Source organism: Mycobacterium sp., from assembly GCF_965230835.1.
Classification (GTDB): Bacteria; Actinomycetota; Actinomycetes; order Mycobacteriales; family Mycobacteriaceae; genus Mycobacterium.
In genome coordinates, this window is record NZ_CBDDLW010000002.1 from 1 (window position 1) to 230,686 (window position 230,686).

A 230,686-nucleotide genomic window follows, 5' to 3' on the forward strand; every position below is an offset into this window, starting at 1 on the left:
ACTCCACCTCACCGGACACCACCTCAACTGGACCCACCTCTACCCCCACGCCCAACACGTCAACCTGCCCAACTACCCCTTCCAACACCACCCCTACTGGCTGACCCCCACACCCACCCACACCGATGCAAACGCACTGGGGCTAGCACCAGCCGATTACGAACTACTGGGCGCAATCACCGAATCCGCCGATGACGGCAAGTTGGTGGCCTCAGGGCAGATATCACTGAACACCCACAGCTGGCTAAGCGGCCACCAAGTCGACGGCCAGACAGTGTTTCCCGGCACAGGGTTTGTCGACATAGCCACCTACCTCGGCCAACACACCAACTGCCCAGTACTCACCGAACTGGTGATCCACACCCCACTGATCCTGCACCAACACGACACCATCAACATCCAAGTCAATGTCCAACCCCCCAACCCCACCAACAACAACTGGGACACCACCCCACAACGCAAAATCCAGATCTACGCCCGCCCCACCAACGACACCAGCTGGACCCTGCACGCCAGCGGTGTACTAACCAACCAACACAACACCCAACCCACCCCAACCCACACATGGCCAACCGGGCTAGCAAACAACCACCACACACCCGACACCATCAACGCGTTCTACCACCAACTAGCCGAAACCGGCCTGCACTACAGCGGCCTGTTCTACGGAGTACAAACCCTAACCATTGACGACACAAACCCAGCCGTGGTCTACGGACACGTACAACTACCCACCACCACCGACACCGGGGCCCAACACTTCGGACTACACCCCGCACTCCTCGACGCCGCCCTCCAACTAATCATCACCCTGACCGACAACACCCAAACAACACAACCGATCTTGCCGTTTGCGTTCACCGGGGTGCACCTATACGCCGCAGCAGCCACCAGCCTGCTAGTCCGGATCGAACAAACCAGTCAACACAGCTTCACCATGTCCGGACTTGACCCAGCCGGCCAGCCCGTGATCAACATCGACTCAATCACCCTGCGCCCCGCCACCATCAAGACAACCACCCCCACCAACACCAGCGGGCTCACCAGCCCCGGCCGGGGACTGCTCAGCCTGGACTGGCTAGCACTACCCGAAAACCTATTCACCACCACCACCAGCACCAGCACCAGCACCAGCACCAGCACCAGCACCAGCACCAGCAGGATCGAATCCGGGTGGGTAATCACCGCCGACACCACCACACCAGCAGCCAACACCGGGCCAACCCACCCCGGCGATCCCCTCGACTACCTCCAACACACCCACCACAGCGGCCAACCACCAGCGCCAACAGTGGCCTGGATCCTGCCCACACACACCAACGCCGGTCACAGCGACACAGACAGCACCAACACTGCTATCACTCGGGTGCATCAGCTGACAGCGACAGTTCGTAGCGTGCTGGCGGAGTGGTTGACTGATCCTCGCTGCACGGGCTCGCGGTTGGTGGTGGTGTGTAAACACGCGGTCAGTGTGGGAGCTTTTGACGACCCCCCCGATGTGGCCCACGGCGCGGTATGGGGACTAGTAGGCAGCGCGATCAGTGAGCATCCCGACCGTATCGCAGTCATCGACACCGACCACAGCCCCGCCAGCAGACTGGTGATAACCGGTGTGCTGACCGCCCTAGACGCTAAACGCATCACCGAATCCCGACTAGCGATACGCGGATCGGGGGTTTATGCCCCACGACTGGTCCCCGCGGAATTGTTGACCATCCCCACCGTGCCCGCCGACCAAAACTGGCAACTAACCCAAACCCGCCCCGGAGATCTAACCGGACTCTCCCTACACCCTGTGGAGCCGGCACCGCTCACACCCACCCAAGTACGGGTAAAAATCCGCGCGGCGGGACTGAACTTCCGCGACGTCGTAGTCGCTTTAGACGCCATCGGCGACACCGGACTTGGTGGTGAAGCCGCCGGCATCGTCACCGAAATCGGCGACCAAGTAGATCAATTCAGCATCGGGGACACCGTGATGGGACTGTTCCCCAACAACGCTTTTGCCCCCGAAGCCATCACCGACCAGCACTTGCTGGCATCGATACCGCCGGGCTGGTCATTCATCGACGCCGCGACCGCCCCGGTGGCCTACCTGACCGCTTACGCCGCCCTAGTCGGGGTCGGTGGACTCACCACCGGGCACAACGTACTCATCCACGCCGGCGCCGGCGGAGTCGGCCAAGCCGCCATCCACCTCGCCCACCACCTCGGGGCACACATCCTAGCCACCGCCCACCCCACCAAACACCACATCCTGCACCACCTCAACATCCCCACCACCCATATAGCCTCCAGCCGCACCCGCGGGTTCGTCGACATGGTCACCACCGCCACCGACGGAACCGGGGTAGACATCGTCCTCAACTGCCTACGCGGCGACCTCATCGACGCCTCACTAGACACCGTGGCCCCCAAAGGACGGTTCATCGAGATCGGTAAAACCGACATCCGTAACCCCACACACATCGCCCACACCCACCCAAACATCAGCTACCACACCTACGACCTGAGCACCCAACCCACCCAACACATCACCACCATCCTCGAAACCCTCACCCCGCTATGGGCCGCAGGCACACTACCCCCACTACCAGCAACCACCTACGGACTCACCCAAGCCCGACGCGCTTTCAGCGACATGGCCCACGCCCGCCACACCGGCAAAATCGTGCTCACCACACCACCAACACTCGACCCCAACGGCACCGTCTTAATCACCGGCGGCACCGGCACACTCGGCGCAGCCATCGCCACCCACCTCGCCGAACACCACCACATCACCAACCTGCTCCTCGTCTCCCGCAGCGGACCAAACGCCCCCGGCGCCACCGAACTCACCAAACACCTACACCACCACGGCACCCAAACCACCATCCGCGCCTGCGACATCAGCGACCCCCACGCCCTAACCGAACTGCTCGAATCTGTACCCCCCACACACCCCCTAACCGCAATCATCCACACCGCCGGCATACTCACCGACGCCCTGATCACCGACCTATCCGACACCGACCTACACACCGTGCTGGCCGCCAAAACCGACGCCGCCCTGCACCTACACCACCACACCCAACACCTCAACCTCGCCGCGTTCGTCCTGTTCTCCTCAGCCGCCGGAATCCTGGGCTCCCCCGGACAAGCCAACTACGCCGCAGCCAACACCGCCCTCGACGCCCTAGCCACCCACCACCACCACCAACACCACCCCACCATCAGCCTGTCCTGGGGATACTGGGAAACCCCCTCAGCAATGACCGGGCACCTCAGCGACCACGACAGAGCCCGCATCACCGCAGCCGCGATGACCCCAATCACCATCCCCACCGGACTAGCCCTATTCGACAAAGCCCTCACCAGCGGAACCGCCCACCTCATCCCCGCCCCCCTAAACCAACACACCCTCAACAACAACGCCCGCACCAACACCCTCACCCCCATCCTGTCGGCACTCACCACCACCCGCCGCCACGCCAACACCACCAAACCAGCAACAGACCTGGCCACCCAACTCACCGGACACGACCACAACCAACAGCTGGTGGTGTTGACTGAGTTGGTTGTTGAGGTGGTTGCTGCGGTGTTGGCTCACCCCGATCCGGCCACGATCAATCCTGATCGGGCGTTTAAAGACCTCGGTATTGATTCACTAAGCGCGCTAGAAGTGCGTAATCAGCTGGGTGCGCGTACTGGGCTGGCGTTGGCTCCCACCCTGGCTTTTGACTACCCCACCCCGGCCAGCATCGCCGGCCACCTCATCGACCTGCTCGAGTTAGGCGACGGCCACGCTGGTGGTGCGGTGTTGACCCCGACAGCGGTGGGCGCTGGTGTGGGTGAGCCGATCGCGATTGTGGGTATGGCCTGCCGGTTACCCGGCGGGATCAGCAGCGCTGATGACCTGTGGCAGGTGGTGGCCTCGGGCACCGATGTGATCGGGCGATTCCCCACCAACCGGGGCTGGAACCTGGCCGAGTTGTTTGATCCCGACCCCGATACGCCCGGCAAAACCTACACCCGTCACGGCGGATTCCTTGATGACCCCAGCGGGTTCGACGCCGCGTTTTTCGGGATCTCTCCCCGCGAAGCCACCGCGATGGACCCCCAACAACGCATCCTGGCCGAGGTGTGCTGGCATGCCCTAGAAAACGCCGGTATCGACCCCGACACCCTGGCCGGCACCCCCACCGGGGTGTTCATCGGCACCTGGGCCCAACCCTACGGTGATCCGGGCGCGGCCAGCGCTGAGGGCTACGCTATGACCGGGTCAGCAACTAGCGTGGCCTCCGGGCGTATCGCCTACCTGCTGGGTTTACACGGGCCCGCAGTCAGCATCGACACCGCCTGCTCCTCATCCCTGGTCGCCACCCACATGGCCTGCCAATCCCTACGCGCCGGGGAATCCACCCTCGCCCTGGCCGGCGGCGTCACCATCATGACCACCCCCACAGTGTTCAGTGAGTTCGCTCGTCAGCGTGGCCTGGCCCCCGACGGACGCTGCAAACCCTTCGCCGAGGCCGCCGACGGCACCGGATGGGGCGAAGGTGCGGGGGTCGTGGTCCTAGAAACCCTGTCGGCGGCCCGGGCCAACAACCATCCTGTGCTGGCCGTCATCGCCGGCAGCGCCATCAACCAAGACGGCGCCTCCAACGGACTCACCGCCCCCAACGGGCCAGCCCAACAAGCCGTCATCCGTCAAGCCGTCACCAACGCCGGCATCACCCTCGACCAAGTCGACGCCGTCGAAGCCCACGGCACCGGCACCACCCTGGGCGACCCCATCGAAGCCGGCGCCCTAGCCGCCACCTACGGTGCTGCCGCCGGCCGCCAACACCCCCTATGGCTGGGCTCGGTCAAATCCAACATCGGCCACACCCAAGCCGCCGCCGGCATCGCCGGAATCATCAAAACCGTCACCGCCCTCCACCACCGCCTACTCCCAGCCAGCCTGGGCATCGATACCCCCAGTCACCACATCGACTGGAACAGCGCAGCCATCGCCGTGCTCACCGAACCCACCGCCTGGCCCGACACCGACCATCGCCCCACCGCCGGAATCTCCTCCTTCGGGGTCAGCGGCACCAACGCCCACCTGATCATCCAAGCCGCCCCCATACCCGACACACCCCCCACACCAGCACCAACACACATCCCCGCGCTAGACATGTGGGTCCTATCCGCACGCGACCCCGCCGCCCTAGCAGCCACCGCCACCAACCTCGCCCACCACCTCAACAACCACCCCAACCTCACCCCCACCGACATCGCCGCCAGCCTGGCACTGACCCGCACCCACCACCCCTACCGCGCCACCATCACCACCGGCATCACCGACACCAACACCAACACCCGCGATCAACTCGACGCCGCCCTAACCGCCCTAGCCACCGACACCGCCCACCCCGGACTACTAACCGGCCACACCCCCACCACAACACCGCCCATCGTCTGGGTGTTCTCCGGCCAAGGCACCCAACACCCGGCCATGGCCCACCACCTCTACCAACACCACCCCATCTTCACCACAGCCATCAACGAATGCGACACCGCGCTAACACCACTGCTGGGCTGGTCAATAGCAGAGGCAATAAGCCAACACCACACACCGGCATACGAACACGCCGAGCTGGTCCAACCAACACTGTTCGCGATCATGGTCGCTCTAGCCCGCCTGCTACAGCACTACGGCATCACCCCCGACGCCCTGATCGGACACTCCCAAGGCGAGATCGCCGCCGCCCACATCGGCGGAGTACTCACCCTCACCGAAGCCGCCGGCATCATCGCCGCCCGCGCCCACGCCGTAACCCAACTCGCCGGCACCGGCGCCATGGCCGCCATCGGACTCAACGAAACCGCACTACAACAACGCCTCGCCAACTACGGCCCCGACGCTGATGTCACCATCGCCGCAGTCAACAGCCCCACCAACACCGTCATCTCCGGCGACCCCACCACAATCCAGCGTGTCATCGACGACTGCGAACACGACACCATCTACGCCCGACTCATCAACGTCGACTACGCCTCACACTGCCCCCACATCGATGCCCTCGCCGAAAACCTGCTCACCGCCCTGCCCCCACTCAACCCACAACCCGCACACACCCCCCTACACAGCACCGTGGCCGGACACACCACCACCACACCGCTAGACACCACCACCATGAACGCCGACTACTGGTGGAACAACCTGCGCCAACCCGTGCGCTTCGCCGAAGCCATCACCACCGTGCTCAACACCGGCCCCGCCACCTTCATCGAACTAACCCCCCACCCCGCACTAGCAGCCGCAATCACCGAAACCATCACCACCCACCCAACACAACCCACACCATCAACAGTGATACCGCTGCTACGACGCGACCAACCCGACATGGCCGCACTAGCGACCACCCTGAGCCGACTCCACCTCACCGGACACCACCTCAACTGGACCCACCTCTACCCCCACGCCCAACACGTCAACCTGCCCAACTACCCCTTCCAACACCACCCCTACTGGCTGACCCCCACACCCACCCACACCGATGCAAACGCACTGGGGCTAGCACCAGCCGATTACGAACTACTGGGCGCAATCACCGAATCCGCCGATGACGGCAAGTTGGTGGCCTCAGGGCAGATATCACTGAACACCCACAGCTGGCTAAGCGGCCACCAAGTCGACGGCCAGACAGTGTTTCCCGGCACAGGGTTTGTCGACATAGCCACCTACCTCGGCCAACACACCAACTGCCCAGTACTCACCGAACTGGTGATCCACACCCCACTGATCCTGCACCAACACGACACCATCAACATCCAAGTCAATGTCCAACCCCCCAACCCCACCAACAACAACTGGGACACCACCCCACAACGCAAAATCCAGATCTACGCCCGCCCCACCAACGACACCAGCTGGACCCTGCACGCCAGCGGTGTACTAACCAACCAACACAACACCCAACCCACCCCAACCCACACATGGCCAACCGGGCTAGCAAACAACCACCACACACCCGACACCATCAACGCGTTCTACCACCAACTAGCCGAAACCGGCCTGCACTACAGCGGCCTGTTCTACGGAGTACAAACCCTAACCATTGACGACACAAACCCAGCCGTGGTCTACGGACACGTACAACTACCCACCACCACCGACACCGGGGCCCAACACTTCGGACTACACCCCGCACTCCTCGACGCCGCCCTCCAACTAATCATCACCCTGACCGACAACACCCAAACAACACAACCGATCTTGCCGTTTGCGTTCACCGGGGTGCACCTATACGCCGCAGCAGCCACCAGCCTGCTAGTCCGGATCGAACAAACCAGTCAACACAGCTTCACCATGTCCGGACTTGACCCAGCCGGCCAGCCCGTGATCAACATCGACTCAATCACCCTGCGCCCCGCCACCATCAAGACAACCACCCCCACCAACACCAGCGGGCTCACCAGCCCCGGCCGGGGACTGCTCAGCCTGGACTGGCTAGCACTACCCGAAAACCTATTCACCACCACCACCAGCACCAGCACCAGCACCAGCACCAGCACCAGCACCAGCACCAGCAGGATCGAATCCGGGTGGGTAATCACCGCCGACACCACCACACCAGCAGCCAACACCGGGCCAACCCACCCCGGCGATCCCCTCGACTACCTCCAACACACCCACCACAGCGGCCAACCACCAGCGCCAACAGTGGCCTGGATCCTGCCCACACACACCAACGCCGGTCACAGCGACACAGACAGCACCAACACTGCTATCACTCGGGTGCATCAGCTGACAGCGACAGTTCGTAGCGTGCTGGCGGAGTGGTTGACTGATCCTCGCTGCACGGGCTCGCGGTTGGTGGTGGTGTGTAAACACGCGGTCAGTGTGGGAGCTTTTGACGACCCCCCCGATGTGGCCCACGGCGCGGTATGGGGACTAGTAGGCAGCGCGATCAGTGAGCATCCCGACCGTATCGCAGTCATCGACACCGACCACAGCCCCGCCAGCAGACTGGTGATAACCGGTGTGCTGACCGCCCTAGACGCTAAACGCATCACCGAATCCCGACTAGCGATACGCGGATCGGGGGTTTATGCCCCACGACTGGTCCCCGCGGAATTGTTGACCATCCCCACCGTGCCCGCCGACCAAAACTGGCAACTAACCCAAACCCGCCCCGGAGATCTAACCGGACTCTCCCTACACCCTGTGGAGCCGGCACCGCTCACACCCACCCAAGTACGGGTAAAAATCCGCGCGGCGGGACTGAACTTCCGCGACGTCGTAGTCGCTTTAGACGCCATCGGCGACACCGGACTTGGTGGTGAAGCCGCCGGCATCGTCACCGAAATCGGCGACCAAGTAGATCAATTCAGCATCGGGGACACCGTGATGGGACTGTTCCCCAACAACGCTTTTGCCCCCGAAGCCATCACCGACCAGCACTTGCTGGCATCGATACCGCCGGGCTGGTCATTCATCGACGCCGCGACCGCCCCGGTGGCCTACCTGACCGCTTACGCCGCCCTAGTCGGGGTCGGTGGACTCACCACCGGGCACAACGTACTCATCCACGCCGGCGCCGGCGGAGTCGGCCAAGCCGCCATCCACCTCGCCCACCACCTCGGGGCACACATCCTAGCCACCGCCCACCCCACCAAACACCACATCCTGCACCACCTCAACATCCCCACCACCCATATAGCCTCCAGCCGCACCCGCGGGTTCGTCGACATGGTCACCACCGCCACCGACGGAACCGGGGTAGACATCGTCCTCAACTGCCTACGCGGCGACCTCATCGACGCCTCACTAGACACCGTGGCCCCCAAAGGACGGTTCATCGAGATCGGTAAAACCGACATCCGTAACCCCACACACATCGCCCACACCCACCCAAACATCAGCTACCACACCTACGACCTGAGCACCCAACCCACCCAACACATCACCACCATCCTCGAAACCCTCACCCCGCTATGGGCCGCAGGCACACTACCCCCACTACCAGCAACCACCTACGGACTCACCCAAGCCCGACGCGCTTTCAGCGACATGGCCCACGCCCGCCACACCGGCAAAATCGTGCTCACCACACCACCAACACTCGACCCCAACGGCACCGTCTTAATCACCGGCGGCACCGGCACACTCGGCGCAGCCATCGCCACCCACCTCGCCGAACACCACCACATCACCAACCTGCTCCTCGTCTCCCGCAGCGGACCAAACGCCCCCGGCGCCACCGAACTCACCAAACACCTACACCACCACGGCACCCAAACCACCATCCGCGCCTGCGACATCAGCGACCCCCACGCCCTAACCGAACTGCTCGAATCTGTACCCCCCACACACCCCCTAACCGCAATCATCCACACCGCCGGCATACTCACCGACGCCCTGATCACCGACCTATCCGACACCGACCTACACACCGTGCTGGCCGCCAAAACCGACGCCGCCCTGCACCTACACCACCACACCCAACACCTCAACCTCGCCGCGTTCGTCCTGTTCTCCTCAGCCGCCGGAATCCTGGGCTCCCCCGGACAAGCCAACTACGCCGCAGCCAACACCGCCCTCGACGCCCTAGCCACCCACCACCACCACCAACACCACCCCACCATCAGCCTGTCCTGGGGATACTGGGAAACCCCCTCAGCAATGACCGGGCACCTCAGCGACCACGACAGAGCCCGCATCACCGCAGCCGCGATGACCCCAATCACCATCCCCACCGGACTAGCCCTATTCGACAAAGCCCTCACCAGCGGAACCGCCCACCTCATCCCCGCCCCCCTAAACCAACACACCCTCAACAACAACGCCCGCACCAACACCCTCACCCCCATCCTGTCGGCACTCACCACCACCCGCCGCCACGCCAACACCACCAAACCAGCAACAGACCTGGCCACCCAACTCACCGGACACGACCACAACCAACAACACACAATCCTGACCACACTGGTCACCACCACCACCGCCGCAGTACTCGCCCACCCCGACCCAACCACCATCAACCCCGATCAAACATTTAAAGACCTCGGCATCGACTCACTAAGCGCCCTAGAACTACGCAACCACCTCACCAACCACACCGGACTACCCCTAACCCCCACCCTGGCTTTTGACTACCCCACCCCGGCCAGCATCGCCGGCCACCTCATCGACCTGCTCGAGTTATCGCACCCCGACAACGGTCAGACGGGCATACCCGCAACGCCTATTGCAGGAGTCGGTTTAGCGGGGCGCACGCGCCCAGATCCATTGCCTCTGTCGCTAGCCCAAACACGCTTGTGGTTTATCGAGCAAGCGAGCGCGTCTTCGCCGATGTTCAACATTCCGGTGGCAATGAAGCTAACGGGCGATATTGATGTCGACGCACTGCAGACGGCAATCACTGATGTAGTCGCCCGCCATGAGATCCTGCGCACTCGATTCGCTAGCGACCAAGGTGTTGGATATCAGCAGATCGTCGAGGCCGACGAAGTCGGACCGGTGCTGGGAATCCATCACGCACGTAGCGCACACCATGCGGGCGAACTCATGCACCATGTAGCTAGTGAGGTTTTTGACTTAGGTACCGATATCCCGATCCGCGCGCACCTGCTGGAGATTACCGAGACCGAGCACGTGCTGGTTGTGGTAATCCACCACATCGCCGCCGATGGGGCGTCTCTGCCAGTGTTTTTTGGTGACCTCGTGCAGGCTTACACTGCACGCAGTCAGGGCCAGTCCCCCAGCTGGGGCCCGCTTGCCGTGCAATACGCGGACTACACATTGTGGCAACGCCAAGCCCTCGGGGAGCCCGAGGACCCCAAGAGTGTGATGGCACAGCAGCTCGACTACTGGAGCGGCGAGCTGGCCGGGGCCCCACGCCAAGTCACCCTGCCTTTGGATCATCCGCGACCCCAGTGGAGTTCATTTGCCGGGGATCTCATCTGGTTCAGCATCGATTCCGAACTTCGCGATCGACTCAGTCAGCTGGCACACCAGCGCGGCGCCACGCTGTCAATGGTGTGCCAAACCGCACTGGTGGTGCTGTTGCACAAGCTCGGCGGCGGCGATGATTTGGTGGTAGGCGGGCCCATCGCCGGACGCATCAATAGCGCGCTTGCGAATCTAGTTGGGTTTTTCGTCAACACGTGGGTGCTTCGGGTACAGATCGAGGGCAACCCAGCCCTCGCCGAACTGGTTGACCGGATCCGCGCTAAAGCCTTGGCGGCCTACAACCACCAAGACGTTCCATTCGATCAAGTGGTGCAGCGCCTAAATCCGACGCGTGACACCAACCAACACCCTTTGTTCCAAGTGTCGTTCGCCTACCAAAACAATCCGCTGCCCACGGCACGTTTCCCCGGACTCTGGGCGCAGCTGCTACCTGTACACAACGGCACGTCACAGTTCGACGTTCAAATCAACATTCTCGATCCCCCACAGTCATCCAATCGGCCGTCGCGACCGCTGCAGGCCAGCATCGAATATCGCACTGATGTGTTTGATCGGGCCACTATCGAGATGGTCGCCGAGACCTATCTTCGGGTGCTGCAGGCCATGGCCGCTGACCCACACCAGTTGTTGTCCGGTGTTGATGTGCTCGATGACCCGACCCGCGCGGGTGTGGACCGGTGGGCCAACCGGGCCGTGCTCAGCGACCCCCCACCGGCGGGCCCCTCAATTCCGGTGCAGTTCACCCAACAGGTCAACGACACTCCCCACGCTGTGGCGATCCGGTTTAACGGCCAGTCGTGGACCTACCGCCAACTCGAGCACAGCGCCAACCAACTGGCCTGGTCCCTGACCCGGCACGGCGTAACCCCCGGCGATGTCGTCGGGTTGCTGTTCACCCGCGGCCCCGCCCCGATCATCGCAATGCTGGCCACGCTCAAGACCGGGGCAGCCTACCTACCAATCGATCCCGCACACCCCAATGCCCGCATCGAGTTCATGCTCACCGACGCGCACCCGACCGCGGTCATCACCACCACCGAACTAGCCCACCGCATCAACGATCACCACCACAAGCTGGTGATCATCAACACCGACGACCCCGCAATCAGCACCCACCCCACGACCCCACCACCTGCCCAACACCACAGCGACCCCGAGGCCATCGCCTATCTGCTCTACACCTCCGGAACCACCGGCACACCCAAAGGCGTGGCCATCACACACCGCAACATCACCACCACCCTGGCCGGGATGACCAGCACAACACCCACAGCGCTGGCACCCGGACAAGTGTGGTCGCAATGGCATACCACCGGTTTCGACGTCTCAGCGTGGGAGATCTACGGTGCGCTGCTGCACGGAGCCACCCTGGTGGTCGTGACCGAACAGGTGGCCACTGACCCCGCAGCCCTACACACCGTGCTGCGCAACGAACACGTCACCGTGCTCAGCCAAACCCCCTCAGCGTTTTACGCACTCAGCGAGATCGAGCACACCAGCACACCAGAACTACCGCTATTACCGGTACGCACTGTGTTCTTCGGTGGTGAGGCACTACGCACCGACCGGCTAACACCCTGGCTGACCCGCTACCCCCACACCACCTTGATCAATGCCTACGGCATTACTGAGACCACGATTCATGCGACCCACCGTCGCATCGGTGTTGATGATGTCGGCAATGCGGTCAGTCCCATTGGGGTCCCGTTGGCTGGGGTGGGGTTGTTTGTGTTGGATCGCTGGTTGCGTCCGGTCCCTGCGGGAGTACCCGGCGAGGTGTATGTGGCCGGCCCGCAAGTGGGAGTGGGCTATTGGGGACGTGGCGGGTTGAGCGCATCACGGTTTGTGGCCTGCCCATTCGGCAAACCCGGCACACGAATGTATCGCAGCGGAGACCTGGCGGTCTGGGATGCTGACGGTCAACTCACTTATGTGGGCCGCGCCGACGAACAAGTCAAAATCCGCGGATACCGGATCGAACCCGGCGAGGTCGCCGCCGCACTAGCCCGCCTCGAGGGCGTGGACCAAGCCGTAGTCATCGCCCGCGAAGACCACCCCGGACGCAAACAACTCGTCGGCTACATCACCGGCACCGCCGACCCCACACACACCCGCCACGCCCTGACCACCGGACTACCCCCCTGGATGATCCCGGCAGCAATCATCACCGTCGAGTCTTTCCCCCTAACCATCAACGGCAAACTCGACACCAAAGCCCTACCCGCCCCCGACTACACCCCCACCCACACCTACCAACCCCCCACCACCGCCACCGAACAAACCCTGGCCAGCCTTTACGCCAACCTCCTCGGCCTCGACCACGTCGGCATCCACGACTCATTCTTCGACCTCGGCGGAGACTCCCTACTCGCCATGCGCCTGGTGGCAGCCATCAACACCACCCTCGACACCACCATCACAGTCCGCACCATCTTCGACACCCCCACCATCGCCACACTCAGCAGCCGCGTTGATGGTGACCGTGGCGGTGCCCGCCCACCACTTAGAGCCGCTGACCAGCGCCCGGACCGATTGCCGTTGTCGTTTGCCCAGGCCCGCTTGTGGTTCATCGACCAGCTCCATGGCCCCTCCCCGCTCTACAACATCCCGGTAGCACTGCGCCTGAACGGGCAACTTAATCACCACACGCTGCACCAGGCGATCAACGATGTCATCGACCGCCATGAAGCCCTACGCACCGTCATCACCGCCACCGACGGGACCGGCCAACAAACCGTGTTACCGCAAGGGCACCACAATGTTGGCTGGCAGCTCATCGACGCCACCGGATGGTCGGATCAACAGATCGAGCACACCGCACATAAGTGTGCGGGCTACTGCTTTGACCTAAACGCTGATATCCCGATCCGCGCCCAGCTGCTGAAGATCACCGCCACCACCTACGTGCTGGTGGTGGTGATCCACCACATCGCCAGTGACGGCTGGTCACTTCAGGTGTTACTCAACGACCTGGCACAGGCCTACCAAGCCCGCAGCCAAGACCAGCCCCCCAGCTGGGACCCGCTTGCCGTGCACTACGGCGACTACACGCTATGGCAACACCACTACCTGGGTGCAGTCGATGACCCCGACAGCATGATCGCCACCCAACTGGCCTACTGGGATCAAGCACTAACCGGCATGGTCGACCAGATCGCCTTACCCACCGACCGGGCCTACCCACCAGTGGCTAACTACCGCGGCGCCACCGTAACCTTCACATGCCCACCCGAACTACACCAACGCATCGCGGCCCTAGCCACCAACCACCGCGCCAGCACATTCATGGCCGCCCAAACCGCCCTGGTGATCATGCTGACCAAACTGGGCGCCGGCGATGACATCGCCACCGGATTCGCCCTAGCCGGCCGTGATGACCCCCACCTCGATCCACTGATCGGGCTGTTCGTCAACACCGTCATCCTGCGCACCCAAATACCAAACAACCCAACCCTGGTCGAGCTACTCACCCAGATCCGCCACACCAGCCTGGACGCATTCGCCCACCACGACGTGCCCTTCGAACTGATCGTGCACCACCGCAATCCCCAACGCTCACTAAGCCGTAACCCGCTCACCCAGGTCCTACTGGCCTGGCAGAACTTCACCGCCAAAAACCACAGCCACACCGACACCCTCCTGGGATTCACCGAGCAACTCCACGGCCAGATCTACCCACTCGAGACCGGCCAGGCCCGCATGGACTGGACCATCGCAATGCGTGAAACCTTCACCGTCACCGGTGATCCCGCCGGGATCGACGCAACCATCGAATATCGCACTGATGTGTTTGATCGGGCCACTATCGAGATGGTCGCCGAGACCTATCTTCGGGTGCTGCAGGCCATGGCCGCTGACCCACACCAGTTGTTGTCCGGTGTTGATGTGCTCGATGACCCGACCCGCGCGGGTGTGGACCGGTGGGCCAACCGGGCCGTGCTCAGCGACCCCCCACCGGCGGGCCCCTCAATTCCGGTGCAGTTCACCCAACAGGTCAACGACACTCCCCACGCTGTGGCGATCCGGTTTAACGGCCAGTCGTGGACCTACCGCCAACTCGAGCACAGCGCCAACCAACTGGCCTGGTCCCTGACCCGGCACGGCGTAACCCCCGGCGATGTCGTCGGGTTGCTGTTCACCCGCGGCCCCGCCCCGATCATCGCAATGCTGGCCACGCTCAAGACCGGGGCAGCCTACCTACCAATCGATCCCGCACACCCCAATGCCCGCATCGAGTTCATGCTCACCGACGCGCACCCGACCGCGGTCATCACCACCACCGAACTAGCCCACCGCATCAACGATCACCACCACAAGCTGGTGATCATCAACACCGACGACCCCGCAATCAGCACCCACCCCACGACCCCACCACCTGCCCAACACCACAGCGACCCCGAGGCCATCGCCTATCTGCTCTACACCTCCGGAACCACCGGCACACCCAAAGGCGTGGCCATCACACACCGCAACATCACCACCACCCTGGCCGGGATGACCAGCACAACACCCACAGCGCTGGCACCCGGACAAGTGTGGTCGCAATGGCATACCACCGGTTTCGACTTCTCAGCGTGGGAGATCTACGGTGCGCTGCTGCACGGAGCCACCCTGGTGGTCGTGACCGAACAGGTGGCCACTGACCCCGCAGCCCTACACACCGTGCTGCGCAACGAACACGTCACCGTGCTCAGCCAAACCCCCTCAGCGTTTTACGCACTCAGCGAGATCGAGCACACCAGCACACCAGAACTACCGCTATTACCGGTACGCACTGTGTTCTTCGGTGGTGAGGCACTACGCACCGACCGGCTAACACCCTGGCTGACCCGCTACCCCCACACCACCTTGATCAATGCCTACGGCATTACTGAGACCACGATTCATGCGACCCACCGTCGCATCGGTGTTGATGATGTCGGCAATGCGGTCAGTCCCATTGGGGTCCCGTTGGCTGGGGTGGGGTTGTTTGTGTTGGATCGCTGGTTGCGTCCGGTCCCTGCGGGAGTACCCGGCGAGGTGTATGTGGCCGGCCCGCAAGTGGGAGTGGGCTATTGGGGACGTGGCGGGTTGAGCGCATCACGGTTTGTGGCCTGCCCATTCGGCAAACCCGGCACACGAATGTATCGCAGCGGAGACCTGGCGGTCTGGGATGCTGACGGTCAACTCACTTATGTGGGCCGCGCCGACGAACAAGTCAAAATCCGCGGATACCGGATCGAACCCGGCGAGGTCGCCGCCGCACTAGCCCGCCTCGAGGGCGTGGACCAAGCCGTAGTCATCGCCCGCGAAGACCACCCCGGACGCAAACAACTCGTCGGCTACATCACCGGCACCGCCGACCCCACACACACCCGCCACGCCCTGACCACCGGACTACCCCCCTGGATGATCCCGGCAGCAATCATCACCGTCGAGTCTTTCCCCCTAACCATCAACGGCAAACTCGACACCAAAGCCCTACCCGCCCCCGACTACACCCCCACCCACACCTACCAACCCCCCACCACCGCCACCGAACAAACCCTGGCCAGCCTTTACGCCAACCTCCTCGGCCTCGACCACGTCGGCATCCACGACTCATTCTTCGACCTCGGCGGAGACTCCCTACTCGCCATGCGCCTGGTGGCAGCCATCAACACCACCCTCGACACCACCATCACAGTCCGCACCATCTTCGACACCCCCACCATCGCCACACTCAGCAGCCGCGTTGATGGTGACCGTGGCGGTGCCCGCCCACCACTTAGAGCCGCTGACCAGCGCCCGGACCGATTGCCGTTGTCGTTTGCCCAGGCCCGCTTGTGGTTCATCGACCAGCTCCATGGCCCCTCCCCGCTCTACAACATCCCGGTAGCACTGCGCCTGAACGGGCAACTTAATCACCACACGCTGCACCAGGCGATCAACGATGTCATCGACCGCCATGAAGCCCTACGCACCGTCATCACCGCCACCGACGGGACCGGCCAACAAACCGTGTTACCGCAAGGGCACCACAATGTTGGCTGGCAGCTCATCGACGCCACCGGATGGTCGGATCAACAGATCGAGCACACCGCACATAAGTGTGCGGGCTACTGCTTTGACCTAAACGCTGATATCCCGATCCGCGCCCAGCTGCTGAAGATCACCGCCACCACCTACGTGCTGGTGGTGGTGATCCACCACATCGCCAGTGACGGCTGGTCACTTCAGGTGTTACTCAACGACCTGGCACAGGCCTACCAAGCCCGCAGCCAAGACCAGCCCCCCAGCTGGGACCCGCTTGCCGTGCACTACGGCGACTACACGCTATGGCAACACCACTACCTGGGTGCAGTCGATGACCCCGACAGCATGATCGCCACCCAACTGGCCTACTGGGATCAAGCACTAACCGGCATGGTCGACCAGATCGCCTTACCCACCGACCGGGCCTACCCACCAGTGGCTAACTACCGCGGCGCCACCGTAACCTTCACATGCCCACCCGAACTACACCAACGCATCGCGGCCCTAGCCACCAACCACCGCGCCAGCACATTCATGGCCGCCCAAACCGCCCTGGTGATCATGCTGACCAAACTGGGCGCCGGCGATGACATCGCCACCGGATTCGCCCTAGCCGGCCGTGATGACCCCCACCTCGATCCACTGATCGGGCTGTTCGTCAACACCGTCATCCTGCGCACCCAAATACCAAACAACCCAACCCTGGTCGAGCTACTCACCCAGATCCGCCACACCAGCCTGGACGCATTCGCCCACCACGACGTGCCCTTCGAACTGATCGTGCACCACCGCAATCCCCAACGCTCACTAAGCCGTAACCCGCTCACCCAGGTCCTACTGGCCTGGCAGAACTTCACCGCCAAAAACCACAGCCACACCGACACCCTCCTGGGATTCACCGAGCAACTCCACGGCCAGATCTACCCACTCGAGACCGGCCAGGCCCGCATGGACTGGACCATCGCAATGCGTGAAACCTTCACCGTCACCGGTGATCCCGCCGGGATCGACGCAACCATCGAATATCGCACTGATGTGTTTGATCGGGCCACTATCGAGATGGTCGCCGAGACCTATCTTCGGGTGCTGCAGGCCATGGCCGCTGACCCACACCAGTTGTTGTCCGGTGTTGATGTGCTCGATGACCCGACCCGCGCGGGTGTGGACCGGTGGGCCAACCGGGCCGTGCTCAGCGACCCCCCACCGGCGGGCCCCTCAATTCCGGTGCAGTTCACCCAACAGGTCAACGACACTCCCCACGCTGTGGCGATCCGGTTTAACGGCCAGTCGTGGACCTACCGCCAACTCGAGCACAGCGCCAACCAACTGGCCTGGTCCCTGACCCGGCACGGCGTAACCCCCGGCGATGTCGTCGGGTTGCTGTTCACCCGCGGCCCCGCCCCGATCATCGCAATGCTGGCCACGCTCAAGACCGGGGCAGCCTACCTACCAATCGATCCCGCACACCCCAATGCCCGCATCGAGTTCATGCTCACCGACGCGCACCCGACCGCGGTCATCACCACCACCGAACTAGCCCACCGCATCAACGATCACCACCACAAGCTGGTGATCATCAACACCGACGACCCCGCAATCAGCACCCACCCCACGACCCCACCACCTGCCCAACACCACAGCGACCCCGAGGCCATCGCCTATCTGCTCTACACCTCCGGAACCACCGGCACACCCAAAGGCGTGGCCATCACACACCGCAACATCACCACCACCCTGGCCGGGATGACCAGCACAACACCCACAGCGCTGGCACCCGGACAAGTGTGGTCGCAATGGCATACCACCGGTTTCGACGTCTCAGCGTGGGAGATCTACGGTGCGCTGCTGCACGGAGCCACCCTGGTGGTCGTGACCGAACAGGTGGCCACTGACCCCGCAGCCCTACACACCGTGCTGCGCAACGAACACGTCACCGTGCTCAGCCAAACCCCCTCAGCGTTTTACGCACTCAGCGAGATCGAGCACACCAGCACACCAGAACTACCAGTGCACACCGTCGTCCTCATCGGAGAGGCCCTACACACCGACCGGCTAACACCCTGGCTGACCCGCTACCCCCACACCACACTCATCAACGGATACGGCCCCACCGAAACCACCATCCTGGTATCCGCTAGCAACCCACTAACCCCAGGCGGGCCCACACCCATCGGATCTCCGCTTCCGGGAGCCGCAGTACTTGTGTTGGATCGCTGGTTGCGTCCGGTCCCTGCGGGAGTACCCGGCGAGGTGTATGTGGCCGGCCCGCAAGTGGGAGTGGGCTATTGGGGACGTGGCGGGTTGAGCGCATCACGGTTTGTGGCCTGCCCATTCGGCAAACCCGGCACACGAATGTATCGCAGCGGAGACCTGGCGGTCTGGGATGCTGACGGTCAACTCACTTATGTGGGCCGCGCCGACGAACAAGTCAAAATCCGCGGATACCGGATCGAACCCGGCGAGGTCGCCGCCGCACTAGCCCGCCTCGAGGGCGTGGACCAAGCCGTAGTCATCGCCCGCGAAGACCACCCCGGACGCAAACAACTCGTCGGCTACATCACCGGCACCGCCGACCCCACACACACCCGCCACGCCCTGACCACCGGACTACCCCCCTGGATGATCCCGGCAGCAATCATCACCGTCGAGTCTTTCCCCCTAACCATCAACGGCAAACTCGACACCAAAGCCCTACCCGCCCCCGACTACACCCCCACCCACACCTACCAACCCCCCACCACCGCCACCGAACAAACCCTGGCCAGCCTTTACGCCAACCTCCTCGGCCTCGACCACGTCGGCATCCACGACTCATTCTTCGACCTCGGCGGAGACTCCCTACTCGCCATGCGCCTGGTGGCAGCCATCAACACCACCCTCGACACCACCATCACAGTCCGCACCATCTTCGACACCCCCACCATCGCCACACTCAGCAGCCGCGTTGATGGTGACCGTGGCGGTGCCCGCCCACCACTTAGAGCCGCTGACCAGCGCCCGGACCGATTGCCGTTGTCGTTTGCCCAGGCCCGCTTGTGGTTCATCGACCAGCTCCATGGCCCCTCCCCGCTCTACAACATCCCGGTAGCACTGCGCCTGAACGGGCAACTTAATCACCACACGCTGCACCAGGCGATCAACGATGTCATCGACCGCCATGAAGCCCTACGCACCGTCATCACCGCCACCGACGGGACCGGCCAACAAACCGTGTTACCGCAAGGGCACCACAATGTTGGCTGGCAGCTCATCGACGCCACCGGATGGTCGGATCAACAGATCGAGCACACCGCACATAAGTGTGCGGGCTACTGCTTTGACCTAAACGCTGATATCCCGATCCGCGCCCAGCTGCTGAAGATCACCGCCACCACCTACGTGCTGGTGGTGGTGATCCACCACATCGCCAGTGACGGCTGGTCACTTCAGGTGTTACTCAACGACCTGGCACAGGCCTACCAAGCCCGCAGCCAAGACCAGCCCCCCAGCTGGGACCCGCTTGCCGTGCACTACGGCGACTACACGCTATGGCAACACCACTACCTGGGTGCAGTCGATGACCCCGACAGCATGATCGCCACCCAACTGGCCTACTGGGATCAAGCACTAACCGGCATGGTCGACCAGATCGCCTTACCCACCGACCGGGCCTACCCACCAGTGGCTAACTACCGCGGCGCCACCGTAACCTTCACATGCCCACCCGAACTACACCAACGCATCGCGGCCCTAGCCACCAACCACCGCGCCAGCACATTCATGGCCGCCCAAACCGCCCTGGTGATCATGCTGACCAAACTGGGCGCCGGCGATGACATCGCCACCGGATTCGCCCTAGCCGGCCGTGATGACCCCCACCTCGATCCACTGATCGGGCTGTTCGTCAACACCGTCATCCTGCGCACCCAAATACCAAACAACCCAACCCTGGTCGAGCTACTCACCCAGATCCGCCACACCAGCCTGGACGCATTCGCCCACCACGACGTGCCCTTCGAACTGATCGTGCACCACCGCAATCCCCAACGCTCACTAAGCCGTAACCCGCTCACCCAGGTCCTACTGGCCTGGCAGAACTTCACCGCCAAAAACCACAGCCACACCGACACCCTCCTGGGATTCACCGAGCAACTCCACGGCCAGATCTACCCACTCGAGACCGGCCAGGCCCGCATGGACTGGACCATCGCAATGCGTGAAACCTTCACCGTCACCGGTGATCCCGCCGGGATCGACGCAACCATCGAATATCGCACTGATGTGTTTGATCGGGCCACTATCGAGATGGTCGCCGAGACCTATCTTCGGGTGCTGCAGGCCATGGCCGCTGACCCACACCAGTTGTTGTCCGGTGTTGATGTGCTCGATGACCCGACCCGCGCGGGTGTGGACCGGTGGGCCAACCGGGCCGTGCTCAGCGACCCCCCACCGGCGGGCCCCTCAATTCCGGTGCAGTTCACCCAACAGGTCAACGACACTCCCCACGCTGTGGCGATCCGGTTTAACGGCCAGTCGTGGACCTACCGCCAACTCGAGCACAGCGCCAACCAACTGGCCTGGTCCCTGACCCGGCACGGCGTAACCCCCGGCGATGTCGTCGGGTTGCTGTTCACCCGCGGCCCCGCCCCGATCATCGCAATGCTGGCCACGCTCAAGACCGGGGCAGCCTACCTACCAATCGATCCCGCACACCCCAATGCCCGCATCGAGTTCATGCTCACCGACGCGCACCCGACCGCGGTCATCACCACCACCGAACTAGCCCACCGCATCAACGATCACCACCACAAGCTGGTGATCATCAACACCGACGACCCCGCAATCAGCACCCACCCCACGACCCCACCACCTGCCCAACACCACAGCGACCCCGAGGCCATCGCCTATCTGCTCTACACCTCCGGAACCACCGGCACACCCAAAGGCGTGGCCATCACACACCGCAACATCACCACCACCCTGGCCGGGATGACCAGCACAACACCCACAGCGCTGGCACCCGGACAAGTGTGGTCGCAATGGCATACCACCGGTTTCGACGTCTCAGCGTGGGAGATCTACGGTGCGCTGCTGCACGGAGCCACCCTGGTGGTCGTGACCGAACAGGTGGCCACTGACCCCGCAGCCCTACACACCGTGCTGCGCAACGAACACGTCACCGTGCTCAGCCAAACCCCCTCAGCGTTTTACGCACTCAGCGAGATCGAGCACACCAGCACACCAGAACTACCAGTGCACACCGTCGTCCTCATCGGAGAGGCCCTACACACCGACCGGCTAACACCCTGGCTGACCCGCTACCCCCACACCACACTCATCAACGGATACGGCCCCACCGAAACCACCATCCTGGTATCCGCTAGCAACCCACTAACCCCAGGCGGGCCCACACCCATCGGATCTCCGCTTCCGGGAGCCGCAGTACTTGTGTTGGATCGCTGGTTGCGTCCGGTCCCTGCGGGAGTACCCGGCGAGGTGTATGTGGCCGGCCCGCAAGTGGGAGTGGGCTATTGGGGACGTGGCGGGTTGAGCGCATCACGGTTTGTGGCCTGCCCATTCGGCAAACCCGGCACACGAATGTATCGCAGCGGAGACCTGGCGGTCTGGGATGCTGACGGTCAACTCACTTATGTGGGCCGCGCCGACGAACAAGTCAAAATCCGCGGATACCGGATCGAACCCGGCGAGGTCGCCGCCGCACTAGCCCGCCTCGAGGGCGTGGACCAAGCCGTAGTCATCGCCCGCGAAGACCACCCCGGACGCAAACAACTCGTCGGCTACATCACCGGCACCGCCGACCCCACACACACCCGCCACGCCCTGACCACCGGACTACCCCCCTGGATGATCCCGGCAGCAATCATCACCGTCGAGTCTTTCCCCCTAACCATCAACGGCAAACTCGACACCAAAGCCCTACCCGCCCCCGACTACACCCCCACCCACACCTACCAACCCCCCACCACCGCCACCGAACAAACCCTGGCCAGCCTTTACGCCAACCTCCTCGGCCTCGACCACGTCGGCATCCACGACTCATTCTTCGACCTCGGCGGAGACTCCCTACTCGCCATGCGCCTGGTGGCAGCCATCAACACCACCCTCGACACCACCATCACAGTCCGCACCATCTTCGACACCCCCACCATCGCCACACTCAGCAGCCGACTACATAACTCGGATGGCGCATCACTGCTTTACCCCGTCGAAATCGTTAAAGAGGGCACTGGTCCTCCACTGTTCTGTCTGCCTCCTGGGACCGGAATCGGCTGGCCGTACAGAAACATCGGCCCCTATGTGGATAACCCCATCATCGCCTTACACCGCATCAACGATGACGGGGAAGCCCCGCCGGCCTCGATAACCGAGTTGGCAAGATACTGCGCCGATAAGATTCAAGAAGTCGACCCCGACGGCCCCTATCACCTTTTGGGCTGGTCGTTTGGTGGCGTCCTGGCCCACGAAGTTGCCGTTGAACTCCAACAACGCGGACGTGCGATAGCAGCGCTCATTGGCTTAGATCCGCGCCTTCCCGATGTTTCAGCCGTTCAAGATATTCCCGAATTCACCGAACACGACGCCATTGAGGTGCTGTTGGCGTACGCAGGGGTCGATGCGGGCGAATACTCAGCCACGCTAAACCACGAGAACGTCAGAACCCTAGCCGCACAGGGTGACTCGGTTGCGCTGGAGCTGATGTCGAGATCCTTGGCAGATATAATTTCTCAACCCTTGATAGATATCGTTGTGAGAAACATTAATATCGCCAACGCGATTGCTGTTCAGCACCGTCCACGCCTATTCGATGGGGCTATGGTCATTTTCTCCGCTGAACGGGAAGTTAGGTCAGAACCTCTTCGGCTAGTTTGGCGACAGTACACAACCGAGCCGGTTGTCGAGCACCCGGTCGACTGCACACACGAAGAGATCGGAAATGCGCGGTCAATGCGTCTCTTCGGGGAGCAGATCGCAGCGCTAATCTGTCCGTCGCACGACCATTAGAGATGGGAGTTCCGAATGACGCTCGCAAATGTTCACGCGCCCGAGGGGCGGCTGCAACGTCTCGCACGCTGGATCGGCGAATGGGGAAGATTTGCCCAGCTGTCGTTCATACCTAAAAACGAGATTGCCGCCGCACTCTACGATAATGTTTACGGCACTTCCAATGTACTTAGCGAGAAGTTACTTTATCTGAACTTAGGGTTCTGGCGAGACAACCCTTCCACCATCGACGAAGCAAGCGCGGCTTTGGCCCGCTTGCTGGCAGTGGAGGCCGGTTTCTGTTCCGAGGATGTTGTTATTGACGTTGGCTGCGGCTACGGTGATCCTGATTTCCTGTGGCATGAGGAGTTCGGACTGAATCAGATTATTGGCGTAAACGTTGCAGAGGGACAAATTCAGGTTGCCAACGCGCGCGCAGCGCAGTTTGGCGCAGCAGACCGCATCCGCTATCTCCGGGGTTCAGCATGCGAGTTGCCGATTCAAAACGATTCAGCCACAAAAGTTGTCGCACTGGAGTCAGCATTTCACTTCCCATCGCGAGCCAAGTTTTTCTCCGAAGCGTATCGAGTGTTGCGCCCCGGAGGGCGATTAGCTATCGCAGACATCGTGCCGCTTCCCGACGAGGATATTCGGCCGACAATCAGACGGATTCGCCCCTGGGGGGCTTACGCACGTGGCCTGTATACGATCGACAGCGAGTTACAAATCGACGTGACGAGTTATCCCGATGCACTTACCCGGTCCGGCTTTATTTCACCAAAAGTATTTTCGATTCGTAGCGACGTTTATTCACCCGTGGCAAATTATCTGCGGACCGGGTTTGCAAAGCCCGAAATGAAACGCATCAATCCTGCCGGTCGACTGTTCTTTGGACCGCTTGGTATCGCTACATGGGGCCCCTGGATGGACTACGTGATCGCGATAGCCAATAAACCAACGAACTGCTAACAACCTCTCCTAAGCCTAGCCATGTTAGGGCATGAGTTCGTTTCTGGTGCACTGGTTTAGGCCCGGAAGCTAATCCGCATGCATTTGACAACAAGTGCTGCCTTTCCTGTTTTAAGAAATCATTGATCAGCGGCACTGGCTTGTAGAGTGATCGCGATCTTGGCGTTCTCTAGTGCGTACCGTCGACACTCTGGGCAACGACGGCATCGTCATTCCACTCAACGAGGTGCCGCACTTGATGCGAAGGGCTCGCGGCGTTGCACCCAAGCGGTGTACCACGATCCCGACGGTCCGCCACCAGATCTACTGGCACCTTGCTACGCGGTCTGTAGATAAAGCCGCCGAACTAACTGTGATGCATCGATTTGACCTACTTGCCAATGGCCCGCACCCGCCGGAGGACCCCACTAATTGGGCCACCATGCGAGGAAGACATTGGTGGGCGCGGACGGGATCGAACCGCCGACCGCTGGTGTGTAAAACCAGAGCTCTACCACTGAGCTACGCGCCCGTGCCCGCCGCAGGCTACACGCCTCGGAGACCAACACCCAAAACGTCCAGGCCGCTCAAGCCGCCAACGCCACCAGGACGTCGGTCCACAACCGCTGGCCGCGGGCCTCACCTGGCTGATTCAGCTCAGCGAACCGAATCACCCCGGACCGATCAACGACGAATGTTCCGCGGTTGGGGTAGCCGGCTTCATCGTTGAAGACGCCGTAATCCTGACTGACCGCGCCATGCGGCCAGAAGTCCGACAACACCGGAAACGTGAAACCGCTGTGCGTAGCCCAAATCTTGTGGGTTGGCGGCGGTCCCACCGAGACAGCCAGCACCGCGCTGGCATCGTTCTCGAAATCCGGCAAGTGATCGCGCAGATGGTCCAACTCACCCTGACAAATTCCAGTGAATGCCAGCGGGAAGAAGACCAGCAACACGTTCTTGATCCCGCGGTAGCCACCTAACGTGACGGGCTGATGATTCTGGTCGCGCAGGGTGAAGTCAGGGGCAGCGGCGCCGACGTCCAGCATCAGCGCCTTGGAGCCCGCGACTTGGGCTGAACCAGTTGGCTGGCACTCCAGTTTCCAAGGTTGACCGACGAGGTCGGCATCAGACCAGCGGTAGGCGCCGACTCGGCAATCTCAGCGGGTAGCACGTGCCCGGGCCTGCCGGTTTTAGGCGTCAGCACCCAGATGACACCGTCTTCGGCAAGCGGGCTGATCGCGTCCATCAAGGTGTCCACCAAGTCCCCGTCGCCGTCTCGCCACCACAGCAGAATGACGTCGACAACCTCATCGGTGTCTTCGTCGAGCAACTCGCTACCACAGGCATCCTCAACCGCCGCACGGATGTCTTCGTCGCTGTCTTCGTCCCAACCCCACTCTTGGACAACTTGGTCTCGTTCGATGCCCAGTTTGCGCGCGTAGCTCGGGGCGTGATCCGCCGCGACCACCGTGGAACCTCCTTCAACCATCAGCACGTGCGATCGGCATTATCGTCGCACAACTAGAACGCATTATGGTCGCACAACGAAAACCCGGCCACAGGGCCGCCACCTCAGAAGGACGCGAGGCACAGTTTCAGCGCCTTTGTCTTGGTGTCGTTCAGCTGATCGACCCTCTTATTGAACTCCGATGTCGCCGAGTGCGTACCAATGGCCTTCGCCACGGCGCGTGCCGCATTGATGTAGTCGTTGAGCGCGTCGCGCAACTGCGACGAAAGCGTGTCACTGAGACTGCCGGCGACTCTAGAGGCGCTGTTGTTGAGCGCGTCGATCGCCGGCGCCTCAGTCGGGCTGGTGCTGCGTCCCTGATTAAACGCGCTGACAAAGTCGTTCACCTTGTCGATTGCGTTGGTGCTGGATTCGGCAAGGGAGTCACAGGAGCTGTGAACCGCCCGCGCAGTCAGCGAGTGTTGCCGCTGAGACTCCCGGACGCGAGACGTCGCCGACGAAGCCGAAACCGATACCGACACTGACGATCGGTAAGCCGGGGCAACTTTGGTGTCCGGTGTGGCCGTACCGTCAGTGACCGTGGTGCACGCCACGAGGTTGACCAATCCCATCAGCACAACGGCTACACAGCCGAGCGTCAGAGCACCTCGCCTGGGCAAACCCGTCACGTACCTACGCAAGACGGCAGGCCATCCTATGAGCACAGCAACTGACGTTACCGGGTCGCGTTTTCCACCACCGCCGACGCACTAAGTTCGGGCCGGCAAGCGGTCTGGTAGAGAACCGGCCGCAGCAATCGGCCTCGGCTGTCCGGGCGGTACACCTGTGCGGCACGATAGAGGCACGGCCCCGCATGCCGCAAACACGAGTCCCGCCAACTACAGGAGCGGAAGTTGACCACCGAGTCCGTGCGCCACGATCCGGCGAAAGCCCCAAGCAGCGCAAGCGAAACCGACCGCGTTCGGGTGATCCGCGAGGGCGTCGCTTCCTACTTGCCTGACATCGATCCTGAAGAGACATCGGAGTGGCTGGAGTCCTTCGACGAAATGTTGAAGCGAACGGGCCCGTCGCGGGCTCGTTACCTGATGTTGCGGCTGCTGGAACGCGCCAGCGAACAACGGGTGGCGATTCCCTCGCTGACGTCCACCGACTACGTCAATACCATCCCAACCGAGTTGGAACCGTGGTTCCCCGGCGATGAGGACGTCGAACGTCGCTACCGCGCGTGGATCAGATGGAACGCAGCCATCATGGTGCACCGCGCACAAAGACCAGGCGTGGGCGTCGGTGGCCACATTTCTACCTACGCCTCGTCGGCGGCGCTCTATGAAGTCGGATTTAATCACTTCTTCCGCGGCAAATCGCATCAGGGCGGCGGTGATCAGGTGTTCATCCAGGGCCATGCCTCCCCCGGCATCTACGCGCGCGCTTTCCTCGAAGGCCGGCTCGGCGCGGATCGCCTCGACGGCTTCCGTCAGGAACACAGCCACCCGGGTGGCGGGTTGCCGTCGTACCCGCACCCGAGGCTGATGCCCGACTTCTGGGAATTTCCCACAGTGTCGATGGGTCTTGGCCCAATGAACGCCATCTACCAGGCCCGGTTCAACCACTATCTACATGATCGGGGCATTAAGGACACCTCCGACCAGCATGTCTGGTGCTTCCTGGGCGACGGCGAGATGGACGAGCCGGAAAGCCGCGGGTTGCTGCATATCGGGGCACTGGAGGGTCTGGACAATCTTACGTTCGTGATCAACTGCAACTTGCAGCGCCTCGACGGTCCAGTGCGCGGCAACGGCAAGATCATCCAGGAGCTGGAGTCCTTCTTCCGTGGAGCCGGCTGGAACGTAATCAAGGTGATCTGGGGACGCGAGTGGGACGCGCTGCTGCATGCCGACCGGGACGGCGCTTTGGTCAACCTGATGAACGCTACCCCTGACGGGGACTATCAGACCTACAAGGCCAACGACGGCGGCTATGTCCGCGACCATTTCTTCGGTCGCGACCCGCGCACCAAGGCGCTGGTGGAGAACCTGTCCGACCAGGAGATCTGGAACCTCAAGCGTGGCGGTCATGACTACCGCAAGGTCTACGCCGCCTACCGCGCCGCCATGGATCATAAGGGACAGCCAACGGTGATCCTGGCCAAGACCATCAAAGGCTATACACTCGGTAAGCATTTCGAAGGCCGCAACGCGACGCACCAAATGAAAAAGCTTGCGCTGCAAGACCTTAAGGATTTTCGTGATTCTCAGCGGATCCCGGTTTCGGACGCGGCGCTCGAAGCGGACCCGTACCTGCCGCCTTACTACCACCCGGGTCCGGACGCACCAGAGATCCGCTACCTTCTTGACCGGCGCCGCAAGCTCGGGGGTGTGGTCCCGGAACGCCGAACTACCTGCAAAGCACTGAAGCTTCCTGCCCGAAACACCTACGCCGCACTCAAGAAGGGCTCCGGACGCCAGGAGGTCGCCACCACCATGGCGATGGTGCGGACATTCAAGGAGATATTGCGCGACAAGGAAATTGGGGATCGGATAGTGCCAATCATCCCCGACGAGGCGCGTACCTTCGGGATGGACTCGTGGTTTCCATCATTGAAGATCTACAACCGCAACGGCCAGCTGTACACCGCCGTAGACGCGGAGTTGATGCTGGCCTACAAGGAGAGCCAGGTCGGGCAGATCCTGCACGAAGGCATCAACGAAGCCGGATCGGTGGCTAGCTTCACCGCTGCCGGCACCTCGTACGCATCCCACGACGAGCCGATCATCCCGATATACATCTTCTATTCGATGTTCGGATTCCAGCGCACCGGCGACAGCTTCTGGGCTGCCGCCGACCAGATGGCACGCGGCTTCGTGCTCGGCGCCACCGCCGGCCGCACCACCTTAACCGGCGAAGGGCTGCAGCACGCCGACGGTCACTCGTTGCTCTTGGCCAGCACCAATCCGGCCGTCGTCGCATACGACCCGGCTTTCGCGTACGAGATCGCCTATATCGTCGAAAGCGGGCTGGCGCGGATGTTCGGCGAGAACCCGGAAAACGTCTTCTTCTACATCACCATCTACAACGAGCCGTACGTCCAGCCACCCGAACCGGAGAACTTCGACCCCGAGGGCGTGCTACGCGGCATCTATCGCTACCGCGCAGCCGAGCCCGGAGACTTCCACAAGGCGCAGATCCTGGCCTCCGGGGTATCGATGCCGGCGGCGTTGAAAGCCGCGGACATGCTGGCCGCCAACTGGGGTGTGGCCGCCGACGTGTGGTCGGTGACCAGTTGGGGCGAACTTAATCGCGACGGCGTTTCCATCGAGACAGACAGGCTGCGCCACCCCGATCGACCCGCGGCTGTGCCCTACGTGACCCAAGCGCTCACCGGCTGCGGCGGGCCGGTAGTAGCCGTCTCAGACTGGATGCGCGCCGTCCCCGAGCAGATCCGGCCATGGGTGCCAGGCACCTACCTCACACTGGGCACCGACGGGTTCGGCTTTTCCGACACCCGGCCGGCCGCCCGTCGCTATTTCAACACCGACGCCGAATCGCAGGTGGTCGCGGTGCTGGAAGCGCTGGCCCGCGACGGTGTCATCGACCCATCGGTGCCCGCCGCGGCGGCCCGTCAGTACCAGATCGACGACGTGACGGCCGCGCCCGAACAGGCACCGGACCCAGGTCCTGGCGCGTAGCGCGGCGACGGTCCAAAGCCATCACCCGGCTGCTGCGGCAGCTAGCGTCGGGTTAATCATAATAGATCTCTAAGACATACGCATCATTTTGGCGGGAACTTCCAGAATTTTGGCGTACGTTTTAGGCGTGAGCGACAATCAGTTTGCATCGGCAGCTTTTACCCGAGCAACTCCGAGATCACCGCTTGAGATGGTGGGCACGGTTTCGGACTCGCTGCTGCGGCGATTGAAGCACTACTCGGGCCGGCTGGCCACCGAAGCCGTGTCGGCCATGCAGGAGCGGTTGCCGTTCTTCGCCGAACTAGAAGCATCCCAGCGCGCCAGCGTGGCGCTGGTGGTGCAGACAGCTGTGGTGAACTTCGTCGAGTGGATGCAAGATCCGCACAGTGACGTGAGCTACACGGCGAAAGCGTTCGAACTCGTGCCCCAGGACCTGACGCGCCGCATTGCGCTGCGCCACACGGTGGACATGGTGCGGGTCACCATGGAGTACTTCGAAGAAGTCGTGCCGCTGTTGGCCCGCTCTGAAGATCAGTTGACCGCACTTACCGTGGGTATCTTGAAATACAGCCGCGACCTGGCTTTCACCGCAGCCACGGCATACGCCGACGCGGCCGAGGCACGAGGCAACTGGGACAGCCGGATGGAGGCCAGCGTGGTCGACGCGGTTGTACGCGGCGACACCGGCCCCGAGCTACTATCCCGAGCGGCCGCGCTGAACTGGGACACGACCGCACCCGCGACGGTTGTCGTCGGAACTCCCGCACCCGGCCGCGACAGTACAAACGGCGACAGCGACAGCGCACGGGCCAGCCAGGACGTCCGCGAGATCGCGGTTCGACATGGCCGTGCAGCGCTCACCGACGTGCACGGAACATGGCTGGTCGCGATCGTGTCTGGACAGCTGTCGCCGACTGATAGGTTCCTGAACGACCTGCTGGCCGCCTTCTCGGAAAACGCGGTGGTGGTTGGGCCAACGGCACCGATGCTGACAGCGGCTCACCACAGTGCCAGCGAGGCTATTTCAGGAATGAACGCGGTCGCTGGCTGGCGCGGAGCCCCACGCCCCGTGCTGGCCAGAGAGCTACTGCCCGAACGTGCCTTGATGGGGGATCCGTCGGCGATCGTGGCTCTGCACTCCGACGTGATGCGGCCTCTGTCCGATGCCGGACCCACGCTCATCGAGACACTGGACGCATACCTCGATTGCGGCGGGGCAATAGAGGCCTGTGCCCGCAAGTTGTTCGTTCATCCAAACACCGTGCGGTACCGCCTTAGGCGCATTACCGACTTCACCGGCCGCGACCCCACCCAGCCGCGCGATGCGTACGTCCTCAGAGTCGCCGCGACAGTTGGACAACTTAACTATCCCACGCACCATGCCGGAATCGGCAGCAGCGCCATGTCCCAGCTTCCCGCGCCTGGCCAAAGCGGCCCTGCAGGTAGGGTGGGGCCACCATCTGACCAATAGTGATCCAGACGACAGATCGCAACACGATATCAAACACGTAGCTTACAAGCCCCTTTTGTAGAAGGTATACAAAAACCTAAGACGAGGTTCATAATCTCTTACACCCCGCAAAACGGCCTTCACAGTGTTCTCTTAGACACGTGATTGCATTGCTCGCGCCCGGACAGGGTTCTCAGACCGAGGGAATGTTGTCGCCGTGGCTGGAACTTCCCGGTACAGCGGATCAGATCGCATCTTGGTCAAAAGCCAGCAACCTGGATTTAGCGCGGCTCGGCACGACCGCGTCGACGACGGAGATCACCGACACCGCGGTAGCCCAACCGCTGATCGTCGCCGCCACGCTGCTGGCCCACCACGAGTTGACCAAACGCGGCCTGCTCACCGAGACAGAACTCACTGTCGCGGGACACTCCGTCGGCGAAATCGCGGCCTATGCGATCGCCGGTGTCATCACAGCCGACGACGCGGTGGCGCTGGCCGCCACCCGCGGCGCTGAGATGGCCAAGGCCTGCGCCGCCGAGCCGACCGGCATGTCCGCGGTACTCGGCGGCGACGAAGTCGATGTACTCAGCCGCCTTGAACAGCTCGACTTGGTACCCGCAAACCGTAATGCAGCGGGCCAGATCGTCGCTGCCGGGCAACTGACCGCTTTGGAAAAGCTCGCCGAAGACCCGCCGGCCAAGGCCCGGGTGCGCGCCCTGGGGGTTGCCGGCGCGTTCCACACCGCGTTCATGGCCCCGGCGCTCGACGGCTTCGCCGCCGCTGCAGCCGGTATCACAACCAACGAACCCACCTGCACACTGCTGTCCAACCGCGACGGGAAGCCGGTGACATCGGCGGCAGCCGCGATGGACGCTCTGATCTCGCAGCTCACCCAGCCTGTGCGCTGGGACCTGTGCACTACGACGTTGCGCGAGCGCAATGTCACGGCGATCGTGGAGTTTCCCCCCGCAGGCACTCTTACCGGCATCGCCAAACGCGAACTTCGAGGGGTTCCGACTCGCGCCGTCAAGTCACCCACGGATCTGGACGAGTTGGCGAGCTTGTAACTGCCGGCCTGGCCATTCGCGGAGCCAGAACAACCACATATCGCCGCAACAAACACATCTGTTCGATTAACACACAACACATTACGAAGGGAAGCAGGCTGTGGCCGTAACTCAGGAAGAAATCATCGCTGGAATCGCCGAGATTATCGAAGAGGTAACCGGTATCGAGCCCTCGGAGGTCACGCCAGAGAAGTCGTTCGTCGACGACCTGGACATCGATTCGCTGTCGATGGTCGAGATCGCAGTGCAGACCGAGGACAAGTACGGCGTCAAGATCCCCGATGAGGATCTCGCGGGTCTGCGTACCGTCGGCGACGTCGTGGCTTACATCCAGAAGCTTGAAGAAGAGAACCCCGAGGCTGCTCAGGCACTGCGCGCAAAGATGGCTGCCGACGGCGCCGGCGCGGAGACCCCGTGACCAAGCCTTCCACTGCTAATGGCGGTTACCCCAATGTTGTGGTGACCGCCGTCACAGCGACAACGTCAATCGCGGCGGACATCGAGAGCACGTGGAAGGGTTTGTTGGCCGGCGAGAGCGGCATCCGCGTCCTCGAAGACGAGTTCGTCGAAAAGTTTGACCTGGCCGTCAGGATCGGCGGGCACCTCAAGGAGTCAGTCGACGACCACATGGGCCGGTTGGACATGCGACGCATGTCATACGTCCAACGGTTGAGCAAACTGCTGGGCGGACAGCTGTGGGAATCGACCGGCAGCCCGGAGGTCGATCCAGACCGATTCACCGTCGTCGTCGGCACCGGCTTGGGAGGCGCGGAAAGGATCGTTGAAAACTACGAACTGATGAACGAGGGCGGGCCACGCAAAGTGTCCCCCCTCGCGGTTCAGATGATCATGCCCAACGGTGCCGCGGCGACCATCGGTCTACAACTCGGTGCCCGCGCCGGGGTGATCACCCCGGTGTCAGCGTGTTCCTCAGGCTCAGAGGCCATCGCCCACGCGTGGCGGCAAATCGTCATGGGCGACGCCGACATTGCCGTCTGCGGCGGCGTCGAAGGCCCGATCGAGGCGCTGCCCATTGCGGCGTTCTCCATGATGCGGGCCATGTCGACCAAAAACGACGACCCCGAAGGAGCATCGCGCCCGTTCGACAAGGATCGCGATGGTTTCGTGTTCGGTGAAGCCGGGGCTTTGATGGTCATCGAGACAGAGGAGCACGCTAAGGCCCGTGGCGCCAAGCCGCTGGCCCGGCTGATGGGGGCGGGCATCACCTCAGATGCCTTCCACATGGTGGCACCGGCTGCTGACGGCGTTCGTGCGGGTAGGGCGATGACCCGGTCGCTCGAGCTGGCCGGCTTGTCTTCCAAGGACATCGACCACGTCAACGCGCACGGAACAGCCACGCCAATCGGTGATGCCGCCGAGGCCAACGCCATTCGAGTGGCTGGTTGCCAGCAAGCCGCGGTCTATGCGCCCAAGTCGGCGCTGGGCCATTCCATCGGTGCCGTGGGCGCGCTGGAATCGGTGCTCACAGTGCTCACGCTGCGAGACGGTGTCATTCCCCCCACGCTGAACTACGTGACACCTGATCCCGAGATCGATCTCGACGTGGTCGCCGGCGAGCCCCGCTACGGCGACTACAAGTACGCGATAAACAACTCATTCGGATTCGGCGGGCATAATGTCGCGCTCGCCTTCGGGCGGTACTGAGCACGGAAGGAACGTTCGCAAATCCCATGACGACATCGCCGCAGCTGGTCACGGGGAAGAGCTTCCCCCATGTGGTTGTCACCGGCATCGCCATGACGACCGCACTGGCTACTGACGTTGAAACCACGTGGAAGTTGCTGCTCGACGGTCAAAGCGGAATCCGCACGCTCGATGACCCATTTGTGGAGGAGTTCGACCTGCCGGTTCGCATCGGCGGGCACCTGTTAGAGGAATTCGACAGTCCGCTGACGCGGGTCGAGCTCCGCCGAATGAGCTATCTGCAGAAGATGTCCACCGTGCTGGGACGCCGGGTGTGGGAAAACGCCGGAACACCGGAAGTCGACACCAACCGTTTGATGGTATCGATCGGCACGGGACTGGGGTCGGCCGAAGAACTCGTCTTCGGGTACGACGATATGCGCGTGAGCGGGATGCAGGCGATCTCCCCGTTGACCGTGCAGAAATACATGCCCAACGGTGCGGCCGCCGCGGTGGGCTTGGAAAGGCACGCCAAGGCCGGTGTGTTGACGCCGATATCGGCGTGCGCATCTGGCTCCGAGGGCATCGCCCATGCCTGGCAACAGATTGTGCTCGGAGAGGCCGACATCGCGATCTGCGGTGGCGTCGAGACAAAGATCGAAGCGGTGCCCATCGCGGGGTTCGCCAAGATGCGCATCGTGATGTCGACGAACAACGCCGACCCTGCCGGCGCGTGTCGCCCGTTTGACAAGGATCGCGACGGTTTCGTGTTCGGCGAGGCCGGCGCTTTGATGGTGATCGAGACTGAGGAGCACGCGAAAGCCCGTGGCGCCAATATCCTGGCCCGGCTGATGGGGGCGAGCATTACCTCAGACGGTTTCCATATGGTGGCACCGGACCCCAACGGCGAACGGGCCGGGCACGCGATGACACGGGCGATCCAGCTCGCCGACCTCACTCCTGACGATATCGGCCACGTCAATGCCCATGCCACCGGGACGCAGGTCGGCGACTTGGCCGAAGGGAAGGCCATCAACAACGCCATGGGCAGTCACAAACCGGCGGTATATGCGCCCAAGTCCGCGCTCGGGCACTCAGTGGGGGCGGTTGGCGCGGTGGAATCGATCTTGACCGTGCTCGCGTTGCGGGATCAGATCGTCCCGCCCACACTAAACTTGGTGAACCTCGACCCAGAAATCGACTTGGACGTGGTGGCAGGCGATCCGCGGCCCGGCGATTACGGGTACGCGATCAACAACTCATTCGGCTTCGGCGGGCACAACGTGGCACTCGCCTTTGGGCGGTACTGACCGAGCATCACCGGAACAGGAGACCTTCGATGACAATCATGGCCCCGGAGGCGATTGGCGAGTCGCTGGATCCACGCGATCCGCTGCTCCGGCTTTGCACCTTCTTCGACGACGGCAGCGTCGAGCTGCTGCACGAGCGCGACCGTTCTGGAGTGCTAGCAGCAACAGGCACTGTCAACGGTGTGCGCACCGTCGCGTTCTGCACTGACGGCACCGTGATGGGCGGCGCCATGGGCGTTGAAGGCTGCGCGCACATTGTCAACGCCTACGACACCGCCATCGAGGAACAGAGCCCGATAGTAGGCATCTGGCACTCGGGTGGTGCGCGGCTAGCCGAAGGCGTGCGGGCGCTGCACGCGGTGGGCCAGGTTTTTGAGGCGATGATCCGCGCGTCGGGCTACATTCCACAGATCTCTGTGGTCGTCGGCTTCGCCGCCGGAGGCGCGGCATATGGACCGGCACTGACCGATGTCATCGTGATGGCCCCGGAGAGCCGGGTATTCGTCACCGGACCCGATGTGGTCCGCAGTGTCACCGGCGAAGACGTGGACATGGCTTCGCTGGGCGGTCCGGAGACTCATCACAAGAAGTCCGGGGTGTGCCACATCGTCGCCGACGACGAACTCGACGCCTACGAGCGCGGTCGGCGTCTGGTCGGATTGTTCTGCCAGCAAGGACATTTCGACCGCGACAAGGCGGAAGCCGGCGATACCGACATCAAGGCACTGCTTCCCGAATCGCCGCGGCGAGCCTACGACGTACATCCGATCGTGACGGCGATCCTCGATGAAGACACCCCGTTCGCCGAATTCCAGTCCAAATGGGCACCGTCAATGGTGGTCGGGTTGGGCCGCTTGTCCGGCCGCACGGTCGGGGTCCTGGCCAACAACCCACTGCGACTGGGCGGTTGCTTGAACTCGGAGAGCGCCGAAAAAGCAGCACGCTTCGTGCGGCTTTGCGACGCATTCGGCATCCCGCTGGTGGTCGTTGTCGATGTGCCCGGCTATCTGCCGGGGGTCGACCAAGAGTGGGGCGGCGTGGTGCGCCGCGGCGCCAAACTGCTGCACGCATTCGGCGAATGCACCGTTCCGCGTGTCACCTTGGTCACCCGAAAGATCTACGGCGGCGCCTACATTGCGATGAACTCCCGTTCGTTGAACGCAACGAAGGTGTTCGCCTGGCCGGACGCCGAGGTTGCGGTGATGGGTGCAAAAGCGGCCGTCGGCATCCTGCATAAACGGAAGCTAGCCGCGGTGCCCGACCACGAGCGCGAGGCACTACATGACGAACTCGCCGAAGAGCACGAGCGTTTGGCCGGCGGCGTGGACAGCGCCATCGACATCGGCGTGGTTGACGAAAAGATCGACCCCGTCCACACCCGAAGCAAGCTCACCGAAGCACTCGCTCAGGCACCGGCACGACGCGGTCGGCATAAGAACATCCCGCTGTAACCGGAACCCCGGCGTTGGCTCATCGGCGCGCGGCCTAGGACCTGTGCGGCCCAAGAACCAAGTTTGTTGCGCTCGTTGACTTGCCTATTCGATCTCGTGGCTGGACAACGCACCGTGAACGATCATCCCGATTGTTGTCCGTGCGATAGGGCGGGCACCAGTGCGCCGCATCGGCTGAGTCACTGGCTGGCCGCTTTCGACCGGCGCTCGAACAGCTAACCGACGGCGGCAAGGAATTCTTCAGCCACACCCGCAACCCGCTGCCGGTCCTGCAGAACCAGACCGATCCGAGTCCGGCGATCCAGGATGTCGGCGACATCCAGTGCGCCCTCATGGGTCACTGCGTATTCGAACTCTGCCCGGGTCACGTCGATGCCGTCGGCGACAAGCTCGGTAGGCCGCTCGCAGGTGGCGATGGCGGCTACGGTGGCAGCCTCTCCCCCGTAGCGCGCTATGAGTGAATCCGGCAAACCTACTCCCGGCTCCTGCCGCGAAGGACAGGCTGGCCCGGGATTTAGTGGCGCCCCGACCAACGGCAGGTTGTGGGTGCGACATTGCGCGGCCTGCAGGTGCCGCAAGCTGACAGCGCGATTCAGGACGTCTTCTGCCATGTAGCGGTATTCGGTCAGCTTGCCGCCAACCACGCTGATAACACCGGTGGGCGACTCGACAACAGCGTGATCACGCGACACATCGGCGGTGCGGCCTGTGCCGGCGTCAACCAGCGGCCGTAGGCCCGCGTAGGCGCCGATGACATCCGAAGGCTCAAGCGCAATCCCCAATGCGGTGTTCACCGTGTCAAGCAGGAACGTGATTTCCGCCGAAGATGGCTCTGGCACATCGGGAATCGGACCGGGAGCGTCTTCATCGGTCAACCCCAGATACACCCGGCCCAGTTGTTCGGGCATGGCGAATACGAACCGGTTGAGCTCACCCGGAACCGGAACTGTGAGCGCTGCCGTCGGATTTGCGAACGCACTGGCGTCGAAGACCAGGTGGGTCCCTCGACTGGGCCGCAGTTTCAACTCCGGATCGATTTCACCGCCCCAAACCCCTGCCGCGTTGATGACGGCACGAGCCGACACATCGAACGACTGGCCCGTACGCTGGTCGGTCATCCGCACCGAAGTGCCAGTGACCTTGGACGCAGCGACGTAGGTGAGGATACGAGCGCCGTGTTGGGCCGCGGTGCGCGCTACCGCGGTCACCAGCCGGGCGTCGTCGATCAATTGCCCGTCGTAGTTGAGCAAACCGCCGTCGAGACCGTCACGGGCAACCGCCGGAACCATGTCCACCACGCGCTGCGCCGAAACGCGGCGCGATCGGGGCAGCGCCGAGGACGGCGTGCCCGCCAGCACTCGCAAAGCGTCGCCGGCCAGAAATCCCGTGCGCACCAAAGCACGCTTGGAACGACTCATCGACGGTAGCAGCGGAACTAGTTGCGGTATCGCCCGAACGAGATGTGGAGCGTTGCGGGTCATCAGAATTCCGCGTTCGATGGCGCTGCGCCGGGCAATGCCCACGTTGCCGGTCGCCAGATAGCGCAAGCCACCGTGTACCAGCTTCGAACTCCAGCGGCTCGTACCGAACGCCAGATCGTGCTTTTCCACCAGAGCTACCCGCAAGCCACGAGACGCGGCATCCAACGCGATACCCACACCGGTAATCCCGCCACCGATGACGATGACGTCAACAGGCTCGCCATCGGCGAGCGCAGTCAGGTCGGCGCCGCGGCGCGCGGCGTTGAGAGCGGTCGAGTTGGGCATCAGGACAGGTATCCGTTCAGTGAGTAGCTGAGCTGGGTGGCCAGTGCTTCTGCATCAAGGATTGGTTTGACGATGTCGGCGGATTGAATGGTCGACTGGGCGATCAGCAACACCATGGTCGCGAGTTGGCGAGGATCGCCGGACCGTACGTTGCCTGTTCGTTGCGCCACCCGTAGCCGGGCCGCCAACCCCTCAATCAGGAAATGCTGGCTGGCTCCGAGGCGCTCGGTGATGTAAACCCTGGCCAGATCCGAATGCAAGACCGATATGACTAGATCGTCGCGCCGCAACCGGTCGGCCACCGCGACAACCTGTCGTACCAACGCTTCCCGGTCGTCCCCGTCGAGCGGCACGTCACGCATCACTCCCAGGAGATGGTTCGTGAGCATCGCGGACATGATCGACCGTGTATCCGGCCAACGCCGATATACCGTCGGGCGGCTTACTCCCGCGCGTCGGGCAATCTCTGCCAGCGTCACCCGGTCAACGCCAAAATCAATCACACAGCTTGCGGCTGCCCGGAGTATGCGTTCCCCGGTATCCACTGGAGGATTACTGATTGACAGCATATGTAATACTGTAACGCATGACGCATATTGAGGATCTCCTTCCACCGATGAAATGGAACGCGTGGGGAGATCCCGCCGCGGCCACGCCACTTTCCGACGGAATTCAGTCTTTGCTGAAGCAGGCTATCGGTTTGCCGGACACAACTGAGGCCGAACGTGACCCCGAACAGGTACGCCTACGACCATGCGCATTGTCCAGGGAAGACCAGGACGAGCTGGCTAAAATCGTCGGCACCGAGTTCTTCCGCACTGCCGACCGCGATAGGTTGCTGCACGCTGGCGGCAAGTCCACTCCGGACATACTGAGGCGGAAGAACCCCGACGTGCAGGATGCGCCCGACGCCGTATTGCTGCCGGGTGGTCCCGGCGCCGAGGAGACCGTGGCCGCGGTCCTGCGCTATTGCTCCGATCATGGTATTGCCGTGGTCCCGTTCGGCGGTGGCTCCAGCGTGGTCGGCGGGCTGGAGCCCGTGCGAGGCACGTTTGGCGCTGTGGTGTCGTTGGATTTGCGACGCTTCGACCAGCTCCTCTGGATCAACCACGTATCCGGCGAGGCCGAGTTGGGGGCCGGCGTCACTGGCCCGGAGGCGGAGCGACTGCTGGGCGAACACGGCTTCTCGCTTGGTCACTTCCCGCAGAGCTTCGAGTTCGCCACTGTCGGTGGTTTCGCCGCCACCCGCTCCTCTGGCCAGGATTCGGCCGGATACGGTCGATTCAACGAGATGGTTGTCGGGCTGCGGGTAATCACACCGGTGGGCGCACTAGATCTTGGGCGGGCGCCCGCATCGGCCGCGGGCCCGGACTTACGTCAGCTATTTGTCGGCTCAGAAGGCGTCTTTGGTGTTATCACCCGGGTGCGACTACGCGTGCACCCGATACCGGAAACCGTGCGCTACGAAGCATGGTCGTTCCCCGATTTCGCGACCGGCACGGCAGCGTTGCGCGCGGTGACTCAAACAGGTACCGGCCCTACCGTCATCCGACTCTCTGATGAGGCCGAAACCGGAGTCAATCTTGCCACTACCGAGTCGATCGGGGAGCAACAGATCACCGGAGGATGTCTGGCGATCACCTTGTTCGAGGGCACCAAGGAACACGCCCAGAGCAGACACGCGGAGACTCGCGCACTGCTCGAAGCACACGGCGCGACCTCCCTGGGCGAACAGCCGGCGCGGGCCTGGGAACGCGGCAGATTTGCGGCGCCCTACTTGCGCGACTCCCTGTTGGCAGTAGGCGCGCTCTGCGAAACCATCGAGACAGCCACCTCGTGGTCCAATATCCCGGCGCTGAAAACCGCCGTCACCGAAGCACTCATGACATCGCTCGCCGAATCGGGCACACCGGCATTGGTGATGTGCCATGTGTCGCATGTCTATCCCACCGGCGCGTCGCTGTATTTCACCGTCGTCGCCGGTCAGCGGGGCAATTCCATAGATCAATGGCAGGCCGCCAAGAAGGCCGCATCGGACGCGATGATGTCTACCGATGCAACCATCACGCACCACCACGCAGTCGGTACCGACCACCGGCCGTGGATGCGCGACGAGGTTGGCGAACTGGGCGTGGAACTGCTCCGCGCGGTCAAGGCGACGCTCGATCCAGCCGGAATTCTCAACCCCGGCAAGCTGATTCCGTGACACAGAGCACCCCGGAAAACCCAGAACACCCCGAGACCCCCAAAGCCAAGCATCCGAACCGGCGCGAGATCGGCCGGGTGACCGCGCTGACCAATCCCGAATCGGGGCACGGTACCGCAGTGCGCGCCGCGCAGATTGCGATCACGCGGCTGCAACATCGAGGTGTCGAGGTCATCGAAATCGTGGGCAACAACGCCGAAGACGCGCGTCGCCTGGTTGGCGCCGCCGTCGATAAGGGCACCGACGCGATAGTGGCCATCGGTGGCGATGGCGTCGTCTCTATTGCCTTACAGGCGCTGGCGGGCGGCAGCATCCCACTCGGAATCATCCCGGCAGGCACTGGCAACGACCACGCCCGCGAGTACGGGCTGCCCACCAAGGACCCCGCATCCGCGGCGGACATCATCGCCGACGGCTGGACCGAAACCGTCGACCTGGGAAAGATTTACGATCGCAACGGAGTCGGAAAGTGGTTCGGCACCGTGGCGGCAACCGGATTCGATTCGCTGGTGAACGACCGCGCCAATCGTATGCGCTGGCCGCATGGGCGGATGCGCTATAACTTGGCCATCATTGCCGAGATATCGAAGTTGCGGCCGCTACCGTTTCGACTTGTGTTCGACGGGGACGAAGAAATTGTTGCCGATCTCACTCTCGTGGCCTTCGGCAACACCCGCAGCTACGGCGGCGGGATGCTGATCTGCCCTGACGCCGACCGCACTGACGGCCAGCTCGATATCACCATGGTGCATTCGACATCACGAACAAATCTGGTCCGGCTATTTCCTACGATTTTCCATGGCACGCACGTCCATCTCGATCAAGTGACCACGGCACGTGCCAGGTCTATAAGGGTGGAGTCCGCCGGTATCACCGCCTACGCTGACGGCGATTACGCGTGCGCGCTGCCCGCCGAAATCTCAGCAATCCCCAGCGCGCTGCAGATATTCTGCCCGGCCCAAAAATAGAATCGGCCTCTTCCCATTGCGCGTTTATGTAACGCTTGCTGCGCAGAATGCGACATCACTGCAAAGTCGCACGCGCAGAAGGGAAGGTGCCCGTGCCCCGCAAGACCGCACTGGTCGCCCTGGCGGCAGCCGCGCTAGCCGGTTCCCCGTGGTTTGCCCATACAGCTATGGCCAGCGAGATTCCCACCTGGAACGGCCAGTACGTGGTGACGTACTCCGCCAACGCAAAATCCGGCACCAGCGTGGCAGCCAGTCGAAACGAATTTGCCCAGCGAGCGAAATACACCTTTGCATCAAAATGCTCGGCGGGCATCTGCGTGGCTACTGTGACCGACGCTCCGCCGCCCAAGAATGAATACATTCCACGGCCAATTGAGTACACCTGGAATGGGTCTCAGTGGGTTCGTGAAACGAGCTGGAAATGGGACTGCTTGCTACCCGACGGGACGGTCGAATACAACCCAGCTGAATCCCTCGTGGTCTTTACACCGGGACCACATGGAATCCTTACCGGCGTCTTCCACACCGATATCTACAGCGGCGTGTGTAAGGGCAATGTCGACATGCCCGTGTCGGCCAAACCCGCATAACGCGGCTGGGCGCGAGTAGAGACTTAGCCGACACCCCGGTTCAGCCAGGTCACTTCGCCGTCCACGCCACCGTCGCGATATCCCTCAAGCGCCTCGTCCCACGCCGTTCCGAGCACCGAATCCAGTTCGGCAGCGAGGGTATCTGCGCCCTGCGACATCATCGCCCGCAGCCGCATCTCACCGACCATGACGTCGCCGTTTGCACTCATCGCCCCACTCCACAATCCCAATTGCGGGGTGTGGCTGAACCGATGGCCGTCGACACCGGGGCTGGGGTCCTCGGTGACTTCGAATCGCAGCACCGACCAGGCGCGCAGTGCGTTCGCCAAACGGGCGCCGGTACCCACCGGCCCAAGCCAGTTGGTGACCGCGCGCAACTGCCCTGGCATGGCTGACCGCGGAGTCCACACCAGGTTCGCCTTGGCCTGCAAGGTCGACGACAACGCCCACTCAACGTGTGGGCACACCGCCGCTGGGGAGGCGTGCACGTACACCACGCCACCTGTCACGTCGGCAAATTGATTCGACGCGCGCATCTGCTGCTCCTTCGGTTCCACGAGGGACGTCTTCCCCAACGACCTGGCGAACCCGACGGATGCTGCATGAAGTTATTTGTTGCTTGCGTGTCTATTGTGCCTTGTGGGACCCATGTTGCGCTAGTGTATGTTGCCGATCAGTTGTACTTAAATATCACAGCGTCGGAAAGCGCTGGCCAGACGTCCAGCGCCCACGTGCCGAAAGCACGGTCGGTAAGAACCACCAAAGCCACGTCCGCTACCGGATCCACCCAGATATAGCCGCCGGACTGCCCGAAGTGGCCGAATGTGCGCACCGAGTTGCGCGCGCCCGTCCAGTGCGGCGTTTTCGAATCCCTGACCTCGAACCCAAGCCCCCAGTCGTTGGGTCGCTGGACACCGTATCCGGGCAGTACCCCATCGAGACCCGCGAACTGCACCGCGGTCGCTTCAGCGTGCATTTGTGACGAGACCGTACGGGGACGCAGCAGGTCGGCCGCGAAGGACGCAAGGTCGGCGACCGTCGATGTCGCCCCATAGCCGGCGGCAGCGCTACCACCATGAAGCGAACTTGCCGACATGCCGAGCGGCTCGAAGACCGCTTCATCTAGGTAGCGGCCGAACTCGATCTCCGACGCATCCTGAACGGTCTCGGCCAGCACCGTGAAACCGTAGTTGGAATAAATCCGGCGAGCACCGGGCGCCGCCAGCACATGATCTTCATGCATCGCCAGACCCGAGGCGTGTGCCAACAGGTGGCGAACCGTCGAACCTGGCGGGCCCGCCGGGTCGTCGAGATCGACGACGCCTTCCTCGACAGCGATCTGAACGGCACGGGCTACCAGAGGTTTAGTCACCGACGCCAGACCAAAGACCTGGTTGATGTCGCCGTGGCTGGACACCACACCAGTGGGTCCGACCACCGCGGCGGCAGCGGCAGAGACCGGCCAGTCAGCAACAGCGTCGAGCGGGACCATCAGCTAGAGCTCGTCACTTCCTGGCTATGTAGTAGTAGTTCAACACGTCCGATTCGACCTCGGCCACGGACACGCCCTCAAACCCGGCATCGGCAAGCATCGACGTAGCCAACTGCCTGCCCCACACCGCCCCCAGCCCGGCGCCTTCGAGCGCCAGCGACACGGTCATGCAATGCATCATCGAGACCATGTAGAGGTAGGTGCGCAGCGGGACGCCGACATTGTCTTCTACTCGGCTCGATGCTTTGACGTCGACCATCAACAAGACACCGCCCGGGCGCAGCGCGCGGTAGATGTTTTCGAGCACCCGCGCCGGCTGAGCCTGATCGTGGATCGCGTCGAACACGGTAATGACGTCATAGCATGCGGCCTTCTCCATCGCAGCTAAGTCGTGGCGCTCGAAGACCGCGTTTTGCAGGCCGAGACGAGCTGCCTCATCAGAGCCGGCGGCGATGGCCTCTTCGGAAAAGTCGAGTCCGGTGAACCGGCTAGCCGGAAATGCCCGCGCCATCAGGTTGATCGCGTGACCGCTGCCGCAACCGAAATCCGCGACATCGGCCCCAGACAGCAAAAGATCCGGAAGCCCGTCGACCAACGGCAACACCACATCGATTAGCGCTGCGTCGAACACCCCACCACTTAGCTCGGCCATCACCGTGTGGAAACGTGGAAATTCGCTGTAGGGCAGCCCGCCACCTGCGCCAAAACACCCGATAATCTTCTGCTCAACCTCGCCGAGCATCGGAATGAGCGTGGCCACGACAGCCAGGTTGTCGGGCCCAGCCGCGCGAGTGAGCACCGCCGCGCGCTGAGCAGGCAACGAGTAGTTGCCGGTCTGGGCGTCATATTCGACAATGCGCCCGGCAGCCATCCCGCCGAGCCACTCTCGGACGTAGCGTTCGTTGAGGCCGGCCGCCTGCGCAATCTGGCTGCTGGTGGACGGCGCAAGCCCGGCCATCGCGTCCAGCAGGCCGGTCTGGTGGCCCACACTGACCAGGATTGCCAGACCTGCGCTGTCGATGGTTGCGACCATGCGCTTGCTGAATTCTTCGGTGGTCTCACGTGCGGTCATGCTCAGCGACGCTACACGGGCGCGGCAACGGTGCAGCCGAGTCTGCCAACGGCACCTGGCAATTCGGGGCCCGAACGTTCGCGACCTCGCCGCACAACAGGCGCTGCTGGCACGAGCGAGACGGGGCCTGAGTCGCACGCCAAGGCGGACAGTAGGTTGGAAGCCATGAGTCAGACAGTGCGCGGCGTCATTTCGCGAAAGAAGGGTGAACCTGTCGAGTTGACCGACATTGTCGTGCCGGACCCTGGTCCCGGCGAAGCCGTCGTCGACGTCACCGCCTGCGGGGTGTGCCACACCGACCTGACCTACCGCGAGGGCGGCATCAACGACGAGTACCCCTTCCTGCTCGGCCACGAAGCTGCCGGCACTGTCGAAGCTGTTGGACCTGGGGTGACCGCGGTTGAGCCCGGTGATTTTGTGATCCTGAACTGGCGCGCCGTGTGTGGCCAATGTCGAGCCTGTAAACGCGGCAGGCCCAACTTCTGTTTCGACACCTTCAATGCCGAGCAGAAGATGACACTCACCGACGGCACCGAACTAACGCCCGCCCTGGGCATCGGGGCGTTTGCCGACAAGACTCTCGTCCACTCGGGCCAGTGCACCAAGGTGGATCCCGCGGCCGATCCGGCCGTCGCCGGCCTGCTGGGCTGCGGAGTGATGGCAGGCCTGGGTGCCGCGGTCAACACCGGCGCGGTAGGCCGCGATGACAGCGTCGCGGTAATCGGCTGCGGCGGCGTGGGAGATGCCGCCATCGCCGGTGCAGCGTTGGTCGGTGCAAAGCAGATCATCGCGGTCGACACCGACAGCGCGAAGTTGGATTTGGCCCGTAAGTTCGGCGCCACCCACACCATAAACGCCCGCGAAGTCGACGTCGTCCAGTCCATCGTGGAGCTAACCGGAGGCTTCGGCGCCGATGTCGTCATCGATGCCGTCGGTCGGCCCGAAACATGGAAGCAGGCCTTCTACGCCCGCGATCTAGCCGGAACCGTCGTGCTAGTGGGCGTGCCTACACCCGATATGCGACTCGACATGCCACTCGTGGATTTCTTCTCCCACGGCGGCGCGCTGAAGTCGTCTTGGTACGGCGATTGTCTGCCGGAACGCGACTTCCCCACTTTGATCGACCTGTATCTGCAGGGCCGGCTCCCGCTGGAGACGTTCGTGTCGGAAAAGATCGGCATAGACGACGTCGAGGAGGCATTCCACAGAATGCATGGCGGCAAGGTGCTGCGCTCGGTGGTGATGTTGTAGTGGCACCCGTCGAGCGCCCCATTCAGCGAGTCGTGACCCACGGCACGTTCGAACTTGATGGCGGCAGTTGGGAAGTCGACAACAACATCTGGCTAGTCGGCGACGACGTCGATGTTGTGGTCTTCGACGCCGCTCACGAAGCAGCGCCCATCCTGGCAGCCGTCGCCGGACGCAACGTGATCGCTGTGGTGTGCACACACGGCCACAACGATCACGTCACGGTGGCGCCCGAGCTAAGCCGGGAGCTCGACGCGCCGGTGCTGCTGCACCCTGCCGATGACGCGTTGTGGCGAATGACCCACCCGGACGTCGACTTTCGCTTCGTGGCCGACGGAGATACATTGCAGGTCGCGGGCACCGAGTTGCGGGCCTTGCACACCCCGGGCCACTCCCCCGGATCTGTTTGTTGGTACGGGCCCGAACTGGGTCCACAAAAAGGTGTCGTGTTCAGCGGAGATACCCTGTTCTCCGGTGGGCCGGGCGCGACCGGGCGTTCGTTCTCCGATTTCCCGACCATTCTGCAGTCGATTTCAGGACGACTTGGCACGCTGCCCGGCGAGACCATTGTCCATACCGGACACGGTGACAGCACGACGATCGGCGAGGAGATCGTCCACTACGAAGAGTGGGTCGCACGCGGGCACTAAGACCCCCGGAACGACCTCACTATAGGTTTAAGCCGGCCCAGCCTCCCTCGGTCGTCGCGTGAAGCCAACGCCGCGCCAGCACAGCACGCAAGAGCGAGAGCACGCGGAACCAAACCAACCACCACCTGACCGGCGCGAGGAAACCACGCACCGGTAGCGTGCCCAGAACCAATGCCGCAACTCAACCAAGCACGCCCTGCCGACGGGATCGCGAATACCAGACCGACCGATCGAGATACCGCTCGGATTCGCCGACGGCGAGCAAACGAGCACACTAAAAAGAAATAGGTACACCTCGGTCTCGCCGACCCGGAAAAAGGAGCAGTACCCATGGCCAACGATCTCGTCGCCAGGGTGCTGGGCCTGTCCGAGACGCTCACAATCGCCATCGCGCCCCACAGCGCGCTGGGGTCCGACTGGGCTGTCGCGCCCAATGCCGCGCGCCCAATTTCGACCGAGGCCGCGTTGGCCAACAATATCCAGCATGGGACGGCCCGCCAACACCCCGCGACAGGTTCCCAACCGACTCAACGACGTCAGCTTGCCGAAGACGAACTGACATGAAACCCAACGTTGCGCCGCCGGAGTCAAGCGTTGTCGTCCGGCCCGAACCGATGGAAAGCGCCACCTACACGCAATCCTCGCGTTTGCACGCCGCCGGATTGACACCAGCCATCGCGCTGTTCGCAGAGGCCGCCGGGGAGATACCGCTGCCCGAGCCTCCGCAGCCGATCGTCGTCGCCGACTATGGTGCGGCAAACGGACACAATTCACTGAAACCGATTTCGGCGGCGATCGAGGTGCTTCGCCGGCGGACCGGCCAAGATCACGCAATCCTGTTGACCCACACCGATGTACCGGAGAACGACTTCACCGCGCTATTCCGAACCCTGGCCGATGATCCGGACAGCTACCTGCACCGGGACTCTGCGAGTTTCGCCTCCGCCATCGGCCGCTCCTTCTACACCCAGATCCTGCCGTCCAACACGGTCAACCTCGGCTGGACATCGTGGGCGATCCAATGGCTAAGTCGCGTTCCCGCGACGATTCCCGATCACATCCACGTTGCCTACAGCGATGATAAGGAAGCCCGTGCGGCTTACGCGCACCAGGCTGCCATCGACTGGCAGGATTTTCTGGCCTTCCGAGGACGAGAGCTATGTCCCGATGGACGGCTGGTCGTGCTGACGACGGCCATCGACGAGGACGGCGAGTTCGGCTACCAGCCGTTGCTCGATACTCTTCTCGCGGCGCTGCAAGATCAGGTAGGCGATGGCCTGCTTGACCGAAAGGAACTGCAGCGCATGGCAATTCCAAGCTTTTCCCGCAGCGAAGGAGATTTCCGCGCGGCGTTCGCGCCACGGGGACACTTCGAAGGTCTGACGATCGAACATCTCGAGGTGTTTAACGCCGAGGACAGGTTCTGGGCCCGATTCCAGGCAGGCGGAGACGCCGAGGCCTTCGGCGCGGAATGGTCGGCATTCGCGCGAGCCGCGGTCTTTCCGACCTTGTCAGCCGCGCTAGAAGGTGGAGTCAACGACCCACGCGCCACCGAATTCATTCAGCAACTGGAGGCCGCGGTCGCGCAGCGGTTGACCAACGCCCCTGAGCCGATGCGAATTCCACTGGCCTCGATTGTGCTGGCAAAGCGGGCAGCTCGGTAACCGGCACATCGAGGCCAGCTGGACTAGCCGGAGTAGGGCGGATCCGGCAAACCAGTCGCACGGGTATAGACCGACCCACCACGCCGCACCACAATGATAAGAATCAGTAGTGTCGCAGCTCCTTTAGCCGCGCGTTCGCAGCACGTCAAGACACGCATCACCGCATCAAGCCCTCAACGGCTTCTCCAAGACTAAGCTCGCCGATATCACCCCCTTCAAGGGCGAAGCGGGGCAAAGGAGGATCCGCATGAGCCTCACGACGGGTTTGGCTATTCGAAAGAACGGGGCGGTACCGCCAGAGGTTTCATTAGCCGATATTGACGTGGGGTCGCTGGGCTTCTGGCAACTCCACGAAAGCTATCGAGACGGTGCTTTCGCCACCTTACGACGGGAAGCGCCGATCTCATTCTGGCCCGCGATCGAGCTGCCCGGATTCACCGCAGACAACGGGCACTGGGCACTTACCAGGCGCGATGACGTGTTGTACGCGAGCCGACATCCAGAAATCTTCAGCTCCAGCCCCAACATCACGATCAACGACCAGACGCCGCAGATATCGGAATACTTCGGTTCGATGATCGTCCTCGACGATCCGCGGCATCAGCGCTTGCGCTCGATCGTCAGCAGGGCCTTCACCCCGAAAGTGGTGGCCCGCATCGAGGCGTCAGTCCGGGAGCGCGCCCACCGCCTGGTCACCTCCATGATTGCCAATCATCCCGATAAAGAAGCCGATCTGGTCAGCGAACTCGCCGGACCGCTGCCGTTGCAGGTCATCTGCGACATGATGGGGATTCCCGACGAAGACCAGCAACGGATTTTCCACTGGACTAACGTGATTCTGGGATTCGGCGATCCGGATCTGGCAACCGACTTCGAGGAGTTTCTCCAGGTTTCGATCGACATCGGCGCCTACGCCAAAGCGCTTGCCGAAGACCGCCGCCTAGCGCAACGCCACGATCTGACATCGAGCCTGGTCGAAGCCGAGGTCGACGGCGAGCGGCTCTCTTCGTCGGAGGTCGCATCATTCTTCATCTTGCTGGTAGTGGCTGGCAACGAGACAACACGCAACGCCATCAGCCACGGTGTTCTGGCACTGTCCCGCTACCCAGAGCAGCGAGAAAGATGGTGGTCCGCGTTCCACGAACTGGCCCCCACCGCGGTGGAGGAAATCGTGCGATGGGCCTCTCCAGTGGTCTACATGCGACGCACCCTCACCCGCGATATCCAATTGAGCGGAACCAAGATGGCCGCTGGTGACAAAGTCTCGCTGTGGTACAACTCAGCAAACCGCGACGAGTCGATCTTCGCCGACCCATGGACCTTCGACGTGTCACGCAACCCCAATCCGCATATCGGCTTCGGCGGCGGCGGTGCCCATTTCTGCCTGGGCGCGAACCTGGCACGCCGCGAGATCCGCGTGATGTTCGAAGAACTGCACCGCGAGATACCTGACATCACCGCTACCGAAGAGCCCGCTCGGCTGGTTTCGCAATTCATCCATGGAATCAAGAGGATGCCCGTCACCTGGTGTCGCTGACAGTTCGGATGCTGGTCCACCGGGCTGGCCGCTTTGTCCTGCAAATAGCTAGCCGGCTGTCCAGCGTAGGCGGTCGCGCTGCGCAACAGCGCCCGAATGCACCGTCGAGTTCTGGTAAATCGTTGCTCATCAGGGAAAAACCGGCGGACTGCCGAGTAAAATCCCCCGATAGCCAACGCTTTCCAGGAGGCTGACATGGCGGTCAGACACCATCGTGTGCTGTGTGCCCTGACCACGACAATCCTGCTGACCGGCTGTACGGCTAACAACGCCGACGCCGGCGCTGCCTCACCTGCCGCGCCGCCAACAATGCCGGCCGCAACGGCTGCGACCGATTCACCGCAGCCCACTACCCCAACATCGCGGACTCAGAAGTGGATTGACCTCCAGGTCGGCGATTGTGTGGCTGACCTTCCACCGGCCGATCTCAGCCGCATCACCGTCACTACCACCGATTGTGAGACCACACATTTGGCCGAGGTATACCTGCGAGCTCCAGTACCCGTGGATTCCGCCATCGCCACCGTCGCCAATCGGGAATGCGCCGCGGGGTTTAGGCCCTACACTGGCCATCCCGTTGCCGGCAGCCATTACTCGGTGACCTATTTCATTGACTCACATCAAGACAGAACCGGCGCCGACCCCACCCCGAGCATTGTCATCTGTCTGCTCCAAGCCACCAACGGTCAACGTCTGACCCGATCTGCGCACCGCTAGCCGTATCCCAGAGTAAGCCGAGTCGCGCGGCTGGGTCGCGTCTCATCGCTGGTGTAAATGGTCACGGGCGTAGGTTCCGTCGCAACCGACGAAAGCTATGAAGGAGGGGCTACGCCCGTGACCAAGCGAGTATCGCCGATTGAGCGTGTGCGTGTTGAGATGGATCAGTTGTTCGCCGCGACCGAGCGGCCGTTGACCGAGATTTTGGAGGAGGTCGGGCGGTTATCGGTGCGTCTGGTGTTTCAGGTCGCCGTGGAGGCCGAGGTAGAAGCAGTGTTGGGCCGAGCCCGTCACCAGCGTCGGGTTCAGGACGGCCCGGGCGGGTACCGCAATGGGTATCAACCGCCGGCGACGGTGAAGACCACGATGGGCTCGGTCGAATTATGCCGCCCGAAACTACGCGACACCGACGAGCGGTTCTGTTCGCGGCTATTCGGTGCCGGGGTGACGCGCACCCACGCTCTGGAGGCGTTGGTGATTTCGGGATGGGTGCGCGGTTTGTCGGATCGCGACATCGAGGCCGCGTTGGCCGAGGTGCTGGGCTCGCAGGCGGCGTTGTCGCGCTCGACGGTGAGCCGGATTTGTGCGGCCATCAAAGACGAGTTCGCTGCGTGGTCGTCTCGACGCCTTGATGAGCTGGTGTTGGACTACCTGTTCTTGGATGCCTCGAACTTTCGGATGCATCCCAACGCCCCGGCCGAGCCGGTGCTGGCCGCCTGGGGCATCTGCACCGACGGCAAGCCCCTGTTTATTGGGCTGGCCCCAGCCGCAGCGGAGTCGGCTGATGCGTGGGCCGACTTCTTGGCTGACCTGAGGAACCGGGGACTACGCCCGCCGCTACTGGGCATCTCCGACGGGGCGCCGGGCCTGATCGCCGCATGGGAGACCACGTTTCCGGCAAGCCTGCGTCAGCGGTGTCTGATCCATCGCTGCCGTAACGTCATCGCCAAGACACCTGTCGCGGTCCAGGACGAGATCAAAGCCGCGTTCTGGTCGATCTTCGATGACATTGACCAGCCACCCGGCCAGCAGGCCGTGGATGAAGCCACCCGCCGCGCCGAGGAGTTCACCACCACATACCGCGGGCTCTACCCAGCCGCGGTCGCTTGCCTGGCCAACGACTTCGCCTCGCTGAGCGTGCATTTGCGCTTCCCCCGCCAACACTGGACACGCATCCGCCATTCCAACCTCATCGAACGCACCTTCGGAGAATCCCGTCGCCGGGTCAAGGTCATCGGCCGCCTACCCGGCGAAACCAGCTGTCTGTCGCTGGTATGGGCCGTCCTCGACCGCGCCAGCCGCGGCTGGCGCGGAGTCACCCAAACATCAGCGACCAGCCGCCACCTCCAAGAACTACGCCACCAACTGCTCGAGCCACCCCGCCCACTGCATCCCCCCACCACAACAACCACGACCGACACCACCGCCGCGTAACATGACCACCAGGAACATGCGCCCAGCGTTTTTACACCAGTCCTAAGACGCCACCCGCGGCTGCGACGGGGCCAGCTTGACTGGAGTCCAACATTCGTTCAGGCAGGTACCGGACTGCACAAATTGGTGCTGAGTATTGAAGCTGAGCCGGCCCTGGGCTAAGGCGAGTTTGGTTAAAATCGGTCGACGCGGAGACAACTGCACCCGAGACGCCTGCGAGGTCGCCACGTGGCCGATGACACCGACGGCATCACCTCGTGCGGCAATGAGCGCCACGCTGGCCATGTGCCCGAGTCTGATCCCGACTACCGATTTACCCTAGCGAACGAACGTACGTTTCTGGCCTGGCAGCGAACTGCGCTGGGTCTGCTCGCCGCATCGGTTGCCTTAGTACAGCTTGTCCCACAGCTGGCAATACCCGGTGCACGCCAGGTGCTGGGGGCACTACTCGCCGTGCTGGCAACGCTCACCAGCGGGATGGGGTTGCTGCGCTGGCAGCAGGCCGATCGCGCCATGCGCCGCGGCCTGCCGCTGCCCCGACACCCCACGCCGGGATACCTCGCCTTGGGCCTCAGCCTTGTCGGCCTGATTGCGTTGGGCTTGGTGATCGCCAAGACGGTGACCGGTTGAGTTACCCCACTGCAGCTGGCGATCGGCCGGACCGCGGCCTACAAGCCGAACGGACGATGTTGGCCTGGACCCGGACATCGTTCGCGTTGCTGGTCAATGGCGCGTTGCTGACCCTCAAAGACATGGGCGGCGCACCCGAGCTGAGTGCCTTGGCACCGGTCGTGCTAGCCACCTTTGCCGCGTCGTGCACCTACGTGATCGCCCTACAGCGCCAGCGAACACTCGCGCTACGCCCGTTGCCGCCACAAATCACTCCGCGGCGCCAGGTGTACCTCGTCGGGATATCGGTGCTGGTGCTCATGACGGTGACCGCATTTGCCGAACTGCTCTAGAAGTACCCTCATTGCAGCTCACTCATCTCGATGAGAATTCGCGTGCCGCAGGTTTTCGGCCAGTTCCCGAACTTCGAATCGGAGGTCATCGATCTGAGCGGCCGTCGCGGCGCGGTTCGCGGAATCTGTTTCGGCGACCCGCTGAACTATCCAAGACGCTAGCGACGCCGTGACGATACCGATGAGACTGATCCCACCAATCATCAGCAACACCGCGATTACCCGCCCAGTCACCGTTACCGGATACAGGTCGCCGTAGCCGACGGTGGTGACGGTGGTGATGGCCCACCAAACGGAATTACCGAACGAGTTGATGGTGGCACCCGGCTGGTCGCGTTCCTGGTTGAGGATCGCCAGCGAGGTGACATAGATCAGCAAGGTGACGCCTGAAACTGTGTATATGAGAATGCGGCCTCGAACGGCGCTCCCAACAGCCTTCTGCAGCGCTCCGATAAGGACAAGCAATCGCAGCAACCGCAGCGGCCGCATCAGCGGAAGCGCAACGATGAGCAGGTCAAACAGATGACTGACAAACCATTGCCAACGGTTGGACGCCAGAACCAAGCGAACAAAATAATCGATGACGAACATGCCCCAGGCCACCCAGCTTGCCGTCCAAAGGATGTGCGCGTCGCGTCCCTGCGGCCGGCCGAGAATTTCTACCGAATACAGCGCCAGAAAAACCAGCGCGACCAATGCGAGTGGCCACTCGGTACGCTTCTGCCAGATCTCTTCTTTCGATGGCTTGGTCATGTTTCTCCGACTACATCACTTCGCTAGGTATCCACTGCACGGGAGCGCCGCTTCAGCGCAGGCTCGCCAACGGCGAATGCGAGGATATTCGCCACTGCATCATCCCAATCCTATTTTTTGGTGACCGTTCTCGGCCACACGCCGGTATCGCCGTGTGCCGCTCAGCCCAGGAACCTCGCGGTTCGACCGCTACTAGGCAGGGCGGAACTGATCAGCAAGGGTATCGCTGAGCTCCGGATCGGCCAGAATGACCAAATCATCGCCGACCATCAATTCGGTGTCGGACCGCACCGGCACCAATCCGCTGGAGCGGACCACAATGCTTACCCAGATGTCACCGATGCTCTCGGCGAGGTCCTCGATCGTCGACCCTTCCGCGGCTGAACCAGACCCCACGGTGAGCCGGTGGGCACCGTCTGGCTCGTCGCGCAACCGAACACCGACGGCCCACGGCTCCGGGGCGATAGTGCGCATCGGTAGCCGTAGCAGTCGCGCAAGAAGCGGGACCGAACTAGCCTGCACAAGAACGGAGAAGATAACGACAACAATCACGATTCCGTATAGCCGTTCGGCCTGCGGGATGTGTGCAGCACGCAAGAACTCGCCAAGCAAAATCGGCACCGCGCCCTTTAGACCGGCGACCACAATAAACGCTCGTTCATTGTGTTCTAGACGGACTGGGAGCAAACAAGCCCCCACCCCCAGGGGCCGCACTACCAATGCCAGGGCAACCGCGAGCACGACACCAGGCACCCACACGTCGGGATGGGTAAGAATGGGCAGGTCAACAGTCAAGCCCAAGAAAGCGAAAGCGATGATTTCGACTAACCCAGCCAATGCGGAATGGAACCGCTGCACCTCAGGCTTATAGGGGGCGTTGGCGTCGCCAATGATGATGCCGGCAACAAAAACAGCCAGAAATCCCGAACCATGTGCCAACGCGGCGATGCTGTACAGCATCAGGCTGGCAGCCAACGTCCGAAGCGGGTACAAGGCTTCGCTGGGCAGCGGCACGCGGCGGATGAACACAAGCAACGCACCGCCGCCGACTGCGCCGACCGCCGCGCCGATGAGCATTTGCTGCACGAAGTAAGATCCCACGCTGGCGAACCCCGCTGCGCTCAAACCGCCAGCCTTGAGCAGACCGGCCATCAATGAGATACCGACAGGATCGTTGGCGCCCGACTCACCTTCCAAGATGGTGCCGCTGCGGCCGGTAATCTCGCGTTTGCCCAAAACAGAGAAGACCACGGCGGGATCTGTGGGAGCCACCGCGGTGGCGACCAGCAACGCAAGGTACCAATCGAGCCCGCACACAAAATGCAATAGCAGTGCCGCACCTCCGGCGGTCAGAAAAGTGCCCAATACTCCGACCGACACGATAGGAACAGCCGCCGCCCGGAACCGCGACCAACCGATATGCATGCCGCCGTCGAACAACACCACCACCAGCGCGACGGTGATCACCCGCTCTACGGTCTGCTCCGAGGGAGGAGGCAAGACCGGAAGCGTGTTCACCGCGACAGCGGCACCGACCAAAACCAGCAACGGGACGGGAATCTTCACCCGCTCGGTGAGGCGGTTTGCCAGCACCGCAACCATGCCGACAGCACTCGCCATCAAAATAATCACGGCAAAAAGGCTCGTATCGGTCACAACAGCACCGACCAGCGATCAACCAAGGCCACACCCGTCCCCGCGCCTGCCCCTCCCCGCGGGAACACGACAGGACCATTAATTTAGACAGCAATTGACAGCTATTATGACGATACGACCCCGCCGCCGTGTTGCCACCTGGGTTCAGACTCCCTCGAGGTGATTAGCACACCTCTGATTGCGGTTGCCGACCCTGGTCAAATTGGGTGAACTCGCCACGGACAATCAATCGCTGGAGCGGATCTGTCTCCGGCCTCCCGCTGACCCCACAACACACTCCGGAGTGCGTGGCCGCCCAGGAATCGCCCCGGGGCGGCACTCCACGTCGGATTCGTGCCGCGCCCGACAGCGCCACCGCGGGCAACGCCGGCGAAGGGTTTTCACCTCATCGCCGCTGCCGCACGTGTTCGTTTGTCCGCGACTCTGACGTCAATAAAGCTTCCCGGGAGATCGGTTTCTGCGACATGTGCGCCAGCAGAAACCGTTGCCGCCGTCTTTCGCAGCTTTCCGATGTGGGGCCTACATATTTCGGCGGCGCTCTTGCGGTCCACATATCTGCCAGCCCAAAATGACAGGCCGAATTACTCGCAGCGCGCTTTTGTTCACCCTTGGTTCATCTGCCGCTGCCCACTTTGCCGTAGCCTGCTGACCCGGGTCGCCAACACTCGTCGGCGCACCGGCAGACCAGCGGAAAACACCACAGGGACGGGCATTTCGTGGCCAACAGACTTCCGGAATTCACAGAGTCAGCACCGGTGCGCACCAGCTTCCTCGGGCCGGACAGGCAATGGCATCTCTCATTTGGTTCGCTGCTGGCGGGAGCGTTTCTGCTTTTCTCCTGGTGGGCCTTCAACCACGTAGGCTCCAACGCGAACAAGGTGATCCTGCTCCTCGCCATCATTGTGGGGATGTTCATGGCGTTCAATGTCGGCGGAAACGACGTCGCTAATTCCTTCGGCACCAGCGTCGGCGCGGGCACGCTGACCATGAAGCAGGCGCTGTTGGTCGCAGCCATCTTTGAGGTCAGCGGAGCGATGATCGCCGGCGGCGACGTCACCGAAACGATTCGCAGTGGCATCGTCGACCTATCCGGAGTGGCAGTCGATCCAAACGATTTCATGAACATCATGATGTCGGCGTTGTTGGCAGCCGCACTGTGGCTGCTGTTCGCCAACCGCATGGGATATCCGGTGTCGACCACCCACTCGATCGTGGGCGGCATCGTCGGCTCGGCGATCACTTTGGGGATTGTGGGCGGACAGGGCGGCGCCGCCTTCAGCATGGTCCAGTGGGATCAGATTGGCCAAATAGCGGTTTCGTGGGTGCTGTCGCCGGTGCTGGGCGGACTGGTCGCCTACATCCTCTATGGCGCCGTCAAACGACACATCCTGCTGTACAACGAAGAGGCAGAACAACGGCTGTTGGAAATCAAGAAAGAGCGGATGGCGCATCGCCAACGCCATAAGGCCGCGTTTGAACGGCTCAACGAAATCCAGCAGATCGCGTATACCGGAGCCCTTGCTCGCGATGCGGTCGCGGCAAACCGCAGGGACTTCGATCCAGACGAACTTGAGTCCGAGTACTACCGCGAACTGCAGGCGATTGATGCCAAGAAGTCGTCCGTCGACGCGTTCCGCGCTCTGCAGAACTGGGTTCCGCTTGTCGCGGCTGGTGGATCCATGATCATCGCCGCAATGCTGTTGTTCAAAGGGTTCAAGCACATGCACTTGGGCCTGACCACGATGAACAACTACTTCATCATGAGCATGGTCGGCGCCGCAGTGTGGATGGCCACCTTCATCTTTGCCAAAACCCTTCGGGGTGAATCACTGTCACGATCGACATTCTTGATGTTCAGCTGGATGCAGGTCTTCACCGCATCCGGGTTCGCGTTCAGCCACGGTAGCAACGACATCGCCAACGCCATCGGCCCGTTCGCGGCAATCCTCGATGCACTGCGCACCGACTCCATCCAAGGCAGCGCGGCGGTTCCAGCGGCGGCCATGCTCACGTTCGGTGTTGCGCTGTGCGCTGGACTCTGGTTTATCGGACGCAAAGTAATCACCACCGTGGGGCACAACCTCACCACAATGCACCCGGCCTCAGGCTTCTCTGCTGAATTGTCGGCGGCCGCGGTTGTCATGGGCGCCACCGTCTTGGGCTTGCCGGTGTCTAGCACGCACATTCTGATCGGCGCCGTCCTCGGCGTCGGCATGGTCAACCGGGCCACCAACTGGGGCCTGATGAAGCCGATTGCGCTGGCCTGGATCATCACTCTGCCTTCGGCGGCACTTCTGGGCGCAATCGGTCTTGTCGCACTGCAAACAATCTTCTAAAACGAAATCGACTCTGGCAGAGTCTATCGCCACTGCAAAAACATACTATACTAGATGTTATGGTAGCTATGACCGCTGTCGCACCCGGCATCACCGACGCTTTAATTAGTCGGCTGGCGGATCGTGCACAAGAGGCCGAGGCACTGCGGCGGCTACCCGCCGCCACCGTCTCCGAACTCAGCGAGTCCGGGTTTACCGACCTACTTAGACCGGCCCGCTACAACGGTCACGAAGCAGATTTCCGCGCGATCTTCGATCCGGTGCGACGCATGGCCCACGGCTGTGCGTCCACCGCTTGGACCGCCGCGTTCTACGCGCTGCACAACTGGATGCTGGCGCTATTCGGCGAGCAGGCACAGAACGAGGGATTCGCATCGCGGCCTTTCCTCGCGTCAGCCCCGTTGGCGCCGACCGGACGTGGCACGTTGGTCGACGACGGTGTTCGACTAAGTGGGCGCTGGTCGTGGGCCACCGGTGTCATGGATGGCAACTGGGCCATCGTCGGCGCACTCTGCGGCTCCAATGACGCCACATACCCCGCACTTGCACTGCTGCCTGCCGACGACACCGCAATCGTGGATGTGTGGCAAACCGACGGCATGCGGGCCACCGGGTCTAATGACATCGTCATCGAGGATGTCTTCGTTCCCGCACACCGGCTGGTCAAGGTCAGCGACATTTACGCCGGCACCGCGCCAGGCGCGCGCCTGCACGACGCCGCTGTCTACCGCTGGCCGATGGTGCCCGCCCTGGCCCTGGTAGCCGCCATGCCCGCGCTCGGCGCGGCCGAGTGTGTCGCCGAAATATTCACCGAACGGCTCTCCGAACGGGTCCTCGCCTACGAAGGCGGCATGCAAAAAGACAAGCCCGCAGCACAAGCGCGACTAGGCGAGGCGCGCGTGCGGCTGCGCGCACTACATGGACTGCTCGACGACACCGTCGGGCGGATCGACGAGGTGCTGGCGACCGGAGACATCGTCGCACGTCCGCTCCGCTCCGACGCTCGGCTAGCAGCCGCACATATCGTGCGTGAATCACGCGGTGTCATCGGCAGCCTCCTCGAGTCGTCCGGAGCCAGCGCACACTTCCTGAGCAGTCCCCTACAGCGAGCCAAACGCGACGTCGACGTGATCAGCGGTCATGTAGTTTTCGACTACGACGTCAGCCGAGAGCTCGCAGGCGCGTTAGCGATCGGACTAAAGATTTCGCCGATCGCCATGGTGTGACAACTACCGACTGCCGCCGCGGTGGTGCCGGTCAAATCACCTCCAGCACAGAGCCGTGTCCACTATCGCGCCTTCGTGTTGTTTCTCCTGGTGTCAGAGAGCTGCCAGCTGTGCGATCAGCTCGATCGCACGGTCACGGCCGTGCGATCCGCGCCAAGGGCCCGAAGCCGGCGTAGAGCGGCGCAGCATCCACTTTCACTTTCGCCGTGAACGTGCACACCGGGGTGGTGTCGTAGTCCACCAATCCGGAGTAGTCAGTGACGATGGTCGTGGCCCCCGCCGCCAGTGCCGTGAACATCCAGATCTCGGCACCGGGGGCCCCAGCGCGGCCGGAGACCGATCGTTGGTACTCGTGGCGGGTTTGCCGCAGGATCTTCCGATCGCCGATCTTGGTTTGCGCGGCCCACCGATAAGGCGTGGTGCGATTCGAGCCGAGGACCACCTTGAGTGTGTCACCCACAACCAGCGTGACGTTGCGTCCGACGGTGCTCCGCTTCAGCACATCGTCCATGGAGACCTCGATGGTCATGTTCGCGACGTCGTCACCGGTCGAACAGCCCACGGCGCCCACCACGGCCGACAAGACAAGCATGGTGGCGGCCAGCAAGTACCTGATCTTCATCGGAGCTACTCTCTACGCTGGGATTAAGCCCACGTATGCACGATAATCGTCGCGAATGAAATTTTGTGTGTGCAAAGCACGCACGGGTAACCGCGGGCCGATTCATCCGTGGTGTGAGATTCGGCGGACGCTCCTTGCGCCGAATATTCATAACCAGCTAACTCTGCCGGTCATCTGCGACTCCTGGGTGCACCGCACTACCGGCGGTCACACATCAGGCCTAGCCGCAAAATGCGTGCCGCGGTGTCTTGTCCGCAGGCGGGTGACGCCCGCGGGCAACCACATTTTCGATAAAGCAGAAAGGCCGTACGGCAAGATGGCCTGGTGTTCGGACTTGTCGTCATCGTTGCGCTCGTCGCGGCCGTTATTGTGGGGACGATCCTGGGACACCGCTATCGGGTAGGTCCCCCTGTCTTGCTGATCCTGCTCGGCGCCCTTCTGGGCCTGATCCCAAGTTTCGGCAACGTTGAGATCGATGGCGAGATCGTACTGCTGTTGTTTCTGCCGGCAATCCTCTACTGGGAGGGCATGAACACCAGCTTTCGCGAAATCCGCTGGAACCTCCGCATTATCGTCATGTTCAGCATCGGCCTGGTAATTGCCACCGCAGTAGTGGTGTCGTGGACGGCACGCGCGCTGGGCATGGAATCGCACGCGGCGGCGGTGCTTGGTGCGGTGCTGTCCCCCACTGATGCCGCGGCCGTGGCCGGCCTGGCGAAACGACTTCCGCGCCGTTCCCTTACCGTCCTACGCGGCGAAAGCCTTATCAACGACGGCACCGCGCTCGTCCTGTTCGCCGTAACCGTGTCGGCGGCGGCCGGCGGCGCGGAGATGGGCTTGGCCGCCTTGACAGGACGGTTCATCGGCTCCTATGCCGGCGGTATCGCGGCCGGCCTGCTGGTCGGAGGATTGGTAACGCTACTACGCCGCAGAATCGACGCGCCCCTCGAAGAAGGCGCCCTGAGCCTGCTGACTCCGTTCGCAGCCTTCTTGCTGGCTGAAACCTTCGACGGCAGCGGGGTCGTCGCGGTGCTGGTGTCCGCGCTCGTGCTCAGCTACGTCGGGCCTCGCGTCATCCGGGCTCGTTCCCGCCTGCAGGCGTACGCATTCTGGGACTTCGCGACATTCCTGATTAACGGCTCGCTGTGGGTGTTCGTCGGCGTACAAATCCCAGGAGCGGTGGAGCACATCTCGGGCGCGGCCGGGGGACTTCGCAGCGCCACGTTTCTGGGCTTGGCCGTCACCGGCGTCGTCATCACAACAAGGATCGCCTGGGTCGAAATCACCACCGTGTTGGGTCATGCCATGGATCGGTGCTTGAAAAAGCCAACCCGTCGGGTTGACTTTCGCCAGCGATTTGTTACCAGCTGGGCGGGATTCCGCGGTGCGGTGTCACTTGCCGCAGCCCTGGCTGTACCACAAATTACTGAAAGCGGCTCCCCCTTCCCCGACCGCAACCTGATCATCTTCGTCGTGTCTGTCGTCATCATCGTCACCGTTCTACTCCAAGGGAGCACACTGCCCGCTGTCGTACGGTGGGCTCGGATGCCCGACGATGTTCTCCACGCCGATGAATTGCAGTTTGCCCGGATGCGCAGTGCTGAAGCCGCCTTGGATGCGCTGCCGACGGTCGCCGGCCAGCTCGGAGTCAGTCCGAGTCTCCTGGGCCGACTGCAAAAGGAATACCAGGAACACGCTGCGCTCATCGCGCACAGCGCCGACGATTCGGCACCGACCGATCTGGAAAGACGTACCGATCTCACCCGGCGGGTGCGTCTTGGCGTACTCGAACACCAGCGCCGGGCCGTAACGGCGTTGCGCAACCACAACCAGATCGACGACATTGTGCTACGCGAACTACAGATGGAAATGGACCTCGAGGAAGTGCAGCTTCTCGAATCCGCCGACACCGAGTGAGGACATCAGGCCGGCCCGGATCGGCGACACCGGAATAGGAAACACGTGCAGATATGAACAGCACAACCGTGAAACTCGCGATAGCCACACCCGTGGTGACCATGCCGCCCGAGATCAGTGCTGACTGGGAGAAAACCGCTTCAATCGGCGACATTGCCACAATCGCCGAAACCGCGGACCGCCTCGGCTACCATCATCTGACCTGCAGCGAGCACGTGGCGCTGCCGGCGAGCCAGCAACAGCGCCGCGGAACCCGGTACTGGGATCCGCTGGCAACGTTGAGCTATCTAGCCGCGCGTACACGACAGATCAGGTTGGCGACCAATGTGTTGGTGCTGCCGTATCACCATCCCCTCGAAATCGCCAAGCGGTACGGCACACTGGACGCCATCAGCAACGGCCGGCTCATCCTCGGTGTAGGCGTCGGATCTCTCAAAGAAGAATTCGCGCTCCTGAGCGCTTCATTCGAAGATCGCGGACCACGCGCCGACGACGCACTGCGGGCACTTCGCGCCGCCCTGTCGGTGCCCGAGCCCACCTACCACGGCGAGTATTATTCGTTCAGCGGCATGGTCGTCGATCCCTGCGCCGTCCAAGATCGCGTTCCCATCTGGGTCGGTGGGCGCACCCTGCGATCGTTGCGGCGCGCCGTCGCCCTGGCCGATGGGTGGTCTCCCTTCAGCGTGAGCCTGCGGCAAGCCCGCGACTGGTTGAGCCGCTTTGAGATTCGGCCGGAATTCGAAGTGGTTCTCGCGCCCCCGGAGCCCTTAGATCCGATCAACGAGCCGCAACGCACCCGCGACGTCCTCGCCGATACCGCTGCCCACGGGGCCACAACGATTAGCGTCGCATTCAGGCACACGTCTTTGCAGCACTATCTGGAGAACCTCGCGGCCCTCGCCGAGCTTCATCGCATGTGATCCGGTGCAACGAGTACGAACTAAGTGAAGATCGGGCGGCTATCGCGCCCCGACCTGACCCGCCCGATGTTTCTGTGCACGACGAACCCAGCCGAGATCCAACCCGCCAATCACTGGACTGACCCAAAATATGTCATCGATGGTTAGGCTCGTTGGTGCCAGCACGGCGTCGTCTCGAAAATGGCAGGAAGGTGAGCCGGTGAAAGCCCATGCACGTTCCCCCTATCTGATCACCGCCGCAGAGCTGGCCCTGCATATCCAGGCAGGCGATCCGATCTCGATCTTGGATGTGCGGTGGCAGTTAGGTGTTCCCGATGGTCGACCGGCCTACCTCGACGGCCATCTGCCGGGAGCGGCTGCGTCCAGATGCCGGTGTAAAAGGCAGGGCCAGTTTCGCTCCGCTGTTAGCATACGGGCGTCTGGTTCGGCGGCAGGTCGATTCGCGGGTTGGGGGTTGTACGGGCCGGTCGTGGTTCGTGCGCCGGCGATGTTTGGGCTATGAGGGCGCTGGTGGTTGTTTCTGCGTGGTCGAGGTGGCGACCGCAGGCGATTCGGGACGCTGACCAGTGGCGCGACGCGATGCCGCGGTGATGAGGGTGCGCTGCCAGTCGGGTGGGACCGCAGCGAAGATTCCGCGGTCGATAGTGGCCAGCGCCTGTGCAGCGACCTCGGCGGGGTCGATGCCGTCGGTGGACATGCCTGTCGAGACCAGGGCGGGGCAGATCATGCTCACGCCGATCGGCGTGTCGGCCAGTGCCAGCGCGGTGTGTTCGGCCACGGCCACGACGGCGTGCTTGGAGGGTCCGTAAGCGCCGCCGCTGGGAAAGGTCAGCACCCCAGCCAATGAGCCGGTGATCAGGATGTGCGCGGGCTGGTTCGCGGCCAGCAGTCTGGGTACGAACGCACGCAAGCCGTTGACAACGCCACCGACGTTGACCGCGAACACCCTGTTCCAGTCAGGAGCGGCCACTTCCCACGGAGCACCAAAGCTCCTACCGGTGATTCCGGCGTTCAGGCACACGACCCGGGCGTCGCCGGCGGCTTCAGCGAGCGATTCGACCGCATCCGGCATGGCAACGTCAGTGGGAACCGCTTGTGCCCCCAGTGACTGCGAAACTTCGCTCAATGTGACGGTGTCGATGTCGGCGAGCACGAGGTTGGCTCCACGGTCGGCCAGTGCATGCGCCAACGCGCGCCCGATGCCACTAGCTGCGCCGGTCACCACCGCTGTCATCCCATTCAGATCCACATTGTGCAGGCTATCGACCACGGCCACGCCGCCGTGGCAAACGGTTTCCCTCACCTCCCCTTACTGGGACCGGGTGGGCGTCGTCACGCGTGCGTGCGCCTCGCTACGCCGTGGCGGAGACGGGATCTGCCTGGCCGGTAGGTGCTTGACTTTGAGGCGGTCGCAGTTGGCGGGGTGAGTCGAGCAGGGATCGGCGTAGGTCTTGCAGCAGTCGGGTGCCGACCGGTGTCATGGTGAGGCCGCGCCAACCGGCCGAGGCGCGGTCGAGCACGGCCCACACCAGGCTGATGGCGCTGGTCTCGCCGGGGAATCGGCCAATGACCTTGGTCCGTCGCTTAGTTTCTCCAAAGGAGCGCTCAATGAAATTTGAGTGCCGAACGCGGCCATGGTGTTCAACCGGAAACCGCAGATAGGCGGTCAGCCCTGCTTTGTCGGTGAGCAGGATCCGCATAGCCGCCGGGTAGAGGTCGGAGTATTTAGCGGCGAACGCCTCGATCCGCTTGTCGACGATCTCAACCAGCTGCGGTCCCGGCTCGATACCCAGGCCGGTGGTATCAAAAATCGCCCAGTATCCGTCACGGACCTCGACTTGCATCCCGGTGGGGATCTTCGCAAGCACGTTGCGAAGGCGATGAATAAGACATCTCTGGCGCAACGCTTTTGGGTAGATTTGTTCGATGGCTGCGATCAGTCCCTTGGCGCCGTCAGAGACGATCAGCAGCGGAGTGGCAAGACCGCGTTCGCGCAGGTCGGTCAGGAAGTCGGACCACGCGTCGGTGGACTCTCCGGTCCCGGGTGACAATCCGACGAACACGGGTTTGCCCTCGGTGGTGACGCCCCAGGCGGCGAGCACAGGCTCGGCCGGCGACCCGGGATGCATCCGAAAGAAACTGGCGTCCAAAAACAGGTAGTCCAGAGCGATCTCACCGAGTGGGCGACGAGCCCACGCCTGGTATTCGGCCCGGATCGCCTTACAGACTTCCGAAACCGCGGACTTGGAGATCGCCGCCTGATCGCCGAGCGCTTCAGCGAGGGTGGCCTTGACATCCCGGACGGACAGGCCGCGGATGAACGAGGCGATCACCAGCGTTTCCAGGGCGTTGGTTTTCGTCACATGCTTACCGAACAGCCGAGAGGCGAACGCTTGCATGGTGCCACGCAGTTTCGGCCGCTCCAAGGTGACCGCACCTGTGGTGGTCTTGATGGTCACCGGCCGATATCCGTTGCGCGAACCGCCGTTAGCGTCGGCACAGGCGGCGGTACGTTGGTAGCGTTCACGACCGAGGAACTCGGTGACCTCAGCCTCCAGGGCCGCCTGCATCAGTAGCTGGGCGCCGAGGCGGGCGATTTCTTCAAGGATTTCAGGCAGTTCCCGATCCTCGGCGAACAGGGCGTCGATTTTGGTGCGGATACGGTCGGTCGCTGATACGCGGACAGGCACGGGCGTGACTCCTTCTTCGCAGACTTGCAGGTCGTGAAGCGGAACCTACGCGCGTGCTCCCTATTTACACCGGATCCCGGACACGACCGCCGGGAGCGGTGTATGTGTCACTTGAAGAAGAACTCAGCGATCACACACTTGCCGACCGGGGCCGCCACCCGCTGCCGTCGGGCCGCAATCTGGAGGCTTCCGCGCGTCGATGGGGCATCCGGCAGGACGCGTCAGTTGTCGTGTACGACGATTGGAATCGCGCAGGTTCCGCGCGGGCGTGGTGGACGTTGACGGCAGCAGGACTCACCGATGTGCGCATTCTGGATGGCGGTCTGGCTGCGTGGCGGTCTGCCGGCGGGAGCTTGGAAGCCGGCCCGGTAGTCGTCGAGCCCGGTAATGTGACTGTGCTGCACGATGATTTGTATGCCGGGAGCCTACCTACGTTGACGGCGGAGCAGGCCGGGGAAGGGAGTCTGACTCTGCTCGATGCGCGCGCGCCCGAACGTTTCCGCGGCGACGCCGAGCCAGTCGACACGAGTGCCGGCCATATCCCGGGCGCAACGAACCTTCCAAGCAGCGCTGTCTTGGCGAGCGACGGCACCTTTCTCGACAGCAGCGCACTCTCCCAACAGTTGTCCGAACGCGGCATCGATCATCGTGGTGGCTCGGTGGGCGCCTACTGCGGCTCCGGCATTACCGCTACTGTCGTCGTCGCGGCGCTGGCTGCCCTGGGTTGTGAGACCGCGCTGTTTCCCGGCTCGTGGTCGCAGTGGAGTTCGGATCCGTCCCGTCCCGTCGAACGCGGTTCTAGATAGCCTTGCGCGGCAAGTGTTTCCGGAAGCGTCGGGAAGTATGCCGCACTAATTCCTCATCCGCCGAGTCACTTGGCCTCAACGCCTCTTGGCGTTCGTGTGCTCGAGTTCGACGGTGAGGCGTCGGATCCCGGTGTGCCGGTTGCTGCGCGTCCATTCAACGGGCTGCACGACGCGGACACTGGCCATTCCCGGTAGCAGTTCTTGAAAGAGAGTCCGAATTTCCAGCCGCGCCAAGTGCGCGCCGAGGCAGTAATGCACACCGTGGCCAAATCCGAGATGCGGGTTGGGCTGACGTGTTATGTCGAATTGGTCCGGTCGGTCAAAGACTGAGGGATCGCGGTTGGCCGAACCCTCCCAGACGAGTACCTTGTCACCCGCGGCGAGCCGCTTATCTCCCAATGTCGTTTCCCTTGTGACAGTTCGCCGTTTGGACGGAGACGGGGAGGTCCAACGCACCATCTCCTCGGCCGCACTCGGGATCAGTTCCAGATTGTCACGCAACTGCACCATTTGCTTCGGGCGCTGAGCGAGAGCCAGCAGACCACCGGCGATTGCATTGCGGGTAGTTTCGGCGCCAGCGCTGAACAGCAACAGAAAGAACAGGTAAAGTTCGGCGTCGGATAACCCGGGAGCTTCCGGGTCGTCGATCGTGGCATGAGCCACGATCGAGAGCATGTCATCGCCCGGCTCGGTCCGTTTGCGGTCCACCAGCTCCGAGCCGTACGCATACAGCTGCGATCCGGCGTCTTCAGCACTAAGCCGCGGAACCGTGGCCGTGCGAGATCCGCGAAAGTCGAAGCTTGGCTCGACCATCTCGAACAGCCAGTGGCGGTCGGCTTCAGGGATTCCCAGCAAGATGCAGATCATCTGCATCGGCAGCTCAGCGGCGATTTCGGACACAAAATCGAACGGCACTCCTGGTTCGATCTTCTCGATGAGACCGCCTACGCGGGAACGCAGATCATCTTCGACCCGTCCGATCATCCGAGGTGTCAGGCCCGAGCTGACCAACCGACGGATATGTGAATGTCGGGGATCGTCCATCATGTTGAGTACTTGACCTGCGATCGGCAGATCTTGGAGCACAGTGCCACCAAAAGGCCGCTCGCCGCCGGTGACCGAGGAGAAGATCTCGGGCGCACGCAAGACCTTCATCGTTTCTGCGTAGGTTGCCACCGACCAGAAGCCCTCGCTGTCGGGCGTGTGCTCGGTCGGCTCATGCCAGAACACGGGTTCTTGGTCGCGGTGGATCGCGAAGAGGTGGTGCGGGAACCCGTCCGCGAAATTATCTAGATCGGTGAAATCAATTTCGGCAAGTCCAGGATCTGTCTTCATGGCGCCAATCCTGGCGCCACCTGTGCCGCAACCGTCCGCCGGCTGTCCAACCGGTCGGCGATGACCCGCGCCGCAGCTTTGAGCTGCCCGCCTAAGCTGTCGACGAGCGCGGGTTGCAGGCGGTGCGACGGAATCGCCACGCCAACCCCGCCAATCGCGGCTCCGTCCTGCACTATGGCGGCGCCAATCTGGGACACACCGTCGAACCAAGCATTGTCGACAATGGCGTAGCCGTGCTGGCTCGCGCGCTGCAGAATAGCTTCGATTTCGTCGGGATCAACCGGCTGGGCCGCGCCGTCGGCGGAACGGAATCGACCGATAATGCGCGCCCGCTGCGCCGAATCCAGATAGGTCAAATACGAGCGCCCGGTCGACGACATTGAGGGGGACCCGTCTGGTGGTCCAGCTGTTATGCGGCTTGGGGTTGGTGGGTCGTGGTCCACTGTAGGGCAAACTCGGTTGGGGTGAGTTCGCCGTGGGCGGAGTGGGGTCTGTTGGCGTTGTAGTCGTTGCGCCAATCTTCTATGATCACGCGGGCTTCCAGTAGCGAGTCGAATTGCCAGGAGTTGAGTAGTTCGTCGCGTAGCCGGCCGTTGAATGACTCGATCCAGGCATTCTGCCACGGTGAGCCGGGATCGATGAATAGTGAACCGGCGCTGTTGAACCGGCACCAGTCGTTGACGGCCTGGACCACTACGACGGGCTCACCTCACAACTCGATCGCCGCGATCTCAGCCCCCGCGGTGAGTGGACGACCCCGCGCCTGATCCTTAGCCCTATTAGCTTCGTCTGTGGCCTGGTTGATCTTGTTTATGGCGTCTCGAACAATGCCATCAAGAGCGTCTTTCGTCGCCGAAATCCGACGCGCCACCGCATCGGCTTCGCGCGCTGCGATGTCGTACGCACCGATGGAATCCACCAATGTGGTCGTGCGATGCCCAACCACTATGCGAGCGGGCACTGTCACGTCAACCAAATCGGCGGCGATATTAAACCACATACGCCTCATATGCCACAGCTGACCTGCGCGTTTGCGAAGCTGGATGACCTAAAATTTTCGTCAGGTCGCTTAACGTGACAGTGCCGAACAGTGCCCCGCCTGGCGGTGGCACCATCTGCGCCCGGACGGTCTTGGCGGTGACGCCCAGGTCCAGCTCGCCCTGGGCGTCATCAGCCAACAACCGATGGGCCTGTTCAATAAGCAAACCTAGCTCGGTTTCGTCACGAGCCGAGCCCACGTGGCGCACGATTCGGCGTCGGCCTGCGACGGACTCCGCGATCTGGACCACAGTCGCACCCGAGGCCGTTCGTACCCGCCGAACCCAGACCATCCAACGAACCTACCGACAGAAATTAGTGCCTAGAATGCACCCTAGGTCGACCCATCACTAGTGGTCAACGCCCTGCAGCCTTCACGAAAAGACAAAAATGACCCAACTCGGGTCGGATGGTTGGCACGCAACCAGTACCCAAGCCCGAAGGCCACACCCATCACAGTAGCCACGCCCATCACACCCCAACAAACCCCAAGGCCGCAACGCCACGAACCGACTTTTCCGGGACCCTGCTGGGGTTGTGGAGGGAATTGTCTCGATGGGTTGGATTCGGCTGGTGTGGCTAGATGCTGAATCTTTGGGCTTGTTGGCGGTCGCCGTCGAGAAATTGGGTGGTGGCTAGGTCGAGAGCGTCTATGGCTCGGCTGATCGCGTTGCTTGCGCGGCGGTTGATATCCAAGAGCTGAGTCAGCCGATTTTGGGTAGCCGCCGCGGCCTGTCCCTGTGAAAGCGTGTCCAGTGACGCTTGTACGTGGTCAATCTGATCGAGTCTCGAGTCCGAGAGGCTCAGATATCTCCGTAGACCACCGATGTTTTCAACGATTCGGTCGCCGTCGTATACGAGCGTATTTGCAGCGCCAGAACCTACATTCCCGATCGTATCTGAACTTTCACCAGAAATGTTGCCGAACGGGGAGCAAACTGGACTTGGTAATCCAGCCTCTAGCCGTTTCAACCGAGAACTCGAATCAGGATCTAACAGATCCTTTGTTTGTATATCAAATGCTGATACGTCTTCATTTAGTACAAACTTAGGAAGATTCTCAATAAGTTGGTCTTCTTCGTCAACAAATCTTCCGCTTAAATAGCTTTCGCGAACAATGGCATTGGTTTCATCGGCAAATCTAATCTCGGTAGGATTGGTTGTATAATATAGCCAGCGCGCATGGATTTGATCTGCTGAGGCATGATTAGCCCTCGCGGTATCTAACGCTTTTTTCGCATAGGGGTTATGGCGAACATCTGGATAATCATCGGCAGTGATACGGCCCCGATCTATCAAGCTTTGACGCATCTCGGCCACGCCAACCTGCCCGCCGTGGGTCAGGGTTTCCATGACAGGAACCTCGGTACTAAATTCTTCAATTATTTGTCGTGGATATCGCCCATCGCCTAACTCTCCTTCAAATACTGATAGTTGCGCGGAAGCCATTTGTATAACCAAATCATTCTTCGGAGTTAGGCCGAAGACATCCTGGGGAACGTGTACCAATTCATGAAAAAACGTACTCATTGGATCGTTGAGAAACAAACGCCCCTGGCTATCAAGTTCAGAGAAAAGATAATCCAAATCGTAGATAAGCGATGTCGCTGAACCGGAATTACTATCTGGAAGATTAATATCTATTGACTGTACACGCAGAGGGAGCCCCGTATTCACGGCTCCCTTCGCTGGAAATATAACCAACTGTGTGCTACTCAGTCCGGGTGAACCACCCTCCGTTTGGTATGCCCACTGGTTATCGAATGTTCTTTCAAGTGGCCTGCCATTAGCGATAACATCCAACAATTCGCTTCCAATTTTGGTATCAGATACTTTACTTAAAGCGGTTTGATACTGATCAACAAGCGCATCAAAATCGTCAGCAGAGTATCGAGGCGGATGAGTAGCGAGCGGAAAGTTGACCGAAAATAGAGAATCTGGAACAACATTTGCTACCGCAATATTGTGCTTTTCTAGCACAGCTACTTCAAAATCCTGCCCACCGGCTACCCAATTATTTGGAAAAATATATTTCTTACGAAGATGCGGCATGATCGACCTGGGAACTCCTAGGTGAGGTGGACCCCGTTGGTTGGACAGGCCGCAAGGGTTGGTAAGTGGAAGCTGCTGTTGGTTACGCCGCCTAGGGTAGCAGCCAGGCAGGCACCCGTGGCGTGTTCCCCGTGATTGAGTCCAGCTGATCTGTACCCGTGTTGTAGGTCCACTGTTGTGCGAGTTGAGGGCAGAGTGATCTTGGGAGGTCACATGCCCCGTCAGTATTCGGTGTCGGTGCGCCGGCAAATCGTTGCACGGCTGCGAGCGGGTGAACCGGTGGCAGCCGTGGCCGCCGATACAGGGATTTGCCAGGCAACCCTGTTCCGGTGGAAGCGTCCGGCTCTCATTGACGCCGGAGTCATTGAGGGCATCCCGAGCGTGGAGGCCGACGAGCTGGCGGCTGCTCGCAAGCGGATCGCGGCGCTGGAGGCCGAGCTGGTTTTGACCCGCGATGCCTGTGAGTTATTCGACGGGCAGGCGGTGGTGCCCTCAAAACGTCGACGCGCGATCGCTGAAGGGTTGATCGGGCGAGGACATTCAGCCCGATCCGCCTGTCGAATAACGGGATTAGCGCGTTCGCTATTGCAATACCATCGGCGTCGGCCTGTCTCGGATCGACAGGTGCGTCGGCTCATTGTCGCGGACAGGATCACCAAGATCCACCAACGTTCTCGCGGCACCTACGGGCACCGGCGGGTCCGGGCCGCGCTGCTGGCCGCCTACGACATGAATGTCAACCACAAGCTGGTCAAATCAATCATGACTGAGCACGGTTTGTACGGGCTGCCGCGCCCAGCACGGCCAAAGCCCAACTTGATCGGCGTCGATACGCCAGCTGACCTGGTCAACCGGCGATTCACCGCGACGATGCCCAACCAACTGTGGTGCACCGACATTTAGGGTTTGTGTGTGCTCGTGGGCGGCCGAGGCCACCGACTGGAACGCCCTGGTGATTTCTGAGTGTTGAGTGGTCGTCTGCGGGCACGGTCTTAAGACCGGCTGGTGTCTCTGTTCGGGAACTTGAAGCCGCTCGATAGCGGACTTCTGCTTAAGGAATGTTTGGGCTATGCCGTCTGTCTTGGACCGGAGTCCCCTGGTATCAGCTGAAAGGACGTGTATGGAACTGATTTTGGGTATCGATTTGGCGTGTCGGGCTGCGCACCAGGCATCGCTGGCCCGCCCGGATGGAACGTTTGTGTGGACCGGGAAGAAGTTCTTCACCCGGCCCGGCGAACTCGACAAACTCTGGAAGGAGATCACCCTGGGCGAGCACGACACGGTGCGTGTGGTGATGGAACCGACCCGCAACGCGTGGGCGCCGGTCGCGTCCTGGTTTCGCCACCGCGGAGCCCGCGTCTCGATGGTGCCCACCACCCAATCCGCGGACTTGCGCGCCTACTATGCCAAACACACCAAAAACGACCACCTAGACTCCAAACTCCTAGCCCGGCTGCCGCTGCTACACCCCGAAGGACTCCGCGACCACACCAGCGACGGCCCCGCCGAACCGCTGCGGCGAATCGTCAAAATCCGTTCCTCGATCGTTAAGCGCCGCACCGCGGTCTTTCAGCGCCTCGATGCCCTGCTGGAGCTACTCGGCCCGGCCTGGTACGACGCTTTGGGTTCCACCTACGGCAAAGCCACACTGGCGCTGTTGGCCCGCTACGGCGACCCACACAGTTTGACCCGTCTCGGACACGCCCGGCTGACCCGGTTTTTGATCCGACACTCCCGCGGCGCCTGGCGCGACCACCAGGCCAGCCTGCTGCTAACCGCAGCCCACGAATCCCTGCAGTTGTGGGGATGCGGCACCGAAGCCCGCATCGATTTCGCCGAGCTCGCCGCTGATATCGCTGTGGAGGCCGAACAAGCCCAAATACTCACCGAACAGATCCAAGACCTCGACGAACGCTGCGCCAACCTCTACGCCGAGGCCGACCCCACCGCAATCATCGCCTCGGCCCCCGGTGTCGGGCCGGTCACCAGTGCAGTGATCGCCGGGCGTATCGGCGACCCACACCGCTTCCACTCCCTGGCCGCGATCCGCGCCTACTCGGGCCTGATCCCCAAAGTCAGCCAGTCCGGGCAAACACACCACCAACACCGACTGACCAAAGCCGGCGACCCACTGCTGCGTGAAGCCCTGTTCACCGCCGCTGACCAAGCCCGTAAAACCGACCCCCACCTCGCCGCGAAATACAAACGACTCATGACCACCGAACGCCACCACGACTCCGCGATCTGCCACATCGCCACCACCCTGCTGACCCGCATCGCCACCTGCTGGCGCACCGGCCAGCACTACGTCGTACGCGACACCAACGGCCAACCCATCACCGCCGAACAAGGCCACCACATCGTGTACACCCACCGCACCGTCGACAAACACACCCGCATCAAAGCCGCCAACACCCGCCAATCCCAACACCGAAAAAACAGAACAGGCCGAAAACAACAAAACCCACCACACACCCCCGCTCTCCGACCCCACAACACAAACCCAACCACCGCCGGAGTCGCCTAACCGCAACAACTCGACTGAATCTACAATGGTGCACAAACACGACCAATTCACGCGGCGCCAGACAACGGGCTGCAGCCACGACCAAGGGGAGAGGCAAATCGTGAGCCGAATCAGGCTACAACTGATTCATAGAATTCCAAAGAATCGCCGCCCGAGGTCGTGATCAAATCCTCTAAATTCTGTGTTGGCTAGGTCGAGGTACTCCAAGTTCCGCCTAGTTACGCTGATCGTCCGGTGTTGAATTTCGGTAAGCCGGGCTAGTCGTTCTCCCCAGGCTTCCACAGCCTGCCCTTCTGAACCTGCTGTTAGCGCAGCCCGTGTTCGGTGGAGCTGATCTAACGTTGACTCTGATTTTGAAAGGACCCGCCGCAAACCGCCGACCCCGTCAGAGATTGCCTCATAGTCACGGGCTATCACATTGCCAGACCCCGAGCCAGCCAAACCAGCCCCACCACCTGCAGATATTCGCCCCTTTCCTAACCAGTTCAGTAGGGCTTGTGAGGGAAGTTCCTCTTTCGGCGGTTTAGGGATCTCGGTGCGCGTCGTTTGCGGGAGGAATAATTCGTCCAGGGTTCGCGGACGGGGCATTCCTGTGCGTCCAGCTCTTCGGTCTGTGTTGTCGCGAAGGTTGTAGAACGCGTCGGCCTTTTCGCTTAATCGATCACTTACTTTTACTGCACGCCGATAATCTTCTCTACCATTCTTTGCGAGGTATTCCTCGAATTCCTCGTCCGGGCGTCCACCTTGCGCATCACGGTCGTACCCCTCAAGGCCTTCCCACAACTTTTGGTTTCCAAGCTCGCGTGCTTCCGCGGCGCGGCGATCTAGCTCATCGGCAGCGGCTTTCACACGATTCGGTTGCTGCCGATCAGCAAAGCTCTGCTGACTGTACTGAGTTTTCAGATCCTGGTGAAGTTCACGGTACTGATCATTGTCGGTCAACTCGTAGAGTTGTTGTTTGGCCGCGTCTGCGTGAGCTTGCAACAGATCTGCCTGCTTTTCACGAAAGCCCGCTTGACCACGCAACATTGCAGCCCTATCAGCCTGACCGGAAGCGGCGATTTCGTTCGCGTGTCGCTGCAACCGGTGGGCTTGGTTGGTTTGCCTGCCAGCCTCATACTCAAAATCGTCGACGCGTTCGCGTAAGTCTGCGAGCTGGTCACCGAACCTGCCGGTGCTTATGGAGTGTTCATGGATGGATTTGGTGACGCGTTCGTGAGCTTCTGCGGCAGCAAGATCAGTGTTGCCGTGCGGCAGACCCTGAGCGGCTTGAGCCTCAGCCAGATCTCGGAGCCGATACTGCTCGCGCAGCGCTTGATTCAGGTCACGATGATCATCGCTATCGGTCAACTCATAGAGCTGTTGTTGCGCCGCATCGGCGTCAGACTCCAACTGATGCGCATACTGCCCGTGCATCTCAGCTTGAGCCTGCGACGCAGCGGCGTGATCGACTTTACCGGCCCGTTCCAGGCGTGTGGCTTGTTGCTGAAGCTGTCCAGCATGGCCATAGTGGTAGGCGGCATCGGCGTGCAAGCTATCGACACGAGCATGCAGTCCTGCGAACCGCTCACCAAAACCCGCGCCAACGCCTACCTCGGTGACAGCACCGGCCCCCGCGACCGGAAGGGCCGCTGATTCAACAGGAGGTAGCGCGGTAATCTCATCACCAGAAACAACCGGGGCCTGCGGACCAGAAGGCACAGAATGCCCCTCCAAGCCGGGAGATTCCGGAGAGCCAGAGAGAGCCAACCCGCCCGAGCCGCTCGAACCCTTAACCTCGAAAGTCCCGACCGGGCGACCGTATTGGTCAACAACCACACCGTCTCCACCCATGCCCCAGCCTAACCAGAAACGACATTGACCTCGTTATCTGCTGTGGTAAGCGTTGCCTACCGGCTTGTATACAGGTTGCGCGCCACAAGACACGGCCCGTTCGCGGTGATCGAGAAATGGACTGCGAACAGCTCTACTGAAATGCCCGCCGCGATCGGTTCGAACAGAAGCAGCCCTGCCCATGAGTCGGTGAGTCGGCGCTGCGTAAGCCATTTTCCCGCATCGATACCGACGCGTTGGACCAGATGTTGGAACGTGAATGCGGACGCAAACGTTCACTGTCGATCGCCGCGCGATCACAGTAACCGATAAGACCGTACGAAGCGTTTCGCATCGGGACACCGATGCGAACACTGACATCGACCGATCCCGATCACCAGGCATAACCTCATCAAGCCCCAAGCCAGCATGCCACCCTGACGCCTTGACACCAGTTAGGAACTCATCACCGAACACCCCGCCCGCGACGGCAAGGTATACTGCTGCGCGATCCTGGACTGCTTTTCGCCCATGATCGTGGCCCGCGCTTTCTCGACGACCGCTGACACCGCCCTGGTCAACAGTGCGGTCAACATGGCCGTCGAAAACAGAACCCGCAGTAGCTCAACGGTTCTGCACGCCCACCGCGGCACGTAATTCACGTCCTGGAGCTTCGGCGAAAACATGCGGCGATGGGGCCTGCTTGGCTCTTTCGGCACCGTCGGCGACTGCTTCGATAACGCCGCCATGGAGTCGTTCTGGCGCGGATGCAAGTCGAGTTGCTCAACACCCGCAGATGGCCACCACCATCGAGTTGGCCGCCGCCACCGCAGGCGACATCGACAACTTCTACAACGTAGACCGCCGCCACAGCTACCTGTCAACGGCAAGTGAAAACTGATCAGGTTTCGGCAATCGAAAATTGACCAGCTTGGTTTCATTGGTCCTCGGCTGTGGTGGTGTGGCCGAGGTCTCGGTCTTTGATGCGGTAGCTGTCTCCTTTGAGGGCGATGACTTCGGCGTGATGGACGAGTCGGTCGATCATGGCGGCGGCGACTACGTCGTCGCCGAACACTTCGCCCCACCGCCCGAAGGGCTTATTCGAGGTGACGATGAGACTGGCCCGTTCGTAACGCGACGACACGAGTTGGAAGAACAGATTGGCGGCTTCGGGTTCAAACGGGATGTAGCCGACTTCATCGACAACCAGCAGGGGGTAGCGGGCCAGCCGCGCCAATTCGGCTTGCAGGGTGCTGTTGTGATGGGCGCGAGCAAGACGATCAACCCATTGCGAAGCGGTCGCGAACGCAACGCGGTGACCTGCTTGACAAGCGCGCATCGCAATCCCGATCGCCAGGTGGGTCTTGCCGGTCCCTGGTGGGCCGAGGAACACCACGTTGTCTTTAGCGGTGACGAAGTCCAGGGTGCCCAGATGGGCGATGATGTCGCGTTTGAGACCGCGGGCATGATCGAAGTCGAACTCTTCCAACGATTTACGTGATGGGAAGCGGGCAGCGCGGATGCGCCCTTCGCCGCCGTGAGATTCCCGAGCCGACACCTCACGCTGCAGACACGCCGCGAGGAATTCTTCATAGCTCCACGCTTCGGTTCGGGCGCGCTCAGCGAGACGTTCGATGGCCTCACGCAGCGTCGGGGCTTTCAACACCCGGGTCAGATACGCCAGCTCGGCGGTGACATCACGGCTGCTGGTCGCGGTCTTGGCAGCCATCACGCCACCGGCCCGTCAAGGCCCAACAAGGCGTCGTAATCAGCGAGACGGCGTTGTTCGACCTCCACGTGATGCGGTGGACCAACAACCTCGAGCCGTTTGCGCCGCAGCAGTTTCGCGGCCTGGACATGTTCGGGATCGCTGATCGTTTGATGTTTGGCCCAGATCCGGTCGTGGTCGGCGACCAGCGTGCCGTCACACCAGACCCGCACCCGGTTTAGATCTGCGATGATCTCGATACGGCGGCCGATCGCGGCCGGATGCACCGAGTAATCGTTGCTGTCGAGGCGCACGTAATGATCGCGAGGCAACCGCGTTGAGCGTCGCCATCCGATGCTGGGCCCAACCGGCGGCAATGCCAGCATCGCTGCGGTATCGGCGGCGATGCGATCTGCTGGCCGGCATCCCAGCACCCGATGCTGGCGGTGGTTGGCCCCCACCAGCCAGGCCTGCAACTGGATGTTGAAATCGGCTGGGGAGCCAAACACCCGCCCCGGCAAAAACGCCCGCTCCAAATAGTCATGGAACCGTTCAACCAGACCCTTGGCCTCAGGATCAGCGGGTTTACAGATCCCTACCGTGGTGGCCAAGGTCCCGCGGAAAGCCTGACATGCCGGGGTCAACTCTGGTCGGCGTGCCCGCCACCGCCCGACCGCGCCCTCACCATCCCACACCAACACCCGTGGAACCGCACCCAACGTCGAAAGATGCTGCCACCAACCGGCATACAAGTCTTCGGCAGCGCGTGTCGGAATCAACAGCGCCGAAGCCCACCGTGAATACCCACACACCATGGTCAACACCGGTAACGTCGCCGCCCTACGAACCTGGCCATACCCCACCGGCACCACAACATCGGGAAACCAGAAGTCACACTGCCCGACCTCACCGGCCACATACGTCGTCCGTGACACCGGATCCGGCGCCAAATACAGTGGCCGTAACTCACGCACCCGCCCACTCAGTGTGCGGATCGAATACGACCAACCGATCCGCTCAGCAATCACCGTCGCCGGCATCCGCGGATAGGCCGCCAACAACTCCCGAATCCGCGGCTCGGCCTCATCAGCAACAGAACCCCTCACCGCACGCCGATACTTCGGCGGCCCATCAGAAGCCAACGCCGACTTCACCGTATTCCGCGAAATACCCATCACCCGCGCAATCTCGGCAATCGGCAACTGCTCCGACCGGCGCAACCGGCGAATCTCAGCCCAATCCTCCACGTTCAACACCTGCCTCCTCCTTGACACATAGCCAAGGCACTCTAGGAAGCTGGTCAATTTTCAATTGCCGCCCACTGGTCAGTATTCAGTTGCCGCCGACACTACCTCGGTAACATCTGCCCGACAGAGTTCGAAACGCTCTGGAAATCCACCTACTCGATCCCTCAACTCGCATAACCACGGCTCGAAAATACGGGGCCAGATCAAGCTGTTATGCGGCTTGGGGTTGGTGGGTCGTGGTCCACTGTAGGGCAAACTCGGTTGGGGTGAGTTCGCCGTGGGCGGAGTGGGGTCTGTTGGCGTTGTAGTCGTTGCGCCAATCTTCTATGATCACGCGGGCTTCCAGTAGCGAGTCGAATTGCCAGGAGTTGAGTAGTTCGTCGCGTAGCCGGCCGTTGAATGACTCGATCCAGGCATTCTGCCACGGTGAGCCGGGATCGATGAATAGTGAACCGGCGCTGTTGAACCGGCACCAGTCGTTGACGGCCTGGGCCACGAACTCGGGGCCGTTATCAAAGCGCACGTAGCTCGGTGCGCCTTGCCGGCGGGCCAGGCGGTCCAAGACGGCGACGACGCCGTCGATGCGGCGATCAACGTTGATGGCGAGGGCTTCGCGGGTGAATTCGTCGATCACGTTCAACATCTTGAGGGTGCGGTGATCGGCGGTGGTGTCGAACTGGAAGTCCATCGCCCAGATCACGTTCGGACGAATCGGTGACATCGCACCAACGGCGACACCGATGCCGCAAAGTCGTTTCTTCCTGCGGCGCTGCGGGACCCGCAGGCCCTCGTCGCGCCATAGTCGGCGGATGCGCTTGTTGTTGACCGCCCAACCGGCTCGGCGGGCCATCTTGGCTGCCCGTCGCCACCCCCAGCGAGGCCGGTCGGTGGAGAACCGGCGCAGCCAGGCACGTAACTCGGTTTCCTCAGTGCTGACCGGCGGTGGTCTGAGGCGCATCGTGGACCGGTGGATACCCACAACCGTGCAGACTCTGCGTTCAGACACCCCGAACCGCTCGCGCAGCACCGTAGCGGCACCGCGCTTGCGGTTCGGGGTCAGCAGTTTCCCGCCGAAATCTCCCGCAGCATGTCAATGTCAAGGGCCTGGTTGGCCACCAGCTTCTTGAGCCGGGTGTTTTCGGCTTCGAGGTCTTTGAGGCGTTTCGCGTCGTTGGCCTTCATGCCGCCGTACTGGGCAAGCCAGCGATGCCATGTCGACTCGGCTATTTCTAGGTGCCGGCAGACCTGGTCGAGTTCTTGGCCGGAGGCGAGGAGCTTGTTGCCCTCGGCGAGTTTACGGATGATCTGGTCCGGCGTATGGCGCCGGGGCTTGTTCGATGCCATGTCGTCGCTGATTCTTCCTGCCCGAACACCGGGCAACAGCGCCGCATAAGGAGTGGACCACTACGACGGGCTCACCTCAACATCACCATCGGGGCGCGCGTTCCAACAGCCTGAACGACACGCAATACGCCCGTCCCGTCCCAATGACCGATCACCACCATCTGGTCATCGTCGGGAATCGACAGCACAACAGACTCGCCGCACAGGTCTCGCAACTCAGCACAGACTGGTGCGGCAGCAGCGTGCAGCGGATGCTCGCCCGTTGTAACGAGGCGGACAACGCGGTCGGCCACCATCCATCGCCTGGTTCCGCCTGCTTCCCGAGTCACCCATCCCGCCTCGGCCAGTGTGCCGATGGCGCGATGGGCAGTTGTGGTAGGTGAACCGACTCGAGCCACCACCCCAGGTAGCGCCACTGGCTGCGCCCGGGCGATCGCCTCAAAGACTGACAACGTGTTCAAGACGTTCCGCATCGCAACATCCATTCCGTAGCGCGGAATAAATATTCCTGTTAGCGGAACCTAGTCAGCTTCCCGTTCGCCGTCAAGGGTTGTTCGGCAATCGCCCAGCGAACCGACCGACCACACGCTTGAGCCGGGCGCCCCTGCCGCTATCACCCATGGCAGGTCGGGGCGGAACGGCCACTCTCTGCGAAGTTCGGTTGCGCATTCGAGTATCCACCAGCCAGGATGTCCCATGCGCTACTCGCTCGGCAAAACCGTTGCCGTCGCCGTATTCACCACCGCCGCAGTAACGTTGACTACCGCGTTCCCAACCGGCGTCGCCACGGGGCAGCCGGAATCGACTGCGCCACAAGATTTCGTGGCGCTGCAGGATGTCGACCCGACGATCGTGCAGGACATTCGCTACTTTTCGGCACACAACTTCACCGGAGACGCCGTTGACGGCTACCAAGAACCAATGTGTCTTATTGCCGACAGTGCGGCCCAGGGACTCAAGCGCGCACAGCAGCGGCTCGTTGAGCGTGGCTACTCCCTGAAAGTGTACGACTGCTACCGCCCGCAAAGGGCGGTCGACAATTTCGTCGCGTGGTCGCATGACGCTCGTGATCAACGAATGAAAGCGGAGTTCTATCCCCGCGTTGACAAATCGGCCCTCTTCCACGATGGCTATATCGCCTACAGTTCTGGGCACAGCCGCGGAAGCACCGTGGATCTCACTCTGGTGAAGCTCCCCGTTGCGCCGACCCGGGCCTACCAGCCAGGCGATCCACTGGTGCACTGCACTGCACCGGCATCGGCCCGGTTCCCCGACGATTCGATCGACATGGGAACCGGCTTCGACTGCTTTGACACTCGCGCCCACACGCTGGATCCGCGTATACACGGCCAGCAGCTAAAAAATCGACTACTCCTCAAAGATGCTCTGCAATCTGAGGGCTTCACTAACTACGCGCAGGAGTGGTGGCACTTCACCTTTGAACCGGAGCCATACCCCGACACCTATTTTGACTTCCCAGTAGAGCACTCATCCCTAACGGAGTAAAACAGCAATCGGACCGATCGTTTCATCGATCGCGTACCGCAATCCTACATGTTCCCTACCTTAAGCTTGTTTTTTGCGTAATTCGATATTTTTTGAAATAGATCAGTGACAACAATCGCGATGAAATCCTGCAAGATTGAAATGTCATCGAGATTAATCAAAACCGGGTCTATTTTGACCGATACCACTTTCCCTTCGCCCGTCAAAGACATCTCCACCAGGTCCGCATCGCTGCTTGATGTAAAAATCGTTTGGGCGATCTTTTCTTGCAGATTAGCGAAGTTTGCACCAATATTTTCCAAAATATTGGAAGTCAACTCAAGCCCAGAATTCGCCCCGAGCGACTCCAAGTCCGTCGTTTTCGCGACGACCTGCTCCTTGATGCGTAGAAGTTTCTGGAACGTATCATCCATAACGTTCTGCGCGAGTTTTAGCTTATCCGCTAAATCTTCAGGAGTTGAATTGCCGTTCATAGTGCCTTCGGTGTCCACCACGCCTCCGCATAAGGTTGTTGCCATGACGATCTCGAGCTAGCCGGTACTGGGGTCAAACCAGGCATGCGGACCGCCCCTGCCGTCCCCGCCGAGGCGGCCGAGGCCGCTGGAGCCGCCCCCAGGCCGGTGCCGGGGACCGCCGAGGCGGCCGGAGCTAGCGCGGGCGCGGTCCCAGCCCAACTCTGCGGCGCCGACAACGCGCCCACTGGGACAGCTCGACCCATGCTTGCCGACACCGCCGCACCCGCACCGGTAGAGCCCAAACCCGAAGAGCCCAACCCCCCTGGTAGACCAGAGCCCAAAGACGTCACCGGCATCGCGAAAGCCGAAGACGCCGGCGCCACCGATCCCGTGCCCGCATTCATGGCTCCCGCCGCCGACAAACCGGGACCCAACATCGCCAGCGACGAGCCCGCCGGCGCGACGGCAGAACCCAATGATCCGACGGCACCCGCCGGCGAACCGGACGCGGCCGAAGCCGTTTGCAGCGGCTGCGCCATCCGCTGCAACACCTGGGGGACGGTGCTGACCGACGACAGCGCGCCTTGCACAGGGGCACTACCGGCCGTCTCGGCAGCCCGAGCCACCGCGGTTGACTGACCGGTTGGCCCGGACGGGCTCGTAATCGGCCGCGGCGCGGTGAACGGCATGACCGTCGCTGCGGCCGCCGAAGCTCCGGCATATCCGTACATCGCCGCAGCATCCTGAGCCCACATCTCGGCGTAGTCCGCCTCGTTGCCCATGATCGCCGGAGTGTTCTGTCCAAAGATGTTGGTGGCAACCAACGAGCCCAGCTCGGCGCGGTTCGCCGCGATCAACGGCGGCGGCACCGTCATCGCAAACGCAGCCTCGTAGGCGCTTACCGCCTGCCCGGCCTGTATAGCCGCCTGCTGAGCCTGCGCGGCGGTTGCGCTCATCCACGCCACATACGGCGCGGCCGCGGCTGCCATCAACTCCGACGCCGGTCCGCGCCACGACGCATCTGGCATCCCGGAAATCACAGACTGGTAGGACGAAGCCGCGGAGTTCAAATCCGCGGCCAACCCGTTCCACGTCGTCGCAGCAGTCAGCATCGGTCCCGCCCCCGGACCTGTATACATTCGGCCCGAATTGACCTCTGGCGGCAATGCTCCGAAATCCGAGAGCGCGACGGCCGGCATGGGAGTGGAGCCGCCATTGAGCCAGTCTGCAAGACCCTGAAAAAACGACCCGACATCTTTGCTGAGCTCTGTCAACAATTGATCGATGCGAGAGCCCAGCACCCGGAGGAAATTGCCGAATCCGACCGAAAAATTTTCAAATGCTGAGATCGTATTTATCAGAAAATCCCCCAAAGCCGACCCGATAGGAGAAATTACGTTATTGAGGGCGTTGGCAAGGCTTAAGAATCCACTGATCAAGCCATTAAAAGCCGAACCTATCGCATTGAGCAACGGCACGAACGGAACAAGAAGATTGTCCACCAAGGCGGTCAGAAACTGGCCTATACCAGCCAGTATCGGACCCAGGCCCTGAAAGAAGTTAACGGCAAATCCGAACAACTTGCTGATGCTGCCGAGGATCTCACCAAATATAGGACCGGCACTTATGATCCCATTCAATATTTGGTCAATATCACTGAGCAACGCCCCCAGGATAGGGCCGGCGCCACGCAGCAAGGACTCAAGTTCGGTGATTAGTGCAGTCAGGCCATTTAGCAATGCCGGAAGGTCGCCCTTAATACTGTTTAGAACGGCCGCGAGCGCGTCCCCCAAGGCACCAAGATCTATCGATATATCTCCAGCAAGAGCACCCATTGCTTTACCTCGCTACCCTTCCACTAATGTTGCTTGCCCGTTGTGATGCACTGACATAAATCCCGCCCAGCGTTCAGCGCGAACGAGCGCCGCAGAAGCTGCCCGTTGCAATTTTCCTGACGGTGTTTTGGGAATGGTTCCCGGGCCACAGACGACGACGTTGCGCGGTCCTACGCCGACCTCGCCCAGAACCTCCTCAGCCACCTGGCGCTCGACGCGACACACCTCACTTGGGTCCTCGAAGAAGGCGCACTCAACGACGACCGCGAAACTTTCCCACAAATGCCCTGCATCGAGCCGCACCGCGACCGCACAACCTGAACGGACGCCGTCCACTCGGGCTGCCGCCCGCTCGATCGCGGTGGGATATACCGCGCCGCTGGCCATCGTGATGATGTCTTTGACTCGACCGCACACCACGATGTGGCCGTTCTCCATCTGGTACCCGAGGTCGCCAGTCGCGTACCAGCCCTGGGTATCTACCGCCGGAACAAACCCAGTCTTCGTGACGTAGCCCGGGGTCAGCGGATCACCGCGAAGCTCGATCACTCCAACCATGCGAACAGACAGCTCCGCACCGTCCTCGCCAACGATGCGAACCTCCAAACCCGGCAAGGGCGGCCCCAGCGAGGCCAGCCGACGGGCATTGCCAGTTGCGGTCGGCACCGCGCGACCCAACGCTGTCAGCAGTTCAGCATTGACCTCATCGACCACCAGACCCGCGCCGCATTCGGAGAACGAGACCGCCAACGTGCTCTCGGCCATGCCGTAAGCCGGCAAAATCGCCTCTGGCCGGAGACCAAACGGCCCGCCAGCATCAATCAGATCCTCAATGTCAGCGGGCTCAACCGGCTCGGCACCGGACAGCGCGAGCCGCAACGTGGACAGATCGAACTGGCCGGGTTCGGCATACTTACGCAGCCGCCTCGCGAATAGTGCGTAGGCGAAGTTGGGGCCGGCGGTCATCGTGCCCTTGTACTTGTCGATCAACTTCGCCCACAGCAACGTGTCGCGCAGGAAGTCCATCGGGGTGACCTTGACCAATTCGGCACCGAAATACATCGGCACCGTCAAGAAGCCAATCATGCCCATGTCGTGGGAACACGGCAGCCAGCTGACCATCACGTCTTTCTCGACGTCGTACTCCGCGCCGACAAACATCGCTTCAGCATTCGAATGCACATTGCGGTGCGTGATCAGCACTGCTTTGGGCGCCCCGGTGGACCCAGAGGTCAGCTGCATTAGGGCCAAATCATCTTCACCGGTGTCGGTGGGATCAACCGGGTCTGATGCCAGCAGCTGCTCGACGGGCAGCACTGTGATACCGCGCTCCAATAACTTGGGCGCAGCCGCTTGAAAAGGATCCGAGACGACGACGGCCTTGCAGTCGATCATGTCGATAGTGGCGCAGATGTCCTCGGCCCACACTGCCAGGTCGCTGCGCGGTGTGGGCTGGTGCAGCATGGTCAGGCCCGCGCCACTGAGCCACAGTCCTTGGGCTGTCGGCGCAATTTCGGCCGGCGCCTCGGCCAGCACTCCGATCACGTCGCCGTGGCCTATGCCCGTGGCGGCAAGCCCGCCGGCCACCCGCCGAGCACGCTCGTGGACTTCCCGCCAGGTGCGTCGCACCGGGTTGTGCGGTTCGCCGGTGACCATGCCCGTCGCGCCCTCATGGGCGTTGCGAATCATCGTCTCGGTAAACCGGCTCACCAACAGCCTCCCCGACTCGGCGTCGTCGCCCACCACACGGCACTGTGGAGAGACTCACGGACATAGCAAATCTGCCCAAGACACGCAGCATCGTGCATCGGCCTTTGGCTAAAACCAAAGGCCGCCAACATGATTAGCGGCTTGCGCTAGCAGCTCAAAGTGACATTCATCTGACCCTAAATTGCCAAAGCAACAGTGTGACAGGCACCACAACAAACTCCCAGCAACTCGTCAGAGTAGATCCGGGACTTTGACAGATTTGACGTACTCAGAGCATCGGTGTTGCAACTAATTCGGCAATTGCCTCTGCAGCGCGGACAGCCGCCGACTCCATGACCACCGACAAGCTCAACCTCACGGTGTTGCCGATCGCGAACTTCCCCATGAGTGAGAAGCCTGAGAAGCTGGCCTTGTGGATATCTTCGCGGAGTGGCAACAGGGCGGGGCAGAGATCAGCTGGCGATCGTCAACAGCCGCCAATGGCGCAACAGAAGTCAACGTGTTCACTCGCCGCTGCGGCACGCCGGGAGCACCAGCACTGGTGTGCGTACACGGCTTCCCGACATCGAGCATCGACTACTTCGCCTTGTCACGCGAACTAGGTGCCGAGTTCGAGATCTTCACATTGGACTTTCCCGGATACGGATTGTCCGACAAGCCGGCCACGCCTTACGTTTATTCGTTGTACGACGACGCCCGCCTTCTCGTCCACGCCATCACCCGGTTGTGGAATCTGACAGAGTTTCGAATGCTCACCCACGACCGGGGTAGCAGTGTCGGAATCATCGCGTTGAGCATGCTCGCCGCCGAAGACCAACCAACGTTGCCTGTCGACGTCGTCGTGACCAACGGCAATATCTATCTACCGCTGGCAAACCTCACCGCGTTCCAGACCGCGCTCCTGGACTCCACAACCGCGCGGGCCACGGCGTCTGCGGTGACACCCGAGCTGCTAGCGGCCGGCCTCGGTGCCAGCACCTTCATGCCGCGACGTACATTAGCCGATCCTGAAATCGACGCTTTAGCTAAGTGCTTTGCTCACAACGACGGAATCCGGGTGCTGCCCGATACGATTCAATATCTACACGAGCGCGCCGCCGATGAAACCAGTTGGCTCGCGGCACTTGCCAAGATTCCGGTGAATGCCACCCTGGTGTGGGGCCTGCACGACAGCGTCGCGCCATTACGCGTCGCCAATCATGTGTGGCAGGCGTATGTGCGCGATATGCCCGGTCGAAGTCGCTACTGGGTGGTGCCGAGCGCCGATCACTACGTGCAGTGCGATGCCCCTGAGCAATTGGCCCAAATCATTCGGCTAACCGCACAAGGTAACGACATTGATCTTCAGACAATCGAGGACCGGCCCGATAACCCGGTCCTGGTGGACCAACACTTTTCGCCTCTACCCTGACCTACCCATAGCAGGTGCGGCACCGTAATCGCGCCACGGCCCATCCCTCGCCCACAACGATCCAGGGAAAATCCTTAGGATTCGCTTAGGATTCGCTGGTGCGCGGCGTGTTGCACGACAATAGCGACATGACCGACCCCTGGGGCGTAGTTCAACGGTGGTTGCGCTCGCTTCGCAAAGAAGTGCCCGAGGCGTTGTCCGGACACGGCAGTCGTGACGATGCCGAAATCGCCGCGATGCTTCGAGAGATCGGCATCGCGTTGCTCGAAGTGGAACAACCCACCCAAGTTGTCGGCGCGCGGTTGGTCAACATCGGTGCGCACTACACCGACGAACCTATCCGGGTGATGACCCTGCCGACTGCGTTGGTGGTCCAAGTCGGCAGTGTCGGCTACGAGGTCGAAGTTTCCAACGCCTATACCCTTCAACTCGACTTGGCCGACCGCATCGACGACATCACCGATCTCGCTGAAGTCGGTGCGATCACCCCCGCCGATGCCATCGAGGCGATCTCCGCGGCCCGTAAGATGCGCCCCCGTTTCGGCCGGTGGGTGACGGTCTTGGCTTACGGCGTCACCACCGTCGGCTTCGGCATGGTGATCAATCCGACCTGGGCGGCGCTGCCCGCCTACCTGTTCCTCGGCTTGGTAGTTGGCGCGATCGTGCTGCTCGGCCAACCATTCCCGTCGTTGACCCCCGTGCTGCCAACACTGTCAGCGATGATCGTCACCGTGCTGGCCACCTGGTTCGTCGCTGAGGCGGCCAACGATGGGTTGTTGCGCGTGATTAGCCCGGCGTTGGTGGCCATGCTGCCGGGTATGTCGCTGACGATCGGCGCCATGGAATTGGCCAGCTCAGAGATCCTCGCCGGAGCTAGCCGACTGGTGTTCGGAGTTACCCAGTTGGCCCTTCTGGCCTTCGGGGTCGCATTGGGCATCCATATCGCGGGCCGGGTCGCCCCCCGGCCGCCGTCGCCGCAGATGGGCCCATGGTCGCTCTACGCGGCCATCTTGGTGATCGCCGTCGGGTTGTATGTCTACCTATCCGCGCCGCGCGGGTCACTGCCCTGGCTGATCGCCGCGGTTGGCGTCGCCCTAATAGGCCAACAGCTTGGCAGTCAGATACTGCCGCCGGCGTATGCCGGCGCCGTCGGAGCATTGCTGGTGGTGCCGTTTGCGATGCTCGCGACCCGCATCACGACGTCGCCGTCAGCGATCGTGATGATTCTCGCCGGGTTCTGGTCGCTGGTTCCGGGGGCGCTGAGCTTCATGTCGCTCAGCGAGGCGGCGGCGACCGGCGAAGTGGCGACCGCCCAGACACTCGGGTCGACCGTCGCAGCTATCTTCTCCATCGCATTGGGCACCCTGTTCGGTTTTAGTGTCTTCCACACCTTCACCCCGGGAGGCAGTCGCAAACGCCACCGAAAGCCGCCCGGATCGGACTGCAATGAGGCCACCGCTGGCATAACCGTCGACTGAGATGCTTCGCCGACACAGACGACCGCCCCAGACACGATCGACAACACCGTAAGTCAATGGCCCTGACCGGCCGATCGGTTAAAAAAGCCACGCGCGGACGGGTTTTGGGCAACCTTGCGCGCGGAACGCCAAGGACTCCCGTGCGGTCGAGAAACTACCTCGGCACCGCGAGCGGTGCTATACGCCCGGCGCGCACACCGTTGGCGATGACGAGGACCTCAGCGAACTCGTGCACCAGCACTACCGAAGCCAGCCCAAGGGTCCCGAACAACGCGAGCGGCACCAGCACGGTGATGATTCCCAGCGAAAGGCCGACGTTTTGCAGCATGATCCCCCTGGAACGGCGAGCGTGGTCCAACGCGTGAGGCAGGTGACGCAGGTCTTGCCCCATGAGCGCAACGTCAGCGGTTTCGATGGCGACGTCGGTGCCCATTGCTCCCATCGCGATCCCCAGGTCGGCGGCAGCCAAGGCCGGAGCGTCATTGACGCCGTCTCCGACCATCGCGGTGGGTCTCTGCGCGCGCAGCTCCGCGACTAGGCGAGCCTTGTCTTCCGGGCGCAGCTCCGCATGTACCTGCCTAATTCCGGCCTCGGCGGCCAGCGCGGCAGCGGTGGTGTGGTTATCGCCCGTCAGCATCGCCAGCTGATAGCGGGCTGTGCCAAGGCCCTTGATGACCTCGACTGCTTCGGGGCGCAGTTCGTCGCGGACCGCGATCGCGCCGATCAGCTGCTCGCCCCGTTCGACGAGAACGGCCGTAGCACCGGCTTGCTGCATGCGCATCACATCGGCGGCGAGGTCGGCCGATTCGAGCCAGCCGGGCCGCCCCAGTCTGACCGCATGCCCGTGGAGGCAACCAGTTAGCCCAGCCCCAGGGATTGCTTGCACGTCACTCGCGACAGCGGCCAGACCGTCGGCCGCATCACGAATCGCCGCGGCCAAGGGGTGTTCGCTGTGGGTTTCCAGCGCTGCCGCTACCGCCAACACCTCCGAGCGGGTCGCGCGGTTGGTCGTCGCGACATCGATCACGACGGGCCGATTAGCGGTCAAGGTTCCAGTTTTGTCCAGGGCTATGCCGCGGATACCACCCAGAGCTTCCAGCGCTGCGCCGCCCTTGATCAGCACGCCGATTTTCGAAGCGGCGCCGATCGCGGCCACTGCGGTCACCGGAATAGCGATAGCCAGCGCGCACGGGGACGCGGCGACCAGCACCACTAACGCGCGTTCCGTCCAGACCAGTGGGTTGCCGAAAGCAGCGCCGATACTCGCGATTAACGTTGAGCCGATCAGAATGCTCGGCACCAACGGCCGCGCCACCCGGTCGGCCAGCCGCTGGCTGGCGCCTCTGCGGGCCTGTTCGGCTTCCACAATATGTACGATCCGCGCCAGCGAATTGTCCTCTGCGGTCGCGGTGACCTCTATTTGGAGGACACCGGAGAAATTGATCGAGCCGGCGAACACCTCGTCACCCGGCCCGGCCTCTGCCGGCACCGATTCGCCGGTGATCGCTGAGACGTCCAGGACGGTACGTCCCGCACGAATCACACCATCAGTGGCGAGGCGCTCCCCCGGTTTGACGATCATCTGGTCGCCGACGTGCAGTTCGGCTGAAGCCACGACGTATTCGGAGCCTTGGCGCAGCACTGTGGCCTGATCCGGCACCAGCGACAGCAGCGCACGCAAACCTCCGCGCGTGCGTGCCAGCGCGTACTCTTCCAAGCCTTCGCTGATTGAGAAGAGGAATGCCAACGCGGCGGCGTCGCCGACCTGCCCGAGTGCGACGGCGCCAACCGCTGCGATAGTCATCAGGGTGCCGACACCGATGCGCCCCCCGGCCAGCCGTTTGAGGCTAGAGGGCACGAACGTCGAGGCCCCCACCACCAGAGCGAGCGCTTTCAGCCCGAGTACGACTGGCCCAAGCGCAGTGGCCCATCCGGCAACAACACCGGCGGCCAACAGCACCCCGGACAACGCGGCTCGTCGCAGTTTGACGACTTGCCACAGCGACTCCGGCGTGCTCTGTCCGTCAGCGTCGCCGTCGCAGCAGGAGTAGTTCGTCTCCGACTCACGACTCTGCACCTCACCGCGTTGCCTCGACAACGTCGAGGTACACCAGTCGATAACTTTCTGCAATACGCCGGCTTTGCGAACGCCAGCCATACGGGGCACACGCGGACACCGGCGTTCTCGGCTCGCGCTTTGACCCGGCAATCGCGGCTAGAATTGCAGCGGTTACGCCGTCCCTGGCCGAATACCAAATCACCACGGACCCCGTACGGGGATAGGCACGCACGGCGTGAACACCTGATACGGCAGCCACCGCGTCCTCGACCGCCACAGCAAGAGTCGCATCAAAGCGAATCCCGCAGAAGCGCACACGCATCCGCCCCGCCGCATTGGATACAACCTCCAGCGTGACGCCGGCATCGCAGTAGGTATCAGGAGTCGGCATTGCCGGCTTTCGCTGCCATAGCCTGTTCCGAGTCCACCACGGCCAGCCGCGGATGCCGCGCCGCAGCGCGCTCTGCCGCCTCCGCGACAACGTCGGCAACTGTCAGACGAGCCTGCTCGGCGCTTTGCTCAGCCTTGCGAGCCGCCCGCAGACCCCAAGTGGCGGCAATCACGGATGCCTCGCGGCATGGCATTCTTGCCCAGGCCACACGTACGACCTCATACGCCCCGACCCCCACCACACCGGTCACCACCGCGGGCACCGTCTTCGCCAGGAGTCCTTGCCAAGCCATCTAAACTTTCCCTTCGTATCGTTGCCGAGGCCACCGGGTTGCGTGGGGCATAACCCGTTTCACGTGATCAGACCCGCCGCGCCCGAGTCCGCAGGGCGCCGGGCCTCACAAGCGAGATCTCACACGCAGTCTTCACCGTCGGCCTTCGCGCCAACCGGCGCGCGGGCCTCTTCACCGATCTGTTCACGAGCTTCGGCGACCACATCGGCGATTCCGAGCCGAGCCGACTCGGCCGCCAGTTCCGCACGCCGGGTACCGCGCAGGCCCCACTCGGTCGCAATCACCGCGGTCCGCCGAACGGGAACCGCGCCCACCGCCTTGCGCAGCACTTTGTAGCCGCCCACCCCGATCAGCCCGTTGAACACGGTTCCGGCCGCCCTAACCACTAGTCCGTGCGAAACCACGACCACCCTCCTCTTTACTCCGTACAGTTCAGCGCGTTTACGGCGCTCCGGGCTTCGGCGGCACGGCATTGTGGTTGGCCATTTGCCACCATTTATCTGGACTGCGCCGTGAACGTGACCTGCTCACCGGCGCAGGGCTGGTCGGTGTCCACCGCCAGGACGACCTGGACCAGCTCACCGAGGGCGCGCGCGAGGTGACTGTCGGCCAGCGCATACCGAACCTGCCGGCCCTCATAGGTTGCGACGACCAATCCACAACCCCGCAAACACGACAGGTGGTTGGACACATTCGATCGAGTCAACTCAAGGTGCGTTGCCAGCTGTCCTGGATAGCAAATTCCGTCCAGCAGCGCCACAAGAATCCGGCACCGGGTGGGATCGGCCAATGCCCGACCGAGGCGCGCTAGAGCTGATTCACGCGTGTTACGTGTCAGCATAGGCTGAACAATACATCCGTGCTCGCAATAATTGCAATAGCCGCATCATCGATCTGCGCGTAACGTCGCCGCGGCCCACCGGTAGGTACCGGGCAGGCTTCGAACACCACTAGCTCAACCTTGCAGTGGGAGTCCGCGGCCGCTCATGCATTGCGCCCACAACCACCGCAGCTGCCAGCGCGAGAAGCGAAACATTTGCATTAGATATGCCCCGGGCATGTTGACTTGCCCGTGCGTAGCCGCGCCCAATACCGTCGGGAGTGTTGGCTGGAGGTCGGCAACAAAGACGTTGCGCCGAAGCAAGCCCGCCAGTACAACGACAGTTTGCGTGTTCATGACAAGAACGCGTCTGGGGGGCTCGGTAGATCTCCGCCAGCACCTAACGAGGGAGCGACCGATGCCGGACGTGCAACAAGTCAGCAAATCCCGCCTCGGTCAGAGCGAGGGCACCTCCGGTACCCGCAGCACGCGGAGGTTTGATCGGTTGGAGCCGATCATCCGACACGACCTGCCGGCATCAATCGTGGTTTTCCTGATCGCACTGCCACTGTCGGTAGGTATCGCGATCGCGTCGGGGGCGCCGGTGCTCTCCGGCCTGATCGCTGCGGTTGTCGGCGGGATCGTCGTCGGCTTCATCGGCGGGTCGCCGCTGGCGGTCAGTGGCCCCGCGAACGGCATGATGGTCGTTACCGTCGGGCTGATCGCCCAGTTCGGTTGGAAAGTGACATGTCTGATCACCGTGGCCGCCGGGTTCCTGCAGCTCATCTTCGGGCTCAGCCGGATTGCTCGAGCGGTGCTGGCAATCTCTCCGGTCGTCGTACACGCGATGCTGGCGGGCATCGGAATCACTATCGCACTTCAGCAAACACACGTATTGCTGGGCGGCGCATCCCATACGTCATCGTGGGAGAATGTCGTTGAACTGCCCGCGCAGATTATCGACTCACACAAGCCCGGAGTGTTCCTAGGGTTGTTGGTGATTGCCACAATGATCGCCTGGCGCTGGGCCCCAGCGAAATTGGCTGCCATTCCGGGTCCGCTGGTCGCGATTGTGATAGCAACTGTTATCTCGGTGGTGTTCCCGTTCGAGCTGGCCCGGATCACGCTGACTGGATCGCCGCTGGACGCGTTCCAGCTGCCGGGCCTTCCCGACGGCAACTGGAGCGCCATCGCGATAAGCGTGGTCACCGTCGCCTTCATCGCCAGCGTCGAAAGCCTCCTGGCAGCGGTTTCGATCGACAGAATGCACCACGGAACACCCACCAACTTCAACCGTGAGTTGGCCGGCCAGGGCATCGCGAATATGACATCCGGGATGATCGGCGGCCTTCCGATCGCTGCCGCGATTGTTCGAAGCTCCGCCAATGTCCAGGCAGGAGCCCGAAGCCGCGCCTCGACAATCATGCACAGCGTGTGGATCCTCGTCTTCACGCTGTTCTTCGCCGGATTGATCCAACAAATCCCCACCGCCGCGCTGGCTGGTCTGCTCGTTTTCGTCGGAATCAGGCTCCTGCAACCGGCCCACATCGAAACCGCAATGCGCAACGGAGACTTGGCGATCTATCTGGTGACCGTCGCCGGCGTGGTGTTCCTCAACCTTATGCAAGGGGTGCTGATAGGCCTCGTGTTGGCCATCGCGGTGACCGCATGGCGGGTGATGTGGTTCAGGATCCACGCTGAGCCCGCTGGTGACGAATGGCGCGTCATTGTCGCGGGGGCTGGAACATTCCTCTCCGTGCCCCGGCTGACCCACGTGTTGGCTGGTATCCCTGAGGGCGAAACGGCGACTGTCATCATGTCCGTCATCTACCTCGATCACGCCGCGCACCAGGCGATTGCAGACTGGCAGGGACGGCATCAGGCAACGGGCGGGGTCGTACACATCCTCGGTGGAGTCCATACCGGCCATCGTGCGCGCCTGGCGATGGCCGATCTGGTTGACCCCGAAACGCCTGAACAGATGCCCAGGCTAGCTCGGGACACACAGGACGTGTGACGACGCTTTTCCTGCGGACTCTTGAGATTCCGTGGCCTGGATTCCGCATCATCTGGATTCCCGCGGCTAACAACCCATGACGCAGTGCGCGCTGCTCGAAGCGATCGGCCAATGACCCACACGAGCCGTGGCGAAGACTATGCGATGATCCACCTATGCGGCCCGCGCACTACCGGCCTTACTCTCGGTTCTACTCGCCAATTGCAATAGCGGTCTTCACTACTATCTGCACGCTTGCGGCCACCGCGCTATGCGTCAGCTGTTCACGTTCTCGGCCCGTCACTAGCCGCACGTCATCGGATCAGGCCAGCACCGACTCGCCATCGCTGCGGATATGCACCACTGGCGACTACCCACCGCTTTCACATCGAGATCCAGTAACTGGGCTTTACGCCGGCGTCGACATCGAAATGGCCCGCCACCTCGCGGGATACCTGGGACGGACTCCGAGATTCGTTGCGACCACATGGAAGTCGCTCATGACAGACATCGCGACACCAGGCAAGTGCGATGTCGCTGTCGGCGGGATCTCCAAGACACCGTCACGCGAGCAACTCGCTGACTTCACCCAGCCCTACCTGAACAGCGGGAAGACGCCGCTAGCCACCGTGTCCAACGCGGGCCGCTTCGTATCGATCGAACAAATCAATCGATACGGCGTGCGGGTGATCGAGAACGCCGGGGGCACCAATGAGCAGTTTGCTAGAACGAATTTTCCTAAGGCCACTCTCACCGTTTGGCAGGACAACACGAGCGTGTTCGATCAACTCATCGCAGGCAAGGCCGACGTCATGATCACCGACGCTATCGAAGCCGTCTACCAAGAAAAACAACATCCCGAGCTGCGCGCCGTGCACCCAGAACAACCATTCACGATCGACCACAAAGCCTACATGCTGCCCAAGAGAAGCCAACTGACCGAACAGACAAACCACTGGCTCAACCAAGCCCTCGCCGACGGCACCTTCAGCCACCTCTACAATCAATGGATTAAATAGCGGCACAAAAGATCTCCACCAATGCCCCGACATCAGCCCGCGGTGGGACGGGCAGATCAAATCCGAATATGCCTGGTGAATGCGCTCGCCAGAGTTTGCCGCAACCAGTGATACTCACGCTGATGGCGACATCGCACCTCATCATGTGAATAGAGCATCGCGGCCACGTCAGCTGATGAACCGAAGTCACCTGGATAGCAGATCATTATGGGTGGTTGTGGTGGTCGAATGCCGAAGGCAGCCGGTTTTGACGTACCCAGGCGTGGTGTAGCTTGCCTATCTCGGTCGTGGGTTCAGCGACACCGTCCATGTCGTCAGCGATCGACCGACCAGGCAGAGTCGCCTGCAGACCGACAAACAGAGCGGTGATGGCGAACTGAGCCCGAACAAGGAACGCAAAATGCTCAGGTATCGTCATCTTGCTGTGAATATTATGGTCAGACGAACCGAAAACTCGTCGAATCAACCTGGCCATATTGTCGGGGGTGTAGGTGACCGGCTGCGATGCGCCAATAACTTCCGCGAAGATATCGGCCCACCAATCCTGGAGCTGGCCAGCTGTGATAGCAGCATCAGCGTCGAAAAAGCCGACCTGAGACATCAAGTCGCGGGCATCCACACGCCGGTCATCGAAGACGGCGCGGACCATCTCGACCCATCGCCGACGCTGCAACTCCGGAACAACCTTGACACACCCATAGTCGAGAAATCCCACCGTGCCATCAGCGTGGAAACGATAGTTGCCCGGATGCGGATCAGCATGCAACAGATTAGCGTGGCGTAGCCCACTGTAGAAGAAGCGCCGAACGACTTCAGCCCACACATTTTTCAAATCCTGATCCGCACGTTGCGCTTGAGCCCACCCCATCCCATCCAGATAGGTCATCGTCAAAACCCGATCCCCAGACAACTCCGGAACCACATCAGGAATACGAAAAAACGGATGACCCCGATAAAGCTCACTAAACGCCGTAATCATCGCCGCCTCACGGCGATAATCGACCTCCTCACGAATCCGCGCCGCCGCCTCACGCGCCAACGCACGGATATCAATCTCAATATTAGAAGCCGCCGTGACAAACCGAACAAACGTCGCGATCAACTCGGTATTAGCCAAATCATCACGAATCGCCCGACCCACCCCGGGATACTGAATCTTGACCGCAACCTCACGACCATCACGCAACCTGGCACGATGCACCTGACCAATCGACGCCGCCGCCACCGGCTCACTCGCAAAATCAGCGAAACACCCAACAGCACCACCCAACTCAGCATCCAAAATCTCACCCACCAACCCCGCACCCATCGGCGGAGCCTCAACCTGCAACCGCGACAACGCTTTCTGATACGGCAAAAACCCACCACTGCCCACCGCGCCAGCATCAATCATCGACACCAACTGACCAGCCTTCATCAACGCACCACGAGAACGACCCAACACCTCCACATAACGATCAGCAGTACGCTGATGAAAACGCGCCGCCGAAGCGCCACCACCAGCCCGATCACACAACACATCAACCAGCCGACCCCCAGCCACCCGAGCGGTCAACCCCACCAACGGCAACATCCGCCGAATCCGCCCACACGGAACTGGCACATCCTGATACGGCATGGAAAGCTCCCCCGGAGCTATCAAAACAAGTAAAGTGGGCGGTTCTAAAACATAAGCGATCATTTTGGAGAGGTCAATGCCGGCAACCGCGCCGACCCGAGAACGCCTCGTCAACGAAGCAATGCGCCTATTCAGCGCCAAAGGATTCGACGCCACCAGCGTCTCCCAAATCGAAGCCGCCGCCGGACTAGCACCCGGATCAGGGGCACTGTATCACCACTTCAAATCCAAAGAAGCCCTGCTCGACGCCGGCATCGACCGCCAACTCGACCGCCGCCAAGCCATGCACCACATCCGCGACATGTTCGCCGGACTCTGCAACCTCGACGCCGAACTCACCGTCCTCGGCCGCTACCTACTCGCCGTCGTCGACCACGAAAACGAACTCCTACAAATCGCCGTACGCACCACAGCCGGACGATCACCACGACTCGACACCGCCTACGCAGCCCTCGTCGACGGACTCAACGCCGAACTAACCGACTGGATCAACGCCTGGGCACCCAACCTCACCCAACAACAATGCACCGTCCTAGCCGCACTCGGCATCAACAGCATCCTCGGCGCCCGCCTCGCAGCAAGCCTCTTCCACCAACCCAACACCCACATCCCAGACACCGAATACCTCACCGAATGGACCGCAATCCTCACCGCCCGCATCCAAGCCCTCTCAGAACCCGGCCCAACATAGCCTGCCCCTGACCCGCCAGACCGCAAGGCCAAATGCGACCTGCGGCGCCCGTCGCCGTCCGAGTGCAGCAGCCTGCGCAGTGGTCCCGCCCAGGCCGGATCGAATGGGCGCTAACGTGGTTCCCCGTGAGTCTGGGAGCGATGCCCAATCCACTCGAGGAGCTGACACTCGGGCAGCTACAAAGCCAACGCACCAGCATGAAGTGGTGCACGCACCCGGCCGATGTCTTGCCGCTGTGGGTCGCAGAGATGGACGTGCGGCTTCCGTTGTCGGTTGCTGATGCCCTGCACCGAGCTGTCGACAACGGCGATACCGGATATCCCTATGGCACCGGATACGCAGAAGCATTCAGTGAATTCGCCTCGCAACGGTGGCAATGGCAGGACATAGACGTCAGCCGTGCAGTCGTCGTACCCGACGTCATGCTCGGAATCGTTGAAATCCTTCGCCTAGCCACTGACCGCGGCGACACCGTCATCGTCAACTCTCCTGTGTACCCGCCGTTCTATGCTTTCGTGTCGCACGATGGCCGCCGAGTCTTGGAAGCTCCGCTGGGCGACGATGGCCGGATCGACTTCGACGCGCTCGAAGAAGCGTTCTCCCAGGCTCGTGCTTCAAGCGGGCACGTCGCATATCTCCTGTGCAATCCGCACAATCCGACCGGCTCGGTGCCCACCGCCAACGAACTGCGGGGTGTCGCGCAACTTGCGCGGCAGTTCGGAGTCCGAGTGGTTTCCGACGAGATTCATGCCCCGCTGGTGCCGTCCGGTGCACGATTCACCCCGTACCTGAGTGTCGCGGGCGCAGAAGATGCTTTCGCGCTGGCATCAGCGTCCAAGGCCTGGAATCTTTGCGGCCTTAAATCCGCGCTGGCCATTGCGGGGCCTGATTCCGCAGCCGAACTTCGACAGATGCCGGAGGAAGTTGGCCACGGCCCCAGCCACCTGGGCGTTATTGCGCATACCGAGGCATTCCGGACCGGGAGCGGCTGGCTCGATGCGCTGCTACGCGGCCTAGACGACAACCGGACGTTATTGGGCGATCTAGTCACCGAACATCTTCCCGGGGTGAGATATCAATGGCCGCAAGGCACGTATCTTGCGTGGTTGGATTGCCGCGAACTCGGCTTGGAGCAACCGGTCGGCGAGGAAGCCGTCAAGGGCCTTTCAGCGGTCTCTGATCTTGCCGGGCCCGCCCGGTGGTTCCTCGACCACGCCCGAGTCGCTCTCAGTTCGGGACACGCGTTCGGAACAGGCGGCGCCGGTCACGTTCGGGTAAATTTTGCAACCTCGCAAACTATTCTGATCGAGGCCGTTAGACGAATGGGTAGGGCGCTTCGCGACCACCGTTAGCCACGAAAGACAGCAAGCACCGGCGGCTGCACCGCTTTCAGGCGTCAATGCGCCGATTGCCCACGTCAATCTCTCGCTAGAGCCAACGCAGCGGCCGCTAGCCGAACTATTCTCTGTTGAGAGAAACCACCTGGATGAATCGCATCGGGGCGTTAAGCCGGGAGGCGGCAATGGGTGCGAACGGCAAACGGCCACGGCCATTCTGGCGACCGGCCCTGCCGTCAGCGGCGCGGACCCGAATCATGGGCTGGGTGCTGCTACTCGTGATGGCGGCTCTGGTCATCGTCACGTTTGTGACGTGGCGGCTACTGGTGGAAGTCACCGACGCCCGAATGGACCGCGTGCTGCGGGTCGAGATCGAAGAGTTCACCGAGTTCACCGCGCCCCGGGTCAACCCTGGTACCGGCCATCCATTCAGCAGCGTCGAAGAGATGATCAGCGAAGCACTCGCGTACAACGTCGCGCGTCCCAACGAGAAATTCCTCGGCTACATCGACGGTGAGTACTTCACTCAAAGTAGACAGGAACCAGAATTCCCCGAAGTTCTGGCTCAAGACCACGCATTCGGTGACCTGTTGGGATCGGTCGCCAAACCCACCAGAGGCCGCTACCGGCAACCTGCTGTCGGCGAGGTCCGCTACCTCGCGATGCCCGTGACCTTGACCGGCGACTCCGCACGAGGTGTCATCGTCGCCGCATACCTCGGTGACGCAGAACGCGCCGACGCCAACGGTGCCGCCAAGCTGATGTTGGTGGTCGGTGCGGCCACGCTGCTGGGCGCAACCGCGGCGGCGTGGCTGGTAGCCGGCCGGATCCTGCGGCCGCTGCGTGACGTAGCCGAGACGGCCCGCCGCATCACCGACTCCGACTTGTCCCAGCGCATACCCACCCGCACCGGCAGCAAGGGTGACGAACTCGACGACCTGGTCCGCACCATCAACTCGATGCTCTACCGGGTGGAGTCCGGTGTTTCGGCACAGCGCCGGTTCATCGACGACGCCGGCCACGAACTACGAACGCCAATCACCATCGTGCGCGGCCACCTCGAGGTGCTCGACCCCAACGATCCGGCCGACATCCGCGCCACCACCGCACTAGTGGACAACGAGTTGGTGCGGATGAACCGGATGGTGTCGGACCTGCTGCTGTTGGCCCGCTCCGAGCAACCAACGTTCCTACACACCAAGTCCGTCGACGTCGCCGCCCTCACCCGCAACGTATTCGAGAAGGTAGCCCAGCTGGGCGACCGCAATTTCATTCTGCAGTCGGTCGCTGAGGTAACTGCGGTGCTTGATCCGCAACGGATCACCCAAGCCCTTGTGGCGCTGGTAGACAACGCCTGCCACTACACCGAGAACGGCGACCGGGTGGGCATCGGTTCTAGGTTGGCGGGCAAATGGTTGCGGTTCTGGGTGACCGACTCGGGGGCCGGGCGTCAACGAGGCTGACCGGACGCGGATCTTCGAGCGCTTCGCCCGCGGCAGTGCGGGCGGTCATCGCTCAGACGGCGCCGGGTTGGGACTGAGCATTGTGCACGCGATCGCCGTCGCGCACGGCGGCCATGTAGACCTCGACAGCATACCCAGCCAGAGAGCCACCTTTACGCTCGTCGTCCCCTTCCACGCGGGAGAGCCATGGCCCGCATCCTGATTGCCGAAGATGAGCCGCGGATCTCGGCGTTCATCGATAAAGGCCTGTCCGCGTACGGATTCGCGGTCACCGTCGTCACCGACGGGCAGTCGGCCTACGACTATGCCGTCAGCGGCGACTTCGATCTGATGATCCTAGACATCGGGCTGCCCCGCATGGACGGCTTCGCGGATTGCGTAAGCTGCGCGCGCAGCGCACCCACATTCCGGTCATCATTCTCACCGCCCGCGACAGCGTCCAGGACACAGTTGCCGGCCTGGAAGGTGGCGCCGACGACTACATGCCGAAACCGTTTCGGTTCGAGGAACTGCTGGCCAGAGTGCGACTTCGGTTGACCGACGAGCGCACGGCCGAGCTGACTGTGTTGTCGTATGGGGGTTTGCAACTCGACCTGCGTACCCGGCGTGCCAGCATCGACGACCGCACTGTTGACTTGTCCGCGCGCGAGTTCGCGCTTGCCGAGACATTTCTTCGGCATCCAGGTCAGGTACTCTCCCGCGAGCAGCTGCTGAGCCGTGTTTGGGGTTATGACTTCGATCCAGGCTCCAATGTCGTCGACGTCTACGTGCGCTACCTGCGGCGCAAGCTCGGCGCGGAACGGTTCTCAACACTGCGCGGTATGGGGTATCGGCTCGAAGAGGTGCCCTGAAACAACGGCGCCCGACGCCAGCAGACAGCCGTCGTGATCGCGACAATCCAGCCGCGGCTGGCATGGGCGAATTCGATGCTACGCCCGGGGCCGCGGCGCACCCACCAAATGTCTTGAATTCCAACGAGCTGGCCGGAGCCGTCGCCTCAGCGGGACCGAAGCCGAACGGCGGCTCTATAGCCGAGCCTTGGGCCCAACTACGGTGCCGCGGCCCTGGTGTGGCGCCAATCCTCGAACAACAGCTTGCATCCAAGCCAGCCAAAGATGAGAGGGAACACGAAGTACTGGTATTGGGTCCATAACAGAGCCAACAACGTATCGGCAGTACCACCAGCCATGTTGTGAAAACCACCGAAGACTTCGCTGAACGAGAAGATGAAAGTCGCCACGACCGGCTCTCCGGCCCCGAGAACCGGGATCAGGTAACGCAACGCAGAACGTTTCTTGTTGAGCCGCCAGAAGGCGACGGCACTGGCGAGGTTGACGAATGCGTATATCTCAAGAGTGAAAAACGTCGAATTGTGGTTGACCGTGCGCAGATCGACCGAACCGAATGACGCAAGATCCCACCAGTACATGTGCAAGATGTTCTCGCGCATCCACGACGTTTGGGCGATGACATCGTTCAATGTATGAAGATCGTGAAAAACGAAGGGAGAGAATATTACCCATGGAATCTCCCACAAAAGGTTCGTCATCACATAGGAGACGATCCATACCACGATGCACTCATGAAAGAGTGCCTTGCGTGGTCGCTGTCGGGCGCCCGGCAGCAAGAGCGGGATAATCCATCCGTTGAGCCAGATGCTGATGCCATACAGGGAAGCTTTGGCGCTGGTGGTGAAGTCAATCGCGCCCATATAGAACAGCGTCGCGAACACACCGGTCGCGCCCCAGAAGACAGCGGTCCAGATACCGAAAGCTCGCCACGTCGTCAGCGACACGCGACGCTCCTCGGCCGGGACCGCTGCACCCTGATCGAGGCCGACGTTCGTCAGCACAGTCATGCGCAGCCAACAATCGGTGCTATTGGCGCTACGACCTCACCAATGGCGGCGCTGGCGTGCACCGGTTCGTCCGTCATTGCGCCTCCCACGGCTTGCTGTTGTCGAAATATCGACATACAGTTCGATATTATGACGGTTACAGTAGCTTCGGCTTCGGTGCGCAGTCAAGGATTGTCACCGCCAACCGAGCGGGTCATCTCTGTTCTGGAGCTACTCGGACGCAATCCGACCAAGCAGTTCTCATTGGCAGAGATCTGCCGCACACTCAACATCAGCCGAGCTACCGGGCACGCCGTCCTGACCACATTGACAGCCCGTGAGTGGGCGGTCCGGGATCCCGCCACAGCGCGCTACACATGGGGGCCGGCCATCGCCGCGCTGGCTAGACCACAAAGCACCCAGTTGCACCGGGCTGACCTGCAGGCACTTGCTAACGACAGTAAGACACAAGTTGCGCTGGCTCGACGAGAAGACACCACGCTAGTAGTCATCGACACCGTTGGAGAGTGCCTGCGCGGCCCCAGGATTGACCGCGGAATGCGGACACCGTTCGTAGCTCCGATCGGACGCGACTACGTCGCCTGGTGGAGCGTTGATGCGCAACAAGACTGGTTACAAGCAATCGGAACACCAAGCGATCAGTTTCGTCAGCGAATGATAAAGGTATTCAGCGAGATTCAGAAACGTGGATTTGTTGTCGAACGACTCACTCGTCAATACGTGCGTGTCTACACGGCACTACGAGCGCTCAGCGCCGACGGTGAAGTCGACGAGATCACCACCCAGCTGGCACGCGCCTATGCCGACCTCGCGGTCATCGACGTTCTTGACGACGAACTGGCCAACGGTACAGCCCACAACGTCGCCACGGTGTCCGCGCCAATCCGCAATCCCGATGGCGCCGCGGAGATGACGGTCATGGCGGCAGTCTTCACCACTGTCGACGGAGCCGCGATCCGAGCGCTGGGCGAGCGAGTGCGCCAGGCTGCGCAAAGCATTGAACAACGAATTGCGCGCTACGGCAACGTCGCTGCGCCACTTGGGGAAAGCCCGACAACGAAGACAACCAGTCAGAGACATTCATCTATGCCAACGCAGCGGATGCGGCTCAGAGGCCGAACTGATCGTCGATGACGCCGAGCCAGATCTGCGCTGCGTCGATGGCGACCTTCTCACTGATGAAAGCGTGCTGGGTTCCGGTGTACATATCCCGGAACGCTCGTTCGAGGCGACTGCCCTCACGGATCGAACTGCTTCCTGCGACTAAGTGCGCCCACTCCGCGCAGCTTCGGGCTGTATCTGTCGCGTAAACGGCGGCCGCGCGCATATCTGCGCGCAAAGCCGGTGTCAGATCCGCACCAGAGGCAACGAAAGCTTCGGCAGCGGTGAAGTTGTCGAGCACCAGCAGACGAGCAGCCCGCCAGGCCGCCACATGGTGCGCAAGCCCCTTCTGGAAGGTCGGGCGACTGGCTAAAGCCGCCATATCGCTCATCCGGTACTTCGTCGCAGCCAGCTCGGTGACATCGTCGAGCATGCTCTTGGCGACACCGAGTGCCCACGATGCGTGACCCGCAGCGGTGACCGGCATCAATCCCATCCGAGTGGCGGGTGAGCTGCCCCGGCACGGCTCGCGAACGAACAACGGAAACGTCCGGGTCACCGGCACGAATACGTCCTTGGCACTGTAGTCGTAAGAACCAGTTCCCTTGAGCCCCTGCACATGCCAACCATCGTTGAACACAATTTCGGCCCGCGGGACCACGGCTACCTGCATGTCGGGGATGCCTTCGCTGACCCATCTCATTTCGCCGTCGACCATCGGGAAGAACCCAGCCGCGACATACTCCGAATGACCGGTTCCTGAGCCGAAACTCCACGATCCACTCAACCGGTAGCCACCCTCGACGACAGTCCCGTTCCCATTCGGAAAGAACTGGCCACCCATCGTCACGTGGTTGTCGTGAGCGGTGAACACCTCGGCGAAGCCTTCGTCAGGCAGGTACGTCGCGGCCGCAAACGACGACGGCAGATTCGCGATTCCGATCCAGCCGAACGAACCATCCTGCCAAGCCATTTCGATGAAAGTCTCGATCATCTCGGCAAACGACGGTTCGACACCGCCAGCCACCACAGGGTTGAGCGCCGACATCAACCCCGTCGCCCACATCTCGTCGACAATGGCGCCTGTGAGTGTGCGTATCCGCTCGGACTCACCGGCCTGCTCAGCCACGAGCTCGCGCATCCCCTGCGCCAGCGCGACGACCTGGTTACCCGATTCGGCTACCGACATCATGGGTGTTTCCTATCACCGATCGCGGCCGTAGACCATCACAGCGGGAAGCCGAAAAGCGCCACAACCCCATGGTCACGGCCTGCCGTATAGCCGCCGTCAACGCCGATGGCTTGACCAGTAACGAAGGAAGCGTCCGGCGAGAGCAGAAACGCCGCCATGGCTGCGACCTCCTCGGGCCGGCCCAGCCTCTGCAAAGCATGCTCCTTGGTGATCGAAGCCGCCGGAGCCTCCATAGCCGCCATTCTGAAGACGCTATCGGTCATCGGCGTGCCAATGAAACCGGGGCAGATCGCGTTTGCTCGGATGCCGCTCGGCCCGTAGTCGAGCGCGATGTTCTTGGTCAACAGCACAACGCCGCCCTTAGCGGCATTGTAAGAACTACCGCCCGCTGTGCCTTCGAGACCCTCAATGCTGGCGAGAGTCACAATCGAACCGCGCTCGCCGTCAACCCGCGGTTGTTCGATCATTCTGGCTAGAGCTGCTTTCGCCACCACGAAGGTTCCGGTGAGGTTGATGTTGATCACCTGATCCCATCCGGCTTTGTCTAGCAGATGGACTGGGCCACCGCCGGCCACCCCAGCTGAGTGCACCACCCCGTCGAGACGGTCTGGCACGGCGGCTAGCACCGTGCCGACCGCGGTTTCGTCGGTCACGTCGGCCGTGACGAATGTAAACCGTGAACCGAGGTCCGGCGGAGGGTGCACGTCGGCGCCGACCACCGTGCCGCCTTCGGCAAGCAGGCGCTGGGCGGTGGCCAGACCGATACCAGATGCTGCGCCGGTCACGATGAACGTGCGGGAGCGGGCACGGTCAGCGCTGTTCATAAACGCTTTCCTTCCAACTGGTCAGACCCGAAATGCTGCGCACCTGCTATGTTCCGGTCTGCGACAAGCTCACCTCGTACTTGACCTTAATTCTCCGCTGCCGTAGCACAGCCTGCCAGAACCAGAGAGCCAGCCCAGGCTCGTTGGCTCGGCCAACCGACCGACGGCCTGCCGCACAAGTGCGATGATTGTTCGCCCAGGTCAACTTCTACCACGAGATCTCCTATCCGGCGGTAACCCCGTTCTCCGCGAACACGCTAAAACGTTGTTGATCCACCCCGAATGAGCGAATGGACCACAGCGGCGGCAGTATCGTGAGATGCATCCTGAAGCGTCCGACGTAGCGACGTCAGCCGCCGCGGATAGGGTCATCGATATCTATCACCGGCACGCCAGCGCCTGGTCTCGTGATCGTGGTGAGCGCCTGGTTGAAAAGGCTTGGCTGGATCGGTTTCTGGCGCTGCTTCCCGATGATCGACCCAGCGTGCTGGACATTGGGTGCGGAACCGGCACGCCGATTGCCAGCCACCTCATCGAACGGTGCTGCCAGGTCACCGGGGTCGACGCATCGAGCGCGATGATCATCATGTGTGCGGATAAATTCCCAGAACACGAATGGCACGTTGCCGACATGCGCGCGCTCGCCCTCAACCGCAAGTTCGCCGGAATTATCGCCTGGAACAGCCTCTTCCACCTGTCTAGGGCTGACCAACGTCGAATGTTCCCGCTCTTCGCGCGCCACGCCGCACCGGGGGCTGCCCTGCTGTTCACCAGCGGCCCGTCTGCGGGCGAGCGAGTCGGCACCTACCAGGGTGAAGCTCTCTACCACGCCAGCCTCAGCGGCAGCGAATACCGTTCCCTGCTGCACGACCACGGCTTCGTGGTGACTGCACACGTGGTGGCAGATCCGACTTGCGGCCATACTACGATCTGGTGCGCCCGACTTTGCTAGGCCGCGGCTACCACCCGATGCTGCCCTCGGCTCAGCCGGTACTGGACGTAGCCACGCCGCAAAGGCAGGCTTGCGGTGACGCCGAGAACTCCGCCACGCTAGCGACCCGAGGAGCACATCATGGATATCCTGAGAACCCCAGAAGCCCGCTTCGACAACCTCGTGGGCTACCCGTTCACGGCGCGGTACGTTGATGTGGCGGCCAGCGACACCCAACCACTACGGATGCATTACCTCGACGAAGGCCCGTCTGACGCCGCGCCGATCGTGCTGCTGCATGGCGAGCCCACCTGGAGCTATCTGTACCGCACGATGATCCCACCGCTCGTTGACGCCGGCAGCCGCGTACTGGCGCCGGATCTGATCGGCTTCGGCCGCTCCGACAAGCCCACCCGAGTGGAGGACTACAGCTACCTGCGTCACGTCGAGTGGGTGACGTCATGGTTCGAAAGCCTCGACCTTAACAACGTCACGCTGTTCGTACAGGACTGGGGATCGCTGATCGGTCTCCGCATCGCCGCCGAGCTGAGTGACCGGATCGCGCGCTTGGTGGTCGCGAACGGTTTCCTTCCCACCGCGCGACAACGCACTCCACCCGCCTTCTACGCGTGGCGCGCTTTCGCCCGATACTCCCCCGTGCTACCTGCCGGTCGCTTGGTCAACTTCGGCACCGTGCACAAAGTTCCCGCCGATGTGCGGGCTGGTTACGATGCACCTTTCCCTGACAAGACCTACAAGGCCGGATTTCGCATATTCCCGCAATTGGTGCCCACCTCACCCAACGATCCCGCCATTCCGGCCAACCGGGCTGCCTGGGAGGCCCTGGGCAAATGGGAGAAGCCGTTTCTTGCCATCTTCGGCTATCGCGATCCCATCCTCGGGAAAGCAGACCGCCCTTTGATCGAGCACATACCCGGCGCCGCGGGCCAACCACACGCCCGCATCAAGGCCAGCCACTTCATCCAAGAGGACAGCGGACCAGAACTAGCCCAACGAATTCTCTCTTGGCAACAGACCATGAACTGAATCGCATCTGGCACTACCAAAGGCTCGGCCGGACGCCACGCCGACAACCCAAGAACGACTCGTCACAGTTCGGCGGGCTAGCCGAGCTGTGGCCGGTCTGGCTATGGTGGCGGCTCGTCGCCGACACGACGGCCCAGACTACGGAAGCCGGCACCAGGTTTCTTGATGCCCAGCGCGAACGGCAAAGCGCCCAACTCGAACTTCAGCTTCGCCGCCAAGCTGCCACAAAAGCCTCTTTCTGGCGCTGTCGGTAGCACTTCGGACGTCGCGAAGTCGAGGTAAGCGGTGGCAGTTGGTCCGATACCTTCAAAGTCATGAGCCAGCGGTGTCAACAGAAGGCGCAGCGGCTCGCCGAGATCCTTTGCCACAGCTTCGGTCATCAGCACGTATTCCAAAACCGGCACCTCGTTCTTCAGCATGCGGTGTACGAGGATGACATCGACGCCGGCCAGCTCGACGCGACGTTTCACCTTCTGCTCAGCCACGTCTCCCTGGTGGACAACGAACTTCAGTGAAAGCTGGTCACGCTGGACACAACTTTCACAGTCACAAGGGTGCTCAATTTTCATTGCTTCGCGCCGGGCCAGAAACGACCGACGGATCATCGGAAGCCGTTCACGCACGATTACTTCGGCGTTGCCATCCGGCGCCCAGAAAAACGCCGCGTCACCCTCCAGCTTCGCCAGCTTCAGACCTTTTCCGGCATCGATTACCGCCTCAAGCAGCCCGGCGACCGTCTGCTGGGCGTGGGCCAGGTGCAAACGATTCCAACGCATGTAACGCGTGTAGCCGCCGATATCGGCAATAAGAAGAACGGCACGCCGGATGGCCATCAACTGAGCAGTCTAGTGCTGTGATTTTCCAAGGACGTCGCAGCGGTGCGGCGACCTACGTCGGTGCCCACAACGCTGAGATCCAGTGCATGGCCATCGACGAGTGCACAATATGTGCATGACCACCGCAGCACCCATTCACCGTGACGCCAACCAGACTGCCGCATACCGAATCGCAGCTCTTTTGATCGGCGTGGGTACCGCCCACTTCTTGGCGCCGAAACCGTTCGACGACATCGTCCCGGCCGAGCTGCCCGGGAACCCGCGCTGGTATACCTACGCGTCGGGACTCGCCGAAGTATCGATCGGAGCATTGCTACTTGTGCCAAGCGCCCGCCGACTCGGCGCATCGGCGGCTGTTGCGCTGTTCGTGGCCGTCTTCCCCGCCAACCTCAACATGTGCCGGTTGTGGTGGCGCAAACCCTGGCCGATGCGCATGCTCGCCGTGGCCCGGTTACCGCTACAGGTCCCGATGATCACTTCCGCGCTCAGAATCAGGCGCCACAGCTAGTCGGATCGAGCGGCCAAACGCATCAGATCGCTCGATGCCAGACATCAAGCGCCTTCTGCACCGAAACCTCCAGTGGCTGCGACGTGTCTATTCGGTACGCTTTGTCCCAAGCATTCTGTCGAGAAGCTAGGGCCGTAGCGATTTCAGGAGTAGCCTCAGAGTTACCCGCAGCCCGTGTCTCGATTCTTTCGCTGGCCATCTCGGCCCTCGCCGAACATATGAGTTCCATTACGGCCGAGTTCGTTTCACTCGCAATACGACGAGCGTGCGCACGAAGCTGCGGATCTTGCCAGGTACCATCGAGAATAACCGAATTCCCACTGCGCAAAGATAAGTCCGCTCGGCGCAACGCTGCTTGGTAAACCTTTGTGACGTTTTCCAGACTGTAGAGCCCAGTATCCAGAACACCTGGTTCTCCAGCGATGGCGCCTAACTCCTTGAGTTCCCGACGCACGTCATCAGTTGAGATGACCTGCGCTCCAACTTTTTCGGCGAGAGCACGCGCTAGCGTCGACTTGCCAGTGCCGGGATTTCCTCCGACGAGCGCCAGCCGAATTGCCCCATACTCGAGGTGCCGCGCAGCAATATTCAGATGCCGGGCTGCATCAGCCGCAGACTCCGATTTACCCTGCGAAAGCCGCACGTAGTCGACTTTCGCCCGAACCACCGCGCGATAGGCAATGTAGAAGTCCCGTAGCGAATGCGGCGCCGTATCAGCCGAGTACGCAGCATAGCGATCGAGGAAATAGTCACCGAGGTCTTTACGGCCCAAGAATTCCAAATCCATGGCCAGGAAGGCCGCGTCGTCGATGCGGTCGACGTATCGAAGTTCGTCATCGAATTCCAAACAGTCGAGCAGCGCAGGTTCTCCGTCTGCAAAAAAGATGTCGTCGGCGAGCAGATCAGCATGGCCGTCGACAATGCAGCCTTCCTCGATCCGGCGAGTGAAAACCTGCGCCCGCCCCGAAAGGAACTCGGCTGCCAAATGCCGGACCCGCTCGATCAACTCGGAAGACACCTCAGAACCCGGCACGCCTACTTTGCGGCTAAGCTCCGATAGATTCTCGCGCCAGCGTGAATCGATCGCGCCGACTTCGCCCTGGGCGCTGATCCTCGGACTTCGGTCGGCACGCTTGTGAAATTTGGCCAATACATCGGCGATAGCGTCCAGCACACCATGCACGGATGCATCGGACTGGCCGCGCGCAACCAACGATGCCAACCGATCATGGTCACGATATCGGCGCATGACGACCACAGGTTCGCTAGCTCCTCCGGTGGGGTCGCTGAGATGCGCGACTCCAAGATAGCTGCGCGCGGACAGTCGGCTGTTCAGCTCGACCTCCCGGACGCACGCGCGTTCACGCTGCTCGGTGGTGCGGAAATCAAGAAAGTCAGTCAATACCGGCTTCTTGGCCTTGAACACGCGATCGCCGGCAAGGAACACTACCCCGGTATGGGTTTCGTGCACATCGAAGCAAGGAACGACGTCCGTCGACGCCGACTCGGCGTTCCTGTCGATAGAAATTTCCCCCTCTATCGCGTTAGACACGTTGGTACGTTGAACATTTCGCCATTCGCTCTTAGACAGGACGCGCCACGATAACCGGCGTGCGCAGCGAGTGAATGAGCGCGTTACTGACCGAGCCCAGCAGCATGCCAGCGAAGCCGCCTCGACCGTGACTGCCAAGAACGACCAGCTGGGCAGATTCTGACTGTTTAACCAACTGGCGCGCCGGGCCGGCGAACACAACAAGGCGATGCACCCGAACATCGGGGTAGCGCTCCTGCCAGCCTGCGAGACGTTCAGCCAGAATCCGCTCCGCTTCCGCCTTCACCGTCGGCCAGTCCAAGCCCGGGATTTCGACCGCCTCAATATCACTCCACGCGTGGACTGCTCTGAGCTCAGCCCCCCGACGCGACGCTTCATCGAACGCAATCGCCGTCGCAAGCTCCGAGACCGGCGAGCCATCAATACCCAACAGCACGGGAGCTCGTTCCGGATGAGCCGCGTGCGGCTGGGGCGAATCGTCCTCCCGAATGACTGCGACAGGGCAGCTCGCCCGCCGCACCACAGCAGAGCTAACCGAACCCAGCAAAACCCGGGCGACCGCTCCGCGCCCATAACTGCCAACGACTATCATCTCGGCGTCTTCGGAAAGTTCAACCAGCGTCGGCACCGGAGGCGAACACCGCAGCTCGGTCTTGATAGCAATCTTCCGTCCGGTCTTCACAACATCTTCGGCGATCTTGGCCGCGTGTTCGAGAACCTGGCGCCCATCCTCTTCTTGCCACACCGCGATTCCACCTGAAATCGGCATCTCGGGCCACGCCGGCACCGTCGAGTGAACCATATGAACCAAGGTCAATGGGATATTCCGCATGGCTGCATCACGCGCCGACCAACAGACCGCGGCATTAGATGCAGCCGATCCATCGACGCCGACGACAATGCCGCGTCCTTTCACGGGTCCACTCATCTCGTTCTCCCTCCATCACCGAAAACACTATCCAATCGGCTGCCTCCGGTGGCGTCTTAGGACTGGTGTAAAAACGCTGGGCGCATGTTCCTGGTGGTCATGTTACGCGGCGGTGGTGTCGGTCGTGGTTGTTGTGGTGGGGGGATGCAGTGGGCGGGGTGGCTCGAGCAGTTGGTGGCGTAGTTCTTGGAGGTGGCGGCTGGTCGCTGATGTTTGGGTGACTCCGCGCCAGCCGCGGCTGGCGCGGTCGAGGACGGCCCATACCAGCGACAGACAGCTGGTTTCGCCGGGTAGGCGGCCGATGACCTTGACCCGGCGACGGGATTCTCCGAAGGTGCGTTCGATGAGGTTGGAATGGCGGATGCGTGTCCAGTGTTGGCGGGGGAAGCGCAAATGCACGCTCAGCGAGGCGAAGTCGTTGGCCAGGCAAGCGACCGCGGCTGGGTAGAGCCCGCGGTATGTGGTGGTGAACTCCTCGGCGCGGCGGGTGGCTTCATCCACGGCCTGCTGGCCGGGTGGCTGGTCAATGTCATCGAAGATCGACCAGAACGCGGCTTTGATCTCGTCCTGGACCGCGACAGGTGTCTTGGCGATGACGTTACGGCAGCGATGGATCAGACACCGCTGACGCAGGCTTGCCGGAAACGTGGTCTCCCATGCGGCGATCAGGCCCGGCGCCCCGTCGGAGATGCCCAGTAGCGGCGGGCGTAGTCCCCGGTTCCTCAGGTCAGCCAAGAAGCCGGCCCACGCATCAGCCGACTCCGCTGCGGCTGGGGCCAGCCCAATAAACAGGGGCTTGCCGTCGGTGCAGATGCCCCAGGCGGCCAGCACCGGCTCGGCCGGGGCGTTGGGATGCATCCGAAAGTTCGAGGCATCCAAGAACAGGTAGTCCAACACCAGCTCATCAAGGCGTCGAGACGACCACGCAGCGAACTCGTCTTTGATGGCCGCACAAATCCGGCTCACCGTCGAGCGCGACAACGCCGCCTGCGAGCCCAGCACCTCGGCCAACGCGGCCTCGATGTCGCGATCCGACAAACCGCGCACCCATCCCGAAATCACCAACGCCTCCAGAGCGTGGGTGCGCGTCACCCCGGCACCGAATAGCCGCGAACAGAACCACTCGTCGGTGTCGCGTAGTTTCGGGCGGCATAATTCGACCGAGCCCATCGTGGTCTTCACCGTCGCCGGCGGTTGATACCCATTGCGGTACCCGCCCGGGCCGTCCTGAACCCGACGCTGGTGACGGGCTCGGCCCAACACTGCTTCTACCTCGGCCTCCACGGCGACCTGAAACACCAGACGCACCGATAACCGCCCGACCTCCTCCAAAATCTCGGTCAACGGCCGCTCGGTCGCGGCGAACAACTGATCCATCTCAACACGCACACGCTCAATCGGCGATACTCGCTTGGTCACGGGCGTAGCCCCTCCTTCATAGCTTTCGTCGGTTGCGACGGAACCTACGCCCGTGACCATTTACACCAGCGATGAGACGCGACCCTGCCTCCAATCGTGGGGCTTTAGTCCTCAAACACATAGACGTCAGACCTTCACTCAACCGGACAGGATTGCTCGGAACACGCCCGCGCACCGAGAATCAAGCGCGGGAGGCTGCCGCGGAGGCTGTCATTTGCCACCGCCGACCGAAGGCCTCGGCCACTATCAAGATCGCTTTCCCGCTGACCCCAGTAGACGACGTCATGACGCGATGCGCCGCCAATAACTTTGCTAAACCCTCGCACCCAAGGACTAATGGCCCTGGTGCCGCCTGAAAATGTGCTACACGATCGACCTTAGGAAGACATCTCACGAAGTTAAAAGTCAAGCCACGAGCGAGGGAGGAGGTGGAAAGGCTAGATGTTCGGTGTAGTGCTGGCCGGTTTGCAGGCAGTGGTGGAGTTGGCCGAGGAATTTGTTGAACAGATGTCGTTGGGCTTGGTGGTTCCAGTCTCCTGCGGCGCGGCGGGTGTCGTAGTGGCGACGGGCGCCCGGCGAGGCGCGCAGCGATGCCAAAGCCCAGATGGGACCCACGGCGGCCAGGCGCCGGTTCTTGATATGGCGGTGCAACACGAGGGTTTTCTTGCCGCTGGCGCGGGTGATCGGCGCGGCTCCGGCGAATGCTTTCAGTCCGCGGGCGTCGGTGAAGCGGGCGCGGTCATCACCGATCTCGGCGAGTACCCGGGCACCGGCCAGGTTCCCCAGTCCGGGGAAGCTGGTGATGATCGTGGAGTCCGGGTGCTGCTCAAAATGGGCGGTTGCCGCCTCGGCGAGATCAGCAGCAGTGGTGCAGGCAGCCTCGAACTGACCCAGCAGCCCTGCCAATTGGATACCCATCGCGTTCTCCACGACCGGTGGTTGGTGCAGGTAGGTGTCGGTGAACACCTCCCGCAACCGTTCGATGTCACGGTCGAGATGGCGGCGGCGGCCGGCCTTGGCCAGCAGTCGGCGCAGTCGGGCCGGGGTCAGCTTGGTCGCCTGGGTGGGGGTTGGTGCAGCAGCCAAGATGGTGCGCGCATCTCGACGAGCCAGCCCGCCCTCGGGCAGGTCGGCGAACGCGGTGATGGCCGCCGGGTAGAAATCTTTGAGCACATCGCGAATCTGGTTGCCGATGTGTTGACGTGCCCATACCGCGTCTTGCTGAGCGCGGGCCAGCACCCGGATCGCCTGGGCCAACTCGGTGTCGGCGGGCAATGGGCGGTGCGCGCCGGGGTCGGTGCGCACAATATTGGCCAGCAGCACCGCGTCGGCACCATCGGATTTGGCCCCCGACACCGCATACCGTGCCCGATACCGCGAAGCCGCCAACGGGTTGATCGGATAAATCACCCGGCCAGTTTCTCGCAGCGCCGCCACCCACAGGCCACGATCAGTTTCCATCCCCACTGGTATCGGATCAGCGGCACTGTCACCGGCCTCAGCCAGCAACGTCAACAGCTGCGCGAACCCGGCCGCATCATTGCCCAGCCGTGCACGGGCTACCACCCTCCCGTCGTCATCAACCACAGCAACATCGTGATGCTCAGTAGCCCAGTCGATTCCACAAAACAAGCCCAAGACGTCCTCACTTTTTCGTCGGTGGATGGTTGCGCCGTTACCGGTGGACTCACGCGGCGCCCTAATCGCGGGACTCCAAGGTCCGTCATCTCACTAGCCGTCCGTGACTCCAGCACATCGCAGGACTTCGTTCTGTCGAAGAGCTCAAGGCTCGAGAACAACCATCAGGAAGTCACCCCTGCGACGGGCTCGGGCAACGGAATCTCACCACCAACCCGACAAGACCTGCCGCCAGACGCGCCGCTCTTTCTCAAGTCGTCGAACGACGGGAACACCAGACGTCACCTGACGGCAGATCCCGCAAGAAACAGGCCCCGGTCACCAACACCCGGACCGGTAACCAATCCCTACTAAACGATTAGAAAGAAAGACATCTCACCTCACGAAGTTAAAAGTCAAGCCACGAGCGAGGGAGGAGGTGGAAAGGCTAGATGTTCGGTGTAGTGCTGGCCGGTTTGCAGGCAGTGGTGGAGTTGGCCGAGGAATTTGTTGAACAGATGTCGTTGGGCTTGGTGGTTCCAGTCTCCTGCGGCGCGGCGGGTGTCGTAGTGGCGACGGGCGCCCGGCGAGGCGCGCAGCGATGCCAAAGCCCAGATGGGACCCACGGCGGCCAGGCGCCGGTTCTTGATATGGCGGTGCAACACGAGGGTTTTCTTGCCGCTGGCGCGGGTGATCGGCGCGGCTCCGGCGAATGCTTTCAGTCCGCGGGCGTCGGTGAAGCGGGCGCGGTCATCACCGATCTCGGCGAGTACCCGGGCACCGGCCAGGTTCCCCAGTCCGGGGAAGCTGGTGATGATCGTGGAGTCCGGGTGCTGCTCAAAATGGGCGGTTGCCGCCTCGGCGAGATCAGCAGCAGTGGTGCAGGCAGCCTCGAACTGACCCAGCAGCCCTGCCAATTGGATACCCATCGCGTTCTCCACGACCGGTGGTTGGTGCAGGTAGGTGTCGGTGAACACCTCCCGCAACCGTTCGATGTCACGGTCGAGATGGCGGCGGCGGCCGGCCTTGGCCAGCAGTCGGCGCAGTCGGGCCGGGGTCAGCTTGGTCGCCTGGGTGGGGGTTGGTGCAGCAGCCAAGATGGTGCGCGCATCTCGACGAGCCAGCCCGCCCTCGGGCAGGTCGGCGAACGCGGTGATGGCCGCCGGGTAGAAATCTTTGAGCACATCGCGAATCTGGTTGCCGATGTGTTGACGTGCCCATACCGCGTCTTGCTGAGCGCGGGCCAGCACCCGGATCGCCTGGGCCAACTCGGTGTCGGCGGGCAATGGGCGGTGCGCGCCGGGGTCGGTGCGCACAATATTGGCCAGCAGCACCGCGTCGGCACCATCGGATTTGGCCCCCGACACCGCATACCGTGCCCGATACCGCGAAGCCGCCAACGGGTTGATCGGATAAATCACCCGGCCAGTTTCTCGCAGCGCCGCCACCCACAGGCCACGATCAGTTTCCATCCCCACTGGTATCGGATCAGCGGCACTGTCACCGGCCTCAGCCAGCAACGTCAACAGCTGCGCGAACCCGGCCGCATCATTGCCCAGCCGTGCACGGGCTACCACCCTCCCGTCGTCATCAACCACAGCAACATCGTGATGCTCAGTAGCCCAGTCGATTCCACAAAACAAGCCCAAGACGTCCTCACTTTTTCGTCGGTGGATGGTTGCGCCGTTACCGGTGGACTCACGCGGCGCCCTAATCGCGGGACTCCAAGGTCCGTCATCTCACTAGCCGTCCGTGACTCCAGCACATCGCAGGACTTCGTTCTGTCGAAGAGCTCAAGGCTCGAGAACAACCATCAGGAAGTCACCCCTGCGACGGGCTCGGGCAACGGAATCTCACCACCAACCCGACAAGACCTGCCGCCAGACGCGCCGCTCTTTCTCAAGTCGTCGAACGACGGGAACACCAGACGTCACCTGACGGCAGATCCCGCAAGAAACAGGCCCCGGTCACCAACACCCGGACCGGTAACCAATCCCTACTAAACGATTAGGCCGCAAACCTGGCTAGCGCAAAGCCGGCGGCGCGCACCATTGATTCATAGTCTGGCAATTGCCGGGCGGGTGTGCGCGCGGCGGCCTCAACCCCTACAAGTACTCCTCAGCTCTGGATTGAACAACAAACGGTGGCAGATCGTGACGAATAGCGAGCGGATCACGGCTTCTGCGCCGTCGTACGGCGAATCACCATTCCACGAGCACCGCCCAAAATATGCGCTGTCAGGTTTGATTCGGTCCGGCGGCATGCTTGGCCATCTGGTCCGTCACCCTGGCTCGCGCTATAGCGTCTCAGCGCGATGCATGGATAGGATCCTCATCTGGGGTGGGTCGAGAGCCAACGACCGCGCGTCGTGGAATCAACAGGTAAGCCCAACGAAGCATGTCTTTGCGAAAGGGCCTCAGCGCCACCCCCGCGCTATCCGCAGCAAACTTATGGTACGTTCGCACGATTTTTCCACATGCGAGGCGGCAAACGATTACGCTGCTGATCACTTCACTAACTACAGAGTTGGTTTCGACGCCGCAAGGGCGGGTCGCGTCTCATCGCTGGTGTAAATGGTCACGGGCGTAGGTTCCGTCGCAACCGACGAAAGGGTCGCGTCTCATCGCTGGTGTAAATGGTCACGGGCGTAGGTTCCGTCGCAACCGACGAAAGCTATGAAGGAGGGGCTACGCCCGTGACCAAGCGAGTATCGCCGATTGAGCGTGTGCGTGTTGAGATGGATCAGTTGTTCGCCGCGACCGAGCGGCCGTTGACCGAGATTTTGGAGGAGGTCGGGCGGTTATCGGTGCGTCTGGTGTTTCAGGTCGCCGTGGAGGCCGAGGTAGAAGCAGTGTTGGGCCGAGCCCGTCACCAGCGTCGGGTTCAGGACGGCCCGGGCGGGTACCGCAATGGGTATCAACCGCCGGCGACGGTGAAGACCACGATGGGCTCGGTCGAATTATGCCGCCCGAAACTACGCGACACCGACGAGCGGTTCTGTTCGCGGCTATTCGGTGCCGGGGTGACGCGCACCCACGCTCTGGAGGCGTTGGTGATTTCGGGATGGGTGCGCGGTTTGTCGGATCGCGACATCGAGGCCGCGTTGGCCGAGGTGCTGGGCTCGCAGGCGGCGTTGTCGCGCTCGACGGTGAGCCGGATTTGTGCGGCCATCAAAGACGAGTTCGCTGCGTGGTCGTCTCGACGCCTTGATGAGCTGGTGTTGGACTACCTGTTCTTGGATGCCTCGAACTTTCGGATGCATCCCAACGCCCCGGCCGAGCCGGTGCTGGCCGCCTGGGGCATCTGCACCGACGGCAAGCCCCTGTTTATTGGGCTGGCCCCAGCCGCAGCGGAGTCGGCTGATGCGTGGGCCGACTTCTTGGCTGACCTGAGGAACCGGGGACTACGCCCGCCGCTACTGGGCATCTCCGACGGGGCGCCGGGCCTGATCGCCGCATGGGAGACCACGTTTCCGGCAAGCCTGCGTCAGCGGTGTCTGATCCATCGCTGCCGTAACGTCATCGCCAAGACACCTGTCGCGGTCCAGGACGAGATCAAAGCCGCGTTCTGGTCGATCTTCGATGACATTGACCAGCCACCCGGCCAGCAGGCCGTGGATGAAGCCACCCGCCGCGCCGAGGAGTTCACCACCACATACCGCGGGCTCTACCCAGCCGCGGTCGCTTGCCTGGCCAACGACTTCGCCTCGCTGAGCGTGCATTTGCGCTTCCCCCGCCAACACTGGACACGCATCCGCCATTCCAACCTCATCGAACGCACCTTCGGAGAATCCCGTCGCCGGGTCAAGGTCATCGGCCGCCTACCCGGCGAAACCAGCTGTCTGTCGCTGGTATGGGCCGTCCTCGACCGCGCCAGCCGCGGCTGGCGCGGAGTCACCCAAACATCAGCGACCAGCCGCCACCTCCAAGAACTACGCCACCAACTGCTCGAGCCACCCCGCCCACTGCATCCCCCCACCACAACAACCACGACCGACACCACCGCCGCGTAACATGACCACCAGGAACATGCGCCCAGCGTTTTTACACCAGTCCTAAGACGCCACCCAAGGGCGTCGATCACGCGCTACGCAGCGATGACGCCTGACAACCGGATCCGTTTGGAACGGCTTCCCCGAATCGTCGATGCGAACGCAAATCCACTGATAGGAACTAAGAGCACGGGTAGCGAAAGGTGAACGACCGTGGATAAGACAGGTGCTACGCCGGTTGCCGTCATTGGTATGGCGTGTCGGCTGCCGGGGGGCATCGACTCCCCCGACCTGTTGTGGCAGGCGTTGCTGCGCGGCGACGATCTGGTCACCGAGGTTCCGCCGAACCGCTGGGACGTAGACGAGTATTACGATCCCGAACCTGGTGTGCCTGGCCGGTCGGTTTGTCGGTGGGGCTCGTTCCTGGACAACGTCGCCGACTTTGATCCCGAGTTCTTCGGCATCACCGAAAGAGAAGCGACAGCGATGGATCCGCAGCACCGCTTGCTGCTGGAGGCCTCTTGGGAGGCCATGGAGCATAGTGGTCTAACCCGTGACACGCTGGCCCGTCTGCAGACGGGCGTGTTCGTGGGGTTGATGCATGACGACTATCAGTTCGTGCACGCCGATTCCGAGGCGCTGGAGGGCCCCTACGGATACATGGGCAACAGCTTCGCCATGGGGTCGGGGCGTATCGCCTACACAATGGGACTGCAAGGTCCGGCAATGACAGTTGACACCGCCTGTTCGTCCGGCCTGGCCGCTGTTCATCTAGCCTGCCGCAGCCTGCATGACGGCGAAAGCGACATTACGCTCGCCGGTGGCGCCTCGGTAATGTTCGAGCCGCGCAAAGGCTCGTCAGGTTCAGCCATAGGAATGCTGTCTGCCAGCGGTCGCTGTCATGCGTTCGATGTCGCCGCGGATGGCTTCGTGCCTGGCGAGGGCGCTGTCATGCTGTTGCTGAAGAGGTTGCCGGACGCCCTGGCCGACGGTGACCGGATCCTGGCGGTCGTGCGCGGCACAGCCGCCAACCAGGACGGCCACACCGTCAACATCGTGACACCGTCAGCCGAGGCGCAAACAGCGGCCTATCACGCCGCGTTAGCTGCCGCCGACGTGGACCCAGACACCGTCGGCATGGTCGAAGCCCACGGCCCGGGCACGCCGGTGGGGGATCCCATTGAATACTCCAGCCTGGCCGAGGTCTATGGCAGCAACGGCCCCTGCGCCCTCGGGTCGGTGAAAACCAATTTCGGCCACACCCAGTCAGCCGCAGGCGCATTGGGGCTAATGAAAACGGTCCTGGCCCTGCAACACGGCGTGGTTCCGCAGAATCTGCACTTCACCAGCCTGCCCGACGAACTCGCCCAAATCGACACCGAACTGTTTGTGCCACAGGAAAACACACCGTGGCCCAAAAACAGTCAGCACGCCCCCCGCCGCGCCGCGGTATCGTCCTATGGCTTCTCGGGCACCAACGTGCATGCCATCGTCGAACAAGCCCCCGAACCCGCAACAACCGCTGCCACCCAAACCACCACCGCTATCAGCGACGCACTGCTGTTCCCGCTGTCGTCGAGTTCAGAGGACGGCCTGCGCCAAACCGCCGGCCGCCTTGCCGACTGGGTACACGCCCAGGGCCCAGACCTGGCGGCATCGGATCTGGCCTACACGCTCACCCGCCGACGTGGACACCGGCCGGTCCGAACAACCGTGCTGGCCAGCACCACAGCCGAGCTAACCGAGGCCCTGCGTGACGTCGCCACTGACGAAATCCCCTACCCACCCGCAGTCGGCCAAGACGACCGGGGCCCGGTATGGATATTCTCCGGACAAGGCTCACAGTGGGCAGCCATGGGCGCTGACCTGCTGGCCAACGAGCCGGTCTTCGCCGCAACAGTAGCCAGCATCGAACCACTGATCGCCGCCGAATCCGGATTCTCGGTAACCGAAGCAATGACCGCCGCCGAGGTCGTCACCGGCATCGACCGGGTGCAACCCACCCTGTTCGCCATGCAAGTCTCACTGGCCGCCACGATGAAAGCACACGGCGTCACACCCGGCGCGGTCATCGGTCACTCCCTGGGCGAGTCCGCCGCAGCCGTAGTCGCCGGAGCGCTGTCGCTTCACGACGGGGTGCGTGTCATCTGCCGCCGCTCGAAACTGATGACCCGTATCGCCGGTTGCGGAGCAATGGCATCGGTGGAACTACCCGCCCAGCAAGTGATTACAGAACTGGTATCGCGTGGGGTCAACGATGCGGTGGTGGCGGTGGTGGCCTCACCGCAATCCACCGTCATCGGTGGAGCAACCCAGACCGTGCACGACCTCGTCGCCGCCTGGGAAGAGCGTGACGTGATGGCCCGCGAGGTGGCCGTCGACGTGGCATCGCACTCGCCACAGGTCGACCCGATCCTCGATGAACTCGAGGAGATCCTGGCCGACATCACCCCCCAAGAACCCGACGTCGCCTACTACTCGGCGACCTCGTTCGACCCCCGCGAGGAGCCCTACTGCGACGCCGGCTACTGGGTAGACAACCTGCGTCACACGGTGCGCTTCGCCGCAGCAGTGCAAGCCGCACTCGAAGACGGCTTCCGCGTCTTCACCGAACTGTCCCCACACCCACTGCTAACCCACGCCGTCGATCAAACCGCGCACAGCCTCGACACGTCCGTGGCGGCTCTGGCCGGCATGCGACGCGACCAGCCACTGCCACACGGGCTGCGCAAACTCGTGGGCGACCTACACGCCGCAGGCGCCGCCATCGACTTCTCCACGCTCTACCCCAACGGACACCTCGTCGACGCGCCACTGCCCAGCTGGACTCAACGCCGGCTGCTCCTGTCCCGCGGCGGCGGCGAGTCCCGGGCACACGGTAGCTGTACGGTTTCGGCGCACCCGTTGATGGGTGCGCACGTTCGATTGGAGGAGGAGCCGGAGCGCCACGCTTGGCAGGGCGATGTCGGTACCGAAGCGCACCCGTGGTTGGGCGACCACCAAATACGTGATGCGACGGTTCTCCCGGCCGCAGTCCACTGTGAGATGGCGTTGGCCGCGGCGCGAGCGGTTCTCGGCGAGAGGTCCGAAGTCCGCGACGTCCGCTTCGAGAAGATGCTGCTCCTCGACGACAAAACTCCGATCGGCGTCACCGCAACAGTAGAAGCACCCGGTGTCGCCCCATTCACGGTGGAAACCAGCCAGGACGGCGAACGCTCCCGACAGGCATCGGCTGTGCTGCACGCCGCCGACGACGAGAACCTCCCAGCCACGCAGAACATAGCCGACCTACTCGCGTGCCATCCGCGCCAGGTGGATGGCGATGACCTTCGTCAGTGGATGGACCAACAGGGTCGTCGTCGATTTGGTCCGGCCTTCGCAGGTCTGGCCGCCGCACACACCACCGAAGGACCCGGCGACTCGGTGCTGGCCGAAGTTAGCGTGCCTGGCTCGATCCGGTCACAACAGGGCGCCTACGGCGTGCACCCGGCTCTGCTGGATGCATGCTTCCAGTCGGTAGCCGCACACCCCAGCATCCGCAACGCCGACAACGGAGGGCGGCTATTACCGCTCAGAATCCGCAGACTGCGCAGCTACGGCCCAGCTCGCAACGCCCGCTACTGCCACACGACGGTGACCGCGTGCAGTTCAGGAGTGGAAGCAGACCTCGACGTCCTAGACGAACACGGCACCGTCTTGCTGGCCGTACGCGGCCTACAGATCGGCACCGGCGCTTCACAAAGCAGCGAGCGCGAACGCGTGCTCAACGAACGGTTGCTGACCATCGACTGGCAGCACCGCGAACTACCCGAAGACAACCACGACGATCCTGGCGCCTGGCTGCTGATCAGCACCTCCGATGCAGCCGACATCCTCACCACAGAACTCACCGATGCGCTCAAACTGCATGGCGCCCAATGCACGACCATGTCCTGGCCAAACCACGCCGACCACGCGGCCCAAGCCAAACAACTACACGACCAGCTTGAAGCCGGCGCATTCACCGGCGTAGTCGTACTCACCGCACCCAAAAACAACAAGCCAGACCAGCAGTCGAGTGTCCACGGTCTTGAATATGTACAACATGTGCTGCGCATCGCCCGCGAGCTCCCGGAAGCGTTGGGTGAGGTGCCGCGTTTGTATGTCGTGACCAGAAACGCTCAAACGGTGCTACCCGACGACAACGCCAACCTCGAGCAAGGCGGACTGCGCGGACTGCTGCGAGTGATCAGCGCCGAACACCCACATCTACATGCGACCTACATCGACGTCGACGGACAATCCTGCGCCGAACCGGTTGCACGCCAACTTCTGTTCTCTGGGTCGCAAGAAGATGAGACTGCCTGGCGCAGCGACCAGTGGTACACAGCCCGGCTAAGCCCCAGCCCGCTATGCCCCGAGGAGCGTCGTACCGCGGTGGTGGATCACGCACGTGAGGGCATGCGCCTGCAGATCCGCACTCCCGGCGACCTGCAGTCGATGGAATTCACCTCGTTCGACCGCACCCCGCCAGGCCCCGGCGAGATCGAGGTCGCAGTCACCGCGTCCAGCATCAACTTCGCCGACGTACTCATCGCGTTCGGCCGGTATCCCGACATCGACAATCAAGTGCCACAACTGGGAATGGATTTCGCTGGCGTGGTGACCGCGGTCGGGCCCGACGTCACCGATCATCGGGTCGGCGACCGCGTCGGCGGATTCTCCCAGAACGGTTGCTGGGCCACGTATGTCACCTGTGATGCCCGCCTGGCCGCCACGTTGCCGCCGGGGCTAACTGACAACCAGGCGGCCGCGATCAGTACCGCCTATACCGCAGCCTGGTACGGGCTGCACGACCAGGCCAGGATCACCGCAGGCGATCGCGTGCTGATTCACTCCGCCACCGGAGGGGTGGGACAGGCCGCGATCGCGATCGCCCGCGCCGCCGAAGCCGAAATCTTCGCCACCGCCGGCAGCGAGAAACGCCGACAAATGCTCCGCGACATGGGAATCGAACACGTCTACGACTCCCGCAGCATCGACTTCGCCGAACAGATCCGCCGCGACACCGACGGCTACGGCGTCGACATCGTGCTCAACTCGCTGCCCGGCCCGGCGCAACGCGCCGGCCTTGAGCTGCTCTCCATCGGTGGGCGGTTCGTGGAGATCGGCAAACAAGACGTCTATCGCAACACCCGGCTCGGGCTGCTCCCGTTCCGACGCAACCTCACCTTCCACTATCTCGATCTGGCGCTGATGGCAGAGAGCCGGCCTCAACGGATTGGCGATCTGCTGGAGAACCTGTATCGGCTTGTCGCGGAGGGCAAGCTGCCGCTACTGGAAACCACCGACTACCCACTTCGCGACGCTGCGACTGCTGTCCGGGCGATGAGCGCCGCAGAACACACAGGCAAGCTCGTGCTCAACGTCCCACACGCCGGACACAGCAACGTCGTGGTGCTGCCCGAGCGGGCCCGGGTTTTCCGGCACGACGGTTCCTACATCGTCACCGGTGGTCTCGGTGGCCTCGGGCTATTTCTCGCCGAAAAGATGGCCGCGGCGGGCTGCGGCCGTATTGTGCTTACCTCCCGTTCCCAGCCAACCGCCAAAGCGCTGGAGACGATCGAACTCATCCGGGCAATGGGCGCAGACATCGCGGTTGAGTGCGGGGACATAGCCGAGGCCGACACGGCTGAGCGTTTGGTGAGAGTGGCTACCTGCAGTGGGTTACCGGTGCGTGGAGTATTGCACGCCGGCGCGGTCTTCGAGAACGCCATGGTGGCCACCATGACCGAGGAGCTGCTAGAACGCAACTGGGCTCCGAAAGTCTACGGTGCGTGGAACTTACACCAAGCCACTATTGCTGAACCCCTGGATTGGTTCTGCTTGTTCTCGTCAGCAGTCGCTCTGCTGGGCTCGCCGGGCCAGGGAGCCTACGCGGCGGCCAACAGCTGGCTGGACGCCTTCGCTCTGTGGCGCCGAAACCAGGGTCTACCGGCCACCTCGATCGCGTGGGCATTGTGGGCCGACGTCGGTCGCGCAGCAGCGATCCAAGCCGAGAACAGTCACAGCCTGGCGCTCGGCGGGGAAGGCACCGCCTTCGCTTACTGGCGCGACACAGCGATCACCGCCGATGAAGGCGACTACGCGTTCCAAGCGCTGCTGCGCCACGACCGCGGTTTCACCGGCTACGCCCCGGTTATCGAATCACCATGGCTGACAGCCTTTGCCCAGCGCAGTCCGTTCGCGCAAATCTTCCAGCCGGCCGGCGGAAACCGTTCGGGCACGAGTAAATTCCTTTCTGAGCTGAACGAGTTGCCGATCGAGGAGTGGCCCACTCGCATCCGACGGATGGTGCTTGAGCAAGTCGGTCTGATTTTGCGTCGCACCATTGATGCCGACCGTCTGCTGACCGAGTATGGCCTCGACTCACTAAGCAGCCAGGAACTCCGTACGCATCTCGAAGCCGAATCTGGGATACGCATCACCGCAACCAACATCAACACCACCGCGCGGAGTTTGGCGGATCTTTTGTACGAAAAGCTAGCTCCCGATGAGGATGCGGCGGCACACGCCTGAGGCCGCGGCGCCTGCGATGAGAGGTGAAAGACAGCCGAGAACGGTATCAATCTCGGCTGCGTTCCCGGAAATTGAGAGACTGGGCCGCTACCCATGAAGTGCCGATGAGATTTGTCCTGGCAGTCCACGGGACTCGTGGCGATGTCGAGCCCTGCGCAACGGTTGGCGTCGAGTTGCAGCGTCGTGGGCACGAAGTCCGAATGGCGGTGCCGCCCAATCTGGTTGGCTTCGTCGAGTCCGCAGGCCTAACTGCCGTCGCCTATGGGCCAGACTCCGGCGAACAGATAGACGCGGTCGCCGCCTTCGTCCGCAACCTCACCAAAGCGCAGAACCCTCTCAATCTTGTTCGTGCGGGCAGGGAGCTTTTTGTTGAAGGCTGGGCGGAAATGGGCCACACTCTGACCGCATTAGCCGACGACGCCAACCTGTTGATGACAGGCCAGACATACCATGGCGTTGTCGCGAATGTCGCTGAATACTACGATATTCCGCTCGCCGCAATACATCACTTCCCAGTGCGAGTAAACGGCCAAATCGCAATTCCTTCGATACCGACATCGCAACTTTTGATGCGCGCGACGATGAAGATGTCTTGGCGCCTGTACTCATACGTCAGCAAGGAAGCCGATCGCACGCAACGGCACGAACTCGGTTTACCAGCGGCGACAGCATCGGCGGCGCAGCGGATGGTCGAATGTGAATCCGTCGAGATCCAGGCCTATGACCCGGTTTTGTTTCCAGGCCTGGCGGCCGAGTGGAACGGTCAGCGCCCGTTTGTCGGGGCGCTGACCATGGAACTGCACACCGAACCTAACAGGGAACTCGAATCGTGGATCGCCGCTGGCAAACCACCGATCTACTTCGGGTTTGGCAGCACGCCAGTCCAATCTCCCCGCGACACCGTCGAGATGATCACGTCGGTGTGCGCGGAGCTAGGCGAACGAGCCTTGATCTACGCTGCCGCCGACGAAACAACGAGCATTCCAGATTCTGATCATGTGAAACTCGTTGGTTTGCTTGACTACTCGGCTATCCTGCCTACTTGTCGCGCGGTTGTCCATCACGGCGGCGCGGGCACCACTGCGGCGGGCCTGCGAGCCGGAATGCCCACCTTGATTCTCTGGGATGTGGCCGACCAACCCATCTGGGCGGGTGCGGTCCAACGGCTGAAAGTTGGCTCTGCCAGACGTTTCGCACGTATAACCGCAAAGTCGCTGCTCACAGAGTTGCGCTCCATTCTTTCCCCAGAATATGTCGCCCGCGCCCGCCAAATCTCCACTCGAATGGCCCAACCGGCAGCCGCCGTTGCCGCCGCCGCCGATTTACTGGAGAAGCGCGCGCACCAAGGTGTGTGACGCAGCACCGTTGGCTGAGCACCGCAGCTCACTCGCAACCACGGGGAGGCCTGTCTGCAACCGAAACCACCTGGCGAGCATGGAGGTGGCCATAGCCATCGGCTGACTCCTCGACGACGTCGACAGACTGGGTTTCACTAGACCAGAACGTTGGGGCGCGATGTCATCGCCCCAGGGCCCGGCGTCGGCACCCGCGCAAGCCCACCGGTTGCGAACAGTGGGGCCGCACGTTGCTTGTTGAGTCCCGTCCTGCCCCAAGCCGAGCTGGAAGACAACCGCGCGATTACCCAGCCGGTCACCTCGCCTCAAGAAACCGACCCGGATCAGCACGTGCATGCACGTTTGGAACCGCCCAGTAAACGATTGGACGCCCGGACGTTGCCGCCCGGACCGAGGACCTACCTCTTTCAATAGACAGTCGAAAAAGCCTCTGACCAGGAAATTCATCGCGCAGCAAAAGCGGTTCTTTAGTAAAGTAACGGCAACATCACGGTTAGCCGCGGAATTGTGATTTCCCCACGCGAGCATTGAGCCGGCTTGTACGGTTATCGAGTGGCACGGCAGACGGCCTCACATGACGAAGCCAAGCCCGGGGGGGTCTTCGACCGGGTCGGCGAGTTCGTCGTCCGATGGCCACTTTTGGTTGTCGGGTGCTGGATCGCGCTGGCCGCTGCCCTGACGCTCGCGCTTCCGCCGCTGCAAGCACAGGCTGCACAGCGCGAACAAAAGCCGCTACCAGACGAAGCCCCAACAATGGTCACCACACGAGAGATGGGCGAGGCGTTTGGTCAAACAGGAGGCGGCTCGCTCCTGATGGTCATCTTGACCAATGAGAAGGGGCTCGGGCCAGCCGATGAGGACGTCTACCGCAAGCTAGTCGACAACCTGCACAAAGACACGCAGGACAAGATGTCTGTTCAGGACTTTCTCAGCACACCAGCCATGCGCGAGGTCTTGGAAAGCAAAGACAAGAAAGCCTGGAACCTACCGATCCAGTTCCCCGGCGACGCGCCGGCGCCCGAGACTCAGGCGGCGTTCATACGCGTAGGCAATATCGTCAGACAGACCGTTGCGGGAACCTCGCTGACCGCCAACCTCAGCGGACCCGTAGCCACCGTAGCCGACCTCCAGGCCCTTGGCGAGGCGGACGTACACACGATCGAAGTCTGCACCATATTTAGTGTCCTGATCATTCTGATAATCGTTTATAGAAATCTGGTCACCATCCTTTTACCGTTGACAACAATCGGTATATCGGTAGTGAGCGCTCAGGGCGTTTTGTCCGCCCTCGCCGAATTCGGCCTGGTCGTGAACATGCAGAGCATTGTGTTTATGACTGCGGTAATGATCGGCGCCGGAACAGACTATGCCGTCTTTTTGATCAGCCGCTATCACGACTACGTTCGACACGGCGAAAGTTCGGATCAGGCAGTCCGGAAAGCGTTGCTGTCCATCGGCAAGGTTATTGCCGCATCGGCGGCAACAGTTGCGGTGACGTTCCTGGCGATGATATTCACGAAGCTGGAAGTTTTCTCTGCGGTCGGCCCAGCAATTTCCGTTTCGATCATGGTGTCTTTGTTCGCCGCGACAACCTTCTTGCCCGCGATCCTGGTACTCACCGGGCGACGTGGTTGGATCAAACCTCGACGCGACCTAACTTCCCGGTTCTGGCGGCGATCGGGAGTACGCATCGTGCGCCGGCCCAAGATCCACCTAGTCGCCAGTCTGGTGGTTCTCGTCATCCTGGCCGGCAGCGCTGCCCTGATCCGATTCAACTACGACGACCTCAAGACGGTTCCGCAAGACGTCGACAGCGTCCAAGGCTACGACGCCTTGAACCGCCACTTCCCCAGGAACTCGATGACTCCTATGGCGCTGTTCATCAAGTCGCCCCGTGACCTGCGTACGCCAGCGGCTCTTGCCGACCTCGAGATGATGTCGCGCAGGATAAGCCAGCTGCCTGGCATCGTGATGGTGCGCGGCTTGACCCGGCCCAACGGTGAGCCGTTGAAAGAAACCAAGATCTCGTTTCAGGCGGGTGAGATCGGCGGCAAACTAAACGAAGTGTCCACCGCCATCGATGACCACGGAGGTGAACTCGACCAGCTGACCGGCGGTGCCCACCAATTGGCAACCGCTCTGGCCGAGGTCCGAGACCAAGTGAATGGCGCCGTCTCCAGCGTCAGTGGCCTCGTTAGCACGCTGAGCGCCATGGAGGCCCTGATGGGCGGGGACCAAACGATCAATCAGCTCGACAACGCGGCTGATGTGGTGGGGCGCATGCGGGCGCTCGGCGACGATCTGAGCGGAACCATCGCTTACGCCGAGCAGACTGCTGTCTGGGCCAACCCGATGGTGAAAGCCCTCGACGCCAGCCCGGTTTGCAACGCAGACCCCGCCTGCAGGAGGTCGCGCGGTGAGTTGCGGGCGTTGGTGCAGGCACAAAACGACGGAGTCCTCGATTCGATCGCAGGGCTGGCTCGCAACCTGCAGCAGACAAGAGAATTCCAAACGATCAGCACGACGGTGCGCGCGCTCGACCTGCAACTGAAGCAAGCCGTCAACGCTTTGCGGGCGGTCAACGGCCTTGAGACCAAGATGTCTCAGATGCAGCAGGGAGCCAATGCCCTCGCCGAAGGCAGCGCAGCATTGGCCGAAGGCGTGCAGGCGTTGGTCGACCAGACCAGAAGGATGGGTTCGGGACTCAACCAGGCCTCCGACTTCCTGCTCGGCATGAAGAAGGATGCGCAGCGACCTTCGATGGCGGGTTTCAACATTCCTCCGGAGATCATGACGAGGGAGGAATTCAAGAAAGGCGCCCAGATTTTCCTGTCACCCGACGGGCACGCAGCGCGATATCTCGTACAAAGTGCGCTCAATGGATTCACCACTGACGGTATGGATCAGGTCAAGGAGATTGTAGAGACCGCCAGGTCTGCTCAGCCGAACACAGAATTGGCGGACGCCAAGATAGATCTGTTGGGAGTTCCGACCGGCCTCCGGGACACACGCGACTACTACAATAGCGATATCTTATACATCGTCTTCGCGACGATCGTCATTGTGTTTCTCATCCTGGCTATTCTGCTTCGCGCACTCGTCGCACCCCTCTACCTTATCGGTTCAGTGCTGATTTCCTATTTGTCAGCCCTTGGAATCGGTGTCATTGTCTTCCAACTGATCTTGGGCCAGGAAATGCATTGGAGCCTGCCTGGTTTATCGTTCATACTGTTGGTCGCAGTCGGCGCTGATTACAACATGCTGCTCATCTCAAGAATCCGCGACGAATCGCCGCATGGCGTGCGTACCGGGGTAATTCGCACCGTTGGCTCAACCGGCGGTGTGATTACATCGGCGGGACTGATCTTCGCCGCTTCGATGTTTGGTCTATTAATGGCGAGCATCAACACTATGGCCCAGGCCGGTTTCACAATCGGAATCGGGATTGTGCTAGACACCTTCCTGGTGCGCACGGTGACCGTGCCAGCCTTGACCGCACTGATCGGTCGTGCCAACTGGTGGCCGTCTCAGCTGGGACAACAACCAGTGCGGCAACCTCAACCACGCCAGCAGCTACACAAAGTCGACGTATTGCTAGACCGGGCGAAACGTATCGTTGGGCACAAAGCACCTCCCCCGGTCGCCTCGTCACCAAGGGCCACCGGCCCGAATACGGACCACGTTGCTAGCAAAGCCAAGCCCGTTCCCAGCGACAAGCCGCAACGTCAACTCAACGGTGTCCACGACATCGACCTGCTGCCGGGGCACTCACTGCCCTTGTTCGGAATCACCAGCATGCCGGCCTATGATCTGCGCGATTGCGCGCAAACCGGCAACGGCAACGGCAACGGCAACGGCAACGAACCAGTCGATCATCTACTCGGCCACCCGCTGCCGCTGTTTGGCCTCGCCACGCTGCCAACCAACGATCTGCCAGGCTGCGCGCCCACTGACAACGGCGACAGCGAACGCCACAGCGGCGGCCTTAAGCCAATATCAAACAATTCAGCGATCAGCTGATTTTCTAAGAGCTGCTTGCTTTTTGACCACCCGGGAGAAGACATCCCAGATGATGCGCTAGCTACGCGCTTGCTGGTTTGACCGCGAGCACAAAGTCCTGGAAGTCCGCGTATTCCGTTCGCCCGCACCACGACCCGTAGCGCAACGGCTCCTGGATCGTGAGGCCACATTTCTCATGAAGAGACCTGATGAAGGCTTCCGGCAACGCAATTGCCGCTTCAGGCCGTTTGGCGTCGGTCGTTCGATAGCCTGGTCGTTCATGCTTGAATTTGAAAACCGGCTTTCCGGCCTTGATGAGGGCTAACGACTCGTCGTTCAGCAGAAAGTACGTACTCATGCACCGTCCGCCCGGCTTCAATACGCGCACGATCTCGTCGAGGTAGTGGTTAACATCGTCAGGGAACATGTGTGTGAACACCGAGGTAAGAGAAACCACATCGAACGACGCATCCGGATATGGAAAGCGAAATTCAGCCGGCGGGTATTTTCCGGTCGGGTTGTAGAGCGAATTCTCGACATCGACGACTCTGAAGTCAAAGTTGGGGTGCGCTTGCGAGATGTTCTGTTTGCACCACTCGATTGCCTTGGTAGAGATATCGAAGCCCGCATAACGGCCGTCGCGGTTCAGATAGCGAGTGAGCGGCTCCGCGGCCCGCCCTGAACCGCAACCCACGTCGAGCACTGCATCACCCGGCCGCAATCCACAAAGATCAACAAGGTAGCCGACGGCGCGATCTCCGATTTCCTTGTACTCGCCGTCCGCGCCGCCAACGTAGCGCTGCAGTTCCTTGGGGGGAAGCAACTCACCGGCCGAACAACCGTCCGCCGCGGGATTGCGATTCGAACGTTGCATAATGCTCTGAAGTAGTCGCTTCATCATGCCGCCTTCGTCGTCGTCAGCCGAACGTACCCCAAAGTCGAACATCTCGTGCGCAACGCCGCCGGATTGCGCAATATCGACAAACCGGCGCCGCCGCGACGCCAGTTTCCTGGCTTGAACCCCTACACGTCCAACCTGTTGAACTCGTCGTGCCGGTACAGCTCCACGCATTGAGCGCGCCGAATCTTGCCACTCGTGGTAATCGGTATCGAACCTGGCGATACCAGCACCAAATCCGCGACACGCAGTCCATGCGACTTGGAGATCGCCGACGTGACTTCACGTTTCACGACACCCAGCCTCTCCATCGCGTCTGCGTCAGACTCGTTTTTCTTCTTCAGTTCGATAATGGCGATCAGCTTCTCCGCACCATCCTGAGCCACGGCGATAGCCGCGCAACGCCCCGGGGTGATCTCCTGGATCGTTGCTTCGATGTCGTCTGGAGAATGATTGCGACCGTACACAATCAACAGATCCTTGATCCGGCCCATGATGAACAACTCGTCGTCAAACACGAAGCCGGAGTCGCCAGTCCGCAGCCAGGGACCCGCGGGCGTTCCCGCCGAGGGATTGACGATATTCGCCCTAAACGTGCGCTCAGTCTCTTCAGGCTTCTGCCAATAGCCTGACGCGACGTTGCCGCCGTGCACCCAGATCTCCCCCACCGTTCCCTGCGGACATTCAATACAACTATCCGCGTTTACGATACGCACCAGTTGGGTATCCACGATGCCGTAACTAACCAGCGGTGTGCTGCTTTCGCCGTCACCGCGCTCAGCTTGACCGTCCGGCAATTTCTGAGCATCAAAATTCACTATCTTCGGTGGTTCGCCGGCTTTCCTGGTCGCCACATACACGGTCGCTTCTGCCATTCCATACGATGGCCGAACCACTTTGGGATCAAGATTGAAGGGGGCAAACCTCTCGATGAACCGCTGCAAAGTCACGGGATGTACCCGTTCGCTGCCATTGAGGATGCTGTGGACACCGCCCAGGTCGAGACCTGCCATGTCTTCGTCTTTTGTTTTGCGCGACGCCAAGTCGTATGCAAAGTTAGGTGCAGCGGAAAACGCCAAAGAATTGCCGGCAAGCATGTGCATCCACCGCGCCGGCCGTTGCAGGAAGCCCACTGGGCTGGTGAGTTTGGCCGGAATTCCCGCCAGCACCGGCAGTATGATTCCAAGTATGAAACCCATGTCGTGATAAAACGGGAGCCAAGAAACTATCGTGGAACCTGGCGGAGCCAGTTTTCCATATACACCGTAATAACTCGACATAATCTGCTCAAAATTTGTGAACAGATTCTTATTCGAAACCACCACACCAGCGGGCGTGCGCGTGGATCCGGAAGTGTATTGCAAATAGAGTGAATCTGGTTTATCCGCCCTCGCAGATCGCGAACCTGACCGCTGCCGCGCGTCGAGGTCCAACCGATCAACCTCGACAATGTGCGGCGCCTGTTTATCGGACTGCGGTTGAACATACTGGGCGACGTTGTCGATAACCGGAGAAGCGGTTAAGACGACCGACGGGGAAGTATCAGCTAACACTGAATTCGTACGCTCGTCGTGGGCGCCGCCATAAGGAACCGAAAGCGGAACTGCGATCAGTCCAGCTTGCAACGAGCCAAGAAACCCAACGATGTAGTCCAACCCCTGCGGCGCCAAGATCACCGCCCGGTCACCGGTAGACCCGAATTCGCGCAGCTGCGCCGCGAGATTTAGGGTTCGGCGATACAACTGCGACCAGGTCAGTGTTTCTTCAACGCCGTCCCATGACTGTTCGTAATCAATAAATGTAAACGCGGCGTCGTTGGGCTGTAAACTGGCGCGCTCGCGAATCACGTTCGGAAGCGAGGATTCAACCACAGACATCAGACTACCTTCGTTGGGGCCATTACTCTTCAGGACCGGCGGCTGAGCAACGAGCGTGACCACCGAACCAAGCCAACCAGCCGACTACCCGGTTGAATGACTGTCGATCTACACGACTCACCGACCATCCTCACCAACGTGAACCAAATCCACGTTCACCAGCCCCTACAACTTGGATAATTACCGTATCTTGGACAACCGACTCGCACACATGGATCAAGCGTCATTTCTCGCGCTGCGGACGCTTGGCTACGGGACGCTGGCGCAAGTCACCTGGATATACAACCGTGCGGTCAACCTTGATGGTCTGCGCCGTTTTCACCAAAATCTGGGGCACGGGTTGTTGGGCCGCGAAATCGAAAGGTCACCGCTGCCTTTCGCTCGCGATAGGTGGGTCGCTTCAACGGAACCCCGCAGCATTGACGTCGACCCAATTCCACGCCCACGCGCCGAACTCAACGCGTGGGCCTACGAACGAGCCTGCCTGCCCATTGATCCCGAAACCGGGCCCAGTTGGCACCTCGGCGTGCTACCGCTCGACGACGGCGGAAGCGCCGCTAGCCTGGTGGCATCGCATACCGTTATCGACGGTCTCGGGCTTTGCCGGGCGATAGCCGACGCCGCCGCAGGCAAGCTACAAAGTCTCGACTACCCACCGCGTGGTTCACGCACACGGCGCGAAGCCCTTGTCGAGGATGGCCGGCAGACCCTTGCCTCGGCGCCAGAATTGGCACGGGCGCTGGCGATGTTGTTGCGGCTGGCCCGACGCAGCCACCGGGACCTCGCTTCATCGATCGCCGCGGCGCCACCGGCCCCCGGTGTTGTGGCCGAAGACCGTGCTGTCGCCGTGCCCACCTTGGCCGCCTACGTCGACTCGCAACTTTGGGATGCGCGCGCGAAAATCCTCGGTGGAACTAGCAACTCGCTTTTCGCGGGTTTCGCATCCCGACTCGGTGTGCGGCTGGGGCGCTTGCTTGAGGACGAAACAGTCACCCTTAGCTTTCCGGTAGGCGAGCGTTTTGAAGGCGACACGCGCGGAAACGCGTTGACCTTTGCCAGCATCACCGTCGACCCAACGGATGCGGCGTCGGATCTCTCCGACATACGTGTCAAGATCAAGCAGTCGCTTGCCGCGCTGGCCCAAGAATCCAATGAGGTCCTGGCGCCGCTTCCATTGGCTGCTATGACACCAAAATGGTTGGCCAGAAGGCTGGTGGGAGTCGGGCTAGGCGCCTCCGGCCTGCCGATCGGTTGCTCCAATCTGGGCGAGCTGAATCCGACAGCGAACCGCCCGGACGGCACGGATGCCGACTACGCATACGGGCGATTGATCGAACCGGGCATTACCCAGCGCACCCTTGAACGCATCGGCGGTCAGCTTTTCATCGCCTCCGGACGAGTCCATGGGAAGGTCTTCATTACGGTAGTCGCATACCGTGCCGGTCAGTCGAACTCGTCAGATATACTGCGCGAGCTGGTATTACGGACATTCGCAGAATTCGGCTTGATTGCCGAAATCGATTGCTAAACGACTCGCGTGGGCGGTCGGTGGCCAACCGGGTGGGGCATCAAAGAGTTTGCGCAACGGTTCTGTGAGGTAAACACCTAGAAAAACGCCGCGTCACAGACCAACCACACCCTGCACCAAAAGAAGCGTGCCCACCGCCAACAGCACCGACAACGTGATCCGGCGACGGTGAACCCGCAACCAACGATCCAGCCGCAACATCGCCACCTCCGTCTGCCGCGGAGCCGCCAAATACGCAAGCAACGGAACCTCAATCACCGTAAGCACCAACACAATAAACACCAAAAACGCGCTCACCTGCATACCCAAAGCAGCTTCAGAAGCCATAATCACCGTCAAAGCCCCCACCGTCTCAACCGGCGGCGCCGACGACGTCAAACCAACCACAAAAGCCGGCCACACAAAACCCTCACGCGCCAACATGCTCTGACTCGCCGACACAACCCGAGCAACCAAACCCGGCGGACCCGACGCCACCGCCACACCCGATCCACCACCAGCACCAGCACCAACCAGAACCCGCCCACGCTGACGCGCCACCATGTTGGCCGCAATCATCAACACAATCACACCCACCGTGATCTGAAGACGCCCACCAGAAAAAATCACCACCGCCGACCGCACATCAGCAATCGCCGAAACCCCCGCCTCAATAGCCGCCAACGCAACATCACGCAACAACACCAACACCGCCACCGCAAGACCAACACCAGCCACCATGCCGCCCAACCAAAAAGCCAGCAGATTCAACATCGGCCGCCGCCGCGTCACCAACACCAGTGCCAGGCCCAAACGGATGGGATCAGTGGCCATGAACAACCCCATCACCAACACGCTCGTCCACATCACGTCGGACGCTACTCCCCACCGACACATCTCGCGGCAATACCGAAAAAATCCCCCAAATCACCCCCTGACCACCACAAACACCCACACCCCACACAACACCAACCACCCCGCCCCAGACCACCAACCCGAGGCGCCACCACACGGCGTCAGCCAGCTCGCCGAATTCAGATAGCCAGCGGTAACCGCGCGCTACGCCAATACGGGCAGGGCACGAGAACAGGAACAAGTGATCATCCAGATAACTTTCGAAGAGCTATGCTGAAGCAAATTTCAACGCAATAACGAGGGGTCAGCCGTGCAAGGCGACAGGTCCGCGCAGGGGCTCGGTACGGCGCCTGAGCGGGCACATCGCGACGGAGTTCGCCGAGTGCGCAGCTCCACAACGGATCCGGGTCGGTAACGATGACACCCGATGATGGTGACGATTCACCCGCGCTTCCCGCTATCACGGTATGCGTGCCGATGTACAACAACAGCGCTTCAATCGCGCGCTGTCTGCGCAGCGTCTTGGAACAGGATGGCGTCGACTTCGAGATACTGGTTGTCGACGACAACTCCTCAGACGATTGTGCCGCTACCGCCGCACTGATGCTCAGAGCCAAAGACCGCCTGATAAGCAACGAATCTCGACTGGGCCTCAACGCCAACCACAATCGGTGCATCCAACTCGCGCGGGGCGAGTATATCCAGTTCGTGCATGGCGACGACTGGCTGCTTCCGGGAGCTCTTCGGGCACTCGCGCCTTGCTTCGATGATCCGGCAGTAGGTCTTGCTTTCGCGCCGCGGCGCGTCTTGAACGACGCCATCCCATGGTGGTGGCGAACGCTCAGCAAGCCACACATTTTCTTTCTCAAACTCCGCGCGTACAACCGCGGGCCATCGTTGGTCAGTCAGATGATGTTGATGGGTTGGGGCAGCAATTGGATTGGTGAACCGACCTGCGTAATGTTCCGGCGTCGGCTGGCCGTGGATGTCGGCTGCTTCCGGGAAGATATCTATCAGCTCGTCGACTTGGATTTGTGGCTTCGTCTAATGCTGAGATCGGCGGTCCGCTTTGTGCCACAACAACTGTCGGTTCGCAGTCAAACGCCTGGCACGGAATCGGTACGCAACGCCAAGTCTCGGCGCGGCTGGCTCGACCAGCTGCGCATTCTCACGTGGCTGATCGTCGACCCAGCGTCGCCCGCGGCGACTCGGATCATCGCGATGGTGTGGTGGCTGCCTATCTGGCTAGCACTGAACGTGGAGGTCGCGGTAGTCGGACAACAGCGGTGGCTGCGCTTGAAAACCTTGGCCCAGGCTCCATATCGCGAGTTCACACGTGCCCGGAAATTGCGGGACGTGCTTTTGAGCCTTCCCACGACAAGCCCCTAGGCTCGCCCAATCGCCCGGGCGCCGGTGATGCGAACTGAATCCCGATCAACAACAGTACGACTCTCATTGCAGGGCGTCGCCATAGCAGTCGCCGACGGTTCCTAAGGAACCAGCGGTCCACAGCTCCGGACGCTCCACCCGAAGCCTTAGCAGCTGACCTGAGTGCTGCGATCAGCATACTCGAATCGTTGCGGCCGCGCGGTTTCTGTTGGCCGCAGGAATGTCCAGCGTGTCGTTGACCAGAGCGGAATCGCGTTGGCCCAGAACATATAAACCATGATCATTCGCGAGAAGAGATGCCGTATCGCGCACCCGCACACCGTGCACCCGGTGTTCGCTGATGTCGCCACACCGGTGATCTTTGGCTCGTGTCGCAGTGCAGCGCCGGTTGAGGAGGTCAGCGTGGGTTGGTCGGTCTCCGCAGATCAGATTCAGCACCCGGCGTGTGGGCTAGGTTGGCCGGTACAGGCCCTGTGACTGCCACCACACGAGTGTGCTATCAATACGATCGATGTTATCTGGTCGTAATTTCACCACGTCACGATCGATACCGAGCTTCGGTAATGGGTCGCGTCTCATCGCTGGTGTAAATGGTCACGGGCGTAGGTTCCGTCGCAACCGACGAAAGCTATGAAGGAGGGGCTACGCCCGTGACCAAGCGAGTATCGCCGATTGAGCGTGTGCGTGAGGAATTGTCAATACCTGTGGATTGAGATGTCGGTCGTTGTGGTTGCTTGCGTGGCGGGGCTACTGGATGCTTAATCTTCAGTTGGGAATGGGAATTTGTGAAGGGAACAGATGGTGAAGACGGCAGCAGCGTTAGGCGCGGTGGCGCTGGTGGCCTTGGGAGGGGCTTGCGGTGTGGCGGACGCTTCGCCGGCTGTGCAGACCGCCGAGCCGATGATTGTCGCGCATCGTGCAGGCACGGGCGATTTCCCTGAGAACACAGTTTTGGCGATAACGAACGCGGTTGCAGCGGGTGTGGATGGCGTATGGCTCACCGTGCAGGTCAGCAGCGATGGGGTGCCGGTGTTGTATCGACCGTCTGATCTGGCCACGTTGACTGACGGCACGGGACCTGTTAATTCGAAGACCGCGCAGCAATTGCAGCAGCTCAACGCGGGGTGGAGTTTCACCGCTCCGGGGGTCGATGGCTATCCGTACCGGCAGCGGCCTACGCCGATACCGACGTTGGAGCAAGCCATCGCCGCGACTGCACCTGATATGGCTTTGTTTTTGGATCTCAAGCAGACTCCGGCGCAGCCGCTGGTCTTAGCGGTCGCGCATGCGTTGAGGAAGGCGGGGGCTGTCGAGCGGTCGATTGTGTACTCCACCGATGCCGACATCACCCATGCAGCCTCTGAACAGCAGGGATTGCGGGTCGCTGAAAGTCGTGACATCACCCGCGAGCGCCTTTTGAACATGTCCTTGAACCATCGCTGTGCTCCGGCGCCTAATCCTGGGAAGTGGGCGGGATTTGAGTTGCATCGCGATGTCACCGTCACCGAGGAATTCACTTTGGGGGCTGGGGTTTCGCAGGTAAACGCTGAGTTGTGGGACCCAGCCTCGGTCGAGTGCTTCAAATCGCAATCCGGTAGGCAAGTCATGGGTTTCGCGGTGAAAACAGTCGACGACTACCGTCTGGCTCAAAAAATCGGACTCGATGCCGTGCTCGTGGACTCCCCCCGCGCGGCCCAACACTGGCGTGATGGACAAGTCCGGCCGGGACAGTAGCCGAGTACTGGCGGCGAGTAGTCCCCAGCATCTGGGGATCGTGATTTTTTAGGCGGCTTCCTCGTTGGTGGTGTGGTCGGGGCGTTCAACAAGTTTTCCGTTTTCGAACTTCGTGCCGGCTCGGACGAGCGCGACCAGGTGCGGTGCGTTGATAGCGCGCCAGCGTGACTGTGCAGCCTCAATGAGTTTGAATGCCATGGCCAGCCCTGCCGCGCGGGAGCCGGGCCCCTTGGTGATTTTGGTGCGGTTGCGTACGGTGGCGAACGTGCTCTCGATGGGATTTGTTGTGCGCAAATGAATCCAGTGCTCGGCGGGAAAGTCATAGAAGGCCAGCAGCACATCGGCGTCGTCGGTGATCTTGGCTACCGCTTTGGGGAACTTGGCGCCGTAGGCGGTCCGGAATGCTTTCACCGCGTCCAGCGCATGCGTCTTGTCTTCGGCGTTCCAGATCTGGGCGAGCGCCTTCTTCGCTCCTGGGTGCGCTGATTTGGGCAACACGGCGAGCACATTGCCGATCTTGTGAAACCAACAACGCTGTTCACAAGTGGCTGGGAACACTTCGCGTAGCGCGCCCCAAAACCCCAGTGCGCCGTCGCCGACCGCTAGCACCGGTGCGCGCATCCCGCGGCGTTTACAGTCGCGCAGCAGATCAGCCCACGATCCTGTCGATTCACGGTATCCATCGGTGATGGCGACGAGCTCTTTGCGTCCATCACCGCGCACCCCGATCATCACCAGCAAACACAGCTTCTCTTCTGCGAGTCTTACTTTGAGGTGGATGCCGTCGACCCAGAGATACACGAAATCGGTGCCTGAGAGGTCGCGCTGCCCAAACGCTTTGGCCTCGTTCTGCCAGTGCGTAGTCAACCGGGTGATCGAAGCAGCCGAGAGCCCCGTGCCGGTGCCCAAGAACTGCTCCAGCGCCGGGGCGAAATCCCCGGTCGACAGGCCATGCAGGTATAGGAGCGGCAGTACCTCGGTGATCTGGGCTGATTTACGTGCCCACGCTGGCAGGATGGCCGAGCAAAACCGATGCCGCTCACCGGTATCGGAGTCGATGCGCTTGTCGTTGACCCGGGGTGCTTTCACCCTAACCGCCCCCGCCGCTGTGAGCACTTCGCGTTCACTGTGATAACCGTTGCGCACTACCAGTCGATACCCATTCTCATCGACCTCGCCAGCGTGGGCGTCGATGTAGGCCAGCACCTCAGCCCACAACGCAGTGGCCAGCATCTGGCGGGCACCATCACGCACGATTTCATCAAGCAACGACCGGCCCAGCGAGCCGTGAGGGCTGGACGTCGACCCGCCGTGGACTACCTTGAGCATGGGCGTACCTTTCCCGAACCAGCGCCCCAAGCGCCGGCTCTTGATCAAAACGATGGACTTTTCAGATCATCCTCGGGAAGGTGCGCCCTTTGACGTCACCAGGCCGAAGGTTATCCACAAGTTCTGATCATTGCTCGTGTGCGTGTTGAGATGGATCAGTTGTTCGCCGCGACCGAGCGGCCGTTGACCGAGATTTTGGAGGAGGTCGGGCGGTTATCGGTGCGTCTGGTGTTTCAGGTCGCCGTGGAGGCCGAGGTAGAAGCAGTGTTGGGCCGAGCCCGTCACCAGCGTCGGGTTCAGGACGGCCCGGGCGGGTACCGCAATGGGTATCAACCGCCGGCGACGGTGAAGACCACGATGGGCTCGGTCGAATTATGCCGCCCGAAACTACGCGACACCGACGAGCGGTTCTGTTCGCGGCTATTCGGTGCCGGGGTGACGCGCACCCACGCTCTGGAGGCGTTGGTGATTTCGGGATGGGTGCGCGGTTTGTCGGATCGCGACATCGAGGCCGCGTTGGCCGAGGTGCTGGGCTCGCAGGCGGCGTTGTCGCGCTCGACGGTGAGCCGGATTTGTGCGGCCATCAAAGACGAGTTCGCTGCGTGGTCGTCTCGACGCCTTGATGAGCTGGTGTTGGACTACCTGTTCTTGGATGCCTCGAACTTTCGGATGCATCCCAACGCCCCGGCCGAGCCGGTGCTGGCCGCCTGGGGCATCTGCACCGACGGCAAGCCCCTGTTTATTGGGCTGGCCCCAGCCGCAGCGGAGTCGGCTGATGCGTGGGCCGACTTCTTGGCTGACCTGAGGAACCGGGGACTACGCCCGCCGCTACTGGGCATCTCCGACGGGGCGCCGGGCCTGATCGCCGCATGGGAGACCACGTTTCCGGCAAGCCTGCGTCAGCGGTGTCTGATCCATCGCTGCCGTAACGTCATCGCCAAGACACCTGTCGCGGTCCAGGACGAGATCAAAGCCGCGTTCTGGTCGATCTTCGATGACATTGACCAGCCACCCGGCCAGCAGGCCGTGGATGAAGCCACCCGCCGCGCCGAGGAGTTCACCACCACATACCGCGGGCTCTACCCAGCCGCGGTCGCTTGCCTGGCCAACGACTTCGCCTCGCTGAGCGTGCATTTGCGCTTCCCCCGCCAACACTGGACACGCATCCGCCATTCCAACCTCATCGAACGCACCTTCGGAGAATCCCGTCGCCGGGTCAAGGTCATCGGCCGCCTACCCGGCGAAACCAGCTGTCTGTCGCTGGTATGGGCCGTCCTCGACCGCGCCAGCCGCGGCTGGCGCGGAGTCACCCAAACATCAGCGACCAGCCGCCACCTCCAAGAACTACGCCACCAACTGCTCGAGCCACCCCGCCCACTGCATCCCCCCACCACAACAACCACGACCGACACCACCGCCGCGTAACATGACCACCAGGAACATGCGCCCAGCGTTTTTACACCAGTCCTAAGACGCCACCCGGTAATGGGTTCGGTCTGGTTGGGAACTTGATGCGGTCGTTGCAGATTGGCTTAATCGCGCTGAGCCTCCATGTCGCTATGACAAGCTTTGCTGCGCCGGTGCACGCCGACGGAGCCGACTTTGATTTCGAAGGTGACCAGAGCGAGTACGAGAAGTTCTACACTCCGCCAGACCCGCTGCCGTCGGGACAACCGGGCGATCTAATTCGCACCGAGCCATCGAGGTTGGTTCTTGAGCCATCCGGACAACTCGGTGCGATATTGGCGACTGGGACCCGCATCATGTATCGCAGCACGGATGCGCGCGGAAAGCCGATCGCGGTGACGGGCACCTACTTCGAGCCTGACAATCCCTGGCCGGGCGGCGGTCCGCGACCGTTGCTGAGTTACGCTCCGGGCACCCAGGGCCAAGGCGACCAGTGCGCGCCTTCGCGGTTATTCAATCAGGGCATTCATTGGTCGCCGTTCCTCGATTTCGCGGTCAACTACGACGAGGCGTTCGTGGCGACGATGGTGGCCCGCGGCTTCGCGATCGTGATGACGGACTATGAGGGCCTTGGCACTCCAGGCATACACACCTATGTGAACCGCCTCGCTGAAGGACAAGCAGTCCTCGACGCCGTCCGCGCCGCCCAGCAGTTGCCAGATACTTCGTTGAACCCGGGCGGCCCGGTTGCGTTCTGGGGATATTCGCAGGGCGGTGGGGCGGTTGCCTCTGCGGCCGAACTCGCGCCTTCCTACGCCCCGGAACTTCATGTTGTGGGCACCTACTCGGGCGCGCCGCCGGCAAACCTGGCTGAAATGTTGCCTTATCTGGATGGCAACGCTCTAGTAGGCGTAACTGGCTATCTGATTAACGGCGCCATATACGCTTACCCGGAGTTCGCCGATGTCATTCACAGCAAGATGACTCCTCGCGGCGAGGATCTACTCGCCAAGACGCGTCACCAGTGCGTCCCAGAAACCGCTCTGAAATTCATGTTCCGGCATCTGCGGCCTTACTTCACCGAAGACCTCAGTCAGCTCGTCACCGAGGAGCCGATCAAGAGTCTGTTCGATCTGCAGCGGATCGGCCGCTATCGGCCGGACGCACCGGTATTCCTCGAGAGCAATCGCTACGACCCACTGGTGCCATGGGGCCCGGTCAACCAGCTCGCCCACGACTGGTGTGCGCAAGAGGCTGACGTCCAGTTTTGGACCAACGAGGAGCCACCATTTCTCAATAAGACATCGGTCAACCACGTGGCTGGTCCCCGATATCGGGTCCACCTGGAATTAGAGCCAGGTTGTTGTTGATCTGGATTTTAGTTGATGTCGCAGGCTATGGGGTGATGGGTGTGGCTGCATTGGGCAGCGTATTCGGCCGGAGTGCGATAACCCAGCGATGAGTGGCGGTGGCGGTGGTTGTGCTCGTGTTTGAAATCGCTGATCACCACCTTGGCTTCGAGCAGGTCAGTCCAGTAGTTGCGGTTCAGACACTCCTTTCGTAAGCGGCTGTTAAAGGATTCAATGTAGGGGTTTTTCCAGGGCTGACCTGGGGGGATATAGGTCAGCCCGACTTTTCCGTCGCAAAACTGCTGCAACGCTTGAGAAATCAGCTCCGGCCCGTTGTCCATGCGCAGCACCGTGGGCGGACCCCCGGCAGTGGTGAACACTCGCTCGAGCTCGTCGACCAGCGCCTCGGCGGTGATGGAGCGTGCGGTCATGTCCAGCAGCGACTCGCGAGTGTGCTCATCGAGCATCGAGGCGATCTTGACCGACCTGCCGTCGATAGTGGAGTCAAACTGAAAATCCAGCGCCCACACCACCTTGGGGGCATCGGCGATGATCGGCGGCACTGAGGGCACACCACCACGTTTGCGTGGGGAGCGGACGGCGACTTGCAGTCCCTCTTGGCGCCACAGCCGGTGGATCTTCTTCTTGTTGACCTGGTGATGCTCGTCGTAGCGCAACGCCGACCACGCACGGCGAAACCCGTGACAGGGGTGTTTGCGGGCGTAGGAACGCAGCCAGGCCCGCAGATCGGCATCCGGGTCCGCCGGGGTCTGGTCGATACGGACACGTCGGTAGGTTGAGCGGGCCAGCCCAACCGCTTGGCACGCCAACCGTTCTGAGATGCCCTTGACTTCTGTGAGCATGTCCACGGCGCGGCGTTTGGCGGCTGGGCTCAAAATTTTCCCTTGGCCACCTCACGTAGGGCGTCTTTGACGAGCTCGGCCTCGGCCAACAGCCGTTTGAGCCGCCCGTTTTGCTCGCGCAGTTCCTTGAGCTCGCGGGCCGCATCGAGATCCATTCCCCCGTAGGCTCGGCGCCAGTTGTACAGGGTGGCCGCCGATACCCCCAGCTCGGCAGCGATCTGCTCACCGGAGCTGCCGCCGGCGGCCAGCTCATCAGCTCGGCGCAGCTTGCGCACAATGTCTTCGGCGGCATACCTCTTACGACCAGCCATTTCCTTGTCCCTTCCAGCCCACGTTTAGGGCCACGAGACTCTAAAACAAGCTGGACTCATTCACGGGGAACACGCCACACGCACTAGCGTTGTTTGTCGATGGTGAGCGCGGAATGCAATGGATCGCTGACCGATTCAACGGACTTCCCAGCACACCCAACTGCGGCCAGTTCTGACCACCGCTGCCTCCAATCAACGGACAGCGATATTCAGCGGCCAGGTGAATAGCTGAGTCCTTTCCTTCCATTGTTGCCAAAGGACCCGCAGCGGTGCAGCTCACGGCCGGCGACTGCGCAGCTCTTGATTCAGATCCAAGATTGCGTCGACGAGCCGATCCGCCAAGACTGTGCGACGCGCTGGCTTTACCCAGGCGCTCTCTCCGCATCCGAGCCGCGCCAGGTTGGATTCGATGAGTTCGTAGGGATAAGACGTGTGCTGCGCGAGGAACTCGGGCAGGTTCGCCATGGCCTGGTGCCAAGGTGTGTTGTAACGCGGCAAGACAGTCTTGAGAAAAGGAAACCGCAGATGCTCGATCAGGCCGTCCCAGAAGTAAATGGTGTTGTTGAGGGATACACCGGAGAACCTGCTGGCCCACTGATGCTGCGGCGAGCGCCGATAGGTTTCTTTGATAGTTCCCGCCGAAACAAACGGTTTGATGCTAAGACCCGCTCTGCGGGCACGCTTCGATAGGCCGACTTCGTAGTTCCAGATTAGAAGGCGCTTATGGACCACGTATTGGAATCCGTTCCAGAAGTCGTTGAGGAAGGGGCGGGTGCGCGAGTTGAGGTCCCACGCTAAGAAAAAGGACTGTAGGTGCGAAGTCAGCAACTCGGTGCTCTCGATAGCACCGTACATGTCAGCATCATGGAACGAACTCCACATCTCTTCAATGGGAAACAGCGGACCATAAACGCTGTCGTTGGCGATCACCAACCGGTCGAACTGATCAAGCGACCAGCCATGCTGCCGCAAAATGCACCAAGCCAGATGCCACGAGCCGAAGTCGAGCGAAAGCGTGCGACGAGTATAAATTCCGGCACAGAATTCGCGAATCAGAGCCACCGACTCCGGCGTCAACGTCGGTGAACCAGAGACGAAAATAATGGTCGCCCCCAGCCCATACAGCGCCCTCAGGTAATACGCCACGTAAGGATCCACCACACCCTGGGCATCGAAGTGCGCGAACAGAACCAACGTGCGCCGACCCGACGGAGGCCGCGGCATCAGCTCCTGATGGGTTTCGCAAACAAAACCCAACGCATCCCCGTCCCGCCGGTAACGCATCGCAGCCAAAGTACGCTCGGACTCGCTACGCAGCACGTCTCGGAATTTCACCATTCCCCCACGGATCGGCTGAATGCCGCTGCCCAGATGCTACGTACCTCAGAAATCTCCCTGCGCGTCAATCCGCTAGGGCACGCGTATGCGCAAGCGCCGAATTGAGTTGCCATCACACGTTGTGGGCCTCCAGCCACGTTCGGATTCGCAAGGCGGTCGGGCCCGGTCTGGCCCAGCTGGCCTCCCCGAGACCGAGCCTGTCCAAATTCGCTTGAATAAGGCTGTAAGGGTACGGGGTTTGCTGCTCGATGAACTCAGGTAGGTGCGCTACCGACTCCTGCCACGGTGTGTTGTAGCGCGGCAAGCTTGCCTTCAGGAACGGGAACCGGAGATGCTCGATCAGACCGTCCCAGTAGTAGATGGTGTTATTCACGCCTCCTCTCTTGGACCACCTGGCGGCCCGTTGGTGCGACAGAGACAGCCCATAGGTTTGTTTGACGGTGTCAACGGATGCGAATGGTTTGAGGCGCAAGCCCGCTTCACGCGCACGCGTGGATAGGCCGAGCTCGTATCGACGGATGAGGAGAAGTTTGTCGACGATGTATTGGAATCCGTTCCAGAAGTCGTTGAGGAAGGGGCGGGTGCGCGAGTTGAGGTCCCACGCTAAGAAAAAGGACTGTAGGTGCGAAGTCAGCAACTCGGTGCTCTCGATAGCACCGTACATGTCAGCATCATGGAACGAACTCCACATCTCTTCAATGGGAAACAGCGGACCATAAACGCTGTCGTTGGCGATCACCAACCGGTCGAACTGATCAAGCGACCAGCCATGCTGCCGCAAAATGCACCAAGCCAGATGCCACGAGCCGAAGTCGAGCGAAAGCGTGCGACGAGTATAAATTCCGGCACAGAATTCGCGGATCAGAGCCACCGACTCCGGCGTCAACGTCGGTGAACCAGAGACGAAAATAATGGTCGCCCCCAGCCCATACAGCGCCCTCAGGTAATACGCCACGTAAGGATCCACCACACCCTGGGCATCGAAGTGCGCGAACAGAACCAACGTGCGCCGACCCGACGGAGGCCGCGGCATCAGCTCCTGATGGGTTTCGCAAACAAAACCCAACGCATCCCCGTCCCGCCGGTAACGCATCGCAGCCCGATAGGAGCTGCGCTCAGATTCGCTGCGCAATCTGATCAGCAGGGCGCGAGTGAACTCAATTGTTCGGTACATGATCTCAAGCGAGGCCAGCCTCATGGTTCTTCGTGGCTAGCGCGAAGAAGTCGGTTTTGGTGGTAGTCATGTCCACAATTTCGAATCCAACATAGTTCAGCAATTCACCGATTAGCTGAACATCAAAGACATGATGGTGAAGAGTTCGGTTATGAAAATTGTTCAGGCTTCGTTTTCTAAAATGCTCTAAGTCACCGGCAGGCGGATCTCTCGGCAGGTCGTGGAGCGCCAGTATTTCGTCAAGATGCGTAAGGTCATCCTCCTTGACGTCATGCGCGAAATCTTCCAATAAATGATTAAACTTCGTGAACGGACGCCGGTGGTCGAAATTGCTCTCTTTGTTCGGAAGAACGAGTACCAACACGCCACCATCCTTGACTACTCTTTTCCATTCGATAAGAGCTTTTATGGGATTAGCTACATGCTCCAGACAGTTCGACGACAGCAGGAAATCATATTGTGCGCTTGCGATCTCACTTAGATCAGTAGCCTCGGAAATAAACTGGTGGCCCGACTTCCTATAGTAGTAGTTGAAGCTGTCACCGGCTTTGATCCTGCCCTCCCACACGGTATCGGTGGAGAAGTTGACGCCATCCAATCCCCCAACAACTGGATAGAGCGGCAGAACGGTTTTAAAGAGCGCGCTCGGTCCGCCGACCTCTATGCCGTATTTGTTTTCGACAGCCAACTGATACTGTTGACGAATACGCAATCTAAATGGCGCATACTTCAGTGCGTAAAACAAATCGATCGCCGACTTGGATCCGCGCTCCTTGATGGACTGCCGCATTTTCTTCCTTTTCGATCAAAAACAATGATTTAAGAGATCAATCACATACAGCTTGGACGGTTGCATGACGCATGTCGTTGACGATACGAACGCCGTTTCTATAATTCCGCCTCTGCCGGGCGGTCGCCCGCCGCCTAAATCTGCATATCCGTCATATTAAATTCACTCCCCGCATAGTTGCGCGCCAATTGCACGGTTACCGCCACGAGCCGCTGCTCGATCGGTCACGACCGCACTCCTTGGCACATCCAGGGCAAGTTCCGTTGCCTACTTCCCGAGTTCTCGACGAAAGGGCTCCGGCTGTTGAAACCGAGGCCTTCCCGTCGCACAAAGTTTCGCAGATTACGCAAGCTGTCGTGGCAAAAATTCCGTGATTTGACCCAATATTCGTCAAGCGCCGCGGGTAACCGTCTAAGGACACTCTCGCACCGGGCTACCGGACCAACGCCCGGCAGCGATGCTGATGTGCGATTCCAGCCCGCGACTGACACCCCATCGCTATGCTTCGCGGGCGTGCTGCGCACGTCGGCTGACAACAACCCAGCCGCGGCGCTTTCCATAGTGCCCCAAGACGCAGTTTTGGCCACCACGACGCAGGTCGGCTCGCGGGATCATCTCGCAGCCGGTCCACCAAAACGTGGCCCACGACGCCGTACGAGTCCATGCCGCCGGGCAAGAGGGGAGCTGCAGTGACCGAAAAGACCGCGAACACTCCGAAGGTGAGTGTCGTATCGACCACCTATAACCAGGAGGACTACGTCCGCAAAACTTTCGACGGCTTTGTCGCCCAGCAGACCGACTTCCCCGTGGAGGTAATCGTCGCCGACGACGCGTCGACGGATTCCACGCCTGCAATCATCCGGGAGTACACCGAACGCCACCCACACCTGTTCCGCCCGATCTTCAGGCCGCAGAACCTCGGCTACAAGACCAACCTCATCACCGCCATGTCAGCTGCTCGCGGACAGTACCTCGCATGGTGCGAGGGAGACGACTACTGGACCGATCCGATGAAGCTGAGCAAGCAAGTGGCTTTTCTCGACCGACATCCGAACACCGCAATCTGCTTCCACCCGGTGCGAGTTACCTGGGAAGGCGGCCGCGCTGACGACTACCAGTTCCCGCCGGCCCGCTGGCGTCTCAACCTCAGCGTGGAGGGACTACTCAGACGAAACTTCATCCAAAACGTATCGGTCATGTACCGCACCCTCCCGCGCTACGATGACGTCCCGGCTGCCGGCGCGTGTTTCGACTACTACCTGCACCTGCTGCACGCGGTCCACGGCGACATCGCGATGCTGCCAGAGACGATGGCCGTCTATCGCCGCCATCCCGAGGGCATGTTCTACGACGCGCTCGTCGATCCGGCAAAATTCTGGTTAAAGCATGGCCCTGGGCACGCGGCGACGTTCGATGTGATGATCGACCTGTTGTCCGATGACCTGGTGCGCGAGCAGATTTTCGGCGAGCACACTGGCGAGATCCTGCGCCAGATCGGCCGAGTGCCGGGCCCGCAGGGGCGCGCCGCCCTCCTCGACGTGATGACACAACACCCACGGTTGGCCATGGTTGCTCTGCGGTACCAATGGGCTCAGACGCCCTGGCGGCGACTCAAAAACAAAATCTCGGCCGAAACGTCGGACTGGAGGGGCAACGTGGATGTCCATTCGCTCCGGTTCAGACGCCAGCTGAGAAAGATCAAGCGTGGCATAGCGCCACAAGGCAACGCTGACTAGGCGTGCGACGATCTTGGGTAACGCACACCCAGCAATTCTCAATCATGCAGCGAGGCAAGCCGCTAGGCTGCTCATTACTTCAGGCGCAAGAAGCTAGTTCCGGTGCGGAGGCCATTGGTGTCAGAGCAATGAATCGACATCCGATGCTGCGAGATGCCCCTCGACTCCGCATTTAAGGGAGGCTGCCGAAGGACTGCCGAAAAGCGCTGAGCGACAGTGGACCAGACATGCCTCGCCAAGGCGTCTCGAGGAGGACATTGCAGTGCGGATACTGGTGGATCAGAGTGGATACGAACTGCTGAATCTCGGTGACGTCGCGATGCTTCAGGTCTGCGTCAGCCAGCTTCAAAATCTCTGGCCCAACGCCGATATCGACGTATTGACGCGCTCGCCGGAACGGCTTGAGCAGTACTGTGCAGGCGCTACCGCGGTCAACCCGGACCTCGACCCTCGCAAGTCCCGCCCGCAACGTCGTTCCGCCAGCTGCGGCCGCAGCTCCCACCCGCGCCGGCTCCTCGCAGCTCTATGGCGAGCAGATCTCGTCGTGTCCAGCGGCGGGGGGTTCATCAACGACATTTTCTGGTGGCATGGAGTCCGGGTGCTAAACCTGCTGGGCCTGGCGCAGCAGCTTGGCAAACCAACTGCAATGTTCAGCCAGGGAATTGGGCCGCTAACCCATCCACGGCTAAGCCGCATGGTCAGGCGAGTGATGCCACGGCTACTGGTCGTCGGTCTGCGCGAAGGACGGGGTTCGGCCGCCATGCTTACTGCGCGTCGGGTGGGCCAGCAGCTTATACAGGTAACCGGCGACGACGCCCTGCTCGTGGCCACCGCCCCAACACGATCATCCACCGGGACGAATATTGGCCTGAACATGCGGGTAGCTCCCTACAGTGAGATCGATGGAAATGTCGCCAGCCGAGCCGGCGCAGTCGCCGTGGACTCTGGCCGATGTCGTGGCGTCTCCACCCTGCCTATGCCGGTGTCCCGTTACCACAGCGCTTACGACTTGGACGCAATACAGACCTGCAGAGCTACCGATGCGCCCAACGGGTCGCTACACAATTCCGACGACATTCTTAGCCCCGAAGAGCTCGCCGAACGCGCCGCGCGCTGCCGGGTCGTCGTAACGGCGAGTTATCACGCGGCTGTTTTCGCCCTTGCTGCGGGTGTGCCGGCGGTGTGCGTAACCAACTCACGGTATTACGACCTCAAATTTGAAGGCCTGAGCACGCAGTTCCCAGGCGGTTGCCATATCGTTCGACCAGGGGCGGATTTCGAGCGAGATTTGGCTGGCGCTATTGACCGCGCGTGGCAGGCCGATGAATCCGAACGCGATCAGATTCACTCAGCGGCCAAAGCACAAGTCGCGCAGGTAAATCAAATATATGCACGGTTTAAATCACTCGTGGACGCGACCGCGGCCTAAGCTGAAAGAAGCAGAGCGAGTGCCGCGCAAAATTATTTGTCAGTCACCACCAGGCGAGGTTTGGGAGCGATGGCCACTATCGATCGAAATACTCAGCGCTACGATGCGATTCTCGAAGCAGGATGCGCGCCGTGCTGAGGGAAATCGCCACCATTTTGCAAAAGACCGATTATCGGCGCTGGTCGGACCACAGCAACTTCGAGGCGTCATGGAAGCCGCGAACTAGCAGGGCCGCCGAACTTGTACCAAGCCGGAGTCGGGTCATTGAGTTCGGGGCAGGCAACAGAAACCTCGAGCAGGCCCTTGACCCGTCATGTACCTACACGCCATCCGATATCGTTGACCGAGGCCCAGGAACCTTGGTGTGCAACCTCAACGAGAGACCGCTCCCAGATCTCGGGGCAGACGTTTACGACGTTGCCGCAATACTCGGAGTACTCGAATACCTGCGCGATGTGCCATCAGTGCTTGATTGGCTAGCAAAACAGGTCCCAATGTGCGTGGTCTCGTACGTATGCGTCGAGTGCAATCACCGTTCGCTGCGCGGTGCCCGGGAAACACTCACCCGACTTCGGGCTGGCTGGATGAATAACTACCGTGAAGACGAGCTTCGATCGCTCTTCGAAGAACGAGGCTACCAGCGAGTCTCGGTCGAGAGTTGCATCGGCAATCGATTGTTCGTATTCGCGCAACCCCGCTGAAGTTGCGGGCGGTGCGACACTCTCCTTACCCTTGCCGGCCGCGGGTCGCGGTGGCTACTGGCGCGTTCGAAATATAGGCTTCCACCGTGGCACGGCCCCCGTTTGCTTTACCGGTGCGCTTCAGTTCCTCACGGTGGCACCTCGACAGGTGGATTGCAGAAGCCGGCCGAGTCGGCTCCGGCAAGTCATTCCGCGTGCTAGACGCCGGGGCTGGAATTGCGCCCTACCGCCACCACTTTGAACATGTCACATACGAGACGGCCGACTTCGGCGCAGTCGACAAGCAATACGCTCACCTCGATTACACCTGTCGGCTAGAAGAACTGCCCATGGCTGACGAAACGTACGATCTCGTACTCTGCAGCCAGGTTTTGGAGCACGTCCCCGACCCGATCGCTGTTCTTCGTGAAATTAGGCGCGTGCTGAAGCCCGATGGGCAAGCATGGCTCAGTGCGCCGCTTTTCTATGAAGAACACGAGACACCCTATGACTTCTGTCGGTATACGCAGTTCGCGTGGCGGCGAATGGCCGCCGAGGCCGGTTTCACAGTGGAGTCACTTGAATGGTTGGAAGGTTACTACGGCACGATCAGCTATCAGCTGATGATGGCCAGTAACAGCTTGCCAGCAGTGTGGCTTCCGGTTCGGTTCGTCTGCTTTGTCTTTTCTTTGATGTTTGGATTGCTAGATACCAAATTCAAGATCACAAATCGAGGCATGCCGAAGAACTACCGCTGTGTTCTTCGAGCCGCCTCTGCGGATGGACCGACACCACCTGGCGCAGAATAATCCCGCACTCGCACGCATCCGCTGGGGGACGTTCCCATTAGGCGTGAACCTGCCCCGCCGCGCTGCGGGATCATTGCTGAATTCACGGTTGCGGTGTATATCCCAGCACCAGGTGGCCGGCTTCTCGCACGGTCGTGAATCCCGGATGGGTGCGTAGATGTTCATCAGTGGCTTTCTTGGCGCCGCCATAAACGAAATAATCATCAAGGATGACCCGCGCCCCCGGGGACAGCCACGGCGTGATCCGTTCCAACGAGATTTTAACGGGATCAAACCAGTCGCAATCGATATGAGCCAAGGCGATAGGCCACTCGGGGTGCAGAGTCTGCTCGAACAACCCCTGGTGCAGGTGCGGCTGCAGACCATAGCTGGTGAACGAATCCGACACCCGGCCCACCAGATCACCCATGTATCCGTAGTAGGTCTGCCCAGCCAGACCCTCCGACTGGCCTGAGACGATCACCGCATACCGGTCGTGTGCCTCGGATGGGTCATCGGGACCTGGTGGAGGAATTTGGCCGAACACATCGTAGCCGTGAAATTCGCGGTCTTTGAGAATGGAAGCAAGCAAAATTCCCGATCCCCCCAGGGCGACACCGCACTCCAGGACCGCGCCTCGAACGGCACGCACTTCCTCAGCGGCGCGTTTTAGGCTGGCGAGTCTCTGGTAGCTCAGATAGGTCAAGTGGCTCCTGCGGATTTTTCGCGCTACGCCTCCGGCAGCCAACGCGCTACGAAACTCTGTCAGCATGCTACGAGTGTAGGTATCCAGCCCGGGCCGCCGCCCGACCGCGCCCTGCTGCACTAGTGTGTGCCTGTACTTCAGTGCCCTGAAATTTCGTCGTCATCCCACGACAGGTTGGCAATCTGGTTGGTGTAGGCAGCGGTATTGAGTCCGACTGTGTTTACCAGCTGCTGCGCGGCTCCATCGGTCGCGTTGTCCAACCAGGCGCTGAGGTCACTACCGGCCGTCTCGAAGAATTGGGCACGAGCGTGACCCCATTGCTCCGCCAAATTCGGGTCAAGCTGTGTCAGCTGCGTCATGAGCACGGGTAACTGGGCTTGAGCCACAGGTGGCAACCCGTAGTATCCCAACGCGGCATTAATGCCATCGACGTTGGCTTTCTCCAGACCCACCAGAACATCGATGGGATCGAGGTTCGGGAACAGCCCAGCCGGAGTGACAACGTCTGCGTACGTGCCCAAGGCATAGGGATCGTCATAACCCAAATCCACCAGATACTTCAACGTCGGTTGCGTCAATTCGATAAATGGCTCGATGACCGGCTTGAGCACCGGCACGGCCTGTTGAAGCTGGTTTAGCGGCTCCAGCAGGGGCAGGGTCTGGCTCGGAATCATGTAGTAGCCGGTCATTCCGCCGTTTTCGTAATACCCAGGCGATGTGGGTAATTGCTGTGCGCTAGCGAGTTGCTCAGGCGTGAGTGACCCATAGCCCAGGTGCGCGTAGGCCATCCCCATGCCCGCGTTGACGTCGGCCAGCAAGTTGATCGGATACCGCGGGAAATGAGCAAACCCGTCGTATTCGATGGTGTAAATGTCTGTGCTGAACGGGGTATCCGGGTTGGTCGGCGTGAACAGGTCCGGCAGATCCGGCATGCCGAACTGCCGGGACAATATGCCGCCGTTCGGATTGTTGGGATTGCCCAGCAGAACGAAATGCAACGACGCCGGATCTACCTGACCGGCCTCTTCGAGCGCGTTCATTTCTAGTGTCGCGATGGTGGCGCTTTGCGAGAAACCGAGAACGACAAGATCGTGTCCGGCGTATGTTTGCGTGATCGCAATATCCAACGCCTTCAGACCTTCGCTGATCGAACCGCCGAGACTCAGGTCGAAATGCCCAGTATCCGGTGCAGATTGCTGCGGAGTAGCGAGGGCGATCGGATTGAACCCTGAAAACGCGGGGTCGATGAATCGGCTGACAACACCCTCAAAGAACTCCGAAGTAGGCAGCCCCGAGTCAAGCGTGCCGCCGTCTAGGCCCGTACCACCCATGATTAGCGCTATCGGGTCACCGCCGCCGCCCGGCACAGACACATCGCCGGGGCCCCCAGTTCCGTCCATTCCGGGGTCGCCGCCGAAGGCGCCGGTGCCGGCTCCGCCAGCTCCACCGGACCCATCCGCGGTCGCTCCGACGCCGCCCTTGCCGCCGGCGCCGCCGTCCCCGTAAAGCAGGCCGCTGTTGCCGCCAGTTCCGCCCGGCCCGCCGACACCATTGGCGTTGACAGTGTTCACTCCCCCGGCCCCGCCAGCACCGCCGGTGCCGAACAGCCGGGCGTTGCCACCGAGCCCTCCGGGACCGCCATAGCCGATGCTGGCGTCTACGGCCGCACCACCGGTGCCACCTGTCCCACCGATGCCGTACAACAGCCCACCTTGACCACCGGGACCACCGGTTCCAGGCGGAGCGGTGGCGTTGCCCACCCCACCAGTTCCGCCGACACCTCCGATCCCGAACAGTCCAGCGTCGCCGCCGAGTCCACCGTTGCCGCCGGGCCCGCCGGTTCCTCCGGCGCCGCCATTGCCGAATAGTCCAGCGGCTCCACCAACACCACCGGCAACTCCGACGTTCGTGCTGATACCGCCGGCACCGCCGGAACCGAACAGAATCCCGCCCGCCCCGCCTGGCTGGCCCACACCATCAACGGTTCCACCGTCGGCGCCGTCGCCGATCAAAGGACGCCCTATCAAAGCCTCGGTATGCGCGTTCACGGCGTTCAGCGCGTCGGTGTGTACCGACTGCAGCAACGACACGCTAGCGGCTTCGGCGGTGGCGTAAGCTTCGGCGCTGGCACTGACCGCCTGCACAAAGCTGTCGTGGAACGCGACCGCCCGCATGCTGTGGGTCTGATATTCCAAGGCGTATGCGCCGAAAAACGCAGCTGCAGCCGCAGACACCTCATCGGCGGCTGCAACCTCTACCTGCCGCGTCATAGCACCTGCCGCCGCACTGGCCTCGATGATGGCCGAACGGATAGCCGCTAAATCTGCGGCAGCCTTCCCCAGCACATCCGGGGTCGCGATCATAAACGCCACCGGTACCTCCCAATAACTTGCATAACTTCGCGACGCGAGCGACCGGTGACGCACCCGCGAAGAGCCAATCGTATCGCGGTGCGTCGCCGTGTCCTGGGCATTTGCCCAAACGCATGACGCCGAAGCCTCGCCGGAGGCGTTGAGCTAGCAAAGCGCACGTGTATTCGTCCCCCACCGAAAAGAACGGGACTATCCTGGTAACTTAGCCGGATCGGGTACATGGGAGACGCGATGAGCAACCATACATACCGCGTGATCGAGATCGTCGGAACATCGCCCGACGGAGTTGACGCCGCTATCCGCAGCGGTCTGGCACGCGCCGCGCAGACCATGCGAGACCTAGACTGGTTTGAGGTGCAGTCGATTCGTGGCCATCTGGAGGGCGGCGCCGTCGCACACTTTCAGGTGACCATGAAAGTCGGATTCCGGCTCGAAGATTCGTAGCCCAAAACCCACCTGACAATCAGCCCGCCGCGGCTCCCGGCTCGCAGAACGGCGCTCCATAATCGACCACCGACTGAAATCCGCGTTTGCGGGCTCGCTCGGCGGCCTGCCGGATCAATGCGTAGATACCAACGAAACCAGCATGATCGGTCATGAACAGCGGCGACAGCAGCCGGTTGTGTACCAAAGCGAAGGCGACTCCGGTCGCTGGGTCGGCCCACCCAACCGAACCGCCCATTCCGACATGACCAAAGCCGGGCATCATGTTGCCGAGCGGCAGACTGTGATACCCCAGGTGGAAAGGCAACGGCACAAATAGATTTCGATCCGCCCGAATCGACCGCTCCCCCGCGAGTCCGGCAACCAGCTCTCGGGACAGGAACCGGCTGCCGTCGATCTCGCCGTTGTTGGCGATTGTGCCGTACATCCGCGCGAGCGCGCGGGCGGTCACGACGCCGTTGGCTGCCGGGAGCTCACCGTCCAGCAAGGGGACATCCCCCTGGACGGCCGCCATAACACCTGGGAAGTAGACAGACCGGAATCCGCTGGAAAATTGCATAGCGACCGTATGAGCAAAAGCGTTTACCATCGGATTGCCGACCATCTTCTGCGGCGTGATCACCTCGGCGACCCACGTCGGCGCTTCGGCCGGAGGCCGTCCCAAATGCAAGCCATCCGTGTCCAACGGCTCGGCGAGCTCCTCACGAATCAGTTCGCGCATCCCTTTTCCGGTGACAGCTCTAGCCAGCCCGGACAATAGCCAGCCAAAGGTCAATGCGTGGTATGCGGGTTTACCCAGCAGACGTCCGGGTGCTGCCGCCGCCAACCGCTCCTCCATGAGAACGTGATCTAGCAAGTCCTCCCACGTGGCACCTCGCAAGCCGGATAAGCCGGCCCGGTGACTCATCACCTCACGCACGGTGAGGTGAGCCTTACCGTTGACTCCGAAATCCGGCCAATACTCCGCAACCGGAGCGTCGTAGTCGATGAGCCCGCGATCAACCAGCCGGTGGATGACAGTGGCGGCCAATCCCTTGGTTGCCGAGAAGACCATAGGCGCGGTGTCCGCCGACCATGGCACCGCGCCGTCCCGGTCCGCCCACCCTTTCCATACGTCGACTACCGGTTCCCCGTCGAGATACACCGCGAGCGCCCCACCACCGAACCTGGGCGCCGGAAACATTGTGGAGAAGCTACGGACGACACAGGCAAAGTTTGAGTCCGCCGAACCGGAGACACGACGGCCCACGCCCGGGCCGTCATGCGCGAGCACCCGACTGCGATCGACTTGGGCGTCAATGTTCATGGCATTAAATTTACTTGCTCTTAACAGAACGCGGCGGCGAACATCGATTAATTTACCTTTCCGTTAGGATCTAGCGACCTCTAGTATTTGCTGGGCTGCCATAGCAGGCGTCAACTCGCCGGCTCGGACTCGACGCTCGAGATTAGCGCGGGCCTTACGCACCGCCGGGTTGGACAACAGCTGATCCAGAACTGTGTCTCGAACCATTTGCCAAGTCCAGTCGACTTGCTGCGCGCGTCGGCGGGCGTCGAACTCGCCCGCCTCGGTCAACACCTGACGATGATGCTCGACCGCCTCCCATAGCTGCGCTAGACCGTCTCCCTGGACCGCGCTCATGGTCAACACCGGCGGCCGCCAATGGGTTTCACGCGGATAGATCAGTCTGATCGCCGCCGATAACTCTCGGGCCGCTGAGCGGGCCTCAAGCAGGTGCTCGCCATCCGCCTTGTTCACCACCACGACATCGGCCAGCTCCAGCACGCCCTTCTTGATGCCTTGCAACTGATCGCCGGTGCGGGCGAGAGTCAACAGGACGAAGGTGTCGACCATGTTGGCCACCGCAACTTCAGACTGGCCGACACCGACAGTCTCAACCAAAACGACGTCGTAGCCAGCGGCCTCCAGCAGCACGATGGTTTCGCGGGTGGCTTTAGCCACGCCGCCGAGAGTGCCCGACGTCGGCGACGGCCTGATATAGGCGTCCGAATGCACAGCCAACCGAGCCATCCGGGTCTTGTCTCCGAGAATAGATCCCCCCGTGCGCGTCGACGACGGGTCAACAGCCAACACAGCAACTCGGTGCCCTTGCTCAATCAAATACATACCGAGCGCCTCAATGGTGGTCGACTTACCCACTCCGGGAACCCCGGTGATCCCCACCCGATGCGCTTTTCCAGATTCGGGCAGCAACGCCAACAGCAGCTGTTGCGCCTGCTCCCGATGGTCAGCTCGGGTTGATTCCAGCAGGGTGATAGCCCGCGGCAACGCAGCTCGGTCGCCGCTGCGGACAGCCTTGGCTAACTCATCGACGATGTCGTCAGCCGTGTTAGCGCGATCGGTTGTCATCTAGGCGAGGTCGTACCCCAGCCGCTCGACGAGCTTTGTCAGCAAGCCGATAGCCGCGTCGGCGATCACCGTTCCGGGTGGGAAAATTGCGGTGGCCCCGGCTGCATACAGCTCATCAAAGTCACCGGGCGGGATGACGCCGCCGACCACGATCATGATGTCGGGACGGCCAACGTCGGCCAGCGCGTCGCGCAAAGCCGGCACCAGCGTGAGATGCCCGGCGGCCAGCGATGAAACGCCCACCACGTGCACATCGTTATCTGCGGCCTGACGGGCCACCTCCTCGGGCGTGGAGAAAAGCGACCCGACGTCGACGTCGAAGCCAATGTCGGCAAACGCTGTCGCGATCACCTTCTGACCACGGTCATGCCCATCCTGGCCCATCTTGGCCACCAGGATCCTGGGCCGTCGACCGTCAGCCTCGGCGAACCTCTCGACCAGGTCGGTGGCGTTGGACAGCTGGGCGATATTCCCGCCTCCTCGGACTTCGTCGCGGTAGACCCCGGCGATAGTACGGATCTCCGCCTGATGACGCCCGTAGACGCGCTCCAACGCATCGGAAATCTCACCGACGGTCGCCTTGACCCGAGCCGCATCAATGGCCAACGCCAACAGGTTGTTGCCCAGTCCGTCATCACCGGCACGACCGTCGGCAGCAGCAGCGCGTTCCAGCTCAGCCAAGGCGGCATCAACCGCGGACTGGTCCCGGCTAGCCCGCAATTCCTGCAGCTTCGCCAGCTGCTCCGCACGGACCCGGCTGTTCTCGACCTTGAGCACCTCGATTTGCTGATCTTCGGCGACCTGGTACTTGTTCACCCCAATCACCGGCTGACGCCCAGAATCGATGCGCGCTTGGGCTCGGGCGGCGGCTTCTTCAATGCGTAGCTTGGGGATGCCATCGCTGATGGCCGCGGCCATACCGCCATGCTCGACAACCTCGGCTATGTGGGCCCGAGCTCGCTGTGCGAGCTCATGAGTCAGCCATTCCACATAGTAGGAGCCCGCCCAGGGATCAATGGGCCTGGTGGTACCCGACTCCTGTTGCAGGACCAGCTGAGTGTTGCGGGCGATCCGAGCGGAAAAGTCGGTGGGTAGGGCCAGCGCCTCATCTAATGCATTGGTGTGCAACGACTGCGTGTGGCCCTGCGTCGCGGCCATCGCCTCGATGCAGGTGCGGGCAACGTTATTGAAGACATCCTGTGCGGTGAGCGACCAGCCTGACGTTTGCGAATGGGTACGCAACGACAACGATTTCGGACTTTTCGGCTTGAACTCCGCGACCAGCTCGCTCCACAGCAACCGGCCGGCGCGCAGCTTGGCTACTTCCATGAAGAAGTTCATCCCGATGCCCCAGAAGAAAGACAGCCGCGGTGCGAATTTGTCAATGTCCAGGCCGGCATCCAAGCCAGCCTTAATGTAGTCGACTCCATCTGCGAGGGTGTACGCCAGCTCCAGATCCGCTGTGGCACCGGCTTCCTGGATGTGGTAGCCGGAGATCGAGATGGAGTTGAACTTCGGCATCTTGGCGCTGGTGTAGGCGAAGATATCGGAGATGATGCGCATCGACGGCTTCGGTGGGTAAATGTAGGTGTTGCGCACCATAAACTCTTTGAGGATGTCGTTCTGAATGGTGCCGGCCAGTTTCTCCGGTGGCACCCCCTGCTCCTCGGCCGCCACCACATACAGAGCCAGGATCGGCAAAACGGCACCGTTCATTGTCATCGACACCGATACCGCGGAAAGATCTATACCGTCGAACAACTGCCTCATGTCGAGGATCGAATCGATTGCCACGCCAGCCATCCCGACGTCCCCCTGGACTCGCGGGTGATCGGAGTCGTACCCACGGTGGGTAGCCAGGTCGAAGGCCACCGACAGACCTTTTTGACCCGCTGCCAGGTTGCGGCGGTAGAACGCGTTGGAATCGGCGGCTGTAGAAAACCCGGCGTATTGACGAATAGTCCACGGCTGGTTGACGTACATCGTCGGGTACGGTCCGCGAAGATAGGGCGCCTCACCTGGGAAGCTGTTCAGCGGGTAGCCGCCGATCGCGGCAGCGCGGCGGTCTTCTCCGATGTATACCGGTTTGACGGCAATGCCTTCCGGCGTGTGCCAATCCAATTGATCGGGGGTATACCCATGTGCTACCGCAGCAGCGGCAACGTGGTTTTCCACCATCGATTCGGTGGCCGGCGCCACGGCGCCCTCACCACGGAGCGGGATATCGGCAAAACTACCGACCAACGCGCGTAGATCATCGTTGGCCGGCTGAGTCGCATCACCGGCGACATGGTGAACAGTCATCGTCGCTACGCCCCCAATCGGGTGAGCAGATTCGATAAAGCTTGCACTGCATTGATTTTCGCAGTCAAGTACTCGTCGGGCCGAGGAGCATCCGCGCCGACATCTGCCAATGCCTTCTCCGGACCCGCCAGGTAAACCCACGATATGCCGGCGCGTCGGGCAGCCTCCACAATTTGGGCAGCCTCGTCCCGATAGCGCTGGTCGGTGCCACATATCACCGCAGCTACCGGTGAACCCGCGGCAGAATTGTCAGCAACCACCGCAGCCACGGCCGCTCCGGCACCGTCAGCATCTACCGTGCCCGGGTTAATCGCCTCTATCCCCCCCGAGGCCAGCAGGTTCGCTGCGAATGTCGTCCGGATGTTGTGCTCGGCCAGTGGACCCAATGGCAGCAACAGCACCTGCGGACGCGCGCCGGTGCGAACCAGGAACACATCCGACCGGTCACGTAGCGCCTCGAACGCCGCCGCGTAGCGCAACAGTCTCCCCGCACCAGGTGCCGAAACGGTCGGGTCGACCTGCGGCAGCGCAGGTTCTGCCAAGTTTGGATACTCGTTGACGCCAGTGATCGCGGTGCGGCGATGTGCAATGTCATCAGCGCGCCGTGTCGCGAGTTCGGCGATCTGATCAGCCAAGAAGTCGTGCGCGGCGACGAATCCGCCGCGAGCCTCAATCGTCTGGAAGTGCTGCCAGGCCTGCTGAGCCAGCTGTTCGGTGAGGTCTTCGACGAACCAGGACCCACCGGCTGGATCCAGCACTCGGCCCACGTGCGCCTCCTCCAACAGCAGCAACTGTGTGTTGCGGGCTATCCGGCGCGCGAAGCCGGGCGCCATATCCGCGAGGCCGCCGGGAATTGCCACATCGAACGGAAACACCAACACGGTGTCGGCCCCGCCAACGCCAGCGCCGAATGCTGCCAGAGTGGTCCGCAGCATGTTCACCCACGGGTCGCGCTGAGTCATCATCGGCAGCGATGTTTCCGCGTGCACCACAGTCGCGCCAGCCGCCCGATCACCGACAACCTCGGCAACCCGCGCCCAAAGTTGGCGCACCACCCGCATCTTGGCGAGAGTCATGAACTGATCGTCGTCGGCGGCGAGCCGAAAGCTGATCTGTTGCAACGCAGCGCCGACCGGCATCCCGGATTCCGCGAGCATCCGCAGGTAGGCCACCGCGGCAGCGATACTGGCAGCCAGTTCCCAGGCTGCGGTGGCACCCAGGTTGTGGAAAGCGGGTCCGTCCACTGTGATCGCCCGCACGCCACGATCACCGGCCGCCCGCGAGGCTACTGTGAGGACGTCTTCGATCGCTGGAGCCGGCCGTTCGCTGAGCGAAGCCGTCAGCGGATCGCCGCCCAGGTCGATCGAGAGTGCGCCGCGCTGATCCGGCTCTAGCTTTGCTATCAGCGCCAGCATCACATCACTCGCCGCCAAGTAGTCGGTGCCTGCATCAAGGATCACGGGGGCAAGGTTCAGGTATACGCCAGAGAGCAGGCTTTCGAGCTGCCCGGCAACCACACCAGTCGCCCCTACCCTGACAAATAACGCGCTCACCCCGTCGCTTAACGCAGCCAGAACCTCGGCGTTGCTCGCATCGCCGGCCGCGCCAGCGACCGAGGCTGCGCCAGGAAATACCTCGGCAACCTTCCAACCCGAATGGACGTCGCGCAGCGCGTCGCCGCCACGCACGTACGGCCATTCGCCGGGCAACGGCGGCTCCGGCAGCTCGTCAAATGCCGTGTAGAGCGGCCGGATGGAGAACCCGTCATAGGTCGGGACATCCAATAGCTGCTCGGGTCGGTCCCCCAGATCAGCGGGGTCACTGCGGGTGCTCTTGGAAAGCACCCCAGCCACTGCCGTGCGCCAGCGCCCGCGAACCTGTTCTAGATCAGCGAGCTCGGGTACATCAATGGACACCGACTGCTCCTATTTTCGCAGCATGGGCGATATTGCCTCGGGTTGCTTCGGGGTTGCCACTTGCTAACAAGGCTAGTTGATTGGGGTCGTCACTCCAGCGGCCAGGTGCGACGATTGAGCCGATGTGTGACGAAACACCAGCACCGGGGAAGCAGATATCCGCCCTCGCCCCGTAACCTTGGCAATCGTGACGGCGCCTGCCATCGACAAAACCACGTACCCGCTGCGCGGTATCGCCGCTGCCGGCGTTGCGATGGCACGTCAGGCATCCCGGCCCCGGGCCTTCGGCGCGGTGGTTGGTATCACAGCATTGGCGGCGGTGGCCCTGCTCGTTGACTTGCCCACGGCGGTACAGTTGCGCGATTGGGCGACGTCAGTGGGCCCATGGTTCCCGCTCGCCTTTCTGCTGGTGCACGTTGTCGTAACGGTAGTACCGCTTCCTCGCACCGCCTTTACGTTGGCTGCGGGGCTGTTGTTTGGCCCGGTGTTAGGTGTATCGATCGCGGTCATCGCCAGCACGGGGAGTGCGGTGATCGCGATGCTGCTGATGCGTGCAGCCGGGTGGCGGCTGACCCGCATGGTTCGCCACCGCGCGGTCGGCAGTCTCGACGAACGCCTCCGTGAGCGGGGCTGGTTGGCCGTATTGTCGTTGCGGCTGATTCCGGCGGTGCCGTTCGCTGTGCTCAACTATGCCGCCGGCGCGTCAGCGGTGCGGGTGGCGCCTTACGCGTTGTCCACGCTGGCCGGTCTGATTCCCGGCACCGCTGCGGTGGCAATCCTGGGCGACGCGCTTTCTTCGAACGGCAATCCGAAGCTGATCCTGATATCGCTGTGCACCGCCACGTTGGGGCTGATCGGTCTGATCGTTGAGATCCGGCACTACCGGCGACATCACCAGAGCACACCGGTGCACGACCCACCCATCCACGAGCCCGCGGTCGCCCACTGACAGGCAAGCGCTCACGATCGATTCAAACGAGCGCGGCCAGCGCGGATGCATCAGCCCGTGCTTGCGCAATCGACTCCTCCCCCAGACCACACAGCCGCAGGCACGACGTCGCAATGGCGTCTGCATCGGAATCCTCAAATTCGCGCGCTCTTCGAATCTGGATGACAACCTCGGTCACCTGGATGAGTAGCTCACCAAGCCGCCTCGGTGCGATCCCGGATTGCATGCTGGGACCAGCCGCTCGGGCGCCTAATCGGCTGTAAGCATCCTGAAGTTGCCGACGCTCCGACCGGAAGCCGTCGTATCTCTCCCCCTGCGTTTCGGGCAGCAGGTATAGAGTCCCGACATTGTGCGGCGTCTGAGCCAGCGTATCGATGTCCACTCTGGCGAGGAGATAAAGCGCCGCCGCGGCAGTAGCGTGTTCGGGCACAAGCACCTCTACCGCAGCGACGGCCTCCAGACTTGGCCGGACTGAGGTGGTAAGCAGTTCGATGAGCAACTCGTCTTTGCCGGAAAAGTGGTAATACAGCGAAGCCTGGCGGATGCCGACTCGCTCGGCAATCATTCTCGTCGAGGTGGCCGCGTAACCATATTCGACGAATAGCGCCGCCGCCGCGTCGAGAATCTGGTCGCGAGGCGACAATTCGGCATCCACTTGTTCCCGCGTGTGGCGGGGTCGTCCAAGCCGCGAGCGGGACGCCATAGGATTCATCTTCTCACGGTCGGCCCCGCGTACCCATCGCTACCGCCGGCGAGGTAACCGCGCCATCCACCCAGGCCACTAATGTCTGCCGTGCCCTCGATCGCAAAGCGCTCCACCAGAAATCCGCTCACAGCGACGCCGTCTGCCAAGGTGATTTTTCCGATCGCCATAGGGCTTGAGACCTCCGCGACAAATGTCCCGAATCCTGCGGCAGAAAGTCGCCAGACTTCACCTTCAATACTCATGCCCCCGTCTGTTACCCGAACCAATCCTGGCTTGGGCGGAATGGTTTCGAGCAGGTGAAGACGGTACTGCGGCGCAGTCGTGGTCTTCGCGATCAGAGTGCCGCCGGCTGCGACGAGCTGACTGTTCAATGGTTGGCCAGTCAGGTGTGCGCCGACCACGAAGATGTCGACGTCCGGACGGGCAAACCGGTGCGCAAGCTCGGCCAGCGTCGAGTCGGTGAATGCCGCTCCGGTCAACATCACACCGAATGGCAAGCCGGCGACGAATCCGGCAGGAATTGCCACCGAGGACAAGTCGAGCAGGTTTGCAAAGTTCGTGAATCGTCCCATTCGCGCGTTCGCACCAATAGGGTCCGCCGCGACGTCCGCAATCCTGGGATGCCAAGTTGTCGTGGGTGTCAACAACGCCGTGCAACCGTGCAAAGCAGCACGGCCGGCCGCGGCAAGCGTTGCGAGCCGTGCAGTGTCAGCGGCCCACTGGGCCGCTGTTTTGTCCCTGCCTCCCAGGATGATCGAGCACACGGTTGGGTCAAGGTCAACACCGATAAGATCTGGGTGTCGTTCGATGTGCGCACCCACTGCCGCGTACCGCTCAGCGACGAAAGCACCTTCGTACAGCAGATTGGCCGCTTCCAAAAGTGCGCTGACGTCTGTTTCGACGATTTCAACGCCGGTGCTGGCGAAACGCGATGCTGCAGCATCGAACGCCTGCTGCCACCCCTCTGCCAGCCCGTGGAGCTGTGCTGCGATGGGCACGGCGATGCGCGGTCGCGCCGGTGCTGGACTAGGCTGAGAAGCGTTGCGGCACATTGGTGAACCGTCCGAACCTTGCATAAGCTCAGCAACGAACCGCGCCAGACCCAGATCGCGCGCCAAGACAGTGACGCAATCCAAGCTGTAGCAGGCGGGAACCACGCCAGTCACCGGAATCAGCCCTCGCGTGGGCTTGATTCCGACAATTCCGTTGAGAGCAGCCGGCACTCGCCCGGAGCCAGCGGTGTCGGTTCCCAGCGCAAAGTCGACTATGCCCAAAGCGACAGCGACTGCCGATCCCGACGAGGACCCACCCGAAATTCGGCACGGATCCCACGCGTTGCGTACGGCTCCGTAAGGGCTCCGGGTACCAACCAGCCCAGTAGCGAACTGATCGAGGTTTGTCTTGCCGATCACGACCGCACCTGCGGTACGGAGGCGCCCCACGGCGACGGCGTCTTTCTCGGGAATGTAGGAGTAGGAAGGCACACCCGCCGTAGTGGGTAAACCCGCCACATCGATGTTGTCTTTGACCGCAAATATCATTCCAGCTAAAGGTAATTCACTATCCACCCTGGAGGCCTCCGCGAGAACCTCAGCATGATCCCGTAATGTTATCCAGACCTCTGGCCGATCCACACACGCCAGCCGTTCGAATGCGGCATCGACGCTCTCGGTCGGTGTCACGGCCGCACCGCCGCAAGAATCTGACCTGGAGCCACCTGCTCACCCGGGCGTACATAAATCCGCTGCAACGTGCCGGAGATCGGCGTCACGACCTTGCTTTCCATTTTCATTGCTTCCAACGAAATCACCGGCTCGCCCGCCATCACCTGCCTACCCGCGTCGGCAGCGATCCGCCAGACAGTCGCGACGAACGGCGCCACTACTGGTATAGCGCCGTCTGGCACCGAGATAGCCTGTGCTGAAACAGGTTCAGTGCTGGCCGGCGCATCGAACTCCCCCGACTCACTCCAGCGGCGCTTTTCCGCTTGGAAGGCGGACGCCTGAAGACGTCGGAACTCGGCGATCGATGCCACATTGTCCGCGAGAAAGGCAGAGTACTCTGCGAGAGAGAACACACCGTCTGTGGTCTCGAAGCCGGCACGGCCGGCGTCCGTCTCAGCACGCAGCTCCAGCAGTTCCCCTGCAGTTACTGGATACCACTGGATGCGGTCGAAAAACCGCAACGCCCAAGGACTATGCCGGAACTGTCCGCCTTTGCGGAATCGGTTCCAGATCTGCACTGTGCGGCCGACGAACTGATAGCCCCCGGGACCCTCCATACCGTAAATGCAAAGATACGCGCCGCCAATGCCCACCGAGTTCTCGGCCGTCCACGTGCGGGCAGGGTTATATTTCGTGGTGACCAGCCGATGCCGTGGATCCAGCGGTGTGGCGACCGGAGCCCCGAGATACACATCGCCTAGGCCGAGCACAAGATAGGTGGCGTCGTACACAGTCCGATAGACATCGTCGACAGAGTCAAGTCCGTTGATACGCCGAATGAATTCGATGTTCCACGGGCACCATGGAGCATCGTTACGGACTCCTGCCATGTATCGCTCGACAGCCAGTTTCGTCGCCGGGTCGTCCCAACTCAGCGGCAGCCGAATCGTCCGAGATGGAACCACCAGCTCGTTGGTGGGGGCCACCTGTTCCTCGAGCTCGCTGAGCAGACTCGCCAGATGCCGTGGCTTCAGCACGTGGGGGTCCGTGCGGATCTGCAGCGACCGAATTCCAGGCGTTATGTCAATGATTCCCGCCGGTGCATGTTCGGCGAGCACTTCCTGAAGCGCGTGAACCCGCATTCGCAGCGCGAGATCCAGTTCCATACGCCCGTACTCGACTAGGACGTTCGAATCCCCGCTGCGTCGATAGGTCACGGCGGGGCGGTCCTCATCCGCATCGAGTGCACCAATAATGCCGTCATCGCCATCGCCACCGACGGTGGGAACTTTCGGTGACGACCGATGAGCGTCGAGATTTGGCGCATCCACTTCGCGAACGGCCACAAACCGGATAGTGTCGCCCGGCCGTATTTGTCCCAGCTTCCACAGCTCACCGCTGGCAACCACTGCCGGACAGACGAAGCCGCCAAGCGACGGTCCGTCCGGCCCCAGGATGATTGGCGTGTCTCCGGTGAAGTCCAAGGAACCGATCGCGTAAGGCGTGTCGTGGATGTTGGACGGATGCAGGCCGGCGTCCCCGCCATCGTTGCGCGCCCAGACCGGCTTTGGCCCTATCAAGCGAATGCCAGTGCGGGCGGAATTATGGTGGACCTCGTAGTCGGTGGCGAACAGCACGTCGATGTCCTCACGTGTGAAGAACTCCGGTGCCGCGTGTGGACCCTCAACGACTCCCAGCTCCCAATGAGTGCCGATAGCTGGGCGCCGGTCAAGTGGAGTCGGACCCCCAACAGGACCCAAGCCCATCGCGTCTCCCGTCCGGTTGGCCGAACAGATCCGCAGCACATCGCCTGCCAGCAAAGCGCGGCCCGCGTGACCTCCGAATCCCCCCAGGGCGAACGTTGACTTGCTTCCAAGATAAGCCGGCACGTCAATTCCACCGCGGACGGCCAGATATGTCCGCAAACCCGGACCCAGCGACGTGCCCAGAGCAAGCGTGCTTCCGGCTGGAACCGACGCGGGCTCCCACATTGCGGCTGGTTCGCCGTCCACCGTGACCGAAACCAGCGCGCCAGCCACGCAGACGACTGCCGCCGCGGAAAACCTAACGGTCAAGCCGCCAGCAGTCACCTCAAGGCCGGGGGCTCCTACTGGGTTGCCCACGGCCACATTGGCTTCGGTGAACGAAACCGAGTCAAACGGGCCGCTCGGCGGTACGCCCACATGCCAGTAGCCGAGCCTTCCAGGGAGATCCTGCACGGTGGTGAGCGGCCCGGGCACCAGCACATCGATGCGCGGATCCGGGTCAGCGGTCTCGGCCAGGCTGCTAGTGGAGTGAACCGCGGCGCGAAGGGCAGGGTCATCGCAGAGTGACCGCAACAACCCGAGGTTGGTGACGATCCCGTCTATCCGGCTCGCCTCCAGTGCGGCGCGGAGAAGGTCCAGCGCAGCGTCCCTGGTCGGCCCATTGGCAATGACCTTGCCTAACATCGGGTCGTAGAACGGCGAGACGTCAAGCCCAGTTTCGACAAAGCTGTCGACCCGAACGCTACAGACCTGCTCAGCCAGCTGGTCAGGAAAGCTAGCGTAGGTGACTAACCCGCAGGATGGCTGTGATGGTCGCGTCTCATCGCTGGTGTAAATGGTCACGGGCGTAGGTTCCGTCGCAACCGACGAAAGCTATGAAGGAGGGGCTACGCCCGTGACCAAGCGAGTATCGCCGATTGAGCGTGTGCGTGTTGAGATGGATCAGTTGTTCGCCGCGACCGAGCGGCCGTTGACCGAGATTTTGGAGGAGGTCGGGCGGTTATCGGTGCGTCTGGTGTTTCAGGTCGCCGTGGAGGCCGAGGTAGAAGCAGTGTTGGGCCGAGCCCGTCACCAGCGTCGGGTTCAGGACGGCCCGGGCGGGTACCGCAATGGGTATCAACCGCCGGCGACGGTGAAGACCACGATGGGCTCGGTCGAATTATGCCGCCCGAAACTACGCGACACCGACGAGCGGTTCTGTTCGCGGCTATTCGGTGCCGGGGTGACGCGCACCCACGCTCTGGAGGCGTTGGTGATTTCGGGATGGGTGCGCGGTTTGTCGGATCGCGACATCGAGGCCGCGTTGGCCGAGGTGCTGGGCTCGCAGGCGGCGTTGTCGCGCTCGACGGTGAGCCGGATTTGTGCGGCCATCAAAGACGAGTTCGCTGCGTGGTCGTCTCGACGCCTTGATGAGCTGGTGTTGGACTACCTGTTCTTGGATGCCTCGAACTTTCGGATGCATCCCAACGCCCCGGCCGAGCCGGTGCTGGCCGCCTGGGGCATCTGCACCGACGGCAAGCCCCTGTTTATTGGGCTGGCCCCAGCCGCAGCGGAGTCGGCTGATGCGTGGGCCGACTTCTTGGCTGACCTGAGGAACCGGGGACTACGCCCGCCGCTACTGGGCATCTCCGACGGGGCGCCGGGCCTGATCGCCGCATGGGAGACCACGTTTCCGGCAAGCCTGCGTCAGCGGTGTCTGATCCATCGCTGCCGTAACGTCATCGCCAAGACACCTGTCGCGGTCCAGGACGAGATCAAAGCCGCGTTCTGGTCGATCTTCGATGACATTGACCAGCCACCCGGCCAGCAGGCCGTGGATGAAGCCACCCGCCGCGCCGAGGAGTTCACCACCACATACCGCGGGCTCTACCCAGCCGCGGTCGCTTGCCTGGCCAACGACTTCGCCTCGCTGAGCGTGCATTTGCGCTTCCCCCGCCAACACTGGACACGCATCCGCCATTCCAACCTCATCGAACGCACCTTCGGAGAATCCCGTCGCCGGGTCAAGGTCATCGGCCGCCTACCCGGCGAAACCAGCTGTCTGTCGCTGGTATGGGCCGTCCTCGACCGCGCCAGCCGCGGCTGGCGCGGAGTCACCCAAACATCAGCGACCAGCCGCCACCTCCAAGAACTACGCCACCAACTGCTCGAGCCACCCCGCCCACTGCATCCCCCCACCACAACAACCACGACCGACACCACCGCCGCGTAACATGACCACCAGGAACATGCGCCCAGCGTTTTTACACCAGTCCTAAGACGCCACCGCTGTGATTCCTTGGCAGGGTCTTCGGCGTAGATGCGTGCCTCTACGCTGAAACCGTCCGGTTGCCAATCGCGTTCGAAAACATAGTCGGGGCCCTGACCATCCCGCGCAAGGCGCAGCATGAGCTCCACCAAATCAACGCCAAACGCCTCTTCTGTCACCGGGTGCTCAACCTGAAGACGCGTATTGACCTCAAGGAACGCCGCTTCCTCGCGGACGGGGTCGTAAACGAATTCGACCGTGCCGGCGCTGCGATAGTTCACCGAGCCCAGTAGCTCACGCGCGGACGTGTGCAAAAGCTCGCGTATGTGCCTAGGTAGCGCCGGCGCGGGCGCTTCCTCGATCACCTTCTGATGACGTCTCTGCATTGAGCAATCACGGTCTCCAATGACCGCGATACGTCCCGCGCCATCGCCAAAGAGCTGAACCTCTACATGTCTGGCCGGGCGTACCAGGCGCTCCAGAAACACACCATCGGACCCAAAGTTGGCTTCGGCGAGAGCCGCCACTCGCGCAAACGCGTCCCTGACGTCCTCGGCAGTGGCGCATGCCTGCATCCCGATTCCGCCACCACCACCTGTGGCTTTCACCATCACCGGGAAGCCGATTTCCTCTGCAGCAGCAATCGCCTCGGCCGCGCTCGACAACAATTCCGTGCCCGCGAGCAGCGGCACACCGGCGGCCTTGGCCAGCGCGCGCGCTGTGTGCTTCTCGCCGAATGAAACGATCTGCTCCGGGGTGGGACCCGCGAAACGAATTCCGGCAGCTTCGACCGCTCGGGCAAAAACAGCACTTTCCGAGAGGAATCCGTAACCGGGATGAATGATGCCAGCCCCAGCAGTCAGGGCCGCTTCAACTACGGCGTCGCCCCGCAAGTAGGACTCCCGGGGCGGGGCCGGTCCCAGCCGGATGGCGTGATCAGCCTCCCGGACGTGGGGCGCGGCCCGGTCGGCGTCCGAGAAGACGGCCACCGCCTTCATCCCCATCCCACGAACGCATCGAATTACCCGGTATGCGATTTCACCGCGGTTTGCGACCAGGACGACGGTCACGCCGAAACCTCTGACTCGACGACGAGCATCCGCAACGGAGTTGGATTGAAGTCGTTGCAGGGATTGTTCATCTGCGGGCAGTTCGACACGATGACAAGCACGTCCATCTCGGCCCGGAGCGCCACTCGCTTGCCTGGGGCAGACATTCCATCGACGATGCCCAGGGCTCCATCGGCTTCAACCGGAACGTTCATAAACCAATTCAGATTAGAGACGAGATCGGCTGCGCCTAATCCGTGACGGCCACCTTCGGAGAGAAAGTTCTCTCGGCATCCGTGCTGGTGCATCACATGATGGCCATAGCGTAGCGTGTTGGACTCCTTCGAGCACGCGCCACCGATGGTGTCCTGGCGATCAATCTCGTTGGCCACCACTGTCATTAACGGCCGCCCCTCGCTACTTCGAAGCACCGTCGCGGTTCGCACGTAGGCGTTGCCTTGCCAGGCCAGAGTATCCGGCACGCTATAGCGTTCAGAGGTGTCGTTGGAGTTGTAGATCAGACAGTCCGCCGACTGGTTGCCGCCGACGTCGACGATCGTGAGTACCTGGCCCATTCGCACGGTAGCTGACCACGGGGCGTTAGGAGCGACCCGATCGTCGAGAACGACCCGGCCAGCAACAAGGGACTCAGCCCAATCCAACACAGTGCCCGTAGCGAACGAGGCCCCGACAGGAACGGTCGTCGTCATAGCCCTCGCGCCTCCGCGTATTCAATAGTGTTGAGGTAGGCCCGGGTCAATTCGGGCGTGGCCGCGAAACGCTCATCACCGAAGCCGGTTGGTTGGCCACGCCAGGCATGGATGCGCAGTGGCCCAACAACGTAGTCAGGGCGCGGGTCAAGCGGATGCGGGACGTTGACCACAAGAACTAGGACAGGCAACTCGGCTACTAACTCCACGTAGGTAGCAGGGCCAGCCGAGCCTACCCAGAGAAGCGTCCCATCCGCGGCGACTCTTACACCTTGGAACAAGGACACACTAGGTGGCAGGTCACGCCGGTTTAGCCCGTGTTTGGCGGCGGCTTTGAGAAATAGACCTCGGCCTGACGGCGACGGGCCTTCTGGTCGAAAGTCCCCATACTTCTGCAGATTCCATGGATCTGTGGTGGTACCGCAGAAGGCGTCATGCCGCCCCGAACTGTCAGCGGTTATCGTCGCAAGGACTCGCCCAGCACCCGACAGCAACGGGTGGTTCGCGCCCAAGTATGCCTGCCATGGAATCTTCTGGGTATCGGCCACGTTCAGCCGCTCTACTGGCTCTAGCGCATTGAAGAGAAGCAGGTTGGCACACGCCTCGCCGGTCGGGTCGTCGAATCTCAACCGGGTGCCGCGAGCAAGAACTTTGTGCGTATAGCCGCCCGGAGCGACAGTCTCGGCCCACTTCAAGCTGGCGGGGTCGGTTTCTGGTGGACAGAAGGGACTCGTCGACGCTGGTAGGTATGGCATCCAGTCGCTCGCCTGACCACCCTGTGCCCGAGCGTCGTCGCGGGCATTCAACACGTTGTCGGTCAGACGGGCCGCGCGTGGCGTGGCGTGGGATTCCGGGTTCGTCATGCTGAGGATCCCCCCGGATTGGAACGGGTGGCGTCTTAGGACTGGTGTAAAAACGCTGGGCGCATGTTCCTGGTGGTCATGTTACGCGGCGGTGGTGTCGGTCGTGGTTGTTGTGGTGGGGGGATGCAGTGGGCGGGGTGGCTCGAGCAGTTGGTGGCGTAGTTCTTGGAGGTGGCGGCTGGTCGCTGATGTTTGGGTGACTCCGCGCCAGCCGCGGCTGGCGCGGTCGAGGACGGCCCATACCAGCGACAGACAGCTGGTTTCGCCGGGTAGGCGGCCGATGACCTTGACCCGGCGACGGGATTCTCCGAAGGTGCGTTCGATGAGGTTGGAATGGCGGATGCGTGTCCAGTGTTGGCGGGGGAAGCGCAAATGCACGCTCAGCGAGGCGAAGTCGTTGGCCAGGCAAGCGACCGCGGCTGGGTAGAGCCCGCGGTATGTGGTGGTGAACTCCTCGGCGCGGCGGGTGGCTTCATCCACGGCCTGCTGGCCGGGTGGCTGGTCAATGTCATCGAAGATCGACCAGAACGCGGCTTTGATCTCGTCCTGGACCGCGACAGGTGTCTTGGCGATGACGTTACGGCAGCGATGGATCAGACACCGCTGACGCAGGCTTGCCGGAAACGTGGTCTCCCATGCGGCGATCAGGCCCGGCGCCCCGTCGGAGATGCCCAGTAGCGGCGGGCGTAGTCCCCGGTTCCTCAGGTCAGCCAAGAAGTCGGCCCACGCATCAGCCGACTCCGCTGCGGCTGGGGCCAGCCCAATAAACAGGGGCTTGCCGTCGGTGCAGATGCCCCAGGCGGCCAGCACCGGCTCGGCCGGGGCGTTGGGATGCATCCGAAAGTTCGAGGCATCCAAGAACAGGTAGTCCAACACCAGCTCATCAAGGCGTCGAGACGACCACGCAGCGAACTCGTCTTTGATGGCCGCACAAATCCGGCTCACCGTCGAGCGCGACAACGCCGCCTGCGAGCCCAGCACCTCGGCCAACGCGGCCTCGATGTCGCGATCCGACAAACCGCGCACCCATCCCGAAATCACCAACGCCTCCAGAGCGTGGGTGCGCGTCACCCCGGCACCGAATAGCCGCGAACAGAACCGCTCGTCGGTGTCGCGTAGTTTCGGGCGGCATAATTCGACCGAGCCCATCGTGGTCTTCACCGTCGCCGGCGGTTGATACCCATTGCGGTACCCGCCCGGGCCGTCCTGAACCCGACGCTGGTGACGGGCTCGGCCCAACACTGCTTCTACCTCGGCCTCCACGGCGACCTGAAACACCAGACGCACCGATAACCGCCCGACCTCCTCCAAAATCTCGGTCAACGGCCGCTCGGTCGCGGCGAACAACTGATCCATCTCAACACGCACACGCTCAATCGGCGATACTCGCTTGGTCACGGGCGTAGCCCCTCCTTCATAGCTTTCGTCGGTTGCGACGGAACCTACGCCCGTGACCATTTACACCAGCGATGAGACGCGACCTTGGAACGGTGGATGTGAGTTTGTGGGATATACGCGAGTTCGATGCGGCGATGGAGACGCTTCTGAAAGAAATAGACAGCGCCGATGATGAGTGACAGGCCGACAAATAGCGGGGCGCTCCACCGCAGCCACCAGGTTTCACCGGTCAGGTCGTAGATTTCAGAGCGCGGCCACATAAGGTTGATCACCATTCCCACTTGGTAGACGACGACGATGTGTCAACGGCAAGTGAAAACTGATCAGGTTTCGGCAATCGAAAATTGACCAGCTTGGTTTCATTGGTCCTCGGCTGTGGTGGTGTGGCCGAGGTCTCGGTCTTTGATGCGGTAGCTGTCTCCTTTGAGGGCGATGACTTCGGCGTGATGGACGAGTCGGTCGATCATGGCGGCGGCGACTACGTCGTCGCCGAACACTTCGCCCCACCGCCCGAAGGGCTTATTCGAGGTGACGATGAGACTGGCCCGTTCGTAACGCGACGACACGAGTTGGAAGAACAGATTGGCGGCTTCGGGTTCAAACGGGATGTAGCCGACTTCATCGACAACCAGCAGGGGGTAGCGGGCCAGCCGCGCCAATTCGGCTTGCAGGGTGCTGTTGTGATGGGCGCGAGCAAGACGATCAACCCATTGCGAAGCGGTCGCGAACGCAACGCGGTGACCTGCTTGACAAGCGCGCATCGCAATCCCGATCGCCAGGTGGGTCTTGCCGGTCCCTGGTGGGCCGAGGAACACCACGTTGTCTTTAGCGGTGACGAAGTCCAGGGTGCCCAGATGGGCGATGATGTCGCGTTTGAGACCGCGGGCATGATCGAAGTCGAACTCTTCCAACGATTTACGTGATGGGAAGCGGGCAGCGCGGATGCGCCCTTCGCCGCCGTGAGATTCCCGAGCCGACACCTCACGCTGCAGACACGCCGCGAGGAATTCTTCATAGCTCCACGCTTCGGTTCGGGCGCGCTCAGCGAGACGTTCGATGGCCTCACGCAGCGTCGGGGCTTTCAACACCCGGGTCAGATACGCCAGCTCGGCGGTGACATCACGGCTGCTGGTCGCGGTCTTGGCAGCCATCACGCCACCGGCCCGTCAAGGCCCAACAAGGCGTCGTAATCAGCGAGACGGCGTTGTTCGACCTCCACGTGATGCGGTGGACCAACAACCTCGAGCCGTTTGCGCCGCAGCAGTTTCGCGGCCTGGACATGTTCGGGATCGCTGATCGTTTGATGTTTGGCCCAGATCCGGTCGTGGTCGGCGACCAGCGTGCCGTCACACCAGACCCGCACCCGGTTTAGATCTGCGATGATCTCGATACGGCGGCCGATCGCGGCCGGATGCACCGAGTAATCGTTGCTGTCGAGGCGCACGTAATGATCGCGAGGCAACCGCGTTGAGCGTCGCCATCCGATGCTGGGCCCAACCGGCGGCAATGCCAGCATCGCTGCGGTATCGGCGGCGATGCGATCTGCTGGCCGGCATCCCAGCACCCGATGCTGGCGGTGGTTGGCCCCCACCAGCCAGGCCTGCAACTGGATGTTGAAATCGGCTGGGGAGCCAAACACCCGCCCCGGCAAAAACGCCCGCTCCAAATAGTCATGGAACCGTTCAACCAGACCCTTGGCCTCAGGATCAGCGGGTTTACAGATCCCTACCGTGGTGGCCAAGGTCCCGCGGAAAGCCTGACATGCCGGGGTCAACTCTGGTCGGCGTGCCCGCCACCGCCCGACCGCGCCCTCACCATCCCACACCAACACCCGTGGAACCGCACCCAACGTCGAAAGATGCTGCCACCAACCGGCATACAAGTCTTCGGCAGCGCGTGTCGGAATCAACAGCGCCGAAGCCCACCGTGAATACCCACACACCATGGTCAACACCGGTAACGTCGCCGCCCTACGAACCTGGCCATACCCCACCGGCACCACAACATCGGGAAACCAGAAGTCACACTGCCCGACCTCACCGGCCACATACGTCGTCCGTGACACCGGATCCGGCGCCAAATACAGTGGCCGTAACTCACGCACCCGCCCACTCAGTGTGCGGATCGAATACGACCAACCGATCCGCTCAGCAATCACCGTCGCCGGCATCCGCGGATAGGCCGCCAACAACTCCCGAATCCGCGGCTCGGCCTCATCAGCAACAGAACCCCTCACCGCACGCCGATACTTCGGCGGCCCATCAGAAGCCAACGCCGACTTCACCGTATTCCGCGAAATACCCATCACCCGCGCAATCTCGGCAATCGGCAACTGCTCCGACCGGCGCAACCGGCGAATCTCAGCCCAATCCTCCACGTTCAACACCTGCCTCCTCCTTGACACATAGCCAAGGCACTCTAGGAAGCTGGTCAATTTTCAATTGCCGCCCACTGGTCAGTATTCAGTTGCCGCCGACAGACGATACTGACCGGAAGGCCCCACTTTCCAAGCGAAAACTGTTGTGCGCCTTCCTCATCAATGCCGATCGCGAATAGACCACCGTTTCGGTGCTTTATCCGGAACGCCAGTAGCGGAAGCGTCACGCCGAGGTAGGCAAGGTAAACCATCGCGATACAGAGGCTCGCTAGCGCCGTAAAGATCGCCTCTTGCTCGATGTTGATGAGCAACGCGATCGCTGCACCGGCACCGACCACTATCGTCGTGATAACCGGCGTCCCGGTGCGAGGAGAAACACGATTGAGATGATGATGGAAGGGCAGCGCCTTCTCCCGAGCCATCGAGTAAGTCATCCGGGTACCGGATGTTTGGACCGCCAGGGTGCACACAAAGATCGCGGCGGCGACGCAGCAGAGCAACAGACGGCCGGGCACCGCACCAAGGCGGTCAGTGAGAACCCACGCTAAACCACCACGTGCCAGAGTGCCGTCGGTGAGGCTGCTGGCTGCCATCAACGCGGCTAGAATCAGTAGCGCACCGCCGATGCCTGAAACGACAAGGGCGCGAAGGATAGTGCGCGGCGTCGTCTTGCGCGGGCTGTGTGTCTCCTCCGCCAGTTCACCGGCGGAGTCGAAACCCACCATCACATAGGCCGCCATCAGCGACGACGCGAGGAAGGCTGGCAGATAGGCGCCACCGCCAGCCCAGCCCTCACGCGTCAGGACCACCGCGGGTCCGCGCGCGGGAAGGAAGAACAACAAGAGGACGAGCGCGATCACCCCAGCGATCTCGACGATTACCCCCACGCTCGTCGATACGGCCATCCGCCGAACCCCAGAGATATTCACCGCGGTGGTAATCGCAAGCACAATTAGGCCAAGGACTACCGCATTCTGCGCGCCAGTCACCGACGTTGGTGACGTGTTGGCGCCGGAACCGCCCACGATTTGAAATCCCGACCAGATGCTCGGAAGTACAGCCTGACTCGCAATGGCAGCCGCTGCCACGGTCAGGATCTGCCCAATGATCATGATCCAGCCGACGAACCAACCCGCGGTGGTTCCAGCAAGTCGGCTCGACCACTGAAAGACTGCTCCCGAGATCGGCCAGCGTGCTGCAAGCTCAGCAAAACAGAGCGCAACCAGCATCTGACCGACGAACACAACCGGCCAAGTCCAGAAGAAAGCGGCGCCGCCGAAGCCGAAGCCGAGGCCGAACAGCTGGAAGACCGTTGTCAGAATCGAAACGAAGGAGAATCCAGCCGCAAATGAAGCGAATGATCCGACTCCACGACGCAGCTCCTGCCTGTAGCCGAACTGAACGAGACCGTCGACGGCGCTGCACTCTGGCGGAGCTGCAGTGGTGAGCTCGAGTGCGCTCATAGATCCACCTCCACAGCCCGAACCCAATATCTATCGATCGACAGGTATTAGGCTGGGGCATTGCCATTTCGACACTGAATCCAGCTGGTAAATTTGGTGTTTCGTCCCCGCTGCGGTAACTGGGCCCGCCCGAAACCGCAGTACAAGGACCTGTTCATTCGCGGGGTACCGAAAAGTGGCCGCAACACTGCCAGCCGCCCGGCCGCGTCACTACCGTCTTCGGCACTGAACAGCCCCTGCGCACGAGCTGAACAAGATGGCACGCCGGTAAACATGTGCCCATAATGTTGAACATGGGTTCACACGAGTCGGATGGTCAGACAGCGCCAGCACGAAAGCCCTAGTTATTCGGCCCTATGGAGCACAACACCGGCTGGTCGAACCGGAATCGATCCATTTTCGGGCACCGGGACTCAGCGTTCGACCGCAGAGTTGCTCGCCATTTACCGAGATGGTCTATTCGACGCCAGCAAAAAGCACCTGAGCGCCCAAGAAAATGGAGGAAAGCATGTCTTCAGCCCCCGCCTCGTCACGATTCGCCAGGGTGGGTGCACGACTGCTGCGCTCCCGCCGCCTCATGCGCATGCCGATCTGGATCTACAAAGCACGCGCGGGGGCACTATTCGGGTCACGGATTCTGATGCTCGAGCACATCGGCCGCAAGTCCGGCACGCCGCGGTATGTGGTGCTCGAAGTCCTAGGCCAACCCGCACCCGACACGTATGTCATCGCCTCGGGCCTCGGCCGAAAAGCTCAATGGTTCCGCAATATTCAAGCGAATCCACGAGTGCGCGTATACACGGGCAGTCGCGCGCCCGCACCTGCCAACGCGCGCGTCCTCGACCAAAGCGATGCCGACCGCACCCTGGCTGCTTATCGTGACCGCCACCCCCGAGCGTGGCGGCAACTCAAGGGAATACTCGAAGAAACTCTCGGCACACCGGTCACAGACGTCGACACGCCGCTGCCGATCGTCGAGTTGCGACTCTCCTAAGTGCGACCCGGTCCCTTCGCTGTCATCACCGAATACGTCGTCAGAAACAATGCCGCAGGAATCGCGTTGGCAACCCGGTCCCTGGCCCGGATATGCGCGCCTACTGCCAAGACGAAATACAAAGTCAGCATCGCCGTCGTCAACCTGGCCAAGGCAGGAAAGCGGGTGACCGACAGCAGCCCGACCGCCGAGGCGGCTTTGACCACCGGCAAGATGGGCCGAACGCTGTCGGGTACTCCCAGCTCGTCCAGGATCTTGGTGATCGCGGGCAATGGAACCGCACACGCCACGGCATCTGTGGCTTGGACTGCGGCCAGCACCGCATAGGTTCTCGGCGAATTGACAGCACCCATCTCAAATCCTATTGGGTCAAACCCGGTCGCGATCCCAGTGTGCCACCCACCGGCTTTCGAGCTATAGCCTCCGCCTGGGCCACTGCCTGTGCGATCGCGGGGTCAGTCTCGGTGGAGAACCAGTCCGCGATCTCCGCATCGTCAGTGCCGGCCAGGTCCTTTGGCGAGTCGTCAACCGGCGACGGTTCGAACCGGAAAACCCCGTCCTCGCCGGGTGCACCGAGCAGTCTGGTGAAACCCTGCAAAGCGGCGCTGAAATCGCTCGGCACCACCCACACCTTGTTCGCGTCACCGCGCGCCATCTCAGGCAGCGTCTGCAAATACTGATAAGCCAGCAGCTCCGGAGTGGGCCTAGCCGCCTTGATTGCCGCAAAAGTCTTCTCGATAGCCTTAGCCTGCCCCTGGGCCTGTAGGTATGCTGCGGCACGCTCCCCCTGGGCGCGCAACATCCGAGACTGCCGGTCGGCCTCCGCTTCCAAGATCGCCGCTTGCTTGGCCCCCTCAGCCGCCAAGATCTGCGACTGCTTCTTTCCCTCAGCCTCCTTGATCGACGACTCACGCATGCCTTCGGCGGTCAGGATCATCGCCCGCTTCTCCCGGTCGGCCTTCATCTGTTTTTCCATCGATGCCTGGATGGACGGCGGCGGCTCGATACTGCGCAGTTCCACCCGCGCCACCCGCAATCCCCAGCGGCCGGTGGCCTCATCGAGCACACCACGCAGCTGCCCGTTGATGGAGTCCCGGGAGGTGAGGGTCTCCTCCAAGGTCATGCCGCCGACCACGTTACGCAGGGTGGTGGTGGCCAGCTGCTCGACGCCAACGATGTAGTTGCTGATTTCGTATACAGCCGCCTGCGGACTGGTGACCTGAAAGTAGACCACTGTGTCGATGGACAGGGTGAGATTGTCTTCGGTGATCACCGGTTGCGGCGGGAACGACACCACCCGCTCACGTAGATCCACCCGGGCACGGATACGGTCGATGAAGGGCACCAGCAACGTCAGCTGCCCACTGACGGTACGGCTGTACCGACCCAACCGTTCAATCACCGCGGCTTCGGCCTGCGGAATCAGCGCGACCGCTTTAGCCACCACGATGATGGCGAAGATAACCAGCACAGCCAGAAATACCAGACCTGCTACCGCACCATCGTCCACCAGCATTCCTAATCGTTTAGTAGGGATTGGTTACCGGTCCGGGTGTTGGTGACCGGGGCCTGTTTCTTGCGGGATCTGCCGTCAGGTGACGTCTGGTGTTCCCGTCGTTCGACGACTTGAGAAAGAGCGGCGCGTCTGGCGGCAGGTCTTGTCGGGTTGGTGGTGAGATTCCGTTGCCCGAGCCCGTCGCAGGGGTGACTTCCTGATGGTTGTTCTCGAGCCTTGAGCTCTTCGACAGAACGAAGTCCTGCGATGTGCTGGAGTCACGGACGGCTAGTGAGATGACGGACCTTGGAGTCCCGCGATTAGGGCGCCGCGTGAGTCCACCGGTAACGGCGCAACCATCCACCGACGAAAAAGTGAGGACGTCTTGGGCTTGTTTTGTGGAATCGACTGGGCTACTGAGCATCACGATGTTGCTGTGGTTGATGACGACGGGAGGGTGGTAGCCCGTGCACGGCTGGGCAATGATGCGGCCGGGTTCGCGCAGCTGTTGACGTTGCTGGCTGAGGCCGGTGACAGTGCCGCTGATCCGATACCAGTGGGGATGGAAACTGATCGTGGCCTGTGGGTGGCGGCGCTGCGAGAAACTGGCCGGGTGATTTATCCGATCAACCCGTTGGCGGCTTCGCGGTATCGGGCACGGTATGCGGTGTCGGGGGCCAAATCCGATGGTGCCGACGCGGTGCTGCTGGCCAATATTGTGCGCACCGACCCCGGCGCGCACCGCCCATTGCCCGCCGACACCGAGTTGGCCCAGGCGATCCGGGTGCTGGCCCGCGCTCAGCAAGACGCGGTATGGGCACGTCAACACATCGGCAACCAGATTCGCGATGTGCTCAAAGATTTCTACCCGGCGGCCATCACCGCGTTCGCCGACCTGCCCGAGGGCGGGCTGGCTCGTCGAGATGCGCGCACCATCTTGGCTGCTGCACCAACCCCCACCCAGGCGACCAAGCTGACCCCGGCCCGACTGCGCCGACTGCTGGCCAAGGCCGGCCGCCGCCGCCATCTCGACCGTGACATCGAACGGTTGCGGGAGGTGTTCACCGACACCTACCTGCACCAACCACCGGTCGTGGAGAACGCGATGGGTATCCAATTGGCAGGGCTGCTGGGTCAGTTCGAGGCTGCCTGCACCACTGCTGCTGATCTCGCCGAGGCGGCAACCGCCCATTTTGAGCAGCACCCGGACTCCACGATCATCACCAGCTTCCCCGGACTGGGGAACCTGGCCGGTGCCCGGGTACTCGCCGAGATCGGTGATGACCGCGCCCGCTTCACCGACGCCCGCGGACTGAAAGCATTCGCCGGAGCCGCGCCGATCACCCGCGCCAGCGGCAAGAAAACCCTCGTGTTGCACCGCCATATCAAGAACCGGCGCCTGGCCGCCGTGGGTCCCATCTGGGCTTTGGCATCGCTGCGCGCCTCGCCGGGCGCCCGTCGCCACTACGACACCCGCCGCGCCGCAGGAGACTGGAACCACCAAGCCCAACGACATCTGTTCAACAAATTCCTCGGCCAACTCCACCACTGCCTGCAAACCGGCCAGCACTACACCGAACATCTAGCCTTTCCACCTCCTCCCTCGCTCGTGGCTTGACTTTTAACTTCGTGAGATGTCTTTCTTGAAGGGCTCTACCGCCGGATTAAACTTCCCTGAAGACCACCGCGGTGGCGCCGTCGATGTGTACGACCGTTACCGACTCGCCCGGTTCGAAAACGTCACTCTCGTTGAGCGGGCGCGCCGTCCACACCTGGCCGCCCAGCTTCACCTGGCCTTGGTCGCTGGCAACCCGGCCGAGCACCAAAGCGTTCCTGCCCTCCAGCGCTTGCACGCCCATCTGCGCCCCTTTTGCCGGGGTTAGCCGACGCCTTAGCACGGGCCGCACCAGCACCAACAGCAAAATCGAGACAACCAGAAACACCGCCCCGTCGGCCCAGACAGGCCAGCTCAACAGCAAGGAGCTGCCGGCGGCAGCCAGCGCACCACCGCCCAGCATCAACAGGAACATGTCGCCGGTCAGCGCCTCGGCACCGGCCAGGACCAATGCAAAGATCAGCCAAATCAACGCGACAGGCATGCCGACAGAATACGCGTGATCGGCCTCTACCGTGGCGAACAACTAGACTGCCAGATCATGTGGTGTCCCAGCGTTTCGCTGTCAATGTGGGCCAACGCCTGGCTTGCCGGCAAGGCGGCTCCCGACGACGTATTGGACGCCTTATCGCTATGGGCGCCAATGCAATCAGTCAGCGCTTACGACGGCGTCGCCGCTGGTCACACCGGACTCCCGTGGCCCGACGTCCATGACGCCGGAACCGTCTCGTTGCTGCAGACACTGCGTGCCGCGGCTGACGGACCGTCGATGCCCGCGCGGAGGGTGCCCCGTCAACTGCGAGGGACGATCAATGTGGTGTTGCCCGTGCCGGGCGACGTACGCGGGCTGTGCGCGGGCACGCAGTTCCAGCGTGATGCGCTAGCCGCGGGCGAGGCTGTGATCATCGCCAACCCCGACGATCCCAGCACCTCGGTGGGCCTGGTTCCGGAGCTCTCTTACAGCGACCTTGATGAGGCCTCGGACGAAGACCTGTCCAAGCCCGAGTTGTGTGCGCTCTCCTGGACTGTGTACTCGCTGCCCGGCCCGCCTACGCTCGACCACTACGAGCTGGGAGATGCTGAATACGCGCTGCGGTCAGCGGTTCGTTCGGCCGCCGATGCGCTCAGCGCGATCGGGCTGGGATCAACCGCAACCGATATCGAAGATCCCCGTGGCCTTGTCGAGCAGTTACTAGAATCCTCGCGACAGCACCGAGTCCCCGACCACGCCCCGGCACGCGCGGTGCGGGTGCTAGAGAACGCCGCGCACGTCGATGCGATTATCGCGGTCAGCGCAGGGCTAAGTCGATTGCCTGACTCGCGCCGGCACGGTGCCACCACCACCGCGGAAGGCTTGGCGCCCTCTCTCCTCGGCGGGCTGATGCCAATGGGAACGCAATCGTCGTCGCAGGCGCATATTGCCACCGACGCGCTGCGGCCGCTGACCGACGTTGTGCGTTCGGCGCGGCTGGCCGCGATCAGCGAAATCCTGCACTCGGCCTGGCCAGACTGACCGCCTAGGCCGAGCAACGGTTGTTATGCGATTTCGCGCGCAACACAGTGCGGCGGACGGCACTGTTCGCCATTGACGCTGCCCAAGCAGCCCGGGGCCGGATCTGGGCCACTCACCCGCGCGGGCGCCCGGCCGTTGCGGAGTTCGTCAATCAAATCAATTGCCAGCCGCGCGAATCGACGATCGGCGTTTGGTGTACGTGCGCGGGCGAACGCCATGCCCGCGGCCTCGGCTTGTGACCGCAGCTCGTGGTCGAGATCCCACACCACCTCAATGTGATCGGCAACGAACCCGATCGGACATACGATCACGGCTTTCGGGCCTCGTCTATCGCCGGAGCCGGCTAGTGTCGCGAGATAGTCGGCAACGTCTGGCTCCAGCCACGGAACCTGCGGCGGGCCTGATCGCGACTGCCACGTCACGTCGTAGTCAGCGTAGCCGGCGGCTGCAGCCACCAGCCTTGCCGCATAGGCGACTTGGCTACTGTAGAGACCGGGGCCGCAACGCCGATCGGCGGCAACCGGAATTGAATGCGCTGTAAACACCAGCCGCGCGTCGTTGCGCAGTTCGGCGGGTAAGGTGTCGGCCGCTATCGCGATGGAGTCGACGAACATCTCGACGAAAAGCGGATGGTCGAAATAGGGCCGCAATTTGACCAGCTCAGGTGCATCCGGGCCAGCCGCCCGCCGCGCCCGAGCAATGTCTTCTGAATACTGCGTGCAGCTCGAATAGCCGCTCCATGCTGACGTCGCGAACACGGCAGCGCGGCGAATACCGTCGTCCTGCATTGTTTTAACGGTGTCTTCGACGTATGGCTCCCAATTGCGGTTTCCGAAGTACACCGGCAACTGCTGCTCCGCGCGTAACTCGGCCATCAACGCGCGGTTGATTCCGTTGATCGGCGATACTCCATCGAAGTGCAGGTAATGCTCCGCGACAGCGTCTAGCCGTTCAGCCGGCACCCCGCGGCCCCGGGTAACGTTCTCGAGAAAGGGCCGCACCTGCTCAGAACCTTCTGGCCCGCCGAAGGACAGAAGCAAGACAGCATTGAATTCCATTGTCTGCTATAGCAATTGGGTGTGCGCGCCACCGTCGGCATAGATTATGTCGCCGGTGGTCGCCGGCAACCACTCCGAGAGCAACGCGCATACCGTCTTGGCGACCGGCGTCGGGTCCTTCATGTTCCAACCGACCGGAGCGCGCTGATCCCAGCCCTCCTCCAGCAGCTGCATCTGCGCGCCAGCCTCTTCGCCGAGGGCGCCGCCGACGATCGCGCTCATCGCTAGCGTCCGGATGGGACCGGCGGCAACAAGATTCGAACGGACACCGACCTTGCCGGCCTCGCGGGCCACGAACCGGTTGACCGACTCCAGCGCGCTCTTGGCAACCGTCATCCAGTTGTATGCCGGCATAGCGCGGGTGGGGTCGAAATCCATGCCGACGATGCAACTGCCCGGGTTCATGATCGGCAGTAACGCTTTAGCCAGCGAGGCATACGAGTACGCCGAGATGTGGATGCCCTTGGCCACATCCGCATAAGGTGCGTCGAAAAACGGGGCGACGCCCATCCCGCTTTGCGGCATGAAGCCAATCGAGTGGACCACGCCGTCCAGCTTGTTGCCGTCGCCGATCACTTCGATCACTCGCTCCGCGAGCGTGTCCAGGTGGTTGTCGTTCTGCACGTCGAGTTCGATCAGCGGGGCTTTTTCCTGCAGCCGGTCCACGATTCGCTGGATCAGACGCATCCGGTCGAATCCCGTCAGTACCAACTGGGCTCCCTGCTCAAGTGCCACCCGAGCGATGTGAAACGCGATCGAAGAATCGGTGATGATCCCAGTGACCAGGATTCGTTTACCTTCGAGCAGTCCCGCCATGTCCGTCCTAATCTTGTGATTTACGTCAGTGACCCATACCCATGCCGCCGTCGACCGGGATGACGGCACCGGAGATATAGCTTGCGTCCTCTGAAGCCAAAAAGCTGACCACCCCCGCGACCTCAGCAGCGGTGCCAACCCGCTTCGCCGGGATGAACTCCAGCGCCCCCGCCTGAATCCGCTCGTCCAGCGCGCGAGTCATATCGGTGTCGATGTAGCCCGGAGCAACCACATTCGCGGTAACCCCGGCCTTTGATAGCTCGCGAGCGATCGAACGAGCCATGCCGATCACACCGGCCTTGGAGGCTGCGTAGTTGGCCTGGTTGCCAATACCCCAGGTGCCCGAGACCGAACCTATGAAAATCATTCGGCCGAACCGTTTTCGCTGCATGCTGCGCGATGCCCGTTGCGCTACCCGGAACGCCCCGGTGAGGTTGGCGTCGATAACCGTCTCGAACTTCTCCTCTGTCATCCGCATGAGGAACGCGTCGGCGGCGAGGCCAGCGTTGGACACCAGCACCTCGACCGGCCCCTGATGCTCCTCCACCGCTTTGAAGGCACCATCAACCGCGTCGTTGTCGGTGACGTCGCACTCGACGCCGAACAGCCCGTCAGGCGCCCCGGATCCGCGGTGCGTGATTGCCACCTTGTGGCCGTCGGCAGCGAGCCTGCGGGCAATCGCCAAGCCGATCCCGCGGTTCCCACCGGTGACCAGTACCGAGCGGGACACGAACGCGGGCCGTGTTCCATCGGAAGCACTATCTGCAGCGGTATCGGTGGATGTGACAGTCACCCCGTCAACTTATCGCCTCGGCACTGCAACGCTGAAACCGGCTCGTCGCGCAGCTCTGCCTCCGCGAAGTCAAGCCGGTTCCCGCAGTAAGACGGCCCTCGCACAGACAGAGCCGACACGCCTTAACTCGGTAGCCGGCGATTGATTAGCAATGCCGATACCGCAGCCAGCGCCAACACCAGCGCACCCAAACGCAGCCAGCCCATACTGGCGTCGCCCTTGATTGTCTCGTAGCCGATCTGCTGCTGCAGCGACGCGTAGACGGCCTTCAGCTCCTGCAGACTCGCGGCGTTGTACGCATTGCCACCGGAAAGCTGGGCCACTTTTTTAAGTGTCGCGTCGTCGACGGGCACCGGCTGACGCTGGTCGTTGATCTCGACAAATCCGTAGGGTGTACCAAACGAAATCGTCGAAATCGGCACGCCCTGGTCCTTGGCGGTACGCGCGGCGGTAAATGCACCCTTCGGGTTATCCGGGTTAGTCGGCATCGTCTCCTTACCGTCGGAGAACAACACGATGCGCGCCGGCGGCGGTGTGTCGCCGCCACCGATAACCGCACCGACAGTCGCGATAGCCTGCAACGCGGTGAAGATCGCCTCTCCGGTGGCGGTGCGGTCGGCGAACTGCAGCTTGTCCAGCGCGTTCTTGGTTGCCACCCGATTGGTTGTCGGCGACACCAGCACCGTCGCGGTACCCGCATAGGCGATCAATCCGAGGTTGATACCGGGGGTCAACTCGTCCGCAAACTGCTTGGCTGCCTCTTGCGCGGCGACCATCCGGTTGGGTTCGACGTCGGTGGCACGCATCGACTGCGACACGTCGATCACCAGCATCACCACCGCGCGGTTGCGGGGAATCCGAACGTCGTTCGTGGGCCCGGCCATCGCGACGGTAAACAACAGCAATGCCAGTACCAACAGGATCGCCGGCACATGTCGCCATTGCGAGGGCCGCTTGGGCGCAACACTCTCGAGCAGCTCCATGTTGGCGAACCGCAGCATCCGCTTCTGGCGAGCCAGCTGCAACACGACGTAGAGGGCGATCAGCCCAATGACGAACAAAAGGAATAGAAAGAACCACGAGTGTTCGAAGCCGGAAAGCGTCATCGGCCCGAGCAACGGCAACGTCATATCAGACCCGTCTCATTATGCATGCGCGTAGGTTTCACCGGCCCGCCATCGCCCCACGCCGGCGAGAAGCGACGAAACGGACAATGTCGGCGATCCAATCCCGGTCAGTGCGAAGCGACAACAACGGTGCCCCGCAACCTCGAACCGTGCGGGCCACATCGGCGCGATGAGCCTGCGCGGCTCGAGCGAATTCATTTTGCAGATGAGCATCGATAGTGTATTCCCGAGTGACGCCGGACTCGGCGTCCTGCAGGACGACGTCGCCGACATCCGGCAGCTCCACGTCGCGGGGGTCGAGCACCTCGATCGCCAGTACTTCGTGGCGAGCAGCAATTGCCCGCAGCGGACGCATCCAATTAATCGGCCCCAAGAAGTCACTGATGATCACCGCCATCCCACGACGACGCTCAGGCCGGCGTAGCGCATCAATGGCAACGGCAAGGTCACCTCGCACACCAAGAGGCGCTTTGGGCATCGTCGCGATGGTACGCAGCAGCGTCTGCTCGTGCTGCCGCCCCGAACGCGCCGGCACCCGGGTGGTGGTGGCGCCGTTGGTTACCAGGGCACCAAGCCGGTTGCCTCCGCCGCTGTTGAGGAAAGTGATCGCCGCCGCGGCGGCAACCGCTAGGTCACGCTTTTCGCAGAGTGCGGTGCCGAAGTCAAGACTGGCTGACATATCGACGACCATCCACGTCTCTAGTTCGCGGTCGGCGATCATCTGTCGAACGTGCGGGTGGGTGGTGCGGGCGGTGACCGACCAGTCGATCCGGCGAACGTCGTCGCCGGGCTGATAGAGGCGCGACTCCCCAGGCTCCGACCCCGGTCCGGGGATCAGACCGAGATGGTCGCCGTGCAAGACACCGTCTAGCTTGCGTTTGACCGTTAGCTCAAGAGTGCGCAGCGCCGCGGACAGCTTCGGGTCGTCGATCTCGCCGCGCAGCATCGACGGCGGAGATACGACACGATGGCCCGCCGTATTCTGAACCACAGTGGCTGGATCGCTCACCGACCGCCGGCCGCGACAGCAGCGTTCTGCATCACCGGTGGTACTGAATGCCCTTGCTGGGGAACAGCATTGACTTGTGGTGCGACAACGGTCTGCAACACCCGGTTGATGACGATCTCCGACGAGATTTCGTCGGCGAGCGCGTCGTAGGTGAGCACCAGCCGGTGCCGCAACACGTCGGGGATCACCTCGATGATGTCCTGCGGGATGACATAGTCACGCCCACGCACCAGCGCCAGCGCGCGTGACGAGGCGATGATGCCCAGCGAAGCACGCGGCGATGCGCCAAACGCGATCCAGCTCTTGACGTCGTTCATCCCCAGTTGCTCAGGGTGTCGGGTTGCGGTGACGATGCGGACCACATAGTCGACAAGTGCGTGGTGAACGAAGCTGTTGGCTGCTATGCCCTGCAGCCGCAGCAGGTCGCCTGTGTCCAGAATCTGCTTGGGCTGCGGTGGAGTGACGCCCATCCGATAAATGATCTCGCGCTCTTCCTCCGGCGAGGGGTAACCTACGTTGATCTTGAACAGGAAGCGGTCTCGCTGCGCCTCGGGCAGCTGGTAGACACCTTCGTGTTCGATCGGGTTCTGTGTCGCCATCACCAAGAACGGGTTCGGCAGCGGGAAGGTCTTACCACCGATGGAGACGTGCCGTTCGGCCATGACCTCCAGCAGCGCAGACTGCACCTTCGCTGGCGCTCGGTTGATCTCGTCGGCGAGCAGGAAATTAGCCACCACCGGACCCAGCTCGGTGTCGAACTCCTCTTTGCCCTGCCGGTAGATGCGGGTACCGATGATGTCGGTGGGCACCAAGTCAGGAGTGAACTGAATGCGCGAGAACGTCCCGCCAACCACCCGTGCGAAGGTCTCTACCGCCAGCGTCTTGGCGACCCCAGGAACACCTTCCAGCAGCACATGGCCCTTCGCCAGCAATCCAACGAGCATCCGCTCCACCAGCTGGTCTTGGCCGACGATAATCCTTTTGACCTCGAAGATCGCCCGCTCGAGCGTGTGCACCTCGGCAGCCAGACCGTCCGAAGCACTATGGCCACCCGACGGCGCCGCATGGGCCGGTGCGGCTGATTGCCCAGCCGGGCCCGAGTAACCACTGGCGCCCGCGGGCACGCCACCTGTTGATGTCATCAACTACCCTCCACAGCTCAATCAGACACGACTGCTGACACGATCAATGTCGCGGGGCAGCAACGTGCCCTCGTTCAACTATTCCAGGCATCGGGGATTCCGTCGACGCGCGGTTCCCGCCCGGCGACCCCGAGCCATCGCGCGGGGCGGATTGGACCGAGGAACAACCTTGCTACCCGACCCACCAACCGACTCGCCACCCGGCCATTAAAGCTGCCCGAAACGGGGCCGAGCCGAGCACACGACGAAGCCTCAATATTCGATGATCCGAGTCAGGAACGGCGTCATGCCGGCCTTACGCACCGGGCTGACGGTCACTTTGCCAGCACTTCCCGACGCCTCCAGCATCCGCCCGTTGCCCAGATACATGGTGACGTGCTGACTGCCGCCCGGGCCATAGAAGATCAGGTCGCCGCGCTTGGCCTGAGCCGGAGGTATGTGCCGGCCGGCGTTGTACTGGTCACCTGAGTACCGTGGTATCAGCACACCGACCCCCGCGAACGCGTATCGCATCAGGCCCGAGCAGTCGAATCCTACGGTGCCCGCTCCGGAGTCGACGCCTTTGCTCGGACCTTTCAGTGAGCCGCCACCCCACGAATACGGCACACCCATCTGCGAGCCAGCGCGGCGGATCACGTACTCGACGGCCTGACGGCCGTAGACCCGCGCACCCGGACGAGTGATGGCGGCACTGGGGGCATTTCCGCCACCGATGTTGATTCCCAGAGTGCCAAGAAACTGCCTACCCAAATCGAGCGTGGTTTGGGTGGCCTGCGCTGTTGCTTGCAACGAAGCGTTGGCAACGGAGAGCGGATCTCCCGGGGCGCCCGCGCTGACTGTCGCCGGCAAGGTGGGATCCCATTGGCCAGGATCGGCCACTGCTGGCCTCGCCCCGGCGATCACCAGGCCGGTCGCCAAACTGGTGATCCAGGCCAGGCTGATCAGACGAAATCGCTTGTGGCGCATCATTCCTCGACTAGCACTCGTCCTCGTTTAATACTCGACGTAGCGGACTACGTAGGGCGTCATACCGCTGGTGCGCACCGGCGCAACACGCACCTTCAAACCGACGTCTGGAGCCTCGAGCATCTGCCCGTTGCCAAGGTAGATCGTCACGTGCTGGCTGCCGCCGGGGCCATAGAAGATGACGTCGCCGCGGCGCATCTGGGAAGAAGGGATTTTTCGGCCCAGTTTGTACTGCGAACCCGAATAGTGCGGAAGCTTGATACCTACTCCGGCAAAGGAGTACAGCACCAGACCCGAACAGTCGAAACCGACTGTGCCAGCACCGGAATCGATTCCTTTACTCGGCCCCGCCGCGTTGCCGCCGCCCCAGGAGTACGGCACGCCAATTTGGGACATCCCGCGGCGAATCGCGTACTCGGATGCTTGCCGGCCAAAAACCCGCGGGATCCGGACTGCCCCTCCGCCCCCTGAGCCATTGTTAATGCCGGTGTCGCTGGGCTTGAGAATCCCCAGCTGTTCGAGGAATTTGCGACCCATTTGCGCGGTAACCTGCGCCGAGGTGGCGGCGGTCCCCAGCACCTGGTTCACCACCGCTATCGGGTCCCCGGGGACGTTCGCGCTGGGTATCAAGGGCAGCGTGGGATCCCAGCCCGCCCACTGACGCGCACCGGCTGGCGGCGCGGTCACCGATGATGCGCGGTCCCACTGGTCGCCTGGCGCCGACGCGCCAGGCTTGGCAACCCCGTCTGCCACCGACGGTTGGCTTTCAGCGGCTACCCGTCTGGCCTCGTCCAGCCTGGCTTGAGCCGCATCGCGCTGGGCGCCCAGGCGCTTTACCTCTTCACGCTGTTCGCCGAACTTGCGCTTGGTATCGATAAGCGCGGCAACTGCTGCGTCCTGGCTGGCCTGGGCGCTTTCGGCAGCCTGGTCGGCTTTCTGTTTGGCCAGCCGAGCCTCGGACTCCTTGTTCACCTGTTCAGTGCGGGCGCGCTGCAAGTTGTCAAGCACTGCTTGGGAACTGGCGGTCAAAGTTTTCGCAGCGGTGACGGTGGCGATGACGTCGTCGGGATTGGCCGCCACCAAGTAGTCTCCCGACGGACCGTTCATGTACGTTGCCGCCGCGAATTTGTCGAACCGGTGTTGGGCCGCCCCGATGGCCGCATCGGCGTCCCTGACCGATTGCTGACTCACCTCTAAATCGTGTTCGGCTGCCGAGGCATCATCACGTGCGGTCTGTACCTCGACTATCGCCTTGTTGACGCTCTCTTGCTCCGTCTTGACTACGGCACTCAAGTCGTTCAACTGTTGATTGGCTTCGGCAACCTCAGCGATCAGCTGGGCCAGGGTGTCCGAACCCGGATCCGCTGTTGCTGGGACAGGCACGCCCAGCAACATCGCAATTGTCAAGACAGACGGAACAGCGGGGCGAGCCAGCCTCGCGGTCGGTCGCCAAGAAGAGCCACGGCGGGTGCGTCTCATTCGACTTTGGTCTCCTACGGCTCAACAAAGGCTGACGGCGCCAGCCCCAGCTACCACTGGAAGCGTTAGTGGCAACACAAGCATCATTCGCACCGTACGTCACATCTGCCGCTAATGAAACTTACGTCACAAACTACAGCTTTGTAAGTACAGCTAATGTGACCAAACGGTGACCTAGCGCATTTGCCATAGAGTGACGCGGCGAGGCTAGCGCTCCCCCAACAGGGACAGATACAGCTGTTAAACGCCTTAAATGGTTGCTTCTACGGACGCCTCGGCGGCTCCGGTTGACTTTGCAGACCGCCTACCGCGTAGCTGCAACAAGCGGGTGACCACAGCCGCTGCGAGCACACCCACCAGCAAAACAATGCTCAACCCGGTGAACGGGAACTCAGGACTGTCGAGCTCGCCGAGGAAATTTTGCGCCGACACCACCGGATTGCCGGTCTTGGAAATATCTTCCCCGGCTTCCAGCGTGACTCGCGGGTAACGCGTGCTGTAGCTGCCGACGTAACTAGGGCTCAGGGCCAGCACCGTCGCATTCGGGTAGTCAGCGCCCACCACGGTCGCAATGTCCCGTAGCGGGGTGTCGTTCGGAGGATTGTGGTCGAGCACCACAATCTTGAGATCAATGCCTTCGTCGCGAGCATGGTTGACGACATCGAGCAAACCCGGCATATCTGCCGGAAGCGCACTGACACCATCGACGGCGACCTGAGCCTTAACGGCAGCCAGGTCGACGTCCTGGGGAATGTAGAGCGGCAGGAATGGGCTTATCTGCTTCGGCATTTGCTGACGGAAAGGAGCCTGTCCGGTCATCGTTTCACCCCTTCCCTCCAGCCACGGTCCTACGGGCACGGTACGCGCCCCACCCCAACGGACTCCAACGCGCACCCCACCGGGCAGAACTGCCGCCGACGAGTGCCCACAAATGCAGGACAAGCGTACTGTTAAAGTAGTGTGAGTCGTTTGACATCGTTTGACACCCCGTCGACACGGCCCGTCGACGGCAGAACTTGATCCCCTGGAGTTGATGTGACTAGCAAGGATTCGGTGAATTCGTTCGGAGCCCGTGACACATTGGATGTGGGCGCCAACAAGTACCAGATCTATCGCCTCGGTGCCGTGCCCAATACGGACAAACTCCCGTACAGCCTGAAAGTCCTCGCCGAGAACCTTCTGCGCAACGAAGACGGCAGCAACATCACTAAAGATCACATTGAAGCCATCGCCAACTGGGATCCCAAGGCGCAGCCCAGCATCGAGATCCAGTACACGCCCGCGCGAGTGGTGATGCAGGACTTCACCGGCGTGCCGTGCATCGTCGACCTGGCGACCATGCGGGAGGCCATTGCCGACCTGGGCGGTAATCCCGACAAAGTGAACCCCCTCGCGCCAGCCGATCTGGTGATCGACCACTCAGTGATCGCCGACCTGTTCGGCCGGGCCGACGCATTCGAACGCAACGTCGAAATCGAGTACCAGCGCAACGGTGAGCGCTACCAGTTCCTGCGCTGGGGACAGGGCGCATTCCGCGACTTCAAGGTGGTACCACCGGGCACCGGAATCGTGCACCAAGTCAACATCGAGTACCTCGCGAGCGTGGTGATGACACGCAACGAGTCCGGCGTGGCAACCGCCTACCCCGACACCTGCGTGGGAACTGACTCGCACACCACCATGGTCAACGGACTCGGAGTTCTCGGCTGGGGTGTGGGCGGCATCGAGGCCGAGGCCGCGATGCTCGGCCAGCCGGTCTCCATGCTTATTCCCCGGGTCGTCGGTTTCAAGTTGAGCGGCCAGATTCGGCCGGGTGTAACCGCTACCGACGTCGTACTGACTGTCACCGACATGCTGCGCAAGCACGGCGTTGTCGGAAAGTTCGTCGAGTTCTACGGCGAGGGAGTGGCGGCGGTGCCGTTGGCCAACCGCGCCACGCTGGGCAACATGAGCCCCGAGTTCGGTTCTACCGCAGCAATTTTCCCGGTCGACGAGGAGACTATCGACTATCTGCGGTTCACCGGTCGAAGCCCCGAACAACTCGCGCTGGTCGAGGCCTATGCAAAAGCGCAGGGCATGTGGCACGACCCCAAACACGAGCCGGCATTCTCGGAGTACCTTGAGCTCAACCTGTCCGATGTTGTGCCGTCGATTGCCGGCCCGAAGCGCCCGCAGGATCGGATCACGTTGGCGGAGGCCAAGTCCACTTTCCGCGACCAGATTAGCCACTATGTGGGCAACAACTCGCCCCACGACGAGCACTCCAAGTTGGACGAGGTGGTCGAGGAGACGTTCCCGGCCAGCGACCCCGGGCAACTCACCTTCGCCAACAACGACGTCGCGGTGCACTCGGCGGCCGCTCACGCAAACGGCCGAGTGAGCAAACCAGTGCCGGTACGTTCCGACGAGCTTGGCGAATTCGTGCTCGACCACGGAGCGGTCGTGATCGCAGCAATCACGTCCTGCACCAACACCTCCAACCCTGAGGTGATGTTGGGTGCGGCGCTGCTGGCCCGCAACGCCGTGGAAAAGGGGCTGGCGTCCAAACCGTGGGTGAAGACCACGATGGCACCTGGCTCGCAAGTGGTCAGCGACTACTACGCCAGATCGGGCCTGTGGCCGTACTTGGAGAAACTCGGCTTCTACCTCGTCGGCTACGGATGCACCACCTGCATCGGGAACTCCGGCCCGCTGCCAGAGGAAATCTCGAAGGCAATCAACGACAACGACCTGTCAGTGACCGCTGTGCTCTCGGGTAACCGGAACTTCGAGGGCCGGATCAACCCCGATGTGAAGATGAACTATCTCGCCTCGCCACCGCTGGTGATCGCTTACGCGCTCGCCGGAACAATGGACTTCGACTTCGAATCGCAGCCGTTAGGACACGACGCAAACGGGGCGGAGGTCTATCTACGCGACATCTGGCCATCGCAAAAGGATGTCTCCGACACCATTGCCTCGGCGATCAACCAGGAGATGTTCACCAAGAACTACGCCGATGTGTTCAAGGGTGATGAGCGCTGGCGCAACCTGCCGACACCGAGCGGCAACACCTTTGAGTGGGATCCGGACTCCACGTATGTGCGCAAACCACCCTATTTCGCCGGAATGGCCGCCGCCCCGGAGCCGGTTGGCAACATATCCAGCGCCCGGGTGCTGGCACTGCTCGGTGACTCGGTGACCACCGACCACATCTCCCCAGCCGGCGCCATCAAGCCCGGCACTCCGGCCGCCCAGTATCTGGAGAAGCACGGCGTCACGCGCAAGGACTACAACTCCTTCGGGTCGCGACGCGGCAACCACGAGGTCATGATCCGTGGCACGTTCGCCAATATTCGGCTGCGCAATCTGCTTCTGGATGGCGTGTCCGGCGGGTACACCCGCGACTTCACCCAAGATGGTGGCCCGCAGGCGTTCATCTACGATGCAGCGCAAAACTATGCCGCACAAGACATTCCGCTCGTGGTTCTCGGCGGCAAGGAGTACGGCTCCGGGTCATCGCGAGACTGGGCGGCCAAAGGCACCGTATTGCTGGGAGTGCGAGCGGTGATCGCCGAATCGTTCGAGCGCATCCACCGTTCCAACCTGATCGGCATGGGTGTGATCCCCCTGCAGTTCCCCGCGGGAGAATCAGCGTCTTCGCTGGGACTCGACGGCACCGAGGTGTTCGACATCGTCGGAATCGACGCGCTCAACGATGGCACAACCCCGAAGACCGTGCATGTCACTGCGGCCAAGGGCACAAATGCCACCGTCGAATTCGACGCGGTGGTCCGCATCGACACCCCCGGTGAAGCGGACTACTACCGCAATGGCGGCATCCTGCAGTACGTGCTGCGCAACATGCTCGCATCCGGATAACCGAGCCAACCCAGTCACCGTGCCCAAAGTCAGCGAGGATCACCTGGCAGCTCGCCGCCGCCAGATCCTCGATGGCGCGCGTCGCTGCTTCGCCCAGTACGGCTATGAGAAAGCGACGGTTCGACGGCTGGAACACGCGATCGGGTTATCGCGCGGCGCCATCTTCCACCACTATCGAGACAAGGACGCGCTGTTCTTCGCGCTGGCACACGAAGATGCAGAAAGAATGGCCGACGTCGCTTCCCGTGAGGGCCTCATCCAAGTGATGCGCAATATGCTGGCCGCACCCGACCAGTTCGACTGGCTGGCTACCCGGTTGGAGATAGCACGCAAGCTGCGTAACGACCCCGAATTCAGCCGCGAGTGGACGGAGCGTTCCGCGGAACTAGCAACCGCCACGACCGATCGGCTGCGCCGGCAGAAACTGGCTCAGCGGGTGCGCGACGACGTGCCCAGCGATGTGTTGCAGTGCTACCTGGACCTGGTTCTGGACGGGTTGGTCGCCAGGCTGGCGTCGGGCGAAGACCCGCAGCGGCTCTCCGCCGTCCTCGATCTGGTGGAGAAGTCGGTGCGTCGCAGCTAGGTCTCACCGCCTCTGAATCCGGCGACGCTACGCCTCGATGCCGCGTCAATGGATTTCACAGTCGGTGTTCTATCGCCGCCTGGAAGTATGATTGGGGCCACCGCGGCTGCGCATCGTGGTACCTGACTCGCGCAGCATGCTGTGAATTGACCCGTAAGACCGGCCGGTGGTGGCAGCCAGGTTGCGGATGCTGGCCCCGCCCTCGTAGGCGCTGCGCAACTCGTTCAACAACTGGTCGCGTGTCTTCTTTGACTTTCGCGGCTTTCTCACTGGGCCCTCCCACGGACAATCACCGTTATCAGGAACCAAGCGTAAGAATCCACCCCGGGCCGCGGGGGTACTTTGGCCGAAAATTACCTGGACAGGCTGAACTGGTCGCTCAAGCCAGTTCGATCAAGTCTCGATACTCCTCAGACCAGTAGTCCTCGGTGCCGTCGGGCAGCAGTACGACGCGCTGCGGCTCAAGCGCCTCAGCGGCGCCGGGGTCATGTGTCACGAGCACCACCGCACCCTGGTAGCTGCGCAGCGCGTCGAGCACCTGCTCACGCGAAGCCGGATCGAGATTGTTGGTCGGTTCGTCAAGCAACAACACGTTTGCTGTCGAAGCCACCAGACCGGCCAGCGCCAACCGGGTCTTTTCACCGCCAGACAACGTGCTCGCTAGCTGATCGAGCTGCGCACCGCTGAACATGAACGCGCCCAGCAGACCACGCAGATCCTGTTCGCCGGATTCAGGTGCGGCATGCCGGATGTTTTGCCAGACTGTTGCATCGTCATCCAACGTGTCATGCTCCTGAGCGAAATAGCCCATGCGCAAACCGTGTCCAGGCTCAAGCGCGCCGGTATCCGGTTGTTCCACGCCAGCAAGCAATCGCAACAATGTGGTCTTACCTGCGCCGTTGAGTCCCAGCACAACCACACGTGAGCCTCGGTCGATAGCGAGATCGACACCAGTGAAGACCTCCAGCGACCCGTACATCTTCGTTAGCCCGGTGGCCACTAGGGGGGTGCGTCCGCATGCGGCTGGCGTCGGGAATTTGATCCGAGCCACCTTGTCGGCGACCCGCTCCTCGTCGAGCGCAGCCATCATCCGGTCGGCACGCCGCAGCATGTTCTGGGCAGCAACAGCTTTGGTCGCTTTTGCGCCCAGCTTCGCCGCTTGTGTGCGCAGCGCGGCGGCCTTGCGTTCAGCGTTAGAACGTTCCCGGCGCCGACGCTGCTCATCGATAGCCCTGGCATCCAGGTACTTCTGCCAACCCATGTTGTAGACATCGACCTCGCCACGAATGGCGTCCAAGAACCACACCCTATTGACGACGTCTGCCACCAGATCCACATTGTGGCTAATCATCACCAGCCCGCCGGTGTGTGCCCGCAAGAAATCCCGCAACCAGCCCAACGAATCCGCGTCGAGGTGGTTCGTCGGCTCGTCCAGCAGCAAGGTCGTCGTCGAATTCGAAGCGCCCGAACCGCTATCCGACGCGGCGAACAGAATTCGGGCCAGCTCAACCCGACGACGCTGGCCACCGGACAGGGTACGCAGTTGCTGGGTCAAGACCCGTTCGGGCAAGCCCAGACTGAAGCAGATGCGGCCAGCTTCGCTTTCAGCCCCATAGCCGCCCAGCGCGACGAATTGTTCTTCGAGTCGACCGTAGCGCCGGATGGCGCGGTCACGCTCGTCCTCATCGGCGACCTCGGCCATCAGCGCCTGCTGCTTCTCCATATCGGCGATCAGTACGTCGAGGCCACGCGCAGACAGCACTCGGTCACGAGCCAGGACCTCGAGATCCCCCTCTTTTGGATCTTGCGGCAGGTATCCAATTTCACCTGAACGAGCGACCGACCCAGCATACGGTTCGCTCTCCCCCGCCAGGATCCGCAGCGTGGTGGTCTTGCCCGCGCCATTTCGTCCGACCAATCCGATGCGATCACCGGGCTGCACGCGCAGATCGGGACCTTCGGGTGAGAGCAGAATGCGCGCGCCAGCGCGGACCTCAAGGTCCGTAGCTGTGATCACGATCGCTCTCCTTTGTCCGAGGTCGCCAATCGCTGCCGAGCTTGCTATTTGTCGTCGGTGAACACTGCCGGCCGCTTCTCGGCACGAGCGGCAACTGCTTCTTCGAAGTTGCCGGTGAGCAGACGCACGAAAAGCTGCCCCAGCCCCTCAGCCTGCATGTGCCCTTCCAGGCTGGCGGCGTCCAGTCCACCCCACAGCGTACGTTTGGTCAACTCAATTCCCGGCCGCGAGAACCCCGCCATCCGCTCCGCAATCGCGTAGCAGGAGTCCAACAGCTCGCCGTCCGGCACCACACTGGACACCAGCCCGATCCGATCGGCTTCCTCTGCGCTGACGTCGCGCCCGGTCAGCATGATCTCGAACGCTCGCGACGACCCGATGGCTCTGGGCAACAAGTAGCTCAGCCCCAGCTCACTGGCGGTCAGCCCGTTGTTGATACCTGCCGCCCGGAAGTAGGCGCTCGTCGAAGCGACCCGGATGTCTGCGGCCAGCGCCAGGCAAAGCCCACCGCCGATGGCCGGACCATTGACCGCGGCGATCACTGGCTGGTGCAATCGACGCAGCTTCAGGATGATCTCGTCGAGCAGCTCCATGGATCGCAGGGCGTACGTCGGCCGAGTCAACGATTCAACGTGTGGCACGGTGCCGGCCGACTTCTGATCGGCCCCGGAGGAGAACCCCCGACCCGCCCCGGTCAGCACGACCACCCGCACCGAGTTGTCGTAGCTGACCTTTTCAAGCGCTTCCTTGAGCGGCACCATGACGTCAAAGGCCATCGAGTTCATCCGCTCCGGCCGATTGAGAGTAATCAGGGCGGTCTGGGGCACAGGGTGTTCAACGAGGACAAGACTCACCTCTGAAACTTAGCGCGTGGCCCAGCCCGGGTGTGTGTGGCGCGTATCGCCCTCGCTATTCGGCCTGGCCAGACGCTCACCTGCCGGCGAAGCCGATCAAACTTGCTTGGCTTCTGCGGCTTCTGCGGCTTCTGCGGCTTCTGCGGCATCCACGTCGAACGCCTTGACTTTTTGTACGAGTTCCTCCAACGCGGCTGGGGGCAGAGCACCGGGCTGGTTGTACAGCAGTTTGCCTTTCTTGAAGGCCATCAAGGTGGGAATCGAGCGAATCTCCGCAGCGGCCGCCAATTGCTGTTGTGCTTCGGTGTCGACCTTGGCGTACACGATGTCTGGATGCTTATCCGACGATGCCTGGAATGTCGGCGCAAATGCGCGGCACGGTCCGCACCACGACGCCCAGAAATCAACAATCACCATGTCGTTGCCGCTGATGGTGTCGTTGAACTGCTCTGCAGTAAGTTCTCGCGTAGTCACCTCCGTGACAACAACCGGAGCTGAAATCTTGTTCCCAGGGCTGGAGCGGCGGTCGCGTGGTGGCGTGCTTGCGGCGACCGATCAACTGTTCACTGACTCGTCCGCGGCAGCGGAACCGAACCTGTACGCCCGGAGATGTCGCACCAGTTCGTCCATCGTCGCGGCGTCTGCAATGCCAGGCTGTTTGAACACGGCCTTACCGTTCTTGAACGCCATCAATGTGGGCAAGAACTTGACTTGCGCCAGCGATACCAGATCCTGCTCAGTTTCGATGTTGACCTTGCCGTGCACGACGTCAAAGTGTTTGTTTGACGACGCTTGGTAAGTCGGCGTCAACACTTCGCACGGTCCGCACAGCGGAGCCCAAAAATAGACCAACACGTTGGTATTTGCATCGAGTGTGTGCTTGAAATTCACAGCGGTGAGATCTCGGGTAGCCATTTGTGTCCCTAACCCCGGCAGCATCCCTGGCTTGGTCGGCTCAACGACATTGAGCGTACTTATGCCACCGCGACAACGTTGCCGAATTTCTGCCATCACCGCCGGGGCAGCTCGCACGACTCCAGCTCGCACAACGCTGGCGGCAGTGGCGCACCGTGATAGCGATGCAGGCTGGTGACCGCGCCATCGCATGTCCTGCTTGAAACCCAGGTTACGGTTGCGTACGTTTTCCGATCTCGGAGAGACTTGGAGCCACTTGTCCAGAATGAAGGGAACCGCGTTGGGACACTACATCGCCAATGTCCGAGATCTTGAGTTCAATCTGTTCGAGGTCCTTGAGCTCGGCGCCGTGCTGGGGACCGGCCGCTACAGTGATCTCGACACCGACACGGTCCGCACGATCCTCGCTGAAGCCGCCCACTTGGCCGAAGGCCCCGTCGCCGAATCCTTCGCCTTCGCCGACCGCAACCCACCGGTATTCGACCCAGATACGCACTCCATCAGCGTGCCCGACGAGTTGGCCAAAACAGTGCAGGCGATCAAAGACGCCGAGTGGTGGCGGCTAGGCCTAGCTGAGGACATCGGCGGCATGCCCGCTCCACCACCGCTGACCTGGGCAGTCAACGAAATGATCTTCTGCGCCAATCCGTCTGCTGGCTTTCTCAATATGGGCCCATTCATGGCCCAAGCGCTCTATATGGAGGGCAACGAACAGCAGCGGCAGTGGGCGGCGAAGGGCATCGAGCGCGGCTGGCAGGCCACAATGGTGCTCACTGAACCCGACGCAGGCTCCGATGTCGGCGCGGCCCGAGCCAAGGCCATCGAACAACCTGACGGGACTTGGCACATCGAGGGCGTCAAACGTTTCATTTCGGGCGGAGACGTCGGCAACACCGCCGAGAATATCTTTCATCTGGTCCTGGCCCGTCCCGAAGGAGCAGGCCCGGGCACTAAAGGGCTGAGCCTGTTCTACGTTCCCAACTATCTCTTCGACCCCGATACCTTTGAGCTCGGTCCCCGCAACGGGGTTTTCGCCACCGGGCTAGAGCACAAGATGGGGCTGAAGTCTTCCCCCACCTGCGAGCTGACTTTTGGCGCAACCGATGTCCCGGCGGTCGGATACCTGGTCGGCGATGTGCACAACGGGATTGCACAGATGTTTACCGTGATCGAGAACGCTCGCATGACGATCGGCGTCAAATCCGCGGGAACCCTGTCCACGGGTTATCTGAACGCATTGGCCTTCGCGAAAGAGCGCGTACAAGGTGCGGACCTCACCCAGATGACCGACAAGACCGCACCACGCGTCACGATCATCCACCATCCCGATGTACGCCGTAGTCTGATGACTCAGAAGGCCTATGCGGAGGGACTGCGGGCACTCTATATGTACGCGGCGGCGCACCAGGACGACGAAGTCGCTCAACTGGTTTCGGGTGCCGACCACGACCTGGCGCACCGAGTTGATGACCTGCTACTACCCATTGTCAAAGGGGTGGGCTCCGAACGAGCCTACGAAGTCCTGACCGAGTCGCTGCAGACGCTTGGTGGCTCAGGCTTTCTGACCGATTATCCGCTGGAGCAGTACATTCGCGACTCCAAGATCGATTCGCTATACGAGGGCACCACGGCTATCCAGGCACTCGACTTCTTTTTCCGCAAGGTTGTGCGCGACCATGGCCAGGCCCTCACGCATGTGACAGCTCAGATCAGCAAAACCATCGAGACCTGTACTACGGCACTGAAACCCGAAGCGGAACTGCTGCAGATCGCGCTGGACGACGTCACGGCGATGACGGGCGCCTTGACCGCATATCTGATGTCTGCGGCGGAACGCCGCACGGAAATCTACAAGGTCGGGCTCGTGTCGGTGCGGTACCTCATGGCCGTGGGCGACCTGCTGATCGCCTGGCGGTTGCTGGCGCAAGCTCACGTCGCTCACACCGCTCTAGCAAACACGACGGCCGCTGGCGACGGCGCGAAAGACGCCGCGTTCTATCAGGGCAAGATCGCGACCGCCGAGTTCTTCGCGAAGAATATGCTGCCGAAACTCGCCGGAGTGCGCAGCGTCATCGAGTCCATAGACGACGAGATCATGCGCCTGTCCGAAGACGCCTTCTGACCGGACCTACCAATAGCATTCTCAAAAGCCCAGCCCGGGTAGGGGTTCAGACAGTGAAGCCGAGAGCACGAAGCTGCTCGCGCCCGTCATCGGTAATCTTGTCTGGCCCCCACGGCGGGTTCCACACCCAGTTGATCCGCATGTCGCTAACCAAACCACTGCCGACCAATGCGCTTCGTGACTGGTCCTCGATCACATCTGTCAGCGGACAGGCTGCCGACGTCAAGGTCATGTCGACCAAAGCAACCGTTCCTTCGTCTCCGTCTTCCAGGGTCAATCCGTAAACCAGACCCAGATCGACGACGTTGATTCCCAACTCTGGATCCACAACATCGCGCATCGCCTCCTCGACATCGGCGAGCAACTCGTCGTCTGTCGCGGTAGTTTCACTCATCCCTGACCTCCTCGAATGAATCTTCCGACCGACTCAATGCTGGTTTGGTCCTGCTGGCCTGAGCCAGCGCATGGGTTTCTGCACCAGCCTGAAGCAGTGCGTCCTTGAAAGCCATCCACCCGAGCAACGCACACTTCACCCGCGCCGGGTATTTGGCTACGCCGGCGAACGCGACACCGTCACCGAGAACATCTTCGTCACCCTGCACGGTTCCGCGCGAAGACACCATTTCCACAAAAGCGTCGACAGTCTTGAGTGCCTCGGACACGCTCTGCCCGATTACCTGCTCGGTGAGCACCGAGGTCGAAGCCTGGCTGATCGAACAGCCCTGCCCATCGTAAGAGACATCTGCGATTTCAACACCATTGTCCGACATCGCGACCCGCAGCGTCACCTCATCGCCGCAGAGTGGGTTCACGTGGTATACCTGCGCACCGAACGGCTCCCGCAACCCACGATGCTGCGGGTGTTTGTAGTGATCCAGAATCACATCCTGATAGATCTGGTCCAGACGCACCGTAACCTCACGCCCCGCCGAAGAATTCCAGGGAACGCCGTACACCGGCAACTAGGCGATCCACCTCTTCGACGGTGTTGTATACCGCGAATGACGCCCTCGCAGTAGCCGCCAATCCGAACCTGCGGTGCAGCGGCAATGCGCAATGATGGCCAACCCGCACAGCCACACCGTCGTCATCGAGCACCTGACCGACATCGTGGGCATGCACACCGTCAACGACGAACGAAACCGGCGATCCGCGGTTGTCCGTCGATGTAGGCCCAACAATTCGAACGCCGTCGATTACGGACAGGCCGTCCAGAGCCGCGGCAACCAAATCCCGTTCGTGAGCTTCAACAGCATCCATGCCGATAGCACCGAGATAACGTGTCGCAGCAGCTAATCCGACCACTTGGGAAGTCATCGGAGTTCCAGCCTCGAACCGTTGCGGAGGCGCCGCGTAACTGGTGGCTTCCATGGTCACTGTTTCGATCATCGAACCACCGGTGATAAACGGCGGCATAGCCGATAACAGGTCTCGTCGACCGTAAAGTACGCCGATCCCATTGGGGCCAAACATTTTATGCCCGGAAAACGCAGCGAAATCAACATCCAATTCGTGAAAGTCGACCGGCTGGTGTGGCACCGACTGGCAAGCGTCCAGTACGGTCAGTGCGCCCACCTTCTTCGCGCGCCCGACTAGTTCCCCGACTGGCGCTACCGCTCCGGTCACATTGGAGTGATGGCTGAAGGCGACAACTTTGACGCGCGCGTCGAGTTGCAGCGAGTCCAGGTCAATACGCCCGCTTTCAGTCACGCCGTACCAGCTCAGCGTGGCTCCGGTGCGCCGCGCCAACTCCTGCCACGGGATCAGGTTCGCGTGGTGCTCGAGCTCGGAAGTGACGATGACATCTCCGGGACCCAGCGCCGCATGAAACCGCTTGTCGCCCAGCACATACGACACCAAATTGAGCGCCTCGGTAGCGTTCTTGGTGAACACCAGTTCGTCAACATCGACACCGACGAAAGCCGCGACATCGGCACGGCCCTGCTCGTATTCATCAGTCGCCTCTTCCATCAGCTGATGCGCTCCTCGGTGAACCGCACCGTTGGAAGTGGTGAGAAATTCACGCTCGGCGTCCAGTACCTGCACGGGGCGCTGAGACGTCGCACCGGAATCTAGGTACGCCAACTGATTTCCGCTTCGCATGATCCGACTCAGGATCGGGAAATCGGCCCGAATCGCAGCCACGTCCGGAGCGCTCGGCCGGCTCACCGAGATGGTCATGTTCAGGCTCCCGCGGTCGCCGCTTGGGTGAAGCGTACGTAGCCGTTCTGCTCGAGCTCGTCGGCCAGCGCCGAGCCGCCGGATTCCGCGATGCGCCCCCCGACGAACACGTGCACGTACTCCGGATGGATATAGCGCAGAATACGAGTGTAGTGGGTGATCAACAGGATCCCACCGTGCTCGGATTCGGCGTACCGGTTGACTCCCCCACTCACCACGCGCAAAGCATCGACGTCCAATCCGGAATCGGTCTCGTCGAGAACCGCGATCTTGGGCTTGAGCAGCTCCAGCTGCAGAATCTCGTGACGCTTCTTCTCACCGCCGGAAAAACCTTCGTTGACGTTGCGCTCGGCGAAGGCAGGGTCGATTTCCAGGCCGGCCATTGCGGCTTTGACCTCTTTCACCCAGTGCCGCAGCTTCGGCGCCTCGCCGCGGATGGCGGTCGCTGCTGACCGCAGAAAGTTCGACACCGACACACCAGGCACCTCGACGGGATACTGCATGGCCAAGAACAAGCCGGCTCGAGCACGCTCGTCGATGCTCATATTCAGGACATCTGCACCGTCCAGAAGGATAGATCCCTGGGTAACTCGATACTTGGGGTGACCCGCAATGGCATATGACAACGTGGACTTTCCAGAGCCGTTGGGCCCCATCAACGCATGCGTCTCACCGGATTTCACGGTCAGATCCACCCCTTTGAGAATAGGGATCTCGCGTTCGCCATCCGCGGCGTTGGGGTTGTCGACACTGACATGCAGGTCTTTAACTTCTAATGTCGTCATGAGGCTGATGATCTCGATTCCGTGATGGCTAGTTCATTTTCGATGGCTGCGGTCAGACGTTCCCGTATGCCGGGAACCGATATTTTGGAAATGATCTCGCCGAAGTACCCGCGCACCACGAGCCGGCGGGCTTGCTCTTCTGGAATCCCGCGAGACCGAAGGTAGAACAGCTGCTCGTCATCGAAACGCCCCGTGGCGCTGGCATGCCCGGCGCCAACGATTTCACCGGTCTCGATCTCTAAGTTTGGCACCGAATCAGCACGCGCACCGTCGGTAAGCACCAGGTTCCGATTCACCTCAAAGGTGTCGGTGCCGGTGGCTTCAGCACGGATCAGAACATCGCCCACCCACACAGCGTGCGCGTCTGGCCGCGATGAAGCCGGATCTCCTTGTAGTGCACCTTTGTAAAGGACATTCGACCGACAGTCGGGATGAGCATGATCGATCAGCAACCGAGACTCAAGGTGCTGGCCGTCGTCAGCGAAGTACAGGCCCAGCAACTCGGCGTCCCCGCCCGGTCCGGAAAACTGAACGCGGGCCGACGTGCGTACCAGATCTCCACCCAGCGTCACTGTGACATGGCGTAGCACCGCGTCTTTGCCGAGCCGAGCATGGTGCGCGCTGACGTGGACCACATCGTCGGCCCAGTCCGCGATCCACACCACCGTAAGCCGGGCGGCGTCGTCAACAATGAACTCGGTGTTGTCGGCGTACGTTCCACTTCCCCGGTGGTCGACAACCACCACGACGTCACTGAGTTCCCCGACTCTTATTTGCAGATGCCCATAGGCCACTGCACCCTGGCCAGGGCCTGTGACGGTGATGTTCAATGGCTCAGCAGTCTGCGTGTCACGATCGACGGTAACCACAGTGGCAGACTTGAACGACGAATACGCTTGAGCTGCAACACGATCGGTGGGAGCACCGGCATATCCGCGCCGTTGGTCGCCGCGGCCCGTGGTCTCCACCCGTACGCCAGGCTGATCTTCGACAGTCAGGCCGGCGTCACCGGGAACGCTCTCGCCGGATCCGGCGGAACCGTCGTGCAGCCCACGCAACCGCCGCAACGGGGTAAACCGCCAGAGCTCGTCGCGACCGTGTGGGACCTCGAAGGCATCGACGTCGAAAGAGGCGAACAACTCTCCTTTGTTCAGCGCGGCAAGTGAAGACCCGGCTGGAGACTCTGGCTTAGCTTCTTGCAACGTCGTCGTCAGATTCTCGGCGGTCATCCGACCGCACCCTCCATCTGCAGCTCGATCAACCGGTTGAGTTCCAACGCATACTCCATGGGCAGTTCCTTGGCAATTGGCTCGACAAAGCCGCGCACGACCATAGCCATCGCCTCATCCTCGGTCAGCCCACGGCTCATCAGGTAGAACAGCTGGTTCTCACTGACTTTCGACACTGTTGCCTCGTGGCCCATGGTGACGTCGTCCTCGCGGATGTCGACGTAGGGGTAGGTGTCGCTGCGGCTGACCGTGTCGACCAGCAGCGCATCGCATTTCACGCTGGAGCGCGACCCGTACGATCCTTTGTTTACCTGCACCAGGCCACGGTAGGAAGCGCGACCGCCACCGCGGGCCACCGACTTGGACACGATGTTGCTCGACGTGTTCGGCGCCAGGTGCAGCATCTTCGCGCCGGTGTCCTGGTGCTGACCTTCGCCAGCAAACGCCACCGACAGCACCTCACCCTTGGCGTGCTCACCTGTCATCCAGACCGCCGGATACTTCATCGTCACCTTCGACCCGATGTTGCCGTCGATCCACTCCATGGTGGCTCCCGCTTCGGCACGGGCCCGCTTGGTAACCAAGTTATAGACGTTGTTCGACCAATTCTGGATGGTGGTATAGCGGCAACGACCGCCCGGCTTCACAATGATCTCCACCACTGCCGAATGTAGCGAGTCCGACTTGTAGATCGGAGCTGTACAACCTTCTACATAGTGAACGTATGCGTTCTCATCAACGATGATCAGCGTCCGCTCAAACTGGCCCATGTTCTCGGTATTGATCCGGAAGTAGGCCTGAAGCGGGATGTCGACATGCACACCCGGCGGCACGTAGATGAAGCTGCCACCCGACCATACAGCGGTGTTCAGAGCCGAGAATTTGTTGTCCCCGGCCGGAATGACGGTGCCAAAATGCTGCTTGAAGATGTCTGGGTGCTCCCGCAGACCCGTATCAGTGTCAAGAAAAATGACCCCCTGGGCCTCTAGATCTTCCCTGATCTGGTGGTAAACCACCTCCGACTCATACTGAGCCGCTACGCCCGCAACTAGCCGTTGCTTCTCCGCTTCCGGGATGCCCAACCGGTCATAGGTGTTGCGAATCTCCTCAGGCAGCTCATCCCAGCTCGCGGCCTGCTTCTCGGTGGAGCGGACGAAATACTTGATGTTGTCGAAATCGATGCCCTCAAGATTGGAGCCCCACTTCGGCATGGGCTTGCGGTCGAAGATACGCAGCGCCTTGAGCCGAACCTGCAGCATCCAGTCCGGCTCATCTTTCTTCGCAGAGATGTCGCGGACTACCTCCTCGGAAAGTCCGCGCTGCGCGCTGGCACCCGCGACGTCGGAGTCCGCCCAGCCGTAGCCGTAGGTGCCCAGCGAGTCGATAGTCTCGCGCTGGCTCAACGGGCCGGCGGCAGTCTTTGCTACCTCAGGCGTGAGGGTCATACAGACGCTCCTTTGGTGTTCGTTGTGTGTGAGCGCGGGCTGAGCGCCGGCGTAAGTGGCACGTGAGTGGTGCAGGCGCAGTCGCCGTTGACAATGGTCGCCAGTAACTGCACATGAGTGCCGAGCACCTCTGCCATGGCGCGCTGTTCGGCTTTGCATAACTCCGGGAATTCCTCGGCGACATGGGCAACCGGGCAGTGATGCTGACAGATCTGAACGCCATGAATCGGCCCGCCCACCCGTGTGGTGTTGGCGACATAGCCCGCCTTCGTCAGCGCACCCGCGACCCGTTCCGCGGCCGCTTCGACCGAGGCGTCGTCAGCGTTTTCGGCTGGCTCAACATCAGCCAGGATCGCATCGATTCGCCGTCTGGCGAACGTATGGACAGCTTCGTCGCCGCCGATTTCGCGCAGCTGCCGCATCGCCGCGGCGGCCAAATCGTCATAAGTGTGGTCCAGCTTGGACCGCCCTGCCGCGGTCAGCCGATAGCGCTTGGCCGGCCGGCCGCGACCCACTTGCTGCCACGCCGCGGCAGCAGTGGATTCGGCGTCACCAGCCTCGATCAGTGCGTCGAGATGCCGGCGCACCCCCGCCGCCGATAAACCCAGCCGCTCACCGATCTCGCTGGCAGTGATCGTTCCGGACTCCAGGAGCAAGCGCACGATCCCGCGACGGGTGTGACCGTCCGACCCGGCGGTAACGGCCGTGTAGGCTTCACCGAGCCCAGGACCCAACTCGGACTGGATTTTCACAACACCAGTGTGACTCAATTCGTGGAATCGGTCCACCAAGGGTGGCCTGAGTTCGGGGTTGCGCTGGTCACACCGCCAGCGGGGCACAACGCTTCCTAAACCTGCGGCTACGCTGCTCTGATGGCAACCCGCCAGCACAAGCTGAGTTCGTCAATCGCGAGCTTGCACGGCGACGAGCCAGCCGTGGGCTCGCCGTTAAACGATGCCGAGCTCACTGCAATGGCGCGCACCCGCGTATTCGGCGCCACCGGCACCGTGCTGATGGCAATTGGAGCACTGGGCGCCGGCGCCCGGCCGGTCGTTCAAGATCCCACCTTCGGTGTCCGGCTACTCAATCTGCCGTCGCGAATTCAGACCGTGTCATTGACGATGACCACGACAGGTGCGGTCATGATGGCGCTGGCCTGGCTGATGCTCGGCCGATTCGCCCTGGGCAAAAGGCGCATGTCGCGGGGCGAACTCGACCGCACCCTGCTGTTGTGGATGCTGCCGCTGCTGATCGCGCCGCCGATGTACAGCAAGGATGTCTATTCCTACCTGGCACAGAGTCAGATCTCGTTCGAGGGACTCGACCCCTATCGGGTAGGCCCGGCGTCCGGCCTAGGCCTCGGCCACGTGTTCACTCTTTCGGTTCCTAGCCTATGGCGGGAGACTCCGGCGCCCTACGGTCCGTTGTTCTTGTGGATCGGGCGCGGAATATCCGCACTCACCGGGGAGAACATCGTCGCCGCCGTTCTCTGCCATCGACTGATGGTCCTGATCGGGGTCAGCCTGATCGTTTGGGCGACACCGCGGCTAGCGCAGCGCTGCGGAGTCGCTGAGGTGAGCGCGCTCTGGCTGGGTGCCGCCAACCCACTCCTGTTCATGCATCTGGTAGCCGGCATCCACAACGAGGCACTGATGCTCGGGCTGATGCTGACGGGCGTCGAATTCGCGCTGCGGGGAGTCGATGCCCCGAAGCTCATCCCAAAGTCGTGGCGACTCGGCGCGGAATGGGCACCGCTTGGCATGCTGCTGGCAGGCTCAATCCTGATCACACTGTCATCGCAAGTGAAGCTGCCATCGCTGCTGGCGTTGGGATTTGTCGCCGCAGCGCTCGCGTACCGCTGCGGGGGCACCGTGCGGGCGCTGCTGCTGATCGGCGGCGGGATGTCGGCATTGTCGCTGGCGGTGATGGCTCTCGTCGGCTGGGCCAGCGGTCTCGGTTTCGGCTGGATCCACACACTAGGCACCGCCAATGTGGTGCGAAGCTGGATGTCGCCACCCACATTGCTGGCCCTGGGCACCGGACAAGTGGGGATTCTGCTGGGATTGGGCGATCACACCACCGCCGTGCTGTCCCTGACCCGCGGTATTGGCGTCATGAGCATCATGCTGATCGTCTGCTGGCTGTTGCTTGCCGTCTTCCGCGGCCGACTGCACCCGATCGGTGGCCTGGGCGTCGCGCTGGGCCTCACCGTCCTGCTGTTTCCGGTGGTACAGCCGTGGTACCCGTTGTGGGCCATCATTCCGCTCGCCGCCTGGGCAACCCGCACCGGATTTCGAGTCGCGGTAATCGCCGTCACCATCATCGTCGGCGTCTTCGGCCCGACGGCCAACGGCGACCGCTTCGCGCTATTCCAGATTGTGGATGCCACCGTGGCCAGCACCATCATTGTGCTGTTACTCATAGCGCTCACCTACACCCGGCTACCGTGGCGGCGATTGCCAACCCACACTCGCCAAACCCATCTGGAAGCCGCCATTGATGCGGAAAGAGCCGCAGATACTCCCGAGATGCCCGGAGCGACTCCGGGGCCCAGTTCGGCGCCCCTCCGGCCGACTGCGACACCCGACGCCTACGCTGACTCCACGTGAACTCGCCCGGCAGGGTTTCGCCATCGACACCCACTTCCGAAATCGTCTTGCGGCTGCGCGGTGTATCCAAGCACTACGGGGCTCTGACAGCCGTATCCGCCCTTGATCTCGACGTCCATGCGGCAGAAGTAATGGCCTTGCTGGGTCCGAACGGGGCCGGTAAAACCACAACCGTCGAAATGTGCGAGGGCTTCGTGCGCCCGGACGCCGGCACCATCGAGGTGCTCGGTCTAGACCCAATCACCGACAACGCGCGACTGCGGGCGCGCATCGGGGTGATGCTGCAAGGCGGCGGCGGCTATCCGGCGGCGCGCGCCGGCGAAATGCTCGAATTGGTGGCCGCCTATGCCGCCAACCCGCTCGATCCGCAGTGGCTTTTGGACACTTTGGGCCTCACCGAGGCGGCCCGGACCACCTATCGGCGGCTATCCGGAGGCCAGCAGCAACGGCTTGCGCTGGCCTGCGCACTGGTCGGTCGTCCCGAACTGGTGTTTCTCGACGAGCCCACCGCAGGCATGGATGCTCACGCGCGGCTGCTGGTGTGGGAACTGATCGACACACTACGTCGCGACGGCGTGACGGTAGTGCTCACTACCCACCAGCTCAAAGAGGCCGAAGAACTCGCCGACCACCTCGTCATCATCGACCATGGAGTGACGGTGGCCACCGGTACGCCGGCTGAGCTGATGCGTCGCGGCGCCAAAGACCAGTTGAGGTTCACCGCGCCCCCTCGACTTGATTTGTCTCCGTTAGCAGCCGCACTGCCAGACGAGTACCGGGCCGAAGAGATGACGCCAGGCGACTACCTGGTCGAGGGCCCGGTCGACCCGCACGTACTAGCGGCCGTCACAGGGTGGTGCGCACGCATTGACGTGCTGATCACCGATATGCGAGTGGAGCGGCGAAGCCTCGAAGATGTGTTCCTCGACCTTACCGGCAGGAAGTTGCGGCAATGACTCAAGAAGCGAATACCGCTGGCCCGCTGTTCCCCGCGGGGACATTCACCCCTGACCCACGCCCCAGCGCCGTCGCTCGGATGCTTGCTGCGCAGTTCAAACTCGAACTGAAACTGCTGTTACGCAACGGCGAGCAACTGCTGCTCACAATGTTCATTCCGATCACGCTGCTGATCGGGCTCTCATTGCTGCCGCTCGGCTCGTTCGGCCAGAACCGCGCCGCTACCTTCGTCCCGATCATCATGGCGCTGGCGGTGATCTCGACTGCATTCACCGGGCAAGCCATCGCGATCGCGTTCGACCGCCGCTATGGCGCGCTCAAACGGCTCGGGGCTACCCCGCTGCCGGTCTGGGGAATCATTGTCGGCAAGTCACTGGCAGTTGTAGCCGTTGTATTTCTACAGGCAATTATATTGGGCACCATCGGATTTGCCCTCGGTTGGCGGCCAGCGCTGGCAGCCTTGACCTTGGGCGCAGCCGTTATCGCGCTCGGCACCGCCGGCTTTGCGGCTCTCGGCCTGCTCCTTGGCGGCACCATGCGAGCTGAAATTGTCCTGGCCGTCGCCAACCTGATGTGGTTCGTCTTCGCGGGGTTCGGCGCCTTGACTGTGGAGACGACCGTCATACCAACGGCGGTCAAATGGGTAGCCCGACTCACCCCGTCCGGCGCGCTTACCGAAGCGCTATCACAGGCCAGCCACGTTCCGCCCTTCTCCGTGGACTGGTTCGGGGTTGTCGTCCTGGTTGGCTGGGGAACGCTGGCCGCCCTGGCCGCGCGACGCTGGTTCCGATTCACCTGAGGGGCTGCCGCCACTTCCACCAATCAGCAGAAACACCACCGACGCGGCTACGTGCTAGCGTCGTGCGACGAGACCTGTCTAAGCCCTTACTACGATGTGTAGTTTTCCTTGTCCTACGATCGGACGGTGCCTGTCGGACGAGTGCTGTTGTGGTTGGTAGACCTGCTGCCCAACCCGACACTGCGGGTCCAGCGGATCATTGCCGCAGCGGTCATCCTTACCCAAAGCGGGATCGCCGTCACCGGCGCGATCGTCCGCGTCACCGCGTCGGGGCTCGGCTGTCCCACCTGGCCACAGTGTTTTCCAGGCAGCTTCACCCCGGTGGCGGTCGCTGAGGTGCCACGAATTCACCAGTTTGTCGAGTTTGGCAACCGAATGATCACCTTCGCCGTCGTAATCGCAGCGGCGCTAGCCGTACTCGCCGTGACCAGAGCGCGCCGACGCACCGAAGTCCTTGTATATGCATGGCTGATGCCGGTTTCGACGATCGTTCAAGCAGTGATCGGCGGCATCACGGTGCGCACCGGGCTGATGTGGTGGACCGTCGCCGTCCACCTACTGGCATCGATGACGATGGTGTGGTTGTCAGTATTGCTCTACGTCAAGGTCGGCGAGCCCGACAACGAGATCATCGAGATACAGCGCGTGGCCAAGCCGTTGCGCCTGCTTGCGGCACTGAGCGCGGTCAATCTGGCCGCAATTCTGGTGACCGGAACGCTGGTAACTGCGGCCGGACCGCATGCTGGTGACCGAAGTTCCACCCGGACGGTGCCGCGACTACACATAGACATCCCCACCTTGGTGCACATGCATTCGTCGTTGCTGGTCTCGTTTTCGGCTCTGTTGGTCGGGCTATGCTTCGGGTTGCTTGCCATCGACGCAAGCCGTGCGATCCTGATCCGGCTGGCTACGTTGCTCGCTCTGGTATTCGGCCAAGCCGTAGTCGGCACTACGCAATACTTCACCGGCGTGCCTGCCACCCTGGTCGCTGTGCACGTGGCCGGCGCTGCGGCGTGTACCGCCGCCACCGCGGCATTATGGGCGTCGATGCGAGAGCGGGCCGAGCCCGCGCCGCTCCAAGGCTGAAGCCACGCACAACGCGAAGTCACGTTGGGCAAGGTCTCGGCTGTCGGCGTGTAGCCGAAGCCATTCCAGCGAAGGGTCCACCAATTGCAATTCCAGCAACATCGCATCGCGGGCGCCTCCTACCACATGAGCCCGCGCGAAAAGCAACTCGCTGACATCGATACCCACCTGGGCGGCCGCGGCAGCCAGCGCAGCGACGCCTACATCCCAAATCTCGAAGTCGGGCTCGGTCTGGCGCAGCACCTGGCCGTGTTTGGCGAATGCGTGCGACGGCGCACCTCCGAGAAAGATAAGCACTGTTTCGACAGCCGAATCGCCGGGTTGCACCACCACCGTCTGCCCAGCGGCATGCAGCTCTGTTGCGTATGCAACAGCTGCGGACCGATTTCCGCAGCGCCGTGTCCCGGAGCCCACACCGGGGCTGATGAAGACGTGGCCGCGCCGTGGTAGCAAGATCTGCTGGCCGGGCGCATACGCTTGCCCCGGTACCGTCGGCACTCCCCTGCCTGCGAGGTCACCCAGATAGCGCCGGTCGACATTCCAGGCGACGGCAGCGGGAACGTTCAGCAGGTTCTGCACGCCGACCGTCCAAGCCAGAAACTCGTCAAGCCGCTGCGCGTAATCGCGGGTGGCTCGCAATATCACCAGATGCGCGCGGGTGACTTCGGGGTCATCCCAGGACAACCATCGAGCATGCAATCCACGGTGGCCTAATGCCGGCACCAGCCCAGCATCATCGCCGTCGCCGGCGAGCTGCTGCGGACAACCGGCCAGCACGATGCGCGGGTGGAAGATGTCCGGCCGGGCGAGCTTCATGTCCGGGCATGATAACCACATGCACGCAATCGAAGTCACTGAAACAGGGGGCCCCGAGGTCCTTCGGTATGTCGACTACCCGAAACCCGATCCAGGCCCAGGTCAGCTACTGATCAGGGCTGAGGCAATCGGAGTCAACTTCATCGACACCTACTTCCGGTCGGGGCAGTATCCACGCGAACTGCCGTTCATCGTCGGTTCCGAGGTGTGTGGCACCGTAGTCGCCACGGGCGAGGGAGGCGACGCTGGCGACATCGGCGTGGGCGACCGCGTGGTCAGCGCTTCAGCAGCAGGCGGCTACGCCGAATTCTGCACTGCACCACCAATTTTGACCGCAAAGGTGCCGGAAGGCGTCTCTTCCGAGGTAGCCGCATCGGCGCTCCTCAAAGGCCTGACCGCGCATTACCTGCTCACGTCGGTGTATCCGGTCAAAAAGGGCGACAGTATTTTGGTGCATGCCGGTGCCGGCGGCGTTGGGCTGATCCTGACCCGCTGGGCCACCCATCTGGGTGCGCGGGTTATCACCACCGTCTCAACTCCAGCGAAAGAACGGCTATCCCGGGATGCCGGCGCGGAGGAGGTACTCGCCTACCCCGAAGATACCGAGCAGTTCGCCGAGCAGGTTCGCGCACTGACCGGCGGCACCGGAGTAGCGGCGGTTTACGACGGCGTAGGCGCCAGCACGTTCGACGCCAGCCTTGCCAGCCTCGCCGTCCGCGGGACTCTGGCACTGTTCGGTGCGGCCAGCGGACCTGTTCCGCCGGTCGATCCGCAGCGCCTCAACGCTGCCGGTTCGGTCTACCTCACTCGTCCCTCCCTGGTTCATTTCATCAGCACCAGACCGGAATTCGGCCAGCGGGCCACAGCGTTGTTCGACGCGATCGCCCGCGACGTCGTCAGCATCGAAATCGGAGGGCGCTATCCGCTGGCCGAAGCCAGCAGAGCGCACGAGGACCTGCAGAGCCGCAAAACGGCCGGCTCGCTCGTGCTGCTGCCCTAACCGGGGTGAGCCCAATCAGAACAGGGTCGGCAATGAGATAGCGGAGTCGACCGCCAACGCACAGAACACGACCGCTAGGTAGTTGTTCGATTGCAAGAAAAGCCGGAGCGGCTTGACGGACTCACCGGCGCGGACCCCGGCGTACAACTGGTGCGCCATCGTCAGAAACCACACCCCGGCTACCACCGCTACCGCCGCATAAAGCCATCCGGTGGCCATCGCTAGCACCAGCGTCGCCAGGACGGTCACCCACGTGTAAATCAAGATCTGCTTAGTGACCTGACGTTCGGTTGCGACGGCCGGCAACATCGGAATGCCAGCCATTTGGTAGTCCTCCTTGTACCGCATCGCCAATGCCCAGGTATGCGGCGGCGTCCAGAAGAAGATCACAGCGAACATCGCCAGCGCCGGCCATCCGACTGTGCCGGTAATCGCCGACCAACCGATCATCACCGGCATGCAGCCGGCCGCCCCACCCCACACCACGTTTTGCGACGTACGGCGCTTGAGGATAAGCGTGTAGACGAACACATAGAACGCGACAGTTGCGACGGCCAGGAGGCCCGACAGCAGGTTGGTTGTGCGCCACAACCAGAAGAACGAGCCGACGCTGAGCAACAGCCCCACCGCCAGGGCGTTTCTGGTCGGGACAGCAGCCCGCGCCAGGGGCCGTCGCGCTGTTCGCTTCATCACCTTGTCGATATCGGCGTCGGCCACACAGTTGAGCGTGTTGGCGCCGCCGGCCGCCAGCATCCCACCGATCAGCGTGTTGAGCATCAGCAGCGGATGCACGGTGCCGCGATCGGCCAACAACATCGCGGGTATCGCGGTGACCAGAAGCAGCTCTACTACCCGCGGTTTGGTCAGCGCCAGGTATGCCAGCAGCGTGTCCGACATCCGGCTCGGCGCGACGCGCCCGCGAACACTCACGCAATTACTCCTTGGGATCGCAGCCGCGCGCAGCTTCTACTACGCACGATGGTAGACCCGTTGACCGGTGCGGCGACGCCGCAGGGTCGATTCATCGCCGATTGTGGGCGCAAGCCCAGCCGTTTGGCAGCGCGCGCGGTCGATTGCGTGGGCGACTAGACCACACTGGACGAACTTCGATCCAACGCGACGCACCCCCTCGACACGGCTGCGTACGCTGCGACAGATCCGTCACCGTGGATCAGCGGTCGAGGCGCCCTCGACCCCGACCACACATCGGAAATTGACCTATCTGCGTCGAGCTGGCAGCCGTTGACGCGGTAGAACTAGCGTCAGGTGGCTCATGTATTGGCATGACCACGCGTCAACTGAGATTTCCCGATCCAAGGACAAACCGATGCCCGCGACCTACCCGGCTGCCACCGAGCAGCCAGACCCGCCGCGGCGCCGCGACCGCACACACTGGCTCTACATTGCCGTCGTTGTTGCCGTATTCGCTGGTGTCGCTGTGGGCATGCTGGCTCCGGAGGTGGGCAAGAGTGTCGCCGTCCTGGGCACGATGTTCGTCGACCTGATCAAGATGATGATCGCGCCGGTGATCTTCTGCACGATCGTGCTCGGCATCGGATCGGTCCGCAGCGCAGCCACCATCGGCAAAGTGGGTGGCCTGGCCTTGCTGTACTTCCTGGTGATGTCGACCTTCGCCTTGGCGATCGGGTTAGTAGTCGGCAACCTGATGCACCCCGGCGCAGGCTTAGCGCTTTCCGGCAACAGCGCCAGTGTCGGCGCCACTCTCGCCCAGAAAACACGCGAGTCGAGCGGCCTGCTGGACGTCATTCAGAGCATCATTCCAACCACGATGCTCTCGGCATTGACTGCGGGCAGCGTGCTGCAGGCGCTGTTCGTTGCCCTGTTGGTTGGTTTCGCCATCCAGGCGATGGGCCCGGCAGGTCAGCCGATTCTGTACGGCATTACGCAGCTGCAGAGGCTGGTGTTCAAGGTCCTCGTCATGGTCTTGTGGCTAGCCCCCATCGGAGCGTTCGGTGCAATCGCCAACGTGGTCGGCCAGACCGGCTGGGCCGCGGTGATCCAACTGCTGACACTTATGCTTGGTTTTTACCTCACCTGCCTGGTGTTCGTATTCGGTCTGCTGGGCGCCACGCTGCGCATGGTGGCTCGGGTTTCGATCCTCAAGCTGGTTCGTTACTTAGCCCGCGAGTATCTTCTGATCGTTGCAACCTCATCGTCGGAGTCCGCGCTGCCAAGGCTGATCGCCAAGATGGAGCATCTCGGTGTTGATCGCGGCACCGTCGGTGTCGTGATACCGACTGGCTACTCGTTCAATCTGGACGGCACCGCGATCTATCTCACGATGGCGTCGCTGTTCATCAGCAGTGCTCGGGGCCATCCATTGTCACTCAGCGAACAGATAGGCCTGCTGCTCTTTATGATCGTGGCGTCCAAAGGCGCAGCTGGCGTGGCCGGTGCGGGTCTGGCGACGCTGGCGGCCGGACTGCAGGCCCACCGCCCAGACTTGCTCGACGGAGTCGGACTGATCGTCGGTATTGACCGGTTCATGGCAGAGGCCCGTTCATTGACCAATTTCTCCGGCAACGCGGTCGCGACGTTATTGGTGGGCTCATGGACCAGAACGGTCAACCTGGACCGAGTCAACGCCGTGTTAGATGGCTTCGCCCCTTTCGACGAGCAAACGATGCTCGACGATCACACACACGGTGCGACGCGTCTCACACGCGCGCTACCCGGATAATTCCAGGACGAAGCAAATAAGTGGGGCTCGGATGGGTCCTGCCTGCAGCTGCCGGCAATCCCACACTAGGGTGGGATTGATCAGTTTGATGTTGATGACCTAAGGACTGAGGACTGAATTTGTGACCACACTCGAAGAGATCTCCGCGCTCACCCAACCGCGCCATCCCGACGACTGGACCGAGATCGATTCGGCTGCGGTCGATACCGTCCGCGTGCTGGCTGCCGATGCCGTCCAAAAGGTCGGCAACGGGCACCCCGGAACGGCGATGAGCCTGGCCCCGCTGGCCTACACGCTGTTTCAGCGGGCCATGCGCCACGATCCCAGCGACACCGGATGGCTAGGCCGCGACCGATTCGTGTTGTCCTGTGGCCACAGCAGTCTGACTCTCTACCTGCAGCTCTACCTCGGTGGATTCGGCCTGGAGCTATCCGACATAGAGGCGCTTCGCACCTGGGGATCGAAAACACCGGGGCACCCGGAGTTCAGGCACACCCCGGGAGTGGAGATCACCACCGGGCCATTGGGCCAGGGTTTGGCCTCAGCGGTCGGTATGGCGATGGCCGCACGCTACGAGCGTGGCCTTTTCGATCCGGACGCTGAACCGGGAACCAGCCCATTCGATCACCATATCTACGTGATCGCCTCTGATGGAGACATCGAGGAGGGCGTGACGTCTGAGGCATCGTCGCTGGCAGCGGTGCAGCAACTGGGCAACCTCATTGTCTTTTATGACCACAACCAAATCTCGATCGAGGATGACACCAACATCGCCTTATGCGAGGACACCGCCGCGCGCTATCGCGCCTACGGCTGGCACGTGCAGGAGGTTGAAGGCGGCGAGAACGTCGTTGGCATCGAAGAGGCCATCGCCCACGCGAAAGCCGCTACCGACCAGCCCTCTTTCATCTCGCTGCGCACCATCATCGGCTACCCGGCGCCCAATCTGATGAATACCGGGAAAGCCCATGGCTCGGCTCTTGGTGATGACGAAGTGGCGGCCACGAAGAAAGTCCTGGGGTTCGATCCCGACAAGACCTTCGACGTCCGTGAGGACGTCATCACCCACACCCGGGGTTTGGTGGGCCGCGGCAAAGAGGCCCACCAACAGTGGCAACGCGAGTTCGAACAGTGGGCCGAGCGCCAACCAGAACGCAAAGCACTGCTGGACCGGCTGTTCGCGCAGCAACTGCCCGACCGCTGGGACGATGAGTTGCCGTATTGGGAACCCGGGTCTAAGGCAGTGGCCACCCGCGCCGCTTCCGGAGCGGTGCTGGCCGCTGTAGGGCCAAAGCTGCCTGAGTTGTGGGGTGGCTCCGCCGACCTTGCCGGCAGCAACAACACCACCATGGCCGGCGTCGACTCCTTCGGCCCGCCGTCGATTTCCACGAAGGACTACACCGCGAACTGGTACGGCCGGACTCTGCATTTCGGGATTCGCGAACACGCGATGGGCGCCATCCTGTCCGGCATCGCGCTGCACGGCCCCACCCGGGCTTACGGTGGCACCTTCCTACAGTTCTCCGACTACATGCGCCCCGCGGTGCGGCTCGCGGCGCTGATGGACGTCGACGCGATCTATGTATGGACGCACGACTCGATCGGCTTGGGCGAAGATGGCCCTACCCATCAGCCGATCGAGCACCTTTCGGCACTGCGCGCCATCCCCGGGCTATCCGTGATTCGCCCCGCCGACGCGAATGAGACAGCCTATGCATGGCGCACGATCCTGGCCCGCGGCGGCACCAGCGGACCAGCCGGACTGATTCTGACCCGCCAGGGTGTGCCGGTGCTGGAAGGCACCAACGCCGAAGGCGTCGCTCGCGGCGGCTACGTAATAGGCGACGAAGGTTTAGAGCCGGGCGAGCAACCCGACATCGTTCTGATCGCGACCGGCTCCGAAGTTCAGCTCGCGGTCACGGCTCAAAAGCTGTTGGCAGACAACGACATCATTGCGCGGGTAGTGTCCATGCCCTGCGTGGAGTGGTTCGAGTCCCAACCGCAGGATTACCGCGACGCGGTATTGCCGCCTTCGGTGTCGGCCAGGGTCGCGGTCGAGGCCGGCGTCGCACAATGCTGGCACAAGCTGGTCGGCGACACAGGCAAGATCGTGTCGATCGAGACCTACGCGGAATCCGCGGACCAGAAGACCTTGTTCCGCGAGTACGGCTTCACACCGGAAGCCGTCGCCGCCGCCGCGGAGCAGGCACTGGAAAACTGAGAAAGGGCGATTCAGATGACCCAGAACAGCAACCTCGCCGCGCTGAGTGCCGCTGGTGTATCGGTTTGGTTGGACGACCTGTCCAGAGACCGGTTGCAGTCGGGCAATCTGCAGGAGCTGATCGACACAAAGAGCGTCGTCGGCGTAACCACCAACCCGTCCATCTTCCAGAAGGCTCTGTCGGATGGCCACTCCTACGACACCCAGATAGCGGAGCTAGCCGAGCGTGGCGCCGATGTGGATGCCACCATACGCACCGTCACCACTGATGACGTGCGCAGCGCGTGCGACGTGCTGGCGCCGCAGTGGGAAGCCTCCGATGGAGTCGACGGCCGGGTATCTATAGAGGTCGATCCGCGGCTAGCCCATGAAACCGACAAGACTATTCGGCAGGCGATCGAACTGTGGAAGATCGTCGACCGACCCAACTTGTTCATCAAGATCCCGGCCACCAAGGCCGGCTTACCGGCCATCACCGGCGTTCTGGCGGAAGGAATTTCGGTGAACGTCACCCTGATCTTCTCAGTCGAACGCCACCGCGAGGTGATGGACGCCTACCTGGCCGGAATGGAGAAGGCGCGAGAAGCAGGACACGACTTGTCCAAAATCCATTCGGTGGCATCATTTTTCGTTTCCCGCGTGGATACCGAAATCGACATGCGGCTAGACAAAAACAGCTCTGGGCGAGCTCTCGAATTGCGCGGCCAGGCCGGTGTGGCCAACGCGCGACTGGCCTACGCCGCCTATCAGGAAGTCTTCGATGGCGGCGACCGATACCAAGCGCTCAAGGCCGACGGAGCGCGGGTGCAGCGACCGCTGTGGGCCTCGACCGGCGTCAAGAACCCCGCCTACTCCGACACCCTCTATGTCACCGAATTAGTCGCACCGCACACGGTAAACACGATGCCGGAGAAAACCATTGACGCTGTCGCCGAACACGGCATCGTCACTGGCGACACGGTCAGCGGCACCGCTTCCGCTGCCCAGGAAGTGTTCGACGCGCTGCAGGCCGTCGGGATCGATCTGCCGGATGTCTTCAACGTGCTCGAGAACGAAGGCGTGCAAAAGTTCGAGGCTGCCTGGAACGAACTCCTCACCGAAACCCAGGCTCAACTCGACACCACGGCCAAATGAACGAGGCCGGCATCCGGTCCCGAGCCACGGCTGGTGCCGAGCAGTGGCATAACCCGCTACGGGACAAGCGGGACAAGCGCCTGCCCAGAATCGCTGGCCCGTGCAGCATGGTAATTTTCGGCGTCACCGGAGACCTGGCCCGCAAGAAAGTAATGCCGGCCGTCTACGACCTAGCCAACCGCGGCCTGTTGCCGCCTACATTCGCTCTGGTCGGATTCGCCCGTCGCGACTGGGATACTGAGGATTTCGGCGATGTGGTCTACCAGGCAGTCAAGCAGCACTGCCGGACACCCTTCCGACAGGAGAACTGGGATCGGCTGGCCGAAGGATTTCGTTTCGTACCAGGTGCTTTCGACAATGACGATGCGTTTGCCCAACTTGCCGAGACCCTGAAGAAGCTCGACGCAGAGCGGGGTACCGGCGGCAACCACGCCTTCTACCTGGCTATCCCACCCAAGTCGTTTCCCGTGGTCTGCGAGCAGCTGCACAAGTCTGGCCTGGCCCGGCCGGAAGGCGACCGGTGGAGCCGGGTCGTTATCGAGAAACCCTTCGGCCATGACCTAGCCAGCGCACGTGACCTGAACACCGCGGTCAACGCGGTTTTCCCCGAGGAATCGGTCTTTCGCATCGACCACTATCTCGGCAAAGAAACGGTACAGAACATCCTGGCGCTGCGATTCGCCAACCAACTTTTCGACCCGGTCTGGAACGCGCACTACGTTGACCACGTGCAGATCACCATGGCCGAGGATATCGGGCTGGGCGGACGAGCCGGCTACTACGACGGGATCGGCGCCGCCCGTGACGTCATTCAGAACCATCTGATGCAACTACTAGCACTTACCGCGATGGAAGAGCCGGTCAGCTTCAACCCGTCCGCGCTACAGGCCGAGAAGATCAAAGTGCTCTCTGCGACGCACCTCGCCGAGCCGCTCCATGAGACCACGAGCCGCGGTCAATACACCACCGGTTGGCAGGGCGGCGAGAAGGTGGTAGGGCTGCTCGACGAGGAAGGTTTCGCTACCGACTCAACCACCGAGACATTCGCCGCCATCACGCTCGAAGTCGATACCCGCCGCTGGGCCGGTGTACCGTTTTACCTGCGGACCGGAAAACGCTTGGGCCGCAGGGTGACCGAAATCGCGCTGGTGTTCAAACGCGCGCCTCACCTGCCATTCGACGCAACCATGACCGACGAACTGGGCACCAACGCCATGGTAATCCGGGTGCAGCCCGACGAGGGCGTCACACTACGGTTCGGATCGAAGGTGCCGGGCACGGCGATGGAAGTCCGCGATGTCAACATGGACTTCTCCTACGGCTCGGCGTTCTCCGAAGAGTCCCCAGAGGCTTACGAGCGCTTGATCCTCGACGTGTTGCTCGGCGAGCCGTCCCTATTTCCGGTTAACGCGGAGGTCGAATTGGCTTGGCAAATACTCGATCCCGCTCTCGATAACTGGGCAGCACACGGCACGCCCGAACCCTATGAGGCTGGCACCTGGGGGCCCCAGTCATCCTTCGAAATGCTGAGCCGCGCCGGGCGAGAATGGCGGCGGCCATGATGAGCGCGAGCGACACACCGCGAAGCGGCGATTGGGAGTGGCGCAAATGATTGTCGATTTGCCCGACACCACCACCACGGCGGTCAACAAGAAACTCGATGAGCTGCGCGAAAAGATCGGTGCCATCACTATGGGCCGGGTATTGACGCTGATTATCGCCCCGGACAGCGACACGGTACTCGAGGAGTCCATCGAAGCCGCCAGCGCTGCCGGCCATGAGCACCCCAGCCGAATCATCGTCGTTATGAGGGGCGACCCGTACGCGGACGAAGCGCGGCTGGATGCCCAGCTGCGGGCGGGCGGCGACACCGGCGGCGGCGAAGTTGTGGTGCTGAAGCTGTCCGGGCCGCTTGCCAGCCATGCCGACAGCGTCGTCATCCCTTTCCTGCTTCCCGACATCCCGGTGGTCGCTTGGTGGCCCGATATTGCCCCGGCGGTTCCCGCACAAGACCCGCTGGGCAAGTTGGCGGTTCGGCGTATCACCGACGCCACCAAGGGAATAGAACCGTTGTCGGCAATCAAGAGTCGGCTGCCCGGATACACCGCTGGCGATACCGACCTGGCCTGGAGCCGAATCACCTACTGGCGCGCGTTGCTGACCTCTGCCGTTGACCAGCCGCCCCACGAACCAATCAACTCCGCATTGATCTCCGGCCTGCAGACCGAGCCTGCCCTCGACATCTTGGCCGGTTGGCTGGCCAGCCGGATCGACGGCCCGGTGCGCCGAACAGTCGGCGAACTCAAAGTCGAGCTGGTGCGCAACAGCGAGACCATCCTGCTGAGCCGGCCTCAGGCCGGAGTAACCGCAACGCTGAGCCGGACCGCCAAGCCCGACGCTCTGGTTCCGTTGGCGCGCAGGGTGACCGGCGAGTGCCTCGCCGAAGATCTGCGTCGACTAGATCCCGACGAAATCTACTTCGCGGCACTCGAAGGCATGAAGAAGGTGCAGTACGGGTGAGCACCAGCATCGAAATCTTTCCGGACAGCGGCATCCTGGTCGGGGCCGCCGGCAGGCGACTGGTCGAGTCAATCCGCACCGCTGTGGCGGCCCGAGGACGAGCGCTGATCGTGCTGACCGGCGGCGGCAACGGTACCGCGCTGCTGCGCTACCTGGGGACCCAGGGATCTCACATCGACTGGTCGAAGGTCCATCTTTTCTGGGGCGACGAACGCTACGTTCCCGAAGACGACGACGAGCGCAATGACAAGCAGGCCCGCGCGGCGCTGCTGGACCATATCGACATCCCCGCCGGCCAGGTGCACCCCATGGCAGCCAGCGACAGTGAATTCGGCCCCGATGTGGACGCCGCGGCACTGGCGTACGAGCAAGTCCTGGCTGCCGCCGCGGCACCCGGTCATCCCGCGCCCAACTTCGATGTCCATTTGCTAGGCATGGGACCCGAGGGCCACATCAACTCGCTGTTCCCCGATACTGCCGCCGTGCGCGAGACCGCCCGCATGGTGGTCGCGGTCGAAGACTCCCCGAAACCGCCCCCCCAGCGAATCACCTTGTCGCTGCCAGCCATCCGACGTTCCCGCGAGGTCTGGCTGATGGTGTCTGGTGCGGCCAAGGCCGACGCGGTAGCCGCAGCCATCGGCGGCGCCGACCCCGTTTCCCTGCCCGCTGCCGGCGCCACGGGGCGCGAGACCACGCTGTGGCTGCTGGACCAGGACGCCGCGGCGAAGCTGCCGGGCTAGTCGTCAGCGCAGGCGTTGGTCGCCCGATTGGCGACAGGTGGCCCCTCAAGGTCCTGGCGGCGCGATAATGACAGTCATGGCAGACAAGACCGTGCGCACCACGCCCGCGCGAAGTCGGATGAAGACGCTCACCCAAGCCGCGCTGAACGCCGACAAGACGGTAGAGCAGGTCGAAGACGTCCTCGAAGGCCTGAGCACAACCATGAATGAGCTGACCAGTTCATTGGGACAGTTGAACGCTACCATCGAACGCCTGGAAGGCGGTCTCGATCATCTGGAAGGCACGCTGGCCAGCCTGGACGACCTCGCAAAACGATTGATCACTCTGGTCGCGCCGGTGGAAGCAATCGCCGAGCGGATCGACTACATCGGCAGCCTGAGCGAAACGCTGATGTCCCCGCTATCAGTGACCGAGCACGCGCTACGTGGCGTGCTGGACAAGCTACGCAACCGCACGGCAGGCCCGTAGACTGCCGCGCCCGAGGCACGGCTCGCCACGTCGACTGACGGATTTCGGCTCAGGACAAGCCGGTGTTCGGCGCTAGGCGAACGGCGGCGGCTGATGCGCGCGCACCGGGGGAAGTTCGCCGACGAACTTCTCGATCTCGACCAAAACATGCTGACCGGTGCTGCCATGCGCCAACGAGGACGTGCCGGAATCATTGCTCAAAGCGTTGGGATTGCCATGCACGCACATCGAATCCGGGTCGGCAGGGTCGGCGGGGTCGAACCACGCCCCGGTGGACAGTTGTACCACTCGCGGCCGCAGATTGTCGTCGATCACGACACCCGCCAGGCACGCGCCACGATCGTTGAACACCCGGACGATGTCGCCGTCGCTGAGTCTGCGCGTGGACGCATCCTCTGGATGTATGCGGATCGGCTCTCGACCACGGATTTTCGATGCCATGCTGGCGCCGCCGTGATCGAGCTGGCTGTGCAGCCGAGTGCGCGGCTGATTGGCGATCATGTGCAGCGGAAAAAGCTCGGCTCGCGGACCACCGAGCCACTCAGTCGGTTCGTACCATCTGGCGTGGCCAGCGCAATCCGGCAAACCGAAGCCGTCAATTGTGTCCGAAAAAATCTCGATACGCCCACTCGGTGTGCTCAGCGGATGGGCCACCGGGTCTGCCCGAAAATCGGCGAACTGAGTCAGCCCGGTTCGGGTCGGCAGCTCTAGCCAACCGGTCCGCCAGAATTCAGCGAACGACGGTACCTGGAAATCCAGCGCCACAGACCACTTACCGTACATGTGTTCGAGCCATTCTCGGGCTGTGCGGCCTTCGGTAAATTGCTCACCGAAGCCCAGCCGGTGGGCCAGCGCGGAAAAGCTGTCGTAGTCGTCGCGGGCGTTCGCGAACCGCGGCACCATTGCCGGCATAGCTGTCAGTATGGGATCGGTGGCGCTGCCGGCGAAATCGTCGCGCTCAAAGCTGGTCGTGGTGGGCACCACGATGTCGGCGTGTTTAGCCATCGCGGTCCAGAACTGTTCGTGCACCACGATCGTGTCGACGCCTGCTAAGGCCCGTCGTAGCCTGGGCAAGTTCTGATGGTGGTGGAATGGATTTCCGCCCGCCCAGTAGACACATTTGATGTCGGGCAGATTGAGCAGTGCGCCGTCGTAGGCCAGCTGTTGGCCGGGTCGGAGTAGCAGCTCGTTGATCGCGGCGACCGGAATGAATGTCGACACCGAATTGCTGCCCTGCGGCAGCGCCGGCAGCTTGCACACCAGGGGTGGTTTGCCGACGCCGTTGGCGCCGTAACTGTGCCCGTAACCCCCGCCGGGCAGCCCGATCTGGCCCAGCATCGCGGCCAGGGTCACACCCATCCATACGGTCTGCTCGCCGTGCTCAGTTCGCTGCAAAGACAGGCTGGTGGTGATCAAAGTCCGGCGAGCGGCCATGTCGCGGGCCAGCGCCCGGAGGTCTTCTGAATCGAGTCCGGACAACGCAGCGGCCCACTCGGGCGTCTTCGGCACCCCGTCATCGGTACCCAACAGATAGCGCTCGAAACGTTCGTAACCTGTGCAATAGTTGTCTAGGAAGCCGCGGTCGGCCAAGGACTCGGTGGCCAGGATGTATGCCAAGCTCAACATGATCGCGACATCGGTACCAGGCACCGGCGCAATCCAGCGACATCGATCGTCGAGCGACCCCGCGATCGCAGTGATGTCGTCGCGCAACGGGCTGACCGATACGACTCGACCACCACCGGCCCGATATCGCCCGACGTAGTCGCGATCCGGATGCAAAACGCCACCCCCAGGGGCGACAGTGGTGTTCTTCAACGCGAGCCCGCCGAAAGCCACCAACAGCTCGGTGTGGTCGACGATGACATCCCAGGTGGTGGTGTCGACCAACGAGTCGAACAAGCGACCTCCGAGGACATGCGGATATATCACTTCCGATGCGCCCGCGCTGTAGCTGTTTCGCGACGAGGTATATCCGCCGAGCATGTTGAGAAAGCGGTGTAGCTGACTTTGCGCATGGTGAAAGCGCCCCGCACTGGCCCAGCCGTAGGAGCTGCCGTAGATCGCCTCGTTGCCGTAGCGGTCAACTACGCGGCGCAGCTCACCGGCGAGGTGGTCGGTCAATTCATCCCAGCTGATTTCGACGAACTCCTCCGCTCCACGAAGCGAAGTGGATCCCGGGCCGTTCTCTAGCCATCCGCGGCGCACCGCAGGGTTGGCAATGCGGCTGCGGTGTCTCACCGCACCCGGCAGGTTCTGCAGTTGCGGAGCCGGATTGGTGTCGCTGGCAAGCGGTGTCACGGCGGTGATGTCGCCGTCTTGCACGCTGGCGGTGAACGCACCCCAGTGTGTGGCCGAGATGTAGCTCTGCGTCATTCACGGCAGTTTAGTGAGCAGACCTAGGCGCTGGCTGAGCCGGGCGGGCCGCTTACAGCGCCTAGCCGCTATTTCGGAGCGCGCTGGCCAGCCCATTCATCGTCAGCAGTATGCCGCGTTGCACCAGTTGGTCGTCTGCGCCCGAACGGTAGCGCCCCAGCAGTTCGACCTGAAGGTGATTCAGCGGCTCCAGGTAAGGGAAGCGGTTGAACACCGAACGCGCTAAGGCCGGGTTGTCGGCGAGTAGATCGTCTTGTCCAGTGATGCGTTTGTACATGGCGATCGTTCGTTGGTGTTCGCGGGTAATCTTCCCGAACACCCTGTTCCGCAACGAAACATCAGCTACCAACTCGGAATAGCGCGCCGCCAGACCCAGATCGCTCTTCGCCATCACCTGGGCCATGTTGGACAGCACGCCGCGGAAGAACGGCCATCGTTGGTACAAATCGTGCAGGATTTCCAAGCGGTCGGCTTCGCTTTCCGGACCCGCCGCGATCCACTGCTCAAATGCCGATCCGGTGCCGTACCAGCCGGGCAGCATCACCCGTGACTGAGTCCACGCCAGAACCCACGGTATGGCCCGCAGGTCCGCGATCGACGCGGTTGGCTTGCGCGATGTCGGCCGGCTGCCGATGTTCAACGACCCGATTTCACTCACTGGTGTAGAAGCTTTGAAGTACTCGACAAAACCCGGCGTCTCGTGAACCAATTCAGCGTAGGCACGCTGCGCTAAGGTGGCAATCTCGTCGAGCACGGCATACGCCGGCGACGCCGCGTCGCCCAGGCCCTCGACATCGAGCAGCGTGGACTCCAACGTGGCAGCTAGCAAGCTCTCCAAATTGCGTCGCGCGATCTGCGGTTCGGCATATTTGGCCGCGATCACCTCTCCTTGCTCAGTGAGACGCAACGACCCACTCACCGCTCCCGGAGGCTGCGCCAAGATAGCGTCGTAGCTGGGTCCGCCGCCGCGACCGACGGTGCCGCCGCGACCGTGGAACAACCGCAATCGAACTCCGGCATTCCGAGCGACTTCGACCAAGGCAAGTTCAGCCCGGTAGACAGCCCAGTTAGCAGCTAGATACCCGCCGTCCTTATTGGAATCGGAGTATCCGAGCATCACTTCTTGGCAGCCACCCCGAGCCGCCACCAGCGCTCGGTAGCGTGGAAGTTCCAGCATCGATCGCAAAATCCTCGCGGCATTCCGCAGGTCGTCGATCGTCTCGAACAGCGGCGAGATACCCACCGGGCAATAGAGCTCCGGTCCGGCCGCATCCAGCAGACCAGCTTCCTTCAACAGGATCGCGGTCTCCAATACGTCCGATACCGAACGGCACATCGAGATGACGTAGTTGGGCACCGCAGCAGCACCGTATGTGTCAACGGCATACGCGGCAGCCGCGATGATGTCCAACTCTCTTCGAGCGAGGTCGGAAAGCCGCGCCCGCTCACCGGCTAGTGGTCGACGGGTTCCCAGTTCGGCAGCCAGCAGTGCGACCCGCTCGTCTTCGGACAGTGCGCTGTAGTCCGGGTGCACCCCCGCCCACGCCAGCAGCTCACCGACCACCTCCTCATGCACTTCCGAGTTCTGCCGCAAGTCCAGCCCGCACAGGTGGAAGCCGAACACTCCGACCCCTTCACGCAGCAGCGCCAGCCGATCGTCGGCGAGCAGCCCGGCGCCGTGCGTCCGCAGTGAAGCGCCGATAATGTCGAGATCGGCGCGCAGTTCAGCCGACGTGGAGTAAGGCGGCAAGCCCAGGTCAAGCTGGTGTTGGGGTTGCTGATCCAAGATCTCGGCAGCGGTCGCGGTAAGCCGCCCGCGAATCACCCGCACGGCGCGCCGGTAGGGCTCGTCGGCCCGACCTTTCTCCTGGCAGCCATCGGCCAGTGCGGCCAGCTCGGCGGTGACGGTGATCAGCCGCGCCGACATCGACAGTTCCTGTTCGAGATCGGTGAGCTCGGCCAGGTAGTGGGATAGCGCGGTAAAAGCGGCGCCACCGGTGGCCAGCCGCACGACGTCGGCGGTGACGTTGGGGTTTCCGTCACGGTCGCCACCGATCCAGGAACCCGGTTGCAAAATAGGCTCTGACAGCAGATCAGCGCCGGGCCAGCGAGCCCGCAACTCCTCGCGAACTTCGGCGTTGACTTGGGGGATCACCTGGAAGAATGCCGACGGATACAGCCGCTGCCCCACTGCGATCTCATCGCTGATCTGCAATCGCGACAGCCGTATCAGCGCGGTCTGCCACAGCGTCAGGACCTGGCGCCGTAACTCTAGTTCGATGCTGCGACCGTTGTCGGTCTCGGTGTGCCCTTCGGCGTGTAGTCTCATCAACTCGGTGATTCGGTGCTGAGTGGCCGAAACGGTGCGTCGGCGGGTCTCGGTGGGGTGTGCGGTGATGACCGGTGCGACCAACGCACCTTTGAGTGCCTCGGCGACGGTGACCCCATCTAACCCGGCCAGTTCTCTTTCGGCGTCGAGTTTCAAGTACGTAGCGGCAAGGCTGCTGTCCTGGGGCAACTCGCCCGCGGCCATATGGATCGCGCGGCGGCGTTGCCGATGGATGTCCTCGGCCACGTTGGCCAGAAGCGCAAAATGGGTGAAGGCCCGGATGATTGGGATAGCCTGGTTTATGTCGATGCCGTCGAACATCCGCGACATCTCGGCCCGGTCGATCTCGGAGCGCCGCACCCGAAACGCCTCGACACGCGCCCGCTCGACAAGTTCGAAGACCTCGTCGCCGTTCTGTTCGCGCACGGTGTCGCCGAGGATAGCGCCCAACAGCCTGATGTCGGCGCGCATCGGCTCGGTCGCCGCACGACCGTGCCGGGTCCGGTGAACATTGCCGATCGGCTCTAGCGTGGCATCAGAAACCTCGGCCATGGGTTCTAGTATCGGTGACCCACCGGCGCGACGCTCTTCGGCCGTGCGTGTGCAACTGCAAGCATGCATAGAACCTTGCCCGAGCGCCGGTCACCGGCGCTCGGAACCTATTCGGTAGGCTGCCGATCATGGAATTGGCCTTGCAGATCACCCTGGTGATCACCAGTGTGCTGGTGGTGCTGCTGGTGTTGCTGCACCGTGCGAAGGGTGGTGGTCTGTCCACCCTGTTCGGTGGTGGTGTGCAGTCAAGTCTGTCCGGTTCCACGGTTGTGGAGAAGAACCTGGACCGGTTGACGCTGTTCATCACTGGCATTTGGCTGGTGTGCATCATCGGTATGGCACTGCTGATCAAATACAGTTGACGCCGCGCACGTCGATTCCGCAGCCCGCCGAGCCGCAATCTCGCCAGAGTCGGACGAGTTCAGCCAAGACCTCAATTGTTTTAAGGCAGCGGCCCGCCAGCGGCGATCGCCGCTAGGGTCGCGAACTGTTCTCCGTCCAACGAGGCCCCACCGACCAGGCCACCGTCGATGTCGGCCTGAGCGACGAGATCACCAATGTTCTTCGCGTTCACCGAGCCGCCATAGAGCACGCGGATAGTGTCAGCTATACGCGGGGAAGCCAGCGAACGCAGCTCCGTTCGAATCGCGGCACACACCTCCTGCGCGTCGGCGGCGCTGGCCACTCGCCCAGTGCCGATCGCCCATACCGGCTCGTAGGCAATGACGACCGAGCTAATCTGCTCCGTCGATAGTCCCGCCAGCGATCCGCGCAGCTGCTCGACATTGTGGACCACGTGATTTCCCGCCTCGCGAACGTCGAGGTGTTCCCCGATGCAGACGATCGGTCTCAAACCGTTCTTGAGCGCGGCGACGGCTTTGGCCGCCACCAACGCGTCGTCCTCATTGTGATAGGTGCGCCGCTCGGAGTGTCCTACCACGGCGTAGCTACAACCCAGCTTCGCTAGGAAGGCTCCGCTGATTTCACCGGTGTAGGCGCCAGAGTCGTGTTGCGACAAATCCTGGGCGCCGTATTTCAATCGCAGCTTGTCACCGTCGACCAGCGTTTGCACACTACGCAGGTCCGTGAACGGCGGGATAACCGTGACATCAACCTTGTCGTAATATTTGTCCGGCAACGAAAATGCGATCTTTTGCACCAACGCGATGGCCTCAAAGTGGTTGAGGTTCATCTTCCAGTTGCCGGCTATCAGTGGCTTACGGCTCATGAAGCTCCCCCATGTGGCTGCTCACGACCCAATACCTCGATGCCAGGTAGCGTCTTGCCCTCAAGATATTCCAGCGACGCGCCGCCGCCGGTGGATATGTGCGAGAACGCGCCCTCCGAGATACCGAGCGCACGCACGGCCGCCGCGGAGTCGCCGCCACCCACCACACTGAAGGCACCCTTTGTGGTCGCGGCGATGATCGCCTCGGCGATACCTCTGGTTCCCGCCGCATAAGCGGGGAATTCGAACACACCCATCGGCCCGTTCCAGAAGACGGTCTTGGCGTTGGACAGCAATGTTGCGAACCGTTTGATCGACCCCGGCCCGATATCCAAACCCACCAAGTCACGTGGGATGTCATCGACCGACACCGTCTGAGGCGGCGAATCAGCAACGAATTTCTCAGTCACCATAACGTCCACGGGCAGCCTGAGCACATCAGCATAGGTTTCCAACAACCTACGGCACGTACCCACCATTTCCTCTTCCAGCAGCGACTTACCGACCGTAAAACCCTGCGCAGCAAGGAACGTAAAGCACATGCCGCCACCGATCACGATGCTGTCAGCTTTGGTTGCCAACGACTCGATGACGCCGAGCTTGTCCGACACTTTCGATCCACCCAGTACAACCGCATAAGGCCGCTTGGTGGAGCGGGTCAGCTGTTCGAGCACTGATATCTCGGCGTCTACCAGCCTGCCAGCGTAGTGCGGCATCAGCGTAGCGACGTCATAAACCGAAGCTTGCTTGCGATGCGCAACCCCAAACCCATCGGAGACGAAAGCGCCTGCCGGTCCTATCAATTCGGCAAGCTGCTTGGCCAGAGCAAGGCGTTCCCGGTCGTCCTTGCAGGTCTCGCGCGGATCGAAGCGAACATTCTCCAGCAAGAGCACATCTCCGTCGGTCAACCCCTCAGCACGGGCCAGCGCGTCGGGGCCAACAATGTCTCCGGCCAACTGGACGTGCCGGCCCAGCTGCCCGCTGAGCGCGGTCGCGACCGGCGCCAAGGACAGCTTCGGGTTGGGACCGTCGGTGGGGCGGCCCAGATGCGCGGCGACCACGACCTTGGCGCCAGCCTCGAGCAGCGCCGTCAACGTCGCCACCGACGCGGTGATACGTCCCGCGTCGGTGATGGTGCCACTTTCATCGAGCGGAACATTCAGATCGCAGCGCACTAGCACACCGCGACCCGAAACACCCTCGGCAAGAAGGTCAGCCAGCGTGGGGAGCGAAGAACCTGACACGGCTAGAGCGACTCGCCAACCAGTGCGACCAGATCAACGAGACGATTGGAGTAGCCCCATTCGTTGTCGTACCACGACACCACCTTGGCCTGGTTGTCAATCGC

The 230,686-nt window shown here is 62.0% G+C and carries 170 protein-coding genes, 1 tRNA gene and 9 pseudogenes (1 of these 180 cut by a window edge); 81 read left to right on the forward strand and 99 right to left on the reverse strand.

Features of this window, described 5'->3' with window-relative positions; genetic code table 11:
* Positions 1-175: 175 nt before the first annotated feature.
* A complete protein-coding gene (locus ACO07W_RS00665) occupies positions 176-23,941 on the forward strand; it encodes an amino acid adenylation domain-containing protein (RefSeq protein WP_421845735.1) in 23,766 nt (7,921 codons plus the stop codon).
* 15 nt (positions 23,942-23,956) lie between these two features.
* Positions 23,957-24,889, forward strand: a complete 933-nt coding sequence (locus ACO07W_RS00670; RefSeq protein ID WP_421840092.1) for a class I SAM-dependent methyltransferase — start codon at positions 23,957-23,959, stop codon at positions 24,887-24,889.
* Positions 24,890-25,325: 436 nt separating this feature from the next.
* On the opposite strand, the gene ACO07W_RS00675 is transcribed toward ACO07W_RS00670, so the two are convergent.
* The 4 genes from ACO07W_RS00675 to ACO07W_RS00690 all read right to left on the reverse strand — a co-directional run bounded on the left by ACO07W_RS00675 (position 25,326) and on the right by ACO07W_RS00690 (position 27,043).
* A tRNA-Val gene (locus ACO07W_RS00675) sits at positions 25,326-25,400 on the reverse strand.
* Positions 25,401-25,455: 55 nt separating this feature from the next.
* The gene (locus ACO07W_RS00680) at positions 25,456-25,917 is read right to left on the reverse strand and encodes a peroxiredoxin (protein WP_421840093.1); all 462 of its coding nucleotides are present in this window, start codon (positions 25,915-25,917) and stop codon (positions 25,456-25,458) included.
* Entirely contained in the window at positions 25,917-26,339 is a 423-nt protein-coding gene (locus tag ACO07W_RS00685; RefSeq protein ID WP_421840094.1) for a DUF3052 domain-containing protein, read from the reverse strand. The genes ACO07W_RS00680 and ACO07W_RS00685 overlap by 1 nt, the downstream gene beginning before the upstream one ends.
* 104 nt (positions 26,340-26,443) lie before the next feature.
* Positions 26,444-27,043, reverse strand: a complete 600-nt coding sequence (locus tag ACO07W_RS00690; RefSeq protein ID WP_421840095.1) for a hypothetical protein — start codon at positions 27,041-27,043, stop codon at positions 26,444-26,446.
* A 189-nt stretch (positions 27,044-27,232) separates the two neighbouring features.
* Here ACO07W_RS00690 and aceE point away from each other — a divergent pair, with 189 nt between their 5' ends.
* The 7 genes from aceE (at position 27,233) to ACO07W_RS00725 (ending at position 36,950) form a co-directional block, all read left to right on the forward strand.
* Entirely contained in the window at positions 27,233-30,025 is a 2,793-nt protein-coding gene (gene aceE / locus ACO07W_RS00695; RefSeq protein WP_421840096.1) for a pyruvate dehydrogenase (acetyl-transferring), homodimeric type, read from the forward strand.
* Between the two features lie 127 nt (positions 30,026-30,152).
* A complete protein-coding gene (locus ACO07W_RS00700; protein ID WP_421840097.1) occupies positions 30,153-31,496 on the forward strand; it encodes a PucR family transcriptional regulator in 1,344 nt (447 codons plus the stop codon).
* Between the two features lie 140 nt (positions 31,497-31,636).
* Positions 31,637-32,545 (forward strand): ACP S-malonyltransferase, encoded by a 909-nt coding sequence (locus tag ACO07W_RS00705; RefSeq protein ID WP_421840098.1) that lies wholly within the window; start codon positions 31,637-31,639, stop codon positions 32,543-32,545.
* 100 nt (positions 32,546-32,645) lie between these two features.
* A complete protein-coding gene (gene acpM / locus ACO07W_RS00710; protein WP_421840099.1) occupies positions 32,646-32,963 on the forward strand; it encodes a meromycolate extension acyl carrier protein AcpM in 318 nt (105 codons plus the stop codon).
* Entirely contained in the window at positions 32,960-34,210 is a 1,251-nt protein-coding gene (gene kasA, locus ACO07W_RS00715) for a 3-oxoacyl-ACP synthase KasA (RefSeq protein WP_421840100.1), read from the forward strand. The genes acpM and kasA overlap by 4 nt, the downstream gene beginning before the upstream one ends.
* Before the next feature lie 26 nt (positions 34,211-34,236).
* Positions 34,237-35,499: a 3-oxoacyl-ACP synthase KasB gene (gene kasB / locus ACO07W_RS00720; protein WP_421840101.1), complete on the forward strand. Its 1,263-nt coding sequence runs from the start codon at positions 34,237-34,239 to the stop codon at positions 35,497-35,499.
* Positions 35,500-35,528: 29 nt separating this feature from the next.
* Complete coding sequence (locus ACO07W_RS00725; RefSeq protein WP_421840102.1) at positions 35,529-36,950, forward strand: acyl-CoA carboxylase subunit beta; 1,422 nt, start codon at positions 35,529-35,531, stop codon at positions 36,948-36,950.
* A gap of 215 nt (positions 36,951-37,165) precedes the next feature.
* Here ACO07W_RS00725 and ACO07W_RS00730 read toward each other — a convergent pair whose 3' ends face one another.
* Positions 37,166-38,716, reverse strand: a complete 1,551-nt coding sequence (locus ACO07W_RS00730; protein ID WP_421840103.1) for a glycerol-3-phosphate dehydrogenase/oxidase — start codon at positions 38,714-38,716, stop codon at positions 37,166-37,168.
* On the reverse strand, positions 38,716-39,285 hold the full coding sequence (locus tag ACO07W_RS00735; RefSeq protein ID WP_421840104.1) for a TetR/AcrR family transcriptional regulator: 570 nt from the start codon (positions 39,283-39,285) through the stop codon (positions 38,716-38,718). Before ACO07W_RS00735 ends, ACO07W_RS00730 begins: the two co-directional genes overlap by 1 nt.
* A gap of 47 nt (positions 39,286-39,332) precedes the next feature.
* Here ACO07W_RS00735 and ACO07W_RS00740 point away from each other — a divergent pair, with 47 nt between their 5' ends.
* From ACO07W_RS00740 to ACO07W_RS00750, 3 genes are all read left to right on the forward strand, one after another.
* Entirely contained in the window at positions 39,333-40,922 is a 1,590-nt protein-coding gene (locus ACO07W_RS00740; RefSeq protein ID WP_421845736.1) for an FAD-binding oxidoreductase, read from the forward strand.
* A 68-nt stretch (positions 40,923-40,990) separates the two neighbouring features.
* Positions 40,991-41,890, forward strand: a complete 900-nt coding sequence (locus tag ACO07W_RS00745) for a diacylglycerol kinase (RefSeq protein WP_421845737.1) — start codon at positions 40,991-40,993, stop codon at positions 41,888-41,890.
* 92 nt (positions 41,891-41,982) lie between these two features.
* Positions 41,983-42,480 carry a hypothetical protein gene (locus ACO07W_RS00750; RefSeq protein WP_421840105.1) on the forward strand — a complete coding sequence of 166 codons (498 nt, stop codon included), beginning with the start codon at positions 41,983-41,985 and terminating at the stop codon, positions 42,478-42,480.
* 23 nt (positions 42,481-42,503) lie between these two features.
* On the opposite strand, the gene ACO07W_RS00755 is transcribed toward ACO07W_RS00750, so the two are convergent.
* The 3 genes from ACO07W_RS00755 to ACO07W_RS00765 form a co-directional block, all read right to left on the reverse strand.
* Positions 42,504-43,016, reverse strand: a complete 513-nt coding sequence (locus ACO07W_RS00755) for a DUF3145 domain-containing protein (RefSeq protein WP_421840106.1) — start codon at positions 43,014-43,016, stop codon at positions 42,504-42,506.
* A gap of 137 nt (positions 43,017-43,153) precedes the next feature.
* On the reverse strand, positions 43,154-43,972 hold the full coding sequence (locus tag ACO07W_RS00760) for a serine hydrolase domain-containing protein (RefSeq protein ID WP_421840107.1): 819 nt from the start codon (positions 43,970-43,972) through the stop codon (positions 43,154-43,156).
* A 13-nt stretch (positions 43,973-43,985) separates the two neighbouring features.
* The gene (locus ACO07W_RS00765; RefSeq protein WP_421840108.1) at positions 43,986-45,044 is read right to left on the reverse strand and encodes a class I SAM-dependent methyltransferase; all 1,059 of its coding nucleotides are present in this window, start codon (positions 45,042-45,044) and stop codon (positions 43,986-43,988) included.
* A gap of 165 nt (positions 45,045-45,209) precedes the next feature.
* Between ACO07W_RS00765 and ACO07W_RS00770 the strand changes: the two genes are divergently transcribed.
* From ACO07W_RS00770 to ACO07W_RS00810, 9 genes are all read left to right on the forward strand, one after another.
* Positions 45,210-46,295 (forward strand): S-(hydroxymethyl)mycothiol dehydrogenase, encoded by a 1,086-nt coding sequence (locus ACO07W_RS00770; RefSeq protein WP_421840109.1) that lies wholly within the window; start codon positions 45,210-45,212, stop codon positions 46,293-46,295.
* A gap of 20 nt (positions 46,296-46,315) precedes the next feature.
* Positions 46,316-46,942, forward strand: coding sequence for an MBL fold metallo-hydrolase (locus ACO07W_RS00775; RefSeq protein ID WP_421845738.1), 627 nt, complete (start codon positions 46,316-46,318; stop codon positions 46,940-46,942).
* A gap of 330 nt (positions 46,943-47,272) precedes the next feature.
* Positions 47,273-47,506 carry a hypothetical protein gene (locus ACO07W_RS00780; RefSeq protein ID WP_421840110.1) on the forward strand — a complete coding sequence of 78 codons (234 nt, stop codon included), beginning with the start codon at positions 47,273-47,275 and terminating at the stop codon, positions 47,504-47,506.
* Entirely contained in the window at positions 47,503-48,606 is a 1,104-nt protein-coding gene (locus ACO07W_RS00785) for an SAM-dependent methyltransferase (RefSeq protein ID WP_421840111.1), read from the forward strand. Before ACO07W_RS00780 ends, ACO07W_RS00785 begins: the two co-directional genes overlap by 4 nt.
* Positions 48,607-48,853: 247 nt before the next feature.
* A complete protein-coding gene (locus tag ACO07W_RS00790; RefSeq protein ID WP_421840112.1) occupies positions 48,854-50,143 on the forward strand; it encodes a cytochrome P450 in 1,290 nt (429 codons plus the stop codon).
* A 195-nt stretch (positions 50,144-50,338) separates the two neighbouring features.
* Positions 50,339-50,860, forward strand: a complete 522-nt coding sequence (locus ACO07W_RS00795; RefSeq protein ID WP_421840113.1) for a hypothetical protein — start codon at positions 50,339-50,341, stop codon at positions 50,858-50,860.
* A 159-nt stretch (positions 50,861-51,019) separates the two neighbouring features.
* Positions 51,020-52,294, forward strand: coding sequence for an IS256 family transposase (locus ACO07W_RS00800; RefSeq protein ID WP_421840071.1), 1,275 nt, complete (start codon positions 51,020-51,022; stop codon positions 52,292-52,294).
* Positions 52,295-52,579: 285 nt separating this feature from the next.
* Positions 52,580-52,924: a YidH family protein gene (locus ACO07W_RS00805; protein WP_421845739.1), complete on the forward strand. Its 345-nt coding sequence runs from the start codon at positions 52,580-52,582 to the stop codon at positions 52,922-52,924.
* A complete protein-coding gene (locus ACO07W_RS00810) occupies positions 52,921-53,256 on the forward strand; it encodes a DUF202 domain-containing protein (RefSeq protein WP_421840114.1) in 336 nt (111 codons plus the stop codon). The genes ACO07W_RS00805 and ACO07W_RS00810 overlap by 4 nt, the downstream gene beginning before the upstream one ends.
* Positions 53,257-53,274: 18 nt before the next feature.
* Here the strand turns inward: ACO07W_RS00810 and ACO07W_RS00815 are convergent, their stop codons facing one another.
* Positions 53,275-54,009 (reverse strand): potassium channel family protein, encoded by a 735-nt coding sequence (locus ACO07W_RS00815; protein ID WP_421840115.1) that lies wholly within the window; start codon positions 54,007-54,009, stop codon positions 53,275-53,277.
* A 192-nt stretch (positions 54,010-54,201) separates the two neighbouring features.
* On the reverse strand, positions 54,202-55,665 hold the full coding sequence (locus ACO07W_RS00820) for a cation:proton antiporter (protein ID WP_421840116.1): 1,464 nt from the start codon (positions 55,663-55,665) through the stop codon (positions 54,202-54,204).
* Positions 55,666-56,381: 716 nt separating this feature from the next.
* Between ACO07W_RS00820 and ACO07W_RS00825 the strand changes: the two genes are divergently transcribed.
* On the forward strand, positions 56,382-58,001 hold the full coding sequence (locus ACO07W_RS00825; RefSeq protein ID WP_421840117.1) for an inorganic phosphate transporter: 1,620 nt from the start codon (positions 56,382-56,384) through the stop codon (positions 57,999-58,001).
* A 68-nt stretch (positions 58,002-58,069) separates the two neighbouring features.
* Entirely contained in the window at positions 58,070-59,227 is a 1,158-nt protein-coding gene (locus ACO07W_RS00830) for an acyl-CoA dehydrogenase family protein (protein WP_421845740.1), read from the forward strand.
* 133 nt (positions 59,228-59,360) lie between these two features.
* Here ACO07W_RS00830 and ACO07W_RS00835 read toward each other — a convergent pair whose 3' ends face one another.
* Positions 59,361-59,849, reverse strand: coding sequence for a protease inhibitor I42 family protein (locus ACO07W_RS00835; RefSeq protein ID WP_421840118.1), 489 nt, complete (start codon positions 59,847-59,849; stop codon positions 59,361-59,363).
* 324 nt (positions 59,850-60,173) lie between these two features.
* Here ACO07W_RS00835 and ACO07W_RS00840 point away from each other — a divergent pair, with 324 nt between their 5' ends.
* The 3 genes and pseudogenes from ACO07W_RS00840 to ACO07W_RS00850 form a co-directional block, all read left to right on the forward strand.
* On the forward strand, positions 60,174-61,766 hold the full coding sequence (locus tag ACO07W_RS00840) for a Na+/H+ antiporter (protein ID WP_421840119.1): 1,593 nt from the start codon (positions 60,174-60,176) through the stop codon (positions 61,764-61,766).
* A 53-nt stretch (positions 61,767-61,819) separates the two neighbouring features.
* Entirely contained in the window at positions 61,820-62,686 is an 867-nt protein-coding gene (locus tag ACO07W_RS00845; RefSeq protein ID WP_421840120.1) for an LLM class F420-dependent oxidoreductase, read from the forward strand.
* A gap of 199 nt (positions 62,687-62,885) precedes the next feature.
* Positions 62,886-63,041, forward strand: a pseudogene (locus ACO07W_RS00850) (sulfurtransferase); the annotation flags it as partial.
* A gap of 141 nt (positions 63,042-63,182) precedes the next feature.
* Here ACO07W_RS00850 and ACO07W_RS00855 read toward each other — a convergent pair.
* Positions 63,183-63,989, reverse strand: a complete 807-nt coding sequence (locus ACO07W_RS00855; RefSeq protein ID WP_421839996.1) for an SDR family NAD(P)-dependent oxidoreductase — start codon at positions 63,987-63,989, stop codon at positions 63,183-63,185.
* 49 nt (positions 63,990-64,038) lie between these two features.
* Positions 64,039-65,376, reverse strand: coding sequence for an IS256 family transposase (locus ACO07W_RS00860; protein WP_421840121.1), 1,338 nt, complete (start codon positions 65,374-65,376; stop codon positions 64,039-64,041).
* Between the two features lie 89 nt (positions 65,377-65,465).
* Between ACO07W_RS00860 and ACO07W_RS00865 the strand changes: the two are divergent.
* A pseudogene (locus tag ACO07W_RS00865) lies at positions 65,466-66,182 on the forward strand (sulfurtransferase); the annotation flags it as partial.
* Between the two features lie 75 nt (positions 66,183-66,257).
* Here ACO07W_RS00865 and ACO07W_RS00870 read toward each other — a convergent pair.
* The 6 genes and pseudogenes from ACO07W_RS00870 to ACO07W_RS00895 form a co-directional block, all read right to left on the reverse strand.
* A complete protein-coding gene (locus tag ACO07W_RS00870) occupies positions 66,258-67,517 on the reverse strand; it encodes a cytochrome P450 (protein WP_421840122.1) in 1,260 nt (419 codons plus the stop codon).
* A complete protein-coding gene (locus ACO07W_RS00875) occupies positions 67,514-67,897 on the reverse strand; it encodes an IclR family transcriptional regulator domain-containing protein (protein WP_421840123.1) in 384 nt (127 codons plus the stop codon). Before ACO07W_RS00875 ends, ACO07W_RS00870 begins: the two co-directional genes overlap by 4 nt.
* Before the next feature lie 29 nt (positions 67,898-67,926).
* Positions 67,927-68,220, reverse strand: a pseudogene (locus tag ACO07W_RS00880) (integrase core domain-containing protein); the annotation flags it as partial.
* A 6-nt stretch (positions 68,221-68,226) separates the two neighbouring features.
* Positions 68,227-68,484, reverse strand: coding sequence for a hypothetical protein (locus tag ACO07W_RS00885; protein ID WP_421840124.1), 258 nt, complete (start codon positions 68,482-68,484; stop codon positions 68,227-68,229).
* Positions 68,485-68,602: 118 nt separating this feature from the next.
* Positions 68,603-68,848, reverse strand: a pseudogene (locus ACO07W_RS00890) (IS1634 family transposase); the annotation flags it as partial.
* Between the two features lie 286 nt (positions 68,849-69,134).
* Complete coding sequence (locus tag ACO07W_RS00895; RefSeq protein ID WP_421840125.1) at positions 69,135-70,607, reverse strand: hypothetical protein; 1,473 nt, start codon at positions 70,605-70,607, stop codon at positions 69,135-69,137.
* Positions 70,608-70,820: 213 nt separating this feature from the next.
* Here ACO07W_RS00895 and ACO07W_RS00900 point away from each other — a divergent pair, with 213 nt between their 5' ends.
* On the forward strand, positions 70,821-71,510 hold the full coding sequence (locus ACO07W_RS00900) for an IS3 family transposase (protein WP_421840126.1): 690 nt from the start codon (positions 70,821-70,823) through the stop codon (positions 71,508-71,510).
* 217 nt (positions 71,511-71,727) lie between these two features.
* On the forward strand, positions 71,728-73,134 hold the full coding sequence (locus ACO07W_RS00905; protein WP_421840127.1) for an IS110 family transposase: 1,407 nt from the start codon (positions 71,728-71,730) through the stop codon (positions 73,132-73,134).
* Between the two features lie 126 nt (positions 73,135-73,260).
* On the opposite strand, the gene ACO07W_RS00910 is transcribed toward ACO07W_RS00905, so the two are convergent.
* Entirely contained in the window at positions 73,261-74,484 is a 1,224-nt protein-coding gene (locus tag ACO07W_RS00910) for a hypothetical protein (protein WP_421840128.1), read from the reverse strand.
* On the opposite strand from ACO07W_RS00910, the gene ACO07W_RS00915 reads away from it, so the two are divergent.
* The gene (locus ACO07W_RS00915) at positions 74,464-74,769 is read left to right on the forward strand and encodes a hypothetical protein (RefSeq protein WP_421840129.1); all 306 of its coding nucleotides are present in this window, start codon (positions 74,464-74,466) and stop codon (positions 74,767-74,769) included. The two genes, ACO07W_RS00910 and ACO07W_RS00915, sit on opposite strands and share 21 nt — an antisense overlap.
* A gap of 632 nt (positions 74,770-75,401) precedes the next feature.
* Here the strand turns inward: ACO07W_RS00915 and ACO07W_RS00920 are convergent.
* The 5 genes from ACO07W_RS00920 to ACO07W_RS00940 all read right to left on the reverse strand — a co-directional run bounded on the left by ACO07W_RS00920 (position 75,402) and on the right by ACO07W_RS00940 (position 79,718).
* Complete coding sequence (locus tag ACO07W_RS00920) at positions 75,402-75,608, reverse strand: hypothetical protein (protein ID WP_421840130.1); 207 nt, start codon at positions 75,606-75,608, stop codon at positions 75,402-75,404.
* A gap of 275 nt (positions 75,609-75,883) precedes the next feature.
* A complete protein-coding gene (gene istB, locus ACO07W_RS00925; protein ID WP_421839995.1) occupies positions 75,884-76,675 on the reverse strand; it encodes an IS21-like element helper ATPase IstB in 792 nt (263 codons plus the stop codon).
* Positions 76,675-77,910: an IS21 family transposase gene (gene istA, locus ACO07W_RS00930; RefSeq protein WP_421839994.1), complete on the reverse strand. Its 1,236-nt coding sequence runs from the start codon at positions 77,908-77,910 to the stop codon at positions 76,675-76,677. The genes istB (ACO07W_RS00925) and istA (ACO07W_RS00930) overlap by 1 nt, the downstream gene beginning before the upstream one ends.
* A gap of 202 nt (positions 77,911-78,112) precedes the next feature.
* Positions 78,113-79,245, reverse strand: a protein-coding gene (locus ACO07W_RS00935; RefSeq protein ID WP_421840131.1) for an IS3 family transposase whose coding sequence is annotated in 2 segments (ribosomal slippage) — positions 78,113-78,975 and positions 78,975-79,245 — 1,134 coding nt in all. Because the reading frame shifts where the segments join, the coding sequence is not laid out codon by codon here.
* Positions 79,246-79,316: 71 nt separating this feature from the next.
* Positions 79,317-79,718 (reverse strand): helix-turn-helix domain-containing protein, encoded by a 402-nt coding sequence (locus ACO07W_RS00940; RefSeq protein ID WP_421840132.1) that lies wholly within the window; start codon positions 79,716-79,718, stop codon positions 79,317-79,319.
* A 223-nt stretch (positions 79,719-79,941) separates the two neighbouring features.
* On the opposite strand from ACO07W_RS00940, the gene ACO07W_RS00945 reads away from it, so the two are divergent.
* Entirely contained in the window at positions 79,942-80,751 is an 810-nt protein-coding gene (locus tag ACO07W_RS00945) for a M15 family metallopeptidase (protein ID WP_421840133.1), read from the forward strand.
* A gap of 44 nt (positions 80,752-80,795) precedes the next feature.
* Here ACO07W_RS00945 and ACO07W_RS00950 read toward each other — a convergent pair whose 3' ends face one another.
* The 3 genes and pseudogenes from ACO07W_RS00950 to ACO07W_RS00960 form a co-directional block, all read right to left on the reverse strand.
* A complete protein-coding gene (locus ACO07W_RS00950; protein WP_421840134.1) occupies positions 80,796-81,242 on the reverse strand; it encodes a YbaB/EbfC family nucleoid-associated protein in 447 nt (148 codons plus the stop codon).
* A complete protein-coding gene (locus tag ACO07W_RS00955; protein WP_421845741.1) occupies positions 81,221-82,405 on the reverse strand; it encodes a PPE family protein in 1,185 nt (394 codons plus the stop codon). The genes ACO07W_RS00950 and ACO07W_RS00955 overlap by 22 nt, the downstream gene beginning before the upstream one ends.
* Before the next feature lie 717 nt (positions 82,406-83,122).
* A pseudogene (locus ACO07W_RS00960) lies at positions 83,123-84,751 on the reverse strand (fatty acyl-AMP ligase); the annotation flags it as partial.
* A 412-nt stretch (positions 84,752-85,163) separates the two neighbouring features.
* On the opposite strand from ACO07W_RS00960, the gene ACO07W_RS00965 reads away from it, so the two are divergent.
* Positions 85,164-86,162 carry an alpha/beta fold hydrolase gene (locus ACO07W_RS00965; protein WP_421840135.1) on the forward strand — a complete coding sequence of 333 codons (999 nt, stop codon included), beginning with the start codon at positions 85,164-85,166 and terminating at the stop codon, positions 86,160-86,162.
* Between the two features lie 128 nt (positions 86,163-86,290).
* Positions 86,291-87,640, forward strand: a complete 1,350-nt coding sequence (locus ACO07W_RS00970) for a threonine/serine ThrE exporter family protein (protein ID WP_421840136.1) — start codon at positions 86,291-86,293, stop codon at positions 87,638-87,640.
* A 154-nt stretch (positions 87,641-87,794) separates the two neighbouring features.
* Here ACO07W_RS00970 and ACO07W_RS00975 read toward each other — a convergent pair.
* The 4 genes and pseudogenes from ACO07W_RS00975 to cmtR all read right to left on the reverse strand — a co-directional run bounded on the left by ACO07W_RS00975 (position 87,795) and on the right by cmtR (position 91,223).
* A pseudogene (locus tag ACO07W_RS00975) lies at positions 87,795-90,090 on the reverse strand (heavy metal translocating P-type ATPase).
* Positions 90,077-90,382 carry a DUF1490 family protein gene (locus ACO07W_RS00980; RefSeq protein ID WP_421840137.1) on the reverse strand — a complete coding sequence of 102 codons (306 nt, stop codon included), beginning with the start codon at positions 90,380-90,382 and terminating at the stop codon, positions 90,077-90,079. Before ACO07W_RS00980 ends, ACO07W_RS00975 begins: the two are co-directional and overlap by 14 nt.
* Positions 90,383-90,501: 119 nt before the next feature.
* Positions 90,502-90,786 carry a DUF1490 family protein gene (locus tag ACO07W_RS00985; RefSeq protein ID WP_421840138.1) on the reverse strand — a complete coding sequence of 95 codons (285 nt, stop codon included), beginning with the start codon at positions 90,784-90,786 and terminating at the stop codon, positions 90,502-90,504.
* Between the two features lie 92 nt (positions 90,787-90,878).
* Positions 90,879-91,223 carry a Cd(II)/Pb(II)-sensing metalloregulatory transcriptional regulator CmtR gene (gene cmtR, locus ACO07W_RS00990; RefSeq protein ID WP_421840139.1) on the reverse strand — a complete coding sequence of 115 codons (345 nt, stop codon included), beginning with the start codon at positions 91,221-91,223 and terminating at the stop codon, positions 90,879-90,881.
* A gap of 397 nt (positions 91,224-91,620) precedes the next feature.
* On the opposite strand from cmtR, the gene ACO07W_RS00995 reads away from it, so the two are divergent.
* On the forward strand, positions 91,621-93,219 hold the full coding sequence (locus tag ACO07W_RS00995) for a SulP family inorganic anion transporter (protein WP_421840140.1): 1,599 nt from the start codon (positions 91,621-91,623) through the stop codon (positions 93,217-93,219).
* Between the two features lie 155 nt (positions 93,220-93,374).
* Entirely contained in the window at positions 93,375-94,217 is an 843-nt protein-coding gene (locus ACO07W_RS01000; RefSeq protein ID WP_421840141.1) for a transporter substrate-binding domain-containing protein, read from the forward strand.
* Positions 94,218-94,422: 205 nt separating this feature from the next.
* Here ACO07W_RS01000 and ACO07W_RS01005 read toward each other — a convergent pair whose 3' ends face one another.
* Entirely contained in the window at positions 94,423-95,835 is a 1,413-nt protein-coding gene (locus ACO07W_RS01005; protein WP_421840142.1) for an ABC1 kinase family protein, read from the reverse strand.
* Between the two features lie 76 nt (positions 95,836-95,911).
* Here ACO07W_RS01005 and ACO07W_RS01010 point away from each other — a divergent pair, with 76 nt between their 5' ends.
* The 5 genes and pseudogenes from ACO07W_RS01010 (at position 95,912) to ACO07W_RS01030 (ending at position 100,177) form a co-directional block, all read left to right on the forward strand.
* A complete protein-coding gene (locus ACO07W_RS01010) occupies positions 95,912-96,526 on the forward strand; it encodes a TetR/AcrR family transcriptional regulator (protein ID WP_421840143.1) in 615 nt (204 codons plus the stop codon).
* A 140-nt stretch (positions 96,527-96,666) separates the two neighbouring features.
* Complete coding sequence (locus ACO07W_RS01015) at positions 96,667-97,878, forward strand: MalY/PatB family protein (protein WP_421845742.1); 1,212 nt, start codon at positions 96,667-96,669, stop codon at positions 97,876-97,878.
* A 116-nt stretch (positions 97,879-97,994) separates the two neighbouring features.
* Positions 97,995-99,326 (forward strand): sensor histidine kinase, encoded by a 1,332-nt coding sequence (locus ACO07W_RS01020; RefSeq protein WP_421840144.1) that lies wholly within the window; start codon positions 97,995-97,997, stop codon positions 99,324-99,326.
* Between the two features lie 10 nt (positions 99,327-99,336).
* A complete protein-coding gene (locus tag ACO07W_RS01025; RefSeq protein ID WP_421845743.1) occupies positions 99,337-99,528 on the forward strand; it encodes an ATP-binding protein in 192 nt (63 codons plus the stop codon).
* Positions 99,513-100,177, forward strand: a pseudogene (locus ACO07W_RS01030) (response regulator transcription factor). Before ACO07W_RS01025 ends, ACO07W_RS01030 begins: the two are co-directional and overlap by 16 nt.
* A 197-nt stretch (positions 100,178-100,374) precedes the next feature.
* Here the strand turns inward: ACO07W_RS01030 and ACO07W_RS01035 are convergent.
* Positions 100,375-101,184, reverse strand: coding sequence for a hypothetical protein (locus tag ACO07W_RS01035; RefSeq protein WP_421840145.1), 810 nt, complete (start codon positions 101,182-101,184; stop codon positions 100,375-100,377).
* A 129-nt stretch (positions 101,185-101,313) separates the two neighbouring features.
* On the opposite strand from ACO07W_RS01035, the gene ACO07W_RS01040 reads away from it, so the two are divergent.
* Positions 101,314-102,318 carry a helix-turn-helix domain-containing protein gene (locus tag ACO07W_RS01040; RefSeq protein ID WP_421840146.1) on the forward strand — a complete coding sequence of 335 codons (1,005 nt, stop codon included), beginning with the start codon at positions 101,314-101,316 and terminating at the stop codon, positions 102,316-102,318.
* On the opposite strand, the gene ACO07W_RS01045 is transcribed toward ACO07W_RS01040, so the two are convergent.
* Together ACO07W_RS01045 and ACO07W_RS01050 are read right to left on the reverse strand one after the other, a co-directional pair.
* Positions 102,293-103,477 carry an acyl-CoA dehydrogenase family protein gene (locus ACO07W_RS01045; RefSeq protein WP_421840147.1) on the reverse strand — a complete coding sequence of 395 codons (1,185 nt, stop codon included), beginning with the start codon at positions 103,475-103,477 and terminating at the stop codon, positions 102,293-102,295. The genes ACO07W_RS01040 and ACO07W_RS01045 overlap by 26 nt on opposite strands.
* A 35-nt stretch (positions 103,478-103,512) precedes the next feature.
* Complete coding sequence (locus tag ACO07W_RS01050; RefSeq protein WP_421840148.1) at positions 103,513-104,301, reverse strand: SDR family NAD(P)-dependent oxidoreductase; 789 nt, start codon at positions 104,299-104,301, stop codon at positions 103,513-103,515.
* A gap of 319 nt (positions 104,302-104,620) precedes the next feature.
* Between ACO07W_RS01050 and ACO07W_RS01055 the strand changes: the two genes are divergently transcribed.
* Both ACO07W_RS01055 and ACO07W_RS01060 read left to right on the forward strand, forming a co-directional pair.
* Positions 104,621-105,253, forward strand: a complete 633-nt coding sequence (locus tag ACO07W_RS01055; protein ID WP_421840149.1) for a class I SAM-dependent DNA methyltransferase — start codon at positions 104,621-104,623, stop codon at positions 105,251-105,253.
* Positions 105,254-105,373: 120 nt separating this feature from the next.
* On the forward strand, positions 105,374-106,279 hold the full coding sequence (locus ACO07W_RS01060; RefSeq protein WP_421840150.1) for a haloalkane dehalogenase: 906 nt from the start codon (positions 105,374-105,376) through the stop codon (positions 106,277-106,279).
* A 101-nt stretch (positions 106,280-106,380) separates the two neighbouring features.
* On the opposite strand, the gene ACO07W_RS01065 is transcribed toward ACO07W_RS01060, so the two are convergent.
* Positions 106,381-107,112, reverse strand: coding sequence for a DUF2652 domain-containing protein (locus ACO07W_RS01065; RefSeq protein ID WP_421845744.1), 732 nt, complete (start codon positions 107,110-107,112; stop codon positions 106,381-106,383).
* Between the two features lie 118 nt (positions 107,113-107,230).
* Here ACO07W_RS01065 and ACO07W_RS01070 point away from each other — a divergent pair, with 118 nt between their 5' ends.
* A complete protein-coding gene (locus tag ACO07W_RS01070; protein WP_421840151.1) occupies positions 107,231-107,623 on the forward strand; it encodes a hypothetical protein in 393 nt (130 codons plus the stop codon).
* Between the two features lie 22 nt (positions 107,624-107,645).
* Here the strand turns inward: ACO07W_RS01070 and ACO07W_RS01075 are convergent, their stop codons facing one another.
* The 5 genes from ACO07W_RS01075 to ACO07W_RS01095 all read right to left on the reverse strand — a co-directional run bounded on the left by ACO07W_RS01075 (position 107,646) and on the right by ACO07W_RS01095 (position 114,782).
* Complete coding sequence (locus ACO07W_RS01075; RefSeq protein ID WP_421845745.1) at positions 107,646-109,151, reverse strand: AAA family ATPase; 1,506 nt, start codon at positions 109,149-109,151, stop codon at positions 107,646-107,648.
* 55 nt (positions 109,152-109,206) lie between these two features.
* Positions 109,207-110,103, reverse strand: a complete 897-nt coding sequence (locus ACO07W_RS01080) for a universal stress protein (protein ID WP_421840152.1) — start codon at positions 110,101-110,103, stop codon at positions 109,207-109,209.
* A gap of 102 nt (positions 110,104-110,205) precedes the next feature.
* On the reverse strand, positions 110,206-111,480 hold the full coding sequence (locus ACO07W_RS01085) for an IS256 family transposase (RefSeq protein WP_421845746.1): 1,275 nt from the start codon (positions 111,478-111,480) through the stop codon (positions 110,206-110,208).
* Positions 111,481-111,927: 447 nt separating this feature from the next.
* Positions 111,928-113,154 carry an IS110 family transposase gene (locus ACO07W_RS01090; RefSeq protein WP_421845748.1) on the reverse strand — a complete coding sequence of 409 codons (1,227 nt, stop codon included), beginning with the start codon at positions 113,152-113,154 and terminating at the stop codon, positions 111,928-111,930.
* A 401-nt stretch (positions 113,155-113,555) separates the two neighbouring features.
* A complete protein-coding gene (locus tag ACO07W_RS01095) occupies positions 113,556-114,782 on the reverse strand; it encodes an IS110 family transposase (protein ID WP_421845748.1) in 1,227 nt (408 codons plus the stop codon).
* A 1,094-nt stretch (positions 114,783-115,876) separates the two neighbouring features.
* On the opposite strand from ACO07W_RS01095, the gene ACO07W_RS01100 reads away from it, so the two are divergent.
* The 4 genes from ACO07W_RS01100 to ACO07W_RS01115 all read left to right on the forward strand — a co-directional run bounded on the left by ACO07W_RS01100 (position 115,877) and on the right by ACO07W_RS01115 (position 129,063).
* Positions 115,877-117,151 carry an IS256 family transposase gene (locus tag ACO07W_RS01100; RefSeq protein ID WP_421840071.1) on the forward strand — a complete coding sequence of 425 codons (1,275 nt, stop codon included), beginning with the start codon at positions 115,877-115,879 and terminating at the stop codon, positions 117,149-117,151.
* Between the two features lie 192 nt (positions 117,152-117,343).
* Positions 117,344-123,688: a sulfolipid-1 biosynthesis phthioceranic/hydroxyphthioceranic acid synthase gene (pks2, locus tag ACO07W_RS01105; RefSeq protein WP_421840153.1), complete on the forward strand. Its 6,345-nt coding sequence runs from the start codon at positions 117,344-117,346 to the stop codon at positions 123,686-123,688.
* A gap of 104 nt (positions 123,689-123,792) precedes the next feature.
* Complete coding sequence (locus tag ACO07W_RS01110; protein WP_421840154.1) at positions 123,793-125,043, forward strand: glycosyltransferase; 1,251 nt, start codon at positions 123,793-123,795, stop codon at positions 125,041-125,043.
* A 537-nt stretch (positions 125,044-125,580) separates the two neighbouring features.
* Positions 125,581-129,063, forward strand: coding sequence for an RND family transporter (locus tag ACO07W_RS01115; protein ID WP_421840155.1), 3,483 nt, complete (start codon positions 125,581-125,583; stop codon positions 129,061-129,063).
* Positions 129,064-129,124: 61 nt separating this feature from the next.
* Here the strand turns inward: ACO07W_RS01115 and ACO07W_RS01120 are convergent, their stop codons facing one another.
* Entirely contained in the window at positions 129,125-130,114 is a 990-nt protein-coding gene (locus tag ACO07W_RS01120; protein ID WP_421840156.1) for a methyltransferase domain-containing protein, read from the reverse strand.
* The gene (locus ACO07W_RS01125) at positions 130,066-131,817 is read right to left on the reverse strand and encodes an AMP-binding protein (RefSeq protein WP_421840157.1); all 1,752 of its coding nucleotides are present in this window, start codon (positions 131,815-131,817) and stop codon (positions 130,066-130,068) included. Before ACO07W_RS01125 ends, ACO07W_RS01120 begins: the two co-directional genes overlap by 49 nt.
* 172 nt (positions 131,818-131,989) lie before the next feature.
* Between ACO07W_RS01125 and ACO07W_RS01130 the strand changes: the two genes are divergently transcribed.
* Positions 131,990-133,345: a hypothetical protein gene (locus tag ACO07W_RS01130; protein ID WP_421840158.1), complete on the forward strand. Its 1,356-nt coding sequence runs from the start codon at positions 131,990-131,992 to the stop codon at positions 133,343-133,345.
* A gap of 93 nt (positions 133,346-133,438) precedes the next feature.
* Here ACO07W_RS01130 and ACO07W_RS01135 read toward each other — a convergent pair whose 3' ends face one another.
* Entirely contained in the window at positions 133,439-134,191 is a 753-nt protein-coding gene (locus ACO07W_RS01135; protein ID WP_421840159.1) for a GAP family protein, read from the reverse strand.
* Between the two features lie 405 nt (positions 134,192-134,596).
* Here ACO07W_RS01135 and ACO07W_RS01140 point away from each other — a divergent pair, with 405 nt between their 5' ends.
* The 4 genes from ACO07W_RS01140 to ACO07W_RS01155 all read left to right on the forward strand — a co-directional run bounded on the left by ACO07W_RS01140 (position 134,597) and on the right by ACO07W_RS01155 (position 137,302).
* Positions 134,597-135,568: a glycosyltransferase family 2 protein gene (locus tag ACO07W_RS01140; protein WP_421840160.1), complete on the forward strand. Its 972-nt coding sequence runs from the start codon at positions 134,597-134,599 to the stop codon at positions 135,566-135,568.
* A 276-nt stretch (positions 135,569-135,844) separates the two neighbouring features.
* On the forward strand, positions 135,845-136,045 hold the full coding sequence (locus ACO07W_RS01145) for a hypothetical protein (RefSeq protein WP_421840161.1): 201 nt from the start codon (positions 135,845-135,847) through the stop codon (positions 136,043-136,045).
* Positions 136,046-136,158: 113 nt separating this feature from the next.
* Entirely contained in the window at positions 136,159-136,281 is a 123-nt protein-coding gene (locus ACO07W_RS01150; RefSeq protein WP_421840162.1) for a hypothetical protein, read from the forward strand.
* A gap of 85 nt (positions 136,282-136,366) precedes the next feature.
* Positions 136,367-137,302, forward strand: a complete 936-nt coding sequence (locus tag ACO07W_RS01155; RefSeq protein ID WP_421840163.1) for a glycerophosphodiester phosphodiesterase family protein — start codon at positions 136,367-136,369, stop codon at positions 137,300-137,302.
* Between the two features lie 48 nt (positions 137,303-137,350).
* Here the strand turns inward: ACO07W_RS01155 and ACO07W_RS01160 are convergent, their stop codons facing one another.
* Positions 137,351-138,631 (reverse strand): IS256 family transposase, encoded by a 1,281-nt coding sequence (locus tag ACO07W_RS01160; RefSeq protein ID WP_421840164.1) that lies wholly within the window; start codon positions 138,629-138,631, stop codon positions 137,351-137,353.
* Positions 138,632-138,781: 150 nt separating this feature from the next.
* Here ACO07W_RS01160 and ACO07W_RS01165 point away from each other — a divergent pair, with 150 nt between their 5' ends.
* Positions 138,782-140,056 (forward strand): IS256 family transposase, encoded by a 1,275-nt coding sequence (locus tag ACO07W_RS01165; RefSeq protein WP_421840071.1) that lies wholly within the window; start codon positions 138,782-138,784, stop codon positions 140,054-140,056.
* A 134-nt stretch (positions 140,057-140,190) separates the two neighbouring features.
* Positions 140,191-141,408 carry a lipase family protein gene (locus ACO07W_RS01170; RefSeq protein ID WP_421840165.1) on the forward strand — a complete coding sequence of 406 codons (1,218 nt, stop codon included), beginning with the start codon at positions 140,191-140,193 and terminating at the stop codon, positions 141,406-141,408.
* Between the two features lie 8 nt (positions 141,409-141,416).
* On the opposite strand, the gene ACO07W_RS01175 is transcribed toward ACO07W_RS01170, so the two are convergent.
* From ACO07W_RS01175 to ACO07W_RS01190, 4 genes are all read right to left on the reverse strand, one after another.
* Positions 141,417-142,561, reverse strand: a protein-coding gene (locus ACO07W_RS01175; protein ID WP_421840069.1) for an IS3 family transposase whose coding sequence is annotated in 2 segments (ribosomal slippage) — positions 141,417-142,294 and positions 142,294-142,561 — 1,146 coding nt in all. Because the reading frame shifts where the segments join, the coding sequence is not laid out codon by codon here.
* 276 nt (positions 142,562-142,837) lie between these two features.
* The gene (locus ACO07W_RS01180) at positions 142,838-143,896 is read right to left on the reverse strand and encodes a rhamnan synthesis F family protein (protein ID WP_421840166.1); all 1,059 of its coding nucleotides are present in this window, start codon (positions 143,894-143,896) and stop codon (positions 142,838-142,840) included.
* A gap of 115 nt (positions 143,897-144,011) precedes the next feature.
* Positions 144,012-144,902 (reverse strand): rhamnan synthesis F family protein, encoded by an 891-nt coding sequence (locus ACO07W_RS01185; protein WP_421840167.1) that lies wholly within the window; start codon positions 144,900-144,902, stop codon positions 144,012-144,014.
* Positions 144,903-145,077: 175 nt separating this feature from the next.
* Entirely contained in the window at positions 145,078-145,863 is a 786-nt protein-coding gene (locus ACO07W_RS01190) for a methyltransferase domain-containing protein (RefSeq protein ID WP_421840168.1), read from the reverse strand.
* Positions 145,864-146,552: 689 nt separating this feature from the next.
* Here ACO07W_RS01190 and ACO07W_RS01195 point away from each other — a divergent pair.
* The 4 genes from ACO07W_RS01195 to ACO07W_RS01210 all read left to right on the forward strand — a co-directional run bounded on the left by ACO07W_RS01195 (position 146,553) and on the right by ACO07W_RS01210 (position 150,517).
* The gene (locus ACO07W_RS01195; RefSeq protein WP_421840169.1) at positions 146,553-147,599 is read left to right on the forward strand and encodes a glycosyltransferase family 2 protein; all 1,047 of its coding nucleotides are present in this window, start codon (positions 146,553-146,555) and stop codon (positions 147,597-147,599) included.
* A 262-nt stretch (positions 147,600-147,861) separates the two neighbouring features.
* The gene (locus ACO07W_RS01200; RefSeq protein ID WP_421840170.1) at positions 147,862-149,028 is read left to right on the forward strand and encodes a polysaccharide pyruvyl transferase family protein; all 1,167 of its coding nucleotides are present in this window, start codon (positions 147,862-147,864) and stop codon (positions 149,026-149,028) included.
* A gap of 122 nt (positions 149,029-149,150) precedes the next feature.
* On the forward strand, positions 149,151-149,729 hold the full coding sequence (locus ACO07W_RS01205) for a class I SAM-dependent methyltransferase (RefSeq protein ID WP_421840171.1): 579 nt from the start codon (positions 149,151-149,153) through the stop codon (positions 149,727-149,729).
* An 86-nt stretch (positions 149,730-149,815) separates the two neighbouring features.
* On the forward strand, positions 149,816-150,517 hold the full coding sequence (locus ACO07W_RS01210) for a class I SAM-dependent methyltransferase (RefSeq protein WP_421840172.1): 702 nt from the start codon (positions 149,816-149,818) through the stop codon (positions 150,515-150,517).
* A gap of 82 nt (positions 150,518-150,599) precedes the next feature.
* Here the strand turns inward: ACO07W_RS01210 and ACO07W_RS01215 are convergent, their stop codons facing one another.
* On the reverse strand, positions 150,600-151,268 hold the full coding sequence (locus ACO07W_RS01215) for a TylF/MycF/NovP-related O-methyltransferase (RefSeq protein ID WP_421840173.1): 669 nt from the start codon (positions 151,266-151,268) through the stop codon (positions 150,600-150,602).
* Between the two features lie 71 nt (positions 151,269-151,339).
* Positions 151,340-153,565, reverse strand: a complete 2,226-nt coding sequence (locus ACO07W_RS01220; protein WP_421845749.1) for a PE-PPE domain-containing protein — start codon at positions 153,563-153,565, stop codon at positions 151,340-151,342.
* Positions 153,566-153,805: 240 nt separating this feature from the next.
* On the opposite strand from ACO07W_RS01220, the gene ACO07W_RS01225 reads away from it, so the two are divergent.
* The gene (locus ACO07W_RS01225; RefSeq protein ID WP_421840174.1) at positions 153,806-154,018 is read left to right on the forward strand and encodes a dodecin; all 213 of its coding nucleotides are present in this window, start codon (positions 153,806-153,808) and stop codon (positions 154,016-154,018) included.
* 19 nt (positions 154,019-154,037) lie between these two features.
* Here ACO07W_RS01225 and ACO07W_RS01230 read toward each other — a convergent pair whose 3' ends face one another.
* The 4 genes from ACO07W_RS01230 to mutA form a co-directional block, all read right to left on the reverse strand.
* The gene (locus ACO07W_RS01230; protein ID WP_421840175.1) at positions 154,038-155,324 is read right to left on the reverse strand and encodes a serine hydrolase domain-containing protein; all 1,287 of its coding nucleotides are present in this window, start codon (positions 155,322-155,324) and stop codon (positions 154,038-154,040) included.
* Between the two features lie 63 nt (positions 155,325-155,387).
* Positions 155,388-156,389: a methylmalonyl Co-A mutase-associated GTPase MeaB gene (meaB, locus tag ACO07W_RS01235; protein WP_421840176.1), complete on the reverse strand. Its 1,002-nt coding sequence runs from the start codon at positions 156,387-156,389 to the stop codon at positions 155,388-155,390.
* Positions 156,390-158,693, reverse strand: coding sequence for a methylmalonyl-CoA mutase (gene scpA, locus ACO07W_RS01240; RefSeq protein ID WP_421840177.1), 2,304 nt, complete (start codon positions 158,691-158,693; stop codon positions 156,390-156,392). It abuts the gene before it with no gap.
* Between the two features lie 5 nt (positions 158,694-158,698).
* Positions 158,699-160,609, reverse strand: a complete 1,911-nt coding sequence (mutA, locus tag ACO07W_RS01245) for a methylmalonyl-CoA mutase small subunit (RefSeq protein ID WP_421840178.1) — start codon at positions 160,607-160,609, stop codon at positions 158,699-158,701.
* A gap of 187 nt (positions 160,610-160,796) precedes the next feature.
* Here mutA and ACO07W_RS01250 point away from each other — a divergent pair, with 187 nt between their 5' ends.
* Entirely contained in the window at positions 160,797-161,558 is a 762-nt protein-coding gene (locus tag ACO07W_RS01250; protein ID WP_421840179.1) for a TVP38/TMEM64 family protein, read from the forward strand.
* Positions 161,559-161,580: 22 nt separating this feature from the next.
* On the opposite strand, the gene ACO07W_RS01255 is transcribed toward ACO07W_RS01250, so the two are convergent.
* From ACO07W_RS01255 to ACO07W_RS01265, 3 genes and pseudogenes are all read right to left on the reverse strand, one after another.
* Positions 161,581-162,270: a helix-turn-helix domain-containing protein gene (locus ACO07W_RS01255; protein ID WP_421840180.1), complete on the reverse strand. Its 690-nt coding sequence runs from the start codon at positions 162,268-162,270 to the stop codon at positions 161,581-161,583.
* On the reverse strand, positions 162,267-163,946 hold the full coding sequence (locus tag ACO07W_RS01260) for an allophanate hydrolase (RefSeq protein ID WP_421840181.1): 1,680 nt from the start codon (positions 163,944-163,946) through the stop codon (positions 162,267-162,269). The genes ACO07W_RS01255 and ACO07W_RS01260 overlap by 4 nt, the downstream gene beginning before the upstream one ends.
* Positions 163,943-166,531 (reverse strand): annotated as a pseudogene (locus ACO07W_RS01265) (5-oxoprolinase/urea amidolyase family protein); the annotation flags it as partial. The pseudogene ACO07W_RS01265 and the gene ACO07W_RS01260, both read right to left, overlap by 4 nt.
* A 100-nt stretch (positions 166,532-166,631) precedes the next feature.
* Here ACO07W_RS01265 and ACO07W_RS01270 point away from each other — a divergent pair.
* Positions 166,632-167,906, forward strand: a complete 1,275-nt coding sequence (locus ACO07W_RS01270) for an IS256 family transposase (RefSeq protein ID WP_421840071.1) — start codon at positions 166,632-166,634, stop codon at positions 167,904-167,906.
* A 62-nt stretch (positions 167,907-167,968) separates the two neighbouring features.
* Here ACO07W_RS01270 and ACO07W_RS01275 read toward each other — a convergent pair.
* The 8 genes and pseudogenes from ACO07W_RS01275 to ACO07W_RS01310 all read right to left on the reverse strand — a co-directional run.
* Positions 167,969-169,012, reverse strand: a pseudogene (locus ACO07W_RS01275) (biotin carboxylase N-terminal domain-containing protein); the annotation flags it as partial.
* Positions 169,009-169,701, reverse strand: coding sequence for an urea amidolyase associated protein UAAP2 (locus ACO07W_RS01280; protein WP_421840182.1), 693 nt, complete (start codon positions 169,699-169,701; stop codon positions 169,009-169,011). The gene ACO07W_RS01280 and the pseudogene ACO07W_RS01275, both read right to left, overlap by 4 nt.
* A complete protein-coding gene (locus ACO07W_RS01285; RefSeq protein ID WP_421840183.1) occupies positions 169,698-170,564 on the reverse strand; it encodes an urea amidolyase associated protein UAAP1 in 867 nt (288 codons plus the stop codon). The genes ACO07W_RS01280 and ACO07W_RS01285 overlap by 4 nt, the downstream gene beginning before the upstream one ends.
* Positions 170,565-170,645: 81 nt before the next feature.
* A complete protein-coding gene (locus ACO07W_RS01290; protein ID WP_421840071.1) occupies positions 170,646-171,920 on the reverse strand; it encodes an IS256 family transposase in 1,275 nt (424 codons plus the stop codon).
* 86 nt (positions 171,921-172,006) lie between these two features.
* Complete coding sequence (locus ACO07W_RS01295) at positions 172,007-172,237, reverse strand: hypothetical protein (RefSeq protein ID WP_421840184.1); 231 nt, start codon at positions 172,235-172,237, stop codon at positions 172,007-172,009.
* An 84-nt stretch (positions 172,238-172,321) separates the two neighbouring features.
* A complete protein-coding gene (gene istB, locus ACO07W_RS01300) occupies positions 172,322-173,113 on the reverse strand; it encodes an IS21-like element helper ATPase IstB (protein WP_421839995.1) in 792 nt (263 codons plus the stop codon).
* A complete protein-coding gene (gene istA, locus ACO07W_RS01305; protein ID WP_421839994.1) occupies positions 173,113-174,348 on the reverse strand; it encodes an IS21 family transposase in 1,236 nt (411 codons plus the stop codon). Before istA (ACO07W_RS01305) ends, istB (ACO07W_RS01300) begins: the two co-directional genes overlap by 1 nt.
* A 44-nt stretch (positions 174,349-174,392) precedes the next feature.
* Positions 174,393-175,802 (reverse strand): APC family permease, encoded by a 1,410-nt coding sequence (locus ACO07W_RS01310; RefSeq protein WP_421840185.1) that lies wholly within the window; start codon positions 175,800-175,802, stop codon positions 174,393-174,395.
* Between the two features lie 508 nt (positions 175,803-176,310).
* Here ACO07W_RS01310 and ACO07W_RS01315 point away from each other — a divergent pair.
* Positions 176,311-176,796 carry a nitroreductase family deazaflavin-dependent oxidoreductase gene (locus ACO07W_RS01315; RefSeq protein WP_421840186.1) on the forward strand — a complete coding sequence of 162 codons (486 nt, stop codon included), beginning with the start codon at positions 176,311-176,313 and terminating at the stop codon, positions 176,794-176,796.
* Here the strand turns inward: ACO07W_RS01315 and ACO07W_RS01320 are convergent.
* On the reverse strand, positions 176,793-177,149 hold the full coding sequence (locus ACO07W_RS01320) for a DoxX family protein (protein WP_421840187.1): 357 nt from the start codon (positions 177,147-177,149) through the stop codon (positions 176,793-176,795). The two genes, ACO07W_RS01315 and ACO07W_RS01320, sit on opposite strands and share 4 nt — an antisense overlap.
* A gap of 8 nt (positions 177,150-177,157) precedes the next feature.
* Positions 177,158-178,306 (reverse strand): SPFH domain-containing protein, encoded by a 1,149-nt coding sequence (locus tag ACO07W_RS01325; protein ID WP_421840188.1) that lies wholly within the window; start codon positions 178,304-178,306, stop codon positions 177,158-177,160.
* Positions 178,307-178,682: 376 nt separating this feature from the next.
* On the opposite strand from ACO07W_RS01325, the gene ACO07W_RS01330 reads away from it, so the two are divergent.
* Positions 178,683-179,909 (forward strand): IS110 family transposase, encoded by a 1,227-nt coding sequence (locus ACO07W_RS01330; RefSeq protein WP_421845748.1) that lies wholly within the window; start codon positions 178,683-178,685, stop codon positions 179,907-179,909.
* Positions 179,910-179,955: 46 nt separating this feature from the next.
* On the opposite strand, the gene ACO07W_RS01335 is transcribed toward ACO07W_RS01330, so the two are convergent.
* Entirely contained in the window at positions 179,956-180,390 is a 435-nt protein-coding gene (locus ACO07W_RS01335) for an NfeD family protein (protein WP_421840189.1), read from the reverse strand.
* Positions 180,391-180,447: 57 nt separating this feature from the next.
* On the opposite strand from ACO07W_RS01335, the gene ACO07W_RS01340 reads away from it, so the two are divergent.
* Complete coding sequence (locus ACO07W_RS01340; protein ID WP_421840190.1) at positions 180,448-181,419, forward strand: hypothetical protein; 972 nt, start codon at positions 180,448-180,450, stop codon at positions 181,417-181,419.
* 23 nt (positions 181,420-181,442) lie between these two features.
* On the opposite strand, the gene ACO07W_RS01345 is transcribed toward ACO07W_RS01340, so the two are convergent.
* The 9 genes from ACO07W_RS01345 to ACO07W_RS01385 all read right to left on the reverse strand — a co-directional run bounded on the left by ACO07W_RS01345 (position 181,443) and on the right by ACO07W_RS01385 (position 190,598).
* Positions 181,443-182,477: a ferrochelatase gene (locus ACO07W_RS01345; protein ID WP_421840191.1), complete on the reverse strand. Its 1,035-nt coding sequence runs from the start codon at positions 182,475-182,477 to the stop codon at positions 181,443-181,445.
* 6 nt (positions 182,478-182,483) lie between these two features.
* A complete protein-coding gene (gene inhA, locus ACO07W_RS01350; RefSeq protein WP_421840192.1) occupies positions 182,484-183,293 on the reverse strand; it encodes an NADH-dependent enoyl-ACP reductase InhA in 810 nt (269 codons plus the stop codon).
* A 25-nt stretch (positions 183,294-183,318) separates the two neighbouring features.
* Positions 183,319-184,086: a 3-oxoacyl-ACP reductase FabG1 gene (gene fabG1, locus ACO07W_RS01355; protein ID WP_421840193.1), complete on the reverse strand. Its 768-nt coding sequence runs from the start codon at positions 184,084-184,086 to the stop codon at positions 183,319-183,321.
* A 122-nt stretch (positions 184,087-184,208) separates the two neighbouring features.
* Complete coding sequence (locus tag ACO07W_RS01360) at positions 184,209-185,216, reverse strand: VWA domain-containing protein (protein ID WP_421840194.1); 1,008 nt, start codon at positions 185,214-185,216, stop codon at positions 184,209-184,211.
* Positions 185,217-185,250: 34 nt separating this feature from the next.
* Positions 185,251-186,159 (reverse strand): DUF58 domain-containing protein, encoded by a 909-nt coding sequence (locus ACO07W_RS01365; RefSeq protein WP_421840195.1) that lies wholly within the window; start codon positions 186,157-186,159, stop codon positions 185,251-185,253.
* A 59-nt stretch (positions 186,160-186,218) separates the two neighbouring features.
* Positions 186,219-187,364 (reverse strand): AAA family ATPase, encoded by a 1,146-nt coding sequence (locus tag ACO07W_RS01370; protein WP_421840196.1) that lies wholly within the window; start codon positions 187,362-187,364, stop codon positions 186,219-186,221.
* Positions 187,365-187,616: 252 nt separating this feature from the next.
* A complete protein-coding gene (ripB, locus tag ACO07W_RS01375; RefSeq protein ID WP_421840197.1) occupies positions 187,617-188,330 on the reverse strand; it encodes an NlpC/P60 family peptidoglycan endopeptidase RipB in 714 nt (237 codons plus the stop codon).
* Positions 188,331-188,357: 27 nt separating this feature from the next.
* Positions 188,358-189,809: an NlpC/P60 family peptidoglycan endopeptidase RipA gene (gene ripA, locus ACO07W_RS01380; RefSeq protein ID WP_421840198.1), complete on the reverse strand. Its 1,452-nt coding sequence runs from the start codon at positions 189,807-189,809 to the stop codon at positions 188,358-188,360.
* 249 nt (positions 189,810-190,058) lie between these two features.
* On the reverse strand, positions 190,059-190,598 hold the full coding sequence (locus ACO07W_RS01385; RefSeq protein WP_421840199.1) for a DUF6676 family protein: 540 nt from the start codon (positions 190,596-190,598) through the stop codon (positions 190,059-190,061).
* A gap of 246 nt (positions 190,599-190,844) precedes the next feature.
* Between ACO07W_RS01385 and acnA the strand changes: the two genes are divergently transcribed.
* Complete coding sequence (acnA, locus tag ACO07W_RS01390; protein WP_421840200.1) at positions 190,845-193,670, forward strand: aconitate hydratase AcnA; 2,826 nt, start codon at positions 190,845-190,847, stop codon at positions 193,668-193,670.
* 19 nt (positions 193,671-193,689) lie between these two features.
* A complete protein-coding gene (locus tag ACO07W_RS01395; protein ID WP_421840201.1) occupies positions 193,690-194,253 on the forward strand; it encodes a TetR/AcrR family transcriptional regulator in 564 nt (187 codons plus the stop codon).
* Between the two features lie 69 nt (positions 194,254-194,322).
* On the opposite strand, the gene ACO07W_RS01400 is transcribed toward ACO07W_RS01395, so the two are convergent.
* The 5 genes from ACO07W_RS01400 to ACO07W_RS01420 form a co-directional block, all read right to left on the reverse strand.
* The gene (locus tag ACO07W_RS01400) at positions 194,323-194,523 is read right to left on the reverse strand and encodes a helix-turn-helix domain-containing protein (protein WP_421840202.1); all 201 of its coding nucleotides are present in this window, start codon (positions 194,521-194,523) and stop codon (positions 194,323-194,325) included.
* A 109-nt stretch (positions 194,524-194,632) separates the two neighbouring features.
* Positions 194,633-196,270, reverse strand: a complete 1,638-nt coding sequence (locus ACO07W_RS01405) for an ABC-F family ATP-binding cassette domain-containing protein (RefSeq protein ID WP_421840203.1) — start codon at positions 196,268-196,270, stop codon at positions 194,633-194,635.
* A gap of 44 nt (positions 196,271-196,314) precedes the next feature.
* Positions 196,315-197,124 (reverse strand): enoyl-CoA hydratase, encoded by an 810-nt coding sequence (locus ACO07W_RS01410; RefSeq protein WP_421840204.1) that lies wholly within the window; start codon positions 197,122-197,124, stop codon positions 196,315-196,317.
* A 96-nt stretch (positions 197,125-197,220) separates the two neighbouring features.
* Complete coding sequence (trxA, locus tag ACO07W_RS01415) at positions 197,221-197,598, reverse strand: thioredoxin (RefSeq protein ID WP_421840205.1); 378 nt, start codon at positions 197,596-197,598, stop codon at positions 197,221-197,223.
* A gap of 81 nt (positions 197,599-197,679) precedes the next feature.
* Positions 197,680-198,039 (reverse strand): thioredoxin family protein, encoded by a 360-nt coding sequence (locus ACO07W_RS01420; protein WP_421840206.1) that lies wholly within the window; start codon positions 198,037-198,039, stop codon positions 197,680-197,682.
* Between the two features lie 280 nt (positions 198,040-198,319).
* On the opposite strand from ACO07W_RS01420, the gene ACO07W_RS01425 reads away from it, so the two are divergent.
* Positions 198,320-200,161 (forward strand): acyl-CoA dehydrogenase, encoded by a 1,842-nt coding sequence (locus ACO07W_RS01425; RefSeq protein WP_421845750.1) that lies wholly within the window; start codon positions 198,320-198,322, stop codon positions 200,159-200,161.
* Between the two features lie 46 nt (positions 200,162-200,207).
* Here ACO07W_RS01425 and ACO07W_RS01430 read toward each other — a convergent pair whose 3' ends face one another.
* The 7 genes from ACO07W_RS01430 to ACO07W_RS01460 are packed head-to-tail and all read right to left on the reverse strand — an operon-like array spanning position 200,208 to position 206,640.
* Positions 200,208-200,555 carry a metal-sulfur cluster assembly factor gene (locus ACO07W_RS01430; RefSeq protein WP_421840207.1) on the reverse strand — a complete coding sequence of 116 codons (348 nt, stop codon included), beginning with the start codon at positions 200,553-200,555 and terminating at the stop codon, positions 200,208-200,210.
* Positions 200,548-201,117, reverse strand: a complete 570-nt coding sequence (gene sufU / locus ACO07W_RS01435) for a Fe-S cluster assembly sulfur transfer protein SufU (RefSeq protein ID WP_421845751.1) — start codon at positions 201,115-201,117, stop codon at positions 200,548-200,550. Before sufU ends, ACO07W_RS01430 begins: the two co-directional genes overlap by 8 nt.
* Positions 201,080-202,342, reverse strand: coding sequence for a cysteine desulfurase (locus tag ACO07W_RS01440; protein ID WP_421840208.1), 1,263 nt, complete (start codon positions 202,340-202,342; stop codon positions 201,080-201,082). Before ACO07W_RS01440 ends, sufU begins: the two co-directional genes overlap by 38 nt.
* A gap of 2 nt (positions 202,343-202,344) precedes the next feature.
* Positions 202,345-203,127, reverse strand: a complete 783-nt coding sequence (gene sufC, locus ACO07W_RS01445) for a Fe-S cluster assembly ATPase SufC (RefSeq protein ID WP_421840209.1) — start codon at positions 203,125-203,127, stop codon at positions 202,345-202,347.
* Positions 203,124-204,356, reverse strand: coding sequence for a Fe-S cluster assembly protein SufD (gene sufD / locus ACO07W_RS01450; RefSeq protein ID WP_421840210.1), 1,233 nt, complete (start codon positions 204,354-204,356; stop codon positions 203,124-203,126). The genes sufC and sufD overlap by 4 nt, the downstream gene beginning before the upstream one ends.
* On the reverse strand, positions 204,353-205,801 hold the full coding sequence (sufB, locus tag ACO07W_RS01455) for a Fe-S cluster assembly protein SufB (protein WP_421840211.1): 1,449 nt from the start codon (positions 205,799-205,801) through the stop codon (positions 204,353-204,355). Before sufB ends, sufD begins: the two co-directional genes overlap by 4 nt.
* The gene (locus tag ACO07W_RS01460) at positions 205,798-206,640 is read right to left on the reverse strand and encodes a helix-turn-helix transcriptional regulator (protein ID WP_421840212.1); all 843 of its coding nucleotides are present in this window, start codon (positions 206,638-206,640) and stop codon (positions 205,798-205,800) included. The genes sufB and ACO07W_RS01460 overlap by 4 nt, the downstream gene beginning before the upstream one ends.
* 33 nt (positions 206,641-206,673) lie before the next feature.
* Here ACO07W_RS01460 and mptB point away from each other — a divergent pair, with 33 nt between their 5' ends.
* The 4 genes from mptB (at position 206,674) to ACO07W_RS01480 (ending at position 211,252) form a co-directional block, all read left to right on the forward strand.
* On the forward strand, positions 206,674-208,410 hold the full coding sequence (gene mptB / locus ACO07W_RS01465) for a polyprenol phosphomannose-dependent alpha 1,6 mannosyltransferase MptB (protein WP_421840213.1): 1,737 nt from the start codon (positions 206,674-206,676) through the stop codon (positions 208,408-208,410).
* Entirely contained in the window at positions 208,407-209,366 is a 960-nt protein-coding gene (locus tag ACO07W_RS01470; protein WP_421840214.1) for an ABC transporter ATP-binding protein, read from the forward strand. The genes mptB and ACO07W_RS01470 overlap by 4 nt, the downstream gene beginning before the upstream one ends.
* Positions 209,363-210,166, forward strand: coding sequence for an ABC transporter permease (locus ACO07W_RS01475; RefSeq protein ID WP_421840215.1), 804 nt, complete (start codon positions 209,363-209,365; stop codon positions 210,164-210,166). The genes ACO07W_RS01470 and ACO07W_RS01475 overlap by 4 nt, the downstream gene beginning before the upstream one ends.
* A gap of 153 nt (positions 210,167-210,319) precedes the next feature.
* Positions 210,320-211,252: a COX15/CtaA family protein gene (locus tag ACO07W_RS01480; protein ID WP_421845752.1), complete on the forward strand. Its 933-nt coding sequence runs from the start codon at positions 210,320-210,322 to the stop codon at positions 211,250-211,252.
* On the opposite strand, the gene ACO07W_RS01485 is transcribed toward ACO07W_RS01480, so the two are convergent.
* On the reverse strand, positions 211,202-212,068 hold the full coding sequence (locus ACO07W_RS01485; protein WP_421840216.1) for a hypothetical protein: 867 nt from the start codon (positions 212,066-212,068) through the stop codon (positions 211,202-211,204). The two genes, ACO07W_RS01480 and ACO07W_RS01485, sit on opposite strands and share 51 nt — an antisense overlap.
* A 19-nt stretch (positions 212,069-212,087) precedes the next feature.
* Here ACO07W_RS01485 and ACO07W_RS01490 point away from each other — a divergent pair, with 19 nt between their 5' ends.
* Positions 212,088-213,068: a quinone oxidoreductase family protein gene (locus tag ACO07W_RS01490; protein WP_421840217.1), complete on the forward strand. Its 981-nt coding sequence runs from the start codon at positions 212,088-212,090 to the stop codon at positions 213,066-213,068.
* A 15-nt stretch (positions 213,069-213,083) separates the two neighbouring features.
* On the opposite strand, the gene ACO07W_RS01495 is transcribed toward ACO07W_RS01490, so the two are convergent.
* The gene (locus tag ACO07W_RS01495) at positions 213,084-213,998 is read right to left on the reverse strand and encodes a heme o synthase (RefSeq protein WP_421840218.1); all 915 of its coding nucleotides are present in this window, start codon (positions 213,996-213,998) and stop codon (positions 213,084-213,086) included.
* Positions 213,999-214,395: 397 nt separating this feature from the next.
* Here ACO07W_RS01495 and ACO07W_RS01500 point away from each other — a divergent pair, with 397 nt between their 5' ends.
* The 7 genes from ACO07W_RS01500 (at position 214,396) to ACO07W_RS01530 (ending at position 222,853) form a co-directional block, all read left to right on the forward strand.
* On the forward strand, positions 214,396-215,769 hold the full coding sequence (locus tag ACO07W_RS01500; RefSeq protein ID WP_421840219.1) for a cation:dicarboxylate symporter family transporter: 1,374 nt from the start codon (positions 214,396-214,398) through the stop codon (positions 215,767-215,769).
* A gap of 121 nt (positions 215,770-215,890) precedes the next feature.
* Entirely contained in the window at positions 215,891-217,990 is a 2,100-nt protein-coding gene (tkt, locus tag ACO07W_RS01505) for a transketolase (RefSeq protein ID WP_421840220.1), read from the forward strand.
* Positions 217,991-218,005: 15 nt separating this feature from the next.
* Positions 218,006-219,124 carry a transaldolase gene (tal, locus tag ACO07W_RS01510; RefSeq protein WP_421840221.1) on the forward strand — a complete coding sequence of 373 codons (1,119 nt, stop codon included), beginning with the start codon at positions 218,006-218,008 and terminating at the stop codon, positions 219,122-219,124.
* Positions 219,121-220,686, forward strand: coding sequence for a glucose-6-phosphate dehydrogenase (gene zwf / locus ACO07W_RS01515; protein WP_421840222.1), 1,566 nt, complete (start codon positions 219,121-219,123; stop codon positions 220,684-220,686). The genes tal and zwf overlap by 4 nt, the downstream gene beginning before the upstream one ends.
* A 46-nt stretch (positions 220,687-220,732) precedes the next feature.
* Positions 220,733-221,644 (forward strand): glucose-6-phosphate dehydrogenase assembly protein OpcA, encoded by a 912-nt coding sequence (gene opcA / locus ACO07W_RS01520; protein ID WP_421840223.1) that lies wholly within the window; start codon positions 220,733-220,735, stop codon positions 221,642-221,644.
* Complete coding sequence (gene pgl / locus ACO07W_RS01525) at positions 221,641-222,384, forward strand: 6-phosphogluconolactonase (protein WP_421840224.1); 744 nt, start codon at positions 221,641-221,643, stop codon at positions 222,382-222,384. Before opcA ends, pgl begins: the two co-directional genes overlap by 4 nt.
* A gap of 67 nt (positions 222,385-222,451) precedes the next feature.
* Complete coding sequence (locus ACO07W_RS01530; protein WP_421840225.1) at positions 222,452-222,853, forward strand: ATPase; 402 nt, start codon at positions 222,452-222,454, stop codon at positions 222,851-222,853.
* A 72-nt stretch (positions 222,854-222,925) separates the two neighbouring features.
* Here the strand turns inward: ACO07W_RS01530 and ACO07W_RS01535 are convergent, their stop codons facing one another.
* Together ACO07W_RS01535 and ppc are read right to left on the reverse strand one after the other, a co-directional pair.
* On the reverse strand, positions 222,926-225,229 hold the full coding sequence (locus tag ACO07W_RS01535) for a molybdopterin guanine dinucleotide-containing S/N-oxide reductase (protein WP_421840226.1): 2,304 nt from the start codon (positions 225,227-225,229) through the stop codon (positions 222,926-222,928).
* A gap of 61 nt (positions 225,230-225,290) precedes the next feature.
* Positions 225,291-228,110, reverse strand: a complete 2,820-nt coding sequence (ppc, locus tag ACO07W_RS01540; protein WP_421840227.1) for a phosphoenolpyruvate carboxylase — start codon at positions 228,108-228,110, stop codon at positions 225,291-225,293.
* 128 nt (positions 228,111-228,238) lie between these two features.
* Here ppc and secG point away from each other — a divergent pair, with 128 nt between their 5' ends.
* Positions 228,239-228,472, forward strand: a complete 234-nt coding sequence (gene secG / locus ACO07W_RS01545; RefSeq protein ID WP_421840228.1) for a preprotein translocase subunit SecG — start codon at positions 228,239-228,241, stop codon at positions 228,470-228,472.
* A gap of 80 nt (positions 228,473-228,552) precedes the next feature.
* On the opposite strand, the gene tpiA is transcribed toward secG, so the two are convergent.
* The 3 genes in view from tpiA to gap are tightly spaced (at most 2 nt apart) and all read right to left on the reverse strand, a layout consistent with a single transcriptional unit that may run on beyond the window.
* Positions 228,553-229,338, reverse strand: a complete 786-nt coding sequence (gene tpiA / locus ACO07W_RS01550; protein ID WP_421840229.1) for a triose-phosphate isomerase — start codon at positions 229,336-229,338, stop codon at positions 228,553-228,555.
* On the reverse strand, positions 229,335-230,582 hold the full coding sequence (locus tag ACO07W_RS01555) for a phosphoglycerate kinase (RefSeq protein WP_421840230.1): 1,248 nt from the start codon (positions 230,580-230,582) through the stop codon (positions 229,335-229,337). Before ACO07W_RS01555 ends, tpiA begins: the two co-directional genes overlap by 4 nt.
* Positions 230,583-230,584: 2 nt before the next feature.
* Positions 230,585-230,686, reverse strand: partial view of a type I glyceraldehyde-3-phosphate dehydrogenase gene (gene gap / locus ACO07W_RS01560; RefSeq protein WP_421840231.1) — the final stretch only. The gene runs 918 nt beyond the window's last position; only the last 102 of its 1,020 coding nucleotides appear in the window; the start codon falls outside the window, past its right edge; the stop codon is at positions 230,585-230,587.

Bases quoted from the DNA above. Each gene is read 5' to 3' on its own strand.
- ACO07W_RS01320 (WP_421840187.1), bottom strand. From the start codon at position 177,149: ATGGGTGCTGTCAATTCGCCGAGAACCTATGCGGTGCTGGCCGCAGTC.
- ACO07W_RS00725 (WP_421840102.1), top strand. From the start codon at position 35,529: ATGACAATCATGGCCCCGGAGGCGATTGGCGAGTCGCTGGATCCACGC.
- sufC (WP_421840209.1), bottom strand. From the start codon at position 203,127: ATGACGACATTAGAAGTTAAAGACCTGCATGTCAGTGTCGACAACCCC.
- ACO07W_RS01290 (WP_421840071.1), bottom strand. From the start codon at position 171,920: ATGGATCAGTTGTTCGCCGCGACCGAGCGGCCGTTGACCGAGATTTTG.
- ACO07W_RS01160 (WP_421840164.1), bottom strand. From the start codon at position 138,631: ATGCTCAAGGTAGTCCACGGCGGGTCGACGTCCAGCCCTCACGGCTCG.
- ACO07W_RS00755 (WP_421840106.1), bottom strand. From the start codon at position 43,016: ATGCGCGCGTCGAATCAATTTGCCGACGTGACAGGTGGCGTGGTGTAC.
- ACO07W_RS01440 (WP_421840208.1), bottom strand. From the start codon at position 202,342: ATGACCATCTCGGTGAGCCGGCCGAGCGCTCCGGACGTGGCTGCGATT.
- ACO07W_RS00905 (WP_421840127.1), top strand. From the start codon at position 71,728: ATGGAACTGATTTTGGGTATCGATTTGGCGTGTCGGGCTGCGCACCAG.
- ACO07W_RS00870 (WP_421840122.1), bottom strand. From the start codon at position 67,517: ATGAAGACAGATCCTGGACTTGCCGAAATTGATTTCACCGATCTAGAT.
- ACO07W_RS01125 (WP_421840157.1), bottom strand. From the start codon at position 131,817: ATGTCTGTGGTTGAATCCTCGCTTCCGAACGTGATTCGCGAGCGCGCC.
- ACO07W_RS01170 (WP_421840165.1), top strand. From the start codon at position 140,191: ATGACAAGCTTTGCTGCGCCGGTGCACGCCGACGGAGCCGACTTTGAT.
- ACO07W_RS01270 (WP_421840071.1), top strand. From the start codon at position 166,632: ATGGATCAGTTGTTCGCCGCGACCGAGCGGCCGTTGACCGAGATTTTG.
- ACO07W_RS01370 (WP_421840196.1), bottom strand. From the start codon at position 187,364: ATGACATCAACAGGTGGCGTGCCCGCGGGCGCCAGTGGTTACTCGGGC.
- cmtR (WP_421840139.1), bottom strand. From the start codon at position 91,223: ATGCTGACACGTAACACGCGTGAATCAGCTCTAGCGCGCCTCGGTCGG.
- ACO07W_RS01055 (WP_421840149.1), top strand. From the start codon at position 104,621: ATGCATCCTGAAGCGTCCGACGTAGCGACGTCAGCCGCCGCGGATAGG.
- ACO07W_RS01310 (WP_421840185.1), bottom strand. From the start codon at position 175,802: ATGAGCGCACTCGAGCTCACCACTGCAGCTCCGCCAGAGTGCAGCGCC.
- ACO07W_RS01225 (WP_421840174.1), top strand. From the start codon at position 153,806: ATGAGCAACCATACATACCGCGTGATCGAGATCGTCGGAACATCGCCC.
- tpiA (WP_421840229.1), bottom strand. From the start codon at position 229,338: ATGAGCCGTAAGCCACTGATAGCCGGCAACTGGAAGATGAACCTCAAC.
- ACO07W_RS01335 (WP_421840189.1), bottom strand. From the start codon at position 180,390: ATGCCTGTCGCGTTGATTTGGCTGATCTTTGCATTGGTCCTGGCCGGT.
- ACO07W_RS01430 (WP_421840207.1), bottom strand. From the start codon at position 200,555: ATGAGTGAAACTACCGCGACAGACGACGAGTTGCTCGCCGATGTCGAG.
- ripB (WP_421840197.1), bottom strand. From the start codon at position 188,330: ATGCGCCACAAGCGATTTCGTCTGATCAGCCTGGCCTGGATCACCAGT.
- sufD (WP_421840210.1), bottom strand. From the start codon at position 204,356: ATGACCGCCGAGAATCTGACGACGACGTTGCAAGAAGCTAAGCCAGAG.
- ACO07W_RS01285 (WP_421840183.1), bottom strand. From the start codon at position 170,564: ATGACGAACCCGGAATCCCACGCCACGCCACGCGCGGCCCGTCTGACC.
- ACO07W_RS01165 (WP_421840071.1), top strand. From the start codon at position 138,782: ATGGATCAGTTGTTCGCCGCGACCGAGCGGCCGTTGACCGAGATTTTG.
- ACO07W_RS01080 (WP_421840152.1), bottom strand. From the start codon at position 110,103: ATGAGTGGACCCGTGAAAGGACGCGGCATTGTCGTCGGCGTCGATGGA.
- ACO07W_RS01500 (WP_421840219.1), top strand. From the start codon at position 214,396: ATGCCCGCGACCTACCCGGCTGCCACCGAGCAGCCAGACCCGCCGCGG.
- ppc (WP_421840227.1), bottom strand. From the start codon at position 228,110: ATGGCCGAGGTTTCTGATGCCACGCTAGAGCCGATCGGCAATGTTCAC.
- ACO07W_RS01035 (WP_421840145.1), bottom strand. From the start codon at position 101,184: ATGACTGTGCTGACGAACGTCGGCCTCGATCAGGGTGCAGCGGTCCCG.
- ACO07W_RS01420 (WP_421840206.1), bottom strand. From the start codon at position 198,039: ATGGCTACCCGAGATCTCACCGCTGTGAATTTCAAGCACACACTCGAT.
- ACO07W_RS00790 (WP_421840112.1), top strand. From the start codon at position 48,854: ATGAGCCTCACGACGGGTTTGGCTATTCGAAAGAACGGGGCGGTACCG.
- ACO07W_RS01070 (WP_421840151.1), top strand. From the start codon at position 107,231: ATGACCACCGCAGCACCCATTCACCGTGACGCCAACCAGACTGCCGCA.
- ACO07W_RS00955 (WP_421845741.1), bottom strand. From the start codon at position 82,405: ATGCCGGCCGTCGCGCTCTCGGATTTCGGAGCATTGCCGCCAGAGGTC.
- ACO07W_RS01145 (WP_421840161.1), top strand. From the start codon at position 135,845: ATGATCATTCGCGAGAAGAGATGCCGTATCGCGCACCCGCACACCGTG.
- ACO07W_RS01365 (WP_421840195.1), bottom strand. From the start codon at position 186,159: ATGCTGCGCGGCGAGATCGACGACCCGAAGCTGTCCGCGGCGCTGCGC.
- inhA (WP_421840192.1), bottom strand. From the start codon at position 183,293: ATGGCGGGACTGCTCGAAGGTAAACGAATCCTGGTCACTGGGATCATC.
- ACO07W_RS00845 (WP_421840120.1), top strand. From the start codon at position 61,820: ATGAACAGCACAACCGTGAAACTCGCGATAGCCACACCCGTGGTGACC.
- ACO07W_RS00785 (WP_421840111.1), top strand. From the start codon at position 47,503: ATGAAACCCAACGTTGCGCCGCCGGAGTCAAGCGTTGTCGTCCGGCCC.
- ACO07W_RS01140 (WP_421840160.1), top strand. From the start codon at position 134,597: ATGACACCCGATGATGGTGACGATTCACCCGCGCTTCCCGCTATCACG.
- ACO07W_RS01485 (WP_421840216.1), bottom strand. From the start codon at position 212,068: ATGAAGCTCGCCCGGCCGGACATCTTCCACCCGCGCATCGTGCTGGCC.
- ACO07W_RS01155 (WP_421840163.1), top strand. From the start codon at position 136,367: ATGGTGAAGACGGCAGCAGCGTTAGGCGCGGTGGCGCTGGTGGCCTTG.
- ACO07W_RS00830 (WP_421845740.1), top strand. From the start codon at position 58,070: ATGACCGCTGTCGCACCCGGCATCACCGACGCTTTAATTAGTCGGCTG.
- ACO07W_RS00980 (WP_421840137.1), bottom strand. From the start codon at position 90,382: ATGGCTTGGCAAGGACTCCTGGCGAAGACGGTGCCCGCGGTGGTGACC.
- ACO07W_RS00765 (WP_421840108.1), bottom strand. From the start codon at position 45,044: ATGACCGCACGTGAGACCACCGAAGAATTCAGCAAGCGCATGGTCGCA.
- ACO07W_RS01345 (WP_421840191.1), bottom strand. From the start codon at position 182,477: ATGGAATTCAATGCTGTCTTGCTTCTGTCCTTCGGCGGGCCAGAAGGT.
- ACO07W_RS01385 (WP_421840199.1), bottom strand. From the start codon at position 190,598: ATGCCGAAGCAGATAAGCCCATTCCTGCCGCTCTACATTCCCCAGGAC.
- tal (WP_421840221.1), top strand. From the start codon at position 218,006: ATGACCCAGAACAGCAACCTCGCCGCGCTGAGTGCCGCTGGTGTATCG.
- ACO07W_RS00670 (WP_421840092.1), top strand. From the start codon at position 23,957: ATGACGCTCGCAAATGTTCACGCGCCCGAGGGGCGGCTGCAACGTCTC.
- ACO07W_RS00730 (WP_421840103.1), bottom strand. From the start codon at position 38,716: ATGCCCAACTCGACCGCTCTCAACGCCGCGCGCCGCGGCGCCGACCTG.
- ACO07W_RS00815 (WP_421840115.1), bottom strand. From the start codon at position 54,009: ATGACCAAGCCATCGAAAGAAGAGATCTGGCAGAAGCGTACCGAGTGG.
- ACO07W_RS01535 (WP_421840226.1), bottom strand. From the start codon at position 225,229: ATGACGCAGAGCTACATCTCGGCCACACACTGGGGTGCGTTCACCGCC.
- ACO07W_RS01190 (WP_421840168.1), bottom strand. From the start codon at position 145,863: ATGCGGCAGTCCATCAAGGAGCGCGGATCCAAGTCGGCGATCGATTTG.
- ACO07W_RS00945 (WP_421840133.1), top strand. From the start codon at position 79,942: ATGCGCTACTCGCTCGGCAAAACCGTTGCCGTCGCCGTATTCACCACC.
- ACO07W_RS01340 (WP_421840190.1), top strand. From the start codon at position 180,448: ATGTGGTGTCCCAGCGTTTCGCTGTCAATGTGGGCCAACGCCTGGCTT.
- ACO07W_RS01110 (WP_421840154.1), top strand. From the start codon at position 123,793: ATGAGATTTGTCCTGGCAGTCCACGGGACTCGTGGCGATGTCGAGCCC.
- ACO07W_RS01205 (WP_421840171.1), top strand. From the start codon at position 149,151: ATGCGCGCCGTGCTGAGGGAAATCGCCACCATTTTGCAAAAGACCGAT.
- sufB (WP_421840211.1), bottom strand. From the start codon at position 205,801: ATGACCCTCACGCCTGAGGTAGCAAAGACTGCCGCCGGCCCGTTGAGC.
- ACO07W_RS00770 (WP_421840109.1), top strand. From the start codon at position 45,210: ATGAGTCAGACAGTGCGCGGCGTCATTTCGCGAAAGAAGGGTGAACCT.
- ACO07W_RS00740 (WP_421845736.1), top strand. From the start codon at position 39,333: ATGAAATGGAACGCGTGGGGAGATCCCGCCGCGGCCACGCCACTTTCC.
- ACO07W_RS00995 (WP_421840140.1), top strand. From the start codon at position 91,621: ATGCCGGACGTGCAACAAGTCAGCAAATCCCGCCTCGGTCAGAGCGAG.
- ACO07W_RS01040 (WP_421840146.1), top strand. From the start codon at position 101,314: ATGACGGTTACAGTAGCTTCGGCTTCGGTGCGCAGTCAAGGATTGTCA.
- mptB (WP_421840213.1), top strand. From the start codon at position 206,674: ATGGCAACCCGCCAGCACAAGCTGAGTTCGTCAATCGCGAGCTTGCAC.
- secG (WP_421840228.1), top strand. From the start codon at position 228,239: ATGGAATTGGCCTTGCAGATCACCCTGGTGATCACCAGTGTGCTGGTG.
- ACO07W_RS01015 (WP_421845742.1), top strand. From the start codon at position 96,667: ATGCCCAATCCACTCGAGGAGCTGACACTCGGGCAGCTACAAAGCCAA.
- ACO07W_RS01530 (WP_421840225.1), top strand. From the start codon at position 222,452: ATGACAGTCATGGCAGACAAGACCGTGCGCACCACGCCCGCGCGAAGT.
- ACO07W_RS00970 (WP_421840136.1), top strand. From the start codon at position 86,291: ATGACCGACCCCTGGGGCGTAGTTCAACGGTGGTTGCGCTCGCTTCGC.
- ACO07W_RS01010 (WP_421840143.1), top strand. From the start codon at position 95,912: ATGCCGGCAACCGCGCCGACCCGAGAACGCCTCGTCAACGAAGCAATG.
- ACO07W_RS00915 (WP_421840129.1), top strand. From the start codon at position 74,464: ATGATCATCGCTATCGGTCAACTCATAGAGCTGTTGTTGCGCCGCATC.
- ACO07W_RS01045 (WP_421840147.1), bottom strand. From the start codon at position 103,477: ATGATGTCGGTAGCCGAATCGGGTAACCAGGTCGTCGCGCTGGCGCAG.
- ACO07W_RS01120 (WP_421840156.1), bottom strand. From the start codon at position 130,114: ATGCGTGGAGCTGTACCGGCACGACGAGTTCAACAGGTTGGACGTGTA.
- scpA (WP_421840177.1), bottom strand. From the start codon at position 158,693: ATGACTGTTCACCATGTCGCCGGTGATGCGACTCAGCCGGCCAACGAT.
- ACO07W_RS01280 (WP_421840182.1), bottom strand. From the start codon at position 169,701: ATGACGACGACCGTTCCTGTCGGGGCCTCGTTCGCTACGGGCACTGTG.
- ACO07W_RS01360 (WP_421840194.1), bottom strand. From the start codon at position 185,216: ATGACGTTGCCGTTGCTCGGGCCGATGACGCTTTCCGGCTTCGAACAC.
- ACO07W_RS01065 (WP_421845744.1), bottom strand. From the start codon at position 107,112: ATGGCCATCCGGCGTGCCGTTCTTCTTATTGCCGATATCGGCGGCTAC.
- ACO07W_RS00780 (WP_421840110.1), top strand. From the start codon at position 47,273: ATGGCCAACGATCTCGTCGCCAGGGTGCTGGGCCTGTCCGAGACGCTC.
- ACO07W_RS01005 (WP_421840142.1), bottom strand. From the start codon at position 95,835: ATGCCGTATCAGGATGTGCCAGTTCCGTGTGGGCGGATTCGGCGGATG.
- ACO07W_RS01100 (WP_421840071.1), top strand. From the start codon at position 115,877: ATGGATCAGTTGTTCGCCGCGACCGAGCGGCCGTTGACCGAGATTTTG.
- opcA (WP_421840223.1), top strand. From the start codon at position 220,733: ATGATTGTCGATTTGCCCGACACCACCACCACGGCGGTCAACAAGAAA.
- ACO07W_RS01255 (WP_421840180.1), bottom strand. From the start codon at position 162,270: ATGAATCCTATGGCGTCCCGCTCGCGGCTTGGACGACCCCGCCACACG.
- ACO07W_RS00835 (WP_421840118.1), bottom strand. From the start codon at position 59,849: ATGAAGATCAGGTACTTGCTGGCCGCCACCATGCTTGTCTTGTCGGCC.
- ACO07W_RS01475 (WP_421840215.1), top strand. From the start codon at position 209,363: ATGACTCAAGAAGCGAATACCGCTGGCCCGCTGTTCCCCGCGGGGACA.
- ACO07W_RS00680 (WP_421840093.1), bottom strand. From the start codon at position 25,917: ATGCTGGACGTCGGCGCCGCTGCCCCTGACTTCACCCTGCGCGACCAG.
- ACO07W_RS00895 (WP_421840125.1), bottom strand. From the start codon at position 70,607: ATGCCGCATCTTCGTAAGAAATATATTTTTCCAAATAATTGGGTAGCC.
- kasB (WP_421840101.1), top strand. From the start codon at position 34,237: ATGACGACATCGCCGCAGCTGGTCACGGGGAAGAGCTTCCCCCATGTG.
- ACO07W_RS00900 (WP_421840126.1), top strand. From the start codon at position 70,821: ATGCCCCGTCAGTATTCGGTGTCGGTGCGCCGGCAAATCGTTGCACGG.
- ACO07W_RS01050 (WP_421840148.1), bottom strand. From the start codon at position 104,301: ATGAACAGCGCTGACCGTGCCCGCTCCCGCACGTTCATCGTGACCGGC.
- istB (WP_421839995.1), bottom strand. From the start codon at position 173,113: ATGGCTGCCAAGACCGCGACCAGCAGCCGTGATGTCACCGCCGAGCTG.
- ACO07W_RS01220 (WP_421845749.1), bottom strand. From the start codon at position 153,565: ATGATCGCGACCCCGGATGTGCTGGGGAAGGCTGCCGCAGATTTAGCG.
- ACO07W_RS01060 (WP_421840150.1), top strand. From the start codon at position 105,374: ATGGATATCCTGAGAACCCCAGAAGCCCGCTTCGACAACCTCGTGGGC.
- istB (WP_421839995.1), bottom strand. From the start codon at position 76,675: ATGGCTGCCAAGACCGCGACCAGCAGCCGTGATGTCACCGCCGAGCTG.
- ACO07W_RS00795 (WP_421840113.1), top strand. From the start codon at position 50,339: ATGGCGGTCAGACACCATCGTGTGCTGTGTGCCCTGACCACGACAATC.
- ACO07W_RS01085 (WP_421845746.1), bottom strand. From the start codon at position 111,480: ATGGATCAGTTGTTCGCCGCGACCGAGCGGCCGTTGACCGAGATTTTG.
- ACO07W_RS01135 (WP_421840159.1), bottom strand. From the start codon at position 134,191: ATGTGGACGAGCGTGTTGGTGATGGGGTTGTTCATGGCCACTGATCCC.
- ACO07W_RS00760 (WP_421840107.1), bottom strand. From the start codon at position 43,972: ATGGTCCCGCTCGACGCTGTTGCTGACTGGCCGGTCTCTGCCGCTGCC.
- ACO07W_RS01000 (WP_421840141.1), top strand. From the start codon at position 93,375: ATGCGGCCCGCGCACTACCGGCCTTACTCTCGGTTCTACTCGCCAATT.
- ACO07W_RS00800 (WP_421840071.1), top strand. From the start codon at position 51,020: ATGGATCAGTTGTTCGCCGCGACCGAGCGGCCGTTGACCGAGATTTTG.
- ACO07W_RS00940 (WP_421840132.1), bottom strand. From the start codon at position 79,718: ATGCGGAACGTCTTGAACACGTTGTCAGTCTTTGAGGCGATCGCCCGG.
- ACO07W_RS01295 (WP_421840184.1), bottom strand. From the start codon at position 172,237: ATGGTGATCAACCTTATGTGGCCGCGCTCTGAAATCTACGACCTGACC.
- ACO07W_RS01230 (WP_421840175.1), bottom strand. From the start codon at position 155,324: ATGAACATTGACGCCCAAGTCGATCGCAGTCGGGTGCTCGCGCATGAC.
- ACO07W_RS01215 (WP_421840173.1), bottom strand. From the start codon at position 151,268: ATGCTGACAGAGTTTCGTAGCGCGTTGGCTGCCGGAGGCGTAGCGCGA.
- zwf (WP_421840222.1), top strand. From the start codon at position 219,121: ATGAACGAGGCCGGCATCCGGTCCCGAGCCACGGCTGGTGCCGAGCAG.
- ACO07W_RS01490 (WP_421840217.1), top strand. From the start codon at position 212,088: ATGCACGCAATCGAAGTCACTGAAACAGGGGGCCCCGAGGTCCTTCGG.
- ACO07W_RS01150 (WP_421840162.1), top strand. From the start codon at position 136,159: ATGGTCACGGGCGTAGGTTCCGTCGCAACCGACGAAAGCTATGAAGGA.
- ripA (WP_421840198.1), bottom strand. From the start codon at position 189,809: ATGAGACGCACCCGCCGTGGCTCTTCTTGGCGACCGACCGCGAGGCTG.
- ACO07W_RS00875 (WP_421840123.1), bottom strand. From the start codon at position 67,897: ATGTCGTCGACCGGGCGCTCGTATTTGACCTATCTGGATTCGGCGCAG.
- ACO07W_RS01315 (WP_421840186.1), top strand. From the start codon at position 176,311: ATGTCTTCAGCCCCCGCCTCGTCACGATTCGCCAGGGTGGGTGCACGA.
- ACO07W_RS00735 (WP_421840104.1), bottom strand. From the start codon at position 39,285: ATGCTGTCAATCAGTAATCCTCCAGTGGATACCGGGGAACGCATACTC.
- meaB (WP_421840176.1), bottom strand. From the start codon at position 156,389: ATGACAACCGATCGCGCTAACACGGCTGACGACATCGTCGATGAGTTA.